This is a genomic window from Pseudomonas sp. OV546, assembly GCF_900116845.1.
GTDB classification, from domain to species: domain Bacteria; phylum Pseudomonadota; class Gammaproteobacteria; order Pseudomonadales; family Pseudomonadaceae; genus Aquipseudomonas; species Aquipseudomonas petroselini.
In genome coordinates this window covers 1-230,686 of record NZ_FPCE01000004.1, presented here as the reverse complement: position 1 = coordinate 230,686, position 230,686 = coordinate 1, and the positions used below count along the sequence as shown (strand labels likewise).

195 protein-coding genes, 2 tRNA genes and 1 riboswitch (1 of these 198 cut by a window edge) are annotated in these 230,686 nt (G+C 61.7%); of the genes, 101 read left to right on the top strand and 96 right to left on the bottom strand.

Going from position 1 to position 230,686, the window contains the following annotated elements:
* The 5 genes in view from BM403_RS11470 to BM403_RS11450 are tightly spaced (at most 59 nt apart) and all read left to right on the top strand, a layout consistent with a single transcriptional unit that may run on beyond the window.
* Positions 1-369: the end of a carbamoyltransferase family protein gene (locus tag BM403_RS11470; protein ID WP_003187998.1), read on the top strand. It extends 1,389 nt beyond the left edge of the window; the window shows 369 of its 1,758 coding nt (coding positions 1,390-1,758); its start codon lies beyond the left edge, outside the window; the stop codon is at positions 367-369.
* The gene (locus tag BM403_RS11465) at positions 370-1,266 is read left to right on the top strand and encodes an antimicrobial resistance protein Mig-14 (RefSeq protein WP_093542845.1); all 897 of its coding nucleotides are present in this window, start codon (positions 370-372) and stop codon (positions 1,264-1,266) included.
* Complete coding sequence (locus BM403_RS11460; protein ID WP_043204682.1) at positions 1,263-2,663, top strand: PIG-L deacetylase family protein; 1,401 nt, start codon at positions 1,263-1,265, stop codon at positions 2,661-2,663. The genes BM403_RS11465 and BM403_RS11460 overlap by 4 nt, the downstream gene beginning before the upstream one ends.
* Before the next feature lie 59 nt (positions 2,664-2,722).
* The gene (locus tag BM403_RS11455; RefSeq protein WP_093542843.1) at positions 2,723-3,871 is read left to right on the top strand and encodes a glycosyltransferase; all 1,149 of its coding nucleotides are present in this window, start codon (positions 2,723-2,725) and stop codon (positions 3,869-3,871) included.
* Positions 3,868-4,749 carry a glycosyltransferase gene (locus BM403_RS11450; RefSeq protein ID WP_093542841.1) on the top strand — a complete coding sequence of 294 codons (882 nt, stop codon included), beginning with the start codon at positions 3,868-3,870 and terminating at the stop codon, positions 4,747-4,749. The genes BM403_RS11455 and BM403_RS11450 overlap by 4 nt, the downstream gene beginning before the upstream one ends.
* Positions 4,750-4,803: 54 nt before the next feature.
* On the opposite strand, the gene BM403_RS11445 is transcribed toward BM403_RS11450, so the two are convergent.
* A complete protein-coding gene (locus BM403_RS11445) occupies positions 4,804-6,666 on the bottom strand; it encodes a bifunctional O-antigen ligase/aminoglycoside phosphotransferase family protein (protein WP_093542839.1) in 1,863 nt (620 codons plus the stop codon).
* Between the two features lie 159 nt (positions 6,667-6,825).
* On the opposite strand from BM403_RS11445, the gene msbA reads away from it, so the two are divergent.
* From msbA to BM403_RS11430, 3 genes are all read left to right on the top strand, one after another.
* Positions 6,826-8,631 (top strand): lipid A export permease/ATP-binding protein MsbA, encoded by a 1,806-nt coding sequence (gene msbA, locus BM403_RS11440; RefSeq protein WP_012721879.1) that lies wholly within the window; start codon positions 6,826-6,828, stop codon positions 8,629-8,631.
* A gap of 250 nt (positions 8,632-8,881) precedes the next feature.
* Positions 8,882-10,306, top strand: coding sequence for a bifunctional D-glycero-beta-D-manno-heptose-7-phosphate kinase/D-glycero-beta-D-manno-heptose 1-phosphate adenylyltransferase HldE (gene hldE, locus BM403_RS11435; RefSeq protein ID WP_012721880.1), 1,425 nt, complete (start codon positions 8,882-8,884; stop codon positions 10,304-10,306).
* Positions 10,299-11,225 (top strand): NAD-dependent epimerase/dehydratase family protein, encoded by a 927-nt coding sequence (locus BM403_RS11430; RefSeq protein WP_012721881.1) that lies wholly within the window; start codon positions 10,299-10,301, stop codon positions 11,223-11,225. Before hldE ends, BM403_RS11430 begins: the two co-directional genes overlap by 8 nt.
* Positions 11,226-12,002: 777 nt before the next feature.
* Here BM403_RS11430 and BM403_RS11425 read toward each other — a convergent pair.
* Genes BM403_RS11425 through BM403_RS11410 form a run of 4 tightly spaced genes read right to left on the bottom strand, consistent with a single transcriptional unit; the run spans position 12,003 to position 15,379 of the window.
* Positions 12,003-12,962, bottom strand: a complete 960-nt coding sequence (locus tag BM403_RS11425; RefSeq protein WP_012721882.1) for a hypothetical protein — start codon at positions 12,960-12,962, stop codon at positions 12,003-12,005.
* A 41-nt stretch (positions 12,963-13,003) separates the two neighbouring features.
* The gene (locus BM403_RS11420) at positions 13,004-13,816 is read right to left on the bottom strand and encodes an aldo/keto reductase (protein ID WP_012721883.1); all 813 of its coding nucleotides are present in this window, start codon (positions 13,814-13,816) and stop codon (positions 13,004-13,006) included.
* Positions 13,813-14,988 (bottom strand): NAD(P)/FAD-dependent oxidoreductase, encoded by a 1,176-nt coding sequence (locus tag BM403_RS11415; RefSeq protein ID WP_093542837.1) that lies wholly within the window; start codon positions 14,986-14,988, stop codon positions 13,813-13,815. The genes BM403_RS11420 and BM403_RS11415 overlap by 4 nt, the downstream gene beginning before the upstream one ends.
* Before the next feature lie 55 nt (positions 14,989-15,043).
* Positions 15,044-15,379, bottom strand: coding sequence for a DMT family transporter (locus BM403_RS11410; RefSeq protein ID WP_012721885.1), 336 nt, complete (start codon positions 15,377-15,379; stop codon positions 15,044-15,046).
* Between the two features lie 102 nt (positions 15,380-15,481).
* Between BM403_RS11410 and BM403_RS11405 the strand changes: the two genes are divergently transcribed.
* On the top strand, positions 15,482-16,372 hold the full coding sequence (locus tag BM403_RS11405; RefSeq protein ID WP_012721886.1) for a LysR family transcriptional regulator: 891 nt from the start codon (positions 15,482-15,484) through the stop codon (positions 16,370-16,372).
* A gap of 23 nt (positions 16,373-16,395) precedes the next feature.
* Positions 16,396-17,673: a lipid IV(A) 3-deoxy-D-manno-octulosonic acid transferase gene (gene waaA, locus BM403_RS11400; protein ID WP_012721887.1), complete on the top strand. Its 1,278-nt coding sequence runs from the start codon at positions 16,396-16,398 to the stop codon at positions 17,671-17,673.
* Positions 17,674-17,795: 122 nt separating this feature from the next.
* Here the strand turns inward: waaA and BM403_RS11395 are convergent, their stop codons facing one another.
* Entirely contained in the window at positions 17,796-19,235 is a 1,440-nt protein-coding gene (locus tag BM403_RS11395) for a TolC family outer membrane protein (RefSeq protein ID WP_012721888.1), read from the bottom strand.
* A gap of 196 nt (positions 19,236-19,431) precedes the next feature.
* Positions 19,432-19,537, top strand: a riboswitch (TPP riboswitch).
* A gap of 146 nt (positions 19,538-19,683) precedes the next feature.
* Here BM403_RS11395 and thiC point away from each other — a divergent pair.
* Together thiC and cytX are read left to right on the top strand one after the other, a co-directional pair.
* Positions 19,684-21,588, top strand: coding sequence for a phosphomethylpyrimidine synthase ThiC (gene thiC, locus BM403_RS11390; protein WP_012721889.1), 1,905 nt, complete (start codon positions 19,684-19,686; stop codon positions 21,586-21,588).
* A 177-nt stretch (positions 21,589-21,765) separates the two neighbouring features.
* Positions 21,766-23,055, top strand: a complete 1,290-nt coding sequence (cytX, locus tag BM403_RS11385) for a putative hydroxymethylpyrimidine transporter CytX (RefSeq protein WP_093542835.1) — start codon at positions 21,766-21,768, stop codon at positions 23,053-23,055.
* Here cytX and BM403_RS11380 read toward each other — a convergent pair.
* Positions 23,024-23,770 (bottom strand): RsiV family protein, encoded by a 747-nt coding sequence (locus tag BM403_RS11380; RefSeq protein ID WP_093542832.1) that lies wholly within the window; start codon positions 23,768-23,770, stop codon positions 23,024-23,026. The genes cytX and BM403_RS11380 overlap by 32 nt on opposite strands.
* A gap of 193 nt (positions 23,771-23,963) precedes the next feature.
* On the opposite strand from BM403_RS11380, the gene BM403_RS11375 reads away from it, so the two are divergent.
* The 8 genes from BM403_RS11375 (at position 23,964) to BM403_RS11340 (ending at position 32,920) form a co-directional block, all read left to right on the top strand.
* Positions 23,964-24,581 carry an NUDIX domain-containing protein gene (locus BM403_RS11375; RefSeq protein ID WP_012721892.1) on the top strand — a complete coding sequence of 206 codons (618 nt, stop codon included), beginning with the start codon at positions 23,964-23,966 and terminating at the stop codon, positions 24,579-24,581.
* Positions 24,572-25,021: a DUF1249 domain-containing protein gene (locus BM403_RS11370; protein WP_012721893.1), complete on the top strand. Its 450-nt coding sequence runs from the start codon at positions 24,572-24,574 to the stop codon at positions 25,019-25,021. Before BM403_RS11375 ends, BM403_RS11370 begins: the two co-directional genes overlap by 10 nt.
* A gap of 98 nt (positions 25,022-25,119) precedes the next feature.
* Complete coding sequence (gene cpdA, locus BM403_RS11365; protein WP_093542830.1) at positions 25,120-25,935, top strand: 3',5'-cyclic-AMP phosphodiesterase; 816 nt, start codon at positions 25,120-25,122, stop codon at positions 25,933-25,935.
* A gap of 206 nt (positions 25,936-26,141) precedes the next feature.
* Complete coding sequence (locus tag BM403_RS11360) at positions 26,142-26,750, top strand: YqiA/YcfP family alpha/beta fold hydrolase (RefSeq protein ID WP_064053993.1); 609 nt, start codon at positions 26,142-26,144, stop codon at positions 26,748-26,750.
* A gap of 45 nt (positions 26,751-26,795) precedes the next feature.
* Positions 26,796-28,700: a DNA topoisomerase IV subunit B gene (parE, locus tag BM403_RS11355; protein WP_046033920.1), complete on the top strand. Its 1,905-nt coding sequence runs from the start codon at positions 26,796-26,798 to the stop codon at positions 28,698-28,700.
* A complete protein-coding gene (locus BM403_RS11350) occupies positions 28,700-29,695 on the top strand; it encodes an esterase-like activity of phytase family protein (RefSeq protein WP_012721897.1) in 996 nt (331 codons plus the stop codon). The genes parE and BM403_RS11350 overlap by 1 nt, the downstream gene beginning before the upstream one ends.
* 73 nt (positions 29,696-29,768) lie before the next feature.
* Positions 29,769-32,033 (top strand): DNA topoisomerase IV subunit A, encoded by a 2,265-nt coding sequence (gene parC, locus BM403_RS11345; protein WP_012721898.1) that lies wholly within the window; start codon positions 29,769-29,771, stop codon positions 32,031-32,033.
* A gap of 176 nt (positions 32,034-32,209) precedes the next feature.
* Positions 32,210-32,920, top strand: a complete 711-nt coding sequence (locus BM403_RS11340) for a PqiC family protein (RefSeq protein ID WP_043204688.1) — start codon at positions 32,210-32,212, stop codon at positions 32,918-32,920.
* A gap of 184 nt (positions 32,921-33,104) precedes the next feature.
* Here the strand turns inward: BM403_RS11340 and BM403_RS11335 are convergent, their stop codons facing one another.
* Positions 33,105-34,634, bottom strand: coding sequence for an AhpA/YtjB family protein (locus tag BM403_RS11335; protein WP_093542828.1), 1,530 nt, complete (start codon positions 34,632-34,634; stop codon positions 33,105-33,107).
* Between the two features lie 133 nt (positions 34,635-34,767).
* Between BM403_RS11335 and serB the strand changes: the two genes are divergently transcribed.
* A complete protein-coding gene (gene serB, locus BM403_RS11330) occupies positions 34,768-35,982 on the top strand; it encodes a phosphoserine phosphatase SerB (RefSeq protein ID WP_012721901.1) in 1,215 nt (404 codons plus the stop codon).
* 60 nt (positions 35,983-36,042) lie between these two features.
* Here serB and asd read toward each other — a convergent pair whose 3' ends face one another.
* From asd to BM403_RS11315, 3 genes are read right to left on the bottom strand one after another with little or no spacing between them, the layout of a single operon-like run.
* On the bottom strand, positions 36,043-36,903 hold the full coding sequence (asd, locus tag BM403_RS11325) for an archaetidylserine decarboxylase (protein WP_012721902.1): 861 nt from the start codon (positions 36,901-36,903) through the stop codon (positions 36,043-36,045).
* Between the two features lie 16 nt (positions 36,904-36,919).
* Complete coding sequence (locus tag BM403_RS11320) at positions 36,920-37,735, bottom strand: rhodanese-like domain-containing protein (protein ID WP_093542826.1); 816 nt, start codon at positions 37,733-37,735, stop codon at positions 36,920-36,922.
* 57 nt (positions 37,736-37,792) lie between these two features.
* On the bottom strand, positions 37,793-39,328 hold the full coding sequence (locus BM403_RS11315; RefSeq protein ID WP_046033922.1) for an HDOD domain-containing protein: 1,536 nt from the start codon (positions 39,326-39,328) through the stop codon (positions 37,793-37,795).
* A gap of 166 nt (positions 39,329-39,494) precedes the next feature.
* Here BM403_RS11315 and motA point away from each other — a divergent pair, with 166 nt between their 5' ends.
* A complete protein-coding gene (gene motA / locus BM403_RS11310) occupies positions 39,495-40,346 on the top strand; it encodes a flagellar motor stator protein MotA (RefSeq protein WP_012721905.1) in 852 nt (283 codons plus the stop codon).
* A gap of 3 nt (positions 40,347-40,349) precedes the next feature.
* A complete protein-coding gene (gene motB, locus BM403_RS11305) occupies positions 40,350-41,369 on the top strand; it encodes a flagellar motor protein MotB (protein ID WP_012721906.1) in 1,020 nt (339 codons plus the stop codon).
* Positions 41,370-41,432: 63 nt separating this feature from the next.
* Here the strand turns inward: motB and BM403_RS11300 are convergent, their stop codons facing one another.
* Together BM403_RS11300 and rsgA are read right to left on the bottom strand one after the other, a co-directional pair.
* Positions 41,433-41,828 (bottom strand): type II toxin-antitoxin system PemK/MazF family toxin, encoded by a 396-nt coding sequence (locus tag BM403_RS11300; protein ID WP_012721907.1) that lies wholly within the window; start codon positions 41,826-41,828, stop codon positions 41,433-41,435.
* Positions 41,829-42,114: 286 nt separating this feature from the next.
* Entirely contained in the window at positions 42,115-43,146 is a 1,032-nt protein-coding gene (rsgA, locus tag BM403_RS11295) for a small ribosomal subunit biogenesis GTPase RsgA (RefSeq protein ID WP_003171340.1), read from the bottom strand.
* Between the two features lie 108 nt (positions 43,147-43,254).
* Between rsgA and orn the strand changes: the two genes are divergently transcribed.
* Both orn and BM403_RS11285 read left to right on the top strand, forming a co-directional pair.
* Entirely contained in the window at positions 43,255-43,797 is a 543-nt protein-coding gene (orn, locus tag BM403_RS11290; protein ID WP_003171343.1) for an oligoribonuclease, read from the top strand.
* A 183-nt stretch (positions 43,798-43,980) separates the two neighbouring features.
* Positions 43,981-44,595 carry a trimeric intracellular cation channel family protein gene (locus BM403_RS11285; RefSeq protein ID WP_012721908.1) on the top strand — a complete coding sequence of 205 codons (615 nt, stop codon included), beginning with the start codon at positions 43,981-43,983 and terminating at the stop codon, positions 44,593-44,595.
* Here BM403_RS11285 and queG read toward each other — a convergent pair.
* The gene (gene queG, locus BM403_RS11280) at positions 44,592-45,656 is read right to left on the bottom strand and encodes a tRNA epoxyqueuosine(34) reductase QueG (protein WP_012721909.1); all 1,065 of its coding nucleotides are present in this window, start codon (positions 45,654-45,656) and stop codon (positions 44,592-44,594) included. The genes BM403_RS11285 and queG overlap by 4 nt on opposite strands.
* 63 nt (positions 45,657-45,719) lie before the next feature.
* Between queG and BM403_RS11275 the strand changes: the two genes are divergently transcribed.
* The 12 genes from BM403_RS11275 (at position 45,720) to BM403_RS11220 (ending at position 60,070) form a co-directional block, all read left to right on the top strand.
* Positions 45,720-46,580 carry an NAD(P)H-hydrate dehydratase gene (locus tag BM403_RS11275; RefSeq protein WP_046033924.1) on the top strand — a complete coding sequence of 287 codons (861 nt, stop codon included), beginning with the start codon at positions 45,720-45,722 and terminating at the stop codon, positions 46,578-46,580.
* A complete protein-coding gene (gene tsaE, locus BM403_RS11270; protein WP_046033925.1) occupies positions 46,568-47,038 on the top strand; it encodes a tRNA (adenosine(37)-N6)-threonylcarbamoyltransferase complex ATPase subunit type 1 TsaE in 471 nt (156 codons plus the stop codon). Before BM403_RS11275 ends, tsaE begins: the two co-directional genes overlap by 13 nt.
* A 15-nt stretch (positions 47,039-47,053) precedes the next feature.
* A complete protein-coding gene (locus BM403_RS11265; RefSeq protein ID WP_012721912.1) occupies positions 47,054-48,475 on the top strand; it encodes an N-acetylmuramoyl-L-alanine amidase in 1,422 nt (473 codons plus the stop codon).
* Positions 48,475-50,391, top strand: a complete 1,917-nt coding sequence (mutL, locus tag BM403_RS11260) for a DNA mismatch repair endonuclease MutL (protein WP_043204692.1) — start codon at positions 48,475-48,477, stop codon at positions 50,389-50,391. The genes BM403_RS11265 and mutL overlap by 1 nt, the downstream gene beginning before the upstream one ends.
* Positions 50,391-51,362, top strand: a complete 972-nt coding sequence (gene miaA, locus BM403_RS11255; RefSeq protein WP_012721914.1) for a tRNA (adenosine(37)-N6)-dimethylallyltransferase MiaA — start codon at positions 50,391-50,393, stop codon at positions 51,360-51,362. Before mutL ends, miaA begins: the two co-directional genes overlap by 1 nt.
* A 94-nt stretch (positions 51,363-51,456) precedes the next feature.
* Positions 51,457-51,717 carry an RNA chaperone Hfq gene (hfq, locus tag BM403_RS11250; protein ID WP_003171355.1) on the top strand — a complete coding sequence of 87 codons (261 nt, stop codon included), beginning with the start codon at positions 51,457-51,459 and terminating at the stop codon, positions 51,715-51,717.
* Between the two features lie 12 nt (positions 51,718-51,729).
* Positions 51,730-53,031 carry a ribosome rescue GTPase HflX gene (gene hflX / locus BM403_RS11245; protein ID WP_012721915.1) on the top strand — a complete coding sequence of 434 codons (1,302 nt, stop codon included), beginning with the start codon at positions 51,730-51,732 and terminating at the stop codon, positions 53,029-53,031.
* A 96-nt stretch (positions 53,032-53,127) separates the two neighbouring features.
* Positions 53,128-54,303: an FtsH protease activity modulator HflK gene (hflK, locus tag BM403_RS11240; RefSeq protein WP_012721916.1), complete on the top strand. Its 1,176-nt coding sequence runs from the start codon at positions 53,128-53,130 to the stop codon at positions 54,301-54,303.
* Complete coding sequence (hflC, locus tag BM403_RS11235) at positions 54,303-55,169, top strand: protease modulator HflC (protein ID WP_043204695.1); 867 nt, start codon at positions 54,303-54,305, stop codon at positions 55,167-55,169. The genes hflK and hflC overlap by 1 nt, the downstream gene beginning before the upstream one ends.
* Positions 55,170-55,463: 294 nt before the next feature.
* Positions 55,464-56,651, top strand: coding sequence for an ATP phosphoribosyltransferase regulatory subunit (locus tag BM403_RS11230; RefSeq protein WP_012721918.1), 1,188 nt, complete (start codon positions 55,464-55,466; stop codon positions 56,649-56,651).
* A gap of 55 nt (positions 56,652-56,706) precedes the next feature.
* Positions 56,707-57,996, top strand: a complete 1,290-nt coding sequence (locus tag BM403_RS11225; protein ID WP_012721919.1) for an adenylosuccinate synthase — start codon at positions 56,707-56,709, stop codon at positions 57,994-57,996.
* A 139-nt stretch (positions 57,997-58,135) separates the two neighbouring features.
* Entirely contained in the window at positions 58,136-60,070 is a 1,935-nt protein-coding gene (locus BM403_RS11220) for a methyl-accepting chemotaxis protein (protein WP_093542824.1), read from the top strand.
* A 108-nt stretch (positions 60,071-60,178) separates the two neighbouring features.
* Here BM403_RS11220 and BM403_RS11215 read toward each other — a convergent pair whose 3' ends face one another.
* From BM403_RS11215 to BM403_RS11200, 4 genes are all read right to left on the bottom strand, one after another.
* Complete coding sequence (locus tag BM403_RS11215) at positions 60,179-61,744, bottom strand: ABC transporter permease (protein WP_093542822.1); 1,566 nt, start codon at positions 61,742-61,744, stop codon at positions 60,179-60,181.
* Positions 61,744-62,769 carry an iron ABC transporter substrate-binding protein gene (locus BM403_RS11210; RefSeq protein ID WP_012721922.1) on the bottom strand — a complete coding sequence of 342 codons (1,026 nt, stop codon included), beginning with the start codon at positions 62,767-62,769 and terminating at the stop codon, positions 61,744-61,746. Before BM403_RS11210 ends, BM403_RS11215 begins: the two co-directional genes overlap by 1 nt.
* 158 nt (positions 62,770-62,927) lie before the next feature.
* Positions 62,928-63,014: transfer RNA gene (locus BM403_RS11205), tRNA-Leu, on the bottom strand.
* Between the two features lie 149 nt (positions 63,015-63,163).
* Positions 63,164-63,250, bottom strand: a tRNA-Leu gene (locus BM403_RS11200).
* Between the two features lie 214 nt (positions 63,251-63,464).
* Here BM403_RS11200 and rnr point away from each other — a divergent pair.
* From rnr to BM403_RS11135, 13 genes are all read left to right on the top strand, one after another.
* A complete protein-coding gene (gene rnr / locus BM403_RS11195; RefSeq protein ID WP_012721923.1) occupies positions 63,465-66,101 on the top strand; it encodes a ribonuclease R in 2,637 nt (878 codons plus the stop codon).
* Entirely contained in the window at positions 66,098-66,853 is a 756-nt protein-coding gene (gene rlmB, locus BM403_RS11190) for a 23S rRNA (guanosine(2251)-2'-O)-methyltransferase RlmB (protein ID WP_012721924.1), read from the top strand. Before rnr ends, rlmB begins: the two co-directional genes overlap by 4 nt.
* 307 nt (positions 66,854-67,160) lie before the next feature.
* Entirely contained in the window at positions 67,161-67,583 is a 423-nt protein-coding gene (rpsF, locus tag BM403_RS11185; protein ID WP_003236224.1) for a 30S ribosomal protein S6, read from the top strand.
* A 28-nt stretch (positions 67,584-67,611) separates the two neighbouring features.
* Positions 67,612-67,842, top strand: a complete 231-nt coding sequence (gene rpsR / locus BM403_RS11180; protein WP_002551829.1) for a 30S ribosomal protein S18 — start codon at positions 67,612-67,614, stop codon at positions 67,840-67,842.
* A gap of 36 nt (positions 67,843-67,878) precedes the next feature.
* Positions 67,879-68,772 carry a YybS family protein gene (locus tag BM403_RS11175; RefSeq protein ID WP_012721925.1) on the top strand — a complete coding sequence of 298 codons (894 nt, stop codon included), beginning with the start codon at positions 67,879-67,881 and terminating at the stop codon, positions 68,770-68,772.
* 18 nt (positions 68,773-68,790) lie between these two features.
* Positions 68,791-69,237: a 50S ribosomal protein L9 gene (rplI, locus tag BM403_RS11170; RefSeq protein WP_003171376.1), complete on the top strand. Its 447-nt coding sequence runs from the start codon at positions 68,791-68,793 to the stop codon at positions 69,235-69,237.
* Positions 69,238-69,347: 110 nt separating this feature from the next.
* The gene (dnaB, locus tag BM403_RS11165; RefSeq protein WP_012721926.1) at positions 69,348-70,745 is read left to right on the top strand and encodes a replicative DNA helicase; all 1,398 of its coding nucleotides are present in this window, start codon (positions 69,348-69,350) and stop codon (positions 70,743-70,745) included.
* 96 nt (positions 70,746-70,841) lie between these two features.
* Complete coding sequence (locus BM403_RS11160) at positions 70,842-73,145, top strand: YgiQ family radical SAM protein (RefSeq protein WP_093542820.1); 2,304 nt, start codon at positions 70,842-70,844, stop codon at positions 73,143-73,145.
* Positions 73,146-73,365: 220 nt separating this feature from the next.
* Positions 73,366-74,289 carry an Ssp4 family T6SS effector gene (locus BM403_RS11155; RefSeq protein ID WP_093542818.1) on the top strand — a complete coding sequence of 308 codons (924 nt, stop codon included), beginning with the start codon at positions 73,366-73,368 and terminating at the stop codon, positions 74,287-74,289.
* Entirely contained in the window at positions 74,282-74,731 is a 450-nt protein-coding gene (locus tag BM403_RS11150; protein WP_093542815.1) for a hypothetical protein, read from the top strand. The genes BM403_RS11155 and BM403_RS11150 overlap by 8 nt, the downstream gene beginning before the upstream one ends.
* 188 nt (positions 74,732-74,919) lie before the next feature.
* Positions 74,920-78,210: a transglutaminase family protein gene (locus tag BM403_RS11145; RefSeq protein WP_046033928.1), complete on the top strand. Its 3,291-nt coding sequence runs from the start codon at positions 74,920-74,922 to the stop codon at positions 78,208-78,210.
* 158 nt (positions 78,211-78,368) lie between these two features.
* Positions 78,369-80,855, top strand: a complete 2,487-nt coding sequence (locus BM403_RS11140) for a circularly permuted type 2 ATP-grasp protein (protein WP_012721931.1) — start codon at positions 78,369-78,371, stop codon at positions 80,853-80,855.
* Positions 80,855-81,745, top strand: a complete 891-nt coding sequence (locus tag BM403_RS11135; RefSeq protein ID WP_043204700.1) for a transglutaminase family protein — start codon at positions 80,855-80,857, stop codon at positions 81,743-81,745. Before BM403_RS11140 ends, BM403_RS11135 begins: the two co-directional genes overlap by 1 nt.
* A 46-nt stretch (positions 81,746-81,791) precedes the next feature.
* Here the strand turns inward: BM403_RS11135 and BM403_RS11130 are convergent, their stop codons facing one another.
* Positions 81,792-81,980, bottom strand: coding sequence for a hypothetical protein (locus BM403_RS11130; protein WP_064053970.1), 189 nt, complete (start codon positions 81,978-81,980; stop codon positions 81,792-81,794).
* 332 nt (positions 81,981-82,312) lie between these two features.
* On the opposite strand from BM403_RS11130, the gene azu reads away from it, so the two are divergent.
* The gene (gene azu / locus BM403_RS11125) at positions 82,313-82,759 is read left to right on the top strand and encodes an azurin (RefSeq protein ID WP_010213586.1); all 447 of its coding nucleotides are present in this window, start codon (positions 82,313-82,315) and stop codon (positions 82,757-82,759) included.
* Positions 82,760-82,954: 195 nt separating this feature from the next.
* On the opposite strand, the gene nadE is transcribed toward azu, so the two are convergent.
* The 3 genes from nadE to BM403_RS11110 form a co-directional block, all read right to left on the bottom strand.
* The gene (gene nadE / locus BM403_RS11120) at positions 82,955-83,782 is read right to left on the bottom strand and encodes an ammonia-dependent NAD(+) synthetase (protein WP_064053969.1); all 828 of its coding nucleotides are present in this window, start codon (positions 83,780-83,782) and stop codon (positions 82,955-82,957) included.
* Between the two features lie 3 nt (positions 83,783-83,785).
* Positions 83,786-85,000 (bottom strand): nicotinate phosphoribosyltransferase, encoded by a 1,215-nt coding sequence (gene pncB, locus BM403_RS11115; RefSeq protein ID WP_012721934.1) that lies wholly within the window; start codon positions 84,998-85,000, stop codon positions 83,786-83,788.
* Between the two features lie 229 nt (positions 85,001-85,229).
* A complete protein-coding gene (locus tag BM403_RS11110; RefSeq protein WP_012721935.1) occupies positions 85,230-86,120 on the bottom strand; it encodes a LysR family transcriptional regulator in 891 nt (296 codons plus the stop codon).
* Between the two features lie 153 nt (positions 86,121-86,273).
* Between BM403_RS11110 and BM403_RS11105 the strand changes: the two genes are divergently transcribed.
* The 9 genes from BM403_RS11105 to BM403_RS11060 all read left to right on the top strand — a co-directional run bounded on the left by BM403_RS11105 (position 86,274) and on the right by BM403_RS11060 (position 97,366).
* The gene (locus BM403_RS11105) at positions 86,274-87,764 is read left to right on the top strand and encodes an L-piperidine-6-carboxylate dehydrogenase (RefSeq protein WP_093542813.1); all 1,491 of its coding nucleotides are present in this window, start codon (positions 86,274-86,276) and stop codon (positions 87,762-87,764) included.
* Positions 87,765-87,938: 174 nt separating this feature from the next.
* Positions 87,939-89,222, top strand: coding sequence for an L-pipecolate oxidase (locus BM403_RS11100; RefSeq protein WP_093542811.1), 1,284 nt, complete (start codon positions 87,939-87,941; stop codon positions 89,220-89,222).
* 374 nt (positions 89,223-89,596) lie between these two features.
* The gene (locus BM403_RS11095) at positions 89,597-90,730 is read left to right on the top strand and encodes a branched-chain amino acid ABC transporter substrate-binding protein (RefSeq protein ID WP_012721938.1); all 1,134 of its coding nucleotides are present in this window, start codon (positions 89,597-89,599) and stop codon (positions 90,728-90,730) included.
* A 259-nt stretch (positions 90,731-90,989) separates the two neighbouring features.
* Positions 90,990-91,904, top strand: a complete 915-nt coding sequence (locus tag BM403_RS11090) for an ABC transporter permease subunit (protein WP_012721939.1) — start codon at positions 90,990-90,992, stop codon at positions 91,902-91,904.
* A gap of 2 nt (positions 91,905-91,906) precedes the next feature.
* Complete coding sequence (gene livM, locus BM403_RS11085; RefSeq protein WP_093542809.1) at positions 91,907-93,184, top strand: high-affinity branched-chain amino acid ABC transporter permease LivM; 1,278 nt, start codon at positions 91,907-91,909, stop codon at positions 93,182-93,184.
* Positions 93,181-94,056, top strand: a complete 876-nt coding sequence (locus tag BM403_RS11080; protein WP_012721941.1) for an ABC transporter ATP-binding protein — start codon at positions 93,181-93,183, stop codon at positions 94,054-94,056. Before livM ends, BM403_RS11080 begins: the two co-directional genes overlap by 4 nt.
* Positions 94,053-94,769: an ABC transporter ATP-binding protein gene (locus tag BM403_RS11075; RefSeq protein ID WP_012721942.1), complete on the top strand. Its 717-nt coding sequence runs from the start codon at positions 94,053-94,055 to the stop codon at positions 94,767-94,769. Before BM403_RS11080 ends, BM403_RS11075 begins: the two co-directional genes overlap by 4 nt.
* A gap of 741 nt (positions 94,770-95,510) precedes the next feature.
* Positions 95,511-96,278 (top strand): SDR family oxidoreductase, encoded by a 768-nt coding sequence (locus BM403_RS11065; protein ID WP_093543078.1) that lies wholly within the window; start codon positions 95,511-95,513, stop codon positions 96,276-96,278.
* A 182-nt stretch (positions 96,279-96,460) separates the two neighbouring features.
* Positions 96,461-97,366: a cation diffusion facilitator family transporter gene (locus tag BM403_RS11060; RefSeq protein ID WP_093542807.1), complete on the top strand. Its 906-nt coding sequence runs from the start codon at positions 96,461-96,463 to the stop codon at positions 97,364-97,366.
* Here BM403_RS11060 and BM403_RS11055 read toward each other — a convergent pair.
* From BM403_RS11055 to ureE, 5 genes are all read right to left on the bottom strand, one after another.
* Positions 97,338-98,456 carry an AGE family epimerase/isomerase gene (locus tag BM403_RS11055; protein WP_012721945.1) on the bottom strand — a complete coding sequence of 373 codons (1,119 nt, stop codon included), beginning with the start codon at positions 98,454-98,456 and terminating at the stop codon, positions 97,338-97,340. The genes BM403_RS11060 and BM403_RS11055 overlap by 29 nt on opposite strands.
* 181 nt (positions 98,457-98,637) lie before the next feature.
* Positions 98,638-99,210 carry a HupE/UreJ family protein gene (locus tag BM403_RS11050; protein WP_012721946.1) on the bottom strand — a complete coding sequence of 191 codons (573 nt, stop codon included), beginning with the start codon at positions 99,208-99,210 and terminating at the stop codon, positions 98,638-98,640.
* A 22-nt stretch (positions 99,211-99,232) separates the two neighbouring features.
* Positions 99,233-99,847 carry an urease accessory protein UreG gene (gene ureG / locus BM403_RS11045; protein WP_012721947.1) on the bottom strand — a complete coding sequence of 205 codons (615 nt, stop codon included), beginning with the start codon at positions 99,845-99,847 and terminating at the stop codon, positions 99,233-99,235.
* Positions 99,848-99,859: 12 nt separating this feature from the next.
* The gene (locus tag BM403_RS11040; protein ID WP_012721948.1) at positions 99,860-100,534 is read right to left on the bottom strand and encodes an urease accessory protein UreF; all 675 of its coding nucleotides are present in this window, start codon (positions 100,532-100,534) and stop codon (positions 99,860-99,862) included.
* Positions 100,531-101,031, bottom strand: a complete 501-nt coding sequence (gene ureE / locus BM403_RS11035; RefSeq protein ID WP_012721949.1) for an urease accessory protein UreE — start codon at positions 101,029-101,031, stop codon at positions 100,531-100,533. Before ureE ends, BM403_RS11040 begins: the two co-directional genes overlap by 4 nt.
* Before the next feature lie 276 nt (positions 101,032-101,307).
* Between ureE and BM403_RS11030 the strand changes: the two genes are divergently transcribed.
* On the top strand, positions 101,308-101,805 hold the full coding sequence (locus BM403_RS11030; protein WP_046033935.1) for a C40 family peptidase: 498 nt from the start codon (positions 101,308-101,310) through the stop codon (positions 101,803-101,805).
* 5 nt (positions 101,806-101,810) lie between these two features.
* Here the strand turns inward: BM403_RS11030 and BM403_RS11025 are convergent, their stop codons facing one another.
* Entirely contained in the window at positions 101,811-102,443 is a 633-nt protein-coding gene (locus BM403_RS11025; RefSeq protein WP_012721951.1) for a TetR family transcriptional regulator, read from the bottom strand.
* Positions 102,444-102,609: 166 nt separating this feature from the next.
* Complete coding sequence (locus BM403_RS11020; RefSeq protein WP_043204703.1) at positions 102,610-103,062, bottom strand: hypothetical protein; 453 nt, start codon at positions 103,060-103,062, stop codon at positions 102,610-102,612.
* A 359-nt stretch (positions 103,063-103,421) separates the two neighbouring features.
* Between BM403_RS11020 and BM403_RS11015 the strand changes: the two genes are divergently transcribed.
* Positions 103,422-105,491 carry an AsmA family protein gene (locus BM403_RS11015; protein ID WP_093542805.1) on the top strand — a complete coding sequence of 690 codons (2,070 nt, stop codon included), beginning with the start codon at positions 103,422-103,424 and terminating at the stop codon, positions 105,489-105,491.
* 133 nt (positions 105,492-105,624) lie between these two features.
* Here the strand turns inward: BM403_RS11015 and BM403_RS11010 are convergent, their stop codons facing one another.
* The gene (locus BM403_RS11010) at positions 105,625-106,155 is read right to left on the bottom strand and encodes a ferritin-like domain-containing protein (protein WP_010213553.1); all 531 of its coding nucleotides are present in this window, start codon (positions 106,153-106,155) and stop codon (positions 105,625-105,627) included.
* Positions 106,156-106,323: 168 nt separating this feature from the next.
* Between BM403_RS11010 and BM403_RS11005 the strand changes: the two genes are divergently transcribed.
* On the top strand, positions 106,324-107,214 hold the full coding sequence (locus BM403_RS11005) for an esterase/lipase family protein (protein ID WP_046033937.1): 891 nt from the start codon (positions 106,324-106,326) through the stop codon (positions 107,212-107,214).
* Between the two features lie 105 nt (positions 107,215-107,319).
* Here the strand turns inward: BM403_RS11005 and BM403_RS11000 are convergent, their stop codons facing one another.
* Positions 107,320-108,195 (bottom strand): DMT family transporter, encoded by an 876-nt coding sequence (locus tag BM403_RS11000; protein WP_012721955.1) that lies wholly within the window; start codon positions 108,193-108,195, stop codon positions 107,320-107,322.
* 97 nt (positions 108,196-108,292) lie between these two features.
* On the opposite strand from BM403_RS11000, the gene BM403_RS10995 reads away from it, so the two are divergent.
* The 3 genes from BM403_RS10995 to BM403_RS10985 all read left to right on the top strand — a co-directional run bounded on the left by BM403_RS10995 (position 108,293) and on the right by BM403_RS10985 (position 110,698).
* On the top strand, positions 108,293-109,081 hold the full coding sequence (locus tag BM403_RS10995; protein WP_093542802.1) for an AraC family transcriptional regulator: 789 nt from the start codon (positions 108,293-108,295) through the stop codon (positions 109,079-109,081).
* A 71-nt stretch (positions 109,082-109,152) separates the two neighbouring features.
* Complete coding sequence (locus tag BM403_RS10990; protein ID WP_010213547.1) at positions 109,153-109,455, top strand: PsiF family protein; 303 nt, start codon at positions 109,153-109,155, stop codon at positions 109,453-109,455.
* Between the two features lie 229 nt (positions 109,456-109,684).
* Positions 109,685-110,698, top strand: coding sequence for an AI-2E family transporter (locus BM403_RS10985; protein WP_012721958.1), 1,014 nt, complete (start codon positions 109,685-109,687; stop codon positions 110,696-110,698).
* Positions 110,699-110,822: 124 nt separating this feature from the next.
* Here BM403_RS10985 and BM403_RS10980 read toward each other — a convergent pair whose 3' ends face one another.
* Positions 110,823-112,091 carry an Hsp70 family protein gene (locus BM403_RS10980; protein ID WP_093542800.1) on the bottom strand — a complete coding sequence of 423 codons (1,269 nt, stop codon included), beginning with the start codon at positions 112,089-112,091 and terminating at the stop codon, positions 110,823-110,825.
* Positions 112,092-112,329: 238 nt separating this feature from the next.
* Here BM403_RS10980 and BM403_RS10975 point away from each other — a divergent pair, with 238 nt between their 5' ends.
* From BM403_RS10975 to BM403_RS10965, 3 genes are all read left to right on the top strand, one after another.
* Entirely contained in the window at positions 112,330-113,274 is a 945-nt protein-coding gene (locus BM403_RS10975) for a DnaJ C-terminal domain-containing protein (RefSeq protein ID WP_012721960.1), read from the top strand.
* A gap of 267 nt (positions 113,275-113,541) precedes the next feature.
* The gene (locus tag BM403_RS10970) at positions 113,542-116,583 is read left to right on the top strand and encodes a dermonecrotic toxin domain-containing protein (protein ID WP_139237965.1); all 3,042 of its coding nucleotides are present in this window, start codon (positions 113,542-113,544) and stop codon (positions 116,581-116,583) included.
* Positions 116,580-118,505 carry an NEL-type E3 ubiquitin ligase domain-containing protein gene (locus BM403_RS10965; RefSeq protein ID WP_093542795.1) on the top strand — a complete coding sequence of 642 codons (1,926 nt, stop codon included), beginning with the start codon at positions 116,580-116,582 and terminating at the stop codon, positions 118,503-118,505. Before BM403_RS10970 ends, BM403_RS10965 begins: the two co-directional genes overlap by 4 nt.
* A 152-nt stretch (positions 118,506-118,657) precedes the next feature.
* On the opposite strand, the gene ureC is transcribed toward BM403_RS10965, so the two are convergent.
* The 11 genes from ureC to urtA form a co-directional block, all read right to left on the bottom strand.
* Complete coding sequence (gene ureC, locus BM403_RS10960; protein ID WP_046033944.1) at positions 118,658-120,358, bottom strand: urease subunit alpha; 1,701 nt, start codon at positions 120,356-120,358, stop codon at positions 118,658-118,660.
* Positions 120,359-120,475: 117 nt separating this feature from the next.
* Positions 120,476-120,781 carry an urease subunit beta gene (locus BM403_RS10955; RefSeq protein ID WP_012721964.1) on the bottom strand — a complete coding sequence of 102 codons (306 nt, stop codon included), beginning with the start codon at positions 120,779-120,781 and terminating at the stop codon, positions 120,476-120,478.
* Positions 120,778-121,311, bottom strand: a complete 534-nt coding sequence (locus BM403_RS10950; protein ID WP_012721965.1) for a GNAT family N-acetyltransferase — start codon at positions 121,309-121,311, stop codon at positions 120,778-120,780. Before BM403_RS10950 ends, BM403_RS10955 begins: the two co-directional genes overlap by 4 nt.
* Before the next feature lie 5 nt (positions 121,312-121,316).
* Positions 121,317-121,829 (bottom strand): GNAT family N-acetyltransferase, encoded by a 513-nt coding sequence (locus BM403_RS10945; protein ID WP_093542793.1) that lies wholly within the window; start codon positions 121,827-121,829, stop codon positions 121,317-121,319.
* 9 nt (positions 121,830-121,838) lie between these two features.
* The gene (locus BM403_RS10940) at positions 121,839-122,141 is read right to left on the bottom strand and encodes an urease subunit gamma (RefSeq protein WP_010213535.1); all 303 of its coding nucleotides are present in this window, start codon (positions 122,139-122,141) and stop codon (positions 121,839-121,841) included.
* Between the two features lie 145 nt (positions 122,142-122,286).
* A complete protein-coding gene (locus BM403_RS10935) occupies positions 122,287-123,126 on the bottom strand; it encodes an urease accessory protein UreD (RefSeq protein ID WP_012721967.1) in 840 nt (279 codons plus the stop codon).
* A 30-nt stretch (positions 123,127-123,156) separates the two neighbouring features.
* Positions 123,157-123,855, bottom strand: coding sequence for an urea ABC transporter ATP-binding subunit UrtE (gene urtE, locus BM403_RS10930; protein ID WP_064053955.1), 699 nt, complete (start codon positions 123,853-123,855; stop codon positions 123,157-123,159).
* 50 nt (positions 123,856-123,905) lie between these two features.
* Positions 123,906-124,739, bottom strand: coding sequence for an urea ABC transporter ATP-binding protein UrtD (urtD, locus tag BM403_RS10925; protein WP_012721969.1), 834 nt, complete (start codon positions 124,737-124,739; stop codon positions 123,906-123,908).
* Positions 124,736-125,803, bottom strand: a complete 1,068-nt coding sequence (urtC, locus tag BM403_RS10920; RefSeq protein ID WP_093542791.1) for an urea ABC transporter permease subunit UrtC — start codon at positions 125,801-125,803, stop codon at positions 124,736-124,738. Before urtC ends, urtD begins: the two co-directional genes overlap by 4 nt.
* Complete coding sequence (urtB, locus tag BM403_RS10915) at positions 125,803-127,305, bottom strand: urea ABC transporter permease subunit UrtB (protein WP_064053954.1); 1,503 nt, start codon at positions 127,303-127,305, stop codon at positions 125,803-125,805. The genes urtC and urtB overlap by 1 nt, the downstream gene beginning before the upstream one ends.
* Before the next feature lie 83 nt (positions 127,306-127,388).
* Entirely contained in the window at positions 127,389-128,654 is a 1,266-nt protein-coding gene (gene urtA / locus BM403_RS10910; RefSeq protein ID WP_012721972.1) for an urea ABC transporter substrate-binding protein, read from the bottom strand.
* Between the two features lie 269 nt (positions 128,655-128,923).
* Here urtA and BM403_RS10905 point away from each other — a divergent pair, with 269 nt between their 5' ends.
* The gene (locus BM403_RS10905; RefSeq protein WP_256577159.1) at positions 128,924-133,534 is read left to right on the top strand and encodes a DUF4329 domain-containing protein; all 4,611 of its coding nucleotides are present in this window, start codon (positions 128,924-128,926) and stop codon (positions 133,532-133,534) included.
* A gap of 17 nt (positions 133,535-133,551) precedes the next feature.
* Here BM403_RS10905 and BM403_RS10900 read toward each other — a convergent pair whose 3' ends face one another.
* The 9 genes from BM403_RS10900 to BM403_RS10860 form a co-directional block, all read right to left on the bottom strand.
* Positions 133,552-134,562 carry a FecCD family ABC transporter permease gene (locus BM403_RS10900; RefSeq protein ID WP_093542787.1) on the bottom strand — a complete coding sequence of 337 codons (1,011 nt, stop codon included), beginning with the start codon at positions 134,560-134,562 and terminating at the stop codon, positions 133,552-133,554.
* Positions 134,559-135,506, bottom strand: a complete 948-nt coding sequence (locus tag BM403_RS10895) for an ABC transporter substrate-binding protein (RefSeq protein ID WP_093542785.1) — start codon at positions 135,504-135,506, stop codon at positions 134,559-134,561. Before BM403_RS10895 ends, BM403_RS10900 begins: the two co-directional genes overlap by 4 nt.
* Positions 135,503-136,285 (bottom strand): ABC transporter ATP-binding protein, encoded by a 783-nt coding sequence (locus BM403_RS10890; protein ID WP_093542783.1) that lies wholly within the window; start codon positions 136,283-136,285, stop codon positions 135,503-135,505. Before BM403_RS10890 ends, BM403_RS10895 begins: the two co-directional genes overlap by 4 nt.
* A gap of 44 nt (positions 136,286-136,329) precedes the next feature.
* Positions 136,330-138,438 carry a TonB-dependent receptor gene (locus BM403_RS10885; RefSeq protein ID WP_093542781.1) on the bottom strand — a complete coding sequence of 703 codons (2,109 nt, stop codon included), beginning with the start codon at positions 138,436-138,438 and terminating at the stop codon, positions 136,330-136,332.
* A gap of 150 nt (positions 138,439-138,588) precedes the next feature.
* Entirely contained in the window at positions 138,589-139,971 is a 1,383-nt protein-coding gene (locus BM403_RS10880; RefSeq protein ID WP_093542779.1) for a PepSY-associated TM helix domain-containing protein, read from the bottom strand.
* A gap of 124 nt (positions 139,972-140,095) precedes the next feature.
* On the bottom strand, positions 140,096-142,156 hold the full coding sequence (locus tag BM403_RS10875) for a TonB-dependent copper receptor (protein ID WP_093542777.1): 2,061 nt from the start codon (positions 142,154-142,156) through the stop codon (positions 140,096-140,098).
* Between the two features lie 93 nt (positions 142,157-142,249).
* A complete protein-coding gene (locus BM403_RS10870; protein ID WP_012721980.1) occupies positions 142,250-142,639 on the bottom strand; it encodes a DUF2946 domain-containing protein in 390 nt (129 codons plus the stop codon).
* Between the two features lie 11 nt (positions 142,640-142,650).
* A complete protein-coding gene (locus BM403_RS10865; protein ID WP_012721981.1) occupies positions 142,651-143,133 on the bottom strand; it encodes a copper chaperone PCu(A)C in 483 nt (160 codons plus the stop codon).
* A 46-nt stretch (positions 143,134-143,179) separates the two neighbouring features.
* Positions 143,180-143,575 carry a DUF2946 domain-containing protein gene (locus BM403_RS10860; protein WP_046033956.1) on the bottom strand — a complete coding sequence of 132 codons (396 nt, stop codon included), beginning with the start codon at positions 143,573-143,575 and terminating at the stop codon, positions 143,180-143,182.
* Positions 143,576-144,143: 568 nt separating this feature from the next.
* On the opposite strand from BM403_RS10860, the gene BM403_RS10855 reads away from it, so the two are divergent.
* Entirely contained in the window at positions 144,144-144,392 is a 249-nt protein-coding gene (locus tag BM403_RS10855; protein WP_093542775.1) for a DUF6124 family protein, read from the top strand.
* Positions 144,393-144,511: 119 nt separating this feature from the next.
* Here BM403_RS10855 and BM403_RS10850 read toward each other — a convergent pair whose 3' ends face one another.
* Both BM403_RS10850 and cbiE read right to left on the bottom strand, forming a co-directional pair.
* Complete coding sequence (locus BM403_RS10850) at positions 144,512-145,231, bottom strand: cobalt-precorrin-6A reductase (protein WP_093542773.1); 720 nt, start codon at positions 145,229-145,231, stop codon at positions 144,512-144,514.
* The gene (cbiE, locus tag BM403_RS10845; protein ID WP_093542771.1) at positions 145,228-146,433 is read right to left on the bottom strand and encodes a precorrin-6y C5,15-methyltransferase (decarboxylating) subunit CbiE; all 1,206 of its coding nucleotides are present in this window, start codon (positions 146,431-146,433) and stop codon (positions 145,228-145,230) included. Before cbiE ends, BM403_RS10850 begins: the two co-directional genes overlap by 4 nt.
* A gap of 38 nt (positions 146,434-146,471) precedes the next feature.
* Here cbiE and cobG point away from each other — a divergent pair, with 38 nt between their 5' ends.
* From cobG to BM403_RS10820, 5 genes are all read left to right on the top strand, one after another.
* Positions 146,472-147,818: a precorrin-3B synthase gene (cobG, locus tag BM403_RS10840; RefSeq protein ID WP_093542769.1), complete on the top strand. Its 1,347-nt coding sequence runs from the start codon at positions 146,472-146,474 to the stop codon at positions 147,816-147,818.
* Entirely contained in the window at positions 147,811-148,437 is a 627-nt protein-coding gene (locus tag BM403_RS10835; protein ID WP_012721987.1) for a precorrin-8X methylmutase, read from the top strand. Before cobG ends, BM403_RS10835 begins: the two co-directional genes overlap by 8 nt.
* Positions 148,437-149,168 (top strand): precorrin-2 C(20)-methyltransferase, encoded by a 732-nt coding sequence (locus BM403_RS10830; protein WP_046033963.1) that lies wholly within the window; start codon positions 148,437-148,439, stop codon positions 149,166-149,168. Before BM403_RS10835 ends, BM403_RS10830 begins: the two co-directional genes overlap by 1 nt.
* The gene (gene cobJ / locus BM403_RS10825; RefSeq protein ID WP_093542767.1) at positions 149,168-150,805 is read left to right on the top strand and encodes a precorrin-3B C(17)-methyltransferase; all 1,638 of its coding nucleotides are present in this window, start codon (positions 149,168-149,170) and stop codon (positions 150,803-150,805) included. The genes BM403_RS10830 and cobJ overlap by 1 nt, the downstream gene beginning before the upstream one ends.
* Positions 150,806-151,040: 235 nt before the next feature.
* On the top strand, positions 151,041-151,820 hold the full coding sequence (locus BM403_RS10820) for a hypothetical protein (RefSeq protein WP_093542765.1): 780 nt from the start codon (positions 151,041-151,043) through the stop codon (positions 151,818-151,820).
* Here the strand turns inward: BM403_RS10820 and BM403_RS10815 are convergent.
* From BM403_RS10815 to BM403_RS10755, 13 genes are all read right to left on the bottom strand, one after another.
* Positions 151,817-152,413 carry a MarC family protein gene (locus tag BM403_RS10815; RefSeq protein WP_003171467.1) on the bottom strand — a complete coding sequence of 199 codons (597 nt, stop codon included), beginning with the start codon at positions 152,411-152,413 and terminating at the stop codon, positions 151,817-151,819. The two genes, BM403_RS10820 and BM403_RS10815, sit on opposite strands and share 4 nt — an antisense overlap.
* A 257-nt stretch (positions 152,414-152,670) precedes the next feature.
* Positions 152,671-155,442: a hybrid sensor histidine kinase/response regulator gene (locus BM403_RS10810; protein ID WP_043204714.1), complete on the bottom strand. Its 2,772-nt coding sequence runs from the start codon at positions 155,440-155,442 to the stop codon at positions 152,671-152,673.
* 114 nt (positions 155,443-155,556) lie between these two features.
* Complete coding sequence (gene purD / locus BM403_RS10805; RefSeq protein WP_012721992.1) at positions 155,557-156,849, bottom strand: phosphoribosylamine--glycine ligase; 1,293 nt, start codon at positions 156,847-156,849, stop codon at positions 155,557-155,559.
* Positions 156,850-157,016: 167 nt separating this feature from the next.
* Complete coding sequence (purH, locus tag BM403_RS10800; protein ID WP_064052022.1) at positions 157,017-158,624, bottom strand: bifunctional phosphoribosylaminoimidazolecarboxamide formyltransferase/IMP cyclohydrolase; 1,608 nt, start codon at positions 158,622-158,624, stop codon at positions 157,017-157,019.
* 81 nt (positions 158,625-158,705) lie between these two features.
* Complete coding sequence (gene fis, locus BM403_RS10795) at positions 158,706-159,026, bottom strand: DNA-binding transcriptional regulator Fis (protein WP_002555375.1); 321 nt, start codon at positions 159,024-159,026, stop codon at positions 158,706-158,708.
* Positions 159,023-160,036: a tRNA dihydrouridine synthase DusB gene (gene dusB, locus BM403_RS10790; RefSeq protein ID WP_012721995.1), complete on the bottom strand. Its 1,014-nt coding sequence runs from the start codon at positions 160,034-160,036 to the stop codon at positions 159,023-159,025. Before dusB ends, fis begins: the two co-directional genes overlap by 4 nt.
* A gap of 185 nt (positions 160,037-160,221) precedes the next feature.
* A complete protein-coding gene (locus BM403_RS10785; protein ID WP_093542763.1) occupies positions 160,222-161,454 on the bottom strand; it encodes a DUF3426 domain-containing protein in 1,233 nt (410 codons plus the stop codon).
* Positions 161,455-161,484: 30 nt separating this feature from the next.
* Positions 161,485-162,363: a 50S ribosomal protein L11 methyltransferase gene (gene prmA / locus BM403_RS10780; protein WP_010213491.1), complete on the bottom strand. Its 879-nt coding sequence runs from the start codon at positions 162,361-162,363 to the stop codon at positions 161,485-161,487.
* Between the two features lie 294 nt (positions 162,364-162,657).
* Complete coding sequence (gene accC / locus BM403_RS10775; RefSeq protein ID WP_046033970.1) at positions 162,658-164,019, bottom strand: acetyl-CoA carboxylase biotin carboxylase subunit; 1,362 nt, start codon at positions 164,017-164,019, stop codon at positions 162,658-162,660.
* 17 nt (positions 164,020-164,036) lie between these two features.
* On the bottom strand, positions 164,037-164,498 hold the full coding sequence (gene accB / locus BM403_RS10770) for an acetyl-CoA carboxylase biotin carboxyl carrier protein (protein ID WP_012721998.1): 462 nt from the start codon (positions 164,496-164,498) through the stop codon (positions 164,037-164,039).
* Between the two features lie 24 nt (positions 164,499-164,522).
* On the bottom strand, positions 164,523-164,978 hold the full coding sequence (gene aroQ / locus BM403_RS10765) for a type II 3-dehydroquinate dehydratase (protein ID WP_012721999.1): 456 nt from the start codon (positions 164,976-164,978) through the stop codon (positions 164,523-164,525).
* 297 nt (positions 164,979-165,275) lie between these two features.
* The gene (locus BM403_RS32490; RefSeq protein ID WP_371914019.1) at positions 165,276-166,319 is read right to left on the bottom strand and encodes a methyl-accepting chemotaxis protein; all 1,044 of its coding nucleotides are present in this window, start codon (positions 166,317-166,319) and stop codon (positions 165,276-165,278) included.
* Positions 166,320-167,290: 971 nt separating this feature from the next.
* Positions 167,291-168,961 carry a response regulator gene (locus BM403_RS10755; RefSeq protein ID WP_093542759.1) on the bottom strand — a complete coding sequence of 557 codons (1,671 nt, stop codon included), beginning with the start codon at positions 168,959-168,961 and terminating at the stop codon, positions 167,291-167,293.
* 388 nt (positions 168,962-169,349) lie between these two features.
* Here BM403_RS10755 and BM403_RS10750 point away from each other — a divergent pair, with 388 nt between their 5' ends.
* The 5 genes from BM403_RS10750 to BM403_RS10730 all read left to right on the top strand — a co-directional run bounded on the left by BM403_RS10750 (position 169,350) and on the right by BM403_RS10730 (position 174,457).
* On the top strand, positions 169,350-170,327 hold the full coding sequence (locus tag BM403_RS10750) for a DUF2333 family protein (protein ID WP_370636181.1): 978 nt from the start codon (positions 169,350-169,352) through the stop codon (positions 170,325-170,327).
* Between the two features lie 2 nt (positions 170,328-170,329).
* On the top strand, positions 170,330-170,866 hold the full coding sequence (locus tag BM403_RS10745) for an NUDIX hydrolase (RefSeq protein WP_012722003.1): 537 nt from the start codon (positions 170,330-170,332) through the stop codon (positions 170,864-170,866).
* Positions 170,867-171,060: 194 nt separating this feature from the next.
* Positions 171,061-171,432, top strand: coding sequence for a translation initiation factor Sui1 (locus tag BM403_RS10740; protein ID WP_012722004.1), 372 nt, complete (start codon positions 171,061-171,063; stop codon positions 171,430-171,432).
* A gap of 143 nt (positions 171,433-171,575) precedes the next feature.
* Positions 171,576-173,489 carry an arginine decarboxylase gene (gene speA / locus BM403_RS10735; RefSeq protein ID WP_012722005.1) on the top strand — a complete coding sequence of 638 codons (1,914 nt, stop codon included), beginning with the start codon at positions 171,576-171,578 and terminating at the stop codon, positions 173,487-173,489.
* Between the two features lie 74 nt (positions 173,490-173,563).
* Entirely contained in the window at positions 173,564-174,457 is an 894-nt protein-coding gene (locus tag BM403_RS10730; RefSeq protein WP_093542757.1) for an alpha/beta hydrolase, read from the top strand.
* Here the strand turns inward: BM403_RS10730 and BM403_RS10725 are convergent.
* Positions 174,402-175,739, bottom strand: a complete 1,338-nt coding sequence (locus BM403_RS10725) for an MATE family efflux transporter (protein ID WP_093542755.1) — start codon at positions 175,737-175,739, stop codon at positions 174,402-174,404. The genes BM403_RS10730 and BM403_RS10725 overlap by 56 nt on opposite strands.
* A gap of 299 nt (positions 175,740-176,038) precedes the next feature.
* Between BM403_RS10725 and BM403_RS10720 the strand changes: the two genes are divergently transcribed.
* Entirely contained in the window at positions 176,039-180,937 is a 4,899-nt protein-coding gene (locus tag BM403_RS10720; RefSeq protein ID WP_093542753.1) for an alpha-2-macroglobulin, read from the top strand.
* A 77-nt stretch (positions 180,938-181,014) separates the two neighbouring features.
* Here the strand turns inward: BM403_RS10720 and BM403_RS10715 are convergent, their stop codons facing one another.
* Positions 181,015-181,308 carry a hypothetical protein gene (locus BM403_RS10715; protein ID WP_012722009.1) on the bottom strand — a complete coding sequence of 98 codons (294 nt, stop codon included), beginning with the start codon at positions 181,306-181,308 and terminating at the stop codon, positions 181,015-181,017.
* Between the two features lie 90 nt (positions 181,309-181,398).
* Between BM403_RS10715 and pbpC the strand changes: the two genes are divergently transcribed.
* The 6 genes from pbpC (at position 181,399) to BM403_RS10685 (ending at position 188,326) form a co-directional block, all read left to right on the top strand.
* Positions 181,399-183,729 carry a peptidoglycan glycosyltransferase PbpC gene (pbpC, locus tag BM403_RS10710; protein ID WP_046033977.1) on the top strand — a complete coding sequence of 777 codons (2,331 nt, stop codon included), beginning with the start codon at positions 181,399-181,401 and terminating at the stop codon, positions 183,727-183,729.
* Between the two features lie 146 nt (positions 183,730-183,875).
* The gene (locus tag BM403_RS10705) at positions 183,876-184,181 is read left to right on the top strand and encodes a MazG-like family protein (protein ID WP_093542751.1); all 306 of its coding nucleotides are present in this window, start codon (positions 183,876-183,878) and stop codon (positions 184,179-184,181) included.
* Entirely contained in the window at positions 184,178-184,927 is a 750-nt protein-coding gene (locus tag BM403_RS10700) for a methyltransferase (protein WP_012722012.1), read from the top strand. Before BM403_RS10705 ends, BM403_RS10700 begins: the two co-directional genes overlap by 4 nt.
* Positions 184,928-184,951: 24 nt before the next feature.
* On the top strand, positions 184,952-185,554 hold the full coding sequence (locus BM403_RS10695; protein WP_093542749.1) for a DUF4136 domain-containing protein: 603 nt from the start codon (positions 184,952-184,954) through the stop codon (positions 185,552-185,554).
* A 45-nt stretch (positions 185,555-185,599) separates the two neighbouring features.
* Positions 185,600-186,157 (top strand): DUF4136 domain-containing protein, encoded by a 558-nt coding sequence (locus BM403_RS10690; RefSeq protein ID WP_012722014.1) that lies wholly within the window; start codon positions 185,600-185,602, stop codon positions 186,155-186,157.
* A gap of 213 nt (positions 186,158-186,370) precedes the next feature.
* Entirely contained in the window at positions 186,371-188,326 is a 1,956-nt protein-coding gene (locus BM403_RS10685) for a pilus assembly protein TadG-related protein (RefSeq protein ID WP_093542746.1), read from the top strand.
* On the opposite strand, the gene BM403_RS10680 is transcribed toward BM403_RS10685, so the two are convergent.
* Positions 188,311-191,049 (bottom strand): PAS domain-containing sensor histidine kinase, encoded by a 2,739-nt coding sequence (locus tag BM403_RS10680; protein ID WP_093542744.1) that lies wholly within the window; start codon positions 191,047-191,049, stop codon positions 188,311-188,313. The two genes, BM403_RS10685 and BM403_RS10680, sit on opposite strands and share 16 nt — an antisense overlap.
* Complete coding sequence (locus BM403_RS10675) at positions 191,046-191,489, bottom strand: TadE family protein (RefSeq protein ID WP_093542741.1); 444 nt, start codon at positions 191,487-191,489, stop codon at positions 191,046-191,048. The genes BM403_RS10680 and BM403_RS10675 overlap by 4 nt, the downstream gene beginning before the upstream one ends.
* A 72-nt stretch (positions 191,490-191,561) precedes the next feature.
* Between BM403_RS10675 and BM403_RS10670 the strand changes: the two genes are divergently transcribed.
* Positions 191,562-192,011 (top strand): prepilin peptidase, encoded by a 450-nt coding sequence (locus BM403_RS10670; RefSeq protein ID WP_012722018.1) that lies wholly within the window; start codon positions 191,562-191,564, stop codon positions 192,009-192,011.
* Positions 192,012-192,137: 126 nt separating this feature from the next.
* A complete protein-coding gene (locus BM403_RS10665) occupies positions 192,138-192,926 on the top strand; it encodes a response regulator transcription factor (protein ID WP_064052165.1) in 789 nt (262 codons plus the stop codon).
* Positions 192,927-192,938: 12 nt separating this feature from the next.
* Here the strand turns inward: BM403_RS10665 and BM403_RS10660 are convergent, their stop codons facing one another.
* The 8 genes from BM403_RS10660 to cpaB are packed head-to-tail and all read right to left on the bottom strand — an operon-like array spanning position 192,939 to position 200,368.
* The gene (locus BM403_RS10660; protein WP_046033982.1) at positions 192,939-193,208 is read right to left on the bottom strand and encodes a DUF3613 domain-containing protein; all 270 of its coding nucleotides are present in this window, start codon (positions 193,206-193,208) and stop codon (positions 192,939-192,941) included.
* Between the two features lie 3 nt (positions 193,209-193,211).
* Positions 193,212-193,940 (bottom strand): tetratricopeptide repeat protein, encoded by a 729-nt coding sequence (locus BM403_RS10655; protein ID WP_093542739.1) that lies wholly within the window; start codon positions 193,938-193,940, stop codon positions 193,212-193,214.
* 10 nt (positions 193,941-193,950) lie between these two features.
* Positions 193,951-194,838, bottom strand: a complete 888-nt coding sequence (locus tag BM403_RS10650; protein ID WP_043204728.1) for a type II secretion system F family protein — start codon at positions 194,836-194,838, stop codon at positions 193,951-193,953.
* 1 nt (position 194,839) lies between these two features.
* On the bottom strand, positions 194,840-195,721 hold the full coding sequence (locus BM403_RS10645) for a type II secretion system F family protein (protein ID WP_043204730.1): 882 nt from the start codon (positions 195,719-195,721) through the stop codon (positions 194,840-194,842).
* 10 nt (positions 195,722-195,731) lie between these two features.
* Positions 195,732-197,003, bottom strand: a complete 1,272-nt coding sequence (locus tag BM403_RS10640; protein ID WP_012722024.1) for a TadA family conjugal transfer-associated ATPase — start codon at positions 197,001-197,003, stop codon at positions 195,732-195,734.
* A complete protein-coding gene (locus BM403_RS10635; protein ID WP_046033984.1) occupies positions 197,000-198,193 on the bottom strand; it encodes a CpaE/TadZ family protein in 1,194 nt (397 codons plus the stop codon). Before BM403_RS10635 ends, BM403_RS10640 begins: the two co-directional genes overlap by 4 nt.
* Positions 198,190-199,407 (bottom strand): type II and III secretion system protein family protein, encoded by a 1,218-nt coding sequence (locus BM403_RS10630; protein WP_093542737.1) that lies wholly within the window; start codon positions 199,405-199,407, stop codon positions 198,190-198,192. Before BM403_RS10630 ends, BM403_RS10635 begins: the two co-directional genes overlap by 4 nt.
* 19 nt (positions 199,408-199,426) lie before the next feature.
* Complete coding sequence (gene cpaB, locus BM403_RS10625) at positions 199,427-200,368, bottom strand: Flp pilus assembly protein CpaB (RefSeq protein WP_093542734.1); 942 nt, start codon at positions 200,366-200,368, stop codon at positions 199,427-199,429.
* A 342-nt stretch (positions 200,369-200,710) separates the two neighbouring features.
* Between cpaB and BM403_RS10620 the strand changes: the two genes are divergently transcribed.
* Positions 200,711-200,902, top strand: coding sequence for a Flp family type IVb pilin (locus BM403_RS10620; RefSeq protein ID WP_012722028.1), 192 nt, complete (start codon positions 200,711-200,713; stop codon positions 200,900-200,902).
* A gap of 58 nt (positions 200,903-200,960) precedes the next feature.
* Positions 200,961-201,365 (top strand): response regulator, encoded by a 405-nt coding sequence (locus tag BM403_RS10615; protein WP_093542732.1) that lies wholly within the window; start codon positions 200,961-200,963, stop codon positions 201,363-201,365.
* An 892-nt stretch (positions 201,366-202,257) separates the two neighbouring features.
* On the opposite strand, the gene BM403_RS10610 is transcribed toward BM403_RS10615, so the two are convergent.
* The 4 genes from BM403_RS10610 to BM403_RS10595 form a co-directional block, all read right to left on the bottom strand.
* The gene (locus BM403_RS10610; protein ID WP_043204732.1) at positions 202,258-203,940 is read right to left on the bottom strand and encodes a ShlB/FhaC/HecB family hemolysin secretion/activation protein; all 1,683 of its coding nucleotides are present in this window, start codon (positions 203,938-203,940) and stop codon (positions 202,258-202,260) included.
* 186 nt (positions 203,941-204,126) lie between these two features.
* On the bottom strand, positions 204,127-205,623 hold the full coding sequence (locus BM403_RS10605) for a collagen-like triple helix repeat-containing protein (protein WP_093542730.1): 1,497 nt from the start codon (positions 205,621-205,623) through the stop codon (positions 204,127-204,129).
* A 303-nt stretch (positions 205,624-205,926) separates the two neighbouring features.
* Complete coding sequence (locus BM403_RS10600; RefSeq protein WP_093542728.1) at positions 205,927-206,775, bottom strand: MaoC family dehydratase; 849 nt, start codon at positions 206,773-206,775, stop codon at positions 205,927-205,929.
* A gap of 2 nt (positions 206,776-206,777) precedes the next feature.
* Positions 206,778-208,121 (bottom strand): 3-oxoacyl-ACP reductase, encoded by a 1,344-nt coding sequence (locus tag BM403_RS10595; RefSeq protein WP_093542726.1) that lies wholly within the window; start codon positions 208,119-208,121, stop codon positions 206,778-206,780.
* Between the two features lie 114 nt (positions 208,122-208,235).
* Between BM403_RS10595 and BM403_RS10590 the strand changes: the two genes are divergently transcribed.
* A complete protein-coding gene (locus BM403_RS10590; protein WP_012722034.1) occupies positions 208,236-209,513 on the top strand; it encodes an acetyl-CoA C-acetyltransferase in 1,278 nt (425 codons plus the stop codon).
* Positions 209,514-209,647: 134 nt separating this feature from the next.
* On the top strand, positions 209,648-210,547 hold the full coding sequence (locus tag BM403_RS10585) for a PA4780 family RIO1-like protein kinase (protein WP_012722035.1): 900 nt from the start codon (positions 209,648-209,650) through the stop codon (positions 210,545-210,547).
* A gap of 83 nt (positions 210,548-210,630) precedes the next feature.
* On the opposite strand, the gene cueR is transcribed toward BM403_RS10585, so the two are convergent.
* From cueR to BM403_RS10570, 3 genes are all read right to left on the bottom strand, one after another.
* Positions 210,631-211,032: a Cu(I)-responsive transcriptional regulator gene (gene cueR, locus BM403_RS10580; RefSeq protein WP_012722036.1), complete on the bottom strand. Its 402-nt coding sequence runs from the start codon at positions 211,030-211,032 to the stop codon at positions 210,631-210,633.
* Positions 211,029-213,230 (bottom strand): heavy metal translocating P-type ATPase, encoded by a 2,202-nt coding sequence (locus BM403_RS10575; RefSeq protein ID WP_093542724.1) that lies wholly within the window; start codon positions 213,228-213,230, stop codon positions 211,029-211,031. Before BM403_RS10575 ends, cueR begins: the two co-directional genes overlap by 4 nt.
* Before the next feature lie 66 nt (positions 213,231-213,296).
* Positions 213,297-213,677, bottom strand: a complete 381-nt coding sequence (locus BM403_RS10570; protein WP_093542722.1) for a hypothetical protein — start codon at positions 213,675-213,677, stop codon at positions 213,297-213,299.
* Between the two features lie 147 nt (positions 213,678-213,824).
* Between BM403_RS10570 and BM403_RS10565 the strand changes: the two genes are divergently transcribed.
* Together BM403_RS10565 and BM403_RS10560 are read left to right on the top strand one after the other, a co-directional pair.
* Positions 213,825-214,022, top strand: a complete 198-nt coding sequence (locus tag BM403_RS10565; protein ID WP_012722039.1) for a heavy-metal-associated domain-containing protein — start codon at positions 213,825-213,827, stop codon at positions 214,020-214,022.
* Between the two features lie 85 nt (positions 214,023-214,107).
* On the top strand, positions 214,108-215,301 hold the full coding sequence (locus BM403_RS10560) for a multidrug effflux MFS transporter (protein WP_093542720.1): 1,194 nt from the start codon (positions 214,108-214,110) through the stop codon (positions 215,299-215,301).
* Between the two features lie 8 nt (positions 215,302-215,309).
* On the opposite strand, the gene BM403_RS10555 is transcribed toward BM403_RS10560, so the two are convergent.
* The 3 genes from BM403_RS10555 to BM403_RS10545 all read right to left on the bottom strand — a co-directional run bounded on the left by BM403_RS10555 (position 215,310) and on the right by BM403_RS10545 (position 216,970).
* Positions 215,310-215,492 carry a hypothetical protein gene (locus tag BM403_RS10555; RefSeq protein WP_010213424.1) on the bottom strand — a complete coding sequence of 61 codons (183 nt, stop codon included), beginning with the start codon at positions 215,490-215,492 and terminating at the stop codon, positions 215,310-215,312.
* A gap of 146 nt (positions 215,493-215,638) precedes the next feature.
* A complete protein-coding gene (locus BM403_RS10550) occupies positions 215,639-216,652 on the bottom strand; it encodes a zinc-binding alcohol dehydrogenase family protein (RefSeq protein ID WP_064052182.1) in 1,014 nt (337 codons plus the stop codon).
* 24 nt (positions 216,653-216,676) lie between these two features.
* On the bottom strand, positions 216,677-216,970 hold the full coding sequence (locus BM403_RS10545) for a putative quinol monooxygenase (protein WP_012722042.1): 294 nt from the start codon (positions 216,968-216,970) through the stop codon (positions 216,677-216,679).
* 117 nt (positions 216,971-217,087) lie between these two features.
* On the opposite strand from BM403_RS10545, the gene BM403_RS10540 reads away from it, so the two are divergent.
* Positions 217,088-218,014, top strand: coding sequence for a LysR family transcriptional regulator (locus BM403_RS10540; protein ID WP_093542718.1), 927 nt, complete (start codon positions 217,088-217,090; stop codon positions 218,012-218,014).
* A gap of 136 nt (positions 218,015-218,150) precedes the next feature.
* The gene (locus tag BM403_RS10535) at positions 218,151-218,840 is read left to right on the top strand and encodes an ArsR/SmtB family transcription factor (RefSeq protein ID WP_046033990.1); all 690 of its coding nucleotides are present in this window, start codon (positions 218,151-218,153) and stop codon (positions 218,838-218,840) included.
* 102 nt (positions 218,841-218,942) lie between these two features.
* Here BM403_RS10535 and BM403_RS10530 read toward each other — a convergent pair whose 3' ends face one another.
* On the bottom strand, positions 218,943-219,896 hold the full coding sequence (locus BM403_RS10530; protein ID WP_093542716.1) for an adenosine deaminase: 954 nt from the start codon (positions 219,894-219,896) through the stop codon (positions 218,943-218,945).
* A gap of 194 nt (positions 219,897-220,090) precedes the next feature.
* Between BM403_RS10530 and BM403_RS10525 the strand changes: the two genes are divergently transcribed.
* The gene (locus BM403_RS10525) at positions 220,091-221,182 is read left to right on the top strand and encodes a calcium:cation antiporter (RefSeq protein WP_012722046.1); all 1,092 of its coding nucleotides are present in this window, start codon (positions 220,091-220,093) and stop codon (positions 221,180-221,182) included.
* 137 nt (positions 221,183-221,319) lie between these two features.
* Here BM403_RS10525 and BM403_RS10520 read toward each other — a convergent pair whose 3' ends face one another.
* The 6 genes from BM403_RS10520 to BM403_RS10495 form a co-directional block, all read right to left on the bottom strand.
* Entirely contained in the window at positions 221,320-222,678 is a 1,359-nt protein-coding gene (locus BM403_RS10520) for an 8-oxoguanine deaminase (protein ID WP_093542714.1), read from the bottom strand.
* Between the two features lie 193 nt (positions 222,679-222,871).
* A complete protein-coding gene (locus BM403_RS10515; RefSeq protein ID WP_012722048.1) occupies positions 222,872-223,558 on the bottom strand; it encodes an SDR family oxidoreductase in 687 nt (228 codons plus the stop codon).
* Between the two features lie 49 nt (positions 223,559-223,607).
* Positions 223,608-224,189 (bottom strand): IMPACT family protein, encoded by a 582-nt coding sequence (locus BM403_RS10510; protein ID WP_012722049.1) that lies wholly within the window; start codon positions 224,187-224,189, stop codon positions 223,608-223,610.
* 12 nt (positions 224,190-224,201) lie between these two features.
* Complete coding sequence (locus tag BM403_RS10505) at positions 224,202-224,861, bottom strand: TetR/AcrR family transcriptional regulator (RefSeq protein ID WP_012722050.1); 660 nt, start codon at positions 224,859-224,861, stop codon at positions 224,202-224,204.
* A gap of 87 nt (positions 224,862-224,948) precedes the next feature.
* On the bottom strand, positions 224,949-226,343 hold the full coding sequence (locus BM403_RS10500) for a uracil-xanthine permease family protein (RefSeq protein ID WP_093542712.1): 1,395 nt from the start codon (positions 226,341-226,343) through the stop codon (positions 224,949-224,951).
* Between the two features lie 88 nt (positions 226,344-226,431).
* Entirely contained in the window at positions 226,432-227,352 is a 921-nt protein-coding gene (locus BM403_RS10495; RefSeq protein WP_093542710.1) for a LysR family transcriptional regulator, read from the bottom strand.
* A gap of 126 nt (positions 227,353-227,478) precedes the next feature.
* Here BM403_RS10495 and BM403_RS10490 point away from each other — a divergent pair, with 126 nt between their 5' ends.
* Complete coding sequence (locus tag BM403_RS10490) at positions 227,479-228,828, top strand: omega-aminotransferase AptA (RefSeq protein ID WP_012722053.1); 1,350 nt, start codon at positions 227,479-227,481, stop codon at positions 228,826-228,828.
* Positions 228,829-228,867: 39 nt separating this feature from the next.
* On the top strand, positions 228,868-230,361 hold the full coding sequence (locus tag BM403_RS10485) for a CoA-acylating methylmalonate-semialdehyde dehydrogenase (protein WP_012722054.1): 1,494 nt from the start codon (positions 228,868-228,870) through the stop codon (positions 230,359-230,361).
* Positions 230,362-230,686 lie beyond the last annotated feature (325 nt).

Genomic DNA, 230,686 nt, shown 5'->3' with positions numbered 1-230,686 from the left:
ATGCTCGACACCGTGGCCCCGCAGATGATCAAGGTCGATCACCCGGCGCCGTTCATGACCTTCACCTTTGAAGTGTCGGAAGAGTGGAAAACCCGCGTGCCGGAAGTGGTCCACGAAGATGGCACCTCCCGCGCCCAGGTGCTCAAGCGCGAGTACAACCCGCGCTACTACGACATGATGAAAGAGCTGGAAGTACTGACCGGTAACGGCGTGTCGCTGAACACCTCGCTCAACCGTCGTGGCGAAGCGATGATCTGCTCGCCGACCGACGCGCTGAACATGTTCTTCGGCTCCGACCTGCAGTACCTGATCATGGAAGACATCCTGGTCGTCAAGGACGGCGTGGACCCTTATGACGCTGTGGTCTAAATGCTGAACCGCTTCCAGGCTTGGCGTGAGCGTGGCTGGGCGCCTGTCGAGGCCGAGGTTTACGCCCAGGCCTGGCAGCGGTTTGGCGGCAGCGTGGCGACCCATCCGCAGGTTGTCGAGCGGTTGGCGAACCTGGCGCAGATTCCGGTGCGTTACCTGGGCTGGGAACAGGACGGCGAACTCAAGGGGGCAATTGCCACCTGGGGACGCGACTTGGCCCTGTCCAAGGACGTGCTCAAGCGCAGCGGCAAGAAAGGCCTGTTTGACCTCGGCAATGCCGAGATCATCCTGCCGATCGCCGCCGATGCGCAGTTGCCGGTGCGCCATCGTGGGCGCTACTTGTCAGCGCTGAACGAGGGCCGCATCAGCACCCTCAAGCCGCAGGCCGAGCAGTTGGCCATGGCGCGCACCCCCGAAGACCTGTCGAAGAAATTTCGCTACAACCAGCGCCGCGAATTGCGTCTGCTGGAAGAGGCGGGTGGCGTGGTGCGGGCGGTGAATGAGTTTTCCAGTACGGAACTGGCGGCCATCTACTGCGATCTGTTCCAGCGCCGCTGGGGTTTCCCCGCCACCGGCGCCGAGCGCCTGGCTGAGGTGCTGGCGTTGCTCAAGGATTTCCTGATGGGCTCGGTGCTGTTTCTCAACGATGCGCCGATTGCCGTGCAGTTGGTGTATCGCGTCGAGTCGCCTGAGTGGGTCAGCATTGAATACGTCAACGGCGGTGTCGACCCTGAAACCCGTGCATTCAGCCCCGGCAGCGTACTGAGTTTTCTCAATACGCAAAGCGCCTGGGAACAGGCGCGGGAGGTGGAGAAACCGCTGCGCTTTTCCTTCGGGCGTGCCGACCGCGAGTACAAGGAGCGCTGGTGCAACCGAGTGCCGGTGTTCAGCGTATGAGCCGTAAACAGCAACTGCTCAAGCGCCACCGCCGCAATAAACGCATTGCGCTGCTGATCGGCCTGCTGGTGTTGATTGCGGCCGGTGTGCTGGTGGCCTGGTGGCTGCCGTTGATCCTCGCGATTGTGCTGTGGGTGGCCCATGAAGCCTGGTTTGCCGACCATCTGTTTTATTCGCCCAAGGATGACTACCACTACCGTTTTGCGTCGAGTGGCCAGCAGGTCGGCTTGCGTCTGGAAGGCGGCAAGTTGCTCGCCGATACGCCGCTCGAGCTGGCTGGCGATGAAACGCTGATCGTCGAAGTACAGCTCAAAAGCAACCTATGGGGCCGTTTCTTTGATCCTGCGGTTGAGTTTCTGGACGATCGCCAGGCGTTCGAGCGCGGCGTGGCCGGCAAGCGTTACCTCAACCTCACCGGTTCGGCGGCGGCATTGGCCGGCGGTGAACTGCGCCTGCGCGGTCGTTTTTGCCGCGTGATCGGCCAGCCTGTCTTGTGGGTCTTTCGTCAGCCGGACGCTGCCCGTCAGCGGGTGATGGTGATCGCGCCCCATGCCGACGATGCTGAACTGGCCGCCTTCGGCCTGTATGGCCAGGCCGATGAAAGCTGGATCGTGACCCTGACCGCCGGTGAAATCGAGGCCGAACACTATCAGCAGATGGGCATGCCCACGGCTGAAGCGGCGCGGATCAAAGGGCGCCTGCGTGCCTGGGACAGCATTGCCGTGCCGCGTTGGGCCGGCGTGCCCGAGGCGCACTGCGTGCAGTTGGGGTACTTTTGCCTGCAGCTGCCGGCTATGCGCGACGCCCCCGATCAGCCCCAGGTCTCGCGCGAAGCGCAGTTGGACGATACGCGGCTGTTCCGCCAGTTCAATGCCTTGGCGTTGCCGGGCGATGTGGACGGCGCGCCGACCTGGGACAACTTGATTGCCGACCTGCGCGCGGTGCTGCTCAAGGCGCGCCCCGAGGTGATTGTGTTGCCGACGCCGGTGCTCGACCCTCACCCGGACCATATTTGTGCACACACTGCGGTGGTGCAAGCGTTGCAGGGGCTTGAGTGGCAACCGGGTACCTTGCTCGGCTATGCCAACCATCTGCATGATAATGACCGCTGGCCCATGGGTGATTCAGGCGCCGGCATCGCTTTGCCGCCGCAGTTCGATGCCGCCCAGGTGCTTGAGCCTTATTGCCGGGTGCTGAGCCTGAGCCAGCAGCAAGACAAGGCCATGGCGTTGGGCATGATGCATGACCTGCAGCCCCGTGCGCCGTTCAAGCGTCGGGTACGTCGCCTGTTGCAGCAATTACTGGCGGGGCGTGGTCCATCGCCTTACGGCGAGAACGAATTTTTCCGCAAGGCCGTGCGCCGTCACGAGCTGCTTTGGGTGCTGAAGCAGGACTGAAATTGACTTTTTTCGTCGGGCTGCCCGCGCGTAGCAGCCCGATTGCCTCATGGAGTGATATGAAGCCTCGTTTCAAGGTTTTGCAGTTGCAGCCGGACTACAACGTCAAGCTCAATGATTTCGCCGACCTCGGCGAGCAGATCGTCAAGGCGCTGCCGACGGAGCGCTTTGAGGTGACGTCGGCCTTTCTCAGCGGGCGACCGCAGCCGGGCCAACCGTTGAGCGTGGCGGACCACTCCAAGTATTTCGAGTTTCCCGAGAAGGCGCTCAAGGGCATTCGCCTGGGCGCCATGTGGGAGATCTACAAGTATTGCCGCGAGCAGAAGTTTGACGTGGTCATCTGTAACCGCTTCAAATCGGTGAACATGATGCTGTCCCTCAACCGCTGGTTGAAGATCCCATTGTGCATCGGGATCTCTCATGGTTTTGGCGAGTACGAGCGCGCCTATCGCCGGCGTCAGACCCGCCGGTTGGTCAGCCCGGCCTGGCGGTTTGTCGGGGTGTCGGCGGCGGTCAGGGATTACCTGGTCGGCCTCAACTGCGGCTTCACCCGCGAGAACACCACCTTCGTCACCAACGCCATCGATATTCCCCAGGCCGAAGCCTTGCAGCTGCCGCGTGAGCAAGCGCGCCAGGCACTCGGGCTGCCGCTCGACGCACGGATCATCGGTGCGCTGGGGCGCCTGGTGCCGATCAAGGGCCATACGCACCTGCTGCAGGCGTTTGCCCGTCTCAAGGACAAATACCCCAATGCCCAGGTCGGCATCATCGGTTCCGGCCGTGCCGAAGCAGACTTGCGTGCGGACATCGAGCGCCTGGGCCTGACCGGCCGCGCGCACCTGCTGGGCTTTCGCGAAGACGGTCTCAAGTATGTGCGCGCCTTCGATATCTGGACCATGCCTTCCTTGCTTGAAGGCCTGGGCCTGGCGCTGCTGGAAGGCATGAGCGGGCGCTTGCCGGTGATTGCTTCCAACGGGCCGGCCATGCTGCCGCTGGTGGAAGGGGCGGGCGGGTTGTCCCACGAGCCCGGCAATGTCGAGCAACTGACAGTGGCCCTGGACACTTACCTGGCCATGAGTGACGAACAATTGCGTGCCAAGGGTGAACAGGTGTTCCGTTACCTGGAAGAAAACCACGCCCTGGCCGAATTCCAGCAGAAGTACCTGAACCTCATTGAAACCGGTTTGAAAGAAGTAGGTAGAGCATGACAGCGCAGCAACCCCTGGTCTCGGTGATTATCGCGTCCTACAACCACGGCCGGTATATCGAAGAGAGCATCCTCAGTGTGCTTGGCCAGACGTACCCGAATATCGAGCTGCTGGTGGTGGACGACGGCTCCAAGGATGACAGTGTCGAGCGCATCCAGCGGCTGCAGGCCGAGCACGGTTTTGATTTCCAGGTGCAGCAGAACCAGGGCCTCACCGCCACGCTCAATGGTGCCATCGCCCGCGCCAAGGGCAGCCTGATCGCCCCGTTCGGGTCGGATGACATCATGTTGCCGGACCGCATCGCCACCCAGGTGGCCTACATGGAAGGCAAGCCAACGGTGGGGATGTGTGCGGGCAACATCGAGCTGATCGATGGCGACGGCAACCTGCACCCGGAGAAAAAACAGCGCCGCGACGTGCCGTTCCGCAGCCTGGATTTCGACGACATGTTCATGGACCGCAAGCCTTTTCCGCCGGCGCCGACCATGCTGATTCGCCGGGAAGTGCTGGAGGAAGTCGGTGGGTTCGATCCGCAGATTCCCCTTGAAGACCTGCTGATCCAATTGAAAATCACCGCCGCGGGCTACACCATCGACGCCCTCGGCGTGGTGATGGCGCGCTATCGGCAGCATGCGGCCAACACCTACAAGAACCACCGCTACATGATCCAGAACATTCTCAAGACCTACGCCAAGTTCAGCGATCACCCGGCCTATGACGCGGTGCGCTACAACTTCCTGAACTCGATGTTCCTCAAGACGGCCGATCGTGATCGGCCACTGGCGCGGGAGATCCTCAAGCAGATCCCGCTGAAGTTCTGGGGGCGCAAGACCTTGCGCGGGTTGGTGCGGTTATATCTGGCGCCCGTCAAGAAGTGAGGTAGCGAGGGGAATGAAAAAGGCGACTATCAGCAGTGATAGTCGCCTTTTTTATCAGGCGGCGGGACTGGCCAATGCCAGCACTTGCTCACGGATCTTGGCTGTGGCGCCTTGGCTGGCAACGGACGCATAACCTTTGGCGAGCTGTTCGAAGTGTGTCTCGAACAACCAGGCGCGGTCCTGCGGGTAGCGTTGCATATGGCGCAGGTTGCGCTGGCGCAAAGCATTGCGCAGCGGCGACGGGAAGATGCGCAGGTCGGCGATATCGATCAGGCCGAACTCCCCGTCATCCATCAGCAGCACATTACCCAAGTGCAGTGAGCGGAAGTACACGCCGCGCTCATGCAGTTGGGCCATGAACTGGCCGAAGCGTTCGATCAGCGACTCGCGCAGGCTGCTGTCCAGGCTTTGCAGGGCCTGGCGCAGGGTAAGTCCGGGCAGTGGCGTGTAGCTGACGGCGCTGCTGGCGTCGCGCAGACCATAGAGGCCCAGGATCTGCGGTGTGGGGATGCCCAGGGTGCGCAATTGCTCGGCGTTGCTGGCAAACCGTTCGGAGTAGGGGTTGAAACTGCCCGAGGTGTACCAGCGGCGCGGACGGAAGATCTTCAGGAAGCGGCCGTCGGCCAGACGCAGCACCTTGGGTCCCAGGCCGTCGGCCTCAATCACCTGGGCATCGCTGCACAGTTGGTCGAAAGCCTCGGGCTTGAGCGTTTGCACCGGCATACGCAGCACGCTGCGGCGGCGCTGGGCGATGCTCAGGCCGGCGATGATGGCCAGCGGGATCCACAGCAGGAACCAATGCTCCTTGGGCCGCGACAGGATGCCACCGCCCTCGGTCAGCCCGGCGCCGATACCGTAGGTGAGCAGGGAGGACGCCAGGATGAACAGTGGCTGGGCGCGTTCTTTCAGGCCTTTGTAGAGTCCCCAGCCGATCATGAAGATCCATGGGATAAAGCCGATGATGCCGACGTAATACAGCACGCCCAGGGCAAAGCTGTGCGGTTCGCGCAGTTCGTAGCCGTCGGCCAGGGTCAGGTACAGCTCGGAATCGTAGCTGTGGCCGATCCATGGGTGTTCGGCGATGCGTTGCAGTGACATGCCCCAGAGCTCGAAGCGGAACGAGCTGCCGCGGTTGGTGATCAGCTCCGGGTAGAACAGCAGGAGCCCCGCGGCGCCCAGGACCATGCCGGCGATCAGCAGGGCCGAGCGGCGGTTGCGGCTGACGAAGGTCATCCAGAGAATGGTCAGGGTCAGCGCGACCAGTGGCGTGCGAGAACCGGTGGCCAGCACCGTCAAGGTCATGATTGCCAGGGCTGGAATGCTGAACCACAGCACCTGCAGGCGCTGGGTGGTCATGCAGATGTACAGCCAGTAGACGCAGAAAAAGCCGAAAACGTGGGAGCTCAGCAGCGGGTTGTCGAGGGCGCCACGGCCACCGATCATGCGCATGCCCGTGCCGGGTTCAAAACCCTTGGAGAACGCCACGAGGTTGCACACGCACACCACCAGCGCAATCACGGCGGCGCTGAAGAAGACCGGCTTGAACAGCTCATTGCGGTAATGCAGTAATAGCCCGCAGCCGGCAAACAGCATGAAGGTGTGCAGTGGGCGCTTGAACAGGTCGGTGTCGGCGTGATGCTCCGGGCTCCACAGCAGGCTGGTCAGCGCCCAGGCGGAAAACACCAGGAACGCGATCGCCAGAGGCTCGCGCAGCAGCTCCTTGATTTCCCTGGGGCGCAGGCACAGCAGCAACAGGGTGGGAGCACTGAACAGGCCGTAGTAGAACTTGTGCAGCACATTGCGATTGGTGACGAAGAACAGCGAGCTCAGCAGCAACAACAAGCCAATGGGCAAAATCCACAGGACCAGGAAGTCGAAAACGCGATTTGAGCCATAGATCAGGCGCTTGGAGTGCATACAGTAAAAGCCATTCCAGATTGAGAAAGCCGACCATCTTAAAGTAGTGGCTATATAATGTCGCCGGTTGGATCCAACCGGGCTACGGGTCATGCAGGGTGCAAGTACAACAGAGAAGCTGTGCTAAAGTCAGCCTCCTTTTTCAAAACGCCGCGTGATATGACCGACTCCAGTCCGAGCGCAAGCCCTTCGAGCTTGAAAATATACTTCCGCCTGCTCAGTTACGTTAAGCCTTATGCCGGCTTGTTCGCATTGAGTATCGTCGGATTTCTGATTTTCGCGTCGACCCAGCCAATGCTGGGGTACATCCTCAAGTACTTCGTCGACGGCCTTTCCAACCCTGAAGCCGTGCTGTTCCCCAGCGTGCCATTCCTGCGCGACCTGCAATTGCTGCAAGCCGTGCCGCTGCTGATCATCCTGATTGCCGCCTGGCAAGGCCTCGGTTCGTTCCTGGGCAACTACCTGCTGGCCAAGGTTTCCCTGGGCCTGGTCCATGACCTGCGCGTGCAGTTGTTCAACAACTTGCTGACGCTGCCCAACCGCTACTTTGACAATCACAACTCCGGGCACCTGATTTCACGCATCACCTTCAACGTGACCATGGTCACGGGGGCGGCGACCGATGCGATCAAGGTGGTGATCCGTGAAGGCATGACGGTGATCTTCCTGTTCGCCTCGCTGCTGTACATGAACTGGCGCCTGACGCTGGTGATGATCGCCATCCTGCCGTTGATCGCGGTGATGGTGAGCACGGCCAGCAAAAAATTCCGCAAGCAGAGCAAGAAGATCCAGGTGGCCATGGGCGACGTCACGCACGTCGCCTCGGAAACCATCCAGGGCTACCGCGTGGTGCGCAGCTTCGGGGGTGAGGTCTACGAGGAAAAACGCTTCCTCAAGGCCAGCCAGAGCAACACCGACAAGCAACTGCGCATGACCCGCACCGGGGCGATCTACACGCCAGCGCTGCAACTGGTGATCTACACCGCCATGGCGGTGCTGATGTTCCTGGTCCTTTATCTGCGTGGCGATGCTTCGGCCGGTGACATGGTGGCCTACATCACCCTGGCCGGCCTGCTGCCCAAGCCGATTCGCCAGCTCTCGGAAGTCAGCTCGACCATCCAAAAGGGTGTGGCGGGTGCTGAAAGCATCTTCGAACAGCTGGACGAAGACGTTGAAATCGACAACGGCACCGTCGAGCGTGACAAGGTCAGCGGTCGTCTTGATGTGCGCAACCTGAACTTCACCTACCCCGGCACCGAACGCCATGTGCTCAAGGACATCAGCTTTACCGCCGAGCCTGGGCAGATGATCGCGCTGGTCGGGCGCTCGGGCAGCGGTAAATCGACCCTGGCCAGCCTGATCCCGCGTTTCTACCACCATGCCAGCGGTGAAATCCTGCTGGACGGCGTCGAGATCGAGGACTACAAGCTGCTCAACCTGCGCAAACACATCGCCCAGGTGACCCAGCACGTGACGCTGTTCAGCGACACGGTGACCAACAACATCGCCTACGGCGACCTGGCCGGCGCGCCACGGGCGGACGTTGAAGCGGCAGCGGCGGATGCCAATGCCAAGGACTTCATCGACCAACTGCCCAAGGGCTTCGACACCCAGGTTGGCGAAAACGGCGTATTGCTGTCCGGTGGCCAACGCCAGCGCCTGGCGATTGCCCGTGCCTTGCTGAAGAACGCGCCGTTGCTGATTCTCGACGAGGCCACCTCGGCCCTCGACACCGAGTCCGAGCGGCACATTCAGGCGGCGCTGGACAAGGTCATGCAAGGCCGCACCACCCTGGTGATCGCGCACCGTTTGTCCACCATCGAGAAGGCCGACCTGATCCTGGTGATGGACGACGGCCGGATCGTCGAGCGTGGCACCCACAGCGAGCTGCTGGCGCAGAACGGCTACTACGCCCGCCTGCACGCCATGGGCCTGGATGCGCCGGTGTCAGCTGACATCACCTGATCCAATGGCTGCCAAGCCTCATGTGTGCGGGCTTCCTGTAGTGAGCGGGCTTGCCCCGCGCTGGGCTGCGAAGCAGCCCCATTGGATCTTCAATGTACCCGCCGGGAGGGGCCCGTCGAATCCTTGCCCCGCCCCTCACCACAGCAAGCCCGCTCCCCCATTTGACCCTCAGCGGATTCACTGCTCCACAAGCCTCCTGTAACCCTGTGCTAATATCGCGCCCCTGTTCATTTTGTATGTGGGTTGCTCCATGAAGTTGTCCATGCCGCGATTCGATCAAGCCCCTGTCTTGGTGGTCGGCGATGTCATGCTCGACCGTTACTGGCATGGCGGTACCTCACGGATTTCCCCTGAGGCGCCGGTACCGGTAGTCAAGGTCGAGCAAATCGAAGACCGTCCAGGTGGCGCTGCCAACGTTGCTCTTAATATTGCCGCCCTCGGCGCCCCGGCCTCCCTGGTCGGTGTGACCGGCGACGACGAAGCCGCCGAAAGCCTGGCCAACAGCTTGCGCGGTGCTGGCGTGCGCGCACTGTTCCAGCGCATTGCCCACCAGCCGACCATCGTCAAGCTGCGGGTCATGAGCCGTCACCAGCAATTGCTGCGTATCGATTTTGAAGAACCTTTCGCCACCGACGCCCTGGCCCTGAACGGTCAGGTCGACGAGTTGCTCGAAGGCGTCAAGGTGCTGGTGTTGTCGGACTACGGCAAAGGCGCCTTGAAGAACCACCAGGAACTGATCCAGGCCGCCAAGGCCAAGGGCATCCCGGTATTGGCCGATCCCAAGGGCAAGGACTTCTCGATTTATCGTGGAGCCAGCCTGATCACGCCTAATCTCAGCGAGTTCGAAGCCATCGTCGGCGGTTGCGCCGATGAGCACGACCTGGTGACCAAGGGCGCGGCGCTGATGGCCGACCTCGACCTGGGCGCCTTGCTGGTGACCCGTGGCGAGCACGGCATGACTTTGCTGCGCCCCGGCCACCCGGCCATGCACTTGCCAGCACGGGCCCGTGAAGTGTTCGACGTCACCGGCGCTGGCGACACCGTGATTTCCACCCTGGCCGCCTCGATTGCGGCGGGTGAAGAACTGCCCCACGCCGTGGCCCTGGCCAACCTGGCGGCGGGTATCGTGGTGGGCAAGTTGGGTACCGCCGCGATCAGCGCGCCTGAATTGCGCCGTGCGATCCAGCGTTCCGAAGGTTCGGAACGTGGTGTGCTGACCATCGAGCAACTGCTGCTGGCGATTGACGATGCGCGTGCCCACAACGAAAGCATTGTGTTCACCAACGGCTGCTTCGACATCCTGCACGCCGGTCACGTGACTTACCTTGAACAAGCACGTGCCCAAGGCGATCGCCTGATCGTTGCGGTCAACGACGACGCTTCGGTGAGCCGCCTGAAAGGCCCTGGCCGCCCGATCAACAGTGTCGACCGGCGCATGGCCGTGCTGGCTGGCCTGGGCGCGGTGGACTGGGTGATCAGCTTCCCGGAAGCGACCCCGGAAAACCTGCTGGCCCAGGTCAAGCCGGATGTGCTGGTCAAAGGCGGCGATTATTCCGTCGACCAGGTCGTGGGGGCAGATATCGTCAGTGCCTACGGCGGCAAGGTCAAAGTACTGGGCTTGGTCGAGAACAGCTCGACCACCGCCATTGTCGAGAAGATCCGCAACAATGAGTAAGCAGGTTCTTATCACCGGCGGCGCCGGTTTTATCGGCTCGCACCTGGTCGATGCGCTGCTTGCCAAGGGCTACGGCGTGCGGGTGCTGGACAACTTGTCCACCGGCAAGCGCAGTAACTTGCCGTTGCACGATCCGCGCGTCGAACTGCTGGAAGGTGATGTGGCCGATGCCGATTTGGTAGCCCGTGCTGCCGTCGGCGCAACGGCGGTGGTGCACCTGGCGGCCGTGGCCTCGGTGCAGGCGTCGGTGGATGACCCGGTCAGCACGCACCAGAGCAATTTCGTCGGCACCTTGAATGTCTGCGAAGCCATGCGCAAAGCAGGCGTCAAACGCGTGGTGTATGCCTCCAGCGCTGCGGTGTATGGCAACAACGGCGAGGGTGCTTCGATTGACGAAGAGACCACCAAGGCGCCGTTGACGCCCTATGCGTCCGATAAGTTGGCCAGCGAGCACTACTTCGACTTCTACCGCCGCCAGCACGGTCTGGAGCCGGTGATCTTCCGCTTCTTTAACATCTTCGGGCCACGCCAGGATCCTTCATCGCCGTACTCCGGCGTGATCAGTATCTTCAGCGAGCGCGTGCAGCAGGGCGTGCCGATTGCCGTGTTTGGCGATGGCGAGCAAACCCGTGACTTCATGTACGTGGAAGACCTGGTGGATGTGCTGGTGCAGGCCATCGAAGCGCCAGCCGCGCCGCTGGGCGCAATCAATGTGGGTTGGAACCGCACCACTACGCTCAAGCAAGTGTTGCAGGCTTTGGAGGAAGTGGTGGGCACATTGCCGACTATCACTTACGGGCCGGCGCGCTCTGGTGATATCCGCCACTCGCGGGCGAATAACCAGCGCTTGCTGGCGAGCTTCACGCTGCCCGAGCCCACCCCGTTGAAGGTCGGACTGGAACGCTTGCTCAACGGCTGACGCGATGTGTAGTGAGCGGGCTTGCCCCGCGCTGGGTGGCGAAGCCACCCCAAGCCCGACAACGCAGTGTGCCTGACACAATGAGGCGGCCCTGTTGGGGCGGCTTCGCCACCCGGCGCGGGGCAAGCCCGCTCACTACAGTCCTTAGCCCTTAGTTTGCGTAGCCAATCCCCTCGCGGGCGAATAACCAGCGCTTGCTCAACGGCTGAGACGATGTGTAGTGAGCGAGCTTGCCTCGCGCTGGGTGGCGAAGCCACCCCAAACCCGGCAACGCGGTGTACCTGACACAATGAGGCGGCCCTGTTTGGGGCGGCTTCGCCACCCAGCGCGGGGCAAGCCCGCTCACTACAGTCCTTAGCCCTTGGTTTGCGTAGCCAATCCCCTCACGGGCGAATAACCATCGCTTGCTCAACGGCTGACACGATGTGTAGTGAGCGAGCTTGCCTTGCGCTGGGTGGCGCAGCCACCCCAAACCTCACAACGCGGTGTGCCTGACACAATGAGGCGGCCCTGTTTGGGGCGGCTTCGCCACCCAGCGCGGGGCAAGCCCGCTCACTACAGTCCTTAGCCCTTGGTTTGCGTAGCCAATCCCCTCACGGGCGAATAACCATCGCTTGCTCAACGGCTGAGACGATGTGTAGTGAGCGAGCTTGCCTCGCGCTGGGTGGCGCAGCCACCCCAAACCCGACAACGCGGTGTGCCTGACACAATGAGGCGGCCCTGTTTGGGGCGGCTTCGCCACCCGGCGCGGGGCGAGCCCGCTCACTACAGTCTGATTCAGCCCTTGGCTTTTTTCTTCGGCACGATCTTGCGCAGTACCCGCTGGGCCAGGCGCTTTAGTTTCGATTCTTTCTCAGGCGCTGCCAGGCCTTGCTGGCGCAGCCAATCCTTCCAGCGAATCCGCTCCTCACGCACCAGCCAGCCTTCCTGCTGGGCGAAGCTTTCCGCCAGGTACAAACCCCGCGTGCTTGCTGGGTACAGCTGGTCTTTCTTGACCGTGTAGAGCTCAGCCTGGGGTTGGCCGTCTTTCAGCGGCATCAGGTAGAGGTCGGGGCGCTGACGGTCGAGGCGGGCAACCAGTTGGTCGCCTTCCAGGCGCTCGTCCACATGGAACAAACTCAGGGATTTGGCTTCCTTGGGGACTTCAAGACGCAGGTCGTAAATCAATTGCAGCGATGCGGTGGGCAGGTGCACATAGGCGCGCGGGCGTTCGATCAACTGCGTGGTGGCGCATCGAACCGGGCGGGCTGCACCGGACAGCGGGCTGAGGCGAAAGGGCAGGGCTTCGCGGTAATGCAGCGCGGCCGAGTAGGGCGCCGGCAGCCACGTGTCGTTGAAGCGCCCGCTGAGCCAGCCTTCCGGGGTCTCCAGCAGGCATTCTTCGGCGATTTCCTGGATGGCGGTGTGCAGTGGCAGGTTCAGTTCATGGGCGGGCACGTAGCCGGAGATCAGCTTGAGCACCACGTCGCCACGGTCCTGGCGGCGCTGGCGCACCAGCACCCAGTAGTCCTTGTTTTGCCAGTGCAGGGTGAGGCGCACCGACACGCCGAGGTTGGCTAGTTCCAGGGCGAAACGCTCGGGGTCGGCCACCTCCACCGGCTTGCGCCGTTGCAGGGTCTGGGCAAAGTTGAGCGGCATGCCGACGCTCTGGTAGCTCAGGCCTTCGGGGGTGGCTTCGACGTGCAGCGGCAGTGTTTTAAAGTTGCTGGGGTTTTTTCTTATGAGCGTTCGCGGCATGTCGGCTCCTTCTTGCGACGGGGTCGGCCGCGTCGGCGGCATCAGAGTTGACGAATGACTTGGGCAGCGGTCGCCACGTTATGGGCCAGGTGCAGCGGATTAATGGTCCCGACAATAGCACTGGCGACGCCCGTTTGCGCAAACAACAACATGAAACTGGCACGAATTGGATCCATTCCCGGCTCCAGGCACACGTGGCCGCTGGCCAGGGCTTTTTTCACCAGGATGCCCTTGCCGTGTGCCGCTGCATACTCAATGACGGCTTTCTCGGCCTGTTCGTTCAGATTGTAGGTGACCATGGCGCAATCGCCCTGTTCCAGAGCCTTCACGCCGCCCTCGACGGTTTTCCCGGAGAAGCCGAAACCACGGATCTTACCTTCCTGCTTCAGCGCCGCCAGCGTGTCGTACACCTCGCAGTCGTTGAGGATGTGCAGGTCGTTGCCGTCGGAGTGCACCAGCACCAGGTCGATAAAATCAGTTTCAAGTCGTTTCAAGCTGCGCTCGATGGACATCCGCGTGTGAGCGGCGCTGAAGTCGTGGCTGGACGCGCCATTCTCGAACTCTTCACCGACCTTGCTGACAATCACCCAGTCCTTGCGCTGGTCACGCAGCAGCGGTCCCAGGCGTTCCTCGCTCATGCCATAGGCCGGCGCGGTATCGATCAGGTTGATCCCCAGTTCGCGAGCCTGGCGCAACAGCATGCGGGCTTCGTCGTCACCGGGAATCTGGAAGCCACTGGGGTATTTGACCCCTTGGTCGCGCCCCAGCTTCACGGTGCCCAGGCCCAGCGGCGAGACCAACAGGCCTGTGCTGCCCAGGGGGCGATGCAGGTCGTGCAGGGTGGGTAGGCTCATGGCAACAGTTGCTCCCAGGCAGGTACGCCCATGGCGGGTTTTGGCAGGTCGGGCAACGGCTCGCTGGCGCTTGGGCGGATGCCGTCACGTTCAAGGCTGCCGATGACGCGATCAGCGAAGTCCGGTGCCAACGCCAGTTTGGTCGGCCAGCCCACGAGCAGGCGGTCTTGCTCGGCGAGGAAGGCGTTGTCGGGGCGGCTCAGGCCCGATTGCAGCGGCTCGGCACGGTCGACGCGCAGCGTGGCCCATTGGGTCTGGCTCATGTCGATCCACGGCAGCAATTGCGCCAGCTCTTTCTGGGCCGTGGCGATCTGTTCCTGCGGTGTGCGGGCCACGCCATCGGCTTCGGCGATGTCGCCGCCCATGTACCAGACCCAGTTGCCATCCGCCGCCGGGTGCGTGGTGACGGTGATGCGCGGCTTGGTGCCGCCGCCCAGGCAGTGCGCGTACAGCGGTTTCAGGCCGGGGCCTTTGGCGATGATCATGTGCAAGGGGCGCGTCTGCATGGCCGGCTGGCTCAGGCCCAGCGCGGACAGCAAATCAGCCGTGCCGGCGCCGGCACTCAGCACGATGCGCTGGGCGCGGATCTCGCGACCGTCGACCTTCAGGCCCACCAGTGCGTCGCCTTCGCGCAACGGTTCGATGTGTTGCCCGGCAAGTAAACCATCGCCGGCCAGTTGCGCCAGGCGATCAATCAGGCTCGGCACATCGATGACCAGCTCCGCCAGGCGATAGACCTTGCCCTTGAAGCGGCGGTCTTGCAGGGCCGGGGGCAGGTCGTCGCCCTTGACCTGGTCGACACGGCCGCGCACGGCCTTGCTGGCGAAAAAACTGGTGAGGTTGCCGGCGAGGGTGCCGGGGGACCACAGGTAATGCGCTTCGGACAGCAAGCGCACGCCGGACAGGTCCAGCTCGCCACTGCCCGCCAACGCTTCACGCCAGCGGCGCGGCATATCGGCAATGGCTTCGGAAGCGCCGGTGAGCGCGCCGTGCAGGGCGTATTTCGCACCGCCGTGAATAATCCCCTGGGACTTCACGCTTTGCCCACCCCCCAAGGTGGCGCTTTCCACCACCACCGTGGAAAACCCCTGGCGGCGCAGGCGCGCATTCAGCCAGAGGCCGGCAACCCCGGCGCCGACAATCAGAACGTCGGTGGAAATAACGGATGGCATGGGCGACCTCAGTGTTCAAGACAAGAGGCGCAGTATACAGGCTGTTGAGAGGTGGTCAGTGCCCGGCGGTTTTCGAGAACAACTGAATCACTACCACGCCCAGCACAATCAGGCCCATCCCCAGCATCGCCGGAATATCCAGCTTCTGCCCGTAGATAAACAGCGCCGCGATGCTCACCATCACAATGCCCATCCCGGCCCACACCGCGTAGGCCACGCCCACCGGCACCGTGCGCACGACCAGCGTCAGCATCCAGAACGCCACGCCGTAGCCGACGATCACCAGCAGCAGTGGGATCGGCGTGCTCCAGCCCTTGATGGCTTTCATGGAAACGGTGGCGATCACTTCCGAGCAGATGGCAATGGCCAGGTAGCAGTAAGCGGCGTTCATGGGTCAATCCTCGGGGTAATGCAATCAGATAAGGCTGGCATTCTAGCCTTCAATCAGATGGGGTAAAGTCATTACCTATCCGAATTAGAGATGGGTTGAGCCATGAGCGTGCAATGGGATCTGGAGCAGATGCGCCTGTTTGTCAGCGTCGCCGAGCAGCGTTCGTTTTCGGCGGTAGCGCGCCAGCAGCGCAAGGCACAATCGGCGGTCAGTAACGCGATTGCGATGCTGGAGACGGACCTGGGCGTGAGCCTGTTCGAGCGTAGCAGCGGCCGCCAGCCGCGGCTGACCGAAGCCGGCAGCGTGTTGCTGGAGGAGGCGCGCGAAGTGCTGCGCCAGTGCGAGCGGCTCAATGGCCGGGCGCTGTCATTGACACGCGGTGAGGAGGCTTGCCTGCGCCTGGCCCAGGATGAAGCGATGTTGTTCCAGCCGGTGCTCGATAGCCTGGAGGCACTGGCCGTGCAATACCCGTTGCTGGAGGTGCAACTGTCCAGCGCGGCCCAGGGCGATGTGGCGCGCAAACTGGTGGAGCGCCAGGCTGATTTAGGCTTGCTGTTCTATCACGACCAGATCCCCGAAGCCCTCGAGCGGCGGGTGGTCGGCAGCGTGGAGATGGTCACGGTGTGTGGCGTGAATCACCCGCTGGCCAAGGAAACGTACGTGACCTGCCAGCGCCTGGCGCAGTTCCGGCAGTTGCTGATGTCGACCCAGACCAGTGTCTACCCCGGCAGCGAAGCGGCCAGTCCGCTGGTGTGGCGTGCCGACAGTTTCTACGTGCTGGCCGAATGGCTGATGAGTGGCCTGGGCTGGGCCTGGCTGCCCCGGCATATCGTGCAGTACCCGACCTATCAGCAACAGATGGTGGAACTGGACAGCGAATGGACGCCGCCGGCCCTGGTGGTGGAGCTGGTGTGGCGGCGCGACGAGCATCTGGGGCCCGCCGCGCGCTTCCTGGCCAAACGATTTGCCGAGTGCTTGCAGGCGATCGACTGAAAAAGCCGATAAACTCCGCCGCCATGAATAGAACTCTCTACAGCTGTCTGTTTTACCTGGCGCTGCCCTTGGTGGCTTTACGTCTGTGGCTGCGCGCGCGCAAGGCGCCGGCCTACGCCAAGCGCGTTGGCGAGCGCTTCTCCTATGGCTTGCCGGTGATGCAGCCGGGCGGGATCTGGGTGCATGCGGTATCGGTGGGCGAAAGCATCGCTGCCGCGCCGATGGTGCGCGGGTTGCTGGAACGCTATCCGACGTTGCCGATCACCGTTACCTGCATGACGCCGACCGGTTCCGAGCGCATCCAGGCACTGTTTGCCAATGAACCTCGAATTCAGCACTGCTACTTGCCCTATGACTTGCCGTGCGCCGCCAAGCGTTTCCTTGATCGTGTGCAGCCGAAACTGGCGGTGATCATGGAAACCGAGCTGTGGCCCAACCATATCCACGCCTGCGCCCAGCGCGGCATTCCGGTGGCATTGGCGAATGCGCGGTTGTCGGCGCGCTCGGCCAAGGGCTACGCGCGCTTTGCCAAGCTGACGGCGCCGATGCTGTCTGAGATGAGCTTGTTCGCCGTGCAGACGCAGACCGAAGCCCAGCGCTTCCTGAGCCTCGGCGCCCGACCGGAAACCGTTGAAGTCACAGGCTCGATCAAGTTCGACCTGACCATCGACCTCCAGTTACCGGTGCGTGCGGCGGCGTTGCGCGAGCAATGGGGCGCCAGCGAGCGTCCGGTGTGGATCGCCGCCAGCACCCATGAAGGTGAAGATGAAGTGGTGCTGGCCGCCCATCGTCAACTGCTCGAAAGCTATCCTAACGCGCTGCTGATCCTGGTGCCGCGTCACCAGGAACGCTTCGGCCCGATGTTCGAACTGTGTGAGCAGCAAGGTTTTACCACGGTGCGTCGTTCCAGCGGCGAGCCGGTCACGGCGGGCACTTCGGTGTTGCTCGGCGACACCATGGGCGAGCTGCTGTTTCTCTATGCCCTGGCCGACAGCGCCTTTGTCGGCGGCAGCCTGGTGGCGACCGGTGGGCATAACCCGCTGGAGCCGGCCGCGCTGGCCAAGCCTGTGATGATGGGCCCCCACGTGTTCAACTTCCTCGAAATCACCGCAATGATGCGTGAAGCGGGTGCGTTGCGAGAAGTGGAGGACGCTGAAGGATTGGCTGAGGCCGTACGGCAGTTGTTCGAACTGCCGCAGGATGCCCGCAAGATGGCGCAGGCGGGGCTCAACGTGATGCAGGCCAACCAGGGCGCGTTGAGGCGTTTACTGGATGGTTTAGGTCGACTGCTAGCTAACTGAATCACCACCTAACCAAATGTGGGAGGGGGCTTGCCCCCGATGGCGGTAGATCAGTCACCTATACAGTGCCTGACACTCTGCTATCGGGGGCAAGCCCCCTCCCACATGGGTTTGCAGTGGATTCAGTTGGCGGGGCGGGCCTTGAGCTGTTCGGCCGCCGCCTTGGCCAGGTCCGGCGGCAGGAAGTCGCGGTCGGGGTTGTAGTCAGCCTTGAGGTAGCGCGCCAAGTCCTGCAGGTCACCTGGGTTCAAGGTGCCCGCCGCCTGCTTCAAGCGCAGGTTGTCGAGGATGTAGTCATAGCGGCTGTTGTTGTAGTTGCGCACCGATGCGTAGAGCTGGCGTTGGGAATCCAAGACGTCGACGATGTTGCGCGTCCCCACCTGGTAACCGATTTCCGTGGCTTCCACCGCGCTCTGGTTGGAGATGATCGACTGGCGGCGTGCCTGTACCTGTTCCACATCGGTGTTCACCGCACGGTGCAGGTTGCGGGTGTTTTCCACCACCTGGCGGCGCAGGCCTTCGCGCTGTTGCTCGGTCTGGCCCAGGCGCGAGTAGGATTCACGCACTTGTGAACTGGTCAGCCCACCGCTGTAGAGCGGGATGTTCAGGCGCAGGCCGATGGTGCGTTGTTCCACATCGCCGCGATAGGGGGTGCCGAAGGCATTCGGGTTGCTGAAACCAAGGGCGTCGTTATCGCCTTTTTCATATTGCGCCACTGCGTCGAGCGTCGGGGCATGCCCGGCCTTGCGCTGCTTGAGGGTTTCTTCGGCGGCGGTAACGGCGTAGTTGCTGGCGAGCAGGTTAAGGTTCTGGCGGCCGGCGGTTTCAACCCAGGCCTTGGCGTCGTTTGGCAGCGGCGGTAGCACCGGCAGCGTGTGGACGATGCCCTGGATCGAGTTGTACTGGCGGTTGGTCAGGGTGATCAGTGCTTCAAAGGCGTCTTCCACTTGGCGCTGGGCCAGGATCCGATTGGCACGGGCAGTGTCGTAGCTGGCTTGGGATTGCAGCACGTCGGTCTTGTCCGACAGGCCCACGTCAAAGCGCTCGTTGGACTGGTCCAGCTGGCGCTTGAAGGCGTTTTCTTCGGCCTTGGTCGAGGCCAGGTTGTCTTGGGCGCGCAGCACGGCAAAGTAGCTTTCGGCGCTTTGCAGGATCAGGTTTTGTTCCGTGGCCGACAATTGCAGCGCGGCCTGTTCGTTGGTGGCCTCGGCAGCCTGCAACTGGAACCAGCGGTCGGCGCGGAACAGCGGCTGGCTCAAGGTCGCGCGCCAGGAATGCGCATCGCGGTTGGCGGTGGCGGCCGGGGTGTCGATCTGGGTGCGCACGTTGTTTATATCGGCACCGCCCGACAGGTTGGGCAGCAGCCCGGCACGGGCCTGGGGCACCACTTCTTTTTGCGCGCCGTACTGGGCGCGGGCAGCGGCCAGGTCGGCGTTGTTGTCCACCGCTTCCTGGTAGACGCTGACCAAGTCAGTTTTGGCGGACAAGGGCGCTTCAGCTGCCCAGACCATTCCGTTGGTCGCACAAGACACGGCGAGAGCCAGTGAAAGTTTGCGCAGCATGAGGCGATCCCTAGTTTGAATATTACGATTGTAATTTGGCGCTCAAGGCTAAGGCGGCGAACGCCTAGCGTCAAGGGCTTGAGCAGTCACCGAGTGTAGTGGCGCGATCACCACACAACAATCCTGCAAAAGAGCCATTCATCACGCTGAATGCACCGCCATTGGCAATTTCCCCATGGCATGGTCTAGACTGGCCGCGTTCTTGTCGGGGTGCCTTGTTGGAAGGCTGAGATCGGTAAATACCGGATCCCGTTGAACCTGATCAGGTTAGCGCCTGCGTAGGGAACAAGATTTCTCGTCACCCGGCGAGTCCTCTTGTGCTTCGTCCGGGATGCTGTTCGACCATCGAATAGCCCTCGTGCATAGCACAGCACTGGTTTCAGTGCGTCCATCCGTCACAGGTTCGCTCCGACAAAAATCCACCGCCTGGATAGTTGGAGAGCCCGTGATGAGCACAGAAATAAAAAGTACAAAACTGAAAAACACCGTGCACTTGAGTGAATCGGCCAAGGTCGACTCCGGCTCCGTGCAGCCGTTTACCCGCTCGCAAAAAATCTACGTGCAGGGCACTCGCCCGGACATCCGCGTGCCGATGCGCGAAATCAGCCTGGACGTCACGCCTACCGACTTCGGCGGTGAAATCAACGCCCCCGTGGTGGTCTATGACACCTCCGGCCCGTACACCGACCCGAATGTGATCATCGATGTGCGCAAAGGCCTGGGCGATGTGCGCTCGCCGTGGATCGAAGTGCGTGGTGACACCGAGCGCCTGTCCGGCCTCAGCTCGCATTTTGGCCAACAGCGCCTCAGCGACGCCGAACTGACCGCCCTGCGCTTCGCCCACGTGAAAAACCCGCGCCGCGCCAAGGCCGGTGCCAACGTCACGCAGATGCACTACGCACGCAAAGGCATCATCACCGCCGAGATGGAATACGTCGCCATCCGCGAAAACATGAAGCTGGAAGAAGCCCGCGCCAGCGGCCTGCTCGACCAGCAACACGCGGGCCATAGCTTCGGCGCCAGCGTGCCGAAAATCATCACCCCTGAATTTGTGCGCGAAGAAATCGCCCGTGGCCGCGCGATCATCCCGGCCAACATCAACCACACCGAACTGGAACCGATGATCATCGGCCGTAACTTCCTGGTGAAGATCAACGGCAACATCGGCAACAGCGCCCTGGGTTCGTCCATCGAAGAAGAAGTGGCGAAACTCACCTGGGGCATTCGCTGGGGCTCGGACACGGTGATGGACCTGTCCACCGGCAAGCACATCCATGAAACCCGCGAGTGGATCATCCGTAACTCGCCCGTGCCAATCGGCACCGTGCCGATCTACCAGGCCCTGGAAAAAGTCGGCGGCGCCGCCGAGGACCTGACCTGGGAGCTGTTCCGCGACACCCTGATCGAGCAGGCCGAGCAGGGCGTCGACTACTTCACCATCCACGCCGGCGTGCTGTTGCGCTATGTGCCGCTGACCGCCAAGCGCGTCACCGGCATCGTGTCCCGTGGCGGTTCGATCATGGCCAAGTGGTGCCTGGCGCATCACAAAGAGAACTTCACCTACACGCATTTCGACGAAATCTGCGAAATCATGAAGGCTTACGACGTCAGCTTCTCCCTCGGTGACGGCCTGCGCCCTGGCTCGATTGCCGACGCCAACGACGCTGCGCAGTTCGGCGAGCTGGAAACCTTGGGCGAACTGACCAAGATCGCGTGGAAGCACGACGTGCAAACCATGATCGAAGGCCCTGGCCACGTGCCGATGCAGTTGATCAAGGAGAACATGGACAAGCAGCTCGAGTGCTGTGACGAAGCGCCGTTCTACACCCTCGGCCCGCTGACCACCGACATCGCGCCGGGCTACGACCACATCACCTCCGGCATCGGTGCGGCGATGATCGGCTGGTTCGGTTGCGCCATGCTTTGCTACGTCACGCCCAAGGAACACTTGGGCCTGCCGAACAAGGATGACGTGAAGACCGGGATCATCACCTACAAGATCGCTGCCCACGCGGCTGACCTCGCGAAAGGCCATCCGGGCGCGCAGATCCGCGATAACGCCTTGAGCAAGGCACGCTTCGAGTTCCGCTGGGAAGACCAGTTCAACCTCGGCCTGGACCCGGACACCGCGCGTTCGTATCACGATGAAACCCTGCCGAAGGACTCGGCCAAGGTCGCGCATTTCTGCTCGATGTGCGGGCCGAAGTTCTGCTCGATGAAAATCACCCAGGAAGTGCGTGAATACGCGGCCAACCAACGGATTGAAGCGGTGGACGTGGAGGTGGCCAAGGGCTTGGCCGAACAGGCGGAGCGGTTCAAGCAGGAAGGCAGTCAGCTGTACAAAAAGGTCTGACCCTAGACCTGTGGCGAGGGAGCTTGCTCCCGTTGGAGTGCACAGCACTCCCCCTGCCTGCAAGGGTGTTTTTACTGACACGCTTCGGTTGCCGGTTGTGGGGCGGCTTCGCCACCCAGCGGGAGCAAGCTCCCTCGCCACAAGGGCTTACAACAATATTCCTCAGAGATAACCCCCTTGAGCATTCAACCCAGCACCTATTCCCCGGACATCGCGGTTCCCGCTGACAAACGCGTCTTCGGCGCCCGCGACCTGTTCTCCCTATGGTTCTCCCTCGGCATCGGCCTGATGGTCCTGCAGACCGGCGCGTTACTCGCGCCGGGCCTGGGGCTGTCCGGTTCGTTGCTGGCGATTTTGCTTGGTACCCTGGTCGGCGTGCTGCTGCTGGCCGCCGTCGGCGTGATCGGCAGTGATACCGGCCTGTCCGCCATGGCCGCGCTCAAGCTCAGCCTGGGCGCCAAGGGGGCGAGCCTGCCGGCACTGCTCAACCTGCTGCAGCTGATCGGCTGGGGCTCTTTCGAAATCATCGTGATGCGCGACGCGGCCAGTCTGTTGGGCACGCGGGCGTTCAGCGACAGTAGCCTGCTGGCCAGCCCATTGATGTGGACCCTGTTTTTTGGCGGCCTGGCGACCCTCTTGGCGGTCAGCGGTCCACTGACCTTCGTGCGCCAGATCCTGCGCAAATGGGGTATCTGGCTGCTGCTCGCCGCCTGCCTGTGGCTGACCTGGAACCTGTTCGCCAAGGCGGACCTCGCCGCTCTCTGGGCCCAGGCCGGTGACGGTTCGATGCCGTTCGCGGTGGGCTTTGATATCGCCATCGCCATGCCGCTCTCATGGCTGCCGCTGATTGCCGATTACTCACGCTTCGGCACGCGCGCAAAAAGCGTGTTTGGAGGGACGGCGTTGGGCTTCTTTATCGGTAACTTCTGGCTGATGAGCCTGGGCGTGGCCTACACCCTGGCGTTCGCGCCGAGCGGTGAGGTGAATGCGCTATTGCTGGCCTTGGCCGGTGCGGGCCTGGGCATTCCGCTGTTGCTGATCCTATTGGATGAGTCGGAAAACGCCTTTGCCGATATCCACTCGGCGGCGGTGTCCAGCGGGATTCTGTTGCGCTTGAAGGTTGAGCACCTGGCACTGGCCATCGGTGTGATCTGCACCCTGATCGCCTGTTTGGCGCCGTTGGCCCAGTACCAGAACTTCCTGCTGCTGATCGGTTCGGTGTTTGCGCCGCTGTTTGGCGTGGTGTTGGTGGATCACTTCATCTTGCGTCGCCGTGGCCGAGGGGCGATCGCCGCTCTGCGTTGGCCGGCGTTGTTGGCCTGGCTGGGTGGCATCGCGACTTACCACCTGCTGGCCAATCTGTATCCGGACATCGGCGCGACCCTGCCGGCGCTGGTGCTGGCAGGGCTGTTGCAGCTCATCCTGGGGCGCGCCTTCAGCGGCGCGCCGGCACCAGCTCAGGCCTGAGGATGCCATCGAGGCGCGAGTAGGGGATCTGCAACTCGACATGGCCCAGGGCATACGGCGCGATGGTGCTGGTGGGGTACTTGAGGATCACGCCGCCATAGGTCAGCGCCACGTTTGGGGTTTTCTGGAAGGGGTAGGTCTTCACATACTCCGGCTCCAGGCTCAGGCGGGTGCTGATCAGCCAGCTGTTGTGTGCCACTTGGGCGGCTTTCCAGAACGCGTCTTCCTTGCCGGGTAACAGCATATCGGTCAGGGTCAGGGCTTTTTGTTGCTGGCGCGAATAGTTGATGAAGGCACGGCCAGGCTCGCCGTGGGTGGCGCCCTGGTCCAGGTAACTGGACAGCTCGATGATCACCAAGCCGTCATGCTGCTCACGTACCTTGGCCTGCAAGTACATGCTGTTACGCGGGGCGGCGGTGCGCAGGAATTGCTCTCGGTAGGTGTCAAGGCTGGTCGGCAGCGGGTCGTTAGGGCTGGTGCTGGTCATTTCCAGCAGGCGCTGTTCGATCAGCGCATCGAGCTTGGGCTCCTTGGCAAAGTGCACCGTGTCGATATTCACCAGCGGGCAGTCGGCGCTGGCGCAGCCTGGCTTGCTTTGCTCGGTGGCGTCGCGAGTGGCTTCCAGCGGGGTCTTGAAGCCCGGTTGGAACAGGCTCTGGCAAGCGCCGAGGGTCAATGCGATGCAGGCCACGGAGGCGATTTTTAAAAGCGACATGTAAGTCCTTCGTCTATCGATAAGAGCGAAATTTGTGCAGCTTCGACTGCCAGCACGGCAGTCAGTTCGCCACTAAGCTGATTAGAGTGTGTTTGACGCCCGCCGTCTATCCCGGCAACCGGAAAGGGGCTGCGCCAAGGTGCAGGAGCGCGTTAGGATGGCGCCCATTGCGCAGGCTAAACGAGGATGGGACATGACGGACTTTGCAAAATCGACGCCGAGCAAGATCGAGATTGTTCAGCGCGAAAATGCCTACAAGGGCTTCTATAAGCTTGACCGTGTGCAGCTGCGCCACGAGAAATTCGATGGCGACATGAGCCGGGTGATCAATCGGGAAGTCTTCGTTCGTCACGACGCTGTGTGCGTGCTGCCCTACGACCCGCAGCGCGATGAAGTGGTGTTGATCGAGCAGTTTCGCGTCGGCGCCATGGGCCGCACCGACAACCCGTGGCTGGTGGAAATGGTCGCTGGCCTGATCGACAAGGACGAAGAGCCTGAGGAGGTTGCACACCGCGAAGCCGAGGAGGAAGCTGGGCTTACATTCTCCGCGCTGTGGCCGATCACTAAATATTTTCCATCGCCCGGTGGCAGTACTGAATTCGTGCATTTGTACCTGGGCCGTTGCGACAGCTCGGGCGCGGGTGGCGTCCATGGATTGGAAGAAGAAGCTGAAGATATCCGCGTCACCGCATGGGCCTTCGAAGACGCCCTGCAAGCGGTGCGTGACGGCAAAATTTCCAACGCAGCCAGCATTATCGCCCTGCAATGGCTTGCGCTTAATCGCGCGGAAGTGAGGGGGTTATGGCAGTAAAGGCACGGGAACGTTATCGAGTCGACCTGATCGGGCTGCAAGCGGCGTGCGAGGCCAACTATGCGCGGCTGATGCGCTTGCTTCCCGACATGCGCCACGCCCCCGAGGCGCGGCGCATCGGCGTCACCCATGGCGACCAGATGCTCGGCGTGCTGGCCCTGGAAGTCATCGTCAATTGCCCCTACACCACCACCCTGCGCGTGCGCCAGGAACACAGCCTGCCGTGGCTGCCGGTGCCGCAGCTGGAAGTACAGGTGTACCACGATGCGCGGATGGCCGAAGTGATCAGCGCCGAACATGCGCGACGCTTTCGCAGCATCTATCCTTACCCTAACGTGTTCATGCACCAACCCGATGAGAAAGCACAGCTCAATGTGTTCCTCGGTGAATGGTTGAGCCACTGCCTGGCCCTGGGCCATGAGTTCGAAGCTGTGCGGTAGATGTGAACTGCGTCCGCTTCCTGGGTTTCCCCTTTGTGTCCTGCCCCAGCATAATCACGCCAAACGACCCTTTACTGTGATTGCCTTGGGAGAGCGCCTTGCCGAGCGTATCCACTGTGAACCCCGACGGTTCAGCGTTGCTGGTGCAACTGTCCGACAGCCATCTGTTTGCCGAGGGCGACGGCACGTTGCTGGGCATGAACACCCGTGACAGCCTGCAAAGGGTGATTGAGTTGGCGCGCGCGCAGCAGCCGCGGATCGACCTGGTGCTGGCCACGGGGGATCTTTCCCAGGACGGCACACTGGAGTCGTATCAGCAGTTTCGCGATATGACTGCACCCATCGGCGCCCCAACGCGCTGGATTCCTGGTAACCACGATGAGCCGCAGATCATGGCCTATGCTGCCGTGCACAGCGATTTTCTGGAGCCGGTAGTCGATATCGGTCATTGGCGCATCACCCTGCTGGACTCCGCTGTACCCGGTTCGGTGCCCGGTTACCTTCAGGACAGCCAACTGCAACTGCTCGCCCAGGCCCTGAGCGAAGCGCCGAACCTTCACCACCTTGTGTGCTTCCACCATCATCCGGTGTCCATCGGTTGCGCCTGGATGGAGCCGATTGGCCTGCGCAACCCTGAAGCCCTGTTTGCCGTGCTCGATCGTTTCCCCCACGTGCGCGCGGTACTTTGGGGTCACGTGCATCAGGAGATCGATCGCGAGCGTGACGGCGTGCGCCTGCTGGCGTCGCCTTCCACCTGCATCCAGTTCGCGCCGGGCAGCGAGGATTTCAAGGTCAGTGAGCAAGCGCCGGGGTATCGCTGGCTGCGCCTGCATGCCGACGGACGGTTGGAGACGGGGGTGGAGCGCGTCCAAGACTTCGAATTTACCGTGGACTACGGCAGCAACGGCTACTAAAAGCTGTAAACACCGATCAAAAATGTGGGAGGGGGCTTGCTCCCGATAGCGGGGTGTCAGGCAATACATAGGCTGGCTGACCCACCGCTATCGGGAGCAAGCCCCCTCCCACATTGGATCTTCGGTGTATTGAAGGCTGAGGTCATCACACAAGGCTTGGATCCCTGTAAACTGCGCCTCTTTGGCTGAGTCATGGAGAGCCCGGCATGTCCGCTTCGATCCTGTATATCCACGGTTTCAACAGCGCGCCGGCGTCCAACAAGGCCAGCCAGCTGATCACCGTGATGGACAACCTTGGCCTGGCCGAGCAACTGCGCGTACCGGCCCTGCATCACCATCCCCGTCAGGCGATTCCTCAGTTGGAAGCGGCTATCGCCGAACTGGGGCGGCCACTGCTAGTCGGCAGCTCACTCGGCGGCTACTATGCAACCCATCTTGCCGAACGCCATGGCCTCAAGGCGTTGCTGGTGAACCCGGCGGTCAGCCCTCATCGGATGTTCGACGGTTACCTGGGCACCCAGAAGAACCTCTACACCGATGAAACCTGGGAACTGACCCACGACCACGTCACGGCGCTGGCTGAGTTGGAAGTACCGGCTCCCCAGGACGCCGCGCGTTATCAGGTGTGGTTGCAGACCGGCGATGAAACACTGGATTATCGCCTCGCCCAGCAGTATTACCGGGCCTGTGCCTTGCGCATCCAGGCCGGCGGCGACCATGGGTACCAGGGGTTCGCCCAGCAATTACCGGCCATGTTGAGCTTTGCCGGCATTGGCGCAGATCAGTATCAATCCTTCGATTTTTCTTCATTGTAAGAATCGCAGGTCATTATTTAATCGAACGACTCACGACGAGACCCCATGGCCACTCCCAGCGCTAGCTCTTATAACGCCGACGCCATCGAAGTCCTCTCGGGCCTCGACCCGGTGCGCAAACGCCCCGGCATGTACACCGACACCAGTCGGCCGAACCACCTTGCCCAGGAAGTCATCGACAACAGCGTCGACGAAGCTTTGGCCGGGCACGCCAAATCGGTGCATGTCATCCTTCACGCTGACCACTCCCTGGAAGTGTCCGACGATGGTCGCGGCATGCCGGTGGACATTCACCCGGAAGAGGGGGTGTCGGGCGTTGAGCTGATCCTCACCAAGCTGCACGCCGGCGGCAAGTTCTCCAATAAGAACTACCAGTTTTCCGGTGGCTTGCACGGTGTGGGTATTTCCGTGGTCAACGCCCTGTCCAACCACGTGCGGGTCAAGGTCAAGCGCGACGGCAACGAGTACGAGATGACCTTTGCCGATGGCTATAAAGCCACCGACCTGCAGGTGATCGGCACCGTTGGCAAGCGCAATACCGGCACCAGCGTGTACTTTGCCCCGGACCCGAAATACTTCGATTCACCGAAATTCTCCATCAGCCGCCTCAAGCACGTGCTCAAGGCCAAGGCCGTGCTGTGCCCGGGCCTGCTGGTGACCTTTGAAGACAAAGGCACGAACGAGAAGGTCGAGTGGCACTACGAAGACGGCCTGCGCTCCTACCTGGAAGACTCCGTCAGCGATTTTGAACGCCTGCCCAACGAGCCGTTCTGCGGCAGCCTGGCCGGTAATAAAGAAGCAGTCGACTGGGCGCTGCTGTGGTTGCCGGAAGGCGGCGACAGCGTGCAGGAAAGCTACGTCAACCTGATCCCTACCGCCCAGGGGGGCACCCACGTCAACGGTTTGCGCCAAGGTTTGCTGGATGCCATGCGCGAATTCTGCGAATACCGCAGCCTCTTGCCGCGTGGCGTGAAGCTGGCGCCGGAAGACGTGTGGGAGCGCATTGCGTTCGTGCTGTCGATGAAAATGCAGGAGCCGCAGTTCTCTGGCCAGACCAAAGAGCGCCTGTCGTCCCGTGAGGCGGCGGCGTTTGTTTCCGGTGTGGTCAAGGATGCTTTCAGCCTGTGGCTCAACGAGCACCCGGAATTGGGCCTGGCCCTGGCCGAGCTGGCGATCAACAACGCCGGCCGTCGTTTGAAAGCCAGCAAGAAGGTCGAGCGCAAGCGCATCACCCAGGGCCCGGCGCTGCCCGGCAAGCTGGCTGATTGCGCCGGGCAGGACCCGATGCGCTCCGAGCTGTTTCTGGTGGAAGGTGATTCCGCCGGCGGTTCCGCCAAACAAGCGCGGGACAAAGAATTCCAGGCGATCCTGCCGTTGCGCGGCAAGATCCTCAATACCTGGGAAGTCGACGGCAGCGAAGTCCTGGCCAGCCAGGAAGTGCACAACATCGCCGTGGCCATTGGCGTTGATCCAGGCGCGGCGGACATGAGTCAGCTGCGTTACGGAAAAATCTGCATCCTCGCCGACGCCGACTCCGACGGCCTGCACATCGCCACCTTGTTGTGCGCGCTGTTCGTCCAGCATTTCCGCCCGTTGGTGGATGCCGGTCACGTCTACGTCGCGATGCCGCCGCTGTACCGCATCGACCTGGGCAAAGAGATTTTCTACGCCCTGGACGAGGCCGAGCGTGACGGCATTCTCGACCGCCTGGTGGCCGAGAAAAAACGCGGCAAGCCACAGGTCACGCGATTCAAAGGCCTGGGTGAAATGAACCCGCCGCAACTGCGCGAAACCACCATGGACCCGAACACCCGGCGCCTGGTGCAGTTGACCCTGGATGACTTCGCCGCCACCTCGGAAATGATGGACATGTTGCTGGCGAAGAAACGCGCGCCGGACCGCAAGTCCTGGCTGGAATCCAAAGGCAACCTGGCTGAGGTTCTGGGCTGATGCGCACAGGTTTCGCCCTGGCGATCCTGATAGTGAGCGGGCTGGTGACCACCCACGTGGTTGCCGCGCCCGTGGCTGAGCTCAAGCTGGTGTCCGAACACCCGGTGGACGGCATGCGCGGCGGAAACCTGTCGGGCCTGGCGCTGTGTGGCCAGGCATTGTGGACAGTCTCCGACCGTGATGACGACCAGATCTACCGCCTGGATATCAGCGCGCCGACCTGGCAAGCCGAAACGGTCAAGATCGACGTGCCGCCGGTGCCGGAGTCCGGGCTGCCTTGGGGCTTGCGTTCGCGCACCAAAGCCGCCTCGTTGATTCGCGGTGGCGACCTGGATTTCGAAGGCATCACCTGTGACGCCGCCGGTAACCGCTACATCGTCAGCGAAGCCCATGCGGCGGTGCTGCAAGTGCCGGTGACCGGTGCGCCGCAGTGGTTGAAGATTGCCCCGAGCATGGTCAGGGAGGCCCGGGCGAGCGGCATGTTGCTGCACTTCAACGCGTTGTTTGAAGGCCTGGCGATCAACCCCGAAGGCAATCAGATGTGGTTGGCGGCCGAGCGTGAGCGACGCGGACTGATTTCGATCAAGCGTCCGCAAAGCCTGTGGGACTGTGACGGTCCGTGTGTGTTGTTGAGCGAGGCCGGCCAGGAAGTGCAGCCGGCCAAGTTCCCCAATGCCAAGGCGGTGTCCAAGGACTTCGCCGACCTGGCGCTGTTCAACGGCAAGCTGTTCACCCTTGAGCGCAATGCGTTCCAGATATGCCGGCGCGATGCGGCCACGGCCAAGGTCGAACTGTGCTGGTCGTTTGCCGATGAGACGTTGACGCCCGAACGGCGTTACCCCCAAGCCTATGGCCTGGCCGAAGCCCTGGTGGTGGATGCCGAGGGTGCCTGGCTGGGTATCGACAATAATTTCGGCGCGCGCGCCGATGGTGAAAAACGCCCCGTGGTCTATCGTTTCGCCGCCCCTGCCGGCGGCTGGAGCGCCCAGCCATGAGCCCCGCTTTTTTTGAATTGACCCGGCGCAGCGGCAGTTCCGCTGCGCCTTACCAAACAATGATGAGGCCCGCATGAGTGACATCCTCGCAGACAGCTTAGACGGCGTAGAACGCCGGTCGCTGGCTGACTTCACCGAAAATGCCTACCTCAACTACTCCATGTACGTGATCATGGACCGTGCCCTGCCGCATATCGGCGACGGCCTGAAGCCTGTACAGCGGCGCATTATCTACGCCATGAGTGAGTTGGGCCTGGACGCCGATTCCAAGCACAAGAAATCGGCGCGTACCGTCGGTGACGTGCTCGGTAAGTTCCACCCCCACGGCGACTCGGCGTGCTACGAAGCCATGGTGCTGATGGCCCAGCCGTTCAGCTACCGCTACACGCTGGTGGACGGCCAGGGCAACTGGGGTGCGCCGGATGATCCAAAGTCCTTCGCCGCGATGCGTTACACCGAAGCGCGTCTGTCGCGTTACTCGGAAGTACTGCTGAGCGAGCTGGGGCAGGGCACTGCGGACTGGGGGCCGAACTTTGACGGCACTCTCGACGAACCGCTGGTGTTGCCGGCACGTTTGCCGAATATCCTGCTCAATGGCACCACCGGTATCGCCGTCGGTATGGCCACAGATGTACCACCGCACAACCTGCGGGAAGTCGCCACGGCCTGCGTACGTTTGCTTGATGAGCCAAAGGCCACGGTGGAGCAACTCTGCGAGCACATCCAGGGCCCGGACTACCCGACCGAAGCGGAAATCATCACGCCGCGTGCCGACCTGCTGAAGATGTACGAAACCGGCAAGGGCTCGGTGCGCATGCGTGCCGTGTACCACATCGAGGATGGCGACATTATCGTAACCGCGCTGCCGCACCAGGTGTCCGGCGCCAAGGTGCTGGAGCAGATCGCCGCGTTGATGCAGGCCAAACCGTCGAAACTGCCGCAGGTCGCCGACCTGCGTGACGAGTCCGACCACGAAAACCCATGCCGCATCGTGATCATCCCGACCAACAGCCGGGTCGACCACGAAGTGCTGATGCAACACCTGTTCGCCAGCACTGAGTTGGAGTCCAGCTACCGGGTCAACGTCAATATCATCGGCCTGGACGGTAAGCCGCAGCTGAAAAACTTGCGCAACCTGCTGGTGGAGTGGCTGGAGTTCCGGATCAATACCGTGCGCCGCCGCCTGCAATTCCGCCTGGATAAGGTTGAGCGCCGCTTGCACCTGTTGGACGGCTTGCTGATCGCCTACCTCAACCTGGACGAAGTGATCCACATCATTCGTACCGCCGAGCACCCGAAAGCCGAGCTGATCGCGCGTTTCGAGCTGAGCGAAATCCAGGCTGACTACATCCTTGACACCCGCTTGCGCCAATTGGCGCGACTGGAAGAAATGAAGCTGCGTGACGAACAGGACGCGTTGCTCAAGGAACAAGCCAAGCTGCAAGCGCTGTTGGGCAGCGAAGCCAAGCTCAAGAAGCTGGTGCGCAGCGAGCTGATCAAAGACGCCGAAACCTATGGCGATGACCGTCGTTCGCCGATCGTGCAGCGTGCAGAGGCAAAAGCGCTGACCGAAACCGAGCTGCTGCCGAACGAGAAAATTACCGTCGTTCTGTCGGAAAAGGGTTGGGTTCGTTCCGCCAAGGGGCATGATATTGACGCCACTGGTTTGTCGTACAAGGCGGGTGACGGGTTCAAGACCGCTGCCGCCGGGCGTTCCAACCAGTTTGCGGTGTTTATTGACTCCACCGGACGCAGTTATTCGGTGCCGGCCCACACCTTGCCATCGGCACGGGGCCAGGGCGAGCCGTTGACGGGGCGGCTTACGCCGCCGCCGGGGGCGAATTTTGAATGTGTGCTGCTGCCGGACGACGACGCGCTTTACGTGATCGCCTCCGACGCGGGTTACGGTTTTGTGGTCAAGGGTGAAGACCTGCAGGCCAAGAACAAAGCGGGCAAGGCCTTGCTGAGCTTGCCGAACAACGCCAAGGTGATCCTGCCGCGGCCAGTGGACGACCGTGAGAGCAACTGGCTGGCGTCGGTGACAACTGAAGGGCGTTTGTTGGTGTTCAAAATCAGCGACTTGCCGCAGTTGGGCAAAGGTAAGGGTAACAAGATCATTGGTATTCCCGGCGAGCGGGTGGCCAGTCGCGAAGAGTACGTGACCGACATCGCAGTGATCCCGGAAGGCTCGACCTTGGTGCTTCAGGCCGGGAAACGCACGTTGTCACTGCGTCCCGACGACCTTGAGCACTACAAGGGCGAGCGTGGTCGGCGTGGTAACAAACTGCCTCGGGGCTTCCAGCGAGTGGATGCGTTGCTGGTGGAAACGCCGGTTTAACGCGTTTTAGAGCCCTCGATCTACGATTTAACGCGTAGATCGACGCTTTGGCGCTGGAGTCATGGCGCATATTCACGGATGATATGGCCTTTCCAGCGCCGGCGTGGCCGAGCGTGTTTAGGTTATTTTTAGTATTACATTGTGGTTCGCCTTGTGGCAGCCACCTGGATGGGATGATGACTGCTCCACGCCTTCCTTTTATTTTCATGCTCGCTGGCCTTTTGGGCCTGGCGGGTTGCAGCACACACCAGCCGGTGTCGCTGTACCAGTTGGACAGCGGAAGTCCAGCTCAACCTGCGCAGACTGCCGGCATGGCGGTGTTGCTGGGCCCGGTGGTCGTCGCCGACTACCTGCAACGTGAAACCCTTCTGCAACGTCAGAACGACGGCAGCCTGCAAGGTTCCACCGATGGTCGTTGGGCGGGCAGTTTATCGTCCGACATCAACCAACTGATGTTGCGCCAGGTGGCGGGTCAGTTGGACAGTCAGCGTGTGGTCCTGGCGCCGGCGCCAGCCGGTTTTTCGCCGGATGTACAGGTCTTGCTGACCATTACCCGGCTCGACTCCGGTACGTCGCAACCGGCGATCCTCGATGCGCAATGGCGCTTGATCGACCGTCGTGGCCAGGTACGCGATAACCGCATCGTGCACCTGCAGGAAGAACACACCGGTAGCACCGCGTCCCAGGTCCAGGCACAGGGCGTGTTGTTGCAGCATTTGGCGCAGCAGTTGTCGGTGGCTCTCAAGCCATTGGCCAACCAACCGCCGATTGCCGAGGCGCCCCGCAAGCAGAGCGCCCCGGTACAGGCCAAGCCGGCAGAGCCGCAGAAGCCGAAGATGCCGATGGCTACGCCGATCCGTACGGACATGGAAGTGTTCAGGTTCTGATCTGAATCGCGCATAAAAAAGGCCCGCTGACTCAGCGGGCCTTTTTATTTGTGCGCGGTTTGAGCCGCGCCGCTGACCCAATGTGGGAGGGGGCTTGCCCCCGATAGCGGTGGTTCAGTTAATGATGTGTTAACTGATACTCGGCTATCGGGAGCAAGCCCCCTCCCACAGGAGTCCTACCGTTTTATTTGGTGCGGGTCTCATGCATCCGCGCCAACTGCCGTTCCAGCATCGACGGGTACGGCTCCATCAACCGCTCCACGCAACTGGCACCCTCAGGGCTGGCAATCGGGCGGATGCGCGCGCGTTGGCGGATCAGCGTGTCTTCGCTGATCTTGCGCTCCACCAGCAGCAGGTTGCGGCTGTGTTGTGAGAGGGCCAATGCATCCTGGGCCATTTCGGTCAGCAACAGGTCGATCTGGCTCATGCCGAACAGGTCGTCGCCTACCGTCAGGCCGAGCTGCAATTGCAGGGTGATGCCGCTGTCGGCCACTTCGATCTGCAATTCATGGCCCAGGGCGCGCAGCAGCTCGCCGCAGCAAATCGCGTTGGTCAGGTAGTCTTCGCCGCTGTCTTCGCTGTGGAACAGCATCAACGTGCTGCCATCGTTCAGGGTGTGCAGTTCGCTCTGGTACAGCGAAGCAGCCTGGTCGAGGCAGTCACGGTAGCGTTCCAGCAATTCGGTCAGGCGGGCGCGGGGCAGGCGGCGCAGTTGGTCCTGGGCGCCCAGTTGTACGGCGAGCACTGCACTGTATTGCGGCTCGGTGCTGCGTACCGGGGCCGGCTTGGGCGCAATGGCGCTGTTGTCGGCGGACGTATCACGCAGGTCGGCAAAGGGATCGTCTTCGTCCAGCTCGTCTTCTTCGGCCTTGAATGCATGGCGCGGCGCAGGCTTGAGGCCCGCCACCGGAGGGCGCTCGTCGAAACCCGGATCACGCAGGTTGCGTACTTCAAACTCCGGCTCTTGCTCGTAGTCGGTGTCGTCGAACTCCGGTTCCGGCTCAACTTCAGGCACCACGGGTTCCGGGGCAAAGCTGGCGTGTAACTGGCGGGCGAGGTCGCCGATTTCATCCTGGCGGTCGGTGGCCGGGGTGTGCTCGTCAATGTCCCGCAGCCAGATACGCAGTTGCATCAAGGGCGTGGAAATGTGCCGACCCAGGCGTAAGCTCAAGGCCAGGGCCAATGCCAGCAGGATCGCGCTGAGGATCCCCATGCTCTGCAGGCTGATGGTCATCGGCTGCTGGAATTGCTGCATGTCCAGGCTGATGCGCAGTTGGCCGGCCTTCACATCCTGAAAGGTAATGTTGCTCTGGTAGAGGCCTTCAGCTTCACCCAGCAAGCCGTTTTTCGGGCGTTGCCCGGCCTCGGCCATGATCCGGTTGTCCACGCTGTAGATGGCGGCGTGGGCCACCAGCGGGTTCTTGGTCAGGTTGTTGAGCAGCACGTTGAGGCTGAGGATGTCGTTGGACACCAGCAGCTCAGTCGCCGAGGTGGCGGTCTGGGTGGTCAAGCTCTCGCCCAGGGCATCGGCTTGCTCGTGCATGGCCTGCTTGAACTGCAAACCCATCACGCAGGCGTAGATCACCAGGGCCAGGGCGACCAGGATCACGTTATGGCTGGCGATGCGTAATGCGATCGGTACACGGCGGTGGCGCAGTGCCCGGAAGATCAGCAGGAAGAAATTATCGGTTTTTACTGGCGTGGGCCGGTTCACTTGCGCTCGGCTCTTGGTCCGTGAAGTTGACGCGCAGTATAGCGACAGCCCTAGGACCGGCAAAGCGCTGGCTGTGCCCGATGGTCACTGAAAGTGGGTAGAATGCGGTTTTTTTCCAGCCTGGGGGTGCGCCTTGCGCGAAATTGTCCTGATTAACATCACTGGTGAAGACCGCCCGGGTCTTACTGCGGCTATTACGGGAGTGCTGGCCCAGGGTGGTGTGAACATTCTCGACATCGGCCAGGCGGTGATCCACGACACCCTGTCGTTTGGGATCCTGGTCGAGATCCCGAGCACGGAACAGGCGTCTTCGGTACTCAAGGACATCCTGTTTACGGCTTACAAGCTGGACCAGCAGGTGCGTTTCACGCCGGTGTCCGAAGAGGACTACCAGCAGTGGGTCGCCGGCCAGGGTAAGAAACGCCATATCGTGACGCTGCTGACCCGCAAGGTCACCGCCGAGCAACTGCAGCGCGTCAGCTCCATCACCGCGCACTATGGCCTGAATATCGACCATATCGACCGTCTGTCGGGTCGCATGCCGCTGGACACCCCGGCCGACAAGGGCAAGGGCTGCATCGAGTTCTCCGTGCGCGGTGAACCGGCCGACCCGCAAGCCCTGCGCGCCGAATTCCTCAGCGTGGCCCAGGAGCTGAACGTCGATATCGCCTTCCAGGAAGATTCGCTGTTCCGTCGCAACCGTCGCCTGGCGGTGTTCGACATGGACTCGACGCTGATCGAAGCTGAAGTCATCGACGAACTGGCCAAGGCGGCCGGCGTGGGCGAGCAGGTTTCCGCAATCACCGAGCGCGCCATGGCCGGTGAACTCGATTTCCGCGCCAGCTTCAAAGAGCGCCTCGCGCTGCTCAAGGGCCTGGACGTGAGCGTGCTGGACGCCATCGGCGCCTCCCTGCGCCTGACCGAAGGCGCCGAAACCCTGTTCGCCGAACTCAAGCGCCTGGGTTACAAGACCGCCATTCTGTCGGGCGGCTTCACCTACTTCGCCAAGCAATTGCAGGCCAAGCTGGGCATCGACTATGTGTTCGCCAACGAGCTGGAAGTGGTGGATGGCAAGGTGACCGGCGTGGCGGTGGAGCCGATTGTCGACGCCCAGCGCAAAGCGGACTTGCTGAAGGAACTGGCCCACAAGGAAGGTTTGCGCCTGGAGCAGACCATTGCGGTCGGCGATGGGGCCAATGACTTGCCGATGCTGGCGATTGCCGGGTTGGGCGTGGCGTTCCGTGCCAAGCCGCTGGTGAAACAGTCGGCCAAGCAGGCGATTTCGACGTTGGGGCTGGACGGGGTGTTGTATCTGTTGGGCTTCCGCGACCGCGATGGTCAGCTTTAACTGAATAAACGCAGTTCAAAATGTGGGAGGGGGCTTGCCCCCTCCCACATTGAGTTTGCGTCAAGCTTTAGGCGCGGCGATGCCTTGGCCCATTTGCACCGGGCTGCCCGCCACCAATTCTTCCGCCCACTTCACCTGATCCGGCCCGAACAGCACGATCGCGGTCGAACCCAGTTTGAAGCGACCCAGCTCCGCACCCTTCTCCAGGTGAATCGGCGCACGTGCTGCTTCGTCATAGCGGAAGGTTTTCAGCTCGCGCTTCGGCGGCGTCACCAGCCCGGCCCACACGGTTTCAATCGACGCCACAATCATCGCGCCCACCAATACCACGGCCATCGGGCCGCGTTCGGTGTCGAAGATGCACGCAACGCGCTCGTTACGTGCGAACAGCTCGGGTACGTTTTCCGCGGTGGTCTGGTTCACCGAGAAGATACGTCCAGGGATGTAGACCATCTCGCGCAGAGTGCCGGCGAGTGGCATGTGCACGCGGTGGTAGTCTTTCGGCGACAGGTAAACGGTGGCGAAATCGCCGCCCATGAACGGCGCCGACAAGGCCGCATCGCCACCCAGCAGTTCCAGCACGCTGAAGCTGTGGCCTTTGGCCTGGAACACACGACCATGCTCGATCGGGCCAAGCTGGCTGACTGCGCCATCGGCGGGGCTCAACACCGCACCAGGGGTTTGATCCAGTGGGCGTGCGCCGTCTTTCAATGCGCGAGTGAAGAAGGCGTTGAAGTGCTCATAAGCGGTCAGGTCCTCAACCAGGGCCTGGGACATGTCCACTTGATAGCGCTTGGCGAACCAGGCGGTGAAGGCATTCTTGAACCAGCGCACGCGGCACTCGGCAATGCAGCCTGCCAGGCGCGACAGCAGGTGGTGCGGCAGCAAGTACTGGCTGAGGATAAACAACTGCTTTTTCATTTACTGTCCTTAAACCTTAAATCTCGACGGGGGTGTCGGGGTGGTTGCCCCATTCGCCCCAGGAACCGGCATAACCTTTGACTCGCGGATAACCGAGCGCCTTGGCCACCAGGTAGGTGAAGCCAGAGCGGTGGTGAGTCTGGCAGTGGGTGATGATTTCTTTGTCTTTGGTCAGCCCGAGGTCTTCGAGGATCTGCGGCATGTCGCGGCGGATACGCAGGTTGCGTGCCTTGTCCATGCCGGCCGTCCATTCGAAGTTCACCGCGCCGGGGATATGCCCGCCTTTGGCCGCCAGCACCTTCTCGCCGGAATACTCCAGCGGGCCGCGTGCGTCCCAGATGCCCAGGTCGGCCGCGCCCAGGCGGCTTTGCAGGTATTCACGGGTGGCGGTGGGGCCGTCGTGCAGCGTCAGGCTGACCGGGCCGCCGACTGGCGCGGGCACGTCGGTGGAGACCGGGTGTTTTTCGTCCAGCCACGCCGGCAGGCCGCCGTCAAGGTAGTGGTATTTCTGGTGGCCGATCACATCGAGCATCCAGATAAAACGCCCGGCCCAGCCGCCGCCTTCGTCGTCATAGACCACGTAGGTGGCGTCGGGGGTATGGCCCAATTCGCCGAACAGTGTTTCCAGGTCAGCTTTGTTGGGCAGCAAACCGGGCGCCGGCGCCTGGCCCAACTGGGTGCGCTTGGGGTCAACGAAATGCGCGCCGGGGATATGCCCTTCGGCGTAGCGGGCGGCACTGGTGAGGTCCACCAGAATCAGGTGTTCGGCCTCCAGGCGGCCGAGCAGGTCGCCGGATTCGATCACCAGCGGCAAGCCAGAGAAGTCAGGCATGTGAGGTCTCCTGGGCACAAATGTTGGCATTAAAGGAGCGCGATTGTAGCGCAAGCATCAGGCGCTGCGGTTGGTAAAGCAGTGCAGGGCTTTCTCGATGCATTGGGCGGTTTTGCCGAAGGCCTGCACGGTGGTTTCCGAGAACGGCCCGCCACCCTGGTCGGCCACCATCAGCATCACCACCTTGCCATTGCAGCTCAGGGAGCGCAGCAATAGGTGTTCGCCAGTAAACAGGCGGCGCAGGATCGGCGGCAGCAGTGCCGAGAACTGCGCGTGGTTGTCCGGTGTGAGGCGCACCTGGGCGGACTTTTCCAGCAGGCGTTGCAGCAGCGTGCTGTTGACCACGTCCAGGCTCAGGTTGGCTGCGTCTTTCGGCAGGCCGTCGACCTGGTGCACGCGCAACATGCTCTGCGCGCGATCGGTCATCAGCAGCATGACCCGCTGCATGCCGCTGGCCACCAAGGCCTCCTTGGCGCACGTGGTCAGGTGCATGGCGTTGGCAAAGCGGCTGGGCTCTACCAGCAGCTCGGTGCAGCGCTTGCGCCACACGGCCAGGGCCTCGGCGGTGGGCGGTGGCGCGGGTAGCAGGCCACGATGAATTTTCTGCACATGCCAGGGCCAGATCAGCGACAGCGCCGGGTGCCAGAGGTCGGGCATCAACGTGTTGCGGGCGCTGGCGACGGCTTGCTGGTGAACCTGTTGTTGCACCTCGCCCAACGGCTGTTGCAGGTACAGCGCCGTGAGGCGCTGCCAGCGCTCGGTATGCGGGCAGGTCCAGGACTCCTGGGCCGACATCGCCAGGCCGTTGGCCAGCAACACCGTATTGGCCGGCTGGTTGAGCCAGCGGCGCAGGTTGGGTTCGGCGTCGAGCAATTGTTGATGGCGCAGGGAGTCATCTTCGCGGGCGATATGCAGCGCCTTGACCAGCAAACGCTGTTCGGTCAGCAGCAGCTTGTAGCCCTGGGATACCCAGATCGGCAGGTGCCAGGCGTCGGTCAGGCCGACGCACAGGTCCAGCAGGCGCACGCCGAATAAGGCCTGTTCCACCTCGCGGGCCGACTGGCCTTTGTGGATCACCCGCAGTTCCCATTCTTCCAGGAGTTTGGGGTACGCGACCGCCATCGGCCACAGCGGCGACAGAAACAGCAGGCTACCCCAGTGAATGTCTTGCCACAGGCGCGCCAGGCGGCTGCCGAACAAACCGTTGGCTTGCTGCGAAGCGTGCTGGCTCACCAGCAACAATTGGCGCAGTGCCACGGGAATCTCGTTTTCGGGCACTGCGGGCAAGCGCGCCAGCAGTTCTTCGGCGCGCTTGAGGCCCAGGCGGTTAAGCGCCACTTCGAGATTTTCTGCCGGCTCAGCCAGGCTGCCGTGGGTGTGGCTGTTGGCCTCGCGCATCACGCTGAGCACCAGCGCCGGGCTGTCTTGCATCAGCTCGGCAATATCCCGCAATGAACTGCGGCTGTCGCGGATGCCCTTGCACACACGGTCGTGGCTGGCCTGTGGAACAGGCAGCAGCACATCGTCCAGGCGCTTGATCCAAGCGGCGAGAGAGGTAGGTTTAGCAGTTGGGACTGTCGTTTCATTAGCCATGATTGGGGCGCGATCATCACTTGCGGTCAACACACCCGGAGCGGGCCGAACTGGCTTTTCGCCTTAACGGGCTATAGTCTGGCGCAGTTTTGCCGATAAGAGGAACAAGAGTTTTCAGTTCCCCCCAATATGTCCATGAACCCGACGGCGCAAGTACTCATCTCCTATGGCTAAAATTATCGGCATCATTGTCGTCATCGCAAGTGTGCTCGGTGGGTACGTCCTGTCCCACGGTAAAATTGCTGCGCTGATCCAGCCCTTCGAAGTGCTGATCATCGGTGGTGCGGCATTCGGCGCATTCTTGCAGGCGAACCCCGGCTACATGACGATGCACGTGGTCAAGAAATCCCTGGGCATGTTCGGTTCACGCTTCACTCACACCTTCTATCTGGAGGTGTTGGGCCTGGTCTACGAGATCCTCAACAAGAGCCGCCGCGAAGGCATGATGGCCATCGAAGGTGACATTGAGGACGCTGCGGCCAGCCCGATTTTCGCCAAGTACCCGGCCGTGCTCAAAGATGAGCGCATGACCGCCTATATCTGTGACTACTTGCGCATCATGTCCTCCGGCAACATGGCTCCCCATGAGCTGGAAGGCCTGTTCGACATGGAGTTGTTCAGCCTTAAGGAAGAGCTGGAGCACCCGTCCCACGCCGTGACCGGTATCGCTGATGGTATGCCGGGTTTCGGTATCGTCGCGGCGGTACTCGGTATCGTGGTGACCATGGCCTCCCTGGGTGAAGGCGACCAGGCCGCCATCGGTATGCACGTCGGTGCGGCACTGGTCGGTACCTTCTTCGGTATTCTCGCGGCTTACGGCTTCTTCGGTCCGTTGGCCACCTCCCTGGCCCATGACGCCAAGGAAGAAATCAACCTGTACGAATCGATCAAGGCCAGCCTGGTGGCTTCCGCTTCCGGCATGCCGCCGTCGCTGGCGGTGGAGTTCGGCCGTAAAGTGCTGTACCCCAAGCATCGCCCAAGCTTCGCCGAGTTGGAACAAGCGGTTCGCGGTCGCTAAGCCATGGAAAACAACCAGCCGATAATCATCAAGCGCGTCAAGCGCTTCGCTGCGGGGCACCATGGTGGCGCCTGGAAAATCGCCTTCGCCGACTTTGCGACGGCGATGATGGCGTTCTTCCTGGTGCTGTGGCTGATGTCCACCGCCACGCCGGAACAGAAGATTGCCATCGCCGGCTACTTCAAAGACCCCATTGGTTTCTCGGAAAGTGGCACGCCGTTCGTGATCGACCTGGGCGGTTCGCCGCAGTTGGCGCCTGAGCGCACTATCAACCCGGAAGTCAAAACCGAAGCGCCTCAGGAAAAGATCCCGATCGAGCGCGATACCGTTGAGGCCATGGCCGAGCAGGTCGAGCAAGAGCGCCTGGAACTGTTGCTGCAAGAACTGCAGACCAAGGTTGAGGAAAACCCGCAACTGCTGAAGTTCAAGGACCAGATTTCGTTCGAGATCACCCCGGACGGCTTGCGCATCCAGATCACCGATGCGGCCAACCGGCCGATGTTCGACTCCGGCAGTGCGCGCCTGAAGCCGTACTTTGAAGACATCCTGCTGGCCATGGCCGACACCATCAAGGCGGTGCCGAACAAGATCAGCATCAGCGGCCACACCGACGCCAAGCCGTATGCGGGCCAGGGCGACTTCGGCAACTGGGAGCTTTCGGCCAACCGTGCCAACGCCGCACGTCGCGCGCTGGTGGCCGGCAGCTACCCGGACCCGCAAGTGGCGCGGGTGGTGGGGTTTGCATCGTCGCAGCTGTTTGATCACAAGGACCCGTTCAACCCGATCAACCGCCGTATCGATATCGTCGTGCTGACCAAAAAGGCCCAGCGTGCGATTGAAGGTGATCAGCAGCCGGCTCCGCCGCCCACTCCGGGTGCAGGCGCACCGGGTGAGGTTCCGACCGATCCGAACGCCATTCCGCCAGGGCAAGAGCCATTGCCGGCGCATGAACTGCGCCAGAAGCTGAATCTGTTTGATGAGGGTGGGGTGAAGGATCCTACGGTGCCTAAGGCTGGGTCGTAAGCCACATCCTATAGGCACCACCCATTAAAACGCCCCGACTGATCGGGGCGTTTTAATTTCTGGTCAGAGCGGGAGATAGGCTTTGACACCGCTGATGACGCCTCGCATGTCCTCGGTGCAGAGGCGTGGGACGAAGTACTCGCGCCCTTTCGATCGGGTCTTCCTATGGAGTTTGTCGAGGCGCTCGAAGCTGACGGTATAAATCATGTCGCACTTCACCCACAGCGCCTTGTAGCCATCGGATTGAAGTGGATTTGTACGTAGCAAGTGGTGCCAGTCGTGCTGTATCTCGGGAGCGGTAGATGAGATCGGCACCACGGTGCAGAGTTTGCGATTATGGGTTGCAGTAGGGGATATCACGACGACCTTGCGGATCTTCAGCATCTCCGGGGCAACAAAACCTCGTGTGAAGTCGCAGAGCAGTACATCGCCTTGTTTGGGGTGATAGTAGAGAGCCAATCGTTAATTCCCCACAAAAAGCAAAGCCGCCCGAAGGCGGCTTCATTCGACGCGCAGTGGAGCTTGCTTCGCCCCTTCTGCGCCGCTGGATCAACCCCGAGAAGGATCCAGACTCCTGCCAGCTTGCGCTGGTGACGGAGAGATTATGAGCATCAGGGATTTCGAATTCAAGCTGGCTTGCGTCGACGAGCCACCCAGTTGTTTCGAATTCTTGATGCCAGCCCCCGTTAAATCAATGGACTAGCGCGCTTTGCGCCGCCATTTATATGTGTCAAGAAATGGCCGCTCAATAACTGCTTTCGGGCAAACTCGCAATAATCGACCGATAGCTATTCATCCGCTGCTGCTGCACACGCCCATCTTCCAAGGCCTTGAGCAGCGCACAGCCCGGCTCGCGGTCGTGTTTGCAATCGCGGAAGCGACAGGTGCCGATCAGGTCGTTGAATTCGATAAAGCCCGCTTCCACGTCGCTGCGGCTGACGTGGCCGAGGCCGAATTCGCGGATACCCGGGGAGTCGATCAGCTCACCGCCTCCGGGGAAGTGGAACAGTCGCGCGGTGGTGGTGGTGTGAGTGCCCTGGCCGGACAGTTCCGACAGTGGGCCCACGCGGGTGTCGACTTCCGGCAGCAGGCTGTTGACCAGCGAGGATTTACCCACGCCCGATTGGCCGACAAACACGCTGATACGTCCGTCCAGCTGCTGTTGCAGCTGTTCCATGCCATTGCCGTGATGCGCCGACACTTCCAGCACTGGGTAGCCGAGGGTGCGGTACACCGCCAGCAAGGCGTTGAGCGCTGGGGCGTTCTGCTCGTCAATCAGGTCGAATTTGTTCAGCAGCAGCAGCGGACGAATGCCCGCGTGCTCGGCGGCGACCAGGTAACGGTCAATCAGGTTGGCATGGGGCTCGGGCAGCGGCGCGAACACAATGACGATCATGTCGACGTTGGCCGCTACCGGCTTGAGCTGGCCACGACTGTCCGGGCGACGCAGTTCGGTGGTGCGTGGCAACTGGGCGACGATCACGCCGATACCCTGGTTGCCGGCCCGCCATACCACTTTATCGCCGGTGACCAGCGCAGGAAGGTTGGCGCGCAGGTGGCAACGGGACACTGACCCTGCGAGTTCGCCTTCGAGCGCCTCGACTTCGACCTGCACACCAAAGTGCGCGATCACCAGGCCCGTCTGCTCGGGGCCCAGGTCGCCGCCCTCGAGCGCTTCCACGGCGGAGGATTCACGTTTGGCGGCGCGTGCGGCGCGTTCGCCTTGAATCTTTTCGATGCGCCAGTTTTGGCGACGGTTGAGCTGGCGTTTGGCCATTGGTGTTCCGTGTCGATAATGCAAAGGTTAGGTAAAACGGTCGCGAGTCTAGCACGCCCCTGCCTGCTAAACTGCGCAGCTACGCCAAGGTGCCAAGAGAATCAAGCCATGCAAAACCCACAGAACCTGATTTGGATCGATCTGGAAATGACCGGTCTGAACCCCGACACCGACGTCATCATCGAGATGGCGACCATTGTCACCGACAGCAACCTCAACACCTTGGCGGAAGGTCCGGTGATCGCCATCCACCACAGCGACGCCGTACTCGCCACCATGGACGAGTGGAACACCCGCACCCACGGCAACTCCGGCCTGACCCAGCGCGTGCGCGACAGTCGCATCAGCATGGCGGAGGCCGAGGCTGAAACCATCGCCTTCCTGGAAAAGTGGGTGCCCAAGGGCAAGTCGCCGATCTGCGGCAACAGCATCTGCCAGGACCGGCGCTTCCTTTATACGCACATGAAGGGGCTGGAAAGCTACTTCCACTACCGCAATCTGGATGTGTCCACCTTGAAAGAGCTGGCTGCGCGCTGGGCGCCGGAAGTCAAAGACAGCTTCCATAAAGGCAGCACTCACTTGGCGCTGGACGATATTCGCGAGTCGATTGCTGAGCTGCAGCATTACCGCAAGCATTTCATCAAGGCCTGAGTGTTTGGCGCCTGTATCGGCCTCATCGGGGGCACGCCCCCTTCCACACCTTGATGTGTGAACGCAGTCAAATGTGGGAGGGGGCTTGCCCCCGATGACGTGACGCGGTCTTTCGCCAAGCGCCCCCTTTTGGTGCCATCAGCAAATGATTAGACTGCCGGCCTCAATGCAAGGATCGCCCTTATGCTGCTGATGCTCTACCTCATCGCCATCACCGCCGAAGCCATGACCGGTGCGTTGTCCGCCGGGCGGCGTGGCATGGACTGGTTTGGTGTGGTGCTGATCGCGTGTGTGACGGCGCTGGGCGGTGGTTCGGTGCGTGACGTGTTGCTCGGCCATTACCCGCTGACCTGGGTCAAGCACCCGGAATACCTGGTGCTGACCTCCGTTGCCGCGCTGGTGACGATCTTCATCGCCCCACTGATGCGCCATCTGCGCTCGCTGTTCCTGGCGCTCGACGCCGTGGGCCTGGTGGCCTTCACCCTGATCGGCTGCATGACCGCCCTGGAAATGGGCCACGGCATGCTCGTGGCGTCGGTCAGTGGGGTGATCACCGGCGTATTCGGCGGCATCTTGCGCGACATTTTCTGCAACGATATCCCGCTGATCTTCCGCCGCGAGCTGTACGCCAGCGTCTCGTTCCTCGCCGCCTGGTTCTATTTGCTGTGCCTTTATCTGGAGTTGCCCAGCGAACAAGCGATTCTGCTGACCCTGTTCAGCGGTTTTCTATTGCGCCTGCTCGCAATCCGCTTTCACTGGGAAATGCCCAAGTTTGTCTACAACGACGACGTGCACTAGCGCGAAGCGTGCTGGTTCAGCGCCCATTCCACGTGCTCACGCACCAGCTCGGAGGGGTAATCCTGGCGTGCCTTCAAGGCTTCCAGCACCGGAATGCTCGACGGCGCGTTGCCCAGGCCTACCGCCAGGTTGCGTAACCAGCGCTCATAACCGGCGCGACGTAGCGGCGAGCCTTCGGTGCTGCTGAGGAATTTATCCTCGTCCCACATAAACAGTTCGGCCAGTTCCGCGTTATCCAGGTTGTGGCGTGGCTTGAAATCGCTTTCGGCGGTGGCGCCGGCGAAACGATTCCACGGGCAAACGATCTGACAGTCATCGCAGCCAAACACGCGGTTGCCGATCAACGGGCGCAAGTCTTCGGGGATCGCGCTTTTGAGCTCAATGGTCAGGTAGGAAATACAGCGCCTCGCGTCCAGCACATAGGGGCCGACGAAGGCATTGGTGGGGCAGATATCCAGGCACGCCGTGCAGCGCCCGCAGTGTTCGGTGCTGTGGGGCGGGTCCACTGGCAGCGGTAAGTCGACAAACAGTTCGCTCAGGAAGAAGTAACTGCCGGCCTTGCGATTGAGGACCAGGGTGTTTTTACCGATCCAGCCCAACCCGGCTTTTTCGGCGATGGCTTTTTCCAGCACCGGTGCGCTGTCGACGAAGGCGCGGAAACCAAAGGGGCCGATCTGCGCTTGAATGCGGTCGGCCAGTTGCTGCACGCGCTTGCGGATCAGCTTGTGGTAGTCGCGGCCCAGGGCGTAGCGCGAGATATAGGCTTTTTCCGGCTTGGCCAGCAGCTGCGCCATCTGCGTGTCGCCGGGCAGGTAGTCCATGCGCAGCGAGACCACGCGCAAAGTACCGGGCACCAGCTCTTCGGGGTGCGAGCGTTTGCTGCCATGGGCGCCCATGTACTCCATCTCGCCGTGGTAACCCGCGTCGAGCCAGCGTTGCAGGTGCTGTTCATGCTCGGCCAGGTCCAGGCCGCTGATGCCGACTTGTTGAAAGCCCAGCTCGCGGCCCCAGTCTTTGATCGATTGGGCGAGGGCAGGCAGATCGGTGGTGATGGCAGGCATGAGACAAGGGAAACCGCAGGTTAGATAGGTATAATTCTGCCAGACATCGGAGCTTGAAGACGCATGCCGCAGACAAAACACGCAATAACCGACGTACAGCCCCTGTTGCACGGCCACTTGCCGCAACTGGCCGCACGTTCCCCGGACGCCCATAAAGGCCAGTTCGGCCACCTGTTGGTCATTGGTGGTGACCGCGGCTTTGGCGGCGCAGCGCTGTTGAGTGCCGAAAGTGCCCTGCGCAGTGGCGCCGGCATGGTATCCCTGGCGACCCGCCTGGAGCACGTTTCCGCGGCGTTGACGCGTTTGCCGGAGGTCATGTCCATTGGGGTGAGCTCGGCCAATCAACTGATGAGCCTGTTGGAAAAAATCTCGGTCATTGTGATCGGTCCCGGCCTGGGCGATGCCGCTTGGGGCAAAAGCCTCTTGTCCGTTGCGGCCAACGCCAAGCAGCCGCAAGTCTGGGATGCCGACGCGCTGAATCAACTCGCCACCGGCAGCGTCGTCCTACCGGACAACTGCGTGATCACTCCGCATCCGGGGGAGGCTGCGCGCTTGCTGGGTATGTCGACAGCCGAGGTTCAGGCTGATCGTCTTAAGGTAGCGCGCGCGTTGAGCGAGAAATTCAACGCCGTGGCTATCCTCAAGGGGGCTGGCAGTTTGATTGCCAGCCCGGACGGACGTGTTTCGCGATGTGACCAAGGCCACCCGGCCATGGCCGCGGCGGGGCTCGGTGACGTGTTGGCCGGCCTGGTGGGGGCACTGCTTGCCCAAGGCATGCCGGCTTTTGAGGCAAGCTGCCTGGCCGTGTGGTTGCACGCCACGGCGGGGGATCGCCAGGGGACCTTTGGTCGCGGGCTGGCGGCAAGCGACCTGATACCCGCCATTCGTCAATTGCTGGAGGAGCAGTCGCCGTGTCTGAAGTAATCCTTTTCCTGGCCGATGAAGAGGCCATGGTTGCTTTCGGCCAGCGCATTGCCCAGGTCACCGCCGGGGCAGGGCTGATCTTTCTGGAGGGCGACCTGGGGGCGGGCAAGACCACACTGTCCCGGGGGATCATTCGCGGATTGGGGCACGCCGGGGCGGTAAAAAGCCCAACGTTCACCTTGGTGGAACCCTATGAAATTGGCGAGGTGCGGGCGTTCCATTTCGACCTCTATCGCCTGGTCGATCCCGAAGAGCTGGAGTTCATGGGCATCCGTGATTACTTCGATGAAGATGCGTTGTGCCTGATCGAGTGGCCAGATAAAGGCACAGGCTTTTTGCCAAAGCCGGACCTGACCATTACCATTACGCCGCATGAGCATGGACGTCAGCTGAAGTTGTTGCCCCAAAGCGCGCGCGGCCAGTCGTGGTGCGCCGCTTTGGCATTGGAATTCAAATAATTGGTGGGGTTAGGTATGCGCTTTCGCGCGTTGGTTGCTGTCGTAGGGGTGTTGCTTGCGGCAATGACTGTCAATGCTCTGGCTGCTTCACAGGTGAAAAGCGTTCGCCTGTGGCGAGCGCCGGATAACACGCGACTGGTGTTCGACCTGTCTGGCCCGGTCCAGCACAGCGTCTTTACCCTGACGGCGCCTGATCGCCTGGTGATCGACATCAACGGTGCGACCCTGGCCGCGCCGCTGAAAGTCTCCACCGCCAACACCCCGATCACCGCTATGCGCTCGGCCCAGCGTACGCCGACCGACCTGCGCGTGGTGATCGACCTGAAAAAGGTCGTGACCCCGAAAAGCTTCTCCCTGGCGCCAAACGCACAGTATGGCAACCGCTTGGTGGTTGACCTGTTCGACAATGCCGCCGATGCCGCACCGCCACCCGCGCCAACCCCAAGCGTCGCAACGGTGCCGGCCGTGCCGGTCAGCCCGTCGCAGCCGCAGGTCAAGCTGCCACCGCCGCCACCGGCTCCGGCCGGCAAGCGCGATATCATTGTGGTGATCGACGCCGGCCACGGTGGTGAGGACCCGGGGGCCTCCGGCTCGCGCGGCCAGCATGAAAAAGACGTGGTGCTGGCCATCGCCCGCGAGTTGCAGCGCCAGGTCAATGGCATGAAAGGCTATCGCGCCGAGCTGACGCGTACCGGCGACTACTTCATTCCATTGCGCGGGCGTACCGAAATCGCCCGCAAGAAAGGCGCCGACCTGTTTGTGTCGATCCACGCCGACGCCGCGCCTTCAGCGGCTGCCTTTGGCGCGTCGGTGTTTGCCCTGTCGGATCGCGGCGCTACGTCCGAGACTGCGCGTTGGCTGGCCGACAGCGAAAACCGTTCCGACTTGATCGGCGGCGCCGGCAATGTGTCCCTCGATGACAAGGACAAAATGCTCGCCGGCGTGCTGCTCGACCTGTCGATGACGGCCTCGCTGACGTCCAGCTTGAACGTTGGCCAAAAAGTATTGAGCAACATCGGCCGGGTGACCTCGCTGCACAAGCAGCGCGTGGAGCAAGCCGGGTTCATGGTGTTGAAGTCGCCGGACATCCCGTCGATCCTGGTGGAAACCGGGTTTATCTCCAACTCCAACGAAGCCTCGAAGCTGGCCAGCGCCAGCCATCAACAGGCGCTGGCACGCTCGATCAGTGCCGGTATTCGCCAGTTCTTCCAGCAGAATCCGCCACCGGGCACCTACATCGCCTGGCTGCGTGACTCGGGCAAAATCGCCCAGGGCCCGCGTGATCATCGCGTGCAGCCCGGCGACACCCTGGCGATGCTGGCGGTGCGGTTCCAGGTCTCGGCCGCTACCTTGCGCAGTGCCAACAACCTGAAAACCGATGAGCTCAAAGTCGGCCAGGTGTTGACCATCCCCGGCACTGAATTGGCGGCACAGTAATGAGCGAATCAACCTTGAACAGTGGGTCGCGTATCGAGCTGCTCAGCCCGCGCCTGGCGAACCAGATCGCAGCGGGGGAAGTGGTTGAGCGTCCCGCATCGGTGATCAAGGAGTTGCTGGAAAACAGCATCGACTCAGGCGCCAAGCGTATCGATGTCGACGTGGAACAGGGCGGCGTGAAGCTGCTGCGGGTGCGTGACGATGGCAGTGGCATCTCCTCCGACGACCTGCCGTTGGCCCTGGCCCGTCACGCCACCAGCAAGATCCGCGACCTGGAAGACCTTGAGCGCGTGATGAGCCTGGGCTTTCGCGGTGAGGCCCTGGCGTCGATCAGCTCCGTAGCACGTCTGACCCTGACGTCACGCACCCGTGACGCCGATCAAGCCTGGCAAGTGGAAACCGAAGGCCGCGACATGGCGCCTCGAGTCCAGCCGGCCGCCCACCCGGTGGGGACGTCGGTGGAAGTGCGCGACCTGTTCTTTAACACCCCGGCGCGACGCAAATTCCTCAAGGCCGAAAAAACCGAATTCGATCACCTGCAGGAAGTCATCAAGCGCCTGGCCCTGGCGCGTTTCGACGTGGCCTTCCACCTGCGCCACAACGGCAAGACCATCCTCAGCCTGCATGAAGCCCATGACGACGCGGCGCGTGCTCGCCGGGTGTCGGCTATTTGCGGTGCGGGGTTCCTGGAGCAGGCGCTGCCGATTGAAATCGAACGCAATGGCCTGCGCCTGTGGGGCTGGGTCGGTTTGCCGACGTTCTCCCGCAGCCAAGCGGACCTGCAGTACTTTTTTGTGAACGGCCGTGCAGTGCGCGACAAGCTGGTGGCCCATGCGGTGCGCCAGGCGTACCGCGATGTGCTGTTCAATGGGCGGCACCCGACGTTTGTGCTGTTCTTCGAGGTCGACCCGTCGGTGGTGGACGTCAACGTGCACCCCACCAAACACGAAGTGCGCTTCCGTGATGGGCGCATGGTGCATGACTTCCTTTACGGCACCTTGCACCGCACCCTGGGCGATGTGCGTCCGGATGATCAGTTGTCTGCCCCAATCGTGACGGCAGTGGTGCGGCCGAGCGGCCCGGAAGCCGGTGAGTTCGGCCCCCAGGGCGAAATGAGCCTGGCGGCCAACCTGCTGCAATCGCCGCAGCCGCAGCCGTCGTACACCGCGCCGGGTTCCGGTTCGGGGGCGGGTTATCAGTACCAATACACGCCGCGTCCGCAATCGGCGGTGCCGGTGGCCGAGGCCCAGGCGGCGTACCGCGAGTTTTTTGCGCCGCTGCCGGGGGCTGAGCCGGGTGCACCTGTCGCCTTGCCGGAGGGCGGTGGAGATATTCCGCCGTTGGGTTATGCGCTGGCGCAGCTCAAGGGTATCTACATCCTGGCGGAAAACGCCCATGGCCTGGTGCTGGTGGATATGCACGCCGCCCACGAGCGGATCATGTACGAGCGCCTCAAGATTGCCATGGCCAGTGAAGGCCTCAGTGGCCAGCCGCTGCTGGTGCCGGAATCCCTGGCGGTCAGCCAGCGTGAGGCTGATTGCGCAGAAGAGCACCACAGCGTGTTCCAGAAGCTGGGCTTTGAACTGCAACGCCTGGGCCCGGAAACCCTGGCCATCCGCCAGATCCCCGCACTGCTCAAGCAGGCCGAGGCCAATCGGCTGGTAGCCGACGTACTCGCCGACCTGATGGAGTACGGCACCAGTGACCGTATCCAGGCGCACATCAACGAATTGCTCGGCACCATGGCCTGCCACGGTGCCATCCGCGCCAATCGCCGCCTGGCCCTGCCGGAAATGAACGGCTTGCTGCGCGACATGGAAAACACCGAACGCAGCGGGCAATGCAACCATGGCCGGCCGACCTGGACCCAGATGGGCCTGGACGACCTGGACAAACTGTTCTTGCGCGGCCGTTGATGAGTGCCTTGCCCCCCGCGATCTTCCTGATGGGTCCTACGGCCGCCGGCAAGACCGACCTGGCCATCGAGCTGACCAAGGTGTTGCCATGCGAGCTGATCAGTGTGGACTCTGCCCTGGTTTACCGGGACATGGACATTGGCACCGCCAAGCCTTCCAAAGCGCTGTTGGCACAGTATCCGCATAAGTTGATCGACATTATCGACCCGGCCGAGAGCTATTCGGCGGCGGATTTCCGTACCGACGCGCTGGCCGCCATGGCCGAGATCACCGCGCGGGGCAATATTCCGCTGCTGGTGGGCGGTACGATGCTCTATTACAAGGCTTTGCAGGAGGGACTGGCGGATATGCCGGCGGCCGACGCCCAGGTGCGCGCCGAGCTTGAGGAAGAGGCTGCACGCCTTGGCTGGCAAGCCCTGCACGACCAGTTGGCGGCAATAGACCCGGTATCCGCCGCGCGCATTCACCCCAACGACCCCCAGCGCCTTTCACGGGCCCTGGAAGTCTGGCGTGTCAGCGGGCAGACCATGACTGAACACCGGCTGAAACAAAGTGCGCAAAGTGCTGACGCAGGCGCATCTGGGCAGTCACAATTGCCCTATACTGTGGCGAATCTGGCCATCGCTCCGGCAAATCGCCAGGTGCTGCATGAACGAATTGCACAAAGATTCACAATTATGTTGGAACAGGGGTTTGTGGACGAGGTCGTAGCACTGCGTTCAAGAGGTGACCTGCATCCAGGGTTGCCGTCGATACGTGCTGTAGGCTACCGCCAAGTCTGGGATCATCTGGATGGAAAGCTGACGTCAGCTGAGATGCAGGAGCGCGGCATCATTGCCACGCGCCAATTGGCGAAACGCCAGTTCACCTGGTTGCGCAGCTGGAGCGATTTACACTGGCTGGACAGCCTGGACAGCGACAATCTGTCACGCGCCTTGAAATACTTGGGAACGGTCTCCATATTGAGCTGAGTCCTTGCAATTGCCGTCTATCCTTGGGGGTGTGACGGCCATAAGCTATCTATTTTCCGATTTTTTATTATTGATCCTTAAAGGAGTGCGGCACATGTCAAAAGGGCATTCGCTACAAGACCCTTACTTGAATACTTTACGTAAAGAGAAAGTGGGGGTTTCCATCTACCTGGTCAACGGTATCAAGCTGCAAGGCACGATCGAGTCGTTCGACCAGTTCGTGATCCTGCTGAAAAACACCGTCAGCCAGATGGTATACAAGCACGCTATCTCGACAGTCGTCCCCGTTCGTCCAATCCGTCTGCCTAGCGCAGCAGGTGATGATGCAGCTGACGCTGAGCCAGGTAACGCCTGATAGGAGTCTCCTTTGTTCTTTGAGCGCCACGGTGGTGGTGAGCGAGTAATCCTCGTTCACTTGGATGGACAGGACCCTGAGGCGCGCGAAGATCCGCAGGAGTTTCAGGAGTTGGCAAATTCGGCCGGCGCCGAGACCGTTGCGTTTTTTAACGTGCCGCGTCATCGGCCAACCGCCAAATACCTGATTGGCAGCGGCAAGGTCGAGGAACTGCGCGACCTGGTCCACGCTGAAGAAGCCGATCTGGTGATCTTCAATCACACCCTTACGCCCAGTCAGGAACGTAACCTCGAACGTGTCTTCGAGTGTCGCGTGATCGACCGCACCGGTCTGATTCTCGATATTTTCGCCCAACGCGCCCGTACCCATGAAGGCAAGCTACAGGTCGAACTGGCCCAGCTTGACCACATGAGCACGCGGCTGGTCCGCGGCTGGACTCACCTTGAGCGTCAGGGTGGCGGTATCGGCATGCGGGGGCCGGGTGAAACCCAGCTCGAAACCGACCGCCGCCTGCTGCGGGTCCGCCTGCGCCAGATCAAGGGCCGCCTGGAGAAAGTCCGCAGCCAGCGCGAGCAATCGCGACGTGGTCGTTCGCGCGCAGATATCCCTACCGTGTCCCTGGTGGGCTATACCAACGCCGGCAAATCCACGCTGTTCAACAACGTGACGAAATCGGACGTGTACGCGGCCGACCAACTGTTCGCCACCCTTGACCCGACCTTGCGCCGTCTGGATCTGGACGACCTGGGGCCGATTGTCCTGGCCGATACCGTGGGGTTCATTCGTCACTTGCCGCACAAGCTGGTCGAGGCATTTCGGTCTACGCTCGAAGAGTCGAGCAATTCCGACCTGCTGTTGCACGTGATCGATGCGGCCGAACCGGATCGCATGTTGCAGATTGAACAGGTAATGCTGGTGCTGGGCGAGATTGGTGCCCAGGACTTGCCGATCCTCGAGGTCTATAACAAACTCGATTTGCTTGAAGGCGTTGAGCCACAAATCCAGCGCGACGAGAACGGCAAACCCCAGCGGGTGTGGTTGTCGGCGCGAGATGGCAGTGGTCTTGAGTTGCTTGAACAAGCGATTGCCGAGTTGCTCGGCGGTGATTTGTTCGTTGGCACCTTGCGCTTGCCCCAGCGTTTTGCTCGACTGCGTGCACAGTTTTTCGAGCTGGGCGCGGTCCAGAAAGAAGAACACGACGAAGAAGGTGTCAGCTTGCTGGCCGTTCGATTGCCGCGCTCGGAGCTGAATCGGCTGGTCAGCCGTGAAGGTGTGGTACCGACAGAGTTCATCGAACAACACACTTTGCAATAAAAGCCTCCGAAAGCGGTTGTGCCGCAGTGGCAGGCATTCTGTAGCATTGGTCGGCGCGCCGTGGGTGCGTCTTTGCTTTATCAGATGGAGAGCGCTATGGCTTGGAATGAGCCGGGTGGCAACTCGAATAATCAGGATCCTTGGGGTGGTAAACGCCGCAATAATGGCGACCGCAAGGGGCCACCAGATCTCGACGAGGCCTTCCGAAAGCTGCAGGAAAGCCTGAATGGGTTGTTCGGTGGTGGGAAAAAACGCGGTGGTGACGAAGGCGGTCGCACAAGCAAGGGCGGCGGCTATGGCCTGCTGGGCCTGGGTCTTGTCGTGCTGGCGGCCGTATGGCTGTACAGCGCCGTATACGTAGTGGACGAGCAGGAGCAAGCCGTGGTGCTGCGCTTCGGCAAGTACTACGAAACCGTCGGCCCAGGCCTGAATATCTACTTCCCGCCGATCGACAAGAAGTACATGGAGAACGTCACGCGTGAGCGTGCCTACACCAAGCAGGGCCAGATGCTGACTGAAGACGAGAACATCGTCGAAGTGCCGCTGACCGTGCAGTACAAGATCAGCAACCTGCAGGACTTCGTGCTGAACGTCGACCAGCCGGAAATCAGCCTGCAACACGCCACCGAAAGTGCCCTGCGCCACGTCGTCGGTTCCACCGCGATGGACCAGGTGCTGACCGAAGGTCGTGAATTGATGGCCAGTGAGATCAAGGAGCGTCTGCAACGCTTCCTCGATACGTACCGCACCGGTATCACGGTTACCCAGGTCAACGTACAAAGCGCAGCCGCACCGCGTGAAGTACAGGAAGCCTTCGATGACGTGATCCGCGCCCGTGAAGACGAGCAGCGTTCGCGCAACCAGGCTGAAACCTACGCCAACGGCGTCGTGCCGGAAGCCCGTGGTCAGGCCCAGCGCATCCTCGAGGATGCCAATGGTTACCGCGACGAAGTGGTCTCCCGCGCCAAGGGTGAGGCGGATCGCTTCACCAAGCTGGTTGCCGAGTACCGCAAGGCTCCAGAGGTGACGCGTGAGCGTCTGTACCTGGACACAATGCAGGAAGTCTTCAGCAACACCAGCAAGGTCCTCGTGACCGGCAGCAAAGGTGGGCAGAACAACCTGCTGTACCTGCCGCTGGACAAGATGATCGAAGGTGGTCGTAGCAGCACCAGCGCACCGTCCACCGGTTCCAATGCCGCTGCCAACGAAGCGAGCGCCCGTGCGGCCGCCGACTTGCTGCAACAGCAAACACGTACCAGGGAGAGTCGTTGATGAGCAATAAATCGCTGACCGCCCTGATTGTGGGCGTCGTCGTGGTCATCGCTGCCTGGAACTGCTTCTACATCGTGGCTCAGACCGAGCGTGCGGTGCTGCTGCAATTCGGTCGCGTGGTCCAGGCGGATGTCCAGCCGGGCCTGCATGTGAAAGTCCCCTACGTCAACCAGGTGCGCAAGTTCGACGCCCGCCTGATGACCCTGGATGCACCTACACAGCGCTTCCTGACCCTGGAAAAGAAAGCCGTGATGGTTGACGCCTACGCCAAGTGGCGCGTCAAGGATGCCGAGCGCTTCTACACCGCGACCTCCGGCCTCAAGCAGATTGCCGACGAGCGTTTGTCGCGCCGTCTGGAATCGGGACTGCGTGACCAGTTTGGTAAGCGCACCCTGCACGAGGTGGTATCCGGTGAGCGTGATGCGCTGATGGCGGACATCACGCGTTCGCTGAACACGATGGCGGAAAAAGAGCTGGGCATCGAGGTGATCGATGTTCGGGTCAAGGCTATCGACCTGCCGAAGGAAGTGAACCGCAGCGTGTTCGAGCGTATGAGCACCGAGCGTGAGCGTGAGGCTCGTGAGCACCGCGCCAAGGGTAACGAGCTGGCTGAAGGTATCCGTGCGGATGCCGACCGTCAGCGTCGTGTACTGCTGGCAGAGGCCTATCGCGAGTCTGAAGAGGCGCGTGGTGATGGTGATGCCCAAGCTGCGGCGATCTACTCCAAGGCGTACGGCCAGGACCAGGAGTTCTACGCGTTCTACCGTAGCCTGCGCGCCTACCGTGAAAGCTTCGCGAACAAAACCGACGTCATGGTGCTGGACCCAAGCAGCGAGTTCTTCCGCTACCTGGAAAAGTCCAAGTAACCGGCCTGTGATTCTGTAGGGCTCACTCCCGTCGGGCGGCTAAAACGCCTGGCGGGGTGATCCTTTCAGAAAACGGGTGTATGATGCGGCAGCCGGGAAATTCCCGGCTTTTTTGCGTCTGCATGTTTGATTCGGCAGGCGTGACAGGTTTTTCGAGGAAAGTGCCCGACGAGGCCGCTTGCAGGTCGTTCGTCACGTCGCTCTTGCGCGTGGTTTATGCAGGGGGCGGGTGTTTTCTGCTTCACTCAAGGCTCGGCCGAGGGCTGGCCGCCCGGATCATAGGGGAATGGCGTAATGGCAACGGTAGACCGCTGGCTGCTGCCAGATGGCATCGAAGAAGTACTGCCACCAGAAGCTGCGCGCATTGAAGTAGCGCGTCGCCAGGTGTTGGATCTGTTCCAGAGCTGGGGTTACGAGTTTGTCGTGACCCCCCATATCGAGTACCTGGAATCCCTGCTGACCGGCGCGGGCCAGGACCTGGATCTGCGCACCTTCAAGGTCATCGACCCGCAATCGGGCCGGCAAATGGGGTTCCGTGCCGATATCACGCCGCAAGTGGCGCGCATTGATGCGCACACCCTGCGCCGTGAAGGTCCGAGCCGCCTGTGCTATGCCGGCAGCGTGCTGCATGCGCAGCCGCGTGCATTGTCGTCTTCACGCAGTCCGATCCAGTTGGGCGCCGAGTTGTACGGTGACGCCAGCCCGAGCAGCGACGTTGAAGTGATCAGCCTGATGCTGGCCATGCTGCAACTGGCTGACGTGCCGGATGTCCACATGGACCTGGGTCACGTCGGTATCTACCGTGGCCTGGCCCGTGCGGCCGGGTTGTCCGGTGAAGTGGAGCAACAGTTGTTCGATGCCCTGCAACGCAAGGCTATCGATGAAGTTATCGCGCTGACCGAGGGCGTGCCTGCGGATCTCGCCGGCATGCTGCGTGCGCTGGTGAACCTGTGTGGCGGCCGTGAAGTGCTGGTAGCTGCGCGTGAGCGCCTGGCCAATGCGCCGGCGCCGGTACTGGCGGCACTGGACGACGTGCTGGCCATTGCCGAGCAACTGTCGGCGCGCTTCCCGCAGTTGCCGCTGTATTTTGACCTGGGTGAGTTGCGCGGCTACCACTACCACACCGGTGTGGTGTTCGCGGTATTTGTACCGGGTGTTGGCCAAGCCATCGCCCAAGGCGGTCGTTATGACGATATCGGCGCCGACTTCGGTCGTGCGCGTCCGGCCACCGGTTTTTCCACCGATTTGAAAACCCTGGTGACCCTGGGGCGTGCTGAGGTCGAGCTGCCGTCTGGTGGCATCTGGATGCCCGACAGTACGGACGCAGCACTCTGGCAGCAGGTTTGCCAGTTGCGCAGTGAGGGTCAGCGTGTTGTCCAGGCCTTGCCTGGCCAGCCATTGGCCGCCGCCCGTGAAGCGGACTGCGACCGGCAATTGATTCTGCAGAACGGGCTTTGGCAAGTATCGCCACTGGCTTCTTGAGTTTTCCTGCCGGCTCATTGCCGGCACCAAGTTTGCGCGAATGAGGACAAGTGTTATGGGTAAGAATGTCGTAGTCCTGGGCACCCAATGGGGTGATGAGGGCAAAGGCAAGATCGTTGATCTGCTGACCGAACATGCTGCCGCCGTAGTGCGCTACCAAGGTGGCCACAATGCTGGCCACACCCTGGTCATCGATGGCGAAAAAACCGTTTTGCACCTGATTCCGTCGGGCGTACTGCGCGAAGGCGTGCAGTGCCTGATCGGCAACGGCGTGGTGGTTGCACCTGACGCCCTGTTGCGCGAGATCACCAAGCTGGAAGAGAAAGGCGTACCGGTGCGCGAGCGCCTGCGTATCAGCCCATCCTGCCCGCTGATCCTGTCCTTCCACGTTGCGCTGGACCAGGCCCGTGAAAAGGCCCGTGGCGAGCTGAAGATCGGCACTACCGGTCGCGGTATCGGCCCGGCTTACGAAGATAAAGTTGCACGTCGTGGCCTGCGTGTGGGCGACCTGCTCAACATGCCGCGCTTTGAAGACAAGCTGCGTGAACTGGTGGATTACCACAACTTCATGCTGGTGGGTTACTACAAAGAGCCGGCCATCGAGTTTGAAAAGACCCTGGCTGAGTGCAAGGAATACGCTGAGCTGCTCAAGCCGCTGATGCTCGACGTGACGGCTGAGCTGCACGACCTGCGTCGCGCCGGCAAAGACATCATGTTCGAAGGCGCCCAGGGGTCCCTGCTGGACATCGACCACGGCACCTACCCGTACGTGACCAGCTCCAACACCACCGCGGGCGGCGTTGCGACCGGTTCGGGTGTTGGTCCGATGTTCCTGGACTACATCCTGGGCATCACCAAGGCTTACACCACGCGTGTGGGTTCGGGTCCGTTCCCGACTGAGCTGTTCGACGAAGTCGGTGCGCACTTGGCCAAGCAAGGTCATGAGTTCGGTGCGACCACTGGCCGTGCGCGTCGTTGCGGCTGGTTCGACGCGGTTATCCTGCGTCGCGCTATCGATGTGAACAGCATCTCGGGCATCTGCTTCACCAAGCTGGATGTGCTCGACGGTCTGGAAACCATCAACATCTGCGTCGGCTACAAAGACGCAGACGGTAACGATGTTGCCCCGACTGACGCTGACAGCTACGTGGGCTTGCAGCCGGTGTACGAAGAAGTGCCGGGCTGGACCGAATCGACCGTGGGCGCCAAGACCCTGGAAGAGTTGCCGGCTAACGCCCGTGCGTACATCAAGCGCGTTGAAGCGCTGATCGGCGCACCGATCGACATTATTTCGACGGGCCCGGACCGCAACGAGACCATCGTTCTGCGTCACCCGTTCGCTTAATAAGCTGTTGATGTAAAAAGCAAAGGGCTCCTTCGGGAGCCCTTTGTCGTATCTGTTCGCCAAGCGGCACGACCCTTGCTGTGTTTCTCTTTTTTGCGGTGCTATCAAATTAATGGCACCCGTGGTGGAGGGATTCCCGATGTCTGCCGTTCTCTCATTGTTACAAAGCCGTCTGTTGCGGCCGGTGTTCGTTACCCTAGGTATCGCTCTTTTAGTGCAAGTGCTGGTGGCCGTCGCTCTAACCCGGAGCACAGTCACGGCGTTGGAAGCGGATTTAGGCAATCGCCTGGGAATCGACAGCCAGAAGCTGTCCGGCGAATTGGCCCAGGCCGGCAAGGAAGTCACCTCCAGCCTGGACAGCCTGTCCACCAGCACCCGTCAGCGTCTGACGGCGGGGCTGTCGAACCGCCTGCAGGAAGAGCAGAAGCAACTGCGTGCGACCTTGGAAAAAGACCTGCAGGACTCCGCCAATGACATGGCGCAGTTACTGGCCTCAGTGGCGCCCCGCGCCATGTGGGACAGCGACGTGCCGACGTTGTCGGAGTTTGCGCGACGCGCCCAGCGCAATCCCAATGTGCTGTTTGTGGTCTACGACGACGCGGCTGGCGAGCACCTGACCCGCTACCTCAACCGTGAAAACCCGATCAATCAGGCGCTGCTGGCAAAGGGCGCCGGTGACCGTGCACTGGATAAAGTGCTGGATGCGGCTAAGAGCGACTCTTCTGTTTACTACGTGGAAGCATCCATCAGCCCCAATGGGGTAGAGATCGGCAAGGTGCGCATGGGCGTTTCGACCGCCTCGGTTGAAGCGGATCTGCAAGCGCTCGACAAGCGCTTCGCAGCCCTGATCGCCAGCGGTGATCAACTCGTCGGCGATAGCCTCAAGGGTGCGGCAGCCGACAGCGCTGCTGCCATGGGCGCCCGTTTGCAGTCCGCCCAAGCCACCGCCACCCAGATGACCGCCAACACCACCAGCGCCGTTCAGGACGCTGCTGGCACCTTGCGCTGGCGCATCGGCATGGGGCTTGCGCTGGTCGGTCTAGGCGTATTGCTGTTGATCGCCATCGTGCTGGGCCGCCGTGTGGTCAACCGCCTGAAGCTGCTGATCGCAGCCATGGATGATTTGGCGGCGGGCGAGGGGGACCTCACCAAGCGCGTGCAGATCAGCAGCAAGGACGAAATCGGCGATATGGCCTCGGCGGTCAATCGCTTTGTGGATAAGTTGCAGCCTATCGTGCGTGAGGCGGGAGATGTGGCTCAGCGTACCGGCGTGGAAATCGGTGCAATGACCTTGCGCAATGCCGGTGCTGACGCAGCGGCCGGCTTGCAGCGTGATGAGGTGGCTGAAAGCCTGCGCGCACTGTCGCAAATGGCCGACGAGGCGCAGGCCGAAAGCCATGCGATGCAGGCGGCGTTGCAGCAGGTGGTGGATATTCGCCAGGCCACGGATGAGAACTCGCGCACGTCAGCCGAAGTCGGCAGCCTGATCGAGGCGCTCGCGGGCCAGGTGCAGGCAGGCTCTCAGGTCATCGAGCGCCTGGCTCAACAAAGTGAGCAGATCGAGGTGGTGCTGACCGTGATTCACGGCATCGCCGAGCAGACCAACCTGTTGGCGCTCAACGCGGCCATCGAAGCAGCGCGTGCCGGCGAGACCGGGCGTGGTTTTGCGGTGGTGGCGGATGAGGTGCGTGCGCTGGCCAGCAAGACGCAAAGCTCCACGGGCGATATTCAGGCGCATATCGTGGCGTTGCAGCAGGGCGCGCGCGAGGCGGTGGAAACCATCGGTAAGGCCGGGCGCCAGGCCAGCGAAGGTTTGCTGGTGCTGCGCGACAGCGTGCGCCTGCAACAGACGGTGCAGGCTTCGGTGGAGCAGGTGCATGCGGCGATTGGCTTGGCGACGCGCGCGGCTGAGCATCAGGCGCAAGGTGCGCATGCGGTGCGTGGGCGGGTTGAGGTGATCCACGCCCAGGCCGAGCGGGCTGCGCAGGCGGTGGTGGAAACGACGGCCAGTGGCAAGGTGCTGGATGGGTTGGCAGCGCAGTTGAAGGCGAGCTTGGGGCAGTTCAGGGCCTAGTATCGCCTGTACCGACCTCATCGAGGGCAAGCCCCCTCCCACATTTACCTGCATTCCAGCGTTGGAACTCGGTCAACTGTGGGAGGGGGCTTGCCCCCGATAGCGGTTTCAGCGGCTCAAATACATCCGTGTCGTGAGCAGGTAAACCGGCAACCCCGACACCACTATCAACAGTGCCGCATACGGCGCCGCCGCCGCGAATTCCACATTCGAGGTGTGCGCCCACACCGCTGTCGCCAAGGTATTCAACCCTGTCGGACTGAGCAGCAATGTCGCCGTCAATTCCTTCATCGCATCCAGGAACACCAGCGCAAACGCCGCGCCCAAGGCCGGGAAAATAATCGGCAAGGTAACCCGACAAAACGCGCTGAACGACGACGCCCCCAGCGTGCGTGCGGCCTCTTCCAGTTGCGGCGCCGCCTTGTTCAGGGCCGTACGAATCGGTGCCTGAGCCAGCGGTAGAAACAACAACGCATACGCGATCAGCAACAATGCCGACGTCTGATACAGCGCCGGCACGTAATGCAGTGCGAAGTACACCAGCGTCAGCGCAATCACCAAACCGGGCAGCGCGTGCAGCAAGTACGGCAGACGCTCGGCCCAGATCGCCAGTTGGCCTTTGTGGCGCACCACCAGCAGCCCCACCGGCACCGCCAATACCAGGCACAGTGCGGCGCCGCCGAGCGACAGCGCCAGGGAGGACAGCAGTGCCTCGCTGATCTCGGCGACCGGGAATGCGGCGGAAGAGCCCACCGCCAGCCAATAACCGAGCATCCCCAGCGGAATGCCACTGCCGATGATTGCCAGCGCCAGGCAATAGGCTTGGCCGAGCGGTGCCCACTTGCCTAGTCGCACCTGCTCTGCATGCCGCGCAGCGCCCTGGCCGATACGAACATGTCGGCCCTTGCCGCGTACCCGTAGCTCCAGCCATAGCAGGGTCAGGCACATCATCAGCAGCACTGCTGACAACATCGCGGCATTGGCATTGCTGAATTCCAGCTCGAATTGTTGATAGATCGCGGTGGTAAAGGTCTGCAGGCCGATGATCGACAAGGCGCCGAACTCCACCAGCATATGCAAGGCGATCAAGAGGGCTCCCGCCAGTAGCGAAGGCCACAGCAAAGGCAGCGTAATCCGAAAAAACACGCCCCAGCGATTCAGTCCCAGCGTTCGTGCAGACTCCTCCAGGGATGGATCAAGATTGCGCAATGTCGCCGCCACCGGCAGAAACACCAGCGGGTACTTGGACAGGCTCATCACCAGGATGGCGCCGCCCAGCCCTTCGAAATGGGCGCTGAGCGACACCCAGGTAAAGCTGCTGACAAAGGCGGGTACCGCAAACGGCAGGCACAGCACCACGCCCCAGATACGTCGCCCCGGCAGGTTGCTGCGTTCCAGCAACCAGGCCAGGGACAGGCCGACCACGCCGCATACCAGCGTCACGCCGACCATCAATGCCAGGGTATTGCGCAGCAGCCCGAACACATACGGCCGCCACAGCAGATGCACCGCCTCCGCCCAGCCGGCCTGCCAGGCCTTGAGTCCGACATACACCAGCGGCAGCAGGCTCAGGCCCACCAGGAACAGGACGGGCAGCACCAGCCAGATCGACGGGCGCTTGCGCCTTGGGCGCAGCCCCCCGTGCAGGGCGGAAGCGGGTAGCGATGGGTTCATCAGTTCAAGCCAACGTCACGTTCCAGGTCCAGGGCTTCTTCGGCGTTGCCCAGGTCGGCGGGGGTGACTTTCGGCGGTTGCAGCTCACTGAAAGGCTTGAGGCCGCGGTTGGATTCCATGCCTTTACGCAGCGGGTATTCCGCCGAGGTGTTGGTAATCACGCGTTGGCCTTCTTCACTGGCCATGAACGCCAGCAGTTGCTGGGCTTCCTTGGGATGTTTGCTGGACTTCAGCGCGGCGGCGGAAGACACGGTGATCAGGCCGCCTGCATCGCCGTTGGTGAAGTAATGCAGTTGGGAATCCAGGTTGGTTTTTTCCTTTTTCAGGGCAAACCAGTAATAGTTATTCACCAGCACAGTGGCCACTTCGCCATTTTCCACAGCCTTGAGGGCGACCATGTTGTTGCTGTACACCTTGCCGAAAGCGCGTAAACCGGTCAGCCATTCTTCAGCCGCCTCGCGACCGTGCAGCTTGATGATCGCCACGGCTTGTTCCTGGAAGGCGCCGCTGGTGGGGACAAAGCCGACTTTGCCTTGCCACTCGGGACCGGCGAAATCCAGAACCGACTTGGGCAAGTCTTTTTCAGCAATAAGTTTCGGATTAAAGGCCACGACGCGGGTGCGTGCGGTCACGCCCATCCAGTCGCCATGGGCGCCAACATAGTCCTTGGGCAATACGTCGAGTGTGCTGGCGTCAATCTTGGCCAGCAGGCCTTGCTCGCCGAGTTTGTTCAGCGGCGGCGACTCTTCGGTGTAGATCACGTCGGCGGGGGAGCGGTCGCCTTCTTCGACGACCTGGCTGGCCAGCTGGTTGCTGCTGCCTTTGCGCACGTTGACGTGGATACCGGTTTTGGCCTCAAAGGCCTTGGCGAGTTCGTCGCCGACCTCTTTGTGCTGGCCGTTGTACAGGGTCAATGAGACCTTGTCGGCGGAATAGGCGGTAGGCGAGAGCAGGGTCAGGCCGAGCAGGGTGATGGTCAGGCCACGCAGAAGGGATGTCTTGAGACGGGTATCGCGGATCATCATCCGGGGTGTTCCTCACTTGTATGCAACAAATACTTACAAGGATAAACGATAAAACTTCTCAAGTGCGGACGAGGGGCAAATCGCTGGGGAAGTTTCCACGCTGATTTTTTCAAACCCCAGAAACGAAAAAACCCGCTTTCGCGGGTTTGATCTGAATTTGGTGCCCAGGAGAAGACTCGAACTTCCACGACCTTGCGATCACCAGCACCTGAAGCTGGCGTGTCTACCAATTTCACCACCTGGGCATTATCAACGCTTGCGCTGTTGATGGAGCGAACTATACGGAGGGCTTTTTGATCTGTAAACCCCTGATTCAAAAAAATAAATCAAGTTTTCTGTTGAAAATCAAAGGCCTGAAACGAAAAAACCCGCTTTCGCGGGTTTGATCTGAATTTGGTGCCCAGGAGAAGACTCGAACTTCCACGACCTTGCGATCACCAGCACCTGAAGCTGGCGTGTCTACCAATTTCACCACCTGGGCAGCATCAACAACGTTGCCGTCGTCGATGGCGCGCACTATACGGAGGGGATTTTAAGCTGTAAACCCCCGCCATGAAAAAAGCCTGGAAAATTTCGCCAGTGGTCGTGCAAGGTGTGCGCTGGGGGCTTTAAAAGGCTTGTTGACGTCTGAAATTTCCCGTTTCAATACGCGTATGCCAAACTAACCCGCATATAGACAAGGTGAAAACTCTCTAATGGCCGATTGGCAGTCCCTCGATCCCGAGGCCGCTCGTGAAGCGGAAAAATATGAAAACCCTATTCCTAGCCGCGAACTGATCCTGGCGCACCTCGCCGATCGGGGTTCGCCTGCTAGCCGCGAGCAGCTGGTTGAAGAGTTCGGTCTGACCACCGAAGACCAGCTCGAAGCCCTGCGCCGCCGTTTGCGTGCCATGGAGCGCGATGCTCAATTGATCTATACCCGCCGTGGTACTTACGCGCCGGTGGATAAGCTCGACCTGATCCTGGGCCGCATTGCCGGCCATCGTGACGGCTTCGGCTTCCTGATCCCGGACGACGGCAGTGACGACCTGTTCATGAGCCCGGCGCAAATGCGCCTGGTGTTCGATGGCGACCGTGCCCTGGCACGCGTGTCGGGCCTGGACCGTCGCGGTCGTCGCGAAGGTGTGATCGTCGAAGTGGTGTCCCGTGCCCACGAGTCCATCGTCGGCCGTTACTTCGAAGAAGGCGGCATCGGCTTTGTGGTTCCGGATAACCCGAAGGTCCAGCAGGAAGTGCTGATTACCCCGGGCCGCAATGGCGCCGCCAAGGTCGGCCAGTTCGTCGAGGTGAAAATCACCCACTGGCCAACGGCACGCTTCCAGCCTCAAGGCGATATCGTTGAAGTGGTCGGCAACTACATGGCGCCGGGCATGGAAATCGACGTCGCGCTGCGCACCTACGATATTCCTCACGTCTGGCCTGAAGCTGTGCTGAAAGAAGCCGCCAAGCTCAAGCCGGAAGTTGAAGAGAAAGACAAAGAAAAACGCATCGACCTGCGTCATCTGCCGTTCGTCACCATCGACGGCGAAGATGCCCGCGACTTCGACGATGCGGTCTACTGCGAAGCCAAGCCTGGCAAGCTGCGCCTGTTCTCCGGCGGCTGGAAGTTGTTCGTCGCGATTGCGGACGTGTCCAGCTACGTGAAAATCGGTTCGGCCCTGGACAACGAGGCTCAGGTGCGCGGCAACTCCGTGTATTTCCCTGAGCGCGTGATCCCGATGCTGCCTGAGCAGCTGTCCAACGGCCTGTGCTCCCTGAACCCGAAAGTCGACCGTTTGGCCATGGTGTGCGAGATGACCATCTCGAAAACCGGCGAAATGACCGATTACCAGTTCTACGAAGCGGTGATCCATTCCCAGGCGCGCCTGACCTACAACAAGGTCAGCACCATCCTGGAACAGCCGAAAACCAGCGAAGCCAAAGCGCTGCGTGGCGAGTACGGGCATGTCGTGCCGCACCTCAAGCAGCTTTACGCTTTGTACAAAGTCTTGTTGGGCGCACGTCATGTGCGGGGTGCGATCGATTTTGAAACTCAGGAAACCCGGATTGTCTTCGGTTCCGAGCGCAAAATCGCCGCCATCACCCCGACCACGCGCAACGACGCACACAAACTGATCGAGGAATGCATGCTGGCGGCCAACGTGGCCACCGCTGAATTCCTGAAGAAGCACGAGATCCCTGCGTTGTACCGTGTACACGACGGTCCGCCGCCGGAGCGTCTGGAAAAACTGCGCGCGTTCCTCGGTGAGCTCGGCCTGTCCCTGCACAAAGGCAAGGACGGCCCGACGCCCAAGGATTACCAGGCATTGCTGGCGAGCATCAAGGACCGTCCGGATTATCATGTGATCCAGACCGTCATGCTGCGCTCCCTGAGCCAGGCGGTGTACAGCGCCGACAACCAGGGCCACTTCGGCCTGAATTACGAGGCGTACACCCACTTCACCTCGCCGATTCGCCGTTACCCGGATCTGCTCACGCACCGCGCGATCCGCAGCGTGATCCACTCCAAGCAGAACACGCCGCACGTCCAGCGCGCCGGTGCCATGACCATTCCGAAGGCACGGATCTATCCGTACGACGAAGCGGCCCTGGAACAGTTGGGCGAGCAGTGCTCCATGAGCGAGCGCCGCGCCGATGAAGCCACCCGTGACGTCGTGAACTGGCTCAAGTGCGAGTTCATGAAAGACCGCGTGGGCGAGTCGTTCCCAGGTGTGATCACCGCCGTGACCGGCTTTGGCCTGTTCGTCGAGCTGACCGATATCTACGTCGAGGGTCTGGTGCATGTCACCGCCTTGCCGGGCGACTACTACCACTTCGACCCTGTGCATCACCGCTTGGCGGGCGAGCGCACCGGTCGCAGCTTCCGCTTGGGCGACACGGTTGAAGTGCAGGTCATGCGCGTCGACCTCGACGAGCGCAAGATCGATTTCGGCATGCCTGACAAACCCGCCGAAGCGCCGAACAGCCGTAAAAAGCGTGGCAGCGAACCTGCTGCGCCAGCCAGCAAAGGCAAGGGCGCTCCTGCGAAAGCAGCGGCTGCCGAGCCTGCGCCAGCCAAGGCCGGTCGTCGTTCTTCTGCCAAGGACAAGGCCCCCGAAGCCTACCGCCCAAGCGACGCAGCGGCGAAGAACGCCGAACTGCGCAAGAGCCGTGAGTTGAAGCAGCAGTTGCTCAACGAAGCCAAAAGCGGTGGTAAGGCGGCGTCTGGGGGAAAGTCCCGCGAGGCGGAAAAACCGTCGAGCAAGCCAAGTAAACACCGTAAAGGCCCGCCCAAGGCGGGTTCGGCTCCCGCGAAAAGCGGCGGGTCGCGCAAACCTAAGGCCAAGTCATGAGTCTGGAAAAAATCTACGGCGTACACGCCGTAGAAGCACTGCTGCGTCACCACCCTAAACGCGTCAAGCAAGTGTGGTTGGCAGAAGGTCGCAGCGAGCCGCGCGTGCAAGCGCTGGTCGAGTTGGCCACCCAAAACAAAGTTGCCATCGGCCAGGCCGAGCGTCGTGAAATGGACGTGTGGGTTGAAGGCGTTCACCAGGGTGTGGTGGCGGACGTCAGTCCTAGCCAGGTCTGGGGCGAAGCCATGCTCGACGAGCTGCTCGACCGCACCGAAGGCGCGCCGCTGTTGCTGGTGCTGGACGGCGTGACCGACCCGCACAACCTCGGCGCCTGCCTGCGTTCGGCGGATGCTGCCGGCGCGTTGGCGGTGATCGTGCCTAAAGACAAGTCGGCGACCCTGACGCCGGTTGTGCGTAAAGTCGCCTGCGGTGCGGCCGAAGTGATTCCGCTGGTCGCCGTGACCAACCTGGCGCGCACCCTGGAGAAGCTCCAGCAACGCGGCCTGTGGGTCGTGGGCACGGCGGGGGAGGCTGAGGTCAGCATTTATGACCAGGACCTCACCGGCCCGACCATCCTGATCATGGGTGCTGAAGGCAAGGGCATGCGTCGCCTGACCCGCGAGCATTGCGACTACCTGGTGCATTTGCCGATGGCCGGCAGTGTCAGCAGCCTCAACGTGTCGGTCGCGACCGGCGTGTGCCTGTTTGAAGCCCGCCGCCAACGGGGTGCCAAGGCCAAGACCAAGAAGTAGGCAGGCCTGGCGCAAGACTCAATGTGGGAGGGGGCTTGCCCCCGATAGCGGTGTCTCAGTTGCAGAGAATGTGACTGATCCTCCGTAATCGGGAGCAAGCCCCTTCTCACATTTGCGTTTGTGGTGTTTGGGGGGGTGTTCAAATAATCACCAATCACCTTGCGCGCTTCCTCCCCCTTCTCTACAATTGCGCCCCTTGCCTTCCTGGCGGGCACCGATGTGCCTCCCTGCGGCAAGATCCATAAGTGTCATTCACTCCTTGTCTGACCGTTTTTGAGCGGCAGGCTACAACCCGTAAGGAGCATTCATGCGTCATTACGAAATCATCTTTTTGGTCCACCCGGATCAAAGCGAGCAAGTCGGCGGCATGGTTGAGCGTTACACCAAGCTGATCGAAGAAGACGGCGGCAAAATCCACCGTCTGGAAGATTGGGGCCGTCGTCAACTGGCCTACGCAATCAACAATGTTCACAAGGCTCACTACGTGATGCTGAACGTTGAGTGCACTGGCAAGGCCCTGGCCGAGCTGGAAGACAACTTCCGCTACAACGATGCAGTGATCCGTAACCTGGTCATCCGTCGCGAAGAAGCCGTTACCGGCCAATCCGAGATGCTCAAGGCTGAAGAAAACCGCAGTGAGCGCCGTGAGCGTCGCGACCGTCCTGAGCACGAAGGCGCTGATAGCGCTGACAGTGATGACAGCGACAACAGCGATAACGCTGACGAGTAATCCACGGACCTTTTAAGGAGCCTATCAAATGGCACGTTTCTTCCGTCGTCGTAAATTTTGCCGCTTCACCGCTGAAGACGTGAAAGAGATCGATTACAAAGATCTCAACACTCTGAAAGCCTACGTATCCGAGACCGGCAAAATCGTTCCAAGCCGTATCACCGGTACCAAAGCACGTTATCAGCGTCAGCTGGCCACCGCTATCAAGCGCGCCCGCTTCCTGGCCCTGCTGGCCTACACCGACAGCCACGGCCGCTGAGACCGGGCAGTCGACAAGTAGTAAGGGATTGAATGCATGCGCGCCTTAGCTGAGTTCATCATGCGCGGTCGCGTGCAGGCCACTCTGGTAGTGGCTGGATGTGCAGCATTGCCGTTGTTGTATTGGTTGGGTGCTGCCGCTGGATGCCTTGTGCTCCTGCGGCGCGGTTTGCGGGACGCCTTTGGCGTCCTGGCCCTGGGATTGCTGGCCGCCTTGATCTGGTGGCTGCAATTGGGCGAACCCAAGGTACTTTTGGTACTGCTGGGGTCGTCGAGCCTTGCGTTGGTTTTACGCGCAAGTGAGTCCTGGGTCCGCACGCTGCTGGTCAGCGTGGCATTGGGGTTGGTGTTTTCGGTGTTGATTGACGCGGCTTTCCGCCCGCAAATCGAGGCGCTGTCGCAAGAGATCGTCAAGATCCTGCCGATGGCCCTCGGGGAACTCTACCAGCAGCTGTCGGTAGAAGAGCGAGCGCGACTGGCAACACTGATTGCACCGGCCCTGATCGGCCTGATGGCGGTAATGATGCAGATCGTCAGCGTGCTGAGCCTGATGCTTGGGCGATATTGGCAGGCGTTGTTGTACAACCCGGGTGGTTTTGGTCGCGAATTTCGCAGTATCAGAATCCCCGTGGGCCCGGCGATGTTGCTGCTGGCTCTCATGGTTATCGGGCCGAACCTCGGTTCGCAGATGGCCTTGATGGTGCTGTTTTGCAGCGTACCGCTGGTGTTTGCCGGGCTGGCCCTGATTCATGGGCTGGTCGCGCAGAAGCGCCTGGCCAAGTTTTGGCTGGTGGGGATGTACGTAACGATGTTGCTGTTCATGCAGCTGATCTATCCGTTACTCGTGGTTCTGGCCATTGTCGACGGCCTGATTGATTTTCGCGGTCGTCTGGCGCCGAAAGACGCCGATAACGCGAACGGTGAAGGTTAAAAGTTAGAGGATTTTCACATGCAACTGATCCTTCTGGAAAAAGTCGCCAACCTGGGCAACCTGGGCGACAAAGTGAACGTTAAGGCCGGTTACGGTCGTAACTACCTGCTGCCATACGGCAAAGCCACCGCTGCAACCGCTGCCAACCTGGCTGCGTTTGAAGAGCGTCGTGCTGAGCTGGAAAAAGCAGCAGCAGACAAAAAAGCTTCGGCCGAAACTCGCGCTGCCCAACTGGCTGAGCTGGAAGTGACTATCACTGCCACCGCCGGTGACGAAGGCAAGCTGTTCGGTTCGATCGGCACCCACGACATCGCTGATGCACTGACCGCCTCCGGCGTTGAAGTGCAGAAGAGCGAAGTTCGTCTGCCGAACGGCACCATCCGCAACGTAGGCGAATTCGACGTAGCCGTGCACCTGCACGCCGAAGTTGAAGCCACCGTACGCGTTGTCGTGGTAGCAGCTTAAGCAGCACCTAACTGACTGGCACCTCGCGTGTCAGGCAGTTAACATCGGGCACGATCCTGTTTACAGGTCGTGCCTTTTGTTTTTCTACACACCCCTAATTCCAAGTGGCCATGAACGATATTTCAGCTCCTGAGCAATACGATCTGCAAACCGCTGCCCTGAAGGTGCCGCCGCATTCCATCGAGGCCGAACAGGCCGTGCTCGGTGGTTTGATGCTGGACAACAACGCCTGGGAACGCGTGCTGGATCAAGTCTCGGACGGTGATTTCTATCGTCATGACCACCGCCTGATCTTCCGGGCCATCGCTAAGCTGGCCGACCAGAACTCGCCGATCGACGTGGTGACGCTGGCCGAGCAGTTGGACAAGGAAGGCCAGACCTCCCAAGTTGGTGGCCTGGGCTATCTGGGCGAACTGGCGAAAAACACGCCCTCTGTCGCCAACATCAAGGCCTATGCCCAGATTGTCCGTGAGCGGGCCACCCTGCGGCAGTTGATCGGCATCAGCACCGAGATCGCCGACAGCGCCTTCAACCCCGAAGGCCGCACCGCCGCCGAGATCCTCGACGAAGCCGAGCGCCAGATCTTCCAGATCGCCGAAGCGCGCCCGAAAACCGGCGGCCCGGTCAGCGTCAACGACCTGCTGACCAAGGCCATCGACCGCATCGATACGCTGTTCAACACCGATGCCGCGATTACCGGGATTTCCACCGGTTATGCCGACCTGGACGAGAAAACCAGTGGCCTGCAGCCATCCGACTTGATCATCGTCGCCGGCCGTCCGTCCATGGGTAAGACCACCTTTGCGATGAACCTGGTGGAAAACGCCGTATTGCGCAGCGACAAGACCGTCCTGGTGTACTCCCTCGAGATGCCAGGTGAATCGTTGATCATGCGGATGCTCTCGTCCCTGGGCCGTATCGACCAGACCAAGGTGCGTTCCGGCCAGTTGGAAGACGACGATTGGCCGCGCCTGACGTCGGCGGTCAACCTGCTCAACGATCGCAAGTTGTTTATCGATGACACCGCCGGTATCAGCCCCTCGGAAATGCGCGCGCGCACCCGCCGCCTAGTGCGTGAGCACGGCGACATCGCGCTGATCATGATCGACTACCTGCAGTTGATGCAGATCCCGGGCTCCAGCGGTGACAGCCGGACCAACGAAATTTCCGAAATTTCCCGGTCCCTCAAGGCCCTGGCCAAGGAATTCAACTGCCCGGTGGTGGCGTTGTCGCAGCTCAACCGTTCCCTGGAACAACGTCCCAACAAGCGCCCGGTGAACTCCGACTTGCGGGAATCCGGAGCGATCGAGCAGGACGCCGACGTGATCATGTTCGTGTACCGCGACGAGGTGTACCACCCCGAGACCGAGCACAAGGGCATCGCCGAGATCATCATCGGCAAGCAGCGGAACGGCCCCATCGGGTTTATCCGGCTGGCCTTCATTGGTAAGTACACCCGCTTCGAAAACCTTGCGCCGGGCAGCTACAACTTCGACGACGACGAGTAACCCGTCTGCTCAATTCCGACCATTACCGTCGGAATTGGTCAAAATTTGTGCTATATTCCGCGCCCGCGATTTTTCATCTCAACACCGGTCACCGTCATGCAAACAGCCAAGCCGTTATTTGACTATCCCAAGTACTGGGCCGAATGTTTCGGTCCTGCGCCATTCCTGCCGATGAGCAGGGAGGAGATGGATCAGCTTGGCTGGGATTCCTGCGACATCATCATCGTCACCGGTGATGCGTACGTTGACCATCCGTCGTTCGGCATGGCGATCATCGGCCGGCTGCTGGAGTCCCAGGGCTTCCGCGTCGGGATCATTGCGCAGCCGAACTGGCAGTCCAAAGACGACTTCATGAAGCTCGGCGAGCCGAACCTGTTCTTCGGTGTCGCGGCCGGCAACATGGACTCGATGATCAACCGCTACACCGCCGACAAGAAAATCCGTTCCGACGACGCCTACACCCCCGGCGGCATGGCCGGCAAACGCCCGGACCGCGCGAGCCTGGTGTACAGCCAGCGTTGCAAGGAAGCCTACAAGAACGTGCCGATCGTACTCGGCGGCATCGAAGCCTCCCTGCGCCGCATCGCCCACTACGACTACTGGCAGGACCGTGTGCGCAACTCGATCCTGATCGATGCCACCGCCGATATCCTGCTGTACGGCAACGCCGAGCGCGCTATCGTCGAAGTTGCCCAGCGCCTGTCGTGGGGCCACAAGATCGAAGACATCACCGACGTGCGCGGCACCGCGTTCATTCGTCGTGATACGCCTGTCGGCTGGTACGAAGTGGACTCCACGCGTATCGACCGTCCGGGCAAGGTCGACAAGATCATCAACCCGTACGTCAACACCCAGGACACCCAGGCCTGCGCCATCGAGCAGGAAAAGGGCCCGGTTGATGATCCGGAAGAAGCCAAGGTCGTGCAGATCCTGGCCAGCCCGCGTATGACCCGCGACAAGACCGTGATCCGCCTGCCATCGGTGGAAAAAGTCCGTGGTGATGCGGTGCTCTATGCCCACGCCAACCGCGTGCTGCACCTGGAAACCAACCCAGGCAACGCCCGCGCCCTGGTGCAGAAGCACGGTGAAGTCGACGTGTGGTTCAACCCACCACCGATTCCGATGACCACCGAAGAAATGGACTACGTGTTCGGCATGCCTTACGCCCGCGTCCCGCACCCGGCGTACGGCAAGGAAAAAATCCCGGCCTACGACATGATCCGTTTCTCGGTGAACATCATGCGTGGCTGCTTCGGCGGCTGCACTTTCTGCTCGATCACCGAGCACGAAGGTCGCATCATCCAGAACCGCTCCGAAGAGTCGATCATTCGCGAAATCGAAGAGATCCGCGACAAGGTCCCAGGTTTTACCGGCGTGATCTCCGACCTCGGCGGCCCGACCGCGAACATGTACCGCATCGCCTGCAAGAGTCCTGAGATCGAATCCGCGTGCCGCAAGCCGTCGTGCGTATTCCCTGGCATCTGCCCGAACCTGAACACCGACCACTCGTCGTTGATCCAGCTGTACCGCAGCGCTCGCGCATTGCCGGGTGTGAAGAAGATTCTGATCGCTTCCGGCCTGCGCTACGACCTGGCCGTTGAGTCGCCGGAGTACGTCAAAGAGTTGGTCACCCACCACGTCGGTGGCTACCTCAAGATCGCCCCGGAACACACCGAGGAAGGTCCGCTCAACCAGATGATGAAGCCGGGCATTGGCAGCTATGACAAGTTCAAGCGCATGTTCGAGAAGTACACCAAGGAAGCGGGCAAGGAGCAGTACCTGATTCCTTACTTCATCGCTGCCCACCCGGGCACCACCGATGAAGACATGATGAACCTGGCCCTGTGGCTCAAGGGTAACGGCTTCCGCGCCGACCAAGTGCAGGCGTTCTACCCGTCGCCGATGGCCACTGCCACCGCGATGTACCACTCGGGCAAGAACCCGCTGCGCAAGGTCACCTACAAGAGTGACGCGGTGACCATCGTCAAGAGCGAAGAACAGCGCCGTCTGCACAAGGCCTTCCTGCGCTACCACGACCCGAAAGGCTGGCCGATGCTGCGTGAAGCGTTGACCCGCATGGGCCGCGCCGACCTGATCGGGCCGGGTAAGGACCAGTTGATCCCGTTGCACCAGCCGTCTACCGACAGCTACCAGAGTGCGCGTCGTAAGAACTCGACGCCGGCCGGGAGCCACAAAGTGGCCAAGGAAACGACGACCAAGATCCTCACCCAGCACACTGGCCTGCCACCTCGCGGCAGCGATGGCAGCAACCCGTGGGACAAGCGGGAACAAGCCAAGGCCGCGGCCCAGGCGCGCAACAAGCAGGCAGCCAAAGAGCGCACTGATGCGGCCAAGGGCAAGGGCGGCAAGCCTGCGCGCAAGCCGGTCGTGCCGCGTTGAGTCCAGCCTGAACCTGCCAAACGCCAGCCTCGTGCTGGCGTTTTGCTTTCTAGTCGATGAGTAGCCTGTTTGTTAAGGTGGCGGCCATTGAATCGCTATCGGGGGCAAGCCCCCTCCCACATTCGACCGCATTCTCATGCTGGAACTCGGTCAACTGTGGGAGGGGGCTTGCCCCCGATGAGGCCCCACCGGCCACTATTACTTTCAAGGAAGAACACCCATGGGCAACCCCCTGGCCGGCATCGGCATGGACACCAACCGCTCGCAGTTCATGGCGCGCCAGCGCATTGAAAGCCAGATCAACCTGCCGCGCCTGTTCGCCGCCATCGATGCCGACCCCGGCATTGTTGGTGCGGGTGTTGTGTATATCGACGCCGATTTCAACGTGGTCACCCTGCGCGAATTCCAGCCAATCTGCAGCATTGCCCCCAAACGCATTATTTTGCGTGAAGCGCAGAAATACATCGCCCCGGCGCAGTTTGCGCAACAGGTGCAGGACAATCCCCGCGAATCGCGCCTGGTGGGAGAGGCGATCAACACCTCCCTATCCTGTGCAGGCGCGATCCTCGGTTGGCTTGTGGTGCTCAGCGGCACCGTCGCCGTGCCGTTCACGGCGGGCGCGAGCAGCGTGGTGACGGTTATCGGCTATACCGCTGCCACCGCCAGCACGCTTCAGTGTTTTGCCAGTGGCTATCGCGTCAGCAATGAGATCAGTAATCCCGCCAAAAATGACAAGCTCGACAGCTCGGAGTGGTATCAATACACGATGATCGCGCTGGATGCTGCGTCTTTGATCGGGGTCGGTGCCTCGACGTTGACCACGGTAAAACTGGTGCGGTTGAACCAGGCCACCACCGGTAAAAGCGTGAGGGAAGTGCTGCGCGGATTGAACCGGCAAGAGCGTGCCAAGCTGACGAAGGAGCTGCTCAGCATCCAGGATCCGCGCATGAGCGCCAAAATGCTCAAGTTGAAACAGTTGTCCGGCGAGGCGACCAAGCGTTTCACGCCGGCGCAGGTCAAGCATGCAACGGTGACCCAGATACAGGATGCCCTTGGCGCTGCCATCGGGTTTACCGGCAGTGCGCTTTCGGGGAATGTGCGCACCATTGCCGTGGGGTTGTATGAGGAAATGAGCGATGAATGAGCTGCCCAGCATTCGTAGTTTTCTGGCGCACTATTTTCCGGTCTTCATGGGCGCGATTTTCGCGGCCGTGTTTAGCCTGGTGTTTGCGGTGCCTCTGATTGTCGACAGTTATTTCCCACGCTTGCCGCTGGACGATAACCTCCAGTATTCCTTCCTGGGTGGCCTCGCGCTGACGTGGGGCATCGTGCAGTGCAATTTCATGATCGCGCGCGGGCGGCCGCAGTGGGTCTGGCCGCTGGTGATGCTGCTCGCGCTTTGTGTTCTGGCGGCGCTGCCCACTATCGCCTTTGGTCCGCATTGGCTGTCCTATGGCTTGAGCGTGTTGTTCCCCCTGCTGGGATTGCTGTTGCTCAACAGCAGGCGTCACCGCGAAATGCGCCAGAAACTGGTTGAAGTGCGACGGCTGCGCCAAGCCATCATCGCAACGCAAAAAGCGCGCTAGCTGGGTAGATTCACCACTGATCCTCACACGCACGCCACAAATATGTGCGTTACTTGCACCATGGCACCCCCCGCTGGCGCCGTTTTGGTGCTGTACTGCACCGGGTCTTACGATAAAGCGCAACGACGGCCGCTCTGGCATAAGTCTTGCGCGGTTTGTGTCCATGCCCTGGCTCGCAGGAGGCCGCCGTGTCGATTCATGTCGCGTTGCACCACGTTACGCATTACCGTTACGACCGCGCGGTCGAACTCGGCCCGCAGATTGTGCGGTTGCGTCCGGCTGCCCATAGCCGTACGCGGATTTTGTCCTACGCACTGAAAGTGCTGCCCGAGCAGCACTTCATCAATTGGCAGCAAGACCCTCAGGGCAACTACCTGGCGCGCTTGGTGTTTCCGGAAAAGACCGATGAACTGCGCATTGAGGTCGACCTGGTCGCCGAGATGGCGGTGTTCAACCCGTTCGACTTTTTCCTCGAGCCCTATGCCGAAAAAATCCCCTTCCGCTACGCCGCCGATGAACAGCGTGAGCTGGCGCCGTACCTGGAAACCCTGCCGCTGACGCCGAAGTTTGCCGCGTACCTGGCGGGTATCGACCGCACACCTTTGCCGGCGGTGGACTTTCTGGTGGGCCTCAACCAGCGCCTGGCGGCCGATATCGGCTACCTGATCCGCATGGAGCCGGGCGTGCAAACGCCGGAATTCACCCTCGAAAACGCCTCCGGCTCGTGCCGCGACTCGGCTTGGCTGCTGGTGCAATTGCTGCGCAACCTCGGGCTGGCGGCACGGTTTGTCTCCGGTTATTTGATCCAGCTGACCGCTGACGTCAAAGCCCTTGACGGGCCATCCGGCACGGAAGTGGACTTCACCGACCTGCACGCCTGGTGCGAAGTGTATTTGCCCGGCGCGGGATGGATCGGCTTGGATGCCACCTCCGGGCTGTTCGCCGGTGAAGGCCATATTCCATTGGCCTGCAGTCCCGATCCCTCGTCTGCCGCACCGATCAGTGGGCTGGTGGAGCCGTGCGAGTGCGAATTCACCCACGAAATGTCGGTAGAGCGGATTTGGGAAGCCCCACGGGTCACCAAGCCCTACACCGAAGACCAATGGCTGGCGATCCAGGCCTTGGGCCGGCAGATCGACGGTGATCTGCTCAAGGACGACGTACGCCTGACCATGGGGGGCGAGCCGACCTTCGTGTCCATCGACGACCCCGACGGTGCCGAATGGAACACCGCTGCGCTCGGTCCGGATAAACGCCGCCTGTCTGCCGAACTGTTCCAGCGCATGCGCAAGCACTACGCGCCCAAGGGCCTGGTGCACTTCGGCCAGGGCAAGTGGTATCCCGGCGAGCAGCTGCCGCGCTGGTCGCTCAATTGCTACTGGCGCCGCGACGGTGTGCCGATCTGGCACAACAGCGCGTTGATCGCCGATGAACAGCAGGACTATGGTGCGGACGGCGCGCTGGCCGGGCGTTTCCTGGCCAGCGTCGCTGAACGCCTGAAACTGCCGGCGCGCTTTGTGTTCCCGGCCTTCGAAGACAATTTCTACTACCTGTGGCGTGAAGGCGCGCTGCCGCAAAACGTCACCGCCCAGGACCCGCGCCTGAGCGATGACCTGGAACGCGAGCGCCTGCGCAAAGTGTTCGCCCAGGGCCTGGATAAAATCATCGGCCAAGTGCTGCCCCTGGCGCGCACGGCGGCCAATGACCGCTGGCAAAGCGGGCGCTGGTACCTGCGCGACAACCATTGCCGCCTGGTGCCGGGCGACTCGCCGCTGGGCTACCGCCTGCCATTGGCCTCGCAGCCTTGGGTGACGGCGGCGGAATATCCATTTGTGCACCCGACGGACCCTAACCAGGACCAGCCGGAGCTGCCGACCACCTCCCAACTGCAAAGCCACGGCGAACCCGCGCCGGTTGATGAGCGCGTGCCCAAGGTGGACGAGTCCGCCGATTGGCTGACCCGCACGGCCCTGTGCGCCGAAGCACGGGAAGGTCGCCTCTATCTGTTCATGCCGCCCCTGGAACGCGTCGAAGACTATCTGGAACTGGTGGCTGCCATCGAGGCAACGGCCGAGGAACTGCACTGTCCGGTGTTGCTGGAAGGCTATGAACCGCCAGCCGACAACCGCCTGAGCAACTTCCGCGTCACCCCGGACCCCGGTGTGATCGAGGTCAACGTGCAGCCCTCCGCCACCTGGGATGAGTTGGTGGAGCGCACCGAATTCCTCTACGAAGAGGCCCGGCAAACCCGCCTCACCACCGAGAAGTTCATGATCGACGGGCGCCACACCGGTACCGGCGGCGGTAACCACTTTGTGCTCGGCGGCGCGACGCCCAAGGACTCGCCGTTCCTGCGCCGACCCGATCTGCTGCGCAGTCTGATCAGCTACTGGCATAACCACCCGTCGTTGTCCTACCTGTTCTCCGGTCTGTTCATCGGCCCGACGTCCCAGGCGCCGCGTGTGGACGAGGCGCGCAACGATGCGCTGTACGAGCTGGAAATCGCTTTCGCGCAAATGCCCGAACCCGGCGAAGAATGCCCGCCATGGTTGGTCGACCGCCTGCTGCGTAACCTGCTGATCGACGTGACGGGAAACACCCATCGCGCCGAATTCTGCATCGACAAGCTCTACTCGCCGGATGGCGCCACCGGCCGCCTGGGCCTGCTGGAACTGCGCGCCTTTGAGATGCCGCCCCACGCGCGCATGAGCCTCACGCAACAGCTACTGCTGCGCGCTTTGGTCGCGCGCTTCTGGCGCGAACCCTATGCACCGCCGAAGCTGGCGCGCTGGGGCACCGAGTTGCACGACCGTTTCCTGTTGCCGCACTTTATCGAGCAGGACTTCGCCGACGTGATCGTCGAACTCAACGCGGCCGGCTACCCGCTGCGCGCCGAATGGTTCGCCGCGCACCTGGAATTCCGTTTCCCCAAGGTCGGCGACTATGCCGTCAGCGGTATCGAACTGGAACTGCGCCAGGCCCTGGAACCCTGGCATGTGCTGGGCGAGGAGGGCGCGGTGGGCGGCACGGTGCGCTATGTGGATTCGTCCCTGGAGCGCCTGCAAGTCAAATTGACCGGGCTGCCACCGCAACGCTACCTGCTGACCTGCAACGGCATCCCGGTGCCGCTGCACGCGACCGGGCGCGTGGGTGAGTTCGTCGCAGGCGTGCGTTATCGCGCCTGGCAGCCGGCCAACTGCCTGCAACCGACCATCGCGGTGCATGCGCCGTTGGTGTTTGATCTGCTGGACACCTGGATGCAACGCTCGCTGGGCGGTTGCCAGTACCATGTCGCCCATCCGGGCGGGCGCAATTACGACAGCTTGCCGGTGAATGCCAACGAGGCCGAAAGCCGGCGCATGGCGCGGTTTTTCCGCTTGGGGCACAGCCCAGGGAAGCTCCCCGTGCCAAGCCTGGTGATCAACGACGAGTTGCCGATGACCCTGGATCTACGGCGTTTCCCCAATAAAAAAGACTAAACACGATACAAATGTGGGAGGGGGCTTGCTCCCGATTGCGCTGAATCAGCCGATACATGAGTTGACTGACTCACCGCTGTCGGGAGCAAGCCCCCGCCCACATTAGATTTCGGTGAATTTGAATTAAACTGAGCCCCCTTGCCCCTGCCGAGCGTTCCATGTCCGACTTGCTCGACCGTTACCCGCTGACCGCGGGCACCTATCACGAATTGCTGGACGACAGCGGTGCGGTACGTGCCCATTGGCGACGCCTGCTTGACCACCTGCAACGCAGCACCCCCGCGCAACTGGCCCAGCGTCAGGCGTTGCTGACGCGGCAGATCCAGGAAAACGGCGTGACCTACAACGTCTACGCCGACCCCAAGGGCGCCGACCGTCCGTGGGAACTGGACCTGCTGCCCCATGTGCTGGCCGCTGATGAATGGCGGCACCTGTCGGCCGGTATCGCCCAGCGTGCGCGCCTGCTCAATGCCGTGCTCGCCGACCTGTACGGCCCGCAACGCCTGATCAAAGAGGGCTTACTGCCGGCCGAACTGGTGTTCGGGCATAACAATTTCCTGTGGCCATGCCAGGGCATCCAGCCGCCGGACGGTGCGTTCCTGCACCTGTACGCCGTGGACCTGGCGCGCACCCCGGATGGCCGTTGGTGGGTCACCGCGGACCGTACCCAGGCGCCGTCGGGTGCTGGCTATGCATTGGAAAACCGCACCATCGTGTCCCGTGCCTTTCCGGACCTGTACCGTGACCTGCAGGTGCAGCACCTCACCGGTTTTTTCCGCACGCTTCAGGAAACCCTGGCCCGCCAGGCGCCCAGTGATGACCAGCCGCCATTGATCGTGCTGCTCACGCCAGGCCGTTTCAACGAAAGCTACTTCGAACACCTCTACCTCGCGCGCCAACTCGGCTACCCGCTGGTGGAAGGCGGCGATCTCACCGTGCGCGACAGCACCGTGTTCCTGAAAACCCTCAGCGGCCTGCGCCGGGTACACGCGATCATGCGCCGCCTGGATGACGATTTCTGCGACCCGCTGGAACTGCGCACCGACTCGGCCCTCGGCGTGCCTGGCCTGCTCGATGCCGTGCGCCAAGGCAATGTGCTGGTGGCCAATGCCCTGGGCAGTGGCGTGCTGGAATCCCCGGGCTTGCTTGGCTTTTTACCCAAGATCAACGAATTCCTGTTCGGTGAAACGCTGATCCTGCCGTCTATCGCCACGTGGTGGTGCGGTGAAGCACCGGTGCTCGCCGAAGCCCTGGAGAAACTGCCGGAACTGCTGATCAAGCCCGCGTTTCCGTCGCAAAGTTTCGCCCCGGTATTTGGCCGTGACCTGAACGATGAACAGCGCCAGGCCTTGGCCGAGCGCATGCGCGCGCGCCCTTACGCCTACGTCGCCCAGGAACTGGCGCAATTGTCCCAGGCGCCGGTATGGCACACCGTGGATGACCACCTGCAGCACCGCGCCATCGGCATGCGCGTGTACGCCGTGGCCAGCGCCGAGGGTTACCGTGTGCTGCCCGGTGGCCTGACGCGGGTGGCCGCCGAGGCTGATGCCGAAGTGGTGTCGATGCAGCGCGGTGGGGCAAGCAAGGACACGTGGGTGCTGGGTGAACGCGCCGCCGGTGGCGAGCAGTGGCGCGCGCAGCGCGCGATCGGCGCCCACGACCTGGTGCGCCGCGATCCTTATCTGCCGTCCCGCGTGGTGGAAAACCTGTTCTGGTTTGGTCGTTACTGCGAGCGCTGTGATGACAGCGCGCGCTGGTTGCGCATCGTGCTGGCGCGCTATGTGGACGGCGACGATCCGTTGGCCTTGCAAGCGGCCGTCGAGCTGGGTGAAAACCTGCGCCTGCTGCCGGAGGAGGGCGAGTTGCCCGAACGCCTGCTGGCTGCGCTGCTCGGTGACGACTGGCCGTCGAGCTTGCGCGCCAACCTGCAACGCTTGCAGTGGGCGGCATCTCAGGTGCGCGGCAAGTTGTCCAGGGAGAACTGGCAGGCCTTGGTAGAGCTGCAGCGCGAAGCCATGGAGCTGGAAAGCGACACCCCGGACTTTGGCGAATTGCTGGATTTCCTCAACCGCCTGGTGATGTCCCTGGCGGCGCTGTCCGGGTTTGCCCTGGACGACATGACCCGCGACGAAGGCTGGCGCTTCTTGATGATGGGCCGGCGCATCGAGCGCCTGCAATTCCTCAGCAGCAGCCTCGCGGCGTTTTTGCGTGGCGTGGCGGTGTTTGATCAGGCGGGGTTGGAGTGGTTGCTGGAGCTGGGCAACAGCAGCATCACCTACCGCTCGCGTTACCTGGCCGTGCCGCAGTTGATCCCGGTGCTCGACCTGCTGCTGCTGGACGAGCAGAACCCCCATGCGGTGTTGTTCCAATTGAAACTGGTGAGCCGCACCCTGCGGCGGCTCAACGATGATTTCGGCGTGCCTCGGGAAACCGGTCTCGCCCCGTTGATCGAACGTTTGGCGCGTTTCGACCTGGGCTGCCTGGAGAACCCGTTGTTTGGCGAGTCCAGTGTGCGTGCCGCGTTGGATGGCCTGGCGGACCTGCTGCAAGCGGTCGCCGATGAGAGTGGGCAAGTGTCGGATCGCCTGGCCTTGCGCCATTTCGCCCATGTGGATGATGTCAGCCAGCAAACGGTGTCGGTGTGATGAGTGCGCGCTACCAGATTTTCCACGATACCCATTACCACTACGACAGCGCCGTGTCCCTGGCCCAGCAGTTGGCGCACCTGTGGCCTCGGCCGTGCGCCTGGCAGCGCTGCAGTTCGCAGCAGTTGGAGATCAGCCCGCAGCCATCGTCACGTCGCGATGAGCTGGATGTGTTCGGCAACCCGATAACGCGCCTGGCCTTTGAGCGACCCCATGATGAATTGCTGGTGAACGCCGGGCTGACCGTGGAAGTGCTGGCGCGGCCGGCATTGGATTTCCGGCAGTCGCCGCCCTGGGACCAGACCCGCGATAGCCTCACCTACAGCAGCCAGGCCATGTCCCCCGAGCTGATCGAGGCTTGCCGCTACCGTTTTGAATCGCCCTACGTGCACCTGAAAAAAACCTTCGTCGAGTTTTCAGAAAGTTGTTTCCCGCCGGGCAAACCGTTGTTGCTGGGCGTGCAGGCGCTGATGGAGAAAATCTTCAGCGAGTTCACCTTCGATGCCGAAGCCACCCAGGTCGCCACGCCGCTGGTAGAGGTGCTGGAGCGACGACGCGGTGTGTGCCAGGACTTCGCCCACCTGATGCTCGCCTGCCTGCGCTCGCGCGGGCTGGCGGCGCGCTACATCAGCGGCTACCTGCTCACCCAGCCACCGCCCGGCCAGCCACGGCTGATCGGCGCCGATGCGTCCCATGCATGGGTGTCGGTGTATTGCCCGGTGTCGGGCTGGGTGGATTTTGATCCGACAAACAATGTGCAACCGGCACTGGAGCACATCACCCTGGCCTGGGGCCGGGATTTCTCTGATGTGTCGCCGTTGCGAGGGGTGATTCTGGGAGGGGGGAACCATGACCCGGAAGTGCGGGTGACGGTGATGCCGCTGGAATAACGGTTGATTGTGCCGAGCCGGAGGCGCCGGCTCAGCACAAAGGAAATTATTCAGCCGGATCTTTTGGTGTTTCGGTCGCGTCGTTCGTTACTTCAACATCACCCTCAGCATCCGGGTTCAGTGCGCCGGCTTCTTCATCTGCAGCGGCTTTCTTGCGTTGCAGTTTTTCCTCTTTCTTCTGTTCCTTGGCCAAGTCTCTCTGACGTTTGGCGAAGGAGTAATTAGGTTTGGCCATGGGCGATCCTCTAGGGTCGAAGGTGAGGGTGGCGGCACGCAGCTGCCTTGGGACGACATGGTAGCAGCTTCAAGGTGCGCTTGGCCTTCACTTACCGCAGGCGTAGGCAGCCAACAGGCCGTTGAACAGTTGATTGAGGTGCATGGCTCGGACTCCAGTGGGTGATGGGCCGATCATAGGCAGGTGGCAGTACTTTGGCTGGTTGATTGTGTTGATCAGTCTGATAGCCTAAAGTTGTATACAATCTGTTGATTCAGATCATAAGAATTTATGCCTGTATCAGGCACCCTTGTCGCATGACGTATTGTTTAAACCCTGCCTTGGAGATTCACATGTTTGCCAAACTCGTTGCTGTTTCCCTGCTGACTCTGGCGAGCGGCCAGTTGCTTGCTGCAGAGTGCAAGGTCACCGTCGACTCCACTGACCAGATGTCCTTCAACACCAAAGCCATTGAAATCGACAAGAGCTGCAAGACATTCACCGTCGAGCTGACTCACTCCGGCAACTTGCCGAAAAACGTCATGGGTCATAACTGGGTGCTGACCAGTGCGGCCAACATGCAGCCGGTGGCCACCGATGGCATGGCTGCCGGTATTGATAAGGACTACCTGAAGCCAGGTGACGACCGCATCATCGCCCACACCAAAATCATCGGTGCCGGCGAGAAAGACTCGGTGACCTTCGACGTGTCGAAGCTGGCCGCCGGGACTGACTATGCGTTCTTCTGCTCGTTCCCAGGCCACATCTCGATGATGAAAGGCACTGTGACCGTTAAGTAAGCCGACGCCGGTCGAAAAAAAAGCGCCCTGAAGGGCGCTTTTTTGTGGGCGGTCAGTTGAACCGCGTCATCGTTCATCGCAGGCAAGCCAGCTCCCACATTCCACCGCATTCTCATGCTGGAAGCCGGTCAACTGTGGGAGCTGGCTTGCCTGCGATAGCGGTATAACAGTCAACACCAGCCTATCTGGTTCACCTCACGGCGCAAACGGCATGACCCGCTTGTGCTCAGTCTTGCGGTACGTCTCGCAGATAATCTGGAACGCTTCCTCACGCACCGGCTCACCGTGCAGAAAGGCATCGATCTCGGCGTAGGTCACGCCATGGGACGCTTCATCCGGCTTGCCCGGCGACAAGTCTTCCAGGTCGGCCGTCGGAACCTTTTCCACCAGCGACTCCGGCGCCCCAAAGTGCCGTGCAATCGCACGCACCTGGTTCTTCACCAGCCCGCTCAAGGGGGCCAAATCGCAGGCCCCATCACCGAACTTGGTGAAAAAACCCATCACCGCTTCCGCTGCATGGTCGGTACCGATCACCAGCCCACCCGCCGCGCCCGCGATGGTGTACTGCGCCACCATGCGCATGCGCGCCTTGGTGTTGCCCAGCACGAAATCGCGGGACACCGCCGCCTTGCCTTCGAACGCCGCCACTTCATTGGCCAGGGCTTTCACCGCTGGGCCGATGTTCACGGTGTGACGCTCGTCGGGCTCGATAAAGTCCACCGAGGCCTGGGCGTCGAGCTCATCGAACTGGGTTTCGTAGGGCAGGCGCACGGCGATAAAACGGTAGGCCTCATCACCGGTGCTGGCGCGCAGTTCCTGCATCGCGCGTTGGGCGAGCAGGCCGGCAGTCAGGGAGTCGACGCCACCACTGATGCCCAGCACCAACGTTTTGAGCCCGGAATTGCGCAGGCAATCCTGGATAAAGGTCACGCGGCGGGCAACCTCGGCCTCAAGGGCGGCCTGGTCGTTAAACGGCGCTTGGACCTTGAGCTGTTCAGCAATCTCACGCTGTACGGCTTGCATGATTCACTCCTTGCTAGAGATGGCAGGTACTTTGAAAACATGACGCAAATAGGCGACGAAATTCGGGTCGGTGCAGTGGGTCTTGCCCGCTTCATCGGAGATCTTCGCGACGGGCTGGCCATTGCAGGCGGTCATTTTAAGCACGATGCTCATCGGCTCGACACCTGGAATGTCGCAGGTCAGGTTGGTGCCGATGCCAAAGCTCACATTGATCCGACCGCGCAGCGCACGGAATATTTCCAGGGCCTTGGGCAGCGACAGGCTGTCGGAGAACACCAGGGTCTTGCTCATCGGTTCGATGCCGAGCTTGTGGTAGTGGGCGATGGCTTTTTCCGCCCACTGCACCGGGTCGCCGGAGTCATGGCGCAGGCCGTCGAAAAGCTTGGCGAAGTACAGGTCGAAGTCGCCGAGGAACGCGTCGGTGGTAATGCAGTCGGTCAGGGCGATACCCAGCAGGCCACGGTATTCGCGGACCCAGCAGTCCAGCGCGGCGATCTGGCTGTCGATCAGGCGCGGGCCGAGCTGCTGGTGGGCCATGATCCATTCGTGGGCCATGGTACCCAGCGGCTTCATATCGAACTCGCGGGCCAGGTGCACGTTGCTGGTGCCGACAAAGCGCCCAGGGAAGTCATGCTTGAGCACGCTGACCACCTCTTCCTGCACCCGGTACGAGAAGCGTCGGCGCGTGCCGAAGTCGGCCACTTGCAGCTCGGACAGCTCGTCGCTGCTGGCGTTGGCGGTCAGCCAGTCGAACTTGCGGTACAGCTGTTCGCGGGCCTGTTCGAGGATCACGGTCTGGTAGCGGTAGCGGTTGCGCACTTCGCTGACGATGGCCAGCATCGGCACTTCAAACAGGATGACATGCAGCCACGGCCCGCGCAGGCGGATGAACAGCTCGCCGTTCTCGATGCCGGTCTGCACATAACGCAAGTTGAAGCGGAACAGCCCGAGGAACCGCAGGAAGTCCGGCTTCATGAAGCTGATGCGCTCCAGGAAGCCCAATTGATCCGGGCTCAGGCTCAGCTCGGCGAGGCGTTCGATCTGGTAACGGATCTCCGCCAGGTACGGGCGCAGGTCTTCGCTGTTGCGGCAACGAAACTCCCATTCAACTTCCACGTTGGGGTAGTTGTGCAGCACCGCCTGCATCATGGTCAGCTTGTAGAAGTCGGTGTCGAGCAAGTTCTGCACGATGCGATCGGCAAACACACTCTCGCTCATAACGGGAATCTCCAGACAGGTCGGCGATGGGTGCCGACCTTTACGCACAATTAATGAAGGGGCTAGTGGCGCATAGACCTGTAGGGTTTTGCCAGTGATTTTTTCTTTGAAGCCTCTGACGCCATCGGGGGCAAGCCCCCTCCCACACTTGACCGGGTTCACACATTTTGATTTGTGGATGCATTCAAATGTGGGAGGGAGCTTGCTCCCGATAGCGGTATTCCAGGCACTAAATAACTTGCTCCATCATCCACTTCACAAAATCCCGCACCTTGGGCACTTCCGCCGAATGCTCCGGGTAGGCCAGGTAATACGCGTCCTGACTCGGCATCGCATGCTGCCAAGGAATCACCAACTTACCGTCGGCCAATTCCTCCTCCACCAGAAACCGCGGCAGCAGCGCGACACCACACCCTACCTGCGCGGCCCGAATGCACATATAGAAGGTGTCGAAACGCGGCCCGTGATAGCTGTGCTCGGTGTGGAAGCCCTGGCTGGCGAACCAATCATGCCAGCCCTGTGGCCGCGAGGCGTTTTGCAGCAGCACCAGGTCGCTCAGTTGCGTGGGATCGGTGAACGGCTGGGCCGGCAAGCTCTCCGGCGCGCACACCGGCACCAGCTCCTCGCTGAAGAGTTTCAGGCTCTCGGTGCCGGGGCGTGAGCCCTGGCCGAAGTAGAAGGCCATATCGGCCTTGCCTTGCAGCAGGTCGTCCGCGTCCTGCTCGTTGCACAGGTCCAGATGGATCTGCGGATGACGCAGCCGCCAGCCCTTGAGGCGCGGCACCAGCCAGCGCGCGCCGAAGGTGTAGGGCGTGGAGACGCGCAACACTTCGGTCTCGCCGCCATAGGAGCGCAAATAGTGGGTGGACATCTCCACCTGCGTAAGGATCTTGCGCACCTCCACCAGGTACAGGTCGCCTGCCGGGGTCATCTGCAAGCGGCGGCGCACCCGACGAAACAGCAGGTGTTGCAGCAGTTCTTCCAACTGCGCCACCTGCTTGCTCACCGCGCTTTGCGTGAGGTTCAGCTCCTCGGCGGCGCGGGTAAAGCTGAGGTGGCGGGTCGCGGCTTCGAAACACTGCAGGGCAGTGATCGAGGGCAAATGTCTTTTGTTCAGCACGGCACACCTCTTTTTATTCTTTGCATGAATAAACGGAATGATATCTCGCCTAATCGTCGTTTGTTGGCAAGTCTTGGGCCAGCTACAAATAAGGCCTGGATCGCCGTGCGGGCCGCGGCGCAATTTTTTGTTTGCAGATTGAAGGAGTGACCCATGGTTGCCGCATTGCTTGATCGTCTCGGGGTAAACCCGGCGCTGTACCAGTCGGGCAAACAGCCTGTGCATTCGCCGATTGATGGCAGTCGCATCGGCGCCGTGGACTGGGAGGGCGCGGCCGAGGTGGAGCAACAGGTCAGTCGCGCCGAGCATGCATTCGAAGCCTGGCGCAAAGTGCCGGCACCGCGCCGTGGCGAATTGATACGTCAATTTGGCGATGTACTGCGTGAATACAAGGCCGACCTGGGCGAGCTGGTGTCCTGGGAAGCCGGCAAGATCACCCAGGAAGGCCTGGGTGAAGTGCAGGAAATGATCGACATCTGCGACTTCGCCGTCGGCCTGTCGCGCCAGTTGTACGGTTTGACCATCGCCTCCGAGCGTCCGGGCCACCACATGCGTGAAACCTGGCACCCGCTGGGTGTGGTCGGCGTGATCAGCGCCTTCAACTTCCCGGTGGCCGTGTGGGCGTGGAACACCACCCTGGCCCTGGTGTGCGGCAACGCGGTGATCTGGAAACCGTCGGAAAAGACCCCGCTCACCGCCCTGGCCTGCCAGGCGCTGTTCGAGCGCGTGTTGAAGCAATTCGACGGCGCCCCCGAGTACCTGAGCCAAGTGATCATCGGCGGCCGCGACGCGGGTGCCGCGCTGGTGGATGACCCGCGCGTCGCCCTGATCAGCGCCACCGGCAGCACGCGCATGGGCCGTGAAGTGGCGCCGAAGGTCGCCGCACGTTTTGCCCGCAGCATTCTTGAGCTGGGCGGCAACAACGCGATGATCCTCGGCCCAAGCGCCGACCTGGACATGGCCGTACGGGCGATCCTGTTCAGCGCCGTCGGCACCGCCGGCCAGCGTTGCACCACCTTGCGCCGCCTGATCGCCCACGCGTCGGTCAAAGAAGAAATCGTCACGCGTCTCAAGGCAGCCTATTCCAAAGTACGCATCGGCCACCCGCTGGAAGGCAACCTGATCGGCCCGCTGATCGACAAGCATGGTTTCGACACTATGCAGGACGCCCTGGAGCAAGCCCTGAGCGAAGGCGGCAAGGTGTTCGGTGGCAAGCGTCAGCTGGAAGACAAGTTCCCCAACGCCTACTACGTGTCGCCGGCGATTGTGGAAATGCCCGAGCAAAGCGATGTGGTGTGCACCGAAACCTTCGCCCCGATTCTCTATGTGGTGGGCTACAGCGACTTCGCCGAAGCCCTGCGCCTGAACAATGCCGTGCCGCAAGGCTTGTCGTCGTGCATCTTCACCACCGACGTGCGTGAAGCCGAGCAATTCATGTCGGCGGTCGGCAGCGACTGCGGCATCGCCAACGTCAACATCGGCCCGAGTGGCGCGGAAATCGGCGGCGCGTTTGGCGGTGAGAAAGAGACCGGTGGCGGACGTGAGTCGGGTTCGGATGCGTGGCGCGGGTACATGCGTCGCCAGACCAATACCGTGAACTACTCGCTGGAGTTACCGCTGGCGCAGGGCATCACTTTCGACTAAGCCGCTGTCGAAACGCGGTTGAAAATGTGGGAGGGGGCTTGCCCCCGATCGCGGTGGATCAGATGTACATCTGTCGACTGACACACCGCCATCGGGGGCAAGCCCCCTCCCACATTGGATTGGGTTAGCAATTCAGAACACTCGTTGTTTGTTAGGTCTCATCGGAGTCTGGCAATGGCACTGCGCGAAACATGTTTGTGGGAACACCTCACCCCAGGCCGGCCGGATCGCGCTGCGCTCAGCGGCGAGGTCAAGGTCGATGTGTGCGTGATTGGTGCCGGCATCACCGGCCTGTCGGCGGCCATTCATTTGTTGGAACAGGGTAAAAGCGTTGCCGTGCTGGAGGCCCATCGTACCGGCCACGGCGGTTCGGGCCGCAATGTGGGGCTGGTGAATGCGGGGATGTGGATCCCGCCGGACGAGATCGAAGCCGGTTTCGGCGAGGCGGTGGGCAGTCAGCTCAACCGGATGTTGGGCGCGGCGCCGTCGCTGGTGTTCAGCCTGATCGACAAGTACAACATTGATTGCCAATTGCGCCGCGAGGGCACCTTGCACATGGCGCACAACGCCCGTGGCGAGGCAGATTTGCGCAGCCGTGAACAACAATGGAAGCGTCGTGGCGCACCGGTGGAATTACTCACCGGCCAGGCCTGCGAGGACGCTACGGGCACGCGCAAAATCGCCGCTGCCTTGCTGGATAGACGTGCCGGCACCTTGAATCCGATGGCTTACACCAGTGGTTTGGCCAACGCGGCAGTCGACCTGGGCGGGCAGCTGTTCGACCATTCTCCCGTCACCCAACTTGAGCGCCAGGGTGCGCAGTGGTCGGTGCAAACCGCGCAAGGTTCAGTGCAGGCTGCACAGGTGGTGATTGCATCCAACGCCTACACCGAAGGCGAATGGACCGAGCTGCGGCGTAATTTCTTCCCCGGCTATTACTATCAGGTCGCGTCGGCCCCGCTGACCGACGACGCCGCCAGGCAAATCCTCCCGGGCGGCCAAGGCTCTTGGGACACACGCCAGGTCTTGAGCAGCATCCGCCGCGATGCCGATGGCCGCCTGTTGCTCGGCAGCTTGGGCAACGGCAACCAGAAACCCGCTTGGTTCCTCAAGGCGTGGGCTGATCGGGTGCAGCGGCATTACTTCCCGTACCTCAAATCGGTGCAGTGGGAGTTCACCTGGACCGGTTGTATCGCCTTCACCCCGGATCACTTGATGCGCCTGTTCGAACCCGCTCCGGGACTGTTGGCGGTCACCGGTTATAACGGGCGCGGCGTGACCACTGGCAGCGTGGTCGGCAAGGCGTTTGCCGACTATGTGTGTCACCAGAATCCCCAGGCTCTGCCGATCCCATTCACGCCGATGCAACCGTTGGCCGGCGTAGGCCTGCGTAGCTGTCTATATGAAGCTGGGTTTTCGCTGTATCACGCCGGGCAATGCCTGAGGATCGTGATCTGATCAACGAAATACCGCTCAAAAGCCTGCATTTTCTTAGCAGCCTACTAATCTGTATTGGTGCAAGTCGTAGCAATCACGCACTGTAAATGTGCAGTTCCGTTACGCATGCTGTTACAGCTGCAGGAGCTGTCGTTTATCCCTCTGGTTGCAGGTGCCACCTTCCAGGGTTGTACTTTTTGCAGTCATTGGTTGCACCTCCGTGTGCCAGGCGGTTGCACGTCCTGGCAAAAGGCGCCGAAACGCCTGCAATAACAATGACACCGTGTCTTTTTGAAGAATAAAAACCTAATGGCACGCGCTTTGCTCTGGGCTTTCAGTGAAAAGTTTGAACGCAAGTTGTCGTGCCAAAAATCAAAAATATCGGAGCACCACTCATGTCCCAGACGTTTTACAAGAAAGGTTTTCTGGCCCTCGCCGTTGCTGCGGCGCTGGGTGTTTCTACGTTTGTTCAAGCTGATGTGAAGATTGGCGTTGCGGGGCCGATGACCGGTGCCAACGCCGCTTTCGGTGAGCAGTACATGAAGGGTGCCCAGGCGGCAGCCGATGTGATCAACAAGGCCGGCGGTATCAACGGCGAGAAAATCGTGCTGGTTGCCGGCGATGATGCCTGCGAACCCAAGCAGGCCGTGGCCGTGGCCAACCGCCTGGCGGACCAGGACAAAGTGATCGGCGTGGTCGGGCACTTCTGCTCCTCTAACACCATTCCGGCGTCCGAGGTGTATGACGAAGCGGGCATCATCGCGATCACCCCAGGTTCCACCAACCCACAAGTGACCGAGCGCGGCCTGGGCGCCATGTTCCGCATGTGCGGCCGCGACGACCAGCAAGGCATTGTCGCCGGCGATTACATCGTCGACGTGCTGAAGGGCAAGAAAGTCGCGGTGATCAACGACAAGGACACCTACGGCAAAGGCCTGGCCGACGCCACTGCTGCCCAGTTGACCAAGCGCGGCGTCAAGCCGGTGCTGGAAGAAGGCCTGACCCGTGGCGAGAAAGACTTCAGCGCCCTGGTCACCAAGATCCGCTCCATTGGTGCCGACGTCGTCTACTTCGGCGGCCTGCACCCTGAAGCCGGCCCACTGGTTCGCCAGATCCGTGAAGCCGGCCTCAAAGCCGCATTCATGTCCGACGACGGCGTAGTGACCGACGAACTGGCGAAAACCGCCGGTGGCAACCAGTACGTCGATGGCGTCTACATGACCTTCGGTGCCGACCCACGCCTGTTGCCAGACAGCAAGGCGGTCGTTGATGACTTCCGTAAGGCTGGCTACGAGCCGGAAGGCTACACCCTTTACGCCTACGCCTCGGTCCAGGCCCTGGCCGCCGGCTTCAACGGTGCCAAATCCAATAAAGGCGAAGACGCCGCCAAGTGGCTCAAGGCTCACCCGGTGAAAACCGTCATGGGCGAGAAGACGTGGGATGCCAAGGGCGACCTGAAAGTCTCCGACTACGTGGTTTACCAGTGGGATAAAGACGGCAAATACCACCAGTTGGAAAAACAGAAGTAAGCAGAACGCCTGATCCCTTGTAGGAGCGGGCTTGCTGTGGCGAGGGAGCTTGCTCCCGCTGGAGTGCGTAGCACTCCCAAACCATTCAACGAGTTACACCTGGTGTATCTCGATCGCCCAGTTTGGGGCTGCTTCGCAGCCCAGCGGGAGCAAGCTCCCTCGCCACACAAGCGTGCTCCGACAGGAGCAAACCTCTGTTTTCCTCCAGAAGCGCCGCACACCCACCGGTGTGCAGGTGCTCACCGCGTGAGATTGCGTTATGGATGGTATTTTCCTGCAGCAACTGGTCAACGGCCTGACCCTCGGGTCGGTCTATGGCCTGATCGCCATCGGCTACACAATGGTCTATGGCATCATTGGCATGATCAACTTCGCCCACGGCGAGGTTTATATGATTTCCGCTTACCTCGCGGCGATCAGTCTGGCACTGCTGGCTTACTTCGGCATCGAATCCTTCCCGCTACTCATTCTTGGCACTTTGGTCTTCACTGTCGTCGTCACTGGCGTCTACGGTTGGGTCATCGAGCGTGTCGCCTACAAACCACTGCGTAATTCCACCCGCCTGGCTCCGCTGATCAGCGCCATCGGCATCTCCCTGATCCTTCAGAACTACGCGCAGATCGCCCAGGGCGCGAAACAACAAGGTATTCCCACCCTGCTGGCCGGGGCCTGGCGTGTCGATATCGGCAGCGGGTTCGTGCAGCTCACGTACACCAAGGTGTTCATCCTCGTGGCGGCGTTTGCCGGCATGGCGTTGCTCACTTACATCATCAAGTACACCAAGCTCGGCCGTATGTGCCGCGCAACCCAGCAAGACCGCAAGATGGCCTCGATCCTCGGCATCAACACCGACCGGGTGATCTCCTACGTGTTCGTCATCGGTGCCGCCATGGCGGCATTGGCCGGCGTGCTCATCACCCTCAACTACGGCACCTTCGACTTCTATGCCGGCTTCATCATCGGCATCAAGGCGTTTACTGCGGCGGTACTCGGCGGCATCGGCTCCCTGCCTGGGGCAATGCTGGGCGGGATCATCCTCGGTATCTCCGAGTCGTTGTTCTCGGGGTTGATCAACTCTGACTACAAAGACGTGTTCAGTTTCTCCCTGCTGGTGGTGATTCTGATTTTCCGTCCTCAGGGCCTGCTTGGTCGCCCACTCGTGGCGAAGGTGTAAATATGTCTGCTGCCAAACCCATCGATATCAAGAAAAGTGTGGTTGATACGGTCCTCGCCGGGCTGATTTCGTTGATCGTGTTCGGTCCGATCGTCGGCGTTGTACTCGACGGCTACGGCTTCAACCTGGAACCGGCCCGCGTGGGCCTGCTGGTGGCCATCGTCATGGTCGGCCGCTTTGCCATGAGCCTGTTCCTGCAAACCCCCAAGGGCCTGAAGATCCTGCAGGGCTTCGAGAGCAGTGGCTCTGGCGTGCACGTGCTCGCCCCGGACTACAAGTCGCGACTGCGCTGGATCATCCCGGCACTGATCGTGATCGCCATCGTGTTCCCGATCTTCGCCAACAAGTACCTGCTGACGGTGGTGATCCTCGGGCTGATCTACGTATTGCTCGGCCTGGGCCTGAACATCGTGGTGGGCCTGGCCGGCTTGCTCGACCTGGGGTACGTGGCGTTCTACGCCATCGGCGCCTACGGGCTGGCATTAGGTTATCAATACCTGGGCCTGGGCTTCTGGACGGTGCTGCCACTGGCGGCCATCGCTGCAGCGTTGGCGGGGTGCATACTCGGGTTCCCGGTGTTGCGAATGCACGGTGACTATTTGGCCATCGTGACCCTGGGCTTCGGTGAAATCATCCGCCTGGTGCTCAACAACTGGCTGTCGTTTACCGGTGGGCCAAACGGCATGCCGGTGCCGTCACCGACCTTCCTCGGCCTGGAGTTCGGCAAGCGCGCGAAGGATGGCGGGATTCCTTTCCATGAGTTCTTCGGCATCGACTACAACCCCAACATCAAATTTCTCTTCATCTACATCGTGCTGTTCCTGGTGGTGCTGGCCGTGCTGTACATCAAGCACCGCCTGACCCGCATGCCGGTCGGCCGCGCCTGGGAAGCCCTGCGCGAAGATGAGATCGCCTGCCGTTCCATGGGCCTGAACCACGTGCTGGTCAAGCTCTCGGCATTCACTATCGGTGCATCGACTGCCGGTTTGGCCGGTGTGTTCTTTGCCAGCTACCAGGGCTTCGTTAACCCGTCGTCGTTCACCTTCTTCGAATCGGCGCTGATCCTGGCCATCGTGGTGCTGGGCGGCATGGGGTCGACGGTGGGCGTGGTGATTGCGGCGTTCGTGCTGACCGTTGCGCCTGAACTGCTGCGCAGCTTCTCCGAATACCGCGTGCTGCTGTTTGGCGTGTTGATGGTGGTGATGATGATTTGGCGACCGCGCGGCTTGATCCGCATCAGCCGTACCGGTGTGACCCCACGTAAAGGAGTGGCGCCATGAGCAAGGAAGTCGTGCTCTCCGTGGAACACCTGATGATGCACTTCGGTGGCATCAAGGCCTTGAGCGATGTGAGCCTCAAGGTCGAACGCAACTCGATTTTCGCCCTGATCGGCCCTAACGGTGCCGGCAAGACCACGGTGTTCAACTGCCTCACCGGCTTCTACAAAGCCAGTGGCGGCAAGATCGAACTCAACATCCGTGGCCAGCAGACCAACGTGATCCAGCTGTTGGGCGAGCGCTTCAAGGCCATCGACTTCGTGTCACCCAAAAGCTTTTTCAGCCGCGTGTACTACAAGATGTTCGGCGGCACCCACCTGGTCAATCGTGCCGGTCTGGCGCGGACTTTCCAGAACATTCGCCTGTTCAAGGAAATGTCGGTGCTGGAAAACCTGCTGGTGGCCCAGCACATGTGGGTCAACCGCAATATGCTCGCGGGTATCCTCAACACCAAGGGCTACCGCAAGGCTGAAAGCGACGCCCTTGACCACGCCTTCTACTGGCTGGAAGTCGTCGACCTGGTGGACTGCGCCAACCGTCTGGCCGGTGAGCTCTCCTACGGCCAGCAGCGTCGCCTGGAAATCGCCCGCGCCATGTGCACCCGGCCGCAGATCATCTGCCTGGACGAACCCGCTGCGGGCCTCAACCCCCAGGAAACCGAAGCCCTCAGCGCGATGATTCGCCTGCTGCGCGACGAACACGACCTCACGGTGGTGCTGATCGAACACGACATGGGCATGGTGATGAGTATTTCCGACCACATCGTGGTGCTCGACCACGGCAACGTGATCGCCGAAGGGGGGCCGGACGCGATCCGTAACGACCCGAAAGTGATTGCTGCCTACCTGGGCGCCGACGAAGAGGAGCTGGTATGAGCGGACCTATCCTCGAAATGAAGGACCTGGACGTGTTCTACGGCCCGATCCAGGCCCTGAAAAAAGTCTCGCTGCACATCAACGAAGGCGAAACCGTCAGCCTGATCGGCTCCAACGGCGCGGGCAAATCCACGCTGCTGATGTCGATCTTCGGCCAGCCACGGGCCGAGTCGGGGCAGATCCTCTACAACGGCGTGGACATTACTCACAAGTCGTCCCACTACATCGCCTCCAACGGCATTGCGCAGTCGCCGGAAGGGCGGCGGGTGTTCCCCGACATGACCGTCGAGGAAAACCTGCTGATGGGCACCATCCCCATTGGCGACAAGTTTGCCCAGGAAGACATGCAGCGCATGTTCGAGCTGTTTCCACGGCTCAAGGAGCGGCGTAACCAGCGTGCCATGACCATGTCCGGCGGCGAACAGCAAATGCTCGCCATCGCCCGTGCGCTGATGAGCCGGCCGAAGCTGTTGCTGCTCGACGAGCCGAGCCTGGGGCTGGCGCCGATTGTGGTGAAGCAGATCTTTTCCACACTGCGTGAGCTGGCGTCCACCGGGATGACCATCTTCCTGGTGGAGCAGAACGCCAACCATGCGCTGCGCCTGTCGGACCGGGCTTATGTGATGGTCAATGGCGAGATTCGCCTGACCGGTACCGGTAAGGAATTGCTGGTGAACGAGGAAGTGCGCAACGCCTACCTCGGCGGTCACTGATCTAACTCATAATGCAGGAACCCTGTGGGAGGGGCGGTGCCCCTCCCACATTGAGCAGATCCAGATTTGTTTTTAGGGTGTCCACACGCGCTCCACCAAATTGTGGAAAACAAATCCAGCCCGCCTCCAAAGCGCGACATATAGCCGCCGCAAATCCCTGTTTTGTCACAGTTTTGACTTGTCCCCATCCACTGTGGAACCGGCTGTGGGTAACGTGGGAGTAGCTGGCTGAACGCCTTTAAAACCGTGGCTTTCAGACTTGTGGTTGTTTTTTGATCAGTGGCTTTTTTGCGACCGATCGAGGGGTTTGTCAACCTGTTTAAAGACACAGGTATGTGACCGGAAAAAGTCTGTTCATCCTGTGGATAAGTCTGTGACTAAACTCTGGAAAGACGGCCGCAGAGGCCGGAATGACTGGCCTGGAGCCATCGTCTGGAATTTCCCCCTGCCCATGGGCCTACATACGCTCCGGCCGAGGTCAAGCAAAAAACTTTCTAAAACCGCCTGTAGGCCTTGTGTATAGAGGCCTGAGGCTTTTTGCACTTGCCCCCAAAGACTGTGGGCGCAGTTGTGGATAACCTGCGCGCATATGGCTGCAAGCCACGGTTCATATGGCGTTGCTCGGGCCGATTAAAAAATGATCAGCTGGGCATGGACGGGTGTGCGTAGCGGTTGCCGCAAGCGCCGCGTAAAGGCATTCTGCTGGCTGATTTTTTTCCCGATGCCCGCAAGGAGAACACCATGTCCGACACGCTGTTTATTACTGGCGCAACCTCAGGCTTCGGCGAAGCCTGCGCCCGTCGCTTTGCCGACGCCGGCTGGAAACTGGTGCTCACTGGCCGTCGCGCCGACCGCCTGAATGCGCTGGTCGAAGAGCTTTCCAAGCAGACCGAAGTGCATGGCCTGGTCGTGGATGTGCGTGACCGCAAGGGCATGGAAGACGCCATCGCCAAACTGCCGCCCTCGTTCGCCACGTTGCGTGGGCTGATCAACAACGCCGGCCTGGCCGTGGGCACTGACCCTGCACCCAAGTGCAGCCTCGACGATTGGGAAACCATGGTCGACACCAACATCAAGGGCCTGCTGACCACCACCAGCCTGCTGCTGCCGCGCCTGATTGCGCACGGCCGTGGCGCCGGGATCATCAACCTGGGCTCCATCGCCGGCAGCTACCCGTACCCAGGCAGCCACGTGTATGGCGGCTCCAAAGCGTTCGTGAAGCAGTTCTCGCTGAACCTGCGCTGCGACCTGCAAGGTACCGGCGTGCGCGTCACCAACATCGAGCCAGGCCTGTGCGAGAGCGAGTTCTCGCTGGTGCGCTTCGGTGGCGACCAGGCACGGTATGACGCGACCTATGCGGGTGCCGAGCCGATTCAGCCGCAGGATATTGCGGACACGATCTTCTGGGTCATGAACACACCGGCACATGTGAATATCAACCGGTTGGAGCTGATGCCGGTGAGCCAGACGTGGGCTGGGTTTGCGATTGAGCGCGGAGCCAAAAGCTGAAATACCTTTCGGGGGTGAGCGGGTTGTTGTGGTGAGCGGGCTTGCCCCGCGCTGGGCTGCGCAGCGGCCCTAAAACCAGCGACATAGATCTGCCTGAAAGAAATACGGCGATCTTATGGGGCTGCTTTGCAGCCCAGCGCGGGGCAAGCACGCTCACCACAAAGGTTTTGACAGGAGGAAATGTGAGTAACCGAGGTGAGCAGGCACTGCTCAAACAATCGACCATCCTGATGTTCGCCGTGGCGATCGCCGGGATTGTCACGGGTGTGGTATCCGGCGCCCAATCGATTCTGTTCGACGGCTTTTTCTCGCTGATCGCCACCGCCATCAAGGTGTTGATGCTGATCACAGCCAAGCTGATCGCCAAGAAAAGCAACGAGCGCTTCCAGTTCGGCTATTGGCACCTGGAGCCGATGGTGCTGCTGATCGAAGGCAGTTTCCTGCTACTGATCGCCATCTATGCATTTCTCAACGGTGTGTTCGGCATTATCAATGGCGGACGCGAGATCGAGTTGGGGCTGGTGATCATTTATGCGGCGGTGTTTACCGTCGTCGAGTTTGCCTACTTCTTTTACGTGCGCTACCGCAATCGCACGCTGAAATCATCGCTGATCCAGTTCGACAACATCAGTTGGCTGGTGGACGCGATGCTGTCGGTGGGTTTGCTGATCAGCTTCCTGGCGGCGCTGTTGCTCAAGTCCCAGGGCTATGGCGAGTGGGCGGTGTATGTCGACCCGTTGATCCTGATCCTGCTGGCCCTGAGCATGCTGGCGCCGGCGTTCAAGATCCTGCGCCCGGCATTGCGCGAGGTGCTGGGGATCGCCCCGGACCAGTTGGATGACAAAGTGCGTGAAGTGATGGAGGCGGCGCAGGCCAAGCATGGTTTCGACGACTACGTGTCCTACGTGCAAAAGCACGGGCGGGCGCGGTTTATCGAAATTCATGTGGTGTTGCCGGCGGATTACCCGGTGGATAACGTCGCGACCCTGGACGAGCTGCGCGAAAAAATATCCACAGGGCTTGGCACGCCGGATGCGGCGCGCTGGCTGACGATCAGCTTTACCGGGGATCGCAAATGGATTGCTTAAGGCCCTGGTAACAGGTTGCCAAGTGATACGGCGTGGTGGAAGGCATATCCCACCGGCTTACCGCTCCCTGGGCATCCAGGCATTCATGCCAGCCTTTGGCGTGCAGGAAACGTTGTTGCAGCGCCAGCAATTGGCGTTGCAGCACCGCTTCGCTGTTCGGCCGCAAGGTCAGTGCCCGCAGGTACTCGGCCTGGGCCCAGATGCGTTGGGTGCCGTCGCGCATCGTGCCGTCCAGTGCCAGCATGCCGCTGACCGCACCGCTGGTGTTATCCACACCCTTAAGCTCTGCGTAGGCGAAGGCCCGTGTCAGCGAAGCATGCAGCGGCGTACCGCGCAGTACCGCCGAAGACTCCAGCAAGAAGAACCACTCGAACTGGTGCCCCGGCTCGAACCAGTTATCCACCGCGCCCAGCGGTTTTTCCATCATCACGCCGTGCTGGCGGTCGATGAAGCGCTGCTGCATGGCCGTCGCCAACGCCAACAGGGCTGCCTGCACCTGGGGGTCTTCACGCACGGCGAGGGTGGCGAGGAAGCCTTCGGCCAAATGCATCAAGGGATTCTGCAACGGGCCGGAATTGAGGGACGACCAATTGCGTTCCAGCACGGCTTCGTAAAGACCGTCGCCGGTGGAAAACCGCTCGGCGACGACTTCCAAGGCAGCATTGAGCACCGACTCCACCAGCGGTTCGCGCACCTTGGCCCAGTAGTGGGCACAGGCAAAGATGATGAACGCGTGGGTGTAGAGGTCTTTGCGCTTGTCCAGCGGCTGGCCGGCCGGGTCGATGCTGTAGAACCAGCCGCCGTGCTCGGCGTCGTGGAAGTGCCGTTGCAGAGAGCGGAACAACGCCGCGGCGCGTTCTTCGGCAAACGCCGCATCGGGCTCGCCGATCAGGCTGGCGAACAGGTACAACTGCCGGGCGCAGGCCATGGCGCGGTAGCGTTGTGGGGGCAGTGGCTGGTGATCGGCGTCCAGCGCCTCATAGGGCAATGCCAAGTCGGCATTCCAGCCGGGGCCTTGCCAGAGCGGCACGATCAGGCGGTGGAAGTGCGTTAGCAGGGTGTTCAAGGAGGGTTGGAAAGCGCTGGGCATTGGCTGGCGTCGTCACGGCAGGGGTGTAGGCGCGCATGGTAGCAGGCTTGGGTTCGGTGGTGTCTGGTCTACCGCTATCGGAGGCAAGCCCCCTCCCACATCTGGACCGTATTTCAAGGATGTACTCGGTCAACTGTGGGAGCGGGCTTGCTCGCGAAGGAGCCTTCAGCAGCGCTGCAAATCAGCCAGCGAGCAACCAAACCCCAGTCGCCGCCGAAGCCGCCCCGGCAATCCGCACCAACGGCGCCGCTGCCGCCGGCAGAAAGCGCACCACCGCATAACCGGCCGCGTGCAGCACTGCCGTTGCACCGACAAACCCGGCTGCATACGCCCAAGGGCTGGACATGTCCGGCAGCTCCAAACCATGCGCCACGCCGTGGAACAACGCGAACAAGGCCGTCGCACCCACCGCCATAAACAGCGGCGGACGCACCGCCAGCGCTACCGCCAGGCCCAGGGCCAGCACCGACGCCGCAATCCCGCTTTCCAGCGCCGGCAACGCCAAGCCTTCAAAACCCAGCACGCCGCCGATCAGCATGGTGCCGACAAAGGTGCACGGCAGTGCCCAGCGCGCCGCGCCTTTTTGTTGGGCGGCCCACAAGCCGACCGCCACCATGGCCAGCAAGTGGTCGATACCGCTCAGGGGATGGCTGATACCGGCCACCAGGCCGTTGTCGCCGTGGCCCGGGTGAGCAAAGGCCAGGGCGGGGGCCAGCAGCAGGGCGGCCGCTGCGAGGAGTTTTTTGAGGCTCATGGACAGGTTCCTTATGGGTTGATCAGGCGGCGGTCAGCAGGCCTTGGCGTTCGATGAAGGCGACGATCTCCTCCAGGCCGACACCGGTTTTCTGGTTGCTGAACACAAAGGGTTTACCGTTGCGCATGCGCTGGGTATCGCTGTTCATCAGCTCCAGCGACGCGCCGACCAGCGGTGCCAGGTCGATCTTATTGATCACCAACAGGTCGGATTTGCAGATGCCGGGCCCGCCCTTGCGTGGCAGCTTGTCGCCGGCAGACACATCGATCACGTAGATGGTCAGGTCGGACAGCTCCGGGCTGAAGGTGGCCGAGAGGTTGTCACCGCCGGACTCCACCAGGATCAGGTCCAGGCCGGGGAAGCGACGGTTGAGTTGGTCGACCGCCTCCAGGTTGATCGAGGCGTCTTCACGAATCGCGGTGTGCGGGCAGCCGCCGGTCTCCACGCCGATGATGCGCTCCGGTGCCAGGGCCTGGTTGCGTACCAGGAAGTCGGCGTCTTCGCGGGTATAGATGTCGTTGGTGACCACGGCCAGGTTGTAGCGATCGCGCAGTGCGAGGCACAGGGCCAGGGTCAGGGCGGTCTTGCCGGAGCCTACCGGGCCGCCGATGCCGACGCGCAAAGGTTGTGTGTTCATGAGTGTGTTCTCCTAGGAACGGAACAGGCGGCTGTACTGGCGCTCGTGGGCCATGCACGCCAGGGACAGGCCAAAGGCGGCGCTGCCGAGAGGGTTGGGGTCGATGCGGCTGGCGTCCTGCTGGGCTTGTTGCAACAGCGGCAGCAATTCGCTGGTCAGGCGTTGGGCGGCTTGCTGGCCCAACGGCAGGGTTTTCATCAGCACGGCCAATTGGTTTTCCAGCCAGCTCCACAGCCAGGCGGCGAGTGCGTCGGCGGGGCTGATGCGCCAGGCACGGGCGGCGAGGGCCCAGCCCAAGGCCAGGTGCGGCTCGGTGTGTTGTTCGAGAAAACGTCGCGCGGCGTCGTCCAGTTCCGGCAGGCCATTGAGCAGTTGTTGCAGCGAGTAGCCCATCTGCCGGCTCTCCTGATACAGCTCGCGGGTCTCGCGGCTGGCGCGGTGTTCTTCACACAGCTGCGCCAGGCGTGGCCAATCCGCTTCCAGCGCGGCTTGGCAATGGGCGAGCAGCAGCGGGGCTTCGAAGCGCGCGAGGTTGAGCAGCAACTGGTCGCTGATCCAGCGTCGCGCACTGGCCGCGTCAGCGACACGGCCGTTCTCCACCGCCATTTCCAGGCCCTGGGAATAGCTGTAGCCGCCAATCGGCAATTGCGGACTGGCCAGACGCAGCAGCGCCCAGGCTGGGTTCATAGACGTACGCCGAACTGGTGCAGCTTGGGGGGGTAGTTGAAATCTTCGTCGCCATGGCGCGAATGATGATGGCCGCCGCCATAGGCGCCATGCTCCGGCTGGAACGGCGCCTCGATGGTTTCAGTCTGCGCACCCAACTGTTCGAGCATGGCCTTGAGCACATAGTCATCAAGCAGGCGCAACCAGCCGTCTCCCACTTGCAACGCCACGTGGCGATTGCCCAGGTGATACGCCGCACGGGTGAGTTCAAACGCATTGCTGCAGGTCACGTGCAGCAGTTGTTCAGGCCGAGCACACACACGTACGACGCGTCCGTCTTCAGCCTGTAGGAATTCGCCATCGTGCAGCGGTGGCTGGCCACGCTCCAGGAAAAGGCCGACGTCTTCACCGTCGGCACTGAAACAGCGCAGGCGGCTTTTGCTGCGTGCTTCGAAATTCAGCAGCAGCTCGGCGGCCCAGAGGGCTTGAGGGGCGATTCTGCGGTGGATCACCAGCATCGGGAAGCTTCCAGCTATGAGCGATGAAACACCTAGAGCAATCGGCTTGCCAATCTCAAGGGGAAGTAGGAATTGCCTGTAGGCAGTACGTTGACGCCACTAAATAGGGCGAGAGGAGATTCTTTGAGTGCGCCAAATTGGTGCGAATTATTGATGGTTGCACGCGCGATGGGCATTTTCGGATTTTCCCTACAGGGTATGCGGAATCGGCGTCCATCAGCTTACCTGCGAGAACATTAGGCTGTGCGCCGTGTTTAATTCACTGCGACGTCCATCATGTTCAAGTCATTTTGTTGCCTGGTTATCGTGGGTTTGTCTTTCACTCTTTCATCGGCTTCCGCCAATCTGACCTCCCATCCCTCGTTCACGGCTTCACTGAAGCAAGCGTCTATCGATGATGTGGTTGACCGCGCCCATGAACTGCTGGGTACGCCTTACAAGTGGGGCGGCACCTCGGCGGATCAGGGCTTCGATTGCAGCAGTTTCCTGGTCTATCTGTTCAAGACCCAAGCCAATATCCAACTACCGCGCACCACGACGGCCATGCAGCGGTCGACTGCCGCCACCATCAAACGCAACGCACTGGAGCCCGGCGATGCGGTATTTTTCAAGGGGAATGGGCGCGGCCAGGTCGGCCACGTGGGCCTTTATGTAGGCGAGGGCAAATTTATCCATTCGCCACGCACAGGCAAGAACGTCCGTATCGATTCCTTGAGCAACACCTACTGGAACAAAAACTACACCACCGCCAAGCGTTTTCACTCGTCGGGGTGAACGCCTTATTCAGTGCTGCCCAGCCCTTGCCAGTGCTTCAAGCCAATAAAGATGAAGCGCAATTGCTGGGTGATTTTCGCCTGGGGCGTGAGGTGGTCCGGCAGCGCCTGGGCGGGTGGGTCGATGATGTCGGGGAGGGTGGCGAACACGCTCTTGACGATCAAGTCGGCCATCACGTGCAGGCCTTCTGGATCCAGATGCTGCAGTTTGGGCATCAGCGTCAGGTCGGCAGCCAAATCACGGGTGATGTCTTCGCGCAATGCACCAATCGCTTGGCGCACGGCCAGGCAGCCACCGTATTGCTCGCGGGCCAGGAACAGGAATTGCGAACGGTTGGCCGAGACCACATCGAGAAAGATCCGCACGGAGGCATCGATAATGCCGCCCATCACGAATTCGTTGTGGCGCACCAGGCGGATCGTGGCGCGGAAGGTTTGGCCCACTTCACTCACCAGCACGAGTCCAAGTTGGTCCATGTCGGCAAAATGACGATAAAAACCGGTGGGCACGATGCCGGCCGTCTTCGCCACTTCGCGCAGGCTCAGGCTGCCAAACCCACGGCCGCACTCCATCAGATGGCGGGCTGCGTCCATCAGGGCGAGGCGGGTCTGTTGCTTCTGTTCGGCGCGGGGCAGCATGGGCGGGCGGGCTTTGTCGGCAAGTACAGCGACGCACTCTAGCAAAACAGCTTCGCTGGCGTCGAACTTGGCGGGGAGGGCGGGCGTGTCAGGGTCTACAAGCAGGGCCTACAAAATGTCAAAAGCCCGATCGACTGATCGGGCTTTTTTCTGGGCCACCACGGGGTTAGCTCTGTGCTTGATGCAGTTCTTGCAGACGGTCTGCACCGCCTTCGGCAACACCTTCGGTGTAGGCGCGTTCGTTGGCTTGTTCAGCGCCGCCTTCAACCAAACCTTTCTGTTCCAGGCGATCACGACCGCCTTCGGCAACAGCGTTACGTTCCTGCAGGCGGTCAGCACCGCCTTCAACCAAGCCTTTTTGTTCGAGGCGGTTGCGACCATTTTCGGTCAGGCCTTCGGTGTAAGCGCGTTTGTTGGCGTGTTCCGAACCGTTTTCAGCAACAGCGCCTTTGGCGTAGTCACGGTTCTCGTCTTCTTGCGAACCGCTGCGGGCCAACGTCTGGTTGAAGTGAACGGCGTCGGCTTTGACTTGTGGAGTGACCTGTTCGGCAGCTGGCAGGGCAAAGGCGCTGGAAGCCAGGATGGATAACAGGACGGTAGCGAGTACTTGGCGTTTCATGATGGGTTGCTCCTTGGGAGGGCGATAAAGTGGGTACAGGGCTAATGCTACTCTCGATAAGTCGATATAAAAGTTCATAAACACAATGGTAATAATCAACGGAATTGATTGTTCTTGGCGGGGGCTCTAGAACGGGCCTCTCAAGCACGCGGTTTTGCACCGGTGTGGGTATTTTCGACACGCGCATGGGTAACAATGGTGCGCCTTCGTAGGGGGAATCTGTCGAGCTGGTCAGAAATTGAGGTTTTTCCCGGCAAATCCAGGATTGGGTTAAACCCCCGTAGGGTTTGCCAGTCGTAGTTCTATAAGCTGTCCTTAAAGGCTGTCACCCAGCCAGTCGTATTCAGGAGTTATGTGCAATGACGCGCACTCGTAAAATCGTCGCTTGGAGCTGCGCCAGCTTCGTACTGTTAATCGCCGTGGTGGTATTGGTCCTGGTGTTCTTTGACTGGAACCGCATCAAGCCGCCACTCAATGCCAAGGTTTCCGAGGAGCTGCATCGACCGTTTGCCATCAACGGCAACCTGGCGGTGGTATGGGCGCGTGAGCCCGATGAGGGCGGTTGGCGCGCCTGGGTACCGTGGCCTCACGTGATTGCCGAGGACCTGACCCTGGGCAACCCCGACTGGTCGAAAAAAACCCATATGGTCACCCTCAAAAAGGTTGAACTGCGTATCTCGCCCCTGGCGTTGCTGGTGCAGCGCGTGGTGATCCCGCGCATCGACCTCACTGAGCCGGACGCGCAGCTGCAGCGCCTGGCCGACGGGCGCGCCAACTGGACCTTCAAGTTCGACCCCAAGGACCCTGACGCCGAACCTTCCAACTGGGTGGTGGACATCGGTGCCATCGGCTTCGACAAGGGCCACGTGACCCTCGACGACCAAACCCTCAAGACCCAGCTCGATGTGATCATCGATCCGCTGGGCAAGCCCATTCCCTTCGGCGAAATTGTCGGCGATGCCGATGCCAAGAAGGCGTTGGAGAAAGGTTCCGCGCCCCAGGACTACGCATTCGCCCTCAAGGTCAAAGGCCAGTATCACGGCCAGAAACTCGACGGCAGCGGCAAGATCGGCGGCCTGCTGGCCCTGCAGGACGCGGCCAAGCCGTTCCCGTTGCAGGCCCAAGTCAAGATTGCCGACACCAGCATCGCCCTGGCCGGCACCCTCACTGACCCGCTCAACCTGGGTGCCCTCGACCTGCGCCTGAAGCTCGCCGGTTCCAGCCTGGGCAACCTCTACCCGCTGACCGGCGTTACCCTGCCGGACTCACCGGCCTATTCCACCGACGGTCACCTGATCGCCAAGCTGCACGAAGCCAACGGCGCCTCGTTCCGCTATGACAACTTCAACGGCAAGATCGGCAACAGCGATATCCATGGTGACCTTGCCTACGTCGCCAGCCAGCCGCGGCCTAAGCTCAGCGGTGCGCTGGTGTCCAACCAATTGCTGATGACCGACCTCGCCCCTCTGATCGGTGCCGACTCCAATGCCAAGCAAAAAGCCCGTGGCGCTGACAGCAAGCAACCCGCGAACAAAGTGCTGCCGGTGGAAGAGTTCCGCACCGAGCGCTGGCGTGTCATGGATGCCGATGTGGAATTTACCGGCAAGCGCATCGTGCACAGTGCCGATCTGCCCTTCACCGACCTCTACACTCACTTGGTGCTCAATGACGGCGAACTGAGCCTCGAACCCCTGCGTTTCGGCGTGGCCGGCGGCAAGTTGGACGCACAAATCCGTTTGAACGGTCGCACGACCCCGATGGAAGGCCGCGCCAAACTCACCGCGCGCAACTTCAAGCTCAAGCAGTTGTTCCCGACGTTCGAACCGATGAAAACCAGCTTTGGTGAACTGAACGGCGATGCCGATATTTCCGGTCGCGGTAATTCCGTGGCAGCGCTGCTGGGCACATCCAACGGTGACCTGAAGATGCTGATCAACGACGGCGCAATCAGCCGTGGCCTGATGGAAATCGCCGGGCTCAATGTGGGCAACTACGTGGTAGGTCGCTTGTTTGGCGACAAGGAAGTGAAGATCAACTGCGCGGCAGCGGACTTCGGGATCAAGACCGGCCTGGCGACGACGCGGTTGTTTGTGTTCGATACGGAGAACGCCATCATCTACATCGATGGCACGGCGAACATGGCCACGGAGCAGTTGGACTTGACCGTCACCCCGGAATCTAAAGGCTTCCGCCTGTTCTCCCTGCGTTCACCGTTGTACGTGAACGGACCGTTTATCAAGCCGAATGCTGGTGTGAAAGCCATCCCCCTGGCGCTGCGTGGCGCAGGCATGGTGGCGCTGGGTGTCATCGCTGGTCCGGCCGCCGGGCTGCTGGCACTGGTTGCCCCAAGCGGTGGTGAGCCCAATGAGTGCGCACCGTTGCTGCAACAGATGAAGGAAGGCAAGGCGCCCAAGACCGTGAAAGGCTAACGGGTCATACACAGTTAACAAATGTGGGAGGGGGCTTGCTCCCGATGGCGGTATATCAGTCGATATCTCAATTGACTGATCCACCGCTATCGGGAGCAAGCCCCCTCCCACATAGGTATTGCGTGTCGCTGGGTTACAGGCTTTCGAGAATATCCGCCATGTCATCGGCGTGCTCTTCTTCCTGAGCCAGAATCTCTTCAAACAGACGGCGCGTGGTTGGGTCTTTATCGCCGATGTACTGGATGATTTCGCGATAGCTGTCCACGGCGATACGCTCAGCGACCAGATCTTCGTAGACCATTTCCTTCAGGTCTTTGCCTGCGACGTACTGCGCGTGGGAGTTCTTCGACAACAGGTCCGGGTTGAACTCCGGTTCACCGCCCAGCTGCACGATGCGCTCGGCGAGTTTGTCGGCGTGTTCGGCTTCCTGAGTCGCGTGCTCGAGGAATTCCTGCGCGGCCACCGCGGCCTTGATGCCACTGGCCATGAAGTAATGACGCTTGTAGCGCAATACGCAGACCAGCTCAGTGGCCAGCGAGGCGTTCAGCAGGCGAATGATCTCTTCGCGGTCGGCGTCGTAACCCTCGGTCACGGCACCGTTTTCGACGTTCTGGCGGGCGCGGCTGCGCAGGGTCGCAACGTCAGTCAAGTTTGCTTCAGTCATCTCAATCTCCTGGGGCTAATCCGGGTTTACGCCACGCTCTGTCGGCGTGATCGCTTCCAGTTGTGAGTGGTGGGCTGCGCAAAAAGTTTTATCGGATTTATGTCACAACCTCGTCGCGGGACTCGGCTAGCCTATTGGCATCCCTTCCTGATCACGGACGTTCGGCCCATGCCGCAGTCATTAGCCACGCGTTACCCCCTGGTGTTGGTGCCCGGCATGCTCGGATTCGTGCGCCTGGGGTGGTTCCCCTACTGGTACGGCATCGTCCCGGCACTGCGTGCGGGTGGGGCGCAGGTGTTTCCCGTACAAGTGGCGCCGCTGGATTCCAGCGAGGTGCGCGGCGAGCAATTGCTGGTGCAGATAGAGCGCCTTCGCCGTGAAACCGGGGCCGACAAGGTCAACCTGATCGGCCATAGCCAAGGCGCACTCACTGCCCGATACGCGGCGGCCAAGCGCCCGGAGTGGGTGGCGTCGGTGACCTCGGTGGCCGGGCCCAACCATGGGTCGGAACTGGCAGACCATATCCACACCCATTACCCCGTTGACGGCGCCAAAGGTCGGATCATGAGCGCGCTGTTTCACCTGGCCGCCTGGGTGATGGGCGTGTTGGAAACCGGGTACCGCGGGCCACGCTTCAAGGCGGATTTGCAGGCGTCCCATCACTCCCTGACCAGCGCCGGCGTGGCGCTGTTCAATCAAAACTATCCACAGGGGTTGCCGCAGACATGGGGCGGGCAGGGCGCCGAGGAGGTCAACGGCGTGCGCTATTACTCGTGGTCCGGCACCTTGCAACCGGGCATCACCGACCGTGGCCGCAACCTCTTCGACGGCACGAATCGCAGCTGCCGTGTGTTCGCCCGCAGCTTCGTGCGCGAAAAGGGCCAGTGCGACGGCATGGTCGGGCGCTACAGCTCACACCTGGGCTTGGTGATCGGTGATGACTACCCCTTGGACCACTTTGATATCGTCAACCAGTCGCTGGGGCTGGTGGGCAAGGGGGCGGAGCCGATCCGTCTATTTGTCGAGCATGCGCAAAGGCTCAAGGCTGCTGGAGTCTAGTCGGGAGACCGCGTTTTCGTTCTTCGCGAGCAAGCCCGCCCCATATTCGACCGAGTTCCACCTTTGGAATGTGGCCGAATATGGCTTGCCTGCGATAGCGATGGTTCAGGCAGCACTGACCGGCGTGGTCCAGCGTTCCGACAAGATCACCCCGCCCAAGGTCAGCAGACCGCCCACCAAGTGATACAGCGCCAGTTCTTCCTTCAACACCACGGCGGCAATCAACGCGGTGATCAGCGGCAGCAGGTTGAAAAACAACGTCGTGCGGCTCGGGCCCAAGGTCTTCACCGAATGCATCCACGCCAGCGGCGCCAACATCGAAGCCAGCAGGCATGCATATAGCACCAGCGGAATGTTCGCCCAGCCAAGACCGGCTTTGGCCGAGAACAGGAACAGCGGAAACAGCACCACCACCGCCACCAGTACCTGTAGATACAGCAACACCAGCGGTGGCAGGCGCAGTTGCCATTTCTTCAGCAGGGTGCTGTAGACCGCATACGCCAGGGTCGCGACCAGCATCATGCCGTCGCCCAGGTTGACCCCATGCTCCAGCAGTGCGCCGAGGCTGCCGGCCGACACCACCACGACCACGCCGGCGAATGACAGCACCGCGCCGGTCAGCGCGCCGTAGGTCAGGCGCTGGCCGAGGCTGATGATGGCCGCCGTCAGCGCCATCAACGGCATCAGCGACAGGATAATGCCCATGTTGGTGGCACTGGTCAGCGACGCGGCGTAGTACGCCAGGCTTTGATACACCGCCATGCCGAGTACGCCGAGGATGAACACTTTGCCCAGGTTCGGGCGGATCAGCGCCCAATTGGCGATCACCGGCTTGACCATGAATGGCGTAAACAGCAGCGCCGCCAGCAGCCAGCGATAAAAGCCGATTTCCGCCGGGAAGATCGAGCCCACAGCCAGTTTGTTGACGACGGTGTTGCCGGCCCAGATAAAAATGGCCAGCAAGGGATAAGCGTATTGCATCGAAAGGAGCCCGGTGTGTAGATGAGGCAGGATTATCCATTGTCTGGATCGAAGCTTATACTGCGATCCAGACAAACGACCTTTGTATCCAGACAATATGGCCAAGCACAACGTACGCCTTGCGGATTTCCCTCGGTTGCCGAGCCCGGTGTACTTCCGCTACTCGGACTTCGCACCGGATACCGAATGCACCCCACACCAGCATTTCTGGGGCTCGCTGGATTACTCCGCGAGGGGGGTGATGCGCATGAAAGTGGCCGGCAGCCGCTTCATGTCACCGCCGCAGTACGCCGTGTGGGTGCCGCCGCACACCGAGCACAGCTCCTACAACGCCGAAGCGATCGTCTATCACTCGGTGGGGTTGGCGCCGGAACTCTGCGAGCAACTGCCGCAGCAGCCATGCACCCTGGCCATCAGCGATATTCTCAAGGCCATCCTCAGCGACTTCGCCCTGCGTGACGTGAATATCCCGCACACTGACGCTGACATCCGCCTGGCCCAAGTGCTGGTGGACCAGCTCAAGCAAGCGCCAATCCATGAGTGCTTCCTGCCCTACGCCCGTCACCCCGGCCTGCTCGGTGTGTTGGAAGGCATGCAGGCCGACCCCGGCGACAACCGCCCGTTGGCGCACTGGGCCGAACAGGTGCACGTGAGCGAACGCACCCTGGCGCGCCAGTTTGTGCGGGAACTGGGCATGAGCTTTGGCGAGTGGCGCCAACGCCTGCGCTACCTGGCGGCCATCGAGGCCCTCGACAGCGACCGCAGCGTGCAACAGGTGGGGTTCGACTTGGGCTACAGCACCGCGTCGGCGTTTATTGCCATGTTCCAGCGCCAGGCCGGCTGCACCCCTGAGCAGTACCGTCGGACGCATATCCGCGGCCGATGAAGATGTAACAAGCTTTGGCTACACTGCTGGGTAGGCCGTGCCCTCCGGCACGGTAACAGGGAGAAAACTCCATGAAGATGCTGCGAATTCCGCTGTTGATGATGGGCCTGCTGCTGTGTTCCCAGGGTTTTGCCGCCACCGCCCAGCAAAACAAAATGACCACCTGCAACGCCGAAGCCACCACCAAGACGCTCAAGGGCGACGAGCGCAAGGCGTTCATGAAGACCTGCCTGTCGGCCCCGGCGGCCAATGACGCCAAGACCCTGACACCGCAGCAGCAGAAGATGAAGGATTGCAATGCGTCGGCGAAAACCAAAGCGCTGACCGGTGATGCGCGTAAAACCTTTATGAGCACCTGCCTGAAAGGTAGCTGATTACGCCCATCTACTGTGGGAGCGGTTTTTTTGTGGTGAGCGGGCTTGTCCCGCGCTGGGCTGCGGAGCAGCCCTATTTGAATGTGTGGTGATGCCGTCGAGGGGCAAGCCCCACTCACCACAGCAAGCCAGCTCCCACACTTGATCGCATTCACGACCTACCCACTCGCTTGATTCACTCAAGGCTGGCAGACTGCCCATCCTTTAACGCCGCTCGTTTTGAGGCTGTATGCCAACGTTTTCTCAGCGTCATGTGTTGTTGCTGGCCAGCTACATCATCATTTTCGGCGGGTTGCTGCTGGTGCTGCCGCTCAAATTGCTGCCCAGCCTGCTGGCCGGTTTGTTGGTCTATGAACTGGTCAACATGCTCACCCCCCAACTGCAACGGTTGATCGAAGGCCGGCGCGCGCGCTGGCTGGCGGTGGCTTTGCTTGGCACCTTGATTGTCAGCGTGCTGGCCCTGATCTTTGCCGGCGCCATCAGCTTCCTGCTCCACGAAGCGGAAAACCCTGGGGCGTCCCTCGACAAATTCATGGGCGTGGTCGACCGTGCGCGCGGCCAATTGCCGCCGTTCCTCGACGCCTACCTGCCCGCCAGTGCCGCCGAGTTCCGCGTGGCCATCGGCGATTGGCTGAGCAAGCACCTGAGTGAACTGCAACTGGTCGGCAAAGACGCCGCCCACATGTTCGTTACACTGCTGATCGGCATGGTGCTCGGCGCCATCATCGCCTTGCAACGCGTGCCCGACCTGACCAAACGCAAACCCCTGGCCGCCGCGCTGTTCGACCGCCTGCACCTGCTGGTCCAGGCGTTTCGCAACATTGTTTTCGCCCAGATCAAGATCGCCGCGCTCAACACCGCCTTCACCGCCATATTCCTGGCCGTGGTGCTGCCGTTGTGCGGGATCCACCTGCCGCTGACCAAGACCCTGATCGTACTGACCTTCCTGCTCGGCCTGCTGCCGGTCATCGGCAACCTGATGTCCAACACCCTGATCACCATCGTCGCGCTGTCGCTGTCGATCTGGGTGGCGGTGGCGGCGCTGGGGTATTTGATCGTGATCCACAAGGTCGAGTATTTCCTCAACGCGCGGATCGTGGGCGGGCAGATCAGTGCCAAATCGTGGGAGTTGCTGTTGGCGATGCTGGTGTTTGAAGCCGCATTCGGCCTGCCGGGCGTTGTGGCTGGGCCGATTTATTATGCGTATTTGAAGAGTGAGCTGAAGCTGGGCGGAATGGTTTAAGGCATGTTTGCCTGGGCGGGCCTCATCGGGGGCAAGCCCCCTCTCACATTTTGATCTGTGAACACATTCAAAAGTGGGAGGGGGCTTGCCCCCGATGGGCACGACGCGGTCTTTCAGATAAAACTCAGCAGCCGTACCGCTTACTGGCCTCAATCGCCAACCCGCTACCGATACTGCCAAAGATATTCCCTTCCACATGCCGCGCATTCGGCAACATCGCCGAGATGCTGTGGCGCAGTGCCGGAATGCCGCTGGAACCCCCGGTAAAGAACACCGTGTCCACCTGAGCCACGCTCACCGAGGCGTCGGTCAGCAGTTGCGTAACGCTGTTGCGCACGCGCTCCAGCAAGCCATTAATGGCCGACTCAAACAGTGCCCGGCTCAGCTCCACGCTCAACCCCGGTTCAACCCGGTCCAGCAACACGTGGCGGCTGTCTTCGTGGGTCAGTTGGATCTTGGTTTCTTCCACTTCCATCGCCAGCCAGTGCCCGGCGCGCTGTTCGATCAACTTGAACAGGCGGTCGATGCCGCCGGTGTCTTCGATGTCGTAGCGCATGCTGCCCAGGGCCAGCTGGGATTTTTGCGAGTACACCGAGTTGATGGTGTGCCAGGTGGCCAGGTTCATGTGGTGGCTGGTGGGCATGTAGGCGCCGCTTTTCATGCGGCTGCCGTAGCCGAACAGCGGCATCATGCCTTGCAGGCTAAGCTGTTTGTCGAAGTCGGTACCGCCGATGTGCACACCGCCGGTGGCGAGGATGTCATCGTGGCGGTTGTCGTTGTGACGGCGGTCCGGGGACAGGCGCACCAGGGAGAAGTCGGAAGTACCCCCGCCGATGTCGACGATCAGCACCAGCTCTTCCTTCTCGATGGTGGACTCGTAGTCGAATGCGGCCGCAATCGGCTCGTACTGGAACGAGATGTCCTTGAAGCCGATCTTGCGCGCCACGTCGACCAGGGTGTTTTCGGCTTCCTGGTCGGCCATCGGGTCGTCATCGACGAAGAACACCGGGCGGCCCAGCACCACTTCTTCGAACTCGCGGCCGGCGTTCGCTTCGGCGCGGCTCTTGAGTTGGCCGATAAACAGCGCCAGCAGGTCGGTGAAGGGCATCGCGGTGCCGAGCACGCTGGTGTCGTGCTTGATCAGCTTGGAACCCAGCAGGCTCTTGAGCGAGCGCATCAGCCGGCCTTCATAGTTCTCCAGGTACTCGTGCAGCGCCAGGCGACCGTAGACCGGGCGGCGCTCCTCGAAGTTGAAGAACACCACCGACGGCAGGGTGATCTTGTCGTCCTCCAGCGCGATAAGCGTTTCCATGCCGGGACGGATCCAGCCGACGGTGGAGTTGGACGTGCCAAAGTCGATACCGCAGGCACGGGCTGGGGATGGGTTTTTCATGTCTATCGGGTTCCGGTTGAAAAACGGCCGCGCAGTGTATGCCAGTCGAGGGCGGATGCGTAGGCCGACCATCCGTTAAATCGTGCTTGAAACTGGGGGATTTGCCCCCACATCTGCTGCATACGGCAAGTGCCGATAACACTTTGACGCACCCCCAGGCCACAAGACTCAACAGGTGCAAAGCAGCGCACGTTGTGCCCCGGGCTGTGCGATCTCGATAAAGGATGGTGAACCGCCGATGGATTTCAAAGACTACTACAAGATTCTGGGTGTCGAGCCGACCGCCGATGACAAGGAAATCAAGGCGGCCTATCGCAAGCTCGCACGCAAGTATCATCCTGATGTCAGCAAGGAAAAAGACGCCGAAGCCAAGTTCAAGGACGCGTCCGAAGCCTATGAAGCGCTTAAAAGCGCCGACAAACGCGCCGAATACGACGAACTGCGCAAATACGGCCAACATGGCCAGCCGTTCCAGGGACCGCCGGGCTGGCAGAGCCGTGGCGGCTATGGCGGTGGCGGCGGTGGTGAGGATTTTTCGGACTTCTTCAGCTCGATCTTCGGCTCGCGCGGCGATGCCTTCGGGGGTGGCCAGCGCCGTCCTGCCGGGCGTAAAGGCCAGGACGTGGAGATGCAGCTGTCGGTATTCCTGGAGGAAACGCTGTCCACCGAGTCCAAGCAGATCAGCTTCCAGGTGCCGCAATACGACGCCTCGGGCCGCCATGTCAGCAACACCACCAAGAGCCTGAATGTGAAGATCCCGGCCGGTGTGGCCGATGGCGAGCGTATCCGCCTCAAGGGCCAGGGCGCGCCGGGGATTGGCGGTGGGGCCAATGGCGACCTGTACCTGATCATCAAGTTTGCCCCGCACCCCAAGTTCGAAGTGGACGGCGAAAACCTGATCATCAACCTGCCCCTGGCGCCATGGGAATTGGCGTTGGGCACGGAAGTGGCGGTGCCGACCCTTACCGGCAAGATCAACCTCAAGGTGCCGGCTGGCAGCCAGAACGGCCAGCGTATGCGCGCCAAGGGCCATGGCTTGCTGAACAAGGCCGGGCAGCGCGGCTACCTGTTTGTGCAACTCAAGGCCGTCATGCCGAAGAACACGGATGACGAGGTCAAGGCGCTGTGGCAGGAACTGGCGCAAAAGGCCGCGTTCGATCCGAGGGAAGCTTGGAGCAACTAAGGGGTATTTAGTTGACGTCCATCTGCAGGGGGCCATGCGTAGATTAAGCGATCCATCTTAAGCTATGCGCAGGTCCCCGCAATGCCAGAACTGTCAGCCCCAAACAGGCCCGTGACGCGCCATCAAGGCGTCCACTTTGAACTGATCAAAAACGCCATCCCGCAGTGCCTGTTGCAATCGTCAACGGCTCGGCGCAAAGCCCTCAAAGCGATACAGCCCGACAGCCCCGACGGGTACGAGGCACTCACCGAACCCCAGCAGTCAGTCTTGAAAACACTGACCGAGGCCAGTTGCCACGCGCAAAACCAGTTCGATCTGTCGAACCGGGGCATTCAGGACATCACAGGCTTCGCCAAACCCTTGCTGGTGGCGGCCCTCAAAGCGGCCGGCCATGAGCTGGATGTCGATAACACCTGGCTGCGGCTTTATTACCCGGTGGAATACACGTTTTTCGGCATTCCCGTGGGCGTTAATACGGCGGGTTATCGCACCCGCACGTTCTCTCTGTTACAGGCGGCCCTGAACAACTTCGAGGCGTTTGAAGCCCAGCCCGATTACTTCGACAGCGTGTCTTCATTTATCAGTGCGCCCGATGCCCAGGGACATTTCGATATCGTTCGGATCAAGCTCACACTGGCGCAGTTTGTAGCGATTTGCCGAACCCTGGATATCGGTGGGCTTTACGCCAAACACTTAAATGATTTTTTCCACGGCGGTACGCAGGCGGAGCAAGTCGCCATTTCCACCGCGTACACCTTGAACCAAAAGGCGGCGTTAAAAGCGGCGGCGTATCTGGCGCTATTGAAAGAAGACATCGAACTTCGGCACTACGAGCTGTTGGTTGACGTGATCCATGACAAAGACGATGTCCGGGACAACGGACGTCCGGTCACCTACAGCCCGCTGCGCATCCTGGGCTATAACCTGACGGAGTGTGCCGTGTTTTTTCGCACACACGCCAACCGCTACGACGGTGGTTACGTCATTGCCTACATCCCGGATGACCCCGATCACCCGGTGAAAACCTATCCGTCCTTCCGTGATTTCGAAGCAGAGTTGACCCACCAACTGATGTACCGGCCCGAGGGCAGCCGTATTGACAGCGGGCGCGACGTGCTCACCGACTACCAGCGTTTTTTCAGCCGTTTTCTCTCGGAGAAGGACCGGCCGCACTTTTTCCTGCGCCTGACTCAAAAGGTTCTGGATTCTCCAGCGGGGAGCAATTGGAAGGACGACCTGCGCGGTTACCTCAAATACCTCAGCCCTGTCTCGAACTTGAAAGGCCCCATCGAGGATCGTCACTGGCGACGTGACCCTCGGGAAAATGTTGAACTGCATATCAGCCTGTCGCTGAACTTCCAGTGGGTCGGTCTTTCAGGCATCTGGTACGAAATGTTCGGCCAGTGGCGTCAGCGCCGGCTGGACGATGGTCAGGTGCTGGCGGTCTCCACCGCCAAGGAAGACACCCTGACGCGCGAGCGCCGACTGTCCAACTTCCTGAATGTGGGCATGCTCGTCGTCGGCATTGCCGCCTTTGTGGCACCGCCCGTGGGCGCCGCGATGCTGCTGGTGACCGCCAACCAGTTGATCAGCAGTGTCTTCGAGGGCGTGCGTGATTGGCGCCAGGGCGATGTTGAGGCCGCGTGGGCGCACCTGACCGACGTTCTCGAAAGCCTGGCGACGCTGGCGGAAATGGCGGTGATCTTTCACTACGTGGCCTCGCCATTTGTCGAGGGCTTGAAGGCGGTCAAATTGCCCAACGGTCAAACGCGCTTATGGAAGCCTAACCTGTCGGCGTATGCGCGACGTGTGCCGCTGCCCACCGACTCACAGCCGGATCACCTGGGGCTGTATCGTTTACCGGGGCGTTCGGTACTGCTGCTGGACGAACAGCAGTACGAGGTCGTGCAAGACCCGCAAAGCGGTCATTACTCCGCGCGCCATCCCACGCGCGGCAACGCCTACCAACCGCGCTTGCACCACAACGGCGAAGGGGTCTGGACCCATGAACTCGACCAGCCGCTGCAATGGCAAGGTGCGCAGCTGCGTGACCGTCTGGGCGTGGCGTTCGAGCGTTTCGATGATGTGCAGCGTAAGCAGATATTGGCCGTCAGCTCGATGAGCGAGGACGTCTTACGCAAGCTGTACGTCGAGTCCGAGCCGTTTCCCGGCCTGCTCAAGGACACGCTGCGGCGCTTTGCCGCTGATGCCGATGCGCGTGAGGTCATTGAGCAGATACGTCGCGGCCGTTGCAGCAGCACGCTGTGCGACTACGCGGCGGCACTGATGGTCGACCTCCCTGGGTGGCCCGCCAACACCGTCATCGAGGTGTTCAGCCCGTTCGGTGAGCAGGCGCGTTATGGCCTGCGCAGCGCATTGGCAGGTGACATCCTGAGGGTGTCCAAGGCCGACTTGATGGCCGGGAGACTGCCCGAACGTAGTGTGCAATTCCTTAACGACGAACAGATCAAACAGGTGCTGGGCCAGCACGCCCCCGCGGACGCCACAGCGCGGGCCGCGCAGTTGCAGCAGCGGCTGGCCGCCTTCGCCGAGCGCAGCGGGCAGCGGCTGTTCAACAGTCTTTACAGCGACGAACCGCTGCTGAGTGGTGATTCACAACGGGCATTGATTCAGGTGATCCAGCGTCGTTTCCCCGAGATGCCCACCAGCATCGCTCGGGAGGTACTTTACCGAGCGACACCCAAGGAGCTCGAGACCCTGAACACCCCTTTTGGTCCAAGCGCCGAGCAACGCCGACTGATACCACTGCGGATCAGCGAAGCACTGCGCTATCTGCAGCAGCGTGTACGAATAGCACGGGCGTATGAAGGCCTTTACCTGGAGAGTCCGGCCAATCCGGACACGCCAACGCTGGTGCTTAAAACCCTGGAAACCCTGCCGGGATGGAGCGGCGAGGTGCGCATTGAGCTTCGCGATGAGTCCCTGTCCGGCTCGCTGCGCACCAGTATTGGTCCACCGTTTGCGCTTGAGACCAAAGTGCTGGTGAAAAACGGCACGCGGTATCAGGCATTCGACGGCCAAGGCCATGAGCTGCATGTGCCGGACACCCTGTATGCCGCGTTGCAACACGCTCTGCCCGATAGCGAACGTACCGCCATGGGACGGCCGCATGTGAGTGAGGCGCCTGCGTTGAAACACGCGATTCAGGACAACGCACTGGCACCCAAGGCCCTGAGAAAGGCCTTGAACCTGCCGGTGGAAACACCTTGGTTTGAACGCGTGATGCGCGTGGCCGCCCGTCGTGACGGCTACCCCTTGAATGCCGTGTGTGAGGAGGTGGCCTTATGAACGGCGGTTGCGAAGTGACCAATCAGGACCGCGCAAGAGTGCGTCAGATCTACCCCTATTGGCGCACCAGCGAAGTCGATAGCTTTTTGCGCAGCCTGGCTGACCGGCGCGGGGCGCGCCTCACCGAGTTGGAGGCGCAGTTCGCCAGTTTGAAGCATACCCTCGACGCCTGGCATGGGCTGGCCCTGGAGTGGCCCGCGCAAGAGGGTAAGGTGGTGCGGGCTACCGATTATGCGCGCAGCGTCATCCGCATGAAGCTGCTCAACAGTTGGCAGGAGGTCGTAGGGGAGCCTGTTTACAGTCGCAGTCACCGGTTTATGGGTTACAAACTCAGCTTCAACGGTTTCGAGGCGCCCACATTGCCGGTCTTGCCTGCCGGGTCCTTTCCGTTCATCAGCTTTATCGACCTGGGGCACATGAGCTTGCTTGAGGTCCCGGCCGAGTTTTTACGCGCGTTCCCTCATCTGAAAACGTTCGAGGCCCCCAACAACCGCCTGACGCAGGTGCCTGCGGCGTTGGGTGAGCAGACGCGTCTGGTAACCCTGGACGTAGCCAACAATGATCTGATCACCCTCGATACCCCGCTCTTGCAACGCTGCACGGCTTTGCGTCGGCTGACACTGCGAGGCAACCCACTGGAGGGCGCGCTGGATCTGAGCGCCCTGACGTGGCTGACCCACATTGATCTGGTCAGCATGGGCCTGACCCGCATGCCCTCGGGCCTGCGCGCGCTGGTGAACCTTGAGATCCTCGACCTGCGTGACAATCAGATCACCCAGGCGTCCAACGAGCTGCTGGACCCGGCTGACGAGGACCCTGTCGCCATGCGCAGAATTTTTATCGCCACCTACCTGGACGGTAACCCGTTTTCCGCCCAGGGGCTCGATGACTACGCAGAGGTGCACGTACGGGTCACCCAGCCGGGCAGGGTGCCCCAAGGGCCGCTGGCAGTGACGGCGCCAGAGCCGGTGATAGCCAGCGCCAGCGAGCGCTTGGCGCAATGGATGCGTGATGTGCCTGAGGGGGAGCGGGCCGCCAGGACCGAGCGTTGGACACTGCTCAACGAAGCGCTGATCGAGCGCGAGGCACCGGGTGTGGAACCCGACGGAACAATCCTGCCCAGCGAGAAGTTTTTCAGGCTGTTGAGTGAGTTGAGCAAAACCGATGATTACAAAAACGCCTATTCGAATCTGGCCACACGGGTATGGGCCCTGTTGGATGCGGCGGCCGAATCGGGTGAGCTGCGCGAAAGCCTGTTTGAGTTGGCGGGTGAAGTAGACACCTGCCAAGACGGTATTACGTTGGTGTTCAGCCGGCTGGAATTGCGCCGCCTGTCTGACGAGGAAGTGGGCGTGGTTGATGATGCACAGGCCTCAACCCGCTTGCTCAAATTGGCCCAGGGCCTGTTTCGTCTCGATGAGGTGGAGCGTATTGCACAGCGAGATGCCGACACGCGTCTTGAAGTCATTGCCCAGTCCCACGACACGCTCAAAAGCAAGGTGAAACGGGCCCTGGCGATCGACCGCGTGGAAATACGCCTGGCCTACCGTATCGGCTTGCGCGACCGCCTGGGCTTACCGGGGCAACCGCAAGAGGCGGTCTACCTGGCCACTGCGCAGGTTACCCCGCAGATGCTGGCCGCGGCCGAAGCTGAAGTGCTGGGGTTGGAGGGCTCGGCCAAGGCATTTATTGCCACCACTCAGCGCGAGTTCTGGCAGGTGTTTTTACAGCGCAAATACGCTGATCAGTTTGCGGCTAACCGCGACCCCATCCTGGCGCGGCTTGAAGCCTTGAGCACCGAAGATGACCTCACCAGCGAGCGCTACCGTAACGCCAGCAACGCCTTGATGAATGAGTGGTCGACCCTCAAGCAAGCCCTCATCAAAGGGCTGACCGCTGCTGAAATGGCCGAACAGGCATAACCGGACAACCCTGCATAGTTAAGGCCTGCGTCTTGTGGGTGATGAATACGATGACGGCTTCATCACCCAATAAGGTATCGGTCATGACCTTGTCTTCGGCTACATCCCCGGCGGGCTCATCAGCCACACGTTGTACCCGCGACTGACCGACGTCAGAACAGAAAATAACGTTGGGCCATGGGTAACACCTCCGCCGGCTCGCACCACAGCAACACGCCGTCGGCCTTGACCTGATAGGTCTGTGGGTCCACCTCGATATCCGGCAGGTAGTCATTGTGGATCAAGTCGGCTTTCTGCACGTTCCGGCAGCCCTTGACCACGGCAATCTGCTTCTTCAAGCCCAGGGCGTCGGGCAATCCGGCGTCCAAGGCCGCCTGGCTGATAAAAGTCAGGCTGGTCGCGTGCAGCGAGCTGCCGAAGCTGGCGAACATCGGGCGGTAGTGCACCGGTTGCGGGGTGGGGATCGAGGCGTTGGCGTCGCCCATCAGGCTGGAGGCAATCGCGCCGCCCTTGAGAATCAGGGTCGGCTTGATGCCGAAGAACGCCGGGCGCCACAGCACCAGATCGGCCCATTTGCCCACTTCGATCGAACCGACAATATGGCTGATGCCATGGGTGATCGCCGGGTTGATGGTGTACTTGGCGATGTAGCGTTTGGCGCGGAAGTTGTCGTTGCCGGGACCGTCGCCGGGCAAGGCGCCGCGTTGTTTTTTCATCTTGTCCGCGGTCTGCCAGGTGCGCGTGATCACCTCGCCGACGCGGCCCATGGCCTGGCTGTCGGAGCTGATCATCGAGAACGCACCGAGGTCATGCAGGATGTCTTCGGCGGCGATGGTTTCGCGGCGGATGCGGCTTTCGGCGAAGGCCACGTCTTCTGCAATGCTTGGGTCCAGGTGATGGCAGACCATCAGCATGTCGAGGTGTTCGTCGATGGTGTTGCGGGTGAACGGCCGGGTCGGGTTGGTCGAGCTGGGCAGCACGTTGGGGAAGCCACACGCCTTGATGATGTCCGGTGCGTGACCGCCACCGGCGCCTTCGGTGTGATAGGTGTGGATGGTGCGGCCCTTGAGCGCGGCCAGCGTGGTTTCGACGAAGCCGGATTCGTTCAGGGTGTCGCTGTGGATCGCCACCTGCACGTCGTAGTCATCGGCCACGCTCAGGCAGTTATCGATACTGGCCGGGGTGGTGCCCCAGTCCTCATGCAGCTTCAAGCCGATGGCACCGGCCTTGACCTGCTCGATCAATGGCTCGGGCAAACTGGCGTTGCCCTTCCCGGTGAAACCGATGTTCATCGGGAACGAATCGCTGGCCTGGAGCATGCGCGCCAGGTGCCAGGGGCCCGAGGTGCAGGTGGTGGCGTTGGTACCGGTGGCAGGTCCCGTGCCCCCGCCGATCATGGTGGTGACGCCGCTGGTCAGCGCTTCTTCGATCTGCTGTGGGCAGATGAAGTGCACGTGGGAGTCGATGCCGCCTGCGGTGAGGATCATGCCTTCGCCGGCAATCACTTCGGTGCTGGCGCCGATGGCCATGGTCACGCCGGGCTGGATGTCCGGGTTGCCGGCTTTGCCGATCGCGTGGATGCGGCCGTTTTTCAGGCCGACGTCGGCCTTGACGATGCCCCAGTGGTCGATGATCAGCGCGTTGGTGATCAGCGTGTCCACCACTTCATGGGCGAGCAACTGGCTCTGGCCTTGGCCATCGCGGATCACTTTGCCGCCGCCGAATTTCACCTCCTCGCCATAGACGGTGAAGTCTTTTTCGACCTCGACGAACAACTCAGTGTCGGCCAGGCGGACCTTGTCACCGACGGTGGGGCCGTACATGTCGGCGTAGGCTTGGCGGCTGATTTTCATGTGATTGCCCTGAAGATATGTGTTGAATATGAAATCGCTATCGGGGGCATGCCCCCTCCCACCCTTGTTGGGTAAATGCGGTCAAAACGTGGGAGGGGGCTTGCCCCCGATGAGGCCCTAAAGGTCGCCCATGATCCGCCCGGCAAACCCGAATACCCGCCGCCCGCCGCTCAAATCCACCAACTCGATTTCACGGCTCTGCCCCGGCTCAAACCGCACCGCCGTGCCCGCCGGAATATTCAGGCGCATGCCACGGCTGGCGGCGCGGTCGAAGGTCAGCGCGTCATTGGTCTCGAAAAAATGGTAATGCGAGCCCACCTGGATCGGCCGGTCGCCGCTGTTGGCCACACTGAGGGTGACGGTGCGGCGGCCGACGTTGAGTTCGATATCGCCAGGCTGGATCTGATATTCACCAGGAATCATGCAGGTTGCCCCAGGGTCTTGAAGTAGATGGCGGTCGGGCTGTAGCGCCCGTCCGGGCTTTGGCAGTAGTCGGGCAGCTCACCGATCTTGGTGTAGCGCAGCGACTGGTAGAAGGCTTCGGCCGGTGAGCCGGCTTCGGTGTCCAGGTACAGCAAGCCGCGCTTGTGCTGGCGCGCGGCGAGTTCCAGGGTGTTCATCAACTGTTGGCCCAAGCCATGCCGGCGCGCGCTGCTGTGCACCAGCAGCTTTTGCACCTCGGCGCGGTTCAGGCCATTGGCCTTCTGGCACAGCGCCAACTGCACGCTGGCGATCACCTGTTCGTCGCGTACCACGACCCATAGCAGCAGGCTGGCGTCTTCAATGCTCGCTTGTACGCCGCTCAGATAAGCGCGCGCTTGAGCCTCATCAAAGTCAGCCATGAAGCCGACCGAAGCACCGTGCTTCACCGCGTCCAGCAACAGCTCGATCAAGCCCAGGCGGTAGTGGGCAAAACTTTCTGCATTGACTCGACGCAGGTGCGCGGCATTCATCGATCTCACTCCTTGGGCGGTTCCGCGCCCGGATTCAAAGCCAGTTGCATAAAGGTCAGGTCCAGCCAGCGACCAAACTTGATACCCACTCGGGGCATCTGCCCGGTGGTGATGAAGCCTTGGCGCTCATGCAGGCGGATCGAGGCCTGGTTGCCGCTTTCGATGGCGGCGACCATCACGTGTTTACCGCAGGCGCGGGCGCGTTCGATCAGGGCTTGCATCAGCAGTGGGCCGAGGCCTTTGCCGCGTTGGTCGTTGCGCACGTACACCGAGTGTTCGACGCTGTAGCGGAAGCCCTCGAAGGGGCGCCAGTCGCCGAAGGAGGCGTAGCCGGTGACTTCCGCGTTTTCGACGCTGACCAGGATCGGATAACCCTGGGCATGCCGTGCGCTGAACCACGCCTGGCGGTTGCCCAGGTCCACCGGTTGTTCGTTCCAGATCGCCGTGGTGTTCAGCACCGCGTCGTTGTAGATATCGCGGATCGCCGGCAAATCGTTTTGGGTAGCGTCACGAATCATGGCCGTGCCTCAGGCGATGGGTTGGTGGACGGTGACCAGCTTGGTGCCGTCGGGGAAAGTGGCTTCCACCTGGATATCCGGGATCATCTCCGGGATGCCTTCCATCACCTGTTCGCGGCTGAGCAGGGTGGTGCCGAAATGCATCAGGTCGGCCACGGTGCGGCCGTCGCGCGCGCCTTCCATCAAGGCGGCGGAGATGTAGGCGATGGTTTCCGGGTAGTTGAGCTTCACGCCGCGTGCCAGGCGCCGTTCGGCCACTAGGCCGGCGGTGAAGATCAGCAGTTTGTCTTTTTCCCGTGGGGTCAGGTCCATGGTTCAGTCCGTCGTGAAATACATTCGTAAATACAATGGAGATCAAGTGTGGGAGGGCGCTTGCCCCCGATAGGGCAGTGTCAGGCAATACATCTGTCACGGACCCACCGCTATCGGGAGCAAGCCCCCTCCCACATATTGATCTTCATGTGCTCCAGATTCGTGGTGCGACCGCCTCTCGCCCAAACATGACGGGGCGTAACAATTTCCATAAATCAATCAACCAACCCCGTGCCAGCAACGCTTCACTGGCCAGGCAGCGGGCCACCAGCAAGCCGGGCAGTTGGGTCAGGTCGCCGCGCACGGTGTGGGGCAGGGCGCGGCAGTGTTCGAGTAATTCGGGCTCTATATCGCCGGTCACCAGCAGCGTGGCGAACACCGGCTGGCCGTCCAGGCCGATGGGCGAGTCGAGCAAGCCGTCGGCGCCCACAATGCGCTGGCGCTCGTGCCAGAGCAACTGGCCGTCGCGGCGGATATCCAGGTGCGATTGGAAGTGGCCGAGGTCGAAACGCTCATTGCTGGCCGGGCGCCCCAGGGCGACCACATCCCAGTAGAACAGCCGCGCATCGCCGTGCAGTTCGATACGCGTGGTGAGTTCGGCCTGGGCGGCACTGAAGACGATGGTTTCCTGGGGCAGCCACTCCAGCGTGGCGCCGGCTTCCACACAGAGGTCCAGTTGCTGATACGCCGGGCCGCCGGCGCGGTACCACTTGGCCGCGCCAGGGCTGGTCAATTGCGCCCAGGCGCCGGCACCGACATGGGCGCTGATATCCAGGCGATCACCGCCGGCAATCCCGCCAGGCGGGTGCACGATAATGTGCTGGCACACCTCGGGGCCTTCGGCGTACAGGTGCTTCTGCACCCGCAGCGGGCCGAGGTGGCGGCGCATTACCGGGCGCGTGGTGTCGCCGAAACGCGCGTAGCCGAGTTCCAGCTCGGCGTGCCAGCTGGGGGTGAACAGGGCAGGGGAAACGGGCAGGTTCATGGCGTGTGCTTATCGTCAGGAGGCTACAGATTAGATGGTTACGAGACCACGTACACCCTCACGTTCCATATTTTCACCTCGGCCTTGCTGGACGATTTCACCCCGGGACATCACCAGGTACTGGTCGGCCAGTTCGGCGGCAAAGTCGTAGAACTGCTCGACCAGCAGGATCGCCATATCGCCGCGCTCGGCGAGTTTCTTGATCACTGCGCCGATCTCCTTGATCACCGACGGCTGGATGCCTTCGGTGGGTTCATCGAGGATCAACAGGCGCGGGCGGCTGGCCAGGGCGCGGCCAATCGCCAATTGCTGCTGCTGACCACCGGACAGATCGCCGCCGCGCCGGTGCTTCATTTGCAGCAGCACCGGGAACAGCTCGTAGATAAACGCCGGCACTTCCTTGGCTTCGGCGCCTGGGAAACGCGAGAGCCCCATCAACAGGTTTTCTTCCACCGTCAGCCGCCCAAAAATCTCTCGGCCTTGAGGCACGTAGGCAATCCCCGCGTGCACACGCTGGTGCGGTTTGAACCCGGTAATGGCTTTGCCTTCCCAGTTCACCGCACCTTCTTTGGCCGGCAGCAAACCCATCAGGCATTTGAGCAAGGTGGTCTTGCCTACGCCGTTACGGCCGAGCAGGCAGGTGACTTCGCCGACTTTCACATCAAAGGACAGCCCGCGCAGGATGTGGCTACCGCCGTAGTACTGGTGCAGCGTGTCGACTTGCAACATGTTCAAAACCTCCACGATTCCCTTGTGGGCGCCAGCGCCCACATAAAGCCTCAGCGACCGAGGTAAACCTCGATCACCCGCTCATTTTCCTGCACCTGTTCCAGCGACCCTTCGGCCAGCACACTGCCCTGGTGCAACACCGTGACGTGGTCGGCAATCGAACCGACAAAGCCCATGTCGTGTTCCACCACCATCAACGAATGCTTGCCCGCCAGGCGCTTGAACAGTTCGGCGGTGAACTCGGTTTCAGCGTCAGTCATGCCCGCCACCGGTTCGTCCAGCAGCAACAGTTGCGGGTCCTGCATCAGCAGCATGCCGATCTCCAGGAACTGCTTCTGGCCGTGAGACAGCAGGCCCGCCTGGCGATGCGCCGAGGCCGTCAGGCGGATGGTGTCGAGCACTTCCTCGATACGGTCTTTCTGCTCGCCGCTCAAGCGCGCGCGCAGGCTGGCCCACACCGATTTGTCGGTCTTCTGCGCCAGCTCCAGGTTTTCGAACACGCTCAACGCTTCGAATACCGTGGGTTTCTGGAACTTGCGGCCGATGCCGGCCTGGGCGATCTGCACTTCGCTCATGCCGGTCAGGTCGAGGTTTTCACCAAACCAGGCGGTACCGTGGCTGGGGCGGGTCTTGCCGGTGATCACGTCCATCAGCGTGGTCTTGCCCGCGCCGTTGGGGCCGATGATGCAGCGCAATTCCCCGACGCCAATGTAGAGGTTCAAGTCGTTGAGGGCCTTGAAACCGTCGAAGCTGACGCTGATGTCTTCCAGCGTCAGGATGGTGCCGTGGCGGGTGTTGAGGCCCTTGCCGGCGGCCTGGCCAAGGCCGATGGCATCGCGGCCGCTGCCCGCATCAAAAACAGGTTCGAGCATGACGTTCCTCATTTCTTCAGCAAGCCGATGACGCCCTTGGGCAGGTACAGGGTGACGATGATGAACAGCGCCCCGAGGAAGAACAGCCAGTATTCCGGGAAGGCCACGGTAAACCAGCTCTTCATGCCGTTCACCACACCGGCGCCGAGCAATGGGCCGATCAGCGTGCCGCGCCCGCCCAATGCCACCCACACGGCGGCTTCGATGGAGTTGGTCGGCGACATTTCGCTGGGGTTGATAATGCCCACTTGCGGCACATACAACGCGCCCGCCAAACCGCACAGCACGGCGCTCAACACCCAGACGAACAGCTTGAAGCCACGGGGGTCGTAGCCGCAGAACATCAGACGGTTTTCGGCATCGCGCAACGCGGTCAGCACCCGGCCGAACTTGCTCTGTGCCAGCCGCCAGCCGAGGAACAAGCTCGCCACCAGCAGCGCGACGGTGGCCACAAACAACACGGCCCGCGTGCCCGGCTCGGTAATGCCAAACCCCAGGATGCTGCGGAAATTGGTGAAGCCGTTGTTCCCGCCAAACCCGGTCTCGTTGCGGAAAAACAGCAGCATCCCGGCGAAGGTCAGGGCCTGGGTCATGATCGAGAAATACACGCCCTTGATCCGCGAGCGAAAGGCGAAGAAACCGAACACCAGCGCCAGCAAGCCCGGCGCCAGCACCACCAGGCACATCGCCCAGAGGAAGTGCTCGGTGCCGACCCAATACCAGGGCAACTCGGTCCACGACAGGAAGGTCATGAACGCCGGCAACTCATCGCCGGACGCCTGGCGCATCAAGTACATGCCCATCGCATAACCGCCCAGGGCAAAGAACAATCCGTGGCCGAGGGACAACATCCCGGCATAGCCCCACACCAGGTCCAGCGCCAGGGCGACGATGGCGTAGCAGAGGATCTTGCCCACCAGCGTCAGGGTGTAGGCCGAGACATGCAACGCGTTGTCCGCCGGCAGCAGTGACAGCAAAGGCAGCGCCAGCAGCACAGCAAGCATCAGCGCGCCGACGGCAATCGTCACCTTGGGACCGGCCTTTTGCGCGGCCGTAAGCATCAATGGCTGGTTCATCAGTCAATCACCCGTCCTTTCAGTGCGAAGAGTCCTTGCGGGCGTTTCTGGATAAACAGAATGATCAGCGCGAGGATCAGGATCTTGCCGAGCACGGCGCCGATCTGTGGCTCCAGAATCTTGTTGGCGATGCCCAGCCCGAAGGCGGCCATGACGCTACCGGCCAACTGGCCGACACCGCCGAGCACCACCACCAGGAACGAGTCGATGATGTAGCTCTGGCCCAGGTCCGGGCCGACGTTGCCGATCTGGCTCAGTGCTACGCCGCCTAAACCAGCGATACCGGAGCCGAGGCCGAAGGCGAGCATGTCCACGCGGCCGGTGGGCACGCCGCAGCAGGCGGCCATGTTGCGGTTCTGGGTAACCGCGCGCACGTTGAGGCCCAGGCGGGTCTTGTTCAGAAGCAGCCAGGTCAGCACCACCACGCACAGCGCGAAGGCGATGATCACGATACGGTTGTAGGGCAGCACGAGGTTGGGCAGCACTTGAATGCCACCGGACAGCCAGGCGGGGTTGGACACTTCGACGTTCTGCGCACCGAACACCAGGCGCACCAGCTGGATCAGCATCAGGCTGATGCCCCAGGTGGCCAGCAGGGTTTCCAGCGGCCGGCCGTAGAGGTGGCGAATCACCGTGCGTTCCAGGGCCATGCCGATGGCGGCGGTGACAAAAAACGCCACGGGCAGTGCGATCAGCGGGTAGAACTCGATGGCGGCCGGCACATAACGCTGCATCAGCATCTGCACCACATAGGTGGAATAGGCGCCGAGCATCAGCATCTCGCCGTGGGCCATGTTGATCACGCCGAGCAGGCCGAAGGTGATCGCCAGACCGAGGGCCGCCAGCAACAGGATCGACCCCAGGGACATGCCGCTGAAGGCCTGGCCGAGGATCTCGCCGAGCATCAATTTGCGTTTGACCTGGGCCAGGCTGGTCTCGGCGGCGGTGTGCACGGCGGTATCGGTTTCGACGCCGGGCGCAAGCAAGGCTTCAAGACGCGTGCGGGCCAGTGGGTCGCCGGTGCTGCCGAGCAAACGCACGGCGGCCAGGCGCACCACCGGGTCGCTGTCGACCAGTTGCAGATTGGCCAGGGCCAGGCTGAGTGCGGTGTGCACGTCTTCATTCGTTTCAGCGGCGACGCGCTGGTCGAGGAATTTCAACTGCGCAGGTTGTGCGCTTTTTTGCAGGGTTTGCGCAGCGGCCAGGCGCACCTTCGGGTCGGCCGCGAGCAGTTGTTGGCTGGCCTGTACGTTGTCGATTAAGCCGCGCAAGCGGTTGTTCAGGCGCACGGTCTTGGTTTCGCCGTTGAGCGTGAGCTGGCCTTGTTGCAGGGCATCCACCAACTCGATGCGTGCCGGGTCGGGCTGGGCGGCCCAGTCCTGGAGGAGTTTGGCTTGTTGGCTGGGGTTGGCGGACAGGAAGTCTTCGGCGTCGCTGGCGTGTGCGGCCAGGGGCAGCAACAGCAGCAAGGCCAGGAAATAGCGGTAGAGGGCAGTGGGCATAAACAAATGTCCTGATCATGCGCGGACAAGCTTTATCTAGGAGGGGGCAAGCCCCCTCCCACACTTTTATCGGCGCTTGGGGCTTAGTTGCTCTTGACGGCGTAGTCCGGCTTCTTGTCATTGCCTGGGATGTACGGGCTCCACGGTTGCGCGCGGATCGGCTCCTGGGTCTGCCACACCACCGAGAACTGTCCATCCGCCTGGATCTCACCGATCATCACCGGCTTGTGCAGGTGATGGTTGGTCTTGTCCATGGTCAGGGTGAAGCCCGACGGCGCAGCGAAGGTCTGGCCGGCCAGCGCTTCACGCACTTTGTCGACATCGGTGGACTTGGCTTTCTCGGCGGCCTGGGCCCACATGTGGATACCGACGTAAGTGGCTTCCATCGGGTCGTTGGTCACGGCTTTATCCGCGCCCGGCAGGTTGTGTTTCTTGGCGTAGGCTTTCCAGTCGGCGACGAATTTGGTGTTCACCGGGTTCTCCACCGACTGGAAGTAGTTCCAGGCCGCGAGGTTGCCCACCAGTGGCTTGGTATCGATGCCACGCAGTTCCTCTTCACCCACCGAGAACGCCACTACCGGCACGTCGGTAGCCTTCAATCCCTGGTTGGCCAGTTCTTTATAGAACGGCACGTTGGAGTCGCCGTTCACGGTGGAAATCACTGCAGTCTTGCCGCCGGCGGAGAACTTCTTGATGTTGGCAACGATGGTCTGGTAATCGGCATGGCCGAATGGGGTGTAGACCTCTTCGATATCTTTGTCCGCCACGCCTTTGGAATGCAGGAACGCACGCAGGATCTTGTTGGTGGTGCGCGGGTACACATAGTCGGTGCCGAGCAGGAAGAAGCGTTTGGCGCTGCCGCCTTCTTCGCTCATCAGGTACTCCACTGCGGGAATCGCCTGCTGGTTCGGCGCCGCACCGGTATAGAACACGTTCGGCGACATCTCTTCGCCTTCGTACTGCACGGGGTAGAACAGCAGGCCGTTGAGCTCCTCGAACACCGGCAGCACCGATTTACGTGACACCGAGGTCCAGCAGCCGAACACCACGGCGACTTTGTCCTGGGTCAGCAATTGCCGGCCTTTCTCGGCGAACAGGGGCCAGTTGGACGCGGGGTCCACCACCACCGGCTCAAGCATCTTGCCGTTCACCCCGCCCTTGGCATTGATCTCGTCGATGGTCATCAACGCCATGTCTTTAAGCGACGTTTCGGAGATTGCCATGGTCCCGGACAGCGAATGCAGGATGCCGACCTTGATGGTCTCGGCGGCTTGCACGGTCCAGGTCAGGCCCATGGCGACAATGGAGGCGGACAGGGTGAAAGCCTTGATCAGACTGCGACGCTTCATGGTGCGATCTCCAGAAACTCAATGTTTTTATGAGGGCAGAAACAGCTGCTGAGCAAGCGATTGCAAAGGCTGTGCCGAGAGGGCTGAGGGCGTGTCGCCACGAGGCGGGATGGCTCAGTCATGCGCAGGCGTGCACCAGGTTGGCGCCGGATTGATGCGTGAGTGCAGCCGCAGCCCCGAAACAGGGCGAGGTAGCTATGCAACGCAATGGGCGGGTGGGCATGGGCCAGGATGGCCCGTACTTTTATCCCTATTGCCAGTGAATGCCCATGGAAAATACTCCGGTAAATCCGCCCGCCTCCCGTGCGGAACTTCCCCCTCTGAGCCCGCCCTTTGTCACGCCTGATGATGCCGCCCGCTGGGCACATGAGCGCATTGCTCGCCACAGCCGTGACCGCGAGTACGGTGGGGCGATTTTCAAACGCGGTGGTCGGTTCTACGCCACCGAGCCGGTGCCGGACCAACACGTCATGTTCGATCACACCTTGATATTGCCCACCGATAAGAATGGCGATTTCGTGCTGCCCGAAGGCTATATGGGCGAGGCCTATTACCACTCCCATCCGCTGGCGCCCGATGAGGTCGCGCGGCAGAACCCTGGGATGACAGGCTCACAGGTAGTGATTTTCCAGAGCCTTTTTTCCATTCCCGACATGAGGTTTATCGTCGAACACCGAAAGACGGCACGCGCGCATTACCTGTCTGGGCCGAACGGCAGTTTACTCAAGTATGTGAGCAGTGACTCGACCCAGGAACAGACCCTTTACCAGCAATGGACCGGCAAACTGCCGATTGAACAGTCCAGCGTTTTCGAACATCTGATCTGGCTGCTCGCCGAGGCTGGAGAGTTGCGCGTGATCGAGCCCATTGCCGAGTGGGGGGGGGTGCGTGGCAAGGTCACGCGGGCCTGGAAAGTCGGCAAGCCGGTCGCGCTGCCAGGCACCGTTCGGGAGCAACCCGCCTTCACTCAGGTGTTTGGCCGTGCTGAACTGGCTGTTCTGAGTGCCCTGGCGAATGCGCCGACAGCAGTGCCCGCTCGCACAATGGGGGTTGTGCTCAAGCACACCCAGAGTGAGGGTTATGTCGCCACCTATCCGCAGGCAACGGGGCAGCCGCTGTTCGCGATCGAAGGCCTGTTCCCCAAGCGCCCGGACGGCAAGCCGAGGTTGCCTTCGCAATTGCGGCTCGAGGCGATTTATTACACCTCCAGGCCGGATGAAACCGCGTTTCCCAAAAGAGAGCCTTGGTTATACGCGCACTTTTTCACGCCTGCGGAAATGGTCGCGGCCATCACCCAATCGCGCCTGACCGCGGGTATTCAAGACAAAGCCCGCGGCCTTGCGCTGTACATGAAGGCTGAGGACGGTGCTCTGTTGCGGTTCAAACTGCCGGGTCTCGCTGAACACACCCGCCTGGCGCTGGTGCAAAGTGATGGTGTGCTCAACGACAACGGCGCTCAGGCAGCGCTCCTGGCGGGGATCCTTAGGCCGCCTGAGTACGTGCGTCGGGTGCTGGCCGCCGGTGACCTGTCGGTGGTGCAGCCCGGCGAACTGTGGCGCTATGAAGGTCTAGTGGATGACCGTTCGACGCTGTTGACCTCGTTTTATGAGGTGACGCTCAGTCGATCCTTTTTGTCGGCCTTCGACGCGGCGGTGCATGCCCACGAGCAGATCGGCCATCGACGCGATCGCTATTACGGCGGCTATGTGCTCAAGGGAGAGGACGGCCGATTTGTCATTACCGAACCGCTTGAAAGCGACGCAAACCCCTTCGACAAACCGTTGTTTTTCCCGGCAGGGGGCAAGGGCCCTTTGATCCCGCCGGAGCTCTATCAGTTACACGGTCGTTATGGTTCTCATCCGGCCTTGTCCATGGTTGACCCGGCCTGGGTCGAGCAGCGTGGTTGGACGCGGGATGATGCAATGATCAACATGCAGGCGTTTGCCGATGATGAAATCCGTGAGGTCATCCGGCAAAAGCGCGTGGCGTTCCTGTCGGGCTCTCAGGGGTGTTTACTGTCTTACACCCCGAACTCGTCGTCCCACGAACAGGTGCTCCTGGCGAACGTGGCGCCACAGGCTGGCGGCAGCCGAATCCGACAGCACCTGAGCAGCGGCCTCATCACGCCCACTCAGTGGGTAACTCGCCTGGCCGAGGCGGGTGATTTCAAGGTCATTGAAGGCAATGCGTTGTGGGGGCCACGCTCGGTGGTCTACAGCGACTGGACACCCAATTTCAGCTACGCCCCCAGGTCGGGTGCGCCGGATTACGCCACGTTCGGGGCGCTCTTTGGCAGTGCCGATGAGGCTGCCCGCAACCTGCATGCCCGGGTTCATGGCCGTAGTCTTGCCCATCAATCCTGTTTTAGCTTCATTCTCAGGCACCCGAAAAGCGACGAGTTCGTCGCCTCGCAGGTGGTTGGCGTGAGTGCCCGCTACGCGCTTTTCAACCTCAACAGTGTCTTTGCCTCCTCCGAAAAGCCCGGCGACTTCCGCTTTCCCGAGGGGTTTGTGCTGCATGCACTCTTCCGTTCCCAACAATGGCAGCCCACAGGCCTGGGGGCCGCTGACTCATGGCTTGCCCGCTATTTTGTGCAGCCTGGCGAGCTGTACGCCGCGCTTTATGACGCCAAGCGTCGGGGGGAGAAATACAACGACGGGCAGTACCTGCCGATTTATTTCTCGACCGACGAAGGCGCATTGCTGCGGTATGTGTCGTTGCCGTTTCAATTGGGCGGTGGGGGGCCGCTGGAGCGAAACCTCGAGGACACCATTGCGCAATTGAACTCCGGTGCCAAGACACCCGTGGAGTTCGTCAGGGAGACGGCCAAGCGGGGTCAGCTGACGGTCCTGCGGACCAGCCAGTATTGGGACAAGGAAGGCCTGGTTTCCCCGGATTGGAACGGTTACTCGGCCATGACACGTCGCCGCCTTGGCCCCACCTTTGCCAGTGCCGATGATGCCGCGCGCCATGCGCAGGCGTTGGTGGGCACGGTTCGGCAGCGGGCTTACGGTGGGGTGGTATTACGCCTCGCCAATGGTGCTTTTACCGCGACCGACCCACTGGCAGTGCCTCCCCAAGGGTTTGCCCGGAACTGGATTTACCCTGACGAAGCCATTTCGCAGGGGTTATATCCAGGCGGCGCTTCTATCGTCGCGCGCTATCGCTCGCGGTTGGACGTGGAGGTGGAGCTTTTGTTGGCCGCAGCACAAAAAGCCGTTTACAAAAGCATGCTGCCCAGCGCGGTGTTGGCGTATCTGTTGCTGCATGAAACGCAGGTCAAGCGCGAATACCTGTTCGGCCCGGATGGCTCGATTCTCAGCTATCAGCGCACGGACTCCGCCGAAGAGGCCGTTCTTAGAAGTCGCCTGGCTCCGCTGAATGCGGTCAGGGGCGATTACGCCGACAATCTTGTCGAACAGCAAATACGCCAGGGGACGCTGCTGCCTACGGAGTTTGTGACCGAGGTCGCCAAGGCCGGTGACCTGCGGGTGATCAGTGGCAGCGTGCTGTGGGGGCCGGCGAGGTTACTGGTAGACACGTTCGTCTGGAATGTTGAGCAACCGCCGGCGCGGGAGATCCGCCAGGCATTGGCCGACCCACCGTGCAGCCCGTTGTATACCCGGGCCATTGATGCGGTACGCGCCCTGCAGTTGGGGTCGACCACGCCAGCGCAACTGACCTTTGGCTACGTGCTCAAATCAGCCAAAAAGCAGCGCTATATGGCGACTGCGCCGTTGGCCCGTGAGAGCTTCGTAAAGCTTGAGCAAGTATGGGTTGCTGGCCAGTTACCTCAAGGCTACGTGTGGGATGGCCTGTATTTGCAGGCGCCGACCGTCCAGGCGTCCAGTCTTGAGGGTGAAATGGCCAAGCACTTTTTTTGGCCGCAGGAGGTGGTCAACGCACTCAGCGCTGCAAAACGCTTTGGCAATGGCCGGGTGCTGACGCTGTACTTGATGTGCGCCGACGGTGCGCTGCTGCGGTATGACTTTGAGCGCAGTGCGTTGTTGTTCGAGATGCTCAACCAGGCGCCGCGCCTTCGCGCGAGCCTGCTCGATGGTTCGCTGAAGATGCAGGATTATGTCCGCAGTCTTGCGGCACGGGGGGACATGCAGGTTTGGGTGCGCAGCCCGATATGGGCCAGTGTCGGGAAGGTGGGGCTGGACTGGTCACCTAAAGTCGTGACGGGCCACTCGGACAGCGGGCCGTACGCTCATCTGTTTTGCGATGCGTTGTATTTCTATGCCGATGACGCCGCCCGCTCTGCGCAAAAGCGTGTGGGGCGCTTCAATGGCATCGAGTACCTGGGGGCGGTGCTGGTGCCGCCGGATGAGTCCGGCTTTGTGGCACTGGAGCCGGTGGAGGATCGGTCGCTGCCGTTTCCGGGGAGCCTGGCGCGTTTGTTTCGTCTCGCCGGCTTTGGACTCAACCTGACGAATGCCTACGCCCTGTACTTTTACAACATCGCCGCGATCCAGGCGTTTTATAAAGTCATCCCTTCAACCACCAGCCTGGAGGCGAAGGACCTGCGTTTGCTCAAGCGCTTCGCGTCGCTGGATGACTGGCGGCGTTATGTGTCGATTGTAAGAACCAACCTACCGGTGGCCGAGAGCTGCTACCTGGTCTGTCGCGAGGGCGCATTACTCAAGTATGTCCCTGGCCATACGCAGGAGGAGAGTGCGCTGCTCGGCCCAGGCCTGGCCCCTGATCCCAGTGTGCTGGTGGAGCGAATGAGGCGTGTGGGTAACCTGTCGGTATTGGAAACCGATGACTTCTGGACCCGCCGTGGCGTGTTGGGGCCTGACTGGCCCCACAACGGTGTGCAATCGCTGCCGGATACCGATGACACGCTGTATGGCCGCGACAAGGATGAACTGTGACGCGTGACCGGTATGACTCAACGCTTGCGCATCAAGCCAATGAAGAACAGCCCGCCAATCGCTGCCGTGGCGACGCCGATCGGTAGATCCTCGGGGGCGATCAGGGTGCGCGCGGCCACATCCACCCACACCAGGAACAGGCTGCCCAGCAGTGCGCACACCGGCAATAAGCGCCGGTGCTCGGCGCCCACCAGGCGGCGGGCAATGTGCGGCACCATCAGCCCGACAAAACCGATGGAGCCGCTGATGGACACCAATACGCCGGTCATCAATGAGGCAATCAGGAAGACATTCAGGCGGACGGTGCGTGCGTTCAGGCCAAGGGTCACGGCCGTCTGTTCACCGGCCATCAGCGCGTTCAGCGGGCGGGCCATGCCGAGCAGCAGCACCAGCCCAAGCAGCACACTCGCGGCGGGGATGGCCAACAACTCCCAGCGCGCCAGGCCCAGCCCGCCGAGCATCCAGAACATCACCGCCGACGCGGCGCGATGATCGCCCATGAACAGCAAGAGATTGGCGGCGGCCATCATCACAAACGACACCGCCACGCCGCACAGCAGCAGGCGATCACTCTCCAGCCGACCGTTGCGACTGGCCACCGCCAGCACCACCAGCATGCTCGCGAGTGCACCGACAAACGCAGCGATGGGCAGGGTCAGCAGCCCGATGACTTCACCCACATGCAACACCACGATCACGGCGCCCAACGTGGCGCCGGAAGTGACACCGAGCAGGTGCGGGTCGGCCAGCGGGTTGCGTGTGACTGCCTGCAACACCGCGCCGATCAAGGCCAACCCCGCGCCGACCAAGACACCCAGCAACAGGCGCGGCACGCGGATCAGCCACACGATAGGTTCCTGCCCGGCCGACCAGGTTGCCTCGCCGATGCCAAAGGTCTTGTACAGCAGGATTCGCCCCACCACCTCCACCGGCACCCGCGCCGGGCCGAAGCCCAGCGAGATCACGCAAGAAACCAGCAACACTGTGCCAAGGGCGACGAGCAGCAGGGCGTAGCGACGTGTGATCATTCGCCGTGGAACCCCTTGGCCAGGGTTTCAACGGCCAGCACGTTGTCGATGCCCGGCGTGGCCTGCACGTAAGGGATGACGATAAAGCGCTGGTTCCTGATCGCGTCCACGGCTTGCAAGGCCGGGTTGTTCAGCAGGAATTGCTGTTTCTGTTCGGCGGTGATTTCGCTGTAGTCGACGATCACGATCACTTGCGGGTTGCGCTCCACCACGGTCTCCCAGTTGATGCGGGTCCAGCTGGCGTCGACGTCATCGAGGATGTTGCGCCCGCCGGCTGCTTCGATCAGCGCCTGGGGCATGCCCAGACGGCCGGACGTCATGGCGCGGTCTTCACCGCTGTCGTAAAGGAACACCCGAGGCTTATCGGCCGGCAGGTCCTTTTGCACGTCGGCGACCTGTGCCTGCATCTGCGCGATCAAGGCAGTGGCGCGGTCCTGCACATCGAAGATTTTGCCCAGGTTGCGCAGGTCGTTATAGGTGTCGTCCAGAGTGGCGGCCGGGCGCTTCATCACAAAGGCGCACGACTCGGTCAACTCATACACGTTGATGCCCAGCGGTTGCAGGGTGTTCGGCGTCAGGTCGCCGCCCACTCGCATGCCGTAGTCCCAACCGGCGAAAAAGAAGTCCACATTGGCATTGAGCAAGGTTTCCACCGATGGGTACTTGCTCGCCAGCTCCGGCAAACCATCGAGCAGGTGCGCCATTTCCGGCGTCACCGACTTCCAGCCGGAGACCCCGCTGTAACCGGCCATGTGCGACTTGAGGCCCAGGGCAAGCATCATCTGGGTCATGTTGATGTCGTGGCTGACCGCGTGTTTCGGGGCTTCCTGGAAGGTCACGTCACGGTTGCAGCTCTTGATGGTGACGGGGTAGTGGGTCGCTTCGGCGAACGCCTCGGCGGCACTGAACAGCAAGGTAACGGCAAGCAGAGCGCGCATGATCATGGTTGGGTTATCCAGGTGATTCGGGGGTAGCCGGACAAGGGGTGGGTGTCGATCAGTGCTTCTACGCCAAACACGTCGCGCAGCAAGGCGGCGGTGAGCACCTGATGCGGGGTGCCGCTGGCGACGATGCGCCCGTGGTTGATCACGTACAGGCGATCACAGAATGCAGCCGCCAGGTTGAGGTCGTGGATGCTGGCCAGGGTGCCGATGTTCAGGCGTTTGACCAATCGCAGCAGCTCCAGCTGATAGCGCGGGTCGAGGTGGTTGGTGGGCTCGTCGAGGATCAGCAGTTGCGGTTGCTGGGCCAACGCGCGAGCCAGAATGACGCGTTGTTTTTCACCGCCGGAGAGGGTGGCGAACGCGTGGTCCTCAAAGCCCTGCATGCCGACCGATTCCAGGGTCTGCTGAATCATCTTCTGGTCGTGCAGCGTGTCACCATCGAACAGGCCTTTGTGGGGCGTGCGGCCCATGGCGACCACCTCATCCACCCGCAGGCCGAAGGCGTCGGGGAATTCCTGCAAGACCACCGCGATGCGCTGCGCACACCATTTGGCGCTCTGCTTCCACACGTTCTGATGCGCAAGCCATACGTCACCCTGCGCAGGCCTGCTGAACCGATAGGCGCAGCGCAACAGACTGGTCTTGCCGCTGCCATTGGGCCCGATCAGGCCGACAAACTCCCCGGCACCGACCTGCAGGCTGGCGTCACGCAGGTGGAACTGGTGATGGCAGTGGCCGGCAGGTGACCAGTTGAGGCCGGTGAGGGTGAGTGAAGTCATCAAATGCTCTCAAGTCCACCACAGTGGAACTGTGTTTTGGTCATTTAGAAGGTGTAGTCCGCAGTGACGAAGAGGGCGCGCGGCTCACCGAGGATCCATTGTTGGCCGTCGTTGTACTGGCTGACGGCGTAAGTGCGGTCGAACAGGTTGTTCAGCTGCAGCCCCAGGGTGGTGTTGCGCATAGCGTTCCACGACACGCTGGCGTCGACCACGGTGTAGCTCGGCAGCTCGTTCTGGTTGGCCATGTCGGCGTAACGCGCGTCGACATAACGCACGCCGGCACCCGCGCGGATGTTCTCGGTCACGGCCTTGCTCAGCCACAGGTTGGCGGTGCGGCGCGGTACGTCCACCGGGCGGTTGCCGTCGCGGGACACTTGCACGCCGCCGACGTCCTGTTTGAAGTCGTCGTACTGCGCATGGACGATGGCCGCGTTGGCTTGCAGTTGCCAGGCGTGTGGCAGTTGCAGGTCGAGGCTGGCTTCCAGGCCACGTGATGATTGTTGGCCGACTTGCTGCTTGAGGTCCGGGTCGCCCGGCACGTCGGTGAGCAGTTTCTTCTTGACGATGTGATACGCCGCCAACGTCCATTCACCGCGCTGGTCCCAGAAGGCCTGCTTGATGCCGACCTCGGTCTGCTTGGCGGTGGACAGGTCGAACTGCTGCTGGCCTGGGCTCAGGGAAATCAGGCCGCCAACACCGTCGGTGCTGGTGGCGTACTGGCCGTATACCGAGGTATCGGGCGTGATCGCGTAGACCAGGCCGGCCTTCCAGTTGTTGCCGGTGAGGGTTTTGTCGCTCTGGCTGCCGTCGCGCAGATCATCGCGGTCCACATGGGCGTAGTCACGACGGATGCCGGTGATCAGCGACAGTGAGTCGGTGAGTTGCAAACGGTTTTCCGCGAAGCCGGCGACGGTTTTAGTGGTGGTGGCGAACAGTGGCTTGAACGCGTTCTGGCTGTCGAACGCGGCGGGTGCCGGGTGATTGATATCGATAGGCTGACCACTCGCCAGCACGTCGTTGAACGGCGAGTTACTGGCCAGGCGGAAGCGGATGCGGTTGTATTCCACACCGGTCACGGTTTGGCTGTCGAGGCCGAACAGCGTGTGTTTGAAGGTGAAGGTCTGACGGTCGCCCACCTGTTCCTGATTGTGCTTGATGCCGAAATTACCGCTGCGAGTGAGCTGGCCGTTGGTGAAGTTGTAGTTCTCGGCGTTCTGCCAGCGGCGCTGGTTTTTCAGGTAAAACAATTCGTTGGTGGCGCTGACGCTGTCGTTGATCTGCCACTCGCTGGTCAGGCGCGTCCACTGGTCGTTGTAGTGCTGGGTGTCGTTGCTGACGTTGTAGTTTTTGTCGCGCAGACCCTTGTGCAACTGGCCGTTGATCAGTGGCGTGCCGAAGTAGTTTTGCGGACGCTGGTCGCCGTAGTCGCTGGCCAGGGTGAAGCTCAAGTTGTCCGCCGCCTGCCAGCGCAGGGCGCCACTGACGAAGTCGCTGCTGGCGTCGCCACGGTCGATGAAACCATTGCTGCGCAGGCGATTGAGGTTCAGGCGATAGCTCAGGGTGTCGGTCAGCGAACCGCCGCTGTCCAGGGCTTGTTGCTGGCGGTCGTAAGAGCCATAACCCAGGCGGAGGTGGTTTTCGATCTCGCCTTCAAACGGCTTTTTCGGCACGGTATTGATCACCGCACCCGTAGCGCCTTCGCCGTACAGCACCGAGGCCGGGCCGCGCAGCACATCAACGCGTTCCACCGACCAGGTGTCTACCGGGAAGGTCGACGTGCCCATGCCCATGTACATGCGGTTGCCGTCGTACAACTGCATCACCGAGCCCTGGCCTGTGAAACCACGGGCTGACAACGACGTGCCGCCATCGCCCGGCGTGCCGGTACGGCTGATACCGGTGGCGCGGGAGATTGCGTCCTGCACGCTGGCATCGCCGCGTGCGCGGATCTGCGCGCCGGTCTGGCTCTCGACACTGCCGGGGGTTTGCAAGGCCGTGAGATTCAAGCGCGAACCGGCGGTGGTCGGGGTGTTGAGGTCGACGTGTTCGTCGTCCACGGCGGTGGCGGTGACAGGGCTGGCGGGCAAGGTCAGGGCCTGGGCGCTGTTATGCAGGGCGAGCAGGCACAGGCTGGACGCGAGGTACTTGTTCATCGGTCGGTCAGTCTTCTTGGAGGGGTACTCGCCGCAGGGCGCGGCGAGCAACGATAACGCAGAAAGTGTTATAAGTTAACACTTATTCGCTGCGAGACAAAAGTCCGCGCAAGGCTACAGAAGGGCTCTGTACCGGGCATCTCGCCTGTTTCATGCCGAACCTGAGGCAGATTCACGTTGGCCAAAAAAGCGTGACAGCACCAGGCAATCCAGCGCCCACACGAGGATCAGAGAGGCCCCCACCAGCGGGAAAATGATCGCGAGGGCGAGCATGATCACCATCGCGGTTTTCCACTTCGGCAGGTCATGCCGCAACGGCGGAACGCCCAGGCCGCCCGTTGGCCGGCGCTTCCACCAGATCACCACGCCACTGACCGCACTGAGCAGAATCATCAGGCAGATCAGCAGCACGATCAGTTGATTGACCCAGCCGAACATCTTGCCTTCGTGCAGCATCACGCCGGTCTCGGTGGCGCGGGCGACGGTGTTGTAGTGCGCCCAGCGCACATCGGCCAGGACCTTGCCGGTGTACTGGTCCACATGCAGGGTGGCGTCGTTGCGTGGATCGTTGGCAAACACCGCAACGGTGAACACGCCCTCGGCCGTGGTCGGGAAGGTGATGCTGTAGCCGGGCTCGACCTTGCGCGCGGTCGCCAGGTCGACCACCTGTTGCAGGCGCAAGGTGGGCGCGGCCGGCGCTGAGTGCATCGCGCCGTGGTTCATGTGTTCGGCATGGTCGCCGGACATCGGCATCGGCGTGTTTTCCAGGGCCCAGGGCACGGTCTGTTGCGTTGCGGTATTGAGGACTCGCGCCTGCTGGTCGGACTGCGGCACGTTGTTCCACATGGCCGCCGGGAACCTGTTCCACAGGTCGGCGTATTGCTTGCCCCAGAAGCCGGTCCAGGTCATGCCGCTGAGCAGCATCACCAGCAGCAGCGACGCGCCCCAGAAGCCCGTGACCGCGTGCATGTCGCGCCAGAACACCCGGCCGCGACTGCTGAACCTTGGCCACAGCACACCCGCCGAGGACTTGCCGCGCGGCCACCACAGGTACAGGCCCGACACCACCAGCATCACGCCCCAACCGGCGGCGAGTTCCACCAGGCGATCGCCGACGGTGCCGATCATCAGCTCCCCATGCAGCGCGCGGGCGATGGCTTGCAGGTTGTATTTGGCGTCCTGCTCGCCGAGTACGGTGCCGCGATACGGGTCGATGAACACCGTCACTTCGCGGCCGCCGTTGTGCATCACGAATTGTGCGCTGCGGGTGGCGTCGGCCGGCGGCAGGTACTTGCTGATCACGCCGTTGGGGTAGGCGGCCTGGGCGCGTCGCAGTTGCTCGTCAGCGCTCAGGGCGTGTTCGGCGGTTTGGACCTTGAGCAGGTCGCCGTACATCAGCGGGTCGAGCTGAGGTTTGAACAGGTAGATGATGCCGGTCAGGGCCAGCAGCACCATGAAAGGGGCGACGAAGAGGCCGGCATAGAAATGCCAGCGCCAGGCCAGGTTGTAGAAGGATACTTTTTGAATGCTCATCGGGGGCTCCGCAAGGCTTTGAGTTTTTTGTGTCTGGTCGGCCGTCATCGGGGGCAAGCCCCCTCCCACACTTTTGATTTTGTGAACACCTTCAAATGTGGGAGGGGGCTTGCCCCCGATGCTCTTAGAAGCTCATGTCGACTTTGGTCCAGAGGGTTCGGCCTGGCTCCTTGATGGCCTGCGGGTCACTGGCCGGGTAGCCGAACCCGGCGTTGCCGGCCAGGTTCAGGTGCTCGGCGTAGGCCTTGCCGAACAGGTTGTCGACGCCAGTGCTGACCTTGAAATGTTTATTGAGGCGGTACGCCGCGTTCAGCGAGAACACGCCAAAGCCGCCGCTCTTGTCAAAGTCCTTGCCGACCACGTTGCCCTTGTTCTGATCGATGCGATTTTGCGCCGCGACCACGCGCCATAACGCGCCGGCACTCCAGTCGTCTTCGCTGTAGGTGAGGCCAAGGCGTGCGTCCAGCGGCGGCATTTGCGGCAGCGCCTTGCCGTCGCTGCTGTTCTTGCCCCAGGCGTAGGCGAGGGTGGCGTCGGCCTTCCAATTGCGCGTCAGTTTGTACGCTGTGCCCAGTTCGCCACCCATGATGCGTGCGTCGACGTTGCGCGCCTGGGAAGTGGTGCCCATCATCCCTGGCCTGTAGTCGAACAGGATGAAGTCCTGCACCCGGCCGATGTAGCCCGAGGCCCAGGCTTCAAGCGCCTCGGCTTTGTATTGCGCGCCGAAGTCGAATTGGGTGGTCTTCTCCGGCTTCACGCCGTCGAAGGCATTTACCGAACCGACCGCGCCGGTGTTGGGGGAAAACAGCTCCCAATAATCCGGGAAACGCTCCGAGTGGCCCAAGCCCGCGTAGAGAGTGGTGGGGCTGTCGGCCAGGTCGTGTTCATAACGCATGAAGCCGGACGGCAGGGTATCGGCTCGGGTGTCGTCGGCAGTCGGGTTGGTGCGGGCGCTCATGCCGGAACCGGTGGTTTGCCGGAAGTCCTTGGCCGAGGCGCGATCCAGGCGTGCGCCCGTGATCAAGCGGTCACGGTCGGCGGCGTACCACGTGAGTTCGCCGAACACGCCGTAGTTGTGGAAGTTGGCGTCCTTGACCTTGGGCAAGTCCTTGTAGGTGTCGATGCCCATGCTGCTGCGCTGTCGGTGTTCATTGGTCTGCGCGTCCAGGCCGCTGATCAACTGCACATCGGCCCAGCGCCAGGTGGCCTTGATCCGCGCGCCGAGGGTGCGCCGGTCGACGTTAGAGGCCATCGGACCGGCCATCATGCCGGTGCCCGACGGTGTGCGCAGGCTGTAGTTGTCCATCACATGGTCGGCGTAGTTGTAGTAGACCTGGGTTTCGACCTTGTCCAGCACCTCACCGATGTTGGATTTTTCGAAGCGCAGCCCCAGGCTTTCACGCAGGAACTGCGAGCCGTCCATGCCACGCCCGGCGTAGCGTGCTTCGCCATCGCCACGGCCAGCGGTGAGTTCCAGCAGGGTGTCGGCATCGGGGGTGAAGCCGACCGCCACATCACCGTTCCACTTGTCGTAGCGTGAGGCGACGGTGTCGTTGTTGCCGTCCTTGTAGTCATCGGCATGGGCCTGGTTGCCGATTACCCGTACATAGCCCAGCGGCCCACCGGCAGCGGCATCGATGACCTTGTCGAAGCGCCCGTTGGAACCGGCCAGCACACTGGCATTGAGGCGCGTGCCCAACTCGCCGAATTGCTCCGGCTCGCGCTCGAACAACACGGTGCCGGCGGAGGCGCCGGGGCCCCAGAGCACGGTTTGCGGGCCTTTGATCACGGTGAGCTTGTCGTAGGTTTCCGGCGAGATGTACGAGGTGGGTGCGTCCATGCGGCCGGGACAGGCGCCGAGCATCATGCTGCCGTTGGTGAGGATATTCAGGCGTGAGCCAAACATACCGCGCAGTACCGGGTCGCCATTGGTGCCGCCATTACGCACCAGAGCGAAGCCGGGGATGGTCTTGAGGTAGTCGCCGCCATCGCTCGCGGGCACCGGCTGGCGTGGGTCCTTGGGGTTGGTGATCACGGTCAGTGGCGAGCTGGGGGCGATCGCGGTGATCACGGTGGGGCTCAGTTCATGCTCGTCAGCGTGAACCTGGGGAGCCAGTAATGCGCCGCATAAGGCAGCGAGCACGGGGGTACATCCCAAACGGGTGTCAGCAGAAAACCTGGACATGACAAATTCCATCAATCAATCGTAAACAACACGGCCAGCAGCCTGCGGCTGTCTGTCTAAAGTCGGCCGGGGTGAAGTAACGGTGTGAACTGCTTACGAGGCGATGGGCGGCGCGCGGCTACGGGCGCCGGGGAAGATGCTCTGCCGGGCATGACCCAGGCGCGTGGCGGGGGTGAGGGCATTGGCCGGTGGCGGGCTGCTCAGGGTAAAGGTTGAAATGCCACCGGGCAGGGCGGGGCAACTGTAAAGCAGGTCGCAATAGCCGCACTTGGACCAGAGGGCGTGGTGTTCGTCAGGGGCTTTCTTGTGATGGGCTTCGCCGTGCTCCATCGGCATGTCCATCGACATACCGGCGTGATGGTCCATCGGCATCGCTTGGGAAATCAGCGGACCGATAAAGATCATTAGCATGGCGAACAGGCTGATCCAACTGCCGCGTTTCAGGCGGGAGTGTGGGGATAACCTGGCGCGAGGGGCGCCCATCGAGTGTCAGTCTATTGAGGGTGTTTGTGCTCGTGGCCAGCCATGGGCGGCACTTTCTGCACCGACACTTCCACCTCGACCTTGCCGGCTTTTTCGAAGGTCAGGGTCAGTGGGAATTGCTTGCCGTCGGCCAACAGGCTGCGGTCTTTGAGACCGAGCAGCATCACGTGATACGCCATGGGCGCGAAGGTCAAATCACCCTTGGCCGGTACCGCCACGCTCGGCACTTGTTGCATCTTCATCAAGTCGCCCTGCATGACATGCTCATGCAGCTCGGCCTTGTCCGCCACGGGCGTCTCGACGCTGAGCAGGCGGTCCGGGCTTTCACCGGTGTTATGGATGACAAAATAGGCCGCGACAGTCGGCGCATTGGGCGGCAACTCCTGGGACCAGGGTTCACGGATCTCCAGTTCGCCGGCCTTGTAGTCCTCGGCATTGGCAGCACTGAACACCGGCAGCAACAACGCAGCCAGAAGCAGGGAAGATTTGAGCATGGCAGTTCTCCAGAACGGTTCTAAACGCAGTTCACTTGCGAAGAAATCAGGCCGTTGGAGAGGCGCGGGGGTTAAGGCTTGGCCATTGCTGGCGCGGTGTGGGCGTTTGCAGTTGGGGCGGCGGCAAGCTCTGCACGGCGTCGAAGCGCGTGACATACAACTGCGGCACATACCCCGGTAACGCCACCAGCGGCGCCGAGCCGGAGCAACACCAGCAATGTTGCATGGTGGAGTGATCGTCCTGCTGCGGTGCCGGGATTTCCAGCTTGCCCAGGGCAATCGTCTTAAGGCTCGCACCGTTGGAGGAACAGAAACTGCCCCACAGCAATTGCTTGACCGGGTCATCCGCCTGCTGCATTGCACTGGCCATCGGCATGGCAAAGGCGTTGAACAGCACTGCAAGGCAGGCGATCCAGGCGATTGCAAAGCGTTGACGGGCCATGGCGGACAATCCGTAGGGTTAAACGATCAGGAGGGTATTTAGCCTGATCGGGGGGGATAAGTAAAAAGGGTGGGTGTGGTTTGGTGTCGCAGTGACTGGTTTGAGGATAGACGGGTAATCGAGTGGATGCCGATCTTCAACGCTGCACAGTTCAAATGTGGGAGGGGGCTTGCCCCCGATGGCGGTGGGTCAGCCACTGATTTGTTGACTGGGCTGACGCTATCGGGGGCAACCCCCTCCCACATTTGGCCGGTGTTCGGCAATGAATAGGGGCAAGCAGAAATATCCGACAGGCCTTTAAGGTTGTCCCTAGGACACTCAATCTCTAGTCTCCGTACACCGCAGCAAACTCAGCGGTCGGGCGTCGCGGCCCGAACGGATCAAGCATTGCCTCCTTTCAGTTGACGCTTTTTTATCGTCTACTGTGCGGCGCTATGGTGGCTGTGCGCGGGATACCTTCGGGTATGCCGGCTTCCTTGATCTCCGGTCCGCGAACCTGCGTACAGCTGCCACCCCTATCGCGTCGCGGCGATGAGTGGCAGCTCCACTTAGATTAAGGAGCTTCACAATGATCAAACCCACCCCAAATCCCCCCGTCCGGCTCTTCACCGTAGCCGACGGCTTCAGCACCGAAGACCTGCTGGTCAACCTCAGCGAAACCCTCGCCTCGGCCAATGCGCTGAGCTGTGATCTTGCGTTTGACCTGGAAGGCTTGAAACGAGAGGAATTGCTCGGCGTTGCGCAGTTGATTGAGCTGGCGCTGCTGCTGGCTGATCGTGTGCATGATGGTGTCGGGCAAACGAAAAACGCTGCGTGATGATGCAGTTCTAAAGGTGGGAGGGGGCTTGCCCCCGATTACGGTGTGTCAGTCTATACATCTGTGAGTGATCTACCGCTATCGGGGGCAAGCCCCCTCCCACATAGAATCGATGGTGTTTAGAGAGTGGTGATTGCCTGTAGAACCGCAGGCACAGTAGTGAATTCTCGATCCACTGCTGCCAACACCGGCCGCTTCAACACCAACACCGGCACTCCAAGCTCCCTTGCCACTTCCAGCTTCGGCTCCGTCGCGGTGCTACCACTGTTCTTGCTGATCAGCACATCAATCCCGCGCCGTTCGAACAACGCGCGCTCATCCTCGATCAAAAACGGCCCCCGCGCGCCAATCACTTCACACCGCGCATTCCCCGGATACACATCCAGCGCGCGCAGCGTCCAGAACTGCTCCGGCGGGATTTCATCCAGATGCTGCAACGGCTCGCGGCCCAAGGTGAATAGCGGGCGTTTGAACGGCTTCAACGCTTCAATCAACGACGCCCAATCACTGACCTCACGCCAGTCATCCCCCGCCTGCGGCTGCCACGCCGGTCGGCGCAATGCCCAGCAGGGCACGCCGCAAGCGCTTGCAGCCTCGGCGGCATTGCGGCTGATCTGCGCGGCATACGGATGGGTCGCGTCGAGAATCAGACTAATCCCCTCATTCCGTACAAACCGCGCCAACCCCTCAGCCCCACCATAACCGCCGACCCGCACCTGGCAGGTCAGGTCGGTGGGCACGCGCCCAACCCCGGCCAGGCTATAGATATGTTCCGGGCCCAATGTACGAACGATGGCCAGCGCTTCAGTCACGCCGCCCAACAGCAGGATGCGTTTCATAGCGGCTTGACCACTTCCAGCAAGGTAATCGGCAACGCCTGGCGCCATGTATCAAACTCCCCCAACGGCTGCGCCTGAGCGACATGGACGCGGGTCAACTCGCCGCCATGCTGCGCGCGCCAGTTCATCAAGGTCATTTCGCTTTGCAGGGTCACGGCGTTGGCGACCAACCGCCCGCCAGGGCGCAGGTGTTGCCAGCAGGTGTCGAGCACGCCTTCGCGGGTCACGCCGCCGCCGATGAAGATGGCGTCCGGTGCTTCCAGGCCAAGCAATGCAGCGGGGGCCTTGCCGCGAATCAGTTGCAGGCCGGGCACGCCAAGGGCGTCGCGGTTGTGTTCGATCAGGCCTTGGCGGCCTTCATCGGCTTCAATCGCCAGCGCGCGACAACTGGGATGCGTGCGCATCCATTCAATCCCAATGGAGCCGCTGCCCGCACCCACATCCCACAGCAGTTCGCCGGGCATCGGGGCGAGGCGGGCAAGGGTCATGGCGCGCACATCGCGTTTGGTCAGTTGACCGTCGTGCTTAAAGGCTGAGTCCGGCAAACCTGCAAGACGCGACAGGCGCGCAGTATGGGCGTCGGCCAGGCAGTCGATGGCGACGAGGTTCAAATCGGCGACCGAGGTGTGTTCCCACGAGTGCGCCAACCCGTCGATGCGCTGCTCATCCGCGCCGCCCAAGTGTTCAAACACAGACAAACGGCTAGCACCGAACCCGGATTCGCTTAGCAGCGAAGCAATCAACGCCGGGCTGCGGCCATCATTGCTCAACACCAACAGCCGCACCCCACTGGCCAGGTGCGCATTCAGCGCCGCCAGCGGCCGGGCCACCACGGATAACGTCACCACCTCCTGCAACGGCCAACCCAACCGCGCCGCCGCCAACGATACCGACGAAGGCGCCGGCAAAATCAGCAGCTCATCCGCCGCCACCTGCCGCGCCAAACTCGCCCCCACGCCATAGAACATTGGATCGCCACTCGCCAGCACACACACCGGCTCCCCGCGTCGCGCCAGCACCGGCTCCAGCGAAAACGGGCTCGGCCACACCTGGCGCTCGCCACGAATACACACCGGCAACAGGTCCAACTGGCGCTGACCTCCTATAATCCGCGTGGCGCGCAACAGGGCATGCCGGGCATTCCTGCCCAGCCCCTTGAAGCCGTCTTCACCGATGCCTACAACCGTCAGCCAGGGCGACATATGGATTCCTTGAACGACATCCGACGGGCAGGCTTTTCATGCCGCCGGACAAAGCAGGCATAATACCGCGCCTTTACCTGCAAACCGGTAGCCCCGTGAACCCAACGCCCGCTGTGAATACCTTGCGCCCCTCGGCTTGTCCGGGGTTGCTGCGTATCGTCCAGGCGTTGGATGGCGGCATTTGCCGGATCAAACTGGCCGGTGGTTCGATCACCGCAGCGCAAGCCCGCGCGGTGGCGGGTGCGGCCCAGGCCTATGCCGGCGGGGTGATCGAGGCGACCAACCGCGCCAACCTTCAGATTCGCGGGATCGGCGCCGAAGAGGACGCCTTGATCGCCAGGCTGCTGGCCGCCGACCTCGGGCCCAGCAACGCCGCCGGTGACGACGTACGCAACCTGATGCTCAGCCCCAGCGCCGGTATCGACCCGAAGATGCTGTTCGACACCCGGCCGCTGGCCAATGAAATCCTCGCCACCCTGCAAACTCATCCGCGTTTTCATCAGCTGTCGGCCAAGTTCGCCGTGCAACTGGATGGCGGTGAAGCGCTGGCGATGCTCGAACATCATCATGATCTGTGGCTCTCGGCGTTCGTGCGCAATGGCGAGACGCTCCTCGCGTTCGGCCTGGCCGGTTGCCCTGGGCTGGATGCACCGTTGGCGGCCGTGCCCTTGGAGCAGGGCCATGCGCTGGTGGTGGCGGTGCTGGAGGCGTTTCTCGACCTCGCCACCCCGGAACAAACCCGCATGCGTCATCTGCCTGTGGATAACCTGCTGAGCCGTCTGCACCTGAAGCTACTGCCGGTCGACGGCTTCAATCGCCCGCCCAGTGGTGCTTTGCTGCACCTTGGGACTTATCCACAGGCGCAAAAAAATCAGTTCTATGTCGCTGCCATCGCACCCTTGGGTCGCCTGGATTCGGCGATGCTTGCGGGCGTCGCACAACTCGCCAGCGAGTACGGCGACGGCACCTTGCGTTTCACCCCTTGGCAGGGCGTGCTGCTGCCCAACGTTGAAAAGCCTCACGCCGTGACCGAGCGCCTGGCGCAACTGGGCTTCCTCTGCTCAGCTGACCAACCGCTGGCGCGCATGACCGCCTGCACCGGTTCCAGGGGCTGCGGCAAAGCGCTGGCCGACACCAAGGCTGATGCGGTGCAACTCGCCGCGCTGAAACCCGATCACGACGTGCACCTGTCCGGCTGCCCACGTTCCTGCGCCGCCGCGCACGTTGCGCCGGTGACCTTGCTGGCAGTGAGCCCCGGCCACTACGACCTCTATTTCCGCGATGCAGCCCACCCAGGGTTTGGCCGGCTGCACGCGCGCACCCTTTCTATTGAAGCGACGGGCGCCTTGCTGCGCGCTCGCCCACGGAGCAACACCGATGATTGATTACATCCGCGACGGTCAGGAGATCTACCGCAACTCCTTCGCCATCATTCGCGCGGAAGCCAAGTTGGACCGTATCCCGGCCGACCTGGAAAAACTCGCGGTGCGCGTGATTCACGCCTGCGGCATGGTCGAGGCCATCGACGGCCTGCAGTTCTCCGAAGGTGCGGGCAAGGCCGGGCGCGATGCGCTGGCTGCCGGCGCGCCGATTCTGTGTGATGCGCGGATGGTCTCCGAAGGCGTGACCCGCGCGCGCTTGCCGGCTAACAACCCCGTGATCTGCACCTTGCGTGACGACAGCGTCCCTGATTTGGCGCGCGAGTTGGGCAACACCCGTTCCGCTGCTGCGCTGGAGCTGTGGCGCCCGCACCTGGAAGGCAGCGTGGTGGTGATCGGCAACGCCCCGACCGCCTTGTTCTACCTGCTGGAAATGCTCGATGCCGGCGCACCGAAACCGGCGTTGATCCTCGGCTTCCCGGTCGGCTTTGTGGGCGCCGCCGAATCCAAGGCGATGCTGGCCGCCGACAGCCGTGGCGTGCCGTTCGTGATCATGCAGGGCCGCCTGGGCGGCAGTGCCATGGCCGCCGCCGCCGTGAATGCCCTGGCCACGGAGGTCGAATAATGCAGGCACGCGGACGTTTGATCGGCTTGGGCGTAGGCCCCGGTGACCCGGAACTGATCACCCTCAAGGCCCTGCGCCTGCTGCGCGAATCGCCGGTGGTGGCGTACTTCGTGGCCAAGGGCAAAAAGGGTAATGCCTTCGGCATCATCGAAGACCACCTGGTGCCGCAACAGACGCTGATGCCGCTGGTGTATCCGGTGACCACCGAGGTATTGCCGGCGCCGATGTCCTACGAGCAAGTGATCAGCGACTTCTACGACGCCGCCAGCGTCGACGTTGCCGCGCATCTGGACGCCGGCCGCGATGTGGCGGTGATCTGCGAAGGCGACCCGTTCTTCTACGGCTCCTACATGTACCTGCATGACCGCCTCGCCGAACGCTACGACGCCCAGGTCATCCCTGGCGTGTGTTCGATGCTTGGCGGCGCCTCGGTACTGGGCGCGCCGTTGGTGTATCGCAACCAGAGCCTGTCGGTGCTCTCGGGCGTGCTGCCCCATGAGGACCTGAAGCGCCGCCTGGCGGACGCCGATGCGGCGGTGATCATGAAGCTGGGGCGCAACTTCCCGAAGGTGCGCCAGGTGCTGGAAGAACTCGGCCTGGCCGAGCGCGCGTTGTATGTCGAACGCGCCACCATGGCCAACCAGAAGATCGTGCCGCTCGATCAGGTGGAGCCGATGTCTTCACCGTACTTCTCGCTGATCATCGTGCCCGGTGAACGGTGGCAAGGTTGATGAGCCCGGCGATTGTCATCCTCGGCCAGGGCAGCCTGGCCACTGCGCGCAAGATCCAGCAGGTGTACCCCGGCGCCCTGATCCACGGCCTGGCCGGGCGCGTTGAAGGTGCGGACCAGACTTACAGCGAGTTCGGTGCCACCCTGCGCCAGCTCTATCAACACGGCACGCCGCTGATTGCGCTGTGCGCTGCAGGTATCGTGGTCCGCACCCTCGCGCCGCTGCTGCTGGAAAAGGGCGAAGAGCCTGCCGTGCTGGCCGTGGCCGAAGACGGCAGCGCCGTCGTACCGCTGCTCGGTGGCCTCGGTGGCGTGAACGTCATGGCGCGGGACATTGCCGCTGCGCTGGACGTGGCCGCTGCGATTACCACCAGTGGCGAGCTGCGGTTCGGCACCTGCCTGCTCAACCCACCCAAGGGGTATGAGCTGGCCGATCTGGAGCTGGGCAAGCGCTTCGTCTCCGACCTGCTGGCCGGCGAAAGCGTGCGCATCGAAGGCGCGGCGCCCTGGCTGGACCAGGCCAACCTGCCCCAGGATCAACAGGCACGCCTGGCGATTCACGTGGGCAGTGCCGAGCGCGTGCCCGCGGCCAATGAATTGCTGATCTATCCGAAGAACGTCAGCGTGACCTGCCAGCCCGGCGCGCAACTGGCACAGCGCGTGCGCACGGCATTGCATGAGGCCGGCATCGCTGTGCAATCCCTGGCGTGCCTGCTGGCCAGCGATACGCAGATGGCCGAAGCGTCGTTGCATGAGGCGGCGTTGGAACTGGGTGTGCCGTTGCGGTTTGTCAGCGCCAGCCAAGAGGCCGATATCGTTATTGATGTCGCTGAGCAGCCGTTGGACCTGTCGCGCGTCGGACGTCTGCGTGGTCGCCTCGCCGTGATCGGCCTGGGCCCTGGTGCCGCCGAGTTGATGGTGCCCGCTGTGAAGGCTGAACTGGCACGCTGCACCGACGTGCTTGGCTACGAAACCTACGTGCGCATGGCCGGTCCGTTCCGCGATGATCAGGTGCAGCACTGCACCGACAACCGCGAAGAAATGCAGCGCGCGCGTCACGCCTTCGAGTTGGCGGCCCAAGGTCGCTCGGTGGTGGTGGTGTCGTCCGGCGACCCTGGCGTGTTCGCCATGGCCGCTGCGGTGATCGAGGCCCTGCACGCGTCCAGCGACCCGGCGTGGCATCAGGTCGACCTGCAAATCCTGCCCGGAGTCTCGGCCTCTCTGGCCACCGCCGCCCAGGCGGGCGCGCCGTTGGGCCATGACTTCTGCGTGATGTCGCTGTCGGACAACCTCAAGCCTTGGTCAATCATCGAAAAGCGCCTGGACCTGGCGTCCCAGGCTGACCTGGCCTTGGCGTTCTACAACCCGATCTCGCGTTCGCGGCCATGGCAACTGGGGCGCGCGCTGGAAATCGTCGCCCTGCATCGCACGCCGCAAACGCCGGTGGTGCTGGGCCGCGATATCGGTCGCCCGGGGCAGACCCTGCGTGTGACCACGCTTGGGCAGCTGACGCCGGAACAGGTGGACATGCGCACCATGGTGCTGATCGGCTCGTCCACCACCTGCACTTTCCCCCGTGCCGGTGGCGGTGAGTGGGTGTACACCCCGCGGTGGTACGGCGAGAAACCCGCGTCCTGAAAACCGCCGCTGGGCTGCCTGAAAGCGCCGAATGACGCAGGGATTTTCCTGATGTTGTTCGGCGCTTTTTCTTTTTATGGCGACGAAATCCGGAAGCTCGCCAGGCACCCTGCGTTATTGCTGGGTGCCAGGGTTTGACGGGCCGCACCAAGGGTTTTTATCGCCTGGGAAACCCGTCAGGCAGTGGACTAGGGTGAACATAAGCCTCGAGTTGGGGTGCTTGTGGAGAATCAAAATGGAGCGACATCACAGAAGGATCAACAGTACAAAAAGGCGCAAGTTGATTGCCGCCTACAAGTTGCCGGGAGCGTCAGGCACGCAGGCGGACCTAGCGCTGGACACCGAGGACAACTTCAACGCGGCGGTGGTCAACAACAGCGTCATTTCATTTGCCGAAGGGCTGTCCGGCCTGAATCGGGAATACATCCGTAAAAGCTACCTGCTGGCCAGCAGCTACGTAAGCGATGTGTTGAAAGTCCAACGCGGTACCGAGGTCTGGTACGAAGAATTTATCAAGGTGATGATCAGCCTGGGCTGGCTGCCGGTACGCAGCCGCTTCGAGCGGATCTCCCGTTCGGGAAAGGGCCTGACGGTGCAATTGGCGGCGCTGAATATCATGGCCGCGCTGTGGGCGGCTACGTCATTGTCCGGAACGCTGCTCACCGTGCTGCCGAAACTGGCGGCCGATGCGTTGGAGGCGTTGAAGCAGACGCCTGCGACTTTCGAGTTGTTCAAACGCAACAGTTCGGTACACCAAGGCGGTGATTTCGGCCTGGCGTCTTGTGCTGAAACCGATGGTGAACTGATGATGGTGCTGGTGACCTACAGCACCCACGGTGTGAGCAAACAGGTGGGGTTGCCGTTCCTGGAGTGGGACAGCTCTTCGTTCGAAGCCTTCAGCGGGCAGACCTGTCTGGTGCTGAACACCTCGGTGGTCAACGAAAAAACCATCCAACTGATGCGCGAGAGCGCGGGAGACAAGGTGCAACTGGCGATCGCCAAGTACCGGATCTAGGGCACCAGGTAGCCGCGTACCCCGGTGAAAATGATTTGCGCGGCGAGGGCGCACACGAACAAGCCCATCAACCGGCTGACAATCTGCAAGCCCTGGTCACCGAGGATACGTTCGATGCGGTTGGACAGGTACAGCACCACACCCACCGTGAGGCTGGCCAGGGCGATGCTGAGGATGGCGGTGAGTTTGTCATCCCAGTGCGGTTGACTCACGCCCATCACCAGCAGTGCACCGATAGTGCCGGGGCCGACGGTGAGGGGGATGGTCAGCGGCACGATGGTCACGTCCTGCTGCACGTTGTCGGTCTGCACCGCCGACTTGCCTTGGGCCATGCCCAGGGCGGAGATGAACAGCACACTGCCGGCGCCGATGCGGAAGGCGTCGACGGTGATGCCGAACACACTGAAAATTACCCGGCCGAACAGGTAGAGCAACACGCTCGATACCAGGGTGGCCAGCGCCACTTTCCAGGCCAGGCGCCGCCGCTCTTTACTGGAGTAGCCACGGGTAAGGCTGATAAAGCAGGACAGCACGAAGAATGGGCTGTAGAGCACCAGCATTTTCAGGTAGACGCTGAATAACACGTGGAGCATGAAGGGCGGCTCGCGGGCGGAAAAAGTGTGGGCAGTCTATCAGGCGAAACAAATCAAATGTGGGAGCTGGCTTTTGTGGTGAGCGGGCTTGCCCCGCGCTGGGCTGCGAAGCGGCCCCAATAAAAACGCCGCGTTGTGTCAGGCACTCCGCGGCGTTGGGTTTTAGGGCTGCTTCGCAGCCCAGCGCGGGGCAAGCCCGCTCACCACAACAAGCCCGCTCACCACAATATAGGTGGGGTGTTGCCACGAACGTCAGGTCAGGAGGGCGCGTGTTCCGGCCTTTGTTGGCGCTGTGCCACCCAGAACTCCACCAGTTCCCGCAACTGCGACAGCTCCACCGGCTTGGCCATGTGCCCATCCATCCCGGCCTGGCGGGCGCGCTCTTTATGTTCCGTCAGAATGTGCGCCGTCAACGCCACCACCGGCGTACGAATGCGTTGGTGGCTTACCTCCCACGCACGCAGTTGCTGGGTCGCCGAGAAACCATCGAGGATCGGCATTTCACAATCCATCAATACCAGGTCATAACGCTGGGCCTTCATCGCCTCCAACGCTTCCTCGCCATTGCTGGCGGTGTCCGGGTTGAGGTTGAGCTTGCCGAGCATGCCGCGGATCACTTTGGTGGAGATGCTGTTGTCTTCGGCCACCAGGATGCGGAAGTCGGCGGGCACCGTGACGGCTGCCGGTACGGCGAGGGGCGGGCGTGATTGCAACGTGCCTTTGCTGCGCTGGGTCAGTTCGTCGGCCAGGGTGGTCTTGAGCGTGTAGCCGGCCACCGGCTTGGCGAGGATGCGCTTGATCCCGCAATTGCGCGCGATGATCTTACTCGGCGCGTTGCTGATGCCAGTGAGCATGATCAGCAGGATGTCGTGGTTCAGGCTCGGGTCTTCCTTGATCTTCGCCGCCAGTTGCATGCCGGTCATGCCGGGCATGTTCTGGTCCAGCAGCACCACGTCGAAGTAGTCACGCAGGTGCGCCTTGGTGCGCAGCAACGCCAGGGCTTCCTTGCCCGAGGGCACGGCGCTGACGTTCAGGCCCCAGGCCGAGCATTGCTGCACCAGCACTTTGCGGCAGGTGTCGTTGTCGTCCACCACCAGCACCCGTGCGCCTTTGAGTGGGCCGTCGAGGTCGGAGGTCGGGTGCTCCAGGCGTTCCGGGTCCAGCGGCAGGGTCAGCCACAGGGTGCTGCCCTGATGGCTGCCGCTCTTGATACCGAATTCGCCGTTCATCAACAGGATCAATTGGCGGGCGATGACCAGGCCCAGGTGGCCGTTCAGGCGGGTGGCCGAGAAGAAATTCTTGCTGTGCAGTTCGCTGTGCAGCAAGGCGTCGCGCTCGGCCGCTTCCATCGGCAGGCCGCTGTCCTGCACGGCAATGCGCAGGCGTGGCTTGGTGCTGCGGTCATCCAGCGCGACGACGATCAGCACTTCGCCTTCGTCGGTCTTCTGCAGGGCGTTTTCCAGCAGGCTCAACATGGCCTGGCGCAAGCGGGTCGGGTCGCCGCTGATCACACGGGGCACCTGAGGCTGGATAAAGCTGATCAGCTCGACGTTCTGCTGCTCGGCCTTGGCGCGGAAGATGCTCAGGCAGTCTTCGATCAGCGCATTGAGGTCGAACTGCACGTCATCCAGTTCGATCTGGCCGGACTCCAGCTTGGAGATGTCGAGGATTTCGTTGATCAGCGTGAGCAGTTCGTTACCGGCGCTATGGATGGTCTGCACATAGTCGCGTTGTTTCACCGACAGCGGCGTGCCCAGCAGCAGTTCGGTCATGCCGAGCACACCGTTCATGGGGGTGCGTATCTCGTGGCTGATCTTGGCCAGGAACTCGGCCTTGGCGGCGATCTCGGCGTTGCTCGCCGCCAGGTCGCGGCTGAGGCTGAAGCGCGCCTCGACAATCGCACGCTGGCGTTCGCCCAAAGCCAGGCTCATCAACAGGCCGCTGAGGCAGATAAAGGCCAGCAACGTGACGATCAGACCCTGTGGCGAGACCATCGTCAGGCCCAGCAGCGCCGGCAGGATGATCAGCGTACCGATGTTGAACACCACCATCGCGGCCACGAACAGGCGTGCCGGGCGGTAGCCTTTCTGCCAGTGATAGGCCGAGACAAACAGCATGCTCAAGCCGGCCAGGGCCACCAGGGCGTAGGTGATGATGTTCAGCGGCAGGGTGTTGACGAACAACAGCAGCAGGCCGCACAGCACAATGAACAGGATGTCGCCCATCAACAGTTTGTTCAGCGGGTGCGGGCCCAGGGGCATGAAGAAGCGGTAGGCGAACATCAGCCCGCACGGCGCGGTCAGCAGCAGCGCCAGGTAAGCGCCGGGTGTCTGGACCGCATGCCAATTCGGCAGCCATGGACCTATCAGATTGAGCAGCAGTGCCAGGCTGAGCATCAACAGCACTTCGCAAGCCGCCAGCCACAGGCTGCTGCGCGAGCGGTGGTAGGCGAAGCGCGTGAGGTTGTGCAGGATCAGCATCAGCAAGCAGCCGAACAGCAGGCCGTAGATCAGCGTCTGGGTCTGGTCGGCGGCGGCGAGCACGGCCGGTTCCAGGGTGATGTAAGGGCGCAGCTCGTGTTCGGAGACCAGGCGCAGGTAGACCTCAAGGGGCCTCTGGCTCTGGGGCATCGGCAGCATGAAGTCGCTGCTGGGCAGCGGCCGTTCTGCCTGGGGCTGGCGCGTGCCGGTGCTCTGTTGTTCCACCAGGGTGTCGCCGTCCAGCACATACAGGCTCAGGTGCGACAGGTCCGGGGCGAATACCCGCAGCACTTGCTCGTGCTTGCCGGGTTGCAGCTTGAAACGTACCCACAACGCACCGTCCGGTTCCGCAGCGGTGATGCGGTCCAGTTCGATGGGGCTGAATTGATTGGTGTAGCGCGAGGACCGGATGTCGCTCAGTTGCAGGTCGGCCTGTTCATCAAGCAATACTGCCCAGCCACTGCCTTGCGCCGCGGCCTGGGCCGGGAGCAAGCAGAGCAGTGTCAGCAGGCTGACAGTAAAACCTATGGCGATCCTGAGCCAGCGCACGGCGAAATCCCTTCGTAGGTTGATGCACGGGTTAACTATGCGCGGGTAGGCCTGCATACGGCAAGGGCCAGAGGCCCTTGCCTAGCCGAACGGATAGCTACTGACGGCGGCTGCTTAGCTGTTCTCGCCCCGTTCACGGGCGATGGCGCGGTAGCCGATGTCCTTGCGGTAGAAGCAGCCGTTCCAATCGATCTTCGCGGCCAACGTGTACGCCTGTTGCTGCGCGGCGTCGACACTGGCGCCCATGGCGGTGGCGCACAACACGCGGCCACCGGCGGTCACGACCTTACCGTCCTTGAGCGCGGTGCCCGCGTGGAACACTTTGCCTTCCAGGGTCGCCGCCGCATCGAGGCCTTCAATCACATCGCCCTTGGCGTAGTCGGCAGGGTAACCACCGGCCGCCAGCACAATGCCAACGCTCGGACGCGGGTCCCACTGTGCTTCAACCTTGTCCAAGGCCTGGGCCAGGGCGGCTTCCACCAGCAGTACCAGGCTCGATTGCAGACGCAGCATCACCGGTTGGGTTTCCGGATCGCCGAAGCGGCAGTTGAACTCGATGACTTTCGGGTTACCGGCTTTGTCGATCATCAGGCCGGCATACAGGAAGCCGGTGTAGACATTGCCTTCATCGGCCATACCACGCACGGTCGGCCAGATCACCAGGTCCATGACGCGCTGGTGCACGTCGGCGGTGACCACCGGGGCAGGGGAGTAGGCACCCATGCCGCCGGTGTTCGGGCCAGTGTCGCCGTCGCCGACGCGTTTGTGGTCCTGGCTGGTGGCCATTGGCAAGACGTTCTTGCCGTCGACCATCACGATGAAGCTGGCTTCTTCGCCGTCGAGGAACTCTTCGATCACGACGCGCGAACCGGCGTCACCAAAAGCGTTGCCGGCGAGCATGTCGCGTACGGCGTCTTCGGCTTCCTGCAGGGTCATGGCGACGATCACGCCTTTACCGGCGGCCAGGCCGTCGGCCTTGATCACGATCGGCGCACCTTTTTCACGCAGGTAAGCCAGGGCCGGCTCGATCTCGGTGAAGTTCTGGTAATCGGCCGTCGGGATCTTGTGGCGGGCCAGGAAATCCTTGGTGAACGCCTTGGAGCCTTCCAGCTGGGCTGCGCCGGCGGTTGGGCCGAAGCAGTCCAGGTTGCGGCTGCGGAACAGGTCCACGACGCCAGCCACCAGCGGCACTTCCGGACCGACGATAGTCAGGGACACGTTCTTTTCAGCAAAATCTGCCAGTTGCTCAAGGGCCAGCACGTCGATAGCGACGTTCTCGCACTTGGCTTCAATGGCGGTACCGGCGTTGCCGGGGGCGACGAAAACCTTCTGGACGCGCGGGTCCTGGGCAACTTTCCAGGCCAGGGCGTGTTCACGGCCACCGCTGCCAATGATCAAAACATTCATTTCAAAAACCTCAAATTCTGTAGGCGCTGCAGGAGCGCTTTATGTGGGAGGGTTGTTGTGGTGAGGGGGGCGTCCCCCGCCGGTTTCACTGGAAATCCAGTGGGGCTGCTGTGCAGCCCAGCGCGGGACAAGCCCGCTCACTACAAAAAGCGCCTTCCACATTTGGATCAGTGACGGAAGTGACGCATGCCGGTGAAGACCATGGCGATGCCGGCTTCATCAGCGGCGGCGATCACTTCAGCATCACGCATCGAGCCGCCCGGTTGGATCACGGCGGTCACGCCAGCTTTCGCGGCATTGTCCAAGCCATCACGGAACGGGAAGAATGCGTCGGAAGCCATCACCGAACCCACCACCTGCAAACCGGCATGTTCGGCCTTGATCGCGGCGATACGCGCCGAGTTCACGCGGCTCATCTGGCCAGCGCCGACACCGATGGTCTGGCGGTTCTTGGCGTAGACGATGGCATTGGACTTCACGTACTTGGCCACTTTCCAGGCGAAGATCAGGTCGTTGATCTCTTGCTCGGTCGGGGCGCGCTGGGTGACCACTTTCAGGTCTTCGCTGCCGATCATGCCGATGTCACGGCTCTGTACCAGCAAGCCGCCGTTGACGCGCTTGTAGTCCCAGGCAGCGGCGCGGTCAGCCGACCACTCGCCGCAGGCCAGCAGGCGCACGTTGGCTTTGGCCGCCACGATGGCGCGGGCTTCTTCGCTGACGCTTGGGGCAATGATCACTTCAACGAACTGACGCTCGACGATCGCCTTGGCGGTCTCGGCGTCCAGTTCACGGTTGAAGGCGATGATGCCGCCGAAAGCCGATTCGGTATCGGTGGCGTAGGCCAGTTCGTACGCTTGGCGAATGCCGCCTTCCGCGTCCGGGCTCACGGCCACGCCGCACGGGTTGGCGTGCTTGACGATCACGCAGGCCGGCTTGACGAAGCTCTTCACACATTCCAGCGCGGCGTCGGTGTCGGCCACGTTGTTGTAGGACAGCTCCTTGCCTTGCAGTTGGGTCGCGGTGGCGATGCCGACTTCAGCAGGCTTGGCTTCCACATAGAACGCCGCGCTCTGATGCGGGTTCTCGCCGTAGCGCATTTCCTGGGCCTTGATGAACTGGCTGTTGAAGGTGCGCGGGAACTGGCTGCGGCCTTCGGTGCTGAGGGTTTCAGCGGCTTGGTTCACGGTGCCCATGTAGTTGGCGATCATGCCGTCGTAGGCGGCGGTGTGTTCGAACGCCTTGAGCATCAGGTCAAAACGCTGGGCGTAGGTCAGGCCACCGGCCTTCAGGCTTTCGAGCACCTGGGCGTAGTCGCTGGCGTTGACCACGATGGCCACGTCTTTATGGTTCTTGGCGGCCGAGCGAACCATGGTCGGGCCGCCGATATCGATGTTTTCAATGGCAGTCGGCAGGTCGCAGCCTGGCTTGTTGATGGTGGCTTCGAACGGGTAGAGGTTGACGGCCACCAGGTCGATCGGCTTGATGCCGTGTTCGGTCATGATGGCATCGTCGATCCCGCGACGGCCGAGGATGCCGCCGTGGATTTTCGGGTGCAGGGTCTTGACCCGACCGTCCATCATTTCTGCGAAACCGGTGTAGTCCGCCACTTCCACTGCGGCCACGCCGTTGTCCTGCAGCAGCTTGAAGGTCCCGCCCGTGGAGAGGATTTCCACACCCAGAGCTTCCAGCTCGCGGGCAAATTCGAGGATCCCGGTCTTGTCGGAAACACTGATCAAGGCGCGGCGGATCGGCAGGCGGGTAGTCTGGTCGGTCATTTCAATTTCCATCAAAAGCAAAGGAGTCAGCAAAAAAGGCGACCGGTTTTACGCGGGCGCCTTTCTGGTTTGATTGAATGCTTACAGCAAATCGTATTGTTTGAGCTTTTTGCGCAAGGTGCCACGGTTGAGGCCCAGCAGCTCACTGGCTTTGGTCTGGTTGCCCTTGACGTAGTTCATCACGCTTTCGAGCAAGGGCGCCTCGACTTCGGAGAGCACCAGGTTGTACACGTCCGTGACGGAAGCGCCCTCAAGGTGGGCGAAATAATTGTGCAGCGCCTTCTCGACACTCCCGCGAAGGGTCTGACCTTCTTCGCTCGGCGTGTTGAGGTGCTGTTTCAAATTGACGTTGTCGCTCACGGGTGTTGTTCCACTCACTAAAGTCTCGGTCATCATCGTCATGCGGCCACCCCCTCTCCGTCCCCTGTCCCCAGGCTCTTGTAACGCTCGCTGAAGAACTCACGAACGTTGGCGCACTGTGCTTCCGTATCATCCAAACGATTGAAGTGGGCGCGAAACTCCCTGGCGCCCGGCAAGGTTGCGAGATACCAGCCGACATGCTTGCGGGCAATGCGTACTCCCATCACGTCTCCATAGAAAGCGTGCAGGGCGGCCAAATGCTCTAGCAGAATACGTTCCACCTCGATCAGCTCCGGTGCCGGCAATACGTCGCCAGTACGCAGAAAATGCTCGATCTCACGAAAAATCCACGGTCGCCCCTGGGCGGCCCGGCCAATCAACAAACCATCGGCACCGGTGGCGTGCAGCACGCGCCGGGCTTTCTCGGCGGAGTCGATGTCGCCATTGGCAAACACCGGTATCGACACCGCCTGCTTGATCGCAGCGATGGTGTCGTACTCGGCTTCACCGGTGTAAAGGTCGGCGCGGGTGCGGCCATGCACCGCCAGCGCTGTAATGCCTGCCTGTTCGGCGATCTTCGCCACCGTCAGGCCGTTCTTGTTGTCCCGGTCCCAGCCGGTGCGAATCTTCAGGGTGACCGGCACATCGACTGCGGCGACAACGGCCTGCAGGATCTCGGCAACCAATTGCTCATCTTTCAACAGCGCGGAACCGGCGGCCTTGTTGCAGACCTTCTTGGCCGGGCAGCCCATGTTGATGTCGATGATCTGCGCCCCCAACTCCACGTTGGCCCGGGCCGCATCCGCCAGCATCTGTGCATCTCCACCGGCGATCTGGACCGAGCGGGGCTCGGGATCGCCTTCGTGGATCATGCGCATCCGCGATTTGCGGGTGTTCCACAAGCTCATGTCGCTGGTGACCATTTCCGAGACTACTAGACCCGCGCCCAACCGCTTGCACAGCTGACGAAAGGGCTGGTCGGTGACGCCCGCCATCGGGGCGAGAATCAAGCCGTTCTGCAATGTGTATGGGCCGATGCGTACCGCCGACATAGGACTTCCCTGTTGTGGGGCCGGATCATTAGAGTTCGAAAAAGGGTTGGCATGATACCCGCTCTCGATGACTGGATAAAGGCTGAATTGGATAAAATCTGAACAGTTATTTCTTTATCGCTACCGGTTTGGTCGCGCGGGGCTTAGTCAATAACTCGCCGTCAAGCCTCGGTGCGTGAACCGATTCACTCGGGCGAGTGAAAGCTCAGGCTGTAATTCACGGCTTTATTGCCCGGATCGAGGATATCCAGGGAGATATGGATCGGCGTTTGCGATGGCATTTCGCTCACACCGGCCAACTCGCCGCTGAGGTATTCAGCGGGTTTGAAGCGACGACTGGCAATCAGGCTGCCATTCAGGTCGGCAAAGCGCAGCTCCAGCAGCGGGAAGGGCTGGGAGAATGTCGCACGGTTATAGATGATGGCGTCCACCACCAGCGCCCCGGCGAAGTCCGGATGGCTGCGTACCACCAGGTTACTGCTCTTGATATGGGCGATATCGACCCGCGACGGCACCGTACAGCCCAGTGTGGGGCACAGTTGCTGGAACCACGGACGGTAGGCGTCCTGGCGGGCCAGGTCGTCGAATTGGTAGGCGATGTACTGGGCTGCGAGGCCGCCGGCGGCGATCAGCACCAGCAACAGCCAGATCAGGCGACGGCCCAGGCTGGCCGGACGCTTTTGCGCGTAGAGGTGCAGCGGATCGTCTTCGAGATCCAACAGTTGGTCGTCGTGCACACTCGTTTCGGCGCGCGGGCGCTTGCGAGAGGGTTTGGGGCGTTCTTCGGGTTCAACGTCATCGGCCGATTGGGTCAATGGCGTGAACGGTGGATCGACGTCGTCATCGTCTGGCGTGGAGCGCAGGGGTGGCTCATCGTCGAGGTCGTCGGTGTGAAACGACATGGACGGCTCGGTGCGCTGCTTGGTCGCAGGTGCGTTCGTCGGTTCGGGTTCGATGTGCGTGGCTTGCACGCGCTCTTCAGGCGGTTCGCTGAACAGGCTGGCAGCCCATTTTTCTTCTTCGGCCTTGACGGTGTTGCGGCTGGCGCTGAGAGGCTCATCTTTTTGCCGACGATCAGTACCCGCTTGGCGACGTTCTGCGCCGGCAGGCTGGGTGTGCTGAATCTCGCGACGTTCCAGCTTGGCCAGTTCTTCGTCCAGGTCCAGGTTGTCCAGGTCCAGCTCTTCGGCGGTCCACTGCTTTTGGCTGATAGCCCGTGGCAGCTCTGGCTCAGCCGCAGCCGGCAGCTCAGGCGCCGGTGTGCCGGCAGCACGCTGCTCCAGCAACTGGCGAGCCGCATTGAACACTTGCAGGCACGAGCCGCAGCGAACCACGCCACGGGCCACGCTCAATTGAGCGTGGTTGACGCGAAAGCGCGATTGGCAATGCGGGCACTGGGTGACGAAACTGTCGGTCATGCGGCCATCCGATTCAGGCAAGCGCTCATTCTAGCGCCGACGACCGCTGATGCGTACCCAGCCATCGCGGTTGGCGATCGGATCCAGCTCGAAATCCTTCGCGTAGGCGGCAGCGACGTCTTCGCCTTGCTCGGCAAGGATGCCCGACAGCGCCAGGCGGCCGCCCGGCTTGACCAGGCTCGACAACTGCGGCGCCAAGGACACCAGCGGTCCTGCGAGGATGTTGGCGACCAGTACGTCGGCCTGCACCTGGGGCAATTGCTCCGGCAGGTAGAGTGGGAATTTGCCTTCAGGGATGTTGTTGCGACCGGCGTTATCGCGCGAGGCTTCCAGCGCCTGCACGTCGATATCGGTGCCCACGGCTTCCTTGGCGCCCAGCAACAAGGCGGCAATCGCCAGGATCCCCGAGCCGCAACCGAAGTCGAGCACGTGGCTGTCGGTCAGGTCCTGGCCGTCCAGCCATTCCAGGCACAGCGCGGTGGTTGGGTGGGTGCCGGTGCCGAACGCCAGGCCCGGGTCCAGCAGCAGGTTGACCGCGTCCGGCTCAGGCGCGGCATGCCAGCTCGGCACGATCCACAGGCGCTGGCCGAAACGCATCGGCTGGAAGTTGTCCATCCAGCTGCGTTCCCAGTCCTGGTCTTCGATGACTTCGCTGTGATGCTCCGGCAGCGGGCCGCCGGTGAGCAATTCCATATGGGCCAGTACGGCGGCGGCATCGGTGCCGTCTTCGAACAGGGCCAGCAAATGGGTGTGCGACCAGAGCGGGGTGGTGTTGAGTTCGGGTTCGAAGATCGGTTGGTCTTCGGCGTCCATGAACGTGACCGAGACAGCGCCGACTTCAAGGAAAGCGTCTTCGTAGGTTTCGGCTTGTTCTGGGCTGATGGCGAGACGGACTTGCAGCCAAGGCATGGCGGGCACCTTTGAAAAAATGAGTGTGCGACTGCTGGGTCGCGAAAGCGCGCAAGTTTACGCGAGAGCATGATGCTGTGGCGAGCGAGGCTTTTTGTAGTGAGCGGGCTTGCCCCGCGTTGGGTGGCGAATCCTCCCTGATCCAGGCACCGCATTTATCCAATTAAAACGGGTTGGCAGGTTTTGGGGCGGCTTCGCCACCCAGCGAGGGGCAAGCCCGCTCACCACAGAGGTAATTGCCGGTGCCGCAGAAACAACAAAGCCGCCCGAAGGCGGCTTTGTTGAGTGGAGCACTTACTGGTTAGCCAGCTTGTGTTCCAGGTAGTGAATGTTCACACCACCCTCGCAGAAGCCTTCATCACGAACCAGGTCCCGGTGCAGCGGGATGTTGGTCTTGATGCCGTCGACCACGATTTCGTCCAGGGCGTTACGCATACGGGCCATGGCCTCGTCGCGGGTGGCGCCCCAGGTGATCAGCTTGCCGATCAGCGAGTCGTAGTTGGACGGAACCTTGTAGCCGCTGTACAGGTGCGAATCGACGCGAACGCCGTTGCCGCCCGGTGCATGGAAATGCTTGACCAGGCCTGGACTCGGGATAAAGGTTTTCGGGTCTTCGGCGTTGATGCGGCACTCCAGGGAGTGGCCGTGCATCTTCACGTCGTCCTGGGTGAAGGACAGTACGTTGCCGGCGGCGATGCTGAGCATCTCCTTGACGATGTCGATACCGGTGACCATCTCCGACACCGGGTGCTCTACCTGCACGCGAGTGTTCATCTCGATGAAGTAGAAACGACCGTTCTCGTACAGGAACTCGAAAGTACCGGCGCCACGGTAGTTGATGTCGATGCACGCCTTGACGCAGCGTGCCAGCACTTCCTGGCGAGCCTTTTCATCCAGGCCCGGTGCCGGGGCTTCTTCCAGTACCTTCTGGTGACGACGTTGCAGCGAGCAATCGCGGTCGCCCAGGTGGATGGCGTGGCCTTGGCCGTCGGACAGTACCTGGACTTCCACGTGACGTGGGTTGGTCAGGTATTTTTCCAGGTAGACCATCGGGTTGCCGAACCAGGCGCCCGCTTCGGAGCGGGTCTGCTTGGCGGCTTCGATCAGGTCTTCTTCCTTGTGCACCACGCGCATGCCGCGACCACCACCCCCACCGGCGGCCTTGATGATCACGGGGTAGCCGACTTCACGACCAATGCGCAGAGCGGTTTCTTCGTCTTCCGGCAGTGGGCCGTCGGAGCCAGGAACGGTGGGTACACCGGCGGCGATCATGGCGTCCTTGGCCGAGACCTTGTCGCCCATCAGGCGAATGGTGTCGGCTTTCGGGCCGATGAAGGCAAACCCGGATTTTTCCACCTGTTCGGCGAAATCGGCGTTTTCCGCGAGGAAGCCGTAGCCTGGGTGGATGCCATCAGCGCCGGTCACTTCCGCGGCCGCGATGATGTTCGAGACTTTCAGGTACGAGTTCGTGGCCAGTGGCGGGCCGATGCAAATGCTTTCGTCCGCCAGTTTCACGTGCATCAATTCGGTATCGGCCGTCGAGTAAACAGCGACGGTCTTGATGCCCTCTTCCTTACAGGCGCGCAGGATACGCAGCGCGATCTCGCCGCGGTTGGCGATCAGGACTTTTTGCAGTTTCTTCGCAGGTTTCAACATCGAAGGCGCTCCGCGGTTCAAACGATGGTGAACAGCGGCTGGTCGTACTCAACCGGCTGACCGTTTTCTACCAGGATGGATTCGATGACGCCGGCTTTTTCAGCCGTGATGTGGTTCATCATTTTCATCGCTTCTACGATGCAGATGGTGTCGCCCACTTTCACGGTCTTGCCGACTTCAACGAAGGCTGGCGAGGTCGGTGCCGGGGTGCGGTAGAACGTACCGACCATTGGCGACTTGACCACGAAGCCGTTCAGCGCAGGTGCGGCTGGGGCGGCAGGTGCGGCAGCAGCAGGTGCGGCGGCCGGTGCAGCAGCGGCTGGCGCCGGTGCTTGCATCTGTGGCGCGTAGAACTGCTGGGCCGGGGTCTTGCTGTGACGGCTGATCCGTACGGACTCTTCGCCTTCCTTGATTTCCAGCTCGTCGATACCGGATTCTTCCAGCAGTTCGATCAGTTTCTTAACTTTACGGATATCCATGAATCATCAACTCCCAAGGGTCGGTCAGGGGCGCTTGGCCGGTTGTTCAAGCTGTTCCAGGGCGGCCTCCAGGGCCAGTCGGTAACCGCTGGCGCCAAGGCCGCAGATCACTCCTACCGCTACGTCGGAGAAGTAAGAGTGATGGCGGAAAGGTTCGCGTTTGTGCACGTTCGACAAATGCACTTCGATGAATGGGATGCTCACCGCCAGCAACGCGTCACGTAATGCAACGCTTGTGTGTGTAAAAGCGGCGGGATTGATCAGGATAAAGTCCACGCCTTCGCCGCGCGCGGCATGGATGCGATCAATCAATTCGTACTCGGCATTGCTTTGCAGGTAGAGCAGATGGTGGCCGGCTTCACGCGCCCTGCGTTCAAGATCGAGGTTGATCTGATCGAGGGTCACTGCCCCGTAGACGCCCGGTTCACGGGTGCCGAGCAGGTTCAGGTTGGGTCCGTGAAGAACCAGTAAGGTCGCCATCGGCTGTTCCTTGTTATTGATGTGGGTACGGCAGAACTCGGCGACTATGCCGCAAAGCCTTTGTGACTGTCCAGTTCTATGCAGTAGGCGGCACGATTAGCGAGGATTGCGCAAAATTTGTGACTACGGGTCGGGATCCGGTCATTGGCGAGACAGCGTTGAATCCGGTGGAGATCAATGTGGGAGGGGGCTTGCTCCCGAGGGCGGTGCATCAGTCAACACATACAGTGGCTGACACCCCGCAATCGGGAGCAAGTCCCCTCCCACCTTTTGATCTCCACGGGGCAATAGATCAGGTCAGACGCGGAAGGCCTGCACCGCCGTATTGAGCTGCCCACCCAGCACCAGCAAATGCTCGCCCTGGCTGCGGCCCTGGCCAATGCGCAGCAGATTATCCTCGCCCAACTGGTGAATCCGTTCGCTGTTGTCGCGAATCTCACTGACGGCACCACTTTGCTGCGCCGTCACATCCGCGATGCGCACGGCTGTTTCGGAAATGGTCTGGATGGCCCCGACGATTTCATCCAGCGCGCCGTCCGCGGCCTGGGCCTGCTGGGCGGTAGCTTCGGCGTGTTCGACCTGCGCGCGCATGCCTTGTACCGATTGGTGGGCGGCGCTTTGCAGGCCGGCGATCAGGGTCTGGATTTCTGCGGTGGCGCCGGCGGTGCGCTGGGCCAGGGAACGGACTTCGTCGGCGACCACGGCAAACCCACGGCCGGCTTCACCGGCGCGGGCTGCCTCGATGGCCGCGTTGAGGGCCAGCAGGTTGGTCTGGTCGGCAATCGAGCGGATCACCGTCAGCACGCCGCCGATGGTGGCCGATTCCTCGGCGAGTTTTTCGATCATCTGCGCATTTTGCTGCACTTCGCCCACCAGGGCATGCAGCCCGGTCAGGCTCAGGCCGATCACACGCTGGCCTTGCTCCACCGCCTGGCCCGCGCTGCGGCTGGCGCCGGCGGCCTGGCTGGCATCGCCGGCGACTTGCTGGATGGTCGCTTCCAGTTCACCCAGCGAATCGCGGATCTGCGCCGTGTCCCCAGCCTGGCGTTCGGCGCCGTCGTGCAGGCCGCTGCTCAGTTCGGCGAGGGCGCGGCTGCTGCCCGCGACTTCCTCGGCATTGCCGCGAATCGTGCCGACCAGGTCCACCAGGTAAGCGCGCAGGCGGTTCAGCGAGGCTTCGATATCGTGGAGTTCGCGGTTGGTCTTGCCCAAGGCAATCGACCGGCTGAAGTCACCTTCGGCCCAGGTCGACAGGGCGGGTGCCAGGTTGGTCAGCACCCGTGCCAAGCGTCGTTGCAGGGTGTCGATCAGCAGCGCGATCAGTAGGATCAGGCCGATCATCACCCCTTGCATCACACGCACTTCGCCCTGGATTGCCCCATGCTGTGCGCGCACAACCGGTTCCAGGCCAGCAATGGCCTCCTGCACGGCGTTGATTTTCAGGCGGGTGCGGGCGGCCAGGTCAGCGCGTTGCTGGATTTGTTCGCGGGTGCGCTTGAGTTCAGCGGGATAGCGGGTCAGCAGGCTGTTGAGTTCGCGCTTGAGGTCGACGCCGGTGTCCTGGGCTTCGGCTTTTTCACTGTTTTCCAAGCCCATCATGGCGGAGAAATCATCGGCGCCGGATTCGGCACTGGCCTTCACCCCCAGTAAGGGCAGTTGCTCCAACCGGTCGGCCTGGGTGCGGATATTGGCGACTTCGCGCTCCACATCCGTGGCCAATTCCGCGCGCCCGCTGCTCACCAGTTTGTCGCGGGCCAGGGACAGCTTGGCCAGGTGCTGGGATGCCGCCAGCAGTGGGGGCAAGTAACGCGCAGCTTCGGCAGAATTCACGCCGCTGGCGTATTGGCTCAGTTGCTCCAGGTTCGCGCCCAATTCGCGCTCGGCCTGCAGCAGCAAGGCTTGTGGGTCGCCAGCCAGCTTGCCGGCAGCCAGCAAGTCGGTTTTGCTGAACGCATCCAGGTCGACCAGGCTGGGGCGCAGGTTTTGTGCGAGGTCCGCAGGCAGTTCATCCAGATGCTGCAACAGGCTTTCCAGGCTCTGGCCGGCGCTGCTCAGGCGCAAGGCATCGCCACTGGCCAGGTAGTCGTCGATGTTGCGTGCAGCCTGGTTCTGGAAGGTCTGCGACAGGCCCAGGTAACGTTCCATCAGCAGATAAGGCCGCTCCAGCGCCCGTTGCGACCACCACAGCGTCGCCCCCAGCGCCAGGCACACGGCCACCAGAAGAAGGGTATTGAGATTGGTCAGCAGCTTCAGGCGCATGCGTGGTATCAACCGACAGCAAAAGATAAGTGCCTGAAGTTATTGCGTTTGCGTTACAGCGTTATGACCGAATCAGTGGATTCCGGTGAAAAGATGGCACTTTGCTTTGATGCGCGCGCAGCCTGCACGCGGTTGCGCCCGGCGTGCTTGGCGCGGTACAGCGCCTCGTCGGCCTGGGCGGCCATCATCAGGCTGTCGGAGCCGTCGCACAGCTCCACCAGCCCGGCGCTGAACGTGCACCATAAATCCTGCGGTTGGGCCGGGTAGTGGATTTCGGCAAAGCGGCCACGGATTTCATCCAGCACCTTGCAGGCCGATTCCAAGTCGGTGTCCGGCATCACAATGGCGAACTCTTCGCCGCCGTAGCGCCCGATGTAGTCGGTCTTGCGCAGGCGCTGCTTGAGAAACAGCGCCAGGCTTTTGATCACGCGGTCACCCATGGGGTGGCCGTGGCTGTCATTGACCCGCTTGAAGTGGTCGATATCCAGCATGGCAAAGCTCAGCGGCTTGTTCTCGCGGCGTGCGCGGAAGCTGCAGTCTTCAAGCAGTTGCAGGATGTGGGTGTGGTTGTACAGGCCGGTCAGGCTGTCGCGCACCATCCGTGCCTTGAGGTTGCGTGCGCGAGCGGCGCGGTTGCGCACGGTGGTGATCAGGTGGCGCGGCTTGATCGGCTTGGTGAGGAAGTCGTCGCCGCCTTCGCTCATGGCGTCCAGTTGTTTATCCAGGTCGTCCTCGGCCGACAGGTAGATGATCGGTACGCTGACATAACGGTCGTTATGGCGGATCACCTTGGCCAGTTCGGTACCGGTACAGGCGGGCATATACATGTCGAGGATGATCAGGTCGGGCTGGAAGTCCGCCAGCTCAGCCATGGCCTGGATCGGTTCGATCAGCGTGCGGGTGACGATACCGGCGCTGTTGAGCAGCCGCTCGGTGTGCAGCGCCTGGGCCCGCGAATCGTCGATGATCAGCACCTTATACGGCTCGTACTGGGCGACGCAGGTCAGCACTTCGATTTTTTCCAACAGGCTTGAAGCTTCCAGCGTCCCGGTCAGGAACTCCTGGCCCCCGGCGCGCACGGCGGCCAGCCGGGTAGGGGTGTCGGTCTCGTGCAGGCTGAAGAACAGCAGCGGCAGTTTGTGCTCCAGGCCTTCCTGGGCTTCGGCGGCGAGTTTGAGGCCCAGGCCGGTGCCGCAGAAATCCACGTCCATCACAATCGCCGAAGGCAGGCGCTCGGCCATCGCCGCGCGAAACGCGGCCACGCTGTCGAGGGATTGGGCGCTCAAACCGAAGAATTCCAGCTGCTTGGCCAGCCGCTCGGCGCGGTCGTGATCGGCCAGCATGACGTAGATCGGCTTGCGCATCGGCGGCAGGAAGGTTTGTTCCAGCTGGTCACCCTGGCGCAGGCCGGTGCGGGACAGGCGCTGCATCAAGCGATTGAGTTCGGTGATCAGGTGGCTGCTGAGGCGCCCACGGTTCTCGTCGACTGCCTTGAGGGAGTCGCCGATGTGTTGCGCCAGCTGGCGGTGTTCCGGTTGTTCGAAGCGCTCGGCAAACCGCAGCAGGCGCAAATTGGCCTCGCTGAGTTCGGAAAGGTCGGTGCCGGACCACTCGCTGCGTTGCAGGCGCTGCCAGATCTCAAGAATTTGACGTGCCTGATGAATTACCCGCTGGGCAAAATGCTGCTTGAGACGCTCACGGCTGGGGTCTTCTGGCTCGGTCATATCCTGACTACTAGTTAGGGTGCATGCTGAGGTCGACTGATGGCTCTATGCTAGCACCTCTTTTCCTTGGGATGAGTGTCATGCATCAATAAACTGTGTGTTCCGGGTATTCAGTTGCTGACCCGGTGGTCGCGCAGCGTAAAAAGCGTGCATCCTTTATAGTCGAATACCCTCTGTGCGCCAGTTTGGTGAAAAGCCCCGCACGCGCGGGCACGATGGGGTAGGGTTGTGGTCGGAGTGTTTGAACGCACGCCATCAATTCAAGTGCATGAACTCAAGTGATTGAAAGGATATCGCCATGCTGGACTGGAAAAACCGTGCAGGCAGTGCCAAAGGCCCCGCCCCTGAGCCCAAGTCGGCCAACCGCAGTTATCTTCGTACCGTGCTGATGAGCCGTGCCGTGCTCAGCGTGCTCGGCCTGTACCTGCTGGTCACCGGCGCCTTGGGATGGTACTGGAGCGAAGAGCCGGCACTGTTTCCGGTCCAGCAGAACGCGCAGATTGCCGCCGAAAAAGACGGCAAGCAGATGGTGGTGGGCTTTACCACCGTCGAAACCCTCAAGACCGTGGTCGGCACCTTGCTGAACAAGCCCGGCGGCTACATTTCCAACGACCGTTTCCCGCCAGGCCTGTGGATGGACAACATGCCGAGCTGGGAATATGGCGTGCTGGTGCAGGTACGCGACCTGACCCGCGCCCTGCGTAAAGACTTCGCCCGCTCGCAGTCGCAGTCGGCCGAAGACGCCGATCTGGCCAAGGCCGAGCCGCGCTTTAACTTCGACAACAAGAGCTGGGTGCTGCCATCCAGTGAATCGGAATACCAGGAAGGCATCAATTCCCTGAGCCGCTATGAAGCGCGCTTGTCCGACCCGAACCAACGCGGCGCACTGTTCTACGCGCGTGCCGATAACCTGAACAACTGGCTGGGCGATGTCGCCACCCGCCTGGGCTCGCTGTCGCAACGCCTGTCGGCCAGTGTCGGCCGGGTAAAACTCAACACCGCACTGAAAACCGAAGCCTTGGCTCCGGGTGAAGTGCCGCAGGTCGATGAAGAAGTGGTGGAAACCCCATGGATGCAGATCGACAACGTGTTCTACGAAGCACGCGGCCAGGCCTGGGCCCTGTCGCACCTGTTGCGCGCCATCGAAGTCGACTTTGCCGACGTGCTGGCCAAGAAGAACGCCACTGTCAGCGTGCGCCAGATCATTCGTGAGCTGGAGGCCTCGCAAGAGCCGGTGTGGAGCCCAATGATCCTTAACGGCAGCGGCTTTGGCGTATTGGCCAACCACTCGTTGGTGATGGCCAACTACATTTCCCGGGCTAACGCTGCGGTGATCGATTTGCGTCAGCTGCTCAACCAAGGTTGATGATGGACGCTACTCAAAAGGAGGCCGCCCACCGCGCGGCTTCCGATGCCGAACTGATCTGCTGGGTCGATGAGCAGGACACTCTGCTCGGCAGTCTTGTCAGGGCCGATCTGCGCCAGCGCGGGTTGATCGGCCGTTGCACCTTTATCTTCCTGTTCAATTCGGCCGGTGAGCTGTGTGTGCACCGGCGCACCCTGAGCAAAGCCATGTATCCCGGTTTCTGGGACACGGCGGCGGGTGGGATGGTAGCGGCGGGTGAATCCTATGCCGTGTCTGCTGCCCGAGAGCTGGAAGAAGAGTTGGGTGTCGGCGGGGTGGAATTGGTCGAACATGACCATTTCTACTTCGAAGATGGCGACAGCCGGCTCTGGTGCAAATCCTACTCGGCAGTCTGGGATGGGCCGCTGCGCCTGCAGCCGGAAGAGGTCATGGAAGCGCGCTTTTTGCCTATAGGCACTGTCCTGCAGGAGGCCGAACAAAAGCCTTACTGCCCAGACGCCCAAGAGGGGCTGCGACGTTATCTGGCCTCACGTCGCTAAAGTTGCATAAATTGGCGCCATTTGGCTCTTAGCAAGTCGGCTTTTTGTGGTTACACTGCGCGACTTTTCACCCGAACCACCCTGGTGCTTCGGTAGCGCTGCCCCTGCCTGAGTGGGGCTTCGCGGTTGGTGACTCGCCTCTTTTAACCAGAGCCGAGCGCTGGCCAGTCTTTGTCCTCCCAAGAGGATTGCCGGTGGCCAAAAAAGCCGCATCCTTCGCCGCCCTTGGTGGCCTGGTATTTTCCACCGATGCAGGTCGACACTGCCCGGACTGTCGTCAGCCCGTGGATTCGTGTACCTGCAAACAGACCCTGATCCCTGAAGGCGACGGTATTGCCCGCGTGCGCCGCGAAAGCAAAGGCCGTGGCGGCAAGACGGTGACCACCATCACCGGCGTGCCGTTGGCCGAAGAGGCGCTGAAGGAACTGGCCACCACGCTGAAAAAGCGCTGTGGCACCGGTGGCGCGTTGAAAGACGGGGTCATCGAGATCCAGGGCGATCACGTCGAGTTGCTGTTGGCCGAGCTGATCAAGCTCGGGTACAAGGCCAAGAAGTCCGGCGGCTGAAAGCCTCTTCCCAACCTGTGTCTAAACTCTGTCCTGCGCGTGGGGTCTACCTTGCTTGCAGGCAAATCGTCATTTTCATTCTTTAGACTGCGCCAGCCTCGAACCAGGGGCGGTGCCTTCGACTTCATATATAGGGGACTTCGATGTCCGTACGACGCACACGCAAAGACGATGGCAGCCAATGGACAGTTGCGGACAGCCGCAGTGTTTACGGGATTCGCCATTGGGGGGCCGGTTATTTCGCGATCAATGAAGCCGGTCGCGTAGAAGTTCGTCCGAACGGTCCGAACAGTACGCCCGTCGACTTGTACGAGCAGGTCGATGAACTGCGTAAAAGCGGCCTGTCCCTGCCGTTGCTGGTGCGCTTTCCTGACATCCTGCAAGATCGCGTACGCCAATTGACCGGTGCCTTCGATTCGAATATCGAGCGCCTCGAGTACCAGAGCAAGTACACCGCGCTGTACCCGATCAAAGTGAACCAGCAGGAAGCGGTGATCGAGAACATCATCGCCACCCAGAACGTGTCCATCGGCCTGGAAGCTGGCTCCAAGCCTGAGCTGCTGGCGGTATTGGCCCTGGCGCCGAAGGGCGGCACTATCGTCTGCAACGGTTACAAGGACCGTGAGTTCATCCGCCTCGCGCTGATGGGCCAGAAGCTCGGCCACAATGTGTTCATCGTGATCGAGAAAGAATCTGAAGTTGAGCTGGTGATCGAAGAGGCTGCCAGCCTTAAGGTCAAGCCCCAGGTCGGCCTGCGCGTGCGCTTGTCGTCGCTGGCGTCGAGCAAGTGGGCGGACACCGGTGGCGAGAAGTCCAAGTTCGGTCTGTCGGCGGCGCAGTTGCTGTCCGTGGTCGAGCGCTTCCGCGCGGCGGGCCTGGACCAGGGCATTCGCCTGCTGCACTTCCACATGGGTTCGCAGATCGCCAACCTGGCCGACTACCAGCACGGTTTCAAGGAAGCCATCCGTTACTACGGCGAACTGCGCAACCTCGGCCTGCCAGTGGACCACATCGACGTGGGCGGTGGCCTGGGCGTGGACTACGACGGTACTCACTCGCGTAACGCCAGCTCGATCAACTACGACATGGACGACTACGCCGGCGTGGTCGTGGGCATGCTCAAGGAGTTCTGCGACGCGCAGAGCCTGCCGCACCCGAACATCTTCTCCGAAAGCGGCCGTTCCCTGACCGCGCACCACGCCATGCTGGTGGTGCAGGTGACCGACGTCGAGAAACACAACGACGAAATCCCGGTCATCGAAAACAAGGAAAGCCTGCCGGAAACCGTGCAATGGCTGGTAGACCTGCTGGGCCCGACCGACATCGAGATGGTCACCGAAACCTACTGGCGCGCCACCCACTACATGAGCGATGTGGCCACCCAGTACGCCGACGGCAAACTGACCCTGGCCGAAAAAGCCCTGGCCGAGCAGTGCTACTTCGCCGTGTGCCGCCGCCTGCACAACTCGTTGAAAGCCCGCCAGCGCTCGCACCGCCAGGTGCTGGATGAACTCAACGACAAGCTGGCCGACAAGTACATCTGCAATTTCTCGGTGTTCCAGAGCTTGCCGGACACCTGGGCCATCGGCCAGGTACTGCCGATCCTGCCGCTGCACCGCCTCGACGAAGAGCCGCTGCGCCGTGCCGTGCTGCAAGACCTGACCTGCGACTCGGACGGCAAGATCAAGCAGTACGTCGACGAGCAAAGCATCGAAACCAGCTTGCCGGTACACGGCTTGAACGAAGGTGAAGACTACTTGCTGGGTATCTTCCTGGTGGGGGCTTACCAGGAAATCCTGGGGGACATGCACAACCTGTTCGGCGACACCGACTCGGTGAATATCTACCAGCGTGAAGATGGTTCGGTGTACAGCGCCGGGATCGAGACGCACGACACCATCGAAGACATGCTGCGCTATGTGCATTTGTCGCCGGAAGAGCTGATGACGCATTACCGTGACAAGTGTGCGAGCGCGAAGATCAGTGCGGCGGAGCGTACGCAGTTCTTGGATGCCTTGCGTCTGGGGCTGACGCGTTCGTCCTACCTGTCCTCGTAAAAAATCTGGGAGGGGGCTTGCCCCCTCCTACTTTTGACGCAGTGCTAATCCTGAAATTGTCTGAGGGCTGAGCAATGTTGAGTCAATGGCTGCAAGTGCTCACGCTGGCAATGGCAGCATTCTTGGCCGCCTGCTCCCCGATCAAAGTCCTCAACGCCCTCACCCCTTCCAATACCTTCACCAAAACCGCTGCCATCGCCTACGGCGATGATTCCCGCCAGAAACTCGATGTCTACCGGCCTGCGCCTGCTAGCTCCAACGCGCCGGTGGTGGTTTTTTTCTACGGCGGCAGCTGGAACAGCGGCTCCAGGGATGACTACGGTTTCGTCGGCGAAGCCCTGGCTTCACGTGGCATTGTCGTGGTGATTGCCGATTACCGGCTCTACCCTCAAGTGCGCTACCCCGCGTTTCTCCAGGATGGCGCCCGAGCGGTGGCCTGGACCCATCAGCACATCGCCGACTACGGCGGTGACCCGCAGCGGCTCTACCTGATGGGCCACAGCTCCGGTGCGTACAATGCTGCGATGCTCGCGCTGGACGCGCGATGGCTTGAGCACGTGAACCTGTCACCGTCGATGCTCAAGGGCTGGATCGGCCTGGCCGGGCCTTATGACTTCCTGCCGATTGAAAACCCGGAGGTAAAACCGGTGTTTTTCTTCCCCGATTCACCGCCCGATTCCCAGCCGATCAACCACGTCAGCGCCGGCGCACCGCCGAGCCTGTTGATGGCGTCGACCGACGACAAGCTGGTCAACCCCTCGCGTAATACCGGCGGCCTGGCCAACACGTTGCGGGCGGCGGGCGTGCCGGTTGAAACCTTCTACTTCGGCAAGACCAATCACCAGACGCTGGTGGCCGCGCTCTCCAAGCCGCTGCGCTGGCTGGCACCGGTACTGGATCGGGTCACGGCGTTTATCCAAGCCACTGATCCTGCCGGTTCAATCGCCAGGCAATCGCCCACAAAGTGAGGCTGCGCAGGGCCATGAACAGCAGGAAGGTTATCCACAGGCCGTGATTCCCCAAACCCTGCAACGCCCACGCGATTGGCAACGTCAGCAACAGGGTCAGCAGCATGCCGTTGCGCATTTCCCGTGCGCGGGTCGCACCGATGAACAAGCCGTCCAGCAAGTAACTCCACACCGCAATCAACGGCAGTAGCGCCAGATAGGGCAAGTAGATGTCGGCGGTTTCGCGCACGCTGGGAATATCGGTCTGCATGGCGATAAACAGGTGGCCGGCGAAGGTGAACAGCACGGCAAAACCAACGCTGGCGATCAGTGACCAACCGCCGGCCACCACCAGCGAGCGGCGCAGGGATGGGCGGTCGTGGGCGCCGATCGCGTGACCGCACAGGGCTTCGACCGCGTGGGCCAGTCCATCCAGGGCGTGGGCCGTCAGTAACAGGCCGTTGAGCAATAGCGCGTTGGCCGCCACGGTAGCGTCGCCAAGGCGTGCGCCTTGCACCGTGATCATGAAAAACACCGATTGCAGCGCGAGGCTGCGGATGAAAATGTCGCGGTTGACCGCCAGCAGCGGGCGCCAGCTCTCCCAGCGTTTCAACGCCGCCCAGGCGATATGGCCGGGGTAGGCGCGCAGGGCTTTTTGCGTAAGCGCCAGGCCGAGCAGGGCGCCGGCCCATTCGGCGACAACTGACGCGCGCGCCGAACCGACCACACCCCAATCCAGGCCAAGGACGAACCACAGGTTGAGGGCGATGTTGACCAGGTTGGTGGTCAGCAGGATCGCCAAGGGCGCGCGGGCGTTCTGCGTGCCGAGGAACCAGCCGACCAGTGCGTAGCTGGCCAACGCGGCGGGCAGGCCGAACAGGCGGGTGTGGAAGAAGTCCTGGGTCAGTTGATTCAGTTCGGGAGAGGGTTGCATCCATTCCAGGGCCAGATGGCTCAGGGGGATGCCCACTGTGCCTAATAGCATCGCCAGGCCCAGCGCCAGCAGCAGGCCTTGCAGCAGGATTTGCCGCAGTGCGGCGCCATCGTTGCGCCCGGCGGCTTGCGCGGCAAAGCCGGTGGAACCCATGCGCAGGAAGCCCATGGCCCAGGCAAGAAAGGTATACAGGCTGGCTCCGACCGCCACGGCGCCCAGTTGATGGGCATGGGGCAGGTGGCCGATGACCATGCTGTCGACCAGGGCCACCAGGGGTACCGAGATATTCGACAGGATCATCGGCGCAGCCAGGGCCCAGACGCGGCGGTGGGTGGGGCGGTGGCGCCAGTCAGTGAGTAGGGTGTGCATGCGGGCTCCTTCAGAGGAGCGGCATTGTAACGGGCCCTTAATGTCACTGCAGAACCAATGTGGGAGGGGGCTCGCCCCCGATGGCAGTCTGTCAGTGGGTGAATCTGGAGCTGACCCACCGCCATCGGGGGCAAGCCCCCTCCCACATTTGGATCGTCAGCGTTTGTGGGATTTGGCTCCGCTCGCGTTCCCTCAAGAACCAAACCACCCTCCGTCGGTCAATGTGACCGGCACCTCATCGACCCCACTCGGGCTGATATATAGTTCACCCCTCGGATCCCTCTCACGACGAGTTCCCCATGCTTAACAAAGGACTGTTCCTTGCTTGCGCGCTGGCCCTGCTGAGCGCCTGTGATTCCTCCGATAAACCGGCTGCTCCGACCGCGCCTGCGGCAGCGACGGTTGCCCCCAAGCCGGCCAAGGCCGCCGTGGATGTGGCGGCGCTGAAGCAGCGCTACGCCGGGCGTGAATTGAGCGTGGTGGATGTGTCCGAGGTGCAGCTCGACGGGGCCAGTACCTTGTCGGTGAGCTTTTCCATTCCGTTGGATCCCGATCAGAAATTCGCTGACAAACTTCACTTGGTCGACAGCAAGTCGGGCAAGGTCGATGGTGCCTGGGAAATCTCCGACAACCTGATGGAGCTGCGCCTGCGTCACTTGGAGCCGCAGCGCAAGTTGGTGCTGACGGTTGACCCTGGTGTGAAGGCCGTAAATAACAACCTGCTGCCCGCCGAGTACATCGCCCGCCTGGAAACCCGCGACCTGCAAGCCACCGTCGGTTTCGCCAGCCGTGGCACGCTGCTGCCGACGCGCCTGGCCGAAGGCCTGCCGGTGATCGCGCTGAACGTCGACAAGATCGATGTCGAGTTCTTCCGCATCAAGCCCGAGTCCTTGCCGTCGTTCCTGGCGCAGTGGGGGCGCAACACCAGCCTGCAAAGCTATGAGTCCCGCGAACTGCTGCCGCTGGCCGATTTGGTCTACGGCGGTCGTTTCGACCTGAACCCGGCGCGTAACACCCGCGAAACCCTGTTGCTGCCGATCGCCGGCCTCAAGCAATTGCAGCAGCCGGGCGTGTACCTGGCGGTGATGCGTGCCTCGGGCACCTACAACTATTCCCAACCGGCGACGCTGTTCACCTTGAGTGATATCGGCCTGTCGGTGCACCGCTACGCCAATCGCCTGGACGTGTTTACCCAGGCGCTGGAAGGCGGCAAGGCGCTGGATGGCGTCGACCTCGAAGTGCTCGACGCCGAGGGCCGCGTGCTGGGCCAGGGCAAGACCGAGAAGGGGGGCCACGCTGAGTTGCCTTTGCCGAAAAAGGCCCAGGTGCTGCTCGCCAAGCAGGGCGAACAGACCAGTATGCTGCGCCTCGACAGCGCCGCGCTGGACCTGGCCGAGTTCGACATTGGCGGCCAACCGTCCCACCCGTTGCAGTTCTTTGTCTTTGGTCCGCGCGACCTGTATCGCCCCGGCGAAACCGTGCTGCTCAACGCCTTGCTGCGGGACAAGGATGGCAATGCCGTCAAACCGCAGCCGGTGAGCGTCGAAGTACGTCGCCCGGATGAACAGGTGAGCCGCAAGTTCGTGTGGGATGCCGATGCTTCCGGCCTCTATCAATATCAACTGCAACTGGCCGGCGAAGCACCGACTGGGCGCTGGCAGTTGGTGTTCGACCTGGGTGATGGCAAGCCGCAGTTGTATGAATTCCTTGTCGAAGACTTCTTGCCCGAGCGCCTGGCGCTGGAACTCAAGGGCAGTGACACGCCGTTGAGCCCGGCAGACGACGCGGTGATCCAGGTCAACGGTCGTTACCTGTACGGCGCGCCTGCGTCGGGCAACCGGGTCAGTGGGCAAGTCTATGTGCGGCCGCTGCGCGAAGCGGTCAAGTCGCTGCCCGGTTACCAGTTCGGTTCCGTCACCGAAGAAGAGCTGAGCCAGGATTTCGAGCTGGACGAGAGCGTGCTCGACGCCAAGGGCCAGGAAGCACTGACCCTGGAAAGTAAATGGGCCGAGGCCAAGTCACCGCTGCAACTGATCGTACAGGCCAGTCTGCAAGAGTCGGGCGGGCGGCCGATCACGCGGCGCCTGGTGCAGCCGATCTGGCCGGCCGAGCAACTGCCGGGCCTGCGCGGGTTGTTTGACGGCACGGAAACCAACGGCGATGGCCCGGCGGAATTCGAAGTGCTGCTGGCCAACCAGGACGGGCAGAAACTCGCCGCGCCAAACCTCAAGGTGCGCCTGGTGCGCGAGCGTCGCGATTACTACTGGAACTACTCCGAGAATGATGGCTGGAGCTATCACTTCAACGAGAAATTCCTCAACCTCGACGAACAGACCCTGAACATCAAGGCCGGCGACACCGCCAAGGTCAGCTTCCAGGTGGAGTGGGGCCCTTACCGCGTTGAAGTGGAAGACCCGCAGACCGGCTTGGTCAGCAGTTTGCGTTTCTGGGCCGGCTACCAGGCCCAGGACAACACCGAAGGCGGTGCCGTGCGCCCGGACCAGGTCAAGCTGGCGCTGGATAAACCGGCGTATGGCGATGGCGACACAGCCAACGTCACCGTCACGCCGCCGGCGGCCGGTAAAGGCTACCTGCTGGTGGAGTCTGCCGAGGGGCCGCTGTGGTGGCAGGAAATCGATGTGCCGGCCGAAGGCAAAAGCTTCGCTGTGAAGCTCGACCCGAAATGGTCGCGCCATGACCTGTACGTGAGCGCCTTGGTGATTCGCCCGGGCGAGCGTAAAGCCAATATCACCCCAAAACGTGCAGTAGGCCTGCTGCACCTGCCGCTGGATCGCACCCAACGCAAACTGGGCGTGACCCTCACCGCGCCGGAAAAAATGCGCCCCAAACAACCGCTGACGGTGAAGATCGCTGCTAAAAATGCCGATGGCAGCGTGCCCAAGCAGGTGCATGTGTTGGTGGCGGCGGTGGACGTGGGCATCCTCAATATCACTGAATACCCTACGCCGGACCCGTACTCCAGCCTGTTCGGCCGCAAGGCCTACGGCGTGGACCAATTCGATATCTATGGCCAGTTGATCGAAGCCGGGCAGGGCCGCCTGGCCAGCCTGGCGTTTGGTGGCGACGCGGCGTTGGCCAAGGGCGGCAAGCGCCCTGACACCAGTGTGACCATCGTCGCCCTGCAAAGCGCGCCGGTGACCTTGAATGAGCAAGGCGAGGGCGAAGTCAGCGTCAACATTCCCGACTTCAACGGCGAACTGCGCCTGATGGCCCAGGCCTGGACCGATGATCGCTATGGCATGGCCGAAGCCAAAACGGTGATCGCCGCGCCGCTGATCGCCGAGCTGTCGGCACCGCGCTTCCTCGCCGGGGGGGACCAGACGACATTGGCGCTGGACCTGTCCAACCTGTCGGGCAAGGCGCAGAAGCTGGAGGTGCAACTGAGCGCCGACGGGCAGTTGGAGTTGGTCAACAGTGGCGCGCAAACCGTTGAGCTGAAACCAGGCCAGCGCACCACCCTGCGCATCCCGGTGAAAGCGTGGGGAGGGTTGGGCCAGGGCAAGGTCAAGGTGACGGTGAACGGCCTCGACCTGCCGGGCGAGACCCTGCCGCCGTTTACCCGTGAGTGGACCCTGGGCGTGCGGCCCGCGTACCCGGCGCTGCTCAAGCATTACCGTGCGGTGCTCAAGGATCAGCCATGGACTCTGCCGGTGGGCACCCTGGATCAATTCGATGCCTCGGGGCGCCAGGCGCTGCTGAGCCTGTCGAGCCGGCCACCGCTGAACCTCGGTGCGCAGATCAGTGCACTCAAGGCCTACCCCTACGGTTGCCTGGAGCAGACCGCGAGCGGCCTGTACCCGTCGCTGTATGCCGACGATGCATTGCTCAAGCGCCTGTCGATCAAAGGCGAGTCGGACAGCGAGCGTAAACGCAAGATCGAGCTGGGCATCGAACGCCTGCTGGGCATGCAGCGCTACAACGGCAGCTTCGGTTTGTGGGGCGCTGATGGCGAAGAAGAATACTGGCTGACGGCTTACGTCACCGACTTCCTGCTGCGTGCCCGTGACCAGGGGTTTGCGGTGCCGCCTGAAGCGTTGAAAAAGGCCAGCGAGCGCCTGCTGCGGTATGTGCAGGAGCGTAACCTGATCGACGTCGACTACAGCGATAACGCCGACCACACCCGCTTTGCCGTGCAGGCCTACGCCGGCATGGTGCTGGCGCGCAGTCAGCAGGCGCCGCTGGGGGCGCTGCGCAGCATCTTCGAACGACGCAGCGATGCGCGCTCCGGTTTGCCGCTCGTGCAGTTGGCCATCGCGTTGCAGAAGATGGGCGACCAACCCCGCGCGGACCAAGCCTTGCTCGCCGGGCTGGCGGCACAGCGCAATGCCAATGAATGGCTGGCCGACTACGGCAGCCCGCTGCGGGACCAGGCGATGATCCTGGCGCTGCTGGAAGAGAACGACCTGGCCAAAGGCAAGCGTGAGGAGCGCTTGTTCACCCTGTCGGACCAGTTGGCCGCCAGCCCCTATCTGTCGACCCAGGAGCGTAACGCGCTGTTCCTGGCCGGGCGCCTCGGGTTCGCCAAACCGGATGCGAACTGGCAGGTGTCGCTCACCGGCAGTGGCGGTGTGCAGGAATTGAATAATCAGCAACCGACGCTGGCGTTGGAGGGCAAGTGGCTGTCCAGCGACTTGAGCCTGAGTAATCAGGGTGAGACACCGGTGTACCAGCAACTGACGATCTCGGGTTATCCACAGGTGCCACCCGCGCCTGGCGGTGACAACCTGAGCATCCGTCGCGAATACCTGGGCATGAACGGCCAGCCGCTGAACCTGCGCAGCCTCAACAGCGGTGATCTGGTGCTGGTGCATCTGGCGGTCAGTGCCAAGCAGCGTGTGCCGGATGCCCTTGTGGTGGATTTGCTCCCGGCCGGTTTGGAACTGGAAAACCAGAACCTGGCGCAAAGTGCCGCCAGCCTGGAAAACGCCAGCAGCCAGGTGAAGGAGTGGCGTGAGTCGATGCAGAACGCGTCGCTCAAGCATCAGGAGTTCAGGGACGACCGCTACGTGGCGGCGATCAATCTGGAAGGCTCTGGCACGACGCACCTGCTGTACCTGGCGCGTGCCGTGACACCGGGGACTTACCGCGTACCGCCGCCGCAGGTGGAGTCGATGTACCGGCCGAACTGGCAGGCGGTGGGAGAGACGCCGGCGGATCTGGTGATCAAGGGGCGCTGATATTTAAATGACGGAACTGGGTGCAAATGTGGGAGGGAGCAAGCCCCCTCCCACAGGTGATGTGTGGTGCTTTTGGGTCAGTGGACGACCCAGCTCAGGAGCCACAGGCCCAGCAGCAGCCAGATGATGCCCATGATGATCGAGGCGCGCATGAAGGCACGCACGGCCGAGTACAGCAGCATCAGGCCGATGATCAGGGTAATGATGCTGATGATCGAGGTGTCCATGCCCAACGTGCGGGACAGGCCGTCGATGAAGTTGCCACCGGCGTTGGTCAGGGCACCGAACAGGCCGCTGAGTCCGTCGACGATAAAGCGGATGACGGAACCGAGCGCTTGGCCCAACCATCCGAAAAAGCTTTCTACCTGCATGTGTGTGTCCTGATGAGAGGGTGGGCGTGTCTGTGCCTTTGGTTGTTATTGCAACAGGCTAGTTCCCTATAAGCATAGAGGTTTGCCAGTTTGAGTTTGCGTTTAGTTGCCCGCTGGACCCTGGCCAGCCTTTTGTTGGTGATCGCCTTGCTATGGCTGGCCGACCGCATCTGGCCGTTGCCCCTGCCCCAGGACGATCTGGCGCGGGTGGTGCTGGCTGAGGATGGCACGCCGTTGTGGCGGTTTGCCGATGCCAATGGGGTGTGGCGTTATCCGGTGCAGACCCGCGAGGTGTCGCCGTATTACCTGGAGGCGTTGCTGACCTATGAAGACCGTTGGTTTTACCAGCACCCCGGCGTAAACCCACTGGCGCTGGTACGGGCGACGTGGCAGAACCTCACCGGCACGCGGGTGGTGTCGGGCGGCAGCACCTTGTCGATGCAGGTGGCGCGGTTGTTGGATCCGCATTCGCGCACGTTCCATGGCAAGTTGCGCCAGTTGTGGCGCACGGCGCAGTTGGAATGGCACCTCTCCAAGGCAGAAATCCTTAACCTCTACCTGAACCGCGCACCGTTTGGCGGTACGTTGCAAGGCGTGGCGGCTGCCAGTTGGGCGTATCTGGGTAAATCGCCTTCACAGCTGACCCATGCCGAAGCCGCCTTGCTCGCCGTGCTGCCCCAGGCGCCCAGCCGTTTGCGTCCGGACCGTCACCCGCAACGCGCCCAGGAGGCCCGTGACAAAGTGTTGCGTCGACTCGCCGAGTTCCAGGTGTGGCCGCAAGCTGCCGTCGACGAAGCCCTGGAAGAACCGCTGCTGCTTGCCCCGCGCCTGGAGCCGAGCCTGGCGCCGTTGCTCGCGCGCCGCCTGAACCGCCCCGACAGCCCGCCGCTGATCCGCACCACCCTGGACGCCACCCTGCAACGCCGCCTTGAAGACCTGCTGCTGGGCTGGCGCGCGCGTTTGCCGGAGCACACCTCCGCCGCCATTCTGGTGGTGGAGGAAGAAACCATGGCCGTGCGTGCCTACCTCGGCTCGGTGGACATCAATGATGCCAAGCGCTTTGGCCATGTGGACATGATCAGCGCCCTGCGTTCGCCGGGCTCCACCTTGAAACCTTTCCTCTATGGCATGGCCCTGGACGATGGGCTGATTCACTCCGAATCCCTGTTGCAGGACGTACCCAGGCGTTATGGCGATTACCGGCCGGGCAACTTCTCGATGGGTTTTACCGGTGCGGTGCCGGCGAGCACGGCGCTGTCCAGTTCGCTCAACCTGCCGGCGGTGCAGTTGTTGGAAGCCTATGGGCCGAAGCGGTTTGCCGCCGAGATGCGCATCGGCGGCGTGCCTCTGGCATTGCCCGCATTGGCCGAGCCGAACCTGGCGCTGATCCTGGGCGGCGCAGGCAGTCGCCTCGAAGATCTGGTGAGCGGCTACAGCGCCTTCGCCCGGGACGGCAGGAGCGCCAATATTCGATTACAGCCGGACGATACGCTTAGGGAGCGGCCGTTACTGTCGCCAGGGGCCGCCTGGATTGTGCGGCGCATCCTCAGTGGTCAGGCGCGGCCGGACCGCGACCCACGTGCCGAGTTGGTGCAGCGTCCCGTGCTGGCCTGGAAAACCGGCACCAGCTATGGCTTTCGCGATGCCTGGGCGATTGGCGTCGGCCCGCGTTATTTGATCGGTGTGTGGATCGGCCGACCGGACGGCACACCGGTGCCCGGCCAGTTCGGCCTGGCCTCCGCAGCGCCGTTGATGTTGCAGGTGCACGATGTGCTGACCAACCGCGACAGCCAGCGGGGCATCAGCGCGCCCGTCAAGCCGGTGCCGGCGAATGTCGGCGTGGCGGCGATCTGTTGGCCGTTGGGCCAGCCCATGAGCCGCAGCGACCCCAATTGCCGTCGCCAGCGCTTCGCCTGGACGCTGGACCACACCACGCCGCCGACCTTGCAGGCGCTGGACCAACCGTTGAGCGTGGGCTTGATGGAAAGTGTGTGGGTGAATGCCAAGGGCTTGCGGGTCGACGTCCATTGCCCTGGCGCCGAGCCCAAGACCATCGCCCTGTGGCCCGCGCCTCTGGAGCCCTGGCTGCCCAGGGCCGAGCGCCGCGAAGCGCGCATCCCCGCGGCGGACCCCGATTGCCCGCCACCGGCGCTGGCCGCGTCGTCACCGCTGTCGATTGTCGGTATCCGCGAAGGTGACCAACTGCGCCTGCCTGCCGCCAGTCAACAAGCCCTGCGCCTGAAAATCTCCGCCCTGGGCGGCAGTGGGCGGCGCTGGTGGTTCCTCAACGGTGCGCCCCTGGGCGACAGCGCTAACCAGGACTTCATCAACGCCAGTTTCGAGCGCTTGGGCCGCTATCAACTCAGCGTCCTCGACGAAGCCGGGCAAACTGCCAGGCTTGAGTTCAGCGTCGTTGATTAGATCGCCATCGGGAGCAAGCCCCCTCCCACACTTGGATGTGTTCACCTGCCAAAGGTGGGAGGGGGCTTGCCCCCGATAGCGATCTGAAGGTTCACTTGCCTTCAAGGCCATTCCCCCCGAAGCTATCCACCTTCAGGAGCCCCCGCATGAACCTCGAACACCTCACCGAACGCCTGCACCGCATCCGCGATAACAACGACTGGAAGCGATTCCACAGCCCGAAAAACCTGGCCATGGCCGCCAGCGTCGAAATGGCCGAGTTGGTGGAAATCTTCCAATGGCTGACCGAAGACCAATCGCGCCAGCTCTCTGCCGATAAGCTCGCCCATGCCGGGCAGGAAGTTGGCGATGTCGTGCTGTACCTGCTGTTGCTGTGCAGCGAGTTGGGCCTGGACATGAACGAGGTGGTGCGCGCCAAACTGGCCGACAGCGAACGGCGGTTTGCCCAATGAGTGACCGCCATTTCGACCAGTTGGCCACGCGTTTCGCCGAGAAAATCTACGGCGGTGCCAAAGGGGCGATTCGCCTGGCAGTGCTGCAGGCCGACTTGACCGAAGCCCTGCCCAAGCGCCCCTTGCGTGTACTGGATATCGGTGCGGGGCTGGGCCATATGTCGCTGTGGCTGGCCGAGCAAGGCCACGCGGTCACCCTGGCCGAACCTGCCGAGCCGATGCTCGAAGGCGCCCGCCAACGTTTCGCCGAGGCCGGGCAGACCGCAACTTTTATCCATGCGCCATGGCAAGCGCTGCTGGGCCAGCTCACCGAACCCTACGACGTGGTGCTGTGCCACGCCGTGCTGGAATGGTTGGCCGAACCCCATGCGATCCTGCCGGTGCTGCACCAACTCACGGTCCCCGGCGGCTGGCTGTCGTTGGCGTTCTACAACCGCGATGCGCTGATTTATCGCAACCTGCTCAAAGGCCACTTCCGCAAAATGCGCAAGAACGACATGGCCGGCGAAAAGCAGAGCCTCACGCCGCAACAACCACTCGATCCGCGTGAGTTGGCGGCGCAACTCGTAGACCTTTGGCAGGTCGAAAGCCAAAGTGGTGTGCGGGTATTTCATGACTATATGCCGGTGGAATTCCAGGCCCGCGCGGATTTGCAGGACCTTCTGGAGATGGAACTCGCTCACCGTCGTCACCCAAGCTTTGCCGGACTTGGGCGTTATTTGCACTGGATCTGCCGTCCGGTTTAAGCGGCCCAGTCTGCGGAGGTCGAAATGCGTCGTCTCTGTTTGATCCTGTTGTCCCTGGGGTTGGGCGCCTGTTCAAGCCCTAACCCTTATGTCGCCACCTCGGCGCCGATCCCGCCGGCGCCGCCCCAGGCCGCCAACACCTTTGATGCCAGCGCCTACCCGGCGCCGGTGCGCGACTACGGCGCCTACCGCAATTGGGCCTGGCGCAACGGCCAACTGCCGGCAGGCACGGCCTGGGCGGATTCGGCGCAGATTGCCGAGGCGGTCAGCGGTGCCCTCGACCAACGCGGCCTGCGGCCCTTGCATGACAACCGCCCTGCGGACCTGCTGGTGAGCGCCGACGTGCGCCTGGAGAAGCGCCTCAAGCAGGTCCAGGACGACTACGGCTACGGTTACGGCGGCTATAACCGCTATGGCAATGGCTACGGCATGTACAACTCGGTGCCGATCGTGCGCACCTATGAGGTCCAGGTCGTGGTGGTTCGCGTCAACCTGTTCGATGCCCGCTCCGGTCAGCCGGTGTGGAGTGCCAGCGCCGAAACCGGCAGCCAGGGCAGCCTCAGCGAACGGGGCGATGCCTTGCGCCAGGCGGTGCAAAAGGCGATGACGGCGTACCCTCCCCGTTAACCGCTATTCTCATCTCAAGCGCGGGTCGCTCTTTGGAGAACAACCATGTTTCGTCGTATCGCTACGCTAGCTGTCGTCCTGTTGCTGGGCGGTTGCCAGACCAGCCAGGTCAACCATGACTTTGATGCCAGTCGAGACTTCGGCGCCTACCGCAGTTGGGCCTGGAAAGACCCGGCCCTGCAATACCGCCCCGATGATCCGCGCATCAAGAGTGACCTCACCGAACAACGCATCCGCGAAGCCGTGGGTGAACAGCTTGATCAGCGCGGCCTGCGCCCCGCCGCGCCGGGCAGCAAGGCTGACCTCAATGTGCAGGCCTACCTGATCGTCGAAGATCGCCAGCAACAAGTCACCACCAACTACGGCGGCGCCTGGGGCGGCCCATGGAATGGCTACTGGGGCGCGCCGATGTACAACGAAACGCGCAACATCACTTACAAAGTGGCGACCGTCCAGATCGACCTGCTCGACGGCAAGGACGGCAAACTGGTCTGGCGCGGCAGCGACGAACAAATGATGGCCAGCTCGCCCAACCCCCAGGATCGCGACAAAGCCATCCGCACCACCGTCACCCGCATCCTCTCCAGCTACCCACCCCACTAAAAAACCACACAAACCCATTGTGGGAGGGGGCTTGCCCCCGATAGCGGTGTATCAGTAACAGCTGAGCTGGCTGACACTCCGCTATCGGGAGCAAGCCCCCTCCCACATGGGTTCTCTGCCAGCCTTCAACCCCTTTAATCGTTCCTGTGGCGACTGGCCAGCCTTTGTCTACACTCCAAGCAACTACGGAGAGTAAGCGCTAAGGAGTGCCTGATGTCTCCCCGACTTCGTTCCAGGCAGCGCGGTGCGATTGGCTTGATGGCAGCGGGCACCCTGGCGGTGGCGCTGGTCTTCATGCTACTGGTGGTGGACAGCGGCCGCCTGTACATGGAAAAGCGCAAGTTGCAGTCCATCGCCGACACTTCGGCCCTGGAAGCCGCCGGTCGTGGCGGCCTGTGCAGCCCCACCACCACCGCGAACGACTACGCCAAGGAAAACGCCACGCGCAATGGCTTCACCGTGGTCGCCGGCGACAACAGTCGTGGCCTGGTCGTGACCTGCGGCCTATTAACGACCAATGCCAACAGCGTGCGTGTGTTTACCCCTGACGCGACCAAAAACGATGCCGTACGCGTGGTTGCCACGCGCAGCGTGATGACCAGCATCGCCACGGGTATCTGGAGCATGTTCAGCGGCGCCCCGGTTTCCAGCCAGATGATGCTGAGTGCGACCGCCGTGGCCGCGTATGCGCCGCCAGTGGCGCAGCTGACGATTCGCAGCAGCCTGGCGGCAGTGAACTCCGCCAACTCCCCTCTGCTGAACGTGGTCATCGGTAATTTGTTGGGCGGTAGTCTGTCCCTGACGGCTGCGGGGTGGAATGGTCTGCTTGGGACGAACGTGAACCTGCTCGGCTACTTGGACCAGTTGGCGATTCAATTGAACGTCAAGGCGGGGGACTATGATGCGCTGCTGAGCACCGCCGTATCCGCCAGCCAGTTGATCGACGCAGCAGTGAAGGTCCTGCAAAAAAATGGTGCGGTCGCCACGGCGGTCATCAACGATGTGATTACATTGAAAGCCATCGCTGCGAATACGCAGTTGTTGACGGTTGGAGATCTGCTGAAGGTCGCCACCGGCACTCCGGCCGCCGCCTTGAATACTAATGTGCAGTTGTTTCAATTGCTGCAGACCGTGGCGCAACTGTCCAGTAGCAAGAGTGCGGTGAGTGCAGCCGCTCAGTTGAGCATTCCATTGATAGGAAACGTGACGGTCCAGACCAAAGTGATTGCCCCCCCACAAATGTCGGCTATTGGTAATCCTGCAAAGGCCAAAGCGGGTTTGTTGAAGACCCCACAGGCGGATCAGATTTTTGTGCGTACGGCGCAAGTCCGTACGCTGGTGTCTATTCAGTTGCCCGTGCTCAATGGGCTGAATGATTTGACGTCTGCGGTTTCCGCTTTGACTACTCCGGTAACCGGGGTGGTCAATAACCTTTTGCACCTGAATCTTGTGGGCCTGCTGGATCCACTTCTGTGCCTGGTATTGAAGCCTTGTGATCATACGGATGTGCAGTTGCTGAGCGGCTTGGACATCAACATTGAAGTGGCCAGCGCAAAGGCTTATGTCTCTGATTTCAGTTGTGCAAGCAGTGCAACGAAATCTCTCACCGTTCAGGCGAGTACAGCGCTGGTGGATGTGTCGGTCGGAAAAGTCGATCCGGTGCAGGCATTCACCTCGGCAGTGGCGACCACTGTTCAGCCAGTCGCTCTCGTTGATATTGGCGTACAGACATGCACGGGGATTTTCGGGTGTGCCCCGCGCAAGGCCGGGGTCGGTGGCAGCTTATTGTTATCGGTTGTACACGCGACGGTCGGGGGTAACACTCAAAGCATGACTTTTTTACCGGTCAACGAAATGAATCTGGCACCCACCTATCAATCAGTGGCTCCCGCATCAAACATGGTTGGAAGTCTAGTCAACACACTGGGCGGCATTCAGGTGACGTACGTTCCTCCTCCTGGAAATCCAGCGAGCGGGCCATTGTCTGGCGTCTCAAGTTTGCTCGCGACCATTACCAATACATTGATAACGGCGGTCAAAAACGTTCTGTCGCCGGTGCTGGACCCGATTGTGAACGGATTACTGGGGGCGCTCGGCATCACTGCTGGCAACGCCGAAGTCGGCGCCAACCTCAGCTGCCATATGGGCCGCGCCTACCTGGTGATCTGATCCACCGGCAGCTCCACACAAAACCGTGCCCCTGCCGGCCCATTGACGACGCTCAAGCGTCCGCCCATGTTCTCCACAATCCCGTAACTCACCGACAACCCCAACCCCGTGCCCACGCCGATCGGTTTGGTGGTGAAGAACGGCTCGAAAATCCGCTCGATCAACCGGGGGTCGATCCCGCCGCCGTTGTCTTCCACCCAGAGCCGCACATGGCGGCTGTCATGTTCGCAATGCAGTGCGATCCACGGGCGGAACGCCGGGTCCTTTTCGTGTTTGCTCAACAACGCGTCACGGGCATTGACCATCAGGTTGATCAGCACCTGCTCAAGCTGGTCGACATGACCTTTGACCTGCACCGTAAAGTCCGCCGGGGTGACGCGCACGTCCACACCTTTACCGCGCAGCCCTTCGCCCAGCAGCGACAGCGTGCCTTCCACCGCCTGTGACGGGTCGAAGGGCTGTTGTTCGATTTCCGAGCGGCGGCCAAACACGCGCATATGGTCCACCACCCGCGCCGCCCGCTGAACCTGGGCGTCGATGCGCTGCAGTTTTTCGGTGAGGTAGTCGACCTGCGCATCACCGCTGGCCAGGCGCTTGAGCACATTGACGATGGCCATGCGCATCACGTTGAGCGGCTGGTTGATTTCATGGGCCAGGCCCGTGGCCATTTCGCCCAAGGTGGCCATCTTGGCGCTCTGGGTCAGTTGCTGCTGGGAGCGGCGCACTTCGGTGTTGTCGCGGCCCACCGCTTGCACTTCCACCAGCACGCCTTGTTCGTCAAATACGCCACGGTCCGACCACACCCACCAGGCATGTTCGCGGCCGGGCAATTCCAGGCTGATCTCGGCGGTGCTGACCGGGAATTCCGGGGTCAGCTGGCTGATGCGTTGCACAAAGGCCTGGCGCTGTTCATCCGACAGCCAATGGCCCAGGTTCAACCCCGGCAGTTGTGCAGGCAGGCACTCCAGGTAGTTGGCCAGCGGCGTGTTGCCGAAGGTCAGGGTCAGGTCCGGGCGATAGCGGCAGATCATTGCCGGCGAGTCTTCAACCAGGATGCGGTAGCGCTCTTCGCTCTGCTTGATCTGCTCGGCGGCCAGGGTCGCCTCGGTGACATCCAGCCACAGGCCGACGGCTTCTAGCGGCAACCCGAGGTCATCGCGCAGTAATTTGGCTTCATCCAGCAGCCAGTGGTAGTGGCCCTGTTTGTCGCGCAGTCGGTAGCGGCTGCGCACGGCGCCTTCGCGCAGGAGTCGGCGGGTACGTTCAAAGTAAAGGTCGCGGTCTTCGGGGTGGATCAATGACGCCAGGCTGTCGTGGTTGCAATCGTCCAGCGTCCAGCCCAACAGCGGCAGCAGGCTGTCACTGAAAAACGCCGGGTGCAGGGCGCCGCTGACATAGCGCTGCACATAGATCACCGCCGGTGAACTGGCGATGAGGTTATCCAGGCGCGCATGGGCGGCAGCGGCTTGCAGTTGTTGGTTCTTGATGTCGCTGATGTCGAGCATGAAACCGACCCAACGTCGCTGATCGCCCATCCCCAGCACGTGGCCCTGCAGGCGGTACCAGAGGGGGTTGTGCTCTGCGTCGGTGCGTTGCAGGCGCACGCTGGTCAGCAGTGGTTTGTCGAGGGTTTGCAGGTCGTGCAGGCGGCTGGTGAGTGCCTGGCGATCGGCGGGGTGGATCTGTTCCAGCCATACGCCCAGCGCCTGGCGAGTCGGGCCGTCCTCCAAGCTGAGGCTGTGCTGTAACTGCGGGGCCAGCTGGATTTCCTGGGTGGCGGGCAGCAGTTCCCACCAGCCGGTGCCGAGCAGGCCTTGAAGGGCGTCCATGCGGTCGAGCTGTTGGTGATCGCGTTGCTCGCGCAAGCGGCTCAGCAGCGGGGCGGCGAGGGCGGCAGTCAGGTTCAGCCATTCCCGGTCGCGGGTGTGTTGCTGGCCATTGTAGAGGCCGCAGAGCAACCAGGCGGCGACGCCCTGACTATCGCGATAGGGCACCAGGAACCCGTCGGCGTTGCCGAAAATACCGTTCAGGCTTGGGTGTTCGCGGCGCGCCTGGGCCAGGCTCAATGGCGCGCTGCCATTGGCGCTGTCCAGCAGGGTGCCCAGGTGCTGGCCGGTCTGCCACAAGGCGGGCGCGTCGTGGGCGGTGTAGTGGCTGTAGATCCGCCAGCCTTGGTCTTCTGCATCGAACAACGCCAGGGCCACACAGGGGATCTGCCAGTGCTGGGCCAGGTTGCGCAGGTGCTCGTTGAACACCTCGGGCAAGCGACTCAGGCTGCACAGCTGCAGTTGCTCGCTCATCCGGCTGATAAGTTGATGGTTCTGCTCGCGGTGCTGGGCCAATTGCCGGTCGGCGAGCAAGTCCCCCACGTCGAGCAGACGCAGGCTCCAGCCATCACCTTCGGGTTCGACCCAGCCACGGGTGTGCAGCACCTGGCCGGTTGTGCTCTGGAAGTCCAGGTCCAGGCTCTGGTGTTGCCAGTCTGCGGGGCGGCCTTCGACACTCAAGGCGCTGCCGGCACACAGCAGTTCACGCAGCAGCGGCGGGGTCTCACCCATCCCGTGTGTCGCGAGCTGTGGGCGCAGGGTACCGCTGATACTCAGCACGTGGCCTTGAGGGTCCAGTTGCAGGTGCAGCCCTGGCACGGACACGCCGGGTGTGTCGAGGGGCGGGGCGCCGGTGCGGCCGAGCAGGCGCCCGAACAGGTTATCCCCCGAGGTCAAAACTGAAGACTCGAACGCGCGGACAGGTTGGCCGGCAGATTCGGCACTGTGCCGATGCCCGGCACCACCAGTACCGGGAACACGGAATAGAGGAGGTTGGTGGGGTAGCTGATCGTGACGTTCAGTGTGGTGCCGGTGTAAGTCGCGCTGACGAAATCACGTGAAAATTGAAAACTGGTGGGGATCCAGTCCAACTGGGTCATGACGGTATCTTTGGCGCGCTCGGTGACTTTCGTCGGATAGGCGTCTGCGGCGGCCACCGGGTCCACCGCCATGGCCTGACGCACGGCCTCCAATGCCGCTTGGTTGAAGGACTGCATCAGCAGCAACGGCAGGGTATAGCTGATCAACCCATAGAACACTGCAAAAAAGATCCCGAAGACCAGGGCGAACTCTATCGCCGCAGCACCTTTTTGTTTTCTGGGGAGGCTTGTTTTCATGACTGCGTCTACCCTGACGGCTACTACTTGATATCAGCATAGAATCATTCAGCGGAAAGGGATGTTTTTTACGTGATCCATGGCGTGGTGATAGTGCTCTGGCTGGGGCTCTGTGCGTTGCAGGATGGGCGTCAACGGCAAATCTCCAACGGCTTGACGCTGGGTGTGGCGCTGCTGGCGTTGCTCTACTTGGCGTGGATGGGCACTACCTGGTTGGGTGCGCCCGCCAGCGAAGGAGGCTGGGCCTTTGCCGTGGCGCTGCTGCTGACGTTGCCTGGTTATGCGCTGGGCCGTTTTGGCGCGGGGGACGTGAAGCTGTTGGCCGCCTTGGCCCTGGCCAGCACGCTGGATGCGGTGTTGTGGTCGCTGATCGGTGCCGCGCTGTTCCTGGGCGGCTGGGGGCTTATCAGTCAAAGGCTTAGCGCGCGTCGGCTAACCCCGGTTACTGAAGCGTCAAAAAAACAGCCGTTTGCTCCGTTTGTACTGACAGGGTTTGCGCTGTACTGGTTTTGGATCCACTAATCGCACAAGGCCTCTATCGATGTGTACAGAGTCGAAAAGTAGGTCTACGTTTATTGAATGAGAGTCTAGGATTCTTCGTCAAAAGGGATCGGTCAATCTTTTGGCTTGCCAGGCATGGAGTAGCGCGTGAACAAGCTAACCTCAGCGGTAAAGGTGCTCGTGGTCGACGATCAGCCGTTGATCGTGGAAGAGCTCTGCGAATTTCTCGAAAGCAGTGGTTACCGTTGCGTGCCGTGTGAGTCCAGCCGACATGCGTTGCAGCGCTTCAGCGAAGAGGCCGAGATCGGCTTGGTGCTGTGCGACCTGCACATGCCGGACATGGATGGCATCGAGCTGGTGCAGGCCATGCAAAAAGTCGCCGGCAAGCAGCGGGCGTTCGAGGCGATCATGCTCACTGGGCGTTCCGACAAACAGGACGTGATCAAGGCCCTGCGCGCGGGGATCTCGGATTACTACCAGAAACCGATCAACCTCGATGAATTGCTCGAAGGCGTGCAGCGCCAGGAAGCGGCGTTGGAAGAGCGGCAAAAAGAGCTGCAACTGGGGCACCTGAACCTGAAGCTGCAATACCTCTCAGAATCCATCAATGACCTGTACCAGGACCTCGACAAAGTGCGCCGTAGCCCCGGCGCCGGTGTGGCGGATGAGGGCGAGCCGGTTGCCGAAGACGCCGGGCCGATCGAGATCCCGACCATTTTCAACCAGCTGTCGCCGCGCCAGCTGGACGTTGCGCGCCTGGTGGGCAAGGGCCAGACCAACTACCAGATCGCCTGTGAACTGGGGATCACCGAAAACACGGTCAAGCTCTACGTGTCCCAGGTGTTGCGACTGACCCATATGCATAACCGCACGCAGTTGGCACTGGCGCTGTCGCCGAATACCTCGGCGATGCGCCAACGGGTGACGGCGCACTGACGCGCCAGGGTGTTACTGACTGTTCCCACCTTTAGACGACCCACCGGACGGCGATTCAAAAAACTCCGGGATCGGATGTTTGTGACTGTCCAGCCAGCGCTGCAAGGCCTGCTCGCGTTCTGCGGGCGTGGTCCTTTGCGGCGTGGGTGAAGCGGCACGGCCATTGATCTGCAAGGCCATCCAGTTTTCGGTTTCCGCTTGCTGCGGTGACGACGGGCCCGGTTCGATGGCCAGTGCGCTCAGCGGGAGCAGCGCCAGGCCGACAAGGTAATGTGCTTTCATCGATCACTCCTCACTTGATAGCCACCGTATGGCATCGCTGACCGCGGCGATTTTGCGCGCCGGCGCACTGGGGCTTGGGCTTGGACCCTTGAGTTTTTCCGCGCGGGCCTGGGCATCGGTGACCTGCTCGGGGCTCAGGCCCAATTGGCTGGCCACCTTTGCCGCTTGCCTCCAGTTGTCCTGATAGATCAGCAAGGTCACCAGGTTGACGGCCGCCAGCGGGTCGCTTTGCTTGAGCTCGATGGCGGTCATGAATTCAAAGCGCGCGTCTTCCATGCGCAACTGGTTGAGGTACACCACGCCCAGGTCATTGCGGATTTTTTCGTCGGTGGGCGCCAACTGCGCCGCCCGTTGCATATGCGCCATGGCCTGGCCGTTGTCGCCCCTGGCTGCCGCCAATTGCCCCAGGCCGTGCTCGCCTTCGGCGTTCATGCAGGTACCGAGCAGGCTGCGGTACAACGGCTCGGCCTCGCTGCGCCCGAGCAGGCGGTAGTTGCGGGCCTTGCGCTGGCGCACCTGGGGCAAGGCCTCGGGCAGGCTTTGCAGGTTGGCCAGGCTGGCGTGCAGCTTGCCTTCGTTGGCCAGGTCATCGGACAGGTTGAGCGCCAGTTCCTGTTCCGAACTCGGCTTGGTGCAACTGTTGGATGAGGTCAACGCCGCCCAGGGTGATTGGCCATTGGTGGCGCAGCCGCCGAGCATCAGCAGGGCCAGGCCGGCAATCAGTGCTTTCATCAACGACTCCTTAAAAGTGACTCAACGCGCGGGCGATGCCGATAAAGGCCGGGCCGCCGAGCACGATCAGCAAAGCAGGGAACAGGAACACCATCATCACCACCGACATTTTTGCCGACATCTTCGAAATGTATTCCTGCAGGCGGGTCAGGCGTCGGTCGTCGAGCAGTTGCTTGAGGGCCAGCAGGGACTTCATCGCGCCGCCGCCCTGCTGGATCAATTGCTGGAGGATGATGCAGGTGTCGGTGAACTCATCCACCTCCAGCACGTGGACGGTCTTGCCCAGTTCCTCGCCCAGCTCCAGGCCGGAATCGACCCGCGCCAGGATCAGGCGCAGTTCGTGCGTGAGGTGGGGGAGTAAACGCTGGGCCTCGTTGCCCAATACACGCAGCGATTGCTCAACCGCCATGCCTGACTCGAACAGAATGCGCAGCAGCGGAATGAAGGTGGAAATTTCTTTGGCGATGGCTTGCTGGCGATGTTTGGCGGCCGCCGCAAGCACGCGTTTTGGCAGCAGGTAGCCGATGCCCAGGGCAAACATCGGGGCAATCCAGGCGGGGTCCGCATGCGGGAACAACAGTTGCTGGCCGAGGAGGGTCAGGCCCAATAACACGATGGGCGTACCGATCTGGAAGGCTGCAAACAGCGAGCGTTGGCTGGACTTGCGCCAGCCAACCCGATTGAGCAGGGCCTGGGTCTCGTTGTCCAGGCTGACCGAGCGCTGGGCCAGCGAGCTTGCGCCCAGTTGGCGGATGAGCGTGCCGAGTCTGTTATCGCTGACCATCTTGCCTTGCAAGCGCTCAGCGACCCGCCGTTCGCGGCGGCGATGCTCGAGCAATTGCCCGCCCACCAATACCGCTGCGGCGAGCAACAACAAAGCGCAGGCCAGAAGCGCCATCTCAGACACTCCTCAGCATGCGCCACATGATAAAGGTGCCGCCAAGGTCCATTGCCAGCGCGCCGAAGAGCATGATGCGCCCCGTGCCGTCGTGCCACATGTTCATCAAGTAGCCGGGGTTGACCACCAGGAAGTAGCCCACGATCAGCACCGGCAGACCGCCCAGCACATAGGCGGTCATGCGTGTTTCGCCGGTCATGGCCTTGAGTTGACGGGCACCCTGTTCCCGCTCGCGAATCATTTTGATCAGGTTTTCCAGCAGCTCGCTGGCGTTGCCGCCGTAGCGGTGGTTGACCTTCAGGCCAAGGGCGAACAGGCGGAACTCATCCTGTTCGTAGAACTCGGCGAAGTCGCTGACCGAATCCGGCAGGCTGACGCCCATGCGCACATTGCGTTGCACGCGGCCCATGGCGTCCCTGAGTGGGTTTTCAATGCTCTCGACCCCGCCCAGTACGGCGTCTGCCAGGGTTCTGCCGGACTTGAGGCTGCGCACGCTATGGTCCAACAACTGCGGCAGTTGCTCGACCATGCGCTGCACGCGTTGTTGATAACGCCAGGCGATAAACACGCGCAATGCCAGGGGCGGCCCCACGATCATGGCGATCAGGCCCAGCCCGTCGGCGAGCAGCCAACCCAGCAGCGCGCCGATCACCCAGGCGCTCGCCCACAGGCCCAGGCGGTCTGTGGGTTTGCCCAGCCCGGCACGCTGGAACATGCGCTCGAGGCCCGTCCATGTGGTCGTGGTTTCCTGTGCCTCGGGCTGGCCGTTGCCGAGGCGCTCCAGCACACGGGCCGTCTGGGCCTTGCGCAGGCCATGGTGAAACTGCCAGAACGACAGACCAATCAGCAGCAGGCAGATAAGCAACAACACCGGTCCTGTCATCAAGCGCTCCCTATGACTGCAACGCCGATTCGCGACGCAGCTTGTCGCCGGCCGGGTTGAGCGCTTCGCGCAGGAAACCGAAGCCGGTGCGCCGATCCAGGCGGAACAGCGTATTGGTGACATACACGTCATCGCGCACGCCGACCACTTCCACCACCTCGCTTACGCAGCGGCGGCCATCGGGCATACGCGTCAGTTGAATAATCACGTCCAGCGCGGCGCAAATCATCTGGCGCAGGGTTTTTTCCGCGATCACACGGCCGGTCAGGCCGACCAGGGTTTCCAGGCGCAACAACGCATCCTGGGCATTGTTGGCGTGCACGGTGCTCATGGAGCCGTCGTGGCCGGTGTTCATCGCCGTCATCACATCGAGCACTTCCACGCCACGGATTTCGCCGAGGATGATGCGGTCCGGGCGCATCCGCAGGGCGTTGCGGATCAGGTCGCTGGACCTGACCTCGCCGTGACCTTCGGCATTCGGCGGGCGGGTTTCCAGGCGGACCACGTGGGGGTGGCCCAATTGCAACTCGGCGACGTCTTCGATGGTCACCAAGCGCTCGTGGGGGTTGATCAGTTGGCTGAGGATATTCAGCAGCGTGGTCTTGCCGGTACCCGTGCCGCCGCTGATCAGGATATTGCAGCGCTTGCCCACGGCCTCCTGGAAGAACTCGAAAATGCTCTGGTCGATGGTCTGCATGGCGACCAGGTCGCTGCTCTTGAGCATGTCCTTGCGGAATTTTCGAATCGACAGGCATGGCCCGTCGAGGGCAATCGGCGGGATGATCGCGTTGACCCGGCTGCCGTCGGGCAGCCGTGCATCCACCATCGGCGACGACTCATCCAGGCGGCGGCCCAGCGGCGCGAGGATGCGCTGCATCACGCGTTCCACGTGATGGTCGTCGATGAAGCGCAGGTCACTTTGGTGCAGCAGGCCGTCGCGCTCGATAAACACCCGGTGCGGCCCGTTGACCAGGATCTCAGTCACCGAAGGGTCACGCAGCAGCACTTCCAGCGGGCCGAACCCGGTGAGTTCGTCGACGATCTCTTCGGCCAGGCGCTCCATTTCATAGCGCGAGATCGCCAGGCGCATGCGCGTGATGTACTCGGAGACCTTGTCGATGACAAATTGCGCCAGAGACTGGCGTGTGCCTTCGAGCAGGTTCTTACCCGACTCCTCGATGGCGTCGATGATGTAGCGATGCAGCACCAGTTTCAGGCCATCGTGATCGCTGTTGCCTCCGGCGCTGCGGGCCGGGCCGCCAAACAGTTTTTCGCCGTTCATCGTCCCGACCCCAGGATGCGTTCAAACCAGCGCATGGAAGGTTTTGCCAAGCCCTCGGAGCGTTTGGCCAGGCGCTCGCCCAAGGCGCGCACGGCTTGGGTCAAGGGCTCACGGGGGGCCAGGACGAACAGGGTCTGGCCCTGATTTTTCACGTTCAGGCGCAGTTCGGCACTCAGGGGCAGCACGGCGACGCATTCGAGGCCGAAGCTTTTTTCCAGGGCCTCGGTGTCCGGGGCACAGGCCTTGATGTAGCGGTCCACCACCAGTTTGGCGTGGTCGAGTTTCATGCCTTTATCGCGCCAGCGACTGAGCACCGCAAGGTTGCGGCGACAGTCCAGCACGTTCTGGTCGGTGCACCACAGCAGTTTGTCGCAGTGGCTGACAAAGGTGCGTAGCGCTTCGCTGTCCGGCTGCCCGGTGATGTTCACGACGATGTGCTGGAAGTGTTGGCGCAGTGCGCTGAGCAACATGAACAACTCGGCGGCGCTGGTCAGTTTGAGCGGCTCGTCACCGGTGGCGTACGCCAGGATGCGCAGGCCATCCAGCGCCGTGGTGAAGGCGCTGTTGATCAACGTGGTATCGAGGCGACGCAGATGCCGCAACGCATCGCCGAAATTGAACGTGCTCTCCAGGCCCAGCAAGGCCAGGCTGTCACTGCGCGGCAGGCCCAGGTCGAGCAGCAGGGTTTGCTGCCCGCTCTTCTGCACCACCAGTGCCAAGTGCGTCGCCAGCATGGCGCCATCGGCATTGCTCTGGGTGCCAAACAGCACGGTCAGACCGCCCAGCTGCGCATTGTGGGCGACGGTTGGCAGGCGCTTGCTCAGGCGGCGCACCAGGCCCGCCACTTCGCTGGAGCGTGAGCCGTAGGCCACGAAGTCGCGAGCGCCGGCCCGCATGGCGTTCAGGACAAGCTGGTTGTCCATGCCATCGCCGAGGGCGACCACCGCGAGCATCGGTTTGGCCTCCAGGGCACCTTCGATCAGCGCGCTCTGGGTGACCACGTTTTCCCGGTCGAGGCCGACAAACACCAGGCTGGCGAACGTCACGTCCACCAGCGCCAGCAACTCGTCCAGGCTGCCGGTGCCGGCGCTGACGACCTGGCCAAGGGGCGCCAGGGCGCCCTGCAGCCACTCCAGGTCGGTGGCGTTGCGGGTGATGGCGAGGAAGGTCTGGCTCAGGCTATCGCTCATTGGGAAAGTCCACTGCGACGGTCGAAATTACCGTTTTCCAAGAAGAACAGCCGGAACCAGTTCGGGTCGTAACTGCGCAGTTTCTCGCCGGGCAACGAGGGCAGTTGGGCGTTGGCGGCCAACGGCTGCACTAGGTGCGGCGTGACGATCATCAGCAGTTCTTTCTCTTCGCGGCTGATATTGGAATCGCGGAAAAACGCCCCCAGGATCGGGATATCGCCCAGCCCTGGAAACTTGCTGATCGTGGAGCGGTTGTTGGTGCTGATCAGGCCGCTGATCACAAAACTTTCGCCATCGGCCAGGGACACGCTGGTGTCGGTGCGGCGCACGGTGAGTGCCGGTACTTGGATGCCCTGGATGATGACGGCGTTGCTGTAGTCCAGCTCGCTGACTTCCGGCGCCACCTTGAGGGTGATGCGGTTGCGGTCAATCACCGTGGGGGTCAGGGTCAGGCGAATGCCGAACTCCTTGTACTCAATGGAGATGGTGTCGCTGCCGGCGCTGGGCACCGGGACGGGCACCTCGCCGCCGGCCAGGAAGGAGGCACTCTGGCCGCTCATGGCCACCAGGCTGGGGCGCGCCAGGGTGTAGGCAAAGCCGCTGCGTTCCAACGCGTTGATCATGGCCGAGACCCGGCCGCCGCCAAAACCGACGTTGAAGCTGTCAGTGCTCACCGGCAATTTGAAGACCCCCTCCGAGGGTGACAGCAGGTTGGGGCTGCCGAGGAAAAAGTTTTTGCCGGTGCCTAACAGTCGGGTGCTCGCATCCTTGAGCTTGGTGCGGCTGACTTCCACAAAGCGGATGTCGGTCTGCACCTGGCTGGGCAGCAGGGGATCTTCCGACGGCGACAGCGACAGGCTGGTCAGCGCCGAAGTGGCCCTGCCCTTGACGAACACCATGCTTTGACGCGGCGTGCTCGCGCAGGCGGTCCATACCATCAGGCTGGTGGCGCCGGACGCGACCCCGGTGAGCAGGAAATGACGGTCGCCGTTGACCCGCACGTCGGCGATTTTAGGGTCACCGATTGCCAGGCGCGTGATTGCCACCGGCGATTGCAGCTCCTGTTGCAAGCCTTCTCCCACCTCGACCACGGCCGGCAACTGGCCCAGGGCGCTGCAGTTGCCCGGTGCAGCCAGGGCCATGCCGACGGGCAGGCTCGAGAGCATCAGGGCCCAAGCCATGTGCATGAACAGGGGTGCGTAGCGCTGGCTCATTCAAGGCATCCTTGCTCGATCACGGAGTTTGTGGCGCCCCTTGGGCACCGCGAATCACTTCAATGCCTCGGCGCACGCTCGGTTCGCCACCGGCTGGCGCGATGCGTTTGGGCGGGCCGGTCAGGGCCAGTTGGGTGAATTGGTAGAGATCGCGGTTGGCGCTTTCCATCTTCTGCGGTGCTTCGCTCTCGCCGGCCCAGTAGCGGCTGAGCAGGTGTTCCTCGGCGCTGCGTACGGCCAGGCGCAGGATCCCGGCTTGAGCCGCGAGCATCAGGCGGCTTAACAGTGGCTCCGGTACGGCGAGCACCACGGTACGTGCGGCGGCTCGACGTTGGGCGGCCTGGGCGCGTTCTTCAACCGTGACCGGTGGTGGCACCGCGGGCAGGCCATCGTTGGCCAAGCCCATCTGGTCGCCGACGCTGAGCAGGCGCATGGCCGGAAGCACGATCTGGGCCGACTGTTCGGCATTACTGGCATCCTGGCGCAGGAACAACAGCACATCCACGTAATCGCCGGGGGTCAATTGGCCGGCGGCGCCGATCACTTCATCCACGGCCACCGCCAGTGCACGCTCGTCGGGGCGAATCATGCGAGCGAGCGGGCCGCCGCCGGTAAAGCTGTCTTCGGTGAGCCAGGTGCCTGCGCCAAGCGCGCGCAGCGGCATGCGGCCGATGGCCTGGTCGAGCTGAGTGAGGCTGCCGACGGGCACGGTGCGCAGTCTTTCCACGACCAGGTCGGCAGCGGTCAGCGCACGGTAGGCAGGCACGTCATGCACCAGGACCACCACCGGTTGGCGGGTCTGGTCTTCGGCGGCAGCGATGGTTTTTTCAACGGAAACGACAGGTGCGGCAGGGACTGCGACAGGCTCCGGTGCGCGGCTCAACACTAACCCCCAGTACCCGGCGATCAATGCCCCGATCAGCAACAAGCCGGCCAGGACCATGCTGATGCGACTGTTCATGACGGCTCTCCCTTTCCCGTTGCACTGCACGCCCGTGTAATCCCAACGGGTTAATCCGCAACCTGGCTGTGATGAACATCTAACGATTTGGCTATTTGAAGGTAGCTCAGCTAGGACGAAATGCCATTACCCCGGGAAAAATTTATCGAAACTATAATCAGGACTCTAAAAGTGCCCCTTTAAATGGCGGGATGCCTGGCGTCGACTTTTCGACTAATACTTTGTGATTAATCCGTTCTTACAGTTGTGAGGCTGAGGTTTGTTGACAATGCTCTAGTGGCACGCCGCGGACATCGTGCTAGAGCCGTACCGGCTCTTAGTGGCGTTTTAGGGAGAAGTCTTATGTTCCTTGACCTGATGTTGAAGCTTTATGTTCAGACACAACTATTCTTTCAGCGCAAAGAGGGGGCGTCTGGGATCGAGTACGCGATTATCGTAGCGATGGTTGCACTGGTGATCGTCGGTGCCGGCTCAGGGCTTGGAACTAAGATCAAATCCATTTTCGATAGCGTTGCGACCAAAATGACAACTTGATAGTCCGCTGAAAAATGTGGAAACCCCTAATCAAAGTTTCTCCAGTTCAGGTACTGCCATGAGCGTTTATCCGCCTTCCCGCCAACAAATTCTTTTGGTGGACGACGAAGAGGACGCGCTGATCGAACTCGCCGAATCCCTCGAACACGAGGGATTTGTCTGTTTTACCGCCACCTCCGTCACCTTCGCGCTGCAAGAATTGACACTCCATCCTGATATTGCCCTGGTCATCACCGACCTGCGCATGCCCGAGGAAAGCGGCATCTCCTTGATCAAGCGCTTGCGCGAACACACCTCGCGTTCTCACCTGCCGGTGATTGTGATGTCCGGCCATGCCGAAATGGATGACGTAAGCGACATGCTGCGCCTGCAGGTGCTGGACCTGTTTCGCAAGCCGATCTACCTGGTACGGCTCATCGACACCTTGAACAGCCTGTTTCCCCTCTCCAAACTCCACCTTTAAGCGAGCTCTGTAGTGAGCGGGCTTGCCCCGCGCTGGGTGGCGAAGCCGCCCCAAACCCAGGCGACTCAGCTCTAACCAAGGAGACTGAATGCTCCAGGAGATGGGGCGGCTTCGCCGCCCAGCGCGGGACAAGCCCGCTCACTACAGGTCAGAGTTGGTAGCTGAAACTCAATGAATACCGTGGCCGCCGATCGATACCTTGAACAGCCTGTGTCCCCTCTCAAAACTCCACCTTTAAGCGAGCTCTGTAGTGAGCGGGCTTGCCCCGCGCTGGGTGGCGAAGCCGCCCCAAACCCAGGCGACTCAGCTCTAACCAAGGAGACTGAATGCTCCAGGAGATGGGGCGGCTTCGCCGCCCAGCGCGGGACAAGCCCGCTCACTACAGGTCAGAGTTGGTAGCTGAAACTCAATGAATACCGTGGCCGTCGATCGATACCTTGAACAGCCTGTGTCCCCTCTCAAAACTCCACCTTTAAGCGAGCTCTGTAGTGAGCGGGCTTGCCCCGCGCTGGGTGGCGAAGCCGCCCCAAACCCAGGCGACTCAGTTTTATCCAGGGAGACTGAATGCTCCAGGAGATGGGGCGGCTTCGCCGCCCAGCGCGGGCGGTGCGACGATTCGACAAGCCCGCTCACTACAGGTCAGAGTTGGTAGCTGAAACTCAATGAATACCGTGGCCGTCGATCGATACCTTGAACAGCCTGTGTCCCCTCTCAAAACTCCACCTTTAAGCGAGCTCTGTAGTGAGCGGGCTTGCCCCGCGCTGGGTGGCGAAGCCGCCCCAAACCCAGGCGACTCAGTTTTATCCAGGGAGACTGAATGCTCCAGGAGATGGGGCGGCTTCGCCGCCCAGCGCGGGCGGTGCGACGATTCGACAAGCCCGCTCACTACACATCAGAGTTGGTAGCTGAAACTCAATGAGTACCGTGGCCGTCGATCGAAGCTGTCCAGTGCCACGTCCGACATCGGCTTGGCGACTTCCAGCGCGACGTTGTAGTACTTGGCATCGCCAAAGCGCAGCCCCACCGCCGCCGATGACATGTCGTTGCCCTTGACCGGCAGGTCGTTGAACCAGGTCTTGGCGCGGTCGAGCACCACGTAGGGTTGCAGGATCCTCACCCAATCGCCCGCGCGGTTGTAGCTGTAGTTGACCTCGTAGGCCGCGCCCCAGCCTTTGTCGCCCGTGCCCTGGTCATCGGGGTAGCCGCGCCCGAAGCTTTGCCCGCCGAAGGTCGCGCGCTCGCTGTCGGGCAGGTTGTCGTTGCTCCAGTAGAGCGCGCCGGACAGCACGCCTTGCCAGTTATCGAAGAGTTTGTTGCTCTGCACGCCGGACAGGCGCAGGCGGAAGAAGTCGAGGTCGGGCTTTAGGCCACCGAAGTCCGTATGGGTCTTGGCGCCCATGCCATTGATGCCTTGGTACACGCCGCCGCTGATGATGCGCAGTTGGGTGGTGTCAGCTTTACGCCAGTCCCCTTCGAAGGCCAGGGCGCGCAGGTTGGTTTGCAGCTCAAAGCGCTGGGGGAAACCTTCCAGTGTGTAACGGTTGGTCTGGTCGACGGCGTAGAGGCGCGTACCGAGGCTCAGCGACTCGCTGGGCGAGGCGATAAAGGGGTGGCTGACGCCTATGGAGTAACGGTCGATCTGCTGGTGCGGCTTGAGTTCAAGGCCGTCGCCTAACTGCAGGCGGGTGCTTGGGTCCGCGCGGTAGCGTTCCCCCGAGAGTGCAAGCTGGGTGCCTTCAGCGTTGATGAACTGGCTGTAGGAGGCGCGGTAGTAATGTTCTTTGTCCTCACCCGGCGGGAACAGGCCGCTGACGCTCAGTTGTTCGCCCATCGACGTCCACGAGTTGCTGGTGCCGGTCAGCAAGGCCTGGGTACCGCCACGGCTCGCCTCGTTGAGGCTCATGCTGGTGGTGAAGGGCTTGCGGCTGGCACTGATCTGCATGTGGGTGCCGCCATCGGTGGTGCTCGGAGGCGGCACCTGGGCTTGCACGGTCACGCCTGGGATGGCGCTCATCAGCGTGGTGTAGCGCTCGAACGTCTTGCGCGTGAGCGGGCGTTCGGCCTTGAGTTTTTCCGCCAGTTTGTCGACGTAGGACGAGACCGAACCGATGTCGCCTTGCAGTTGGTAATCACGGATGTAACCCTCCACCAGCACCACATGCACCAGGCCGCCTTCGAACCGTTGTTCCGGCAGGAAGGCGTAGGACAGCAGGTAGCCGTCTTCCTGATAGCGCCGGGTGATGCTGCGGGTGGCTTCGATCAATTGCGCCAGATTGGTTTCATGACCAATCAAGGGTTCGAATACCTGGGCGACTTCTTTGAGCGGGTACACCGTGCCGCCGTCGATCTGCAGTTTACGGATGGTCACTTTGGTGTCCATCAGCAAGGGCTGCTCGGCCGTCGCCGCAGGCACCGGCACCTGGGTAGGCGTGGCGGCCGGTCGGTAGGCGTCGGCGGGCAGGTTGGGCACCGGTAGGTTGCGGATCGTGTCGTTGCTATTGAGGAAGCTGGGCAGGGTATCGGCGTGGGCGTAAGCACTGAGGGTGAGCAATAACAACGGCGTCAAAGCGCGCATAGGACACTCCATGGTCAATACTGCAGCGGCGTTTCGCAGATGCCCGCCGGGCTCTGGGGGCGCGGTTCGGAGGCTTTTACGGATCGATCATTGATCCATAAAAAAAGACGAGAGACTTAGTGGGTCTCTCGTCTCAACCAAGCGTAGGCGCTGTAGGTGAGGCCGTCTAATCGGCCAGGTGCAATTCTATTTTTTGCCGCCCAGGCCACCCAACAGCCCGCCCAGAAGACCACCGTTTGCGCTTGCGCTTGCGCTTGCGCCAGCACCGGCAGAGGCGCCAGCGCCTACATTCAGGCCACCCGCGAGCAAACCGCCGCCGGTATTGGTGCCGCCAGTGACCAGGCCGCCGATCGACGCCACGGTGCCACCCACGGCGGTCACGGTACCGCCCAGGGCGTTGGTGACCGGGTTGGCGTTGGTGCCGCTGATGTTGCCGCCCAGGTTGCTGACCGCACCGCCGACACGGGTGACCAGGCCGTTGACCGGAGCACCGAGGCCAGTGGCACCGCCGATGTTTTGAGTCAGGCTCTGTACGCCGCTGGTGACAGGGTTGAGTGCATTGCCGATCGGGCCGGTCAGCCCGGCGACCGGAATGCTGGTTTTAGTGCTGGGTGTGCCGCCACCGAGGGCCGCCACGGTGGTGCCCGCCTTGACGCCGGTAACGCCCGCCGCGCTGATCACGCCATTGGTGCTGCCCGCATCCAGGCCGCTGCCGGCTCCGGCGATCACGCCACCGATGAGTTCGGCCAGGCCGAGTTTGCCGAGGCCGCCGCCGGTACCACCGCCATTGCCGCCGCCACTGCTATCCGCATCCCGGTCGACATAACCGCTGGCCTTGCCGACCGCGGTGCCGACACCATTGAGCACATTGCCCACCGCGTCGGTCACCGGGTTGCCGGTGCCGCCCGTGTCGGCGACTTTATCGCCCAGGCCGTCGACGGTATCGCCGACTTTTTTCAGCAAGCCGCCCACCGGCGAGTCAAGACCAGTCGCGGTGCCGACTTTGCCGGTGGTGTTTTCCACCAGGGACACCACAGGCACCAAGACTTTTGCGCCGACGGTGTGGGTGACCGACCCCAGCGGGCCGGTGGTGCTGGCGGTGCTTAAGGTGTCGCCGAGCATAGTCACGGCATTGCCAACCTTGCCCACCACGTTGCCGACCACGGGGGCGGCGCCGCTGACCACCGGCACATTCCCCAGCAACGTGGCGACGTTGGCACCGGTAACGGTCACGCCATCACCCAGGTCGGAAACACCGTTGGCCACGCCGGCAACGGTTTTGCCCAGGGCGTTGCTGTCAGTGCCCAGTGAACCCAGGCCATCCGAAAGGCCGTTGCCGATGCTGCCGACGGCGTTGCCGGCCGCAGTCACCAAGTCGCCAGCCGTTTCGCCCACGATCGGCAGGCTGCCGAGGGTGGTGCCCAGACTGCGGACGGTGCGGCTGAGGCGGGTCACGGTATTGCCGGCGGTGTCGACCACGGTGGCGGTGACCAGCGGCGAGGCGGTGCCGCCTGGGTTGGTGCCAGGGTCAGTGCCGCCACCCCCCGTGCCACCGCCAGCGCCAGCATCCGAGGAGCCACCACTGTGATGCCCGCCACCCCCGCTGCTGCAGCCGCCGAGTGCCAGTGTGACTGCCAGGGCCAGCGCGGTACTTGTTTTCCAAAACACGACGTGAGTATTCATGATTGAGTTCCTCGCACCTGTACAACCTTGGTTGTCTTCAAACGCTCACTATTTCTTGGGCTAGCGATGCGTTTGTCCGTGTGGCTATAACAGTCCCGGAGGTGCGTTCTCTCAATGCTCTACTTGGTATTAACGATTTATATAGAGCAGGGATGTACCGTTTAAGTGACTAATGCCAACGGTATAAGGTGAGGATGTATCAAGATGTATATCTGTTTTTTAACAATGACTTAGAAGAAAAAAGCGGACTTCAAAAAGTCCGCTATTACCTAGGGTGTATATATACAATTCATCAGTCTTATTTCAGGCAATCGGCTGCCACTTGCCTACCATATGTTCAATATCGCCCGCGCCTTTGAGCCACAACGCTCCGCTGGAACCGGCGGCACTCGTTAATAACGTCACTTCACTGGGCAGGCGCACGGGTTTCCTGAACTCGACGTGTATCTCCATATTGGCGGCGGGCAGGTGTTCGCCGAGGGCGGCGAGGGTGTGCGCCTTGTTCCACAGCCCGTGGGCGATGGCCTGGGGGAAGCCGAACAGCTTGGCGGTCAGGGCGCTGAGGTGGATCGGGTTGTAGTCGCCGGAGACCCGCGCATAACGGCGGCCGATATCGGCGGGCGCCTTCCAGCGGGACAGTTCGCTGACCTGGGTGGGGGAGGGTTGGGCGATATCCTCTGCTTCGCCTTCCAATTTCACCCCACGGCAGAGCATGCGGCTCTCGGCTTCCCACAGCAGGCCCAGGGAATCTTCGACCGTGGTCACCAGGTCAAAGGTGGCACCCTTGGGATGAGGCTTGAGGTTCTGCGTGTGTACGCCGACAGACAATTCGCTGACACCACCGAGCGGGCGATGGATGCGGATGCGGTTACTCAGGTGAATCAGCCCCAGCAGCGGGAAGGGAAAGCTTTTATCGGTGAGTAACTGCATCTGCAGGCCGAACGCCAGGACGTGCGGATAAGTCGCCGGCAAGAGAGGGCTGTCGGCAAAACCGCAGACCTTGCGATAGGCCGCCACCTGCTTGGGGTTGATGCTCACCCGGCAGCGCAATCCGTGTTCAGGCAAGGTGCTGCCGGTGATCTTGCGTTTGAGCGCCGCGCGCCAATACAGCGGCGGCAGAAATGGCGTAGTGCCCAGCGTCTTCCATTGCATGCTTACGCTCCCAAGAGACTTTGCCCACATACCCGCAGCGCTTGCCCGCTGACTGCACCGGAACCCGGTTGGCCCAGCCACGCCACCGCTTCGGCGACGTCCTGCGGCAGGCCGCCCTGGCCCAGCGAACTCATGCGTCGCCCGGCTTCACGCAAGGCGAACGGAATATGTGCGGTCATCTGGGTTTCGATAAAACCCGGTGCCACGGCGTTGATGGTGATGCCACGCTCTTTAAGCAGGGGCGCCCAAGCCTGTGCGAGGCCGATCAACCCCGCCTTGCTCGCCGCATAGTTGGTCTGCCCACGGTTACCGGCGATGCCGCTGATCGACGCCAGCAATACCACGCGGGCGTTGTCGTGCAGGGTGCCGCTGTCGAGCAGCGCCTGGGTCAGTACCTGTGGCGCATTGAGGTTGACCGCGAGCACCGCGTCCCAGTACTCCGGGGTCATGTTCGCCAGGGTTTTGTCACGGGTGATACCGGCGTTGTGCACCAGGATGTCCAGCCCATCGGGGAGGTGCTCGATCAATTGACGGGCGGCGTCTTCAGCACAGATATCCAGCGTGACGGTGCGTGCACCCAGGCGCGCGGCCAGGGCTTCGAGGTCGGCCTTGGCCTGAGGCACGTCGAGCAGGATCACGTCGGCGCCGTCGCGGGCCAGGGTTTCAGCGATGGATGCACCAATGCCTCGTGCGGCACCGGTGACCAGCGCCTTGCGCCCGGCCAGGGGGCGCGTCCAGTCTTCGACCGGCGTGGTGCAGGCCTCCAGGCGAATCACCTGGCCAGAGATGTAGGCGCTTTTCGGTGAGAGGAAAAAGCGCAGTGCGCCTTCCAATTGGTCCTCGGCACCGTCGCCGACGTAGAGCAATTGCAACACGCCGCCATTGCGCAGCTCTTTCGCCAGAGAGCGGCTGAAACCCTCCAGGGCGCGCTGGGCGCTGGCGGCGAAGGGGTCGCTGAGGCTTTCCGGCGCACGGCCGAGGATCACCAGGTGCGCGCTGTTATCCAGGTTTTTCAGCAGCGGTTGGAAGAATTCGCGCAGCTGTTTGAGTTGATCAGTGTGTTGCAATTCGCTGGCGTCGAACACGACCGCCTTGAGTGTGGGGCCATGGCCGGGAATCCACGTCGACGTCTCGGCGCCGTAGGTGTAAATGGCGTCGGTGAGCCGGTTGGCAAATGCCTGTACCTGAGTGGCCAGCGCACCGCCGCCCAGCAGCAATGCGCCCTCCACCGGACGCAGGCGCCCGGCCTGCCAGCGTTCCAGGCGTACCGGTGACGGCAGGCCAATGGCGGCGACCAGGCGATGGCCGAGGCTTGAGTTGGCGAAGTCGATATAACGGTCAGACATGGAACGCTCTCCGAAGGCTGGGGTTCAAAGGGTGGACCACCCCGGGGTGGCAGTCGTTCGATTGAGCCTAGGCTAGGCTTGGTGATTCCACCTACAACCATCAGGGAGCTTTTCATGACTCAATTGCGCCGTGTAGCGATCATTGGCGGTAACCGCATTCCTTTCGCCCGCTCCAATGGCCCTTATGCCACGGCGAGCAACCAGGCGATGCTGACCGCCGCCCTGGAAGGCCTGATCGAGCGCTACAACCTGCACGGCCTGCGCATGGGCGAAGTGGCTGCCGGTGCGGTGCTCAAGCATTCGCGGGACTTCAACCTCACCCGTGAATGTGTGCTGGGCTCGCGTCTGTCGCCGCAAACCCCGGCCTATGATATTCAGCAGGCATGCGGCACCGGCCTGGAAGCCGCGTTGCTGGTGGCCAACAAGATCGCCCTGGGGCAGATTGAGTGCGGGATTGCCGGTGGGGTGGACACCACCTCCGACGCGCCGATCGGTGTAAATGAAGGCCTGCGCAAGCTTCTGCTGCACGCCAACCGCAGCAAGTCCATGGCGGATAAATTAAAACTGCTGTTACAACTTCGTCCCCATCACCTCAAGCCGGAACTGCCGCGTAACGGCGAACCCCGTACCGGTTTGTCCATGGGCCAGCACTGCGAGTTGATGGCGCAGACCTGGCAGATCCCCCGCGCCGAGCAGGACCAGTTGGCCCTCGAAAGCCATCAGAAAATGGCCGCGGCCTACGCCGAAGGCTGGCACAACGATTTGCTCACACCGTTTCTGGGCCTGACCCGCGACAACAACTTGCGGCCCGACCTTACCCTGGAAAAACTCGCCGCGCTCAAGCCCGCCTTCGAGCGCAGCGAAAAGGGCACGCTCACCGCCGGCAATTCCACGCCGCTCACCGATGGCGCGTCGCTGGTGCTGCTGGGCAGTGAGGCCTGGGCCCAGGCGCGTGGTTTACCGATCCTCGCGTATTTGCGTGACGGCGAAGCGGCGGCGGTGGACTTCGTCAACGGTGCCGAAGGCCTGCTGATGGCGCCGGTGTACGCGGTGCCGCGACTGCTGGCGAGAAATGGCCTGACGCTGCAGGACTTCGATTACTACGAGATCCACGAAGCGTTCGCTGCCCAAGTTTTGTGCACGCTCAAGGCCTGGGAAGACGCGGACTACTGCAAGACGCGCCTCGGGCTGGACGCACCCTTGGGGTCCATCGACCGCAGCCGGCTGAATGTGAAGGGCAGCTCCCTGGCCGCCGGGCACCCGTTTGCCGCCACGGGTGGGCGTATCGTCGCCAACCTGGCCAAGTTGCTGGATGCGGCGGGCAAGGGCCGTGGCCTGATTTCGATCTGCGCGGCGGGTGGCCAGGGTGTTACGGCGATCATTGAGCGTTGATTGCGGCGAAAATTGGCATATTGGATGCATTCTTGAGCGGTCAGAGGTCGGTAGCCTCTCCCACCGGCGAGCCGATTGCCGTATAACGAGTGCCATACGCGTATTTGGTAATAAAGGACCCACAATAAAAGCTGATGAAGACTCCTAAACGCATTGAACCCCTGATCGAAGACGGTCTGGTCGACGAAGTGCTGCGCCCACTCATGAGTGGTAAAGAAGCAGCTGTTTATGTGGTGCGCTGCGGCAACGAATTGCGTTGCGCCAAGGTTTACAAGGAGGCGAACAAACGAAGTTTTCGTCAAGCGTCCGAATACCAGGAAGGCCGTAAGGTCCGTAACAGCCGGCAGGCCCGGGCCATGGCCAAGGGCTCCAAATTCGGTAAGAAAGAAACCGAAGATGCCTGGCAGAACGCTGAGGTGGCGGCTTTGTTCCGCCTGGCCGGTGCGGGCGTTCGCGTGCCCAAGCCGTACGACTTCCTTGAAGGCGTGCTGCTGATGGAACTGGTGGCCGACGAGTACGGTGACGCGGCGCCGCGTCTGAATGACGTGACACTGGAGCCGGACCAGGCGCGTGAATACCACGCCTTCCTGATTTCCCAGATCGTGCTGATGCTGTGTACCGGCCTGGTGCACGGTGACTTGTCCGAGTTCAACGTGCTGCTTACGCCAACGGGCCCGGTGATCATCGACCTGCCCCAGGCGGTGGATGCGGCGGGCAATAACCACGCGTTCAACATGCTGGAGCGGGACGTGGGCAACATGGCTTCCTACTTCGGGCGTTTTGCCCCAGAGTTGAAGGCGACCAAGTACGCCAAGGAAATGTGGGCCCTTTACGAAGCCGGCACCCTGCACCCAGCCAGCGTCTTGACCGGCGAGTTCGACGAGCCGGAAGAGTTGGCGGACGTCGGCGGTGTGATCCGCGAGATCGAAGCGGCGCGGCTGGATGAAGAGCGCCGCCAGGCGATTCGGGCTGCCGATGATGCGCCTCCGAGCAAGGTGCCGGACGAGCCCCCGCCGCCGCCTTGGATGCAGTGATTTCCAGATAAGTGGAGATCAAAAATGTGGGAGGGGGAAGCCCCCTCCCACATTTGGTTTTGTGTGTGTCCAGTTAGATCCGCTCAGGCGCAGCAGCTTCCGGACGCCAACTCCTTGAGTATCGGACAATCCGGCCGATCATCGCCCTGACAGTGCTCCACCAGGTCTTGCAAGGTATCGCGCAATTGCCCCAGTTCCAGGATCTTCTGGTTCAGCGCCTCAATATGCTGGCGCGCCAACGCCTTCACATCGGCACTCGCCCGTTGCCGGTCCTGCCACAGGGTCAGCAGCTTGCCGACCTCTTCCAATGAAAAACCCAAATCCCGCGACCGCTTGATAAACGCCAGGGTGTGCAAGTCGTCGCTGCCGTACACGCGATAGCCACTGTCGGTGCGGTGGGCAGCCTTGAGCAGGCCGATGGACTCGTAGTAGCGAATCATCTTGGCGCTGAGCCCGCTCTGGCGTGCGGCTTGGCCGATGTTCATGGGCGTTGATCCTCCAAGTTCTTAGGCTTCCACGTCTTCAACAGTAATGCATTGCTCACCACGCTGACGCTGGACAAGGCCATCGCTGCACCCGCGAGTACCGGGTTGAGCAGGCCGAACGCCGCCAGGGGAATGCCGATCAGGTTATACACAAAGGCCCAGAACAGGTTCTGGCGGATTTTGGCGTAGGTCTTGCGGCTGATCTCCAGCGCAGCAGGCACCAGGCGCGGGTCGCCGCGCATCAGGGTGATACCGGCCGCGTGCATGGCCACGTCGGTACCGCCCCCCATGGCGATGCCGATATCGGCAGCGGCCAGGGCCGGGGCGTCGTTGATGCCGTCGCCGACCATGGCCACCACGCCGGTTTTTTTCAACGCGACGACGGTGGCGGCTTTGTCGGCGGGCAGCACTTCGGCGTGCACATCGTCGATGCCCAGCGCCTCGGCGACCACACGGGCGCTGCCGCGATTATCGCCGGTGAGCAAATGGCTGCTGATGTGCTGGGCCTTGAGTTGCTCCACCGCCTCCAGTGCACCGGGCTTGAGTGTGTCGCCAAACGCGAACAGCCCCAGCACACGTGGTTGCGCACCTTGCTCGATCAGCCAGGACAACGTGCGGCCCTCGGCTTCCCAGGACTTGGCGGAGTCGGCGAGGTCGCCTGCGCTCAAGCCGCTTTCTTCCAGCAGGCGACGGTTACCCAAGGCCAACGGCCGGCCATCGAGCGTGCCGGCGATGCCGCGTCCGGTCAGGGATTGGCTGGCCGTCACATCGGCCACGGTCAGGCCTTTTTCGTTGCAGGCATCCAGTACGGCCTTGGCCAACGGGTGTTCGCTGCCGCGTTGCAGCGCGCCGGCTTGTTGCAGCAGTAAGGCTTCGTTGCCATCCACCGCGGCCAGGTGGGCAATCCTAGGCGTGCCGGAAGTGAGAGTGCCGGTCTTGTCGAAGACCACGGCGCTCACTGCATGGGCTCGTTCCAGGGCTTCGGCGTCCTTGATCAGGATGCCGTGGCGCGCGGCAACGCCGGTGCCGGCCATGATCGCGGTCGGTGTGGCCAGGCCCAGGGCGCAGGGGCAGGCGATCACCAGTACGGCGACGGCATTGATGATCGCCGTTTCCAGGGGCGCGCCATACAGCCACCAGCCCACCAGCGTGACCAACGCCAGCACCAGCACGGTCGGGACGAAGACCTGGCTGACTCTATCCACCAGCTTCTGGATCGGTGCCTTGGCGGACTGGGCGTCCTCGACCAGGCGGATGATCCGCGCCAGCACACTTTCGGCACCGAGGGCCAGGGTGCGTACCAGCAGGCGGCCTTCGCCGTTGATGGCGCCGCCGGTGACGTTATCGCCAGGTTGTTTGGGTACGGGCAGGCTTTCGCCGCTGATCAAGGCTTCGTCCGCGTGGCTTTGACCCTCCACCACTTCACCGTCCACCGGGAAGCGTTCGCCGGGTTTTACCAGTACCAGATCATTGAGCTTGAGGGCGTTGATGGCGACGTCTTCTTCACGACCGTCGAGTACTCGAATCGCCCGCTCAGGACGCAGGGCTTCCAAGGCGCGGATGGCGCTCGCGGTCTGGCGCTTGGCGCGGCTCTCCAGGTATTTGCCCAGCAGCACCAGGGCGATCACCACCGCCGAGGCTTCGAAGTACAGGTGCGGCGCCATGCCGGGGTGAGCGGTGAGCCATTCATAAATACTCAGGCCATAACCGGCGCTGGTGCCGATGGCCACCAGCAGGTCCATGTTGCTGGCACCGGCACGCACGGCTTTCCAGGCGGCGATATAGAAGCGCGCGCCGAAGATGAATTGCACCGGTGTGGCCAGGGCGAATTGTGCCCAGGCGGGCAGCATCCAGTGCAGGCCGAAGGGCTCGACCAGCATCGGCAGCACCAACGGCAATGCCAGCAGGATCGCCAGCAGCAGCGCCCAGCGCTCGTGGTGCAGGCGCTGGGCTTGGTTGGCGTCGGTGGTCGATTCGCTTTGGGGCAGGCTGGCGGTGTAGCCGGCCTTGTCGACAGCGGCGATGAGCACGCCGGGGTCCATCTGGCCCAGCACTTCAACGTGGGCGCGCTCATTGGCCAGGTTGACGCTGACGCTTTGCACCCCCGGCACCTTGCCCAGCGCGCGTTCGACCCGGCCGGCACAGCTGGCGCAGGTCATGCCGCTGATGGGCAGGTCAAAGGTGGTTGATCCATTCATGGGGCAGTCCTCCAGAAGACGTTGCCCGTAGGATCAACCTTGACCTGTGGGGAAGGTCAAGTGCCTTTAGTATTCCAGTGCGGCGGATTTGAGATACATGCCGTCCGGGCCCTGGGCGATGCGCAATTTGCGCACGTCACCGGCCTTGAGTGTGATGTTCTGCGCGGGCGGTGCCAGCAGTCCCGGCAGGCAGCCTGGGGTTTGGCCCGGCAGCAGTTTCAGGCGCAGCGATACATCGCCCGCGGGCAGGTTGAACGAGGTGGATTGTTCTTGAAACAGGCGCCCGGCTAGTTGGTCCTGGATGTACAGACCGATTTCGCAGTTGGTCGGCACTTCCAGGCGTTCCCGGGAAATGATCAGCACCGCATAGTCTTCTGCGGCGATGGCTTGGGGCGCAGCGGCGGACAGGCTCATCAGGCCGAGAAGGGCAAAAAACGACCAGCGCATGGCGAATGCTCCGTGGTGTGAATCAAAGATGGGTGAAGCTTGGCCGACGATGCCGCCGAATACCAGCCCGGCAGCTATTCGAGGAACTTGACCTTACCATCGTGGCAAGGTCGAGACTGGGTTCAACCTCATCAAAGGAGTCATGTCATGCAAGTATTCAGCGTTGAAGGAATGACCTGCGGCCATTGCGTTCGTGCGGTGACCCAGGCGGTGCAGAGCCAGGACCCGGCGGCCAGCGTGAAGGTCGACCTGGCGGCAAAGGAAGTGGGCGTCGACAGCCGCTTGTCTGCTGAGCAAGTGATCGCGGCGATCACCGAAGAGGGTTACAGCGCCAAGCTGGCCTGATGCGGAAAAATAGTTAGCGAGCTATCGTGTTCAATGCACCCAAGCGCGGCTAGACTATCGGGCTGCCGTCTCACTTGGGTGCCCGATGAACCTTCGCATAATCCTGATTCTGGGGGCCTTGAGCGCCTTCGCGCCGTTGGCGATCGATTTTTACCTGCCGGGCTTCCCGGCCATGGCCACGGCTTTCGCGACCGATGAAAAACACATCCAGCTGACCCTGGCGGTGTATTTCGCTGGCCTGGCCATCGGCCAATTGATCTATGGCCCGCTGGCGGACCGCTTTGGTCGACGCGGCCCGCTGCTCAGTGGGGTCACCTTGTTTACCTTGGCGTCCTTTGCGTGCGCCTTTGCACCTTCGCTGGAGTGGCTGATCGCAGCACGTTTTGTGCAGGCCCTGGGGGGCTGCGCGGGCATGGTGATTTCCCGTGCGGTGGTCAGCGACAAATGTGATCCCGTGGGCTCGGCCAAGGTTTATTCACAGTTGATGCTGGTGACGGGCCTGGCGCCGATTCTCGCGCCGTTGGCGGGTGGGCTGATGGTCGGTCTGTGGGGCTGGCAGTCGATTTTCCTGGCGCTGTCCCTATTCAGCGTGATGGCGGCCATCGCCGTGGCGGTCGGTTTGCCGGAAACCTTTCCCGCCCACCAGCCGCGTCAGCCGCTGTCCGGGTCGCTGCGACGCTATGGGGCGCTGTTGTCCGATCGGGTTTACCTCGGCTATGCCTTGACCGGTGGTATTTCGATTGCCGGGATGTTTGCCTACATCGCCGGTTCACCGTTCGTGTTTATCAAGCTGTACGGCGTACCCGCCGAGCACTACGGCTGGCTGTTTGGTTCCAACGCGGCGGGCTTCATATTGGTGGCGCAGGTCAACGCGCGGCTGCTGGCCAAGCGCGGCCCGGCTTTTTTGCTATCGCGCACGGTATGGGTGTACCTGCTGGCGGCGTTGACGTTGCTCGGCATCGCGGCCTTGCGCACCGATGCGCTGTGGCCATTGCTGGTGCCGTTGTTTATCTGTATCGCCAGCCTCGGCTGCATTTTGCCCAATACCTCGGCGTGCGCCATGAGCGGGCAGGGTGCACGGGCCGGTAGCGCTTCGGCGTTGCTCGGCTGCATCCAGTTTGGCGTGGCGGCGGGGGCTGCGTCGTTGGTGGGCGTGTTGCACGACGGCACCGCAATGCCGATGGCGATGGTCATCAGTTTGTGCGGGGTATTGGCCGTGACGATTGCGATGTCGACCCAGCGCCTGCAACGCAAACGGGCCTTGCAGGCGCAGGTCTGAACAGTGGTTCAGCCAGCGGCGGAGCGTTGCTGGCTGTTTGGAAAACGGTGGGGCGCCTGGATACGGGCTTGCAGGGTGTCGGCAAAGGCACGCGCCTCGGCCTCGGTGCGGAAGGTGAACGCGTCCTGGTCGAGACGGACCTGCCATTTATTGCCTGCGGATTTTGCTAACGCTTTTATCAGGATCTTCATTGCTGACTTCCTCACGTAAAAGAATCGTGGCAAAGGCGGCCAATATAAACCCGAATACGCTCACAAATATGACAAAGATCAACTCTCGGACTAGTGGTGTCGTCCATTACTCACATGAATAATGGACGACCCTGACAGCCGTTTTTTCAGAACCCTTCCAGCACGATCTTGCCTTTGGCCTTGCCGCTTTCCAGCAGCGCATGGGCGCGTCGCAGATTCTCTGCATTGATCACACCGAAGTGCTCGCCCACCGTGGTTTTCAGGGTGCCCGCGTCGATCAGGTCGGCCACGCGATTGAGCAGGTTGTGCTGTTCGATCATGTCCGGCGTCTCGAACATCGAACGCGTGTACATGAACTCCCAGTGCAGCGACAGGCTCTTGCGCTTGAGCTTGCTGACGTCCAGTGCCTTGGGATCGTCGATCAGTGCCAGCTTGCCCTGGGGTTGCAGGGCTTCCACCAGTTGGTCCAGGTGATGATCCGTCTGGGTCAGGCTGGCGACGTGGGTCACTTGCGGGTGTCCGGCGGTTTTCAGCGCTTCGCTCAGCGGTTGGCTGTGGTCGATCACCAGGTCCGCACCGAGTGACTTGGCCCATTCCTGGGTTTCCGGGCGCGACGCCGTGCCGATCACGGTCAAGGCGGTGAGCTGGCTGGCCAATTGCGTCAGGATCGACCCCACGCCACCGGCAGCGCCGACGATCAGCAGGCTCTGGCCTTCATCCTTTTTGCCTTCACGCACTTGCAGGCGTTCGAACAACAATTCCCAGGCGGTAATGGCGGTCAGCGGCAGCGCAGCGGCGTCGCTGAAACCAAGGCTTTTCGGCATGTGGCCGACGATGCGCTCATCCACGGCGTGCAGTTCGCTGTTGCCGCCCGGGCGCACCAGGGAACCGGCGTAGAACACCTTGTCACCGGCCTTGAACAACGTCACTTCGCTGCCGACGGCCTTGACCACGCCGGCCACGTCCCAGCCCAGCACTTTGGCGGCGCCGTTTTCCGGGGCGACGTTCTGGCGCACCTTGGTGTCCACCGGGTTGACCGAGATGGCTTTGACTTCCACCAGCAGGTCGCGCGGGCCGGCGACGGGTGCTGGCAACTCGATGTCTTGCAGGGCGTTGGGATCGTTGATCGGCAGTGAGGCGTAGTAGGCAATAGCTTTCATGATGGCTCCGGAAAAGGGCGGTGATCAGGCGAGGAATTTCAGGCGCTTGAGTTCGAAGTGTTCGAGCACATCAGCCGCCTTGGCGCGAAAGCTCAGGATGTGCGCGCTCTGGTCATGGTCGGCCAGCGCGGCGTCATCGCTCCAGCGTTCGAGCATGTAGAAGGTTTCGGGGTGTTGCAGGTCCTGGTGCAGGTCGTACTGCTCGCAACCGGCTTCCAGGCGCGTGGGTTCCAGCAGGCCACGCAGCAAGGTTTCCAAGGTGGCCTGTTGGCCGGGCTTGGCGATCAGCGTGGCGATGACGTTAAAGGCTGTGGACATATTCAACTCCAGACACGTGATAAGCGGGATGCACAGATGATTGGCTATTTCCCGCCGCGATAAAAGCGGCTAAAACAGCAGTCTGTTTCAATAAAATTTTGATAATGGGCGGGATGCATGCTGCGTTTTGATGATTTGCAGTTGTTCGTGCGGGCGGCGGACTTGGGCAGCCTGTCCGCTGCGGCACGGGTGATGGACCTGTCGCCTGCGGTGGCCAGCGCGGCGCTCAAGCGTATCGAGCAGCAACTGGGCGCGCGTTTGCTGGCACGCTCCACGCGCAGCCTGCGCCTGACCGCCGAAGGCGAGGGTTTCCTGGAATACGCCCGCGCGGCGTTGAGCTCGCTGGATGAAGGACGACGCTTGTTGGCCAGCGGCCAGGACCATGTCAGCGGGGTGCTGCAACTCTCGGCCCCTTCGGATTTCGGGCGTAACCAACTGCTGCCGTGGCTGGACGAGTTCCAGCGTGAGTACCCGCAGCTCACCGTGCGCCTGCTGTTGGGCGATCGTATTGCCGATCTGTTCCGTCAACCGGTGGATATCGCCCTGCGTTACGGTGAGCCCGAGGATTCCAGCCTTGTCGCGCGGCCTGTCGCACCGAATAACGTTCGCGTGCTGTGTGCCTCCCCCAGTTACCTCGCTCGGCAGGGTGAACCTCGGCATCTGGAGCAATTGGCCCAACACAATTGCCTGCTGTATATGCTCGGCAGCCGGGTCCACGATCACTGGAGCTTTCACGATGGCAAACGTGAAGTCAGCCTGACGGTCAGCGGAGACCGTTTCAGTGACGATGCCGACGTCGTCCGCCGTTGGGCGGTGGCGGGTGTGGGCATTGCCTACAAGTCCTGGCTCGATGTCAGCACCGACGTGCTGGCTGGGCGATTGCGCGTGATCCTGCCTGAACTGCGTGGCGAGCGCACGCCGCTCAACCTGCTGTGCGCTCACCGTGCGCAACTGAGCAAGCCCATCAACCTGTTGCGGGAAATGCTCGTGTCCCGTTGTGCGACGTTGACCGCCCAGTTGTCGGAGCGATGGCACGCGAGGTAACGGCTTCCATCACAGTAGGAAATTTCACTCAGATCCCGTCCCTATCCACGCTGTCAGACGCGGTGGAACTGCGGGTGGGCGCCCCTATACTTTGGCGCCAACCTCATCAGAACAATAAATCGACAGGGAGTGAAAGATGGAAGCAGCGCCTTGTATCAGTCAGATCGCCAGCTTGCTCGCCGAGCCCAAACGCACCGCCATGCTGTGGGCCTTGATGGATGGCTCGGCCAAGTCGCCGGTAGAGTTGGCGACGCTCACCGGGTTATCGGCGACCTCCGCCAATGCGCATCTGGCGCGACTGACCGCGGGTGGTTTGTTGCGGGTGGAGGCCCGGCGTGGCAAGCGCTTGTTTCGCGTGGCCGCGCCTGATGTCAGCGCCGCCATCAATGCCATGGCCAGGACCACCATGGCCTGCGCCGTACGCAGTGCGCCGGACACGTTACCGCAACCGCTGGCGGCCCCGCCGTCGTTGCGCCATGCCCGGCTGTGCCATGGGCACCTAGGCGGCGAGCTGGGAGCGCAGCTGTATCAACATATGCTGGAGGCGGGGTGGATCGAGCGCTACGAGCAACGTACCGATGTCACGGTAAAGGGCGCGCAGCATTTGGCAGGCCTGGGTATTTTCACCCAGGCGCTGGCGTCGCCGCTGGTGTGTAACTGTTTCGACTGGAGCCAGCAGCAGCCGCACTTGGGCGGTGCGTTGGGGGCGGGGTTGTTGCAACTGTTTTTACAGTCGAATTGGATCAGCGTGATCAACGAGTCACAGGCGTTGCAGGTCAATGATCTCGAGCAGTTGGAAATCACCCGATTGGCCATACCTGCGTGATCCTGCGCGGTGGCGGCAGAGGGCAATGCTTAGCCGTTGTGGGAGCGGCGGTGCGACGTGCTCGCTCCCACAGTTAGCCTGCATTCACTCAGTGAGTGAGGCTTATGGCTTGACCAGACGCGCATCCAGGCTGTTCTGCGCCAGGCGTTTGGCTTGGTCCTGGGTCATGCCCAGCGAGGTGTACAACGCGTGGAAGTTCTCGGTGACATAACCGCCGAAGTAGGCCGGGTCATCCGAGTTCACCGTGACCTTCACGCCGCGCTCGAGCATGTCGAGGACGTTGTGTTGGGCCATGTCGTCGAACACGCACAGTTTGGTATTGGACAGTGGGCACACGGTCAGCGGAATCTGTTCGTCGATGATGCGCTGCATCAGGCGCTCGTCTTCGATGGCGCGTACGCCATGGTCGATGCGCTGGATTTTCAGCAGGTCGATGGCTTCCCAGATGTATTCGGGCGGGCCCTCTTCGCCGGCGTGGGCCACGGTGAGGAAGCCTTCGTGGCGGGCACGGTCGAACACACGCTGGAACTTGCTCGGCGGGTGACCCATTTCCGAACTGTCCAGGCCCACGGCCACGAACGCATCACGGAACGGCAAGGCCTGGTCGAGGGTTTTCTCGGCTTCGGCTTCGCTCAGGTGGCGCAGGAAGCTGAGGATCAAACCGCTGGTGATACCCAACTGCTGCTCGCCATCTTTCAGCGCAGCGGCGATGCCGTTCAGCACCACTTCGAACGGAATACCACGGTCGGTGTGGGTTTGCGGGTCGAAGAACGGTTCGGTGTGGATCACGTTCTGCTCTTTGCAACGCAGCAGGTAGGCCCAGGTGAGGTCGTAGAAGTCCTGGGAGGTGCGCAGCACATCGGCGCCCTTGTAGTACAGGTCGAGAAACTCTTGCAGGTTGTTGAAGGCGTAGGCCTTGCGCAGGGTTTCGACGTCGTTCCACGGCAGCGCGATCTTGTTGCGCTCGGCCAGGGCGAACAGCAGCTCCGGCTCCAGCGAGCCTTCCAGGTGCAGGTGCAGTTCAGCCTTGGGCAGGGCGTTGAGCCAATCGTACATTTTCTAAATTCTCATCAGGTGCAATGGCGGCATTCTACAGGCCATGGCCGAAATAATCGGCAAAACCTGACCAGCAGGAGAGTTTTGCTTTTATTTACGCAAGGGCCGTGTGAACTAAGGTGTAACGAAACATTAGCGGCTTGGCGCAGTCTGTACCCCATCAATGACTGATTTGCCGTACTAAAAGGCCCGTAATGCTCACATCCCTCAAGCAAGAAAAATTCATGCTGCTGGCGCTGATTGCCGCCATCGCCGCCTACCCTTTGGAGCACTGGATGCTCCATAGCGGGCAAATGGTGGCGCTGCTGGCCGGCGTGGCGCTGATCGGCTTTATCGTCGTGGCATCGATGCGCGTGGCTCATCACGCCGAGCAACTGGCGGAAAAGGTCGGCGACCCCTACGGCACCATGATCCTCACGCTCGCTGCGGTGCTGGTGGAAGTGGTGATCCTGGCGATCATGATGAGTAATGAACCGTCGCCCACCCTGGTGCGCGACACCATCTACTCGGCGGTGATGCTCGACATCAACGGGATTCTCGGCCTGGCCGCGCTGATGGGCGGCATCAAGCATGGCGAACAATCCTACAATGACGATTCGGCGCGCACCTACAGCGTGATGATCCTCACCGCCATGGGCGTGTCGATGGTGGTGCCGGAATTTATTCCCGAAGCCGACTGGAAAATTTACTCGGCCTTCACCATTGGCGCGATGGTGGTGCTTTACACCCTGTTCCTGCGCATGCAGGTGGGGCCGCACAGTTATTTTTTCAGCTACAGCTATCCGGAAAAACGCCGTAAGAAGCAGCCGCAAGAGCAGGACGCACCGTCGGTCAACCTGGCGTTCTCCATAGGCACCCTGGTGTTCGGGGTGATCGTGATTGGCGCGCTGGCCGAGGTGATGTCCAAGACGCTCGACCTGGGCCTGGAAGGTACGGGGGCGCCGCCGGTGATCACGGCGATCGTGGTCGCGGCTATTTCGGCGGCGCCGGAGATTTTGACCGCGTTGCGCGCTGCGTTGGCGAACCGCATGCAGTCGGTGGTGAATATCGCGTTGGGTGCATCGTTGTCGACGGTGATCTTGACGGTGCCGGTGATGGAGGCCATGGCGCTCTACACCGGCCAGCCGTTCCAGATGGCGATGACGCCGGTACAAACGGTGATGGTGTTTATCACGCTGATTGTCAGCGCGATCAACCTCAACGATGGCGAAACCAATGCCATTGAGGGGATGACGCATTTTGTGTTGTTTGCGACCTTTATCATGTTGTCGCTGCTGGGGTTGTAACCGGTTCTTCAAACCACCACAAAAACGAAGGTGGGAGGGGGCTTGCTCCCGATGACGGAGTGTCAGCCAGTACATGTATCGGCTGAACTACCGCTATCGGGGGCAAGCCCCCTCCCACATTTTGACCTGTGTTTGGCTTAGGTTCCGGCGATCAGTTGTTTCGCTGCCTGGCTGTGATCGGCGATCAGGCCTTTCAGATCCAGTCCTTCGACTTGGCCATCGATTACGCGCCACGTGCCGCCGATCATTACCCGATCTGCCCGATCAGCGCCGCACAACAGCAGTGCCGAGATCGGATCGTGGCTGCCGGAGAAGCGCAGCTCATCGAGCTTGAACAGCGCCAGGTCGGCCTGTTTGCCGACAGCCAACTCACCGATATCCGTACGCCCGAGTAACTGCGCCGAGCCTTTGGTCGCCCAGCCAAGTACACCTTCCGGGGTGATTTTTTCCGCGCCATAACGTAGACGCTGGATATACAAGGCCTGGCGGGTTTCGAGGATCATGTTCGACGCGTCGTTGGAGGCGGAACCGTCCACGCCCAGGCCGATGGGCGCGCCCGCAGCGAGCAGGTCCAGGGTCGGGCAGATGCCGGACGCCAGGCGCATGTTCGAGCTTGGGCAGTGGCAGATACCGGTGCCGGCGGCGCCCAGGCGCGCAATTTCATCCGGGTTGAAGTGAATGCCATGGGCCAGCCAGGTCCGCGGGCCGAGCCAGCCGACGCTGTCGAGGTAGTCCACGGTGCGCAGCCCGAAACGTTGGAGGCAGAAGTCTTCCTCGTCGAGGGTTTCCGCCAGGTGAGTGTGCAGGCGCACATCCAGGGTGTTTGCCAGTTCGGCGCTGGCTTGCATGATTTCCGGGGTGACGGAAAACGGTGAGCAGGGTGCCAGGGCAATCTGGATGTGTGCGCCATCGCCGCGTTGGTGGTATTCGCGGATCAGGCGCTGGCTGTCTTCGAGGATGACTTGGCCTTGTTGTACGGTCTGTTGCGGCGGTAGGCCACCGTCGGCTTCGCCCAGGCTCATGGAACCGCGGGTGAGCATGGCGCGCATGCCCAATTCGCGCACGCTGTCGACTTGCACGTCGATGGCGTTTTCCAGGCCGTCGGGGAAGAGGTAGTGGTGGTCAGCCGCCGTGGTGCAGCCCGAGAGCAGCAATTCTGCGAGTGCCACCTTGGACGCCAGGGCAAGTTTTTCCGGGGTCAGCCGTGCCCATACCGGGTACAGGGTTTTCAACCAGGGAAACAAGGGTTGATTGACCACCGGCGCCCAGGCGCGGGTCAGGGTTTGGTAGAAGTGATGGTGAGTGTTGATCAGCCCTGGCAGGACCACATGCTCACGCGCATCGAACACTTGGGTGCAGGGTTGTGCGGGTGCTTGGCCTTGGGCCAGTACTTCGCTGATCACACCGTCTTGCAGCACCAGGCCGCCACGGGCGTCGAGGCCGTTGGCAGTGAAAATGGCGAGGGGGTTTTTTAACCAGATACGGGTCGCAGGCATTGGCCGGCTCCTCTGAATGATGGGTTCAGGTTTGCCAGCTCAGTGTTGCCCTGTCTGCTGATCCAGGGTCGCCGGGGAGGGCGAGGTGCGTAGATTACGTGTAGTTCGAGATCTGGTCTACCTGTAGGAATACAGCGCGTTCAGTGTGGGAGGGAGCAAGCCCCCCTCCCTTCCACCTGTTCATCCTCGGTGGTTACCACGCGATGGTGTCGCCTTTGTAATCGATGAAGTGATGACCGCCTTTGCCAGTGTAGGCGTTCACTTGGTCAACCAGGCCACGCACGCTGGTGTCCACGTCGATGTGCGCGTTTTCGCCGCCCATATCGGTCTTCACCCAGCCCGGGTGCAACGACAGTACGGTCAACTTGTGATCACCCAACTGGGTGATAAAGCTGTTGGTCATGGAGTTGAGCGCGGCCTTGCTGGCTTTGTACAGCGCCAGGTCGGAGCCGTCGGGGATGGTTACGCTGCCCAATACCGAACTCATGAAAGCCAGTACGCCGCTGTCCTTGCGGATCTGCCCGACAAAGCGCTGGGCCAGGTTGATCGGCGCCACGGCGTTGGTAAAAAACAATTGGCCGACTTCGGCCAGGGTGGCGTGCCCCGGCTCCTGATTGGCAGGGCCTTTGACGCCGGCGTTGACGAACAGCAGGTCGAAGGTGCGTTCCTTGAGGCGTTGGGCCAGGGCGATCACGGCTTGCTGGTCGTCCATGTCGAGTTTTTCGATCTGGACCGGGCCAACGGCTTTCAGGGCATCGGCCTTGCTCGGATCACGCACGGTGGCGGTCACGTCCCAACCGTCCTGAAGCAGTTGCTTGACCAGGCCAAGGCCCAGCCCGCGCGAGGCGCCGATGATCAATGCGGTTTTTGGCGTAGACATGAAAAGCTTCCTTTGGAGTCGCGGTTCAGGGAGTGCAACGTTAGCAGTTTCAGCGGTGTAGCAGGATACGCCCACGGCTGAGGTCGGCGAGTTGAGTTTGCAGGGTGTCGATATGGGCTTCGCCCAAGGCGAGCTGCAACTCGACGCCGTTGGCGGTGAAGGTTTCTTCAATCACCAGCCCGCCCAGTTCAGCAACGCGCAATTTCACCAGGTTCAGCTCGGCGAACCCACAGGCGCAACTCAGCGGGACGCGGCTGATCAGTTCGATGCGTTCGGCATTTTGCAGGCATTTATTCGCGCCGCCGCCATACGCACGGGCGAGACCGCCGGTTCCCAGCTGGATGCCGCCGTACCAGCGAATCACCAGCACCGCAACCTGATCAAAACCCTGTGCCTCGATGGCCGCCAGGATCGGCCGTCCGGCGGTGCCGCCGGGTTCGCCGTCGTCATTGCTGCGGTATTGGTCGGCAAGTTTCCAGGCCCAGCAATTGTGCGTGGCGTTCAGGTCGCTGTACTGCTCGAAAAACGCCTGGGCGTCTTGCGGGCTGGTGATCGGGGCGGCGAGGGTGATAAAGCGGCTTTTGCGTATTTCTTCGCGAAACTCGCAAAGGCCGGTGAGCGTGAAAGGCATAAGTCGCTTCGTTTAATAGGCGGGCTTGATGCCACAGCCCTTGAGAATGATGTGGATCAGGTTGGTGCCGGCGTCTTCCATGTCCTGCTTGGTCAGCTTGGTGCGACCGGTGACGCGGCAGATCTGGGTGGCGAAGTCGGCGTAGTGCTGGGTGCTGCCCCACAGCAGGAAGATCAGGTGCACGGGGTCTATCGGGTCCATCTTGCCAGCGTCGATCCAGGCTTGGAACACGGCCGCGCGGCCGCTGAACCAGGCGCGGTAATCCTGGCTGAAATATTCGGTGAGGCATTCACCGCCGCTGATGATCTCCATGGCGAAGATCCGTGAAGCCTGGGGTTGGCGCCGTGAGAATTCCATCTTGGTGCGGATGTAGCGGGTGAGGGCCACGGCCGGATCATCCTCGGCGGTCAGCGCGTTGAAGGTGCTGTCCCACAGTTCGAGGATATTGCTGAGCACTGCGATATACAGGCCCAGCTTGTTGGTGAAGTAGTAGTGCAGATTGGCCTTCGGCAGCCCGGCACTGGCCGCGATGGTGTTCATGCTGGTGCCTTTGTAGCCATGGCGCGCGAACTCGTCTTCAGCAGCCTGGAGAATCGCTTGTTCGTTCTTTTGCCGAATGCGGCTGGCGGGTTTACCGGCTTGGTTGCTGTGGGCAGGAACTTCGAGGCTCATGGAGGTTTCCGTGCTGATCGATAGAGACGACGTGTGCACAGATAACCCACCCTCAAGCCTCAGACAAGTCCTGATGCAATAAAACCGTCAAAGCGGTTCCAGTGTGTCGCTTTCCGTTGTGTGGTTTGCGTCAGCACGGGCGGCTTTGGCTTCCGGCAATAACAGGCACAACACGATGGCTGTGAGCCCGCCGCTGGTGATGGCCGAATCGAACAGGTTCTGCACCAGCATGGGCATCAAGTGCAGCAGGTTCGGTTGGGCGGCGATGCCCAGGCCGACACCAAACGACGTGGCGATGATCAGCATGCTGCGCCGGTCCAGCGGTGCCTGGGCGAGGATGCGCACGCCGGCGGCGGCCACACTGCCGAACATCACCAGGGTTGCGCCGCCCAGTACCGGTTTGGGGATTTGCTGCAGCACTGCGCCGATCAACGGAAACAGGCCCAGGCCAAACAACACCACGCCGATATATAAGCCGACGTAACGGCTGGCCACGCCGGTGAGTTGGATCACGCCGTTGTTTTGCGCGAAGGTGGTGTTGGGGAAGGCGCTGAAGGTGGCGGCGATCATGCAGCTCACGCCATCGCCGAGTACGCCGCCCTTGAGCCGGCTTATATAGGAAGGGCCGCTGATGGGCTGGCGGGCGATCATGCAGTTGGCGGTGAGGTCGCCGACGGTTTCTATGCTGCTGATCAGATAAATCAGCGCGATCGGCAGGAAAGCGCTCCAGTCGAAGTTGAAACCGAAGCGAAACGGAATCGGCAGGCTCACCAGCGGCAGGTCGGGCAGGGCTTGGGGCACGAGTTTGCCGCTGAACCAGGCGGCCAGGCTGCCTAGGGCCAGGCCGATGATGATGGCCGAGAGGCGTACCCACGGCGTGTTGGAGCGGTTGAGCAGGATGATCGTCAACACCACGAACAGACCAAGCGCCAGGTTGGTGGGTGCGCCGAAGTCGGCGGCGTTGAAACCGCCGCCAAGGTCAGTGATGCCGACCTTGATCAAGCTGATGCCTATCAGGGTGATGACAATCCCGGTCACCAGCGGCGTGATGACCCGACGCAGTTGACCGATGAATCGGCTCAGCACGATCTGCACCGCGGCGCCGAAAAAGCACACGCCAAAGATCATCGCCATGATGTCTTCCGGGCTGCCGCCGCGTTGCTTCACCAGGAAGCCCGCCGACAGCACTGCGCCGAGGAACGCGAAGCTGGTGCCTTGCAGGCAGATCATCCCGGCGCCGATACCAAATGGCCTACGCGCCTGGATGAAGGTGCCCACACCGGAAACCATCAACGCCATGCTGATCAGGTACGGTAAATGCGCGGTGAGTCCCAAGGTAGAACCGATGATCAGCGGCGGGGTGATGATGCCAACAAAGGCGGCCAGCACGTGTTGCAGTGCAGCGAGGAAGGCCGGGGCAGGTTTCGGCCGGTCGTTGAGGCCGTAGATAAGGTCGCTGGGGCTGGAGGTTTCTGGTGGCATGGGGGGCAAACTCGAGTCGGACGGTTCTAGGTCCTTGTGCGCTTGCAAAAAGCTGTCCAGTTGCTCAGCTTTTCACAAAAGACCTGGGTTAGCGCGTTGCTGCCAGGCTTTCGAGGAAGCTTTCCAGCACCAAATGGGGGCGACGGCCCTTGCGCGTGACCGATGCGAGGCTCAAATCGTAAAAACGTGTAGCCGGTTTCAGCGCACGCAGTCGGCCTTGTTGTACCCACAGGCTGGCGTAGTGATCGGGCAAGTAGCCGATGTAGCGACCGGTGAGGATCAGGAAGGCCATGCCTTCGCGGTCGGAGGCGCTGGCGGTGCAGTTGAGGACTTGGTAATGGGCCTGGATCTCGGCGGGCAGGCGGAAGGTCGGGGCGATGGCGTCCTGGGCATCGATGCGTGCATCGTCCAGCTGCTTGTTTTCGGCATAGAACAACGGATGGCCCACCGCGCAGTAGAGCAGTGAACGCTCGCTGTACAGCGGCTGGTATTCCAACCCCGACAGGGCGCTGGCCTGGGGCACCACGCCGACATGCAGGCGGCCGTCGAGTACGCCTTGTTCAACTTCGTTGGGGGCGATCATACGGATCTGGATCTGCACGTCCGGGCCGCGCTCCTTCAATTGCGCGAGCGCGTGGGTGATGCGCATATGGGGCAGAGTGACGAGGTTGTCGGTGAGGCCGATGATCAGTTCCCCGCGCAGATGCTGGTGCAGGCCGTTGACCTCGGTGCGAAAGCTTTCCAAGGCACTTAATAGTTGCAGGGCCGATTGGTAGACCTCGCGACCCTCTTCGGTCAGGGAGAACCCGGCGCGGCCGCGTTGGCACAGTCTTAATCCGAGCCGTTGCTCAAGATCGCTCATTTGTTGGCTGATCGCCGAACGCCCGATGCCCAGCACGGTTTCCGCCGCCGAAAAGCCCCCGCACTCCACCACGCTGCGGAAGATGCGCAGCAGGCGGATATCAAAGTCGCTGACTTGCGCCAGGGGATCGGGTCGACGGCTGCTCATAGTTTAGTGAAGGCCTGACTGAAGGTTAGAAGAGTTGGATTTCACCGACTTTATCGCCGTGGCAATTTAGCTGCAACAACGCTCTTTCAATCCCGACGCTGCCTTTTGCCTTGCGAGGTTTTGCTGATGAACATGCCCGAAAACGCCCCATCGTCCCTGGCCAGCCAATTGAAGCTGGACGCTCACTGGATGCCGTACACGGCCAACCGTAACTTTCAGCGAGACCCGCGCCTGATCGTGGCGGCTGAAGGTAGTTGGTTGATTGATGACAAGGGGCGCAAGGTGTATGACTCGTTGTCGGGCCTGTGGACCTGCGGCGCCGGGCACACGCGTAAGGAGATCCAGGAAGCGGTCGCCAAGCAACTGGGGACTTTGGACTACTCGCCGGGCTTCCAGTACGGTCATCCGTTGTCCTTCCAACTGGCGGAAAAGATCACCGACCTGACCCCTGGCAACCTGAATCATGTGTTCTTCACCGATTCCGGCTCCGAGTGCGCCGATACCGCGGTGAAAATGGTGCGTGCGTACTGGCGCCTCAAAGGTCAGGCCACCAAGACCAAGATGATCGGCCGCGCCCGTGGTTATCACGGTGTGAACATCGCCGGTACCAGCCTGGGTGGCGTCAACGGTAACCGTAAGTTATTTGGCCAGGGCTTGATGGACGTTGACCATCTGCCGCACACGTTGCTGGCAAGCAATGCCTTCTCCCGCGGCATGCCGGAGCAGGGCGGTATCGCGTTGGCCGATGAGCTGCTCAAGCTGATTGAATTGCACGATGCGTCGAACATCGCTGCGGTGTTTGTCGAGCCGATGGCGGGTTCCGCTGGCGTGCTGGTGCCGCCTCAGGGTTACCTCAAGCGCCTGCGTGAGATCTGCGATCAACACAACATCCTGCTGGTGTTCGATGAAGTGATCACCGGTTTCGGCCGTACCGGCTCGATGTTCGGTGCCGACAGCTTCGGCGTGACCCCGGACCTGATGTGCATCGCCAAGCAAGTCACCAACGGCGCCATCCCGATGGGCGCGGTGATCGCCAGCAGCGAGATCTATCAGACGTTCATGAACCAGGCGACGCCGGAGTACGCAGTTGAGTTTCCGCACGGCTACACCTATTCGGCGCACCCGGTAGCCTGCGCCGCCGGCCTGGCTGCATTGGAGCTGTTGCAGAAGGAAAACCTGGTGCAGAGCGTCGCCGAAGTCGCCCCGCACTTTGAGAATGCGCTGCATGGCCTGAAGGGCAGCAAGAACGTCATCGACATCCGCAACTACGGGCTTGCGGGCGCTATCCAGATTGCCCCGCGTGACGGTGATGCGATCGTGCGCCCCTTTGAGGCCGGCATGGCCTTGTGGAAAGCCGGTTTCTACGTGCGTTTTGGTGGCGACACCCTGCAGTTCGGGCCAACCTTCAACAGCAAGCCGCAGGACCTGGATCGCCTGTTCGATGCGGTCGGCGAAGTGCTGAACAAGATCGACTGATTTCTCCTTCTATATAGAACAACTTTTCAGGAGCCCTGCATGAGCCTTATCCAGCATTTGATCAACGGCGAGTTGGTCAACGACAGCGGTCGCAGTGCCGACGTGTATAACCCGTCCACCGGGCAGGTGATCCACCAGGTGCCGTTGGCCAGCCGTGAAACCATTCAACAGGCGATCGACTCGGCCAAGGCGGCGTTCCCGGCTTGGCGTAATACCCCGCCCGCCAAACGTGCTCAGGTGATGTTCCGTTTCAAGCAATTGCTGGAACAGAACGAAGCGCGTATCTCGCAGTTGATCAGCGAAGAGCATGGTAAGACGCTGGAAGACGCCGCCGGTGAGCTGAAGCGTGGGATCGAAAACGTTGAGTACGCGTGCTCGGCGCCGGAGATTCTGAAGGGCGAGTACAGCCGTAACGTAGGGCCGAACATTGATGCATGGTCGGATTTCCAGCCGCTGGGGGTAGTGGCTGGTATCACGCCGTTCAACTTCCCGGCGATGGTGCCGTTGTGGATGTACCCGCTGGCGATTGTCTGCGGTAACTGTTTCATCCTGAAACCCTCGGAGCGTGATCCGAGTTCGACGCTCTTGATCGCACAACTGCTGCAGGAGGCGGGTCTGCCTAAAGGCGTGCTGAGCGTGGTGCACGGTGACAAGGGCGCTGTGGATGCGCTGATCGAAGCGCCGGAAGTGAAAGCGCTGAGCTTCGTGGGCTCGACGCCGATTGCCGAGTACATCTATTCCGAAGCGACCAAACGCGGTAAGCGCGTACAGGCACTGGGTGGCGCGAAGAACCACGCGGTACTGATGCCGGATGCGGACCTGGATAACGCCGTCAGTGCTTTGATGGGCGCGGCGTACGGTTCCTGCGGTGAGCGTTGCATGGCGATCTCGGTGGCTGTGTGCGTGGGTGACCAGGTGGCGGACGCGTTAATCGCCAAGCTGGTGCCGCAGGTCAAGGCGTTGAAGATCGGTGCGGGCACCTCTTGTGGTCTGGATATGGGGCCGTTGGTGACCGGTCAGGCGCGTGACAAAGTCAGTGGCTATATAGAAGACGGTGTTTCTTCGGGCGCCAAGTTGGTGGTGGATGGCCGTGGGCTGAGTGTTGCGGGCCATGAAGAGGGGTTCTTCCTGGGGGGCAGTCTGTTTGATCATGTGACGCCTGAAATGCGTATCTACAAAGAAGAGATCTTTGGGCCGGTGCTGTGCGTGGTGCGGGTGGCGAGCCTGGAAGCGGCGATGCAACTGATCAACGACCATGAATACGGTAACGGTACGTGTATCTTCACCCGTGATGGTGAAGCGGCGCGTCTATTCTGCGATGAGATTGAAGTGGGCATGGTGGGCGTTAACGTTCCACTGCCGGTGCCGGTGGCGTATCACAGCTTTGGTGGCTGGAAGCGTTCGCTGTTTGGCGACCTGCATGCCTATGGGCCGGATGGGGTGCGTTTCTATACCCGTCGCAAGGCGATTACACAGCGTTGGCCGCAACGGGCCAGCCATGAAGCGTCGCAGTTTGCCTTCCCTAGCCTGTAAGGTGTGCTAGAAAGCCGGCCCCTTGGGGCCGGCTTTTGCGTTTTTGAGCGCTTTTTGACCGATATGACAGAAATGTGAAAAAAGGTGTTGACGGCAGATTCTGGAAGTCTATAATTCGCCCCACTTCCGGCGCAGTCGAAACGGAAAACTGCTTGGTAAACAAAGAGTTACGCAGGGTTCGACAGCGAGTTGCTTCAGTTCATCGAGGCCCAGAAGGAGTTGGTAGAGCAGTGTTGTTTGGCTCTATTAACGTTTCGATCCTCTCGGTCGAAAGCGGAGAAAAAGAGGTGTTGACAGCAGCGTGTAACGCTGTAGAATTCGCCTC

Coding starts and splice junctions, on each gene's coding strand:
- parE (WP_046033920.1), top strand. CDS start 26,796: ATGGCCACTCCCAGCGCTAGCTCTTATAACGCCGACGCCATCGAAGTC.
- orn (WP_003171343.1), top strand. CDS start 43,255: ATGCAAAACCCACAGAACCTGATTTGGATCGATCTGGAAATGACCGGT.
- BM403_RS11315 (WP_046033922.1), bottom strand. CDS start 39,328: ATGGCTAATGAAACGACAGTCCCAACTGCTAAACCTACCTCTCTCGCC.
- BM403_RS10700 (WP_012722012.1), top strand. CDS start 184,178: ATGAGTGACCGCCATTTCGACCAGTTGGCCACGCGTTTCGCCGAGAAA.
- motA (WP_012721905.1), top strand. CDS start 39,495: ATGGCTAAAATTATCGGCATCATTGTCGTCATCGCAAGTGTGCTCGGT.
- BM403_RS11375 (WP_012721892.1), top strand. CDS start 23,964: ATGACGGACTTTGCAAAATCGACGCCGAGCAAGATCGAGATTGTTCAG.
- BM403_RS10725 (WP_093542755.1), bottom strand. CDS start 175,739: ATGCACACCCTACTCACTGACTGGCGCCACCGCCCCACCCACCGCCGC.
- BM403_RS10495 (WP_093542710.1), bottom strand. CDS start 227,352: ATGAGCAGCCGTCGACCCGATCCCCTGGCGCAAGTCAGCGACTTTGAT.
- BM403_RS10500 (WP_093542712.1), bottom strand. CDS start 226,343: ATGCCACCAGAAACCTCCAGCCCCAGCGACCTTATCTACGGCCTCAAC.
- BM403_RS10885 (WP_093542781.1), bottom strand. CDS start 138,438: ATGAACAAGTACCTCGCGTCCAGCCTGTGCCTGCTCGCCCTGCATAAC.
- BM403_RS11275 (WP_046033924.1), top strand. CDS start 45,720: ATGCCGCAGACAAAACACGCAATAACCGACGTACAGCCCCTGTTGCAC.
- BM403_RS11230 (WP_012721918.1), top strand. CDS start 55,464: ATGGCAACGGTAGACCGCTGGCTGCTGCCAGATGGCATCGAAGAAGTA.
- queG (WP_012721909.1), bottom strand. CDS start 45,656: ATGCCTGCCATCACCACCGATCTGCCTGCCCTCGCCCAATCGATCAAA.
- BM403_RS11380 (WP_093542832.1), bottom strand. CDS start 23,770: ATGTCGCTTTTAAAAATCGCCTCCGTGGCCTGCATCGCATTGACCCTC.
- livM (WP_093542809.1), top strand. CDS start 91,907: ATGTCTGCTGCCAAACCCATCGATATCAAGAAAAGTGTGGTTGATACG.
- BM403_RS10685 (WP_093542746.1), top strand. CDS start 186,371: ATGTCTCCCCGACTTCGTTCCAGGCAGCGCGGTGCGATTGGCTTGATG.
- BM403_RS11265 (WP_012721912.1), top strand. CDS start 47,054: ATGCGCTTTCGCGCGTTGGTTGCTGTCGTAGGGGTGTTGCTTGCGGCA.
- BM403_RS11075 (WP_012721942.1), top strand. CDS start 94,053: ATGAGCGGACCTATCCTCGAAATGAAGGACCTGGACGTGTTCTACGGC.
- BM403_RS10485 (WP_012722054.1), top strand. CDS start 228,868: ATGAGCCTTATCCAGCATTTGATCAACGGCGAGTTGGTCAACGACAGC.
- BM403_RS11410 (WP_012721885.1), bottom strand. CDS start 15,379: ATGAACGCCGCTTACTGCTACCTGGCCATTGCCATCTGCTCGGAAGTG.
- BM403_RS10505 (WP_012722050.1), bottom strand. CDS start 224,861: ATGAGCCTCGAAGTTCCTGCCCACAGCAACCAAGCCGGTAAACCCGCC.
- BM403_RS10985 (WP_012721958.1), top strand. CDS start 109,685: ATGCCAACGTTTTCTCAGCGTCATGTGTTGTTGCTGGCCAGCTACATC.
- BM403_RS11055 (WP_012721945.1), bottom strand. CDS start 98,456: ATGCCCAGCGCTTTCCAACCCTCCTTGAACACCCTGCTAACGCACTTC.
- cbiE (WP_093542771.1), bottom strand. CDS start 146,433: ATGTCGCCCTGGCTGACGGTTGTAGGCATCGGTGAAGACGGCTTCAAG.
- BM403_RS11065 (WP_093543078.1), top strand. CDS start 95,511: ATGTCCGACACGCTGTTTATTACTGGCGCAACCTCAGGCTTCGGCGAA.
- hldE (WP_012721880.1), top strand. CDS start 8,882: ATGAAGTTGTCCATGCCGCGATTCGATCAAGCCCCTGTCTTGGTGGTC.
- BM403_RS10600 (WP_093542728.1), bottom strand. CDS start 206,775: ATGCAATGGAAGACGCTGGGCACTACGCCATTTCTGCCGCCGCTGTAT.
- cobG (WP_093542769.1), top strand. CDS start 146,472: ATGCCGCCGGACAAAGCAGGCATAATACCGCGCCTTTACCTGCAAACC.
- BM403_RS10535 (WP_046033990.1), top strand. CDS start 218,151: ATGGAAGCAGCGCCTTGTATCAGTCAGATCGCCAGCTTGCTCGCCGAG.
- cobJ (WP_093542767.1), top strand. CDS start 149,168: ATGAGCCCGGCGATTGTCATCCTCGGCCAGGGCAGCCTGGCCACTGCG.
- aroQ (WP_012721999.1), bottom strand. CDS start 164,978: ATGGCGACCTTACTGGTTCTTCACGGACCCAACCTGAACCTGCTCGGC.
- BM403_RS10850 (WP_093542773.1), bottom strand. CDS start 145,231: ATGAAACGCATCCTGCTGTTGGGCGGCGTGACTGAAGCGCTGGCCATC.
- BM403_RS10655 (WP_093542739.1), bottom strand. CDS start 193,940: ATGAAAGCACTGATTGCCGGCCTGGCCCTGCTGATGCTCGGCGGCTGC.
- BM403_RS11000 (WP_012721955.1), bottom strand. CDS start 108,195: ATGCAATACGCTTATCCCTTGCTGGCCATTTTTATCTGGGCCGGCAAC.
- BM403_RS11215 (WP_093542822.1), bottom strand. CDS start 61,744: ATGAACCCATCGCTACCCGCTTCCGCCCTGCACGGGGGGCTGCGCCCA.
- BM403_RS10540 (WP_093542718.1), top strand. CDS start 217,088: ATGCTGCGTTTTGATGATTTGCAGTTGTTCGTGCGGGCGGCGGACTTG.
- BM403_RS11005 (WP_046033937.1), top strand. CDS start 106,324: ATGCCGCAGTCATTAGCCACGCGTTACCCCCTGGTGTTGGTGCCCGGC.
- BM403_RS10620 (WP_012722028.1), top strand. CDS start 200,711: ATGTTCCTTGACCTGATGTTGAAGCTTTATGTTCAGACACAACTATTC.
- BM403_RS10785 (WP_093542763.1), bottom strand. CDS start 161,454: ATGACCGACAGTTTCGTCACCCAGTGCCCGCATTGCCAATCGCGCTTT.
- ureG (WP_012721947.1), bottom strand. CDS start 99,847: ATGAACACACAACCTTTGCGCGTCGGCATCGGCGGCCCGGTAGGCTCC.
- BM403_RS10490 (WP_012722053.1), top strand. CDS start 227,479: ATGAACATGCCCGAAAACGCCCCATCGTCCCTGGCCAGCCAATTGAAG.
- BM403_RS11350 (WP_012721897.1), top strand. CDS start 28,700: ATGCGCACAGGTTTCGCCCTGGCGATCCTGATAGTGAGCGGGCTGGTG.
- BM403_RS10750 (WP_370636181.1), top strand. CDS start 169,350: ATGAGCCGTGCCGTGCTCAGCGTGCTCGGCCTGTACCTGCTGGTCACC.
- BM403_RS10820 (WP_093542765.1), top strand. CDS start 151,041: ATGGAGCGACATCACAGAAGGATCAACAGTACAAAAAGGCGCAAGTTG.
- speA (WP_012722005.1), top strand. CDS start 171,576: ATGTCCGTACGACGCACACGCAAAGACGATGGCAGCCAATGGACAGTT.
- BM403_RS11080 (WP_012721941.1), top strand. CDS start 93,181: ATGAGCAAGGAAGTCGTGCTCTCCGTGGAACACCTGATGATGCACTTC.
- BM403_RS10745 (WP_012722003.1), top strand. CDS start 170,330: ATGGACGCTACTCAAAAGGAGGCCGCCCACCGCGCGGCTTCCGATGCC.
- BM403_RS10570 (WP_093542722.1), bottom strand. CDS start 213,677: ATGCGCTGGTCGTTTTTTGCCCTTCTCGGCCTGATGAGCCTGTCCGCC.
- purD (WP_012721992.1), bottom strand. CDS start 156,849: ATGAATGTTTTGATCATTGGCAGCGGTGGCCGTGAACACGCCCTGGCC.
- BM403_RS10695 (WP_093542749.1), top strand. CDS start 184,952: ATGCGTCGTCTCTGTTTGATCCTGTTGTCCCTGGGGTTGGGCGCCTGT.
- BM403_RS11140 (WP_012721931.1), top strand. CDS start 78,369: ATGTCCGACTTGCTCGACCGTTACCCGCTGACCGCGGGCACCTATCAC.
- parC (WP_012721898.1), top strand. CDS start 29,769: ATGAGTGACATCCTCGCAGACAGCTTAGACGGCGTAGAACGCCGGTCG.
- BM403_RS11105 (WP_093542813.1), top strand. CDS start 86,274: ATGGTTGCCGCATTGCTTGATCGTCTCGGGGTAAACCCGGCGCTGTAC.
- BM403_RS11465 (WP_093542845.1), top strand. CDS start 370: ATGCTGAACCGCTTCCAGGCTTGGCGTGAGCGTGGCTGGGCGCCTGTC.
- hflK (WP_012721916.1), top strand. CDS start 53,128: ATGGCTTGGAATGAGCCGGGTGGCAACTCGAATAATCAGGATCCTTGG.
- BM403_RS11025 (WP_012721951.1), bottom strand. CDS start 102,443: ATGCTGCCCCGCGCCGAACAGAAGCAACAGACCCGCCTCGCCCTGATG.
- nadE (WP_064053969.1), bottom strand. CDS start 83,782: ATGCAAGCCGTACAGCGTGAGATTGCTGAACAGCTCAAGGTCCAAGCG.
- BM403_RS10660 (WP_046033982.1), bottom strand. CDS start 193,208: ATGAAAGCACATTACCTTGTCGGCCTGGCGCTGCTCCCGCTGAGCGCA.
- rpsR (WP_002551829.1), top strand. CDS start 67,612: ATGGCACGTTTCTTCCGTCGTCGTAAATTTTGCCGCTTCACCGCTGAA.
- BM403_RS10525 (WP_012722046.1), top strand. CDS start 220,091: ATGCTCACATCCCTCAAGCAAGAAAAATTCATGCTGCTGGCGCTGATT.
- BM403_RS10605 (WP_093542730.1), bottom strand. CDS start 205,623: ATGAATACTCACGTCGTGTTTTGGAAAACAAGTACCGCGCTGGCCCTG.
- BM403_RS10980 (WP_093542800.1), bottom strand. CDS start 112,091: ATGAAAAACCCATCCCCAGCCCGTGCCTGCGGTATCGACTTTGGCACG.
- purH (WP_064052022.1), bottom strand. CDS start 158,624: ATGACCGACCAGACTACCCGCCTGCCGATCCGCCGCGCCTTGATCAGT.
- BM403_RS10585 (WP_012722035.1), top strand. CDS start 209,648: ATGAAGACTCCTAAACGCATTGAACCCCTGATCGAAGACGGTCTGGTC.
- BM403_RS11220 (WP_093542824.1), top strand. CDS start 58,136: ATGTCTGCCGTTCTCTCATTGTTACAAAGCCGTCTGTTGCGGCCGGTG.
- BM403_RS11445 (WP_093542839.1), bottom strand. CDS start 6,666: ATGCACTCCAAGCGCCTGATCTATGGCTCAAATCGCGTTTTCGACTTC.
- BM403_RS10550 (WP_064052182.1), bottom strand. CDS start 216,652: ATGAAAGCTATTGCCTACTACGCCTCACTGCCGATCAACGATCCCAAC.
- BM403_RS10705 (WP_093542751.1), top strand. CDS start 183,876: ATGAACCTCGAACACCTCACCGAACGCCTGCACCGCATCCGCGATAAC.
- urtA (WP_012721972.1), bottom strand. CDS start 128,654: ATGAAGCGTCGCAGTCTGATCAAGGCTTTCACCCTGTCCGCCTCCATT.
- BM403_RS10545 (WP_012722042.1), bottom strand. CDS start 216,970: ATGTCCACAGCCTTTAACGTCATCGCCACGCTGATCGCCAAGCCCGGC.
- BM403_RS11015 (WP_093542805.1), top strand. CDS start 103,422: ATGACGCGCACTCGTAAAATCGTCGCTTGGAGCTGCGCCAGCTTCGTA.
- azu (WP_010213586.1), top strand. CDS start 82,313: ATGTTTGCCAAACTCGTTGCTGTTTCCCTGCTGACTCTGGCGAGCGGC.
- waaA (WP_012721887.1), top strand. CDS start 16,396: ATGAATAGAACTCTCTACAGCTGTCTGTTTTACCTGGCGCTGCCCTTG.
- BM403_RS11095 (WP_012721938.1), top strand. CDS start 89,597: ATGTCCCAGACGTTTTACAAGAAAGGTTTTCTGGCCCTCGCCGTTGCT.
- BM403_RS10935 (WP_012721967.1), bottom strand. CDS start 123,126: ATGAACCTGCCCGTTTCCCCTGCCCTGTTCACCCCCAGCTGGCACGCC.
- BM403_RS11130 (WP_064053970.1), bottom strand. CDS start 81,980: ATGGCCAAACCTAATTACTCCTTCGCCAAACGTCAGAGAGACTTGGCC.
- BM403_RS11210 (WP_012721922.1), bottom strand. CDS start 62,769: ATGATGATCCGCGATACCCGTCTCAAGACATCCCTTCTGCGTGGCCTG.
- BM403_RS10595 (WP_093542726.1), bottom strand. CDS start 208,121: ATGTCTGACCGTTATATCGACTTCGCCAACTCAAGCCTCGGCCATCGC.
- BM403_RS11010 (WP_010213553.1), bottom strand. CDS start 106,155: ATGACTGAAGCAAACTTGACTGACGTTGCGACCCTGCGCAGCCGCGCC.
- BM403_RS10530 (WP_093542716.1), bottom strand. CDS start 219,896: ATGTACGATTGGCTCAACGCCCTGCCCAAGGCTGAACTGCACCTGCAC.
- BM403_RS10860 (WP_046033956.1), bottom strand. CDS start 143,575: ATGGCCCGTCAACGCTTTGCAATCGCCTGGATCGCCTGCCTTGCAGTG.
- BM403_RS11155 (WP_093542818.1), top strand. CDS start 73,366: ATGGGCAACCCCCTGGCCGGCATCGGCATGGACACCAACCGCTCGCAG.
- miaA (WP_012721914.1), top strand. CDS start 50,391: ATGAGTGCCTTGCCCCCCGCGATCTTCCTGATGGGTCCTACGGCCGCC.
- BM403_RS10855 (WP_093542775.1), top strand. CDS start 144,144: ATGATCAAACCCACCCCAAATCCCCCCGTCCGGCTCTTCACCGTAGCC.
- BM403_RS10730 (WP_093542757.1), top strand. CDS start 173,564: ATGTTGAGTCAATGGCTGCAAGTGCTCACGCTGGCAATGGCAGCATTC.
- BM403_RS10880 (WP_093542779.1), bottom strand. CDS start 139,971: ATGAGCATTCAAAAAGTATCCTTCTACAACCTGGCCTGGCGCTGGCAT.
- prmA (WP_010213491.1), bottom strand. CDS start 162,363: ATGCCTTGGCTGCAAGTCCGTCTCGCCATCAGCCCAGAACAAGCCGAA.
- BM403_RS10965 (WP_093542795.1), top strand. CDS start 116,580: ATGAACGGCGGTTGCGAAGTGACCAATCAGGACCGCGCAAGAGTGCGT.
- BM403_RS10975 (WP_012721960.1), top strand. CDS start 112,330: ATGGATTTCAAAGACTACTACAAGATTCTGGGTGTCGAGCCGACCGCC.
- thiC (WP_012721889.1), top strand. CDS start 19,684: ATGAGCACAGAAATAAAAAGTACAAAACTGAAAAACACCGTGCACTTG.
- BM403_RS11425 (WP_012721882.1), bottom strand. CDS start 12,962: ATGCCGCGAACGCTCATAAGAAAAAACCCCAGCAACTTTAAAACACTG.
- BM403_RS10590 (WP_012722034.1), top strand. CDS start 208,236: ATGACTCAATTGCGCCGTGTAGCGATCATTGGCGGTAACCGCATTCCT.
- BM403_RS10755 (WP_093542759.1), bottom strand. CDS start 168,961: ATGACCGAGCCAGAAGACCCCAGCCGTGAGCGTCTCAAGCAGCATTTT.
- BM403_RS10575 (WP_093542724.1), bottom strand. CDS start 213,230: ATGAATGGATCAACCACCTTTGACCTGCCCATCAGCGGCATGACCTGC.
- rsgA (WP_003171340.1), bottom strand. CDS start 43,146: ATGGCCAAACGCCAGCTCAACCGTCGCCAAAACTGGCGCATCGAAAAG.
- dnaB (WP_012721926.1), top strand. CDS start 69,348: ATGAACGATATTTCAGCTCCTGAGCAATACGATCTGCAAACCGCTGCC.
- BM403_RS11040 (WP_012721948.1), bottom strand. CDS start 100,534: ATGAACCCAGCCTGGGCGCTGCTGCGTCTGGCCAGTCCGCAATTGCCG.
- BM403_RS10875 (WP_093542777.1), bottom strand. CDS start 142,156: ATGTCCAGGTTTTCTGCTGACACCCGTTTGGGATGTACCCCCGTGCTC.
- BM403_RS10520 (WP_093542714.1), bottom strand. CDS start 222,678: ATGCCTGCGACCCGTATCTGGTTAAAAAACCCCCTCGCCATTTTCACT.
- rlmB (WP_012721924.1), top strand. CDS start 66,098: ATGAGTCTGGAAAAAATCTACGGCGTACACGCCGTAGAAGCACTGCTG.
- BM403_RS11320 (WP_093542826.1), bottom strand. CDS start 37,735: ATGCCTGACTTCTCTGGCTTGCCGCTGGTGATCGAATCCGGCGACCTG.
- BM403_RS10815 (WP_003171467.1), bottom strand. CDS start 152,413: ATGCTCCACGTGTTATTCAGCGTCTACCTGAAAATGCTGGTGCTCTAC.
- BM403_RS10640 (WP_012722024.1), bottom strand. CDS start 197,003: ATGAACGGCGAAAAACTGTTTGGCGGCCCGGCCCGCAGCGCCGGAGGC.
- motB (WP_012721906.1), top strand. CDS start 40,350: ATGGAAAACAACCAGCCGATAATCATCAAGCGCGTCAAGCGCTTCGCT.
- BM403_RS11225 (WP_012721919.1), top strand. CDS start 56,707: ATGGGTAAGAATGTCGTAGTCCTGGGCACCCAATGGGGTGATGAGGGC.
- BM403_RS10955 (WP_012721964.1), bottom strand. CDS start 120,781: ATGATTCCTGGTGAATATCAGATCCAGCCTGGCGATATCGAACTCAAC.
- BM403_RS10645 (WP_043204730.1), bottom strand. CDS start 195,721: ATGACAGGACCGGTGTTGTTGCTTATCTGCCTGCTGCTGATTGGTCTG.
- BM403_RS10610 (WP_043204732.1), bottom strand. CDS start 203,940: ATGCGCGCTTTGACGCCGTTGTTATTGCTCACCCTCAGTGCTTACGCC.
- hflC (WP_043204695.1), top strand. CDS start 54,303: ATGAGCAATAAATCGCTGACCGCCCTGATTGTGGGCGTCGTCGTGGTC.
- BM403_RS11395 (WP_012721888.1), bottom strand. CDS start 19,235: ATGCTGCGCAAACTTTCACTGGCTCTCGCCGTGTCTTGTGCGACCAAC.
- BM403_RS10630 (WP_093542737.1), bottom strand. CDS start 199,407: ATGAGCCAGCGCTACGCACCCCTGTTCATGCACATGGCTTGGGCCCTG.
- rplI (WP_003171376.1), top strand. CDS start 68,791: ATGCAACTGATCCTTCTGGAAAAAGTCGCCAACCTGGGCAACCTGGGC.
- BM403_RS11460 (WP_043204682.1), top strand. CDS start 1,263: ATGAGCCGTAAACAGCAACTGCTCAAGCGCCACCGCCGCAATAAACGC.
- urtB (WP_064053954.1), bottom strand. CDS start 127,305: ATGCCCACTGCCCTCTACCGCTATTTCCTGGCCTTGCTGCTGTTGCTG.
- hfq (WP_003171355.1), top strand. CDS start 51,457: ATGTCAAAAGGGCATTCGCTACAAGACCCTTACTTGAATACTTTACGT.
- BM403_RS10715 (WP_012722009.1), bottom strand. CDS start 181,308: ATGCAGGTAGAAAGCTTTTTCGGATGGTTGGGCCAAGCGCTCGGTTCC.
- BM403_RS11420 (WP_012721883.1), bottom strand. CDS start 13,816: ATGAGCCTACCCACCCTGCACGACCTGCATCGCCCCCTGGGCAGCACA.
- BM403_RS10870 (WP_012721980.1), bottom strand. CDS start 142,639: ATGGGCGCCCCTCGCGCCAGGTTATCCCCACACTCCCGCCTGAAACGC.
- BM403_RS10830 (WP_046033963.1), top strand. CDS start 148,437: ATGCAGGCACGCGGACGTTTGATCGGCTTGGGCGTAGGCCCCGGTGAC.
- BM403_RS10895 (WP_093542785.1), bottom strand. CDS start 135,506: ATGATCATGCGCGCTCTGCTTGCCGTTACCTTGCTGTTCAGTGCCGCC.
- asd (WP_012721902.1), bottom strand. CDS start 36,903: ATGAAAAAGCAGTTGTTTATCCTCAGCCAGTACTTGCTGCCGCACCAC.
- BM403_RS10940 (WP_010213535.1), bottom strand. CDS start 122,141: ATGGACCTGACCCCACGGGAAAAAGACAAACTGCTGATCTTCACCGCC.
- BM403_RS11415 (WP_093542837.1), bottom strand. CDS start 14,988: ATGCCATCCGTTATTTCCACCGACGTTCTGATTGTCGGCGCCGGGGTT.
- BM403_RS10675 (WP_093542741.1), bottom strand. CDS start 191,489: ATGAAAACAAGCCTCCCCAGAAAACAAAAAGGTGCTGCGGCGATAGAG.
- BM403_RS10890 (WP_093542783.1), bottom strand. CDS start 136,285: ATGACTTCACTCACCCTCACCGGCCTCAACTGGTCACCTGCCGGCCAC.
- BM403_RS11030 (WP_046033935.1), top strand. CDS start 101,308: ATGTTCAAGTCATTTTGTTGCCTGGTTATCGTGGGTTTGTCTTTCACT.
- BM403_RS11135 (WP_043204700.1), top strand. CDS start 80,855: ATGAGTGCGCGCTACCAGATTTTCCACGATACCCATTACCACTACGAC.
- BM403_RS11405 (WP_012721886.1), top strand. CDS start 15,482: ATGAGCGTGCAATGGGATCTGGAGCAGATGCGCCTGTTTGTCAGCGTC.
- ureE (WP_012721949.1), bottom strand. CDS start 101,031: ATGCTGGTGATCCACCGCAGAATCGCCCCTCAAGCCCTCTGGGCCGCC.
- BM403_RS10650 (WP_043204728.1), bottom strand. CDS start 194,838: ATGGCGCTTCTGGCCTGCGCTTTGTTGTTGCTCGCCGCAGCGGTATTG.
- BM403_RS11455 (WP_093542843.1), top strand. CDS start 2,723: ATGAAGCCTCGTTTCAAGGTTTTGCAGTTGCAGCCGGACTACAACGTC.
- BM403_RS10515 (WP_012722048.1), bottom strand. CDS start 223,558: ATGTCTACGCCAAAAACCGCATTGATCATCGGCGCCTCGCGCGGGCTG.
- BM403_RS10510 (WP_012722049.1), bottom strand. CDS start 224,189: ATGCCTTTCACGCTCACCGGCCTTTGCGAGTTTCGCGAAGAAATACGC.
- accB (WP_012721998.1), bottom strand. CDS start 164,498: ATGGATATCCGTAAAGTTAAGAAACTGATCGAACTGCTGGAAGAATCC.
- msbA (WP_012721879.1), top strand. CDS start 6,826: ATGACCGACTCCAGTCCGAGCGCAAGCCCTTCGAGCTTGAAAATATAC.
- cpaB (WP_093542734.1), bottom strand. CDS start 200,368: ATGAACAGTCGCATCAGCATGGTCCTGGCCGGCTTGTTGCTGATCGGG.
- BM403_RS10945 (WP_093542793.1), bottom strand. CDS start 121,829: ATGATTCGTGACGCTACCCAAAACGATTTGCCGGCGATCCGCGATATC.
- BM403_RS11100 (WP_093542811.1), top strand. CDS start 87,939: ATGGCACTGCGCGAAACATGTTTGTGGGAACACCTCACCCCAGGCCGG.
- BM403_RS10690 (WP_012722014.1), top strand. CDS start 185,600: ATGTTTCGTCGTATCGCTACGCTAGCTGTCGTCCTGTTGCTGGGCGGT.
- BM403_RS10555 (WP_010213424.1), bottom strand. CDS start 215,492: ATGAAGATCCTGATAAAAGCGTTAGCAAAATCCGCAGGCAATAAATGG.
- rnr (WP_012721923.1), top strand. CDS start 63,465: ATGGCCGATTGGCAGTCCCTCGATCCCGAGGCCGCTCGTGAAGCGGAA.
- BM403_RS10565 (WP_012722039.1), top strand. CDS start 213,825: ATGCAAGTATTCAGCGTTGAAGGAATGACCTGCGGCCATTGCGTTCGT.
- BM403_RS11450 (WP_093542841.1), top strand. CDS start 3,868: ATGACAGCGCAGCAACCCCTGGTCTCGGTGATTATCGCGTCCTACAAC.
- BM403_RS11430 (WP_012721881.1), top strand. CDS start 10,299: ATGAGTAAGCAGGTTCTTATCACCGGCGGCGCCGGTTTTATCGGCTCG.
- BM403_RS11360 (WP_064053993.1), top strand. CDS start 26,142: ATGTCCGCTTCGATCCTGTATATCCACGGTTTCAACAGCGCGCCGGCG.
- urtD (WP_012721969.1), bottom strand. CDS start 124,739: ATGAGGAACGTCATGCTCGAACCTGTTTTTGATGCGGGCAGCGGCCGC.
- mutL (WP_043204692.1), top strand. CDS start 48,475: ATGAGCGAATCAACCTTGAACAGTGGGTCGCGTATCGAGCTGCTCAGC.
- urtE (WP_064053955.1), bottom strand. CDS start 123,855: ATGTTGCAAGTCGACACGCTGCACCAGTACTACGGCGGTAGCCACATC.
- pncB (WP_012721934.1), bottom strand. CDS start 85,000: ATGAGCGAGAGTGTGTTTGCCGATCGCATCGTGCAGAACTTGCTCGAC.
- BM403_RS10905 (WP_256577159.1), top strand. CDS start 128,924: ATGGAAAATACTCCGGTAAATCCGCCCGCCTCCCGTGCGGAACTTCCC.
- rpsF (WP_003236224.1), top strand. CDS start 67,161: ATGCGTCATTACGAAATCATCTTTTTGGTCCACCCGGATCAAAGCGAG.
- cueR (WP_012722036.1), bottom strand. CDS start 211,032: ATGAACATCGGCCAAGCCGCACGCCAGAGCGGGCTCAGCGCCAAGATG.
- BM403_RS10635 (WP_046033984.1), bottom strand. CDS start 198,193: ATGAGCGATAGCCTGAGCCAGACCTTCCTCGCCATCACCCGCAACGCC.
- BM403_RS10995 (WP_093542802.1), top strand. CDS start 108,293: ATGGCCAAGCACAACGTACGCCTTGCGGATTTCCCTCGGTTGCCGAGC.
- BM403_RS10950 (WP_012721965.1), bottom strand. CDS start 121,311: ATGAATGCCGCGCACCTGCGTCGAGTCAATGCAGAAAGTTTTGCCCAC.
- BM403_RS11340 (WP_043204688.1), top strand. CDS start 32,210: ATGACTGCTCCACGCCTTCCTTTTATTTTCATGCTCGCTGGCCTTTTG.
- dusB (WP_012721995.1), bottom strand. CDS start 160,036: ATGTCGGCGGTACGCATCGGCCCATACACATTGCAGAACGGCTTGATT.
- BM403_RS32490 (WP_371914019.1), bottom strand. CDS start 166,319: ATGATCGGCCTGATCCTACTGATCGCGCTGCTGATCGACACCCTGCAA.
- ureC (WP_046033944.1), bottom strand. CDS start 120,358: ATGAAAATCAGCCGCCAAGCCTACGCCGACATGTACGGCCCCACCGTC.
- BM403_RS11285 (WP_012721908.1), top strand. CDS start 43,981: ATGCTGCTGATGCTCTACCTCATCGCCATCACCGCCGAAGCCATGACC.
- BM403_RS11150 (WP_093542815.1), top strand. CDS start 74,282: ATGAATGAGCTGCCCAGCATTCGTAGTTTTCTGGCGCACTATTTTCCG.
- accC (WP_046033970.1), bottom strand. CDS start 164,019: ATGTTGAAACCTGCGAAGAAACTGCAAAAAGTCCTGATCGCCAACCGC.
- BM403_RS10615 (WP_093542732.1), top strand. CDS start 200,961: ATGAGCGTTTATCCGCCTTCCCGCCAACAAATTCTTTTGGTGGACGAC.
- BM403_RS11160 (WP_093542820.1), top strand. CDS start 70,842: ATGCAAACAGCCAAGCCGTTATTTGACTATCCCAAGTACTGGGCCGAA.
- fis (WP_002555375.1), bottom strand. CDS start 159,026: ATGACGATGATGACCGAGACTTTAGTGAGTGGAACAACACCCGTGAGC.
- BM403_RS10990 (WP_010213547.1), top strand. CDS start 109,153: ATGAAGATGCTGCGAATTCCGCTGTTGATGATGGGCCTGCTGCTGTGT.
- BM403_RS10720 (WP_093542753.1), top strand. CDS start 176,039: ATGCTTAACAAAGGACTGTTCCTTGCTTGCGCGCTGGCCCTGCTGAGC.
- urtC (WP_093542791.1), bottom strand. CDS start 125,803: ATGAACCAGCCATTGATGCTTACGGCCGCGCAAAAGGCCGGTCCCAAG.
- BM403_RS11370 (WP_012721893.1), top strand. CDS start 24,572: ATGGCAGTAAAGGCACGGGAACGTTATCGAGTCGACCTGATCGGGCTG.
- BM403_RS10835 (WP_012721987.1), top strand. CDS start 147,811: ATGATTGATTACATCCGCGACGGTCAGGAGATCTACCGCAACTCCTTC.
- BM403_RS11090 (WP_012721939.1), top strand. CDS start 90,990: ATGGATGGTATTTTCCTGCAGCAACTGGTCAACGGCCTGACCCTCGGG.
- BM403_RS11050 (WP_012721946.1), bottom strand. CDS start 99,210: ATGAGCCTCAAAAAACTCCTCGCAGCGGCCGCCCTGCTGCTGGCCCCC.
- BM403_RS10560 (WP_093542720.1), top strand. CDS start 214,108: ATGAACCTTCGCATAATCCTGATTCTGGGGGCCTTGAGCGCCTTCGCG.
- BM403_RS11175 (WP_012721925.1), top strand. CDS start 67,879: ATGCGCGCCTTAGCTGAGTTCATCATGCGCGGTCGCGTGCAGGCCACT.
- BM403_RS11020 (WP_043204703.1), bottom strand. CDS start 103,062: ATGAAACGCCAAGTACTCGCTACCGTCCTGTTATCCATCCTGGCTTCC.
- BM403_RS10900 (WP_093542787.1), bottom strand. CDS start 134,562: ATGATCACACGTCGCTACGCCCTGCTGCTCGTCGCCCTTGGCACAGTG.
- BM403_RS10865 (WP_012721981.1), bottom strand. CDS start 143,133: ATGCTCAAATCTTCCCTGCTTCTGGCTGCGTTGTTGCTGCCGGTGTTC.